A 225381-nucleotide genomic window follows, 5' to 3' on the forward strand; every position below is an offset into this window, starting at 1 on the left:
CGGCGCGCCCAATCCGGGTTAGTCAGCCCGCCGGTTTCATCGCGACGAAAGGAGGCCCGACATGCGTGACGGGCTTTACAGGCTGCGTTTCCAGAGCCCGCTCGGCTGGGGCACCGGGGTGCTGCACGTCCAGGACGGCCGGCTCTGGGGCGGCGATGGCGGCTTTTATTTCATCGGGACCCAGGGCCAGCAGGGCAATCGGGTGACCCTCGACGTCACCACCCATCGGCACAGCCAGCGGCCGGGGCTGGAGACGATCTTCGGCCAGGACGAGGTCCATGTCCGGCTGATCGGGACCCCGGAAGGCGACAAGATCCTGTGTGACGGCACGGTCGACGAAATGCCGGGGGCGCAGTTCCTGGTCGAGCTGGTCTGGCTGGCCGACTGAAAGCCCTGGCCTCAGGCCGGCTTCCCGCCTTGTCCGAGCCTGACGTGGCGGAGCATGCGCAGGGTCGCCAGCACCGCAATGGCCGAGAGCAGCGTCGACAGGGCGAAGAGCGGGCCGTAACCGAGCCAGTCGGCGATCCGGCCCGACAGCATCGAGCCGGCGAGATAGACCACCAGCTGGGCACAGGCGAGAATGGTGAAATCGGTGCCCGGCTGGTCCGACGAGCTCACCGCCATGAACAGGCTGTAGAGCGCGACGATTTCCATGTAGCGGATCAGGGTCTGGAAACCGGCGGCGCCGAACAGCGCCTCCTTGCCGGTGATCATGCCGAAGGCGTGCAGCGCGAACAGCAGGAAGCAGAGCGTGCGCATGCCGCCGAGCAGGCTCAGCACGAAGCTCAGGCCGCGCCGCTTGATCAGCCAGGCGGCAATGGCCGAGCCGGCGATGCCGGCGGTGGCGGCGGCGGTGCCGGAGAGATAGCCGATCTGGTTCAAGGGCACGCCGACATCGACCAGATAGGGACCCTCCATCGCCTTCACGAAGCCTTCGCTGGCCCGGTAGATCAGCGCGATCCACAGGATCTGCCGCGCTTCGGGCCGCCTGAGAAAGGCCATCAGCGAGGGCCGTGGCGCGGTTGCCGCCGAGGCTGCCGGATCGTCCTCGCGCATCATCACGGCGGCGACCAGCGGCAGCACCGAGAAGGCCGCGATGGTGATCAGCATCCAGGCCCAGCCGACATAATGATAAAGCACCAGGCCAAGCGTGCCGCCGATCACGACACCGAAGGCGACGGCGCCGCCCTGGATGGCATTGCCCACCGCCCGGTCCTGTTCCGGCAGGTATTTGGCGGCATAACCGTCGGTGGCGATGTCCTGGGTGGCAAGCAGCAGCGAGGCGATGAACCCGATGACCAGCACCGCCCTGACATCGGTGACCTCGACGGCGAGCAGCGCGAGAATGCAGCCGACGATGCCGGCCTGGGTGAGAAATACCCAGCTCGCGCGATGGGCGCGGGCGACCGGCCGGATGCGGTCGACCAGCGGCGCCCAGAGGAATTTCAGCACCAGCGGCAGGAACAGGATGGCAATCGAGCCGATGGCGGTGCGCGAAACGCCCTGCTCGCGCATGATCGGCGGGATAGCCGCCGCGAACAGGTAGGACGGGATCGCCTGGGCGACATAGAGCCCGGCGAGCACCACGAACAGGCGCATGCGGCCCGGCGGCCTGGCGGCATCGAGTGCAAGCGTCATGAGGCAGCTCCCAGATGGGCGAGCAGGGCGGCGCGGCCGGCGGCCTCGTCGGCGGCGACCGAGACCGGGAACGACCAGAGCTTCTGGAACACCGCGGCGGTCTCGGCGGTGGCGCCGGGGCGGACCATGGCGATGCCGCGGCAATGACGGTTCATGTGGTCGCGCGTCGCCTTGTACCAGAGCGCCTGTTCGCGCTCGCCGGCCGGCGACAGCTTGCCGCCGCCGCCGAACAGGGTGAGCAGGGCGTAGTGGCCGTCCAGCCGGCCGACGAGTCTGAGCGCGTCGAGATAGGCGCGCTCGTCGCCGGCCTGGTCGGGCGGCAGCAACGCCAAGGTGACGATGCCGTCGGCGCCCTGGTCGAGTTTCACCATGATCGAGGCTCAGAAGCTGCGGCGATAGCCGGCGGTGACGGTGCGGCCCCAGGCATAGCTGGTGAGGTTGCGCACCGAGGTCGCCGAGGGGTTTTCGTAGAGCGTGTCGAACAGGTTGTTGACCGCCAGGAAGGCCTGGCCGCCATGGACGGGGGCGGTCACCGAGGCGTTCATGGTGAAGCCCGGGCGGATCGTATAGATCGTGCCGGCAAGGTTGATCGGCTGCTCGCGGCCGGTGAAACCGACGCCTTCGACCCGCAGCGCCACGTCGTTGTCAAAACGATAGGTGCCGTAGAGCGTGCCGCGGAACGGGTTGGCGATGCGGTTATTGGGCAGCCAGCTGTCGAGCCGGCCGTCCTTGTTGGAATCGTAGCGGCCCTCGCGATAGGTCAGGTTGGTTCCCAGGGTGAAGGCGCTGGACAGCGCCACTTCGCCCTGGAACTCGACGCCGTAGATCATCTCCTTCTGCTGCGACAGCTGGTTGGTGACCGAATCGAAGGTGACGCCGTCATTGGAGGTGCTGACGAAGCCGGCGAGACCGCCGCGGAACGATCCAATGCGGCCGCGAATGCCGATCTCGTAATTGTTCACCAGCTGGGCGCGCGGCGCGATGCTCGCATAGCTGACCGTGGTGCCCGCCGGCAGGCAGGCCGGCATCATGACCGGGCAGGCATAGGCGAGCGTCGAGCCGGCACGGCGAGTGAAGGCGCCGATATCGGGCAGGGCATAGCCTTGGCTGAAGCCGCCATAGATGTCGATCGTGTCGGTCAGCTTGAAGGTGGCGCCGAGATTGTAGGTGGGGGCCGAATAGTTGAACGAGCCGCCGGTGACGCGCAGCGCCGGCAGCAGGAACACCGTCGCCGCGCTGAGCCCGGCATAGACGTCCGGGCGGGTATAGTCGGACACGGTCAGGGCGAAGTTCTCGTAGCGGATGCCGCCGCGCACGGTCAGCCGGTCGGTGATCGGCACCTGCAGCAGGGTGAAGCCGGCAAGCGTCGTCTGGGCCAGCGGGGTGAACACGGCGCGGCCGTCGGTCAGTTCCTGCGAGGTGTGGTCGCGCACCGCGTCGACGCCCCAGGTCAGCTTGGTGCCGCGCCACAGGAAGTCGAGCGGCGTGTCGACGGTGGCGTTCACGCCGTAGCGGGTCGAATGCAGGATGGTCTGGTTGGCCGGGCTGGTCGGCGAGGCCGGGTTGCCGGAATAATAGACCTGGCTGTTATAGGGGAACGAATAGCTCGAATAATTGAAGCGCTTGTTGGTGTCGTTGTAGAAACCCAGCACCGAGAGATTGCCGAGCAGGAACGAGGTGTCGGTATAGCGTGCCTGGAACGCGCTGGTGCGCTCCATGACGCTCTGGCCCGCATAGAGCGTGCTGGTGTCGGGCCGGGCATAGGTGCCGGAATAGAGCGTGTTGTATTGCGGGTTCTGCTCGAGCCGGATCATGTTGGCCGAGATCTCGAAGCGGCGTGCGGCATCGAAGTTGTAGCCGAGGCGCGCGAACAGATTGCCGTTCCAGTAGCGGTCGCCGCCGCCCTGGCCGAGCATGGCGTCGGACGCGAGTTCGCGGCCGGCGCCGTCATAGGTCCGGCCAGCGGCGCGGCCGGTGGCGATGACCGAATAGTCGAAGCCGTTCTGGCCGCCGAGCACGCTGACCGAGACCTCGGGCGCCAGCGAATTGCCGGGATTGGCGGTGAAGGCGCGCAAGGCCGTGCTCACCGTCACCTGCGGCTTGCCGTCGACCGGCCGGCGGGTGATGAAATTGACCGTGCCGCCGGTGGCGCCGGCGCCGTAGAGGCTGGAGGCGCCGGAGGCCACCTCGATCCGCTCGATCGAATTCAGGTCGATCATCGCCGCGATGCGCGAGACGTCGCGCAGCGGCGTGTTCAGCGGCACGCCGTCGATCATCACCAGCAGGCCGCGGCCGCGATAGCTTTCCGAGGCCCCCGAAATGGTCTCGGTCGAGGCCGAGTAGCCCGGGATCAGCTTGCTCAGCGCCACCGCCGGATTGTTGGAGAATTGCAGCTGCTGCTCGATCTCGGCGCGTTCGATCACCTGGACGGTGGTCGGGACCTGCTCGATCGGGCGCGCCGCGCGGGTCGCGGTGACCGTGATCTCATCCAGAGCCATGCTCTGTTGAGCATGAGCCGGAAAGGCTAGAACCGTTCCAACAAGACCCCCAAGGCCCGCGGCCATCAGAGCCGTGCCAGTCCTGTGCAATCTTGGCGCGCGGTGCATCTCTATCGTCCAGTCACAATGCCATCGAAGCGCCGCAAAATGCAGATGCGATGCTATCGCGTCAATCGGCAATAGACGATCTGTTAAACTATATACTTGTTCTAGACTGCCTACTCTTTAAATCCTCTAAAAACTGAAAATAGATTAGACCACTTATAATCTGGACCTTGGGCGCGTAGGGGCGAGCCGCCCGCCCCGGCCAAGCGCGGGCGGGATGGCTCCAATGCGGCGCTGGCCGGCCGGGCGCGGTGGCAGCGGTGGCCGGGCATGCTAGCTTGCGGCCGAATTTTCTCCGCAGCAGAAGGCCCGCCATGACGGTTCTCGACAAGATCAAGGCATTCGAAGACACGATGACGGCCTGGCGCCAGGATCTGCATCGCCACCCCGAGATCGGCTTCGAGGAGAAGCGGACCTCCGACTTCATCGCCCGCACGCTCGACGGCTTCGGTTTCGAAGTGCATCGCCAGGTCGGCAAGACCGGCGTGGTCGGCCGGCTGAAGGTCGGCGACAGCGCCCGCTCCATCGGCCTGCGCGCCGATATGGACGCGCTGCCGATGCAGGAGGCCAACACCTTCGCGCACCGCTCGACGATCGACGGACGGATGCATGCCTGCGGCCATGACGGCCATGTCGCGAGCCTGCTCGGCGCGGCGCGCTACCTGTCGGAAACCCGGCGCTTCGACGGTGTCGTCAACCTCATCTTCCAGCCGGCCGAGGAAGGGCTCGGCGGCGCCAAGGCCATGCTGGCCGACGGGCTGTTCGACCGCTTCCCCTGCGATGTCGTGTTCGGTTTCCACAATGCGCCGAACCTGGCGCTCGGCAAGTTCGCGATCCGGCCGGGCCCGATGATGGCCGGCGGCGCCTTTTTCGACATCATCGTCAAGGGCAAGGGCTCGCACGGCGCGCATCCCGAGTTCAGCGTCGATCCGGTGCTGACCGCCTGCCATATCGTCACGGCGCTGCAGTCGATTCCGGCGCGCAATGTCGGCGCGGTCGATTCCGCCGTCATCAGCGTCACCCGGATCGAAGGCGGCGATGCCTATAACGTCGTGCCCAATCAGGCGGCGATCCGCGGCACCGCCCGCTGGTTCAAGCCGGAGATCCTGGAGATCATCCAGACCAATATGAAGCGCATCGCGACCGGCGTCGCAGCCGGTTTCGGCGCCACCGCGGAGGTCGATTTCCGGCTGATCTTCGCGCCTTTGGTCAATGACAGCGACGAGACCACCTTTGCCGCCGATGTCGCGGCCGAGATCGCGGGCGAAGCCAATGTCAACCGCCACAAGGACCTGATCATGGGCTCGGAGGACTTCTCTTTCATGCTCGAGAAGGTGCCCGGCGCCTATATCAATATCGGCAATGGCGACAGCGCCAATGTCCATAACCCGAGCTACGACTTCAACGACGCGCTGCTGCCCTATGCGGCGAGCCTCTATGCGCGGCTGGTGGAGCGCCGGCTGGCGACCAATCGGATCGCCGCCTGAGCCTCCGGGTGTGACCGGGCCGGATGGCAAACGCCATCCGGCTTGACCTCGGCGCGGCGCTTGGACAGGCTTCGGTCAAGGCGCGCTCGTAGCCGCGGCCGACAGCTTGGAAACGCCTGCCCATGAAAAAGCTCGTCAACGACCCGCGCCATGTCGTGCGCGAGATGCTCGAAGGGCTTGTCGCCCTCTGCCCGCAGCAGGCGCTGCTGGCCGACGAGGACGTGATCATCCGGGCCGGCTTGCCGGAGCCCGCGCAGCGCAAGGTCGCGGTGCTGTCTGGTGGCGGCGCCGGCCACGAGCCGGCCCATGCCGGTTATGTCGGGGCCGGATTGCTGACCGCGGCCGTTTCCGGCGACGTCTTCACCTCGCCGAGCACGGATGCCGTCCTGTCGGCGATTCGCGCCGCCGCGGGGCCGGCCGGGGCGGTCCTGATCGTCAAGAACTATACCGGCGACCGGCTGAATTTCGGCCTGGCCGCCGAACTCGCCAAGGCCGAGGGCATTCCGGCCGAGATCGTCGTGGTCGCCGACGACGTGGCCCTGCACGACACCGTGCCGGCCGAGCGGCGCCGGGGCATTGCCGGAACGGTGCTGGTGCACAAGGTGGCGGGCGCCGCGGCGGAAGCCGGCTGGCCGCTGGCCCGGGTCGCCGAAGCGGCACGGGCCGCGGCGCGGGAGCTCGGCACGATGGGAGTGGCGCTCGGGGCCTGCACGGTGCCGGCCGCCGGCCGGCCCGGCTTCGTGCTCGGCGAGGATGAGGTCGAGCTCGGGCTCGGCATTCACGGCGAGCAGGGCGTGCGGCGTGGCGTGCTCGAAGCGGCCGATCAACTGGTCGACACCATTCTCGACGTCATCCTGAAGGACCGGGCCCTCGGCGCCGGCGCCCGGGTGGCGCTGCTGGTCAACGGGCTCGGCGGCACACCGCCGATGGAGCTGGCGATCGTCGCGCGCCGGGCGCTTGCGGTGCTGCGCGAGCGCGGTCTGCGGGTCGAACGCGCCTGGAGCGGCAATTTCCTGACCGCCATCGAGATGCCCGGCTGTTCGTTGTCGCTGCTGACCGTCGACGACGACCGCCTCGCCTTGCTCGATGCCCTGGCCTCGGCCCCGGCCTGGCCGGGCAGCGGCCGGATCGAGCAGCCGAAGATCCTGCCCGGACCGGCGCGCGCCGCCGACAATGGCGCGGCCGGCGGGGTCGCGGACCTGCAACTGCGCGCCATGCTGTTCAAGGTCGCCGCCAAGCTCGAAGCGGCCGAAGAGCAACTCACCGCCCTCGACAGCGCCGCCGGCGACGGCGATCTCGGCATCAGCATGCTGCGCGGCGCCGAAGCGCTCCGGGCCCTGCCCGACGGCGCCTTCAGCGATGCCTCGACCGCGCTGACCGCGCTCGCCGGCGCCTTGCGCCGGGCGATCGCCGGCAGTTCCGGACCGTTCTACGCGGTGGCGCTGATGCGAGGCGCCCGGATCATCGACCAGGGCGGGGCGCGGCCCGACGCCCGGGTTCTGGCCGCGGCGTTCCGCGCCGGGGTCGATGCCATCGCCGAGCTCGGCGGAGCCAGGGCCGGCGACCGCACCATGCTGGATGCCCTGATGCCGGCCGCGGAGGCTTTCGAGGCGGCGGCGAATGACGGAAGCGCGCTGCCCGAGGCCTGGCGGGCGGCGATCGCCGCCGCCGACAAGGGGCTTGCCGCGACCGCCGAGATGCGGCCAAGGCTCGGCCGCGCCGCCTATCTCGGCGACCGGGCGCTCGGCACGCCCGATGCCGGCGCCGCCGCGGTGACGGTCTGGATGCGCGGGTTGCTCTGACCGGCGTCATCCGCCGCCGCGTCCCGACGCGTATACCCGCAAGGGATGGGACGACGGCGCAAAAAACACCCTGTCCGAGGACCGAGCCTTGAGCGACATCGTCAGTCATGATCCCCGCTTCGCCGGCCTGGTAATCGGCCATGCCAGGCTCGAAAGGCTGTTCACCGGCTGCCGCTGGGCCGAAGGGCCGGCCTATTTCCCGGCCGGCAAATACCTGATCTGGTCGGACATTCCGAACGACCGGCTGCTGCGCTACGACGAAACCGACGGCTCGGTGTCGGTGTTCATGAGCCCGTGCAACCACCATAACGGCCATACCGTCGACCGCCAGGGCCGGCTGGTGTCCTGCGAGCATCGCGGCCGCTGCGTCTCGCGCATCGAGCCTGACGGCAGCCGGACCGTGCTCGCCGACCGCTGGCACGGCAAGCGGCTGAACTCGCCGAACGACGTGGTGGTCAAATCGGACGGCGCGATCTGGTTCACCGATCCGACCTACGGCATCGACAGCGATTACGAGGGTGATGCCGCCCAAAGCGAGATCGGCGCTTCCCATGTGTTCCGGATCGACCCGGCGACCGGCGCGGTCGACACCATGATCACCGACCGGGTGAAGCCGAACGGCCTCGCCTTCTCGCCCGACGAGAAGCTCCTCTATGTCGCCGATACCGGCCGCTCCCACGTGCCGGACCTCGCCGTCACGATCACGGCCTACGAGGTCGCCTATGACGGCAAGTCGGTGTCGCGGCCACGCCTGTTCGCCACCTGTCCGGCCGGCTTTTTCGATGGCTTGCGCGTGGATGTCCACGGCAATGTCTGGACCTCGGCGGGCCATGACGTGTTCTGCTACGCGCCCGACGGCACCCATCTCGGCACGATCCGGATCGGCGAGATCGTCGGCAATGTCTGTTTCGGCGGCCCGAAGCGCAACCGGCTCTATATCTGCGGCCAGACCTCGCTTTATGCGCTCTACCTGAACACGAGGGGCCTGGCCTGGACCTGAGGTCGTGCGCGTTGCGCTGCTGGAATTGCGGTGTTGCGCCTCGCTCGTCCTGGCCGGGCTTGTCCCGGCCATCCACGTCTTCTTGTCACGGACTCAAGTCGTGGATGCCCGGCCCAAGGCCGGGCAAGACGCGGTGCGTGAGCTTGCGGGCCGGCTTGCGGTCCCGCCAAACAAGAACCCCCGGGCGCTGGGCGACCGGGGGTTCGGCATCAGTGGGCGTGATGGGCTGCGATCAGGCGGTCGCCTCGATCACCCGGCCGGCCTTCTCGACCATTTCGGCGATCTGGCTTTCGGTGACGATCAGCGGCGGGGTCAGCACGATGGCGTCGCCGGCGGTGCGGATCATCAGGCCTTCCTCGTGGAAGGCGTGCTCGAGCGCGTCGTAGCCGCGCTTGCCGACCGCGTCCTTGCGGCTCTCGAAATCGACCGCGGCGGTCAGGCCGACCTGGCGGATGTCGAGCACGCCCGGCTTGGTCTTCAGGCTCATCACGGCCTCGGCCCAGAGCGGCTCGAGCGCCTTGGCCCGCTCGAACAGACCCTCGTCGCGATAGAGATCGAGGGTGGCCAGGCCCGCGGCGCAGGCGAGCGGGTGGGCCGAATAGGTATAGCCATGGAACAGCTCGACCACATGGGCCGGGCCGGTCATGAAGGTGTCGTGGATCTCCTTGCGGGCGATGACGCCGCCCATCGGGGCGGTGGCATTGGTGACGCCCTTGGCGAAGGTCAGGAGATCCGGGGTGACGCCGTAGCGCTCGGAGGCGAAGGGGTGGCCGAGCCGGCCGAAGCCGGTGATGACCTCGTCGAAGATCAACAGGATGTCGTGCTTGGTGCAGATCTCGCGCAGCCGCTTGAGATAGCCCTTCGGCGCCGGCAGCACGCCGGTAGATCCGGCCATCGGCTCGACCATGACGGCGGCGATGGTGGAGGCGTCGTGCAGGGCGACGATCCGCTCCAGCTCGTCGGCGAGATGGGCGCCCCACTCGGGCTCGCCGACCGAGAAGCGCTGCTCCTCGCGGTTATAGGTATGCGGCAGGTGATCGGCGCCGGCGAGCAGCGAGCCGAAGAACTTGCGGTTGGGCACGATGCCGCCGACGGTGATGCCGCCGAAGCCGACGCCGTGATAGCCGCGCTCGCGGCCGATCAGGCGGGTCTTGGAGCCCTTGCCGCGGACATTCCAATAGGCCAGCGCGATCTTCAGCGCGGTGTCGGCGGCTTCCGAGCCGGAATTGCAGAAGAACACGTGATCGAGATCGGCCGGTGCCAGGGCGGCGATGCGGCTCGCCAGCTCGAAGGCCTTGGGGTGGCCATATTGGAAGGAGGGCGCGAAATCGAGCTCGGCGGCCTGTTTCTGGATGGCCTGGACGATCGGGTCCCGGCCGTGGCCGGCATTCGAGCACCAGAGCCCGGCCGTGCCGTCCATCACCGGACGGCCTTCCGGCGTGTAATAATACATGTCCTTGGCGCGGGCGATCATGCGCGGCCGGGCCTTGAAGGCGCGGTTCGAGGTGAACGGCATCCAGAACGCCTCGAGATCGTTCGGAACCGAGGCGGTGCCGACCGAATCGGCATCGACAAGACGCAACGCGGACGCTTTGGACATGATGGTCTCCGGGAGAGCGGGAATTCGGCGAGGACGATATCAGCGCCAAGGGCGCACGCAACCGACACCGACGCGCGGGTGATCTGCGGGCCGTCGAATTGTCGTCCTCGCGGCGGGCGGGGGGCGCCCGGCCGGCTACAGCACCACGACCTTGGTGCCGACGCGGACGCGTTCGTAGAGATCGGTGACGTCCTCGTTGCGCATGCGGAAGCAGCCCGAGGAGACGTAGGTGCCGATGGTGTGCGGCTCGTTGGAGCCGTGGATGCGGTAGAGCGAGGAGCCCAGATACATGGCGCGCGCGCCCAGCGGATTGGCCGGGCCGCCGGCCATGAAGCGCGGCAGGTCGGGGCGCCGGCGCAGCATGTCGGCGGGCGGGCGCCAGTCCGGCCACTCGGCCTTGCGGGTGATCGTCTTGGCGCCGGTCCAGCCGAAGCCGGGCCGGCCGACGCCGACGCCGTAGCGCCTGGCCATGCCATTGGCCTCGACCAGGTAGAGGAAACGCTCGCGGGTATCGATGACGATGGTGCCGGGCCGCTGGCTCGTCTGATAGGCGACGGTCTGCGGCAGGAAGCGCGGATCCATGCCGCGCGGTACGCCCGGCTGGTCCGGCATGGCCTGAAAATCGGGTGCGCGCGCGGCGCGCCGCTGCAACGGGATGACCCGCTGCTCGATCGGCCCGGGCGAAACGCCGGTCATCGGCTGCATCGGAACGGCGCGCGGATTGCGCGGAGCCGGCGGCGCCTCGCCGCCGTTGAACAGATATTCGATGAAGCCGCCGCCCATGCCGCCGCCCATGCCGCCGCGCCGGCCCGGCGAAGCCGGTTCGGCATAGGCGGTCATCGGACGGTCGCGCACCGAGCCGGGGCGGGCCGGCATCGCGCCGCGCTCGGCATAGATGGCGCCGCGCGGGGCGGGCGCACCGTCCTGGGCGAGAGCGGCACCCGAGGCCAACAGGCCGATGCAGAGTGCGGAAAAGGTGAGCTTGCTCATCGACGAACCCGGTCAAACCTGTCGGCGGGGCGGGGAGCCCCGGTCTTCCGCCCCACTGAACCGCCGAAACCGCGAGAAAACGGTAAACGCCGGGGCCGCGCGGATCCGACACCATCACCCGCGGCGGCGAAGTCTTCTTTAGGCTTAACCATCGGTAAAATGGCACCGCACATGGTAAGCGATCCCTGAATTAGCCGAATGGAAAGGTTAACCGCTTTTCACATGCCGACCCTGGGCTTTGCGGCGCCGGCGGAACCCGTTCTTAACCACGCGCGACCGAGGGTCTCGGCACGGGCCCTGGATGGTCCGGCCGGTCGTCGACATTCAGGTTGTTCATGCGCGCCAACAAGAAAGCCTTCCGCATCGAATCCTTCTCTCAGCCGGCGGAACTTGCCGCCTGGGCGGCGAATGACGGCGCGGCGCCGGGTGCGGGCCACCAGGAGATCATGTCCGAGCTGAAGGCGCTGCGCGCCATGATCCAGCCGGCCGAGGAGGTCTCCCGGCAGATGATCGAGGCCTATCGGGGCGAGATGCAGGAGGCAATGAAGCTCAAGGCCGAGCTCGACAGCATCTACCAGGCGATCAACGAGACCAAGCACGAGATCGCGACGCTGCATGTCTCCGGCTTCCAGGGCAAGCAGATGACCCGGGTCACCCATGAGCTCGACGCGATCGTGTCGGGCACGGAGGAGGCGACCGAGGGCATTCTGACCGCGGCGGAGGCGATCGACCAGATCGCCAGCCACCTGTCGGCGAAGCTCAAGAGCCAGCAGGACCGCGGCGCCATCGACGATGTCCAGCAGAAGATCATCACGATCTTCGAGCACTGCAATTTCCAGGACCTGACCGGGCAGCGCATCACCAAGGTGGTCAATACGCTGAAATTCATCGAGGAACGCATCGTCAAGATGATGGACATCTGGGGCGGCCTCGACAGCTTCAAGGACGTCGATGTCGAAGCCATCGCGGAAGCGACCGGCGACGCGGCCCTGGTCAACGGGCCGAAGATCGACGGCGAAAGCGGCCATGCCAGCCAGGACGACATCGACGCATTGTTCGGCTGAGCCCGGGAGGCGGGCGGGGCGGGAGCAGCCGGTGCTGCGCCCTCAAAGCAACAATCGCTCGCCCTGATTCCGCCCCGTGCCGATCCGAGTGTAGCATCGGTTCTGTTCCGCCCTCCTGATTCGGGCCCGATGCGTCTCAGCCTCGCCATCCTCGCTCCGCTTGTCGTCGCCCTGCCGGCGGCCGCCCAGACGCCGTCGCCGGCCGAGCGGGCGGAGGCTGAGCGCCAGGAGCGTCAGCGCGAGCTCGACGCCATCAAGAACGACATGCAGCGCACGGGTGCCGAGCGGGCGCGGATCGAGCGCGAGGTCGCGGCCATGCGGGCCGATCGCGCGGCCATTGTCGGCGCCGGCATCGAGGCCGCCGCCAAGGTCAGGGCCTTCGAAGGCAAAGTGATCGAGAGCGAGGCGAGGCTCGCCGGGCTCGACGGCCGCCAGGCCGAAATCCGCGCCTCGCTCGACGAGCGGCGCGACCTGATCGCCCAGGTGCTCGCCTCGCTGCAGCGCATGGGGCGCCGTCCGCCGCCGGCGCTGCTGGTCGGTGCCGACGACGTCCTGAAGTCGGTGCGAACGGCCATGCTGCTCGGCACGCTGGTGCCGGAGATGCGCGACGCGGTCCGGGCGCTGGCCCGCGACCTCGAGGATCTCGCGGCCGTCCGCCGGTCGATCGCCGCCGAACGCGACACGCTGAAACGCGACATGGTCGCGCTGGACAATGAGCGGATCCGCCTGGAAGCGCTGGCCGAGGCGCGCCAGAAACAGGTCGCCGAGACCGAGCAATCGCTCGACGCCGAGAAGCTCAGGGCGGCCGGCCTGTCGCGCCAGGCCGGCAATCTCGAACTTTTGATCGGTCGGATGGAGACCGAAATCGCCGCCGCGCAACGGGCCGCGGAGGCCGCGCGCACCTCGGTGGTGACCCGCGGACCAGGTCCCGCCGACCGCCGGCAACAGATGGCCGCTTTGCAGAATGCCGGGCGCATGAACCCGGCAATTCCCTTCGCGCAGACCCGCGGGAGCCTGCCTTTGCCGGTTTTGGGCGTGCGTTTGCGCGAATTCGGCGCTTCCGACGGATTGGGCGGAACCGAGCGCGGCCAGTCGATCGCGACCCGCGCCGGCGCCTCCGTGACCGCTCCCGCCGACGGCTGGGTGGTCTATTCGGGGCCGTTCCGAACTTACGGACAACTCTTGATCCTGAATGCCGGGGGCGGGTATCATGTCGTTCTCGCCGGAATGGACAGGATCACCGTTGATCTTGGCCAATTCGTCTTGGCCGGCGAGCCGGTGGGCGTCATGGGTGACGCACCCCCTCCGGCCGCGGCAGTGACAACGGGCTCTTCCCAGCCCGTCCTCTATGTCGAGTTCCGCAAGGATGGGTCGAATATCGACCCCGCGCCTTGGTGGGCCCCTCGGGCTCCGGGCGTTCAGACCAATGAAAGGGTTCGCGGATGATGCGCAAAGCTTCGCTCCTCCTTGCCGGTGCCGCCATGGGCGCGCTCGCGACTGTCGCGGTGTCCCAGCCGCGCGCGATCCTGGGGATGAGCGCGAATGCCGCAGGATCCGACACCTACCGGCAGATCAATCTGTTCGGCGACATCTTCGAGCGGGTGCGCTCGGACTATGTCGAGAAGCCGGACGACGCCAAGCTGATCGAGGCCGCCATCAACGGCATGCTGACCTCGCTCGACCCGCATTCCAGCTTCATGGACGCGCGCAATTTCCGCGACATGCAGGTGCAGACCCGCGGTGAGTTCGGCGGGCTCGGCATCGAGGTCACCCAGGAAGACGGGGCGATCAAGGTGGTCGCGCCGATCGACGACACGCCGGCGTCGAAAGCCGGCATCCTGGCCAATGACGTGATCACCCATATCGACAACGAGCCGATCCAGGGCCTCACTTTGCAGCAGGCCGTGGAAAAGATGCGCGGGCCGGTGGGCTCGTCGATCACCATCCGGGTGACCCGGCCGGGCTCCGCGGCGCCGCGCGATATCCCGATCACGCGCGATCGCATCGTCATCCGCGCCGTGCGCCATCAGATCATCGGCGACGATGTCGGCTACATCCGCATCACCCAGTTCAACGAGCAGACCACCGACAGCCTGCGCCGCGCGCTGGAGGAAATCCGCAACAAGGTGCCGGCCGACAAGCTGCGGGGTTACGTCATCGATCTGCGCAACAATCCGGGCGGCCTGCTCGACCAGTCGATTTCGGTTTCGGACGCCTTCCTGGAGCGCGGCGAGATCGTCTCGACCCGCGGGCGCAATGCCGAGGAAACCCAGCGCTGGAACGCCCGCTCGGGCGATCTGACCGGCGGCAAGCCGCTCATCGTGCTGATCAATGGCGGTTCGGCCTCGGCCTCCGAGATCGTTGCCGGCGCGCTGCAGGATCACAAGCGGGCAACCGTGCTCGGCACGCGGTCCTTCGGCAAGGGGTCGGTGCAGACGATCATTCCGCTCGGCAGCCAGGGCGCGCTCCGCCTGACCACGGCGCGTTATTACACGCCGTCGGGCCGCTCGATCCAGGCGCGCGGCATCGATCCGGATATCGTGACCGAACAGCCGCTGCCGGAAGAGCTGCGCGCGCGTGCCGCCGAGGTGCAGAATCAGAACCGCGGCGAGGCGGGCCTGCGCGGCCACCTGCGCAATCCGAACCAGGAAAACAACGACGAGCGGTCGGCCTCCTCGGGCTATGTTCCGCGTGAGCAGAAGGACGATATTCAGCTGAATCTCGCCCTCGACCTGCTGCGCGGGGTCAAGACCGATCCGAAGTTCCCGCCCGGTACCCGCAGCGCTGCCGCCCCGGCGACGCCTGCGATTGTCGCGCCGACGACGCCTGCGGCTCCGGCCGAACCGGCCACGCCCGCGCCCGCGCCGGCGGCACCCGCGACGCCGGCCCCGGCGACGCCCCAGTAACGGGCCGAAACTGCCAATCCATCGCCTCCGGCATCGGGCCGGGGGCGCGGCCATCTGGTCCGGCGGGCTGTCTCATGTCGCTTTGCTCTTCGCAGACCCGCCAGTTCGCGGGCGAGGTCCTGGCGGCCTATGACGGCCGGCGGCAGATCGGGCCTCTGACCAGTCTGGAGCCGACCTTCTCGCCTGAAGACGCACAAAAGGTCTCGCATGAGATCACCCGGCGGCGGATCGCCCGGGGCGAGACGGTGGTCGGCCGCAAGATCGGCTTCACCAACCGGACGATCTGGGACGAATATGGGGTCTATTCGCCGATCTGGGGCCCGGTCTACGACACGACCTGCACGGATGTGAACGGACCGGCCGAGGCGCCGTTGAGCCATCTGGTCGAACCCCGGATCGAGCCGGAAATCATCTTCGGCTTCAAGGCCGGCGTGACGCCGGACATGGACGAACGGGCGATCCTGGGCGCGATCGGCTGGGTTGCCCATGGTTTCGAGATCGTCCAGTCGCTTTATCCCGGCTGGCGCTTCCAGGCCGCCGATTGCACCGCCGCCTTCGGCCTGCACGGCGCGCTCTATTGCGGCCCTCGGTTGCCGGTCACCGGCGATGCCGGGCCCTGGCTCGCGGCGCTCACCGGTTTTTCCATCACCTTGTCGAAGGACGGCGCCGTGATCGATCGCGGCGTCGCGGCGAACGTGCTCGACGGCCCCCTGTCGGCGGTCCGCCATCTCGCCGGCGTGCTGGCCGGCGATCCGCAGGCCGAGCCGATCGGCGCAGGCGAGATCATCACGACGGGCACGGTGACGCGGGCTTTTCCGATCGCGCCCGGCGAGCGCTGGTCGACCCTGGTCGAGGGGCTCGACGTGCCGCCGATGTCTTTGCGCTTCGTCTGAACGCGGGTTTGGGCGTCAGGTTGCTCGGCCGGCACGGATGGACCGCACAAGCCGTGATGGAACGCGCCGGAACCTCGACGTCATCCCCGGCCGAGCGAAGCGAGGGGAAGGGGATCCAGGGATTGCAGGGCTGGCTCCTCGACGCCGCGAAATCCGCCCGACACATACGCTGATGGCGCGGCCAGTCGACTCCTGGACCCCCTTCCCCTCGCTTCGCCCGGCCGGGGGTGACGTAGAGCTTGTGCAGGCAGTTGGCAGGCCCCACTCGAGCAGGTCGTGCTCTCAAGAGTCCGAAGCCCGACATCCGCCAACCCTTCTTACGTCTCCACCACCGGCCGTTCCGGTTTCTTCTCGGTCTCGCCGGCCATGAACTGTGCCCGTGCCAGGTTGGCGAATATGCCGCCCTGGGCGACCAGCTCCTCGAAGGTGCCGCTTTCGATGACCCGGCCCTGGTCGAAGACCAGGATGCGGGTGGCGTGCCGGATGGTGGCCAGCCGGTGGGCGATGACGAAGGTGGTGCGGCCTTTCATCACCTCGACCAGGGCGGCCTGCAGCTTCTGCTCGGTGGCGGCGTCGAGCGCCGATGTCGCCTCGTCGAGAATCAGCACCGGCGGATCCTTCAACAGGGCACGGGCGATCGACAGGCGCTGGCGCTCGCCGCCGGAGAGCGAGCGGCCGCGTTCGGCGATCTCGGTGTCGAGGCCGTCTGGCTGGCGCGCCAGGAAGTCGGCGGCTTGCGCCCTTTGGCAAGCCGCCCAGATCTCGGCGTCGCTGGCATCGGCCCGGCCGACCTGCAGATTCTCCTTGATGGTGCGGGCAAACAGCATGGGCTCCTGGAACACCACGCCGATATTGCGGCGCAGCGAGACCATGGTGACGTCGCGGATGTCGTTGCCGTCGATGGTGATGCGGCCGGATTGCGGGTCGAACACCCGGTGCAGCAGCGACAGCGTGGTGGATTTGCCCGAACCGGTGGAGCCGACCAGCGCGATGGTGTCGCCGGGGGCCGCGACGAAGGACAGGTCGGCCACCGCGGCGCGCTTGCCGTCATAGGAGAAGGACACGTTCTCGAAGGCGACCATGCCGGCGACCTTGCCGATATCGACGGCATTCGGCCGGTCGCGCACCTGCGGCGTGGTGTCGATGACGTCGAAGAAGTCCTTGATCTTCGGACCTTCCAGGAACACCGCGTTGATGAAGCCGACCAGCGCCTCGAGCCGGGCGATCAGCATGGTGGCGAAGCCCATGAAGGTGACGATCTCGCCGATCGAGGCGAGGCCGTTGATATGCAGCCAGGTGCCGGTCAGGAAGATCGACAGCACGGTCAGGGTCGCCGAGGCGCGCGAGGCGACCGCCGCGATCGCCCACCAGGACAGGACCGGGATCTGGGCCGCCAGCAGGGCGTCGACGGTCGCGCGCATGGCGCGCACTTCGGCGTCGATCCGGGTGAAGGACTGGATCACCGGCACGTTGCCGAGCGCGTCGGTGGCGCGTTCGGCGAGCGCGTTGTGAAACTCCTGGACCTTGCCCTGCAGCGTCTCGGTCTTGCGCAGCACGTAGCTGGTCAGGAAGAAAAAGAAGAACACCATGACGACCAGCAGGCTGCCGAGCCGCCAGTTCACCCACAGCGAGACCGGCACCAGGATGACCAGCGCGATCATCGAGGCGCAATGCTCGCGCAGGAACGACAGCAACAGCCAGGCCATGGCGTTGGAGCCTTCCAGCATCTGCTTCAGGAGCCGGCCGGAATGGGTGCCGGAATGGTAGCTGAGCGGCAGGTTGAGCACGTGCTCGAAGAAATGCTGCATGAAGGCGAGGCGCCGACGATGCGACATGCGGTCGGCGTGTAGCGCCACCAGCACGCCGGCGCCAATGGTGAACAGGCCGAACGACACCCAGGCGGTCACCAGCGGCAGCAATTCCCCCCAGGTGATGGTGCGGCCGCGCGCCTGGGCGTTCGACAAGGCGTCGATGATGCGGCCGAACAGGATCGGCTCGGCGAACATGATGCAGGCCAGCACGATATTGCAGGTGAGCAAAGTGAGGCCGAGGCGCTTCTCCGGCCCCAGTTGCATCAGGACCCGCCAATAGACCTGGAGAAGTGACATGCGCCGCCCTCTGTCGAAACCGCCTGGGTCCCTGTGAAACACGGCACGTCAACAGCCGCAAGGTGAGGTTGGTTCCGAATCCACACGCCCGGCGGGATCGGCAAAGGCCCTAAAACGGCGTCCCGGTGCCAGGCGCGGGCACACCGAGATGGCGCGCGACGGTCGCTGCGATATCGGCGAGGCTGTCGCGCCGGCCGATCGGGCCGGTCGGCTGTCCCGGGCCAAAAGCCAGGATCGGCACGTGCTCGCGGGTATGCTCGGAGCCCTCGAAGGTCGGGTCGCAGCCGTGGTCGGCGGTGATCACCACGAGGTCGCCGGGGCGAAGCCGGGCGGCGAGTTCCGGCAGGCGCCGGTCGAAATCCTTCAACGCCTGGCCATAGCCCCTGGGGTCGCGGCGGTGGCCGTAAAGCGAATCGAAGTCGATGAAATTGGCCATCAGCAAACCGCCCTCGGGCAGCTTGTCGAGGCCTTCGAGCATGCGATCGAACAGCGCCATGTTGCCGGCGGCCTTCAACACCTCGCCGGTGCCGACATGGGCGAAGATGTCGCCGATCTTGCCAATGGTAATGACGGTGCGGCCGGCCGTCTCGGCGAGCTCCAGGATGGTCGGCGCCGGCGGCAGCACCGAATAGTCGCGGCGATTGCCGGTGCGGACGAAATCGGCCGCGGACGCGCCGACGAACGGCCGGGCGATCACCCGGCCGATGCTCAAGGGATCACAGAGCTCGCGGGCGACGGCGCAGACGGCATAAAGCCGCTCCAGGCCGAAGGCCTGTTCGTGCGCCGCGATCTGCATGACCGAATCGGCCGAGGTATAGACGATCGGCTTGGCCGTCCGGACATGCTCCTCGCCGAGCTCGGCGATGATCGTGGTGCCGGAGGCGTGGCAATCGCCGAGAATGCCGGCGAGGCCGCAGCGTCGGACCAGGGCCTCGATCAGGTCGGGAGGGAAACAGGGCCGGGTGTCGGGGAAATAGCCCCAGTCGGTCGCGACGGGTACGCCGGCGATTTCCCAATGGCCGGAAGGCGTGTCCTTGCCGCGCGAGGTCTCGACGCCATAGCCGTAGCGCCCGGCGATCGCACCGGTGGCGGCGAGGCCCGGCGGCAGGCGGCCGGTGGAGGCTTCCGCCGCCTTGGCGAGGCCGAGCGTGGCGAGGTTCGGCAAATGCAGGCCCGGACCGCGCTGGACATACCAGGCGGCGACATGGCCGAGCGTGTCGGAACCGGCATCGCCATAATGCCCGGCGTCTTCGGCGGCGCCGATGCCGACGGAATCGAGGACCAGGATCAGCGCACGGGCCATCCGCTCACCCCGCGATCCGCGCTTGGACGAGCGCACCGACCAGCGCGCCGCCATGGGCGATGGTGACGGCGCCGTGGATCATCGCCGCCGCGGCATCGAAGCCGGCCTCGTCGCGCGAATGCACCATGGCGATCGGCTGGCCCGTTTCGACGGTCTCGCCCAGCATGACCAGGTCGGTCAGGCCGACGGCATGGTCGACCGGATCGGCCGAGCGGGTGCGCCCGCCACCCAGCGCCACCACGCTCATGCCGATGGCGCGGGTCTCGATGGCCGTCACCGTTCCCGCCGCCGCGGCCAGCACCGGTCGGACCAGCGGCGCGCGCGGCAGATGTTTGTCCGGGCTCTCCATCAGGTCGCCGGGGCCGCCGAGCGACACGACCATGCGCTCGAAGATTTCGGCGGCGCGGCCATTGTCGAGCACCCGCTCGAGCTTGCCCTGGGCCTGGTCGAGGTCGGGCGCGAGCTTGCCCAGCACCAGGAGTTCGGCGGCGAGCGCCATGGTGACGCCGTGCAGGCGCGAGCCGCGATGCTGGCCGGTGAGATAGTCGATCGCCCAGCGCATCTCGACGGCATTGCCGGCGGCGTTGGCGAGCGGCTGGTCCATGGCGGTGACGAGAGCCACCGTCGGCAGCCCGGCGCCGGTGGCAACCGTCGCGATCGATTCGGCCAATTCCTTCGATCGGGGGAATTCCGGCATGAAGGCGCCCGAGCCGGTCTTGACGTCCATCACCAGCCCGTCGAGGCCGGCGGCGAGCTTCTTCGACAGGATCGACGAGGTCAGAAGCGGGATCGATTCGACCGTCGCGGTGACGTCGCGGACGCCGTAGATCACCTTGTCGGCCGGCGCCAGGTTGGCGGTCTGGCCGATAATGGCGCAGCCGACATCGCGGACGGTGCGGCGCAGGCGGTCGAGCGAGGGGATCGCGTCGTAGCCCGGGATCGATTCGAGCTTGTCGAGCGTGCCGCCGGTATGGCCGAGGCCGCGGCCCGATATCATCGGAACGAAGCCGCCGGCGGCGGCCACCATCGGTGCCAGCATCAGCGAGACGGTGTCGCCGACGCCACCGGTGGAGTGCTTGTCGAGCACTGGCCCGGGCAAATCGAGGTCGCGCCAGGAGAGCACCTCGCCGGAGCGGGTCATGGCGCGGGTCAGCGCGACCCGTTCGGCCATGGTCATGCCCTGGAAGAAGATCGCCATGGCGAGCGCGGCGACCTGCGCCTCGGTGACCTCGCCCGTGCCGATGCCGGCGACAAAGGCCTCGATCGCCTCCGGCGTCAACGCCCGGCCGTCACGCTTGTCGCGAATGATCTCTTGCGGCAGCAGGGTCATGCGTCAGTCCTTGGCCGATCCCGGCTGTTTTCAGTAGGAAGCATTGGTGGAGGTCCGCGCCGGAACCTGCTCCGCCAGCAAGGCGTCGATGAGGCCGGAAGCGCCGAAACGGAAGGTCCGGGGGCTCGCCCAGGCCGGCCCCATCATCCGATCGGCAAGCGCCAGATAGGCCGCGGCATTCTCGGCGGTGCGAAGGCCGCCCGAGACCTTCAGGCCGACCGGCCGGGACGCCGCGGCAATCTCCTCCAGCATGATGCCGACCGCCTCCGGCGTCGCGGAGACCGGCGTCTTGCCGGTCGAGGTCTTGATGAAGTCGGCGCCGGTACCAATGGCGATGCGGGCGGCCTCCCGGATCAGATGCGGCGATTGGAGCTCGCCGGTTTCCAGGATCACCTTCAAGAGCCTGGTCGGTGGAACGGCGTGGCGCACCGCGCCGATCAGCGCGCCGACGGTCTCGCGGTCGCCCCTGATCAGGGCGCGCCAGGGCAGGACGAGGTCGATCTCGTCGGCGCCGTCGAGCAGGGCATAGCGGGTCTCGTCGGCGACCTGGGTGACATCGGTGCCGCCGGCCGGGAAGTTGACCACGGTCGCGATCCTGACCGGCGTATCCTTGAGCAGGCGCCGGGCCTGCGGCACGAAGCCGGCCCAGGTGCAGACCGCGGCGACCGGCCCGAGCGGCGTGACGGCACGGCCGCAAAGCGTCTCGACGCCGGCCTCGTCGAGCCCGTTCGACAGGTCGGTCAGGTCGAGCAGGGCAATGGCGCGGGCGGCGAAGGCCGATGGCGCGGCCGGGATGGGGGCGGTCATATCGGCATCTCCGTCAGGAAACCCCGGATCACGGCCTCGACGGCGCGGGCGCCTTCGGTTGCGACCGCCTTGGTCTCGCCGTGAGAGGGGGCCTGGGGAACCATTCCCGCACCATAGTTGGTGATCAGCGACAAGGCGACCACGGCAAGTCCGGCGTGGCGGGCGAGGATCACCTCCGGCACCGTCGACATGCCGACGGCATCGGCGCCGAGGCGCTGCAGCATGCGGATTTCGGCCGGCGTTTCGAAGCTCGGGCCGGTCACCCAGGCATAGACGCCGTGGTGCAAGGGGATGCCGCGCCGGTCCGCGCCACGGCTCAGGGCTGCCCTCAGGCCGGGGTCATAGGCATCGTTCATCGGCACGAAGCGCCCGTCGCCGGCCATGCCGATCAGCGGGTTCGGTCCGAACAGGGCGATGTGGTCGGAGATCGCCATGACCGCGCCCGGGGCCATGTCGGCTTTCAGCGCGCCGGCGGCATTGGTCAGGAGCAGCGCCCTGGTACCGAGCTCGGCCAGGCAATCGATCGCCGGCTTCATCACCCGTGCATCGCCCTGCTCATAGACATGGGCGCGGCCCTGCATGACCACGACGCGGCGCCCCTCCAGGCGACCGATGATCAGGCGCCCGGCGTGGCCGGAGACGCCCGCCACCGGAAAGCCCGGCAGGTCGGCATAGGCGATGACGACCGGCTCCTCGACCGCCTCCGCCAGGGGGCCAAGCCCGGTGCCGAGCACGATGGCGCAGTCGACCGGCGCCGGCCCCGCCCGCTCTTTGATGATCGCGGCGGCCGTCATGTCAGGTTGTCCGGTCCGAAGGAGTGCGGCAGCAGCTCGGCGAGCGTGAAGCTGCGCCTGAGCCCCTCGGGCCCGGCGACATGCACCATCACGCCGTCGGCGGAGAATTCGCGCAGGCGCTGGCGACAGGCACCGCAAGGCGTGCACAGCTCCGGCCCGTCGCCGATCACCAGGACCTCGGCGATCTGCCGGTCGCCGGCCAGCAGCATGGCGGAGATCGCGCCGGCCTCGGCGCAACTGCCCACCGGATAGGCGGCGTTCTCGACATTGCAGCCGGCATGAATGGCGCCGGAGGCGGCGCGAAGCGCGGCGCCGACCTGGAAGCGCGAATAGGGCGCATAGGCTTTCGCCTGGGCGTCCCTCGCCCGATCGAACAGGATTTTCAGCGCCGGTGTCACGAACGATCCTTCACATAGGGAGTGCCGGAGGCCTTGGGCGGCGTCGCCTTGCCGATGAAGCCGGCCAGCAGCACCACGGTGAGGATATAGGGCAAAGCCTGGATCGCCTGAACAGGCACCTGGCCGATGCCGGGAAAAGATGTGCCCTGGATGCGCAGCGCGATGGCATCGAGCAGGCCGAACAGCAGGCAGGCGCCGAGTGCGCCCCAAGGCCGCCATTTGGCGAAGATCAGCGCGGCCAGCGCAATGAACCCCTTGCCGGCGGTCATGTCGTTGATGAAGCCTGCCGACTGCGCAATCGCCAGATAGGCGCCGCCCATGCCGCACAGGACACCGGCGACGATGACGGCCTGGTAGCGCAGCCGGGCCACCGAAATACCCGCCGTGTCGACCGCGGCCGGGTTCTCGCCGACGGCGCGCAGGCGCAGGCCCCAGCGCGTCCGGAACAGTGCGAAGGCGGTAACCGGCACCAGGGCGAAGGCGAGATAGACCGGCATTGAATGGCCGGAGACGATCTCGGCATAAAAGGTGCCGGCGACCGGAACCGCCGAGGCGGCCTCGGCGAAAGGCAAGGTGAGCTCGTTGAAGCGCGCGCCGGCCGGCAGCTGCGGCGTCCGGCCGCCCTGGCCGAACCAGGCGTTGCCGAGCACCGCGGTGAGGCCGGAGGCGAGCACATTCAGCGCCACGCCGGAGACGATCTGGTTGCCGCGCTGGCTGATCGAGGCGAAGCCATGGATCAGCGCGAAGCCGACGGAGGCGAGGATGGCCGCGGCGAGCCCGAGCCAGGCATTGGGGATGACCGCGGCCATGGCGCCGGCGGCGAAGGCGCCGACCAGCATCTTGCCCTCGAGCCCGATATCGACGACGCCCGCGCGCTCCGAATAGAGCCCGGCGAGGCAGGCGAAGATCAGCGGCACCGACAGCCGGATGGCGCTGTCGAAGGCGACCAGCAGGATGGTCCAGGCCTCGGCCATTCAAACCTCCCGCATTCTAGGCTTTCCGGGCGGCGAAGCGCCGGTAGAGCCTGGCGAGCCGGTCGGCGAACAGGCTCTCCAGCGCGCCGGCGAACAGGATGACGAAGCCCTGGATGACGACGATCATCTCACGGGTGATCCTCGGCTTTTCGAAGGCGAGTTCGGCGCCGCCCTGGGTCAGGACGCCGAACAGCAGGCTGGCGAGCACGATGCCGAAGGGATGGCCGCGCCCCATCAGGGCGGCGGCGATGCCGACGAAACCGGCGCCGGCGACGAATTCGTTGATCAGCCGCCCCTGCGAGCCGAGGATCTCGTTGGTCGCCATCAGCCCGGCGAGACCGCCCGAGATCATCAGGGCGACGATGGTGATGCGCGCCGGCGAAATGCCGGCATAGACGGCGGCGTCCGGATTGGCGCCGACGGTGCGGATGCGGTAGCCGAGCCGGGTGTGCCAGATCAGCACCCAGACGGCCACCGCGGCGGCCAGCGCCAGCACGAGCGACAGGTTGAGCGGCGAACGGGCGACGGTCCAGCCGAACCAGCCCGCCATGGTGGCGATCGACGGCAAGATCGCGGATTCAGTGAATTTCGCCGTCTCCGGTGCCATCGAGCCAGCCATCTTCAGCGGCCCGACCAGCAGGTAGACCAGCAGGGCCGCGGCGATGAAATTGAACATGATGGTGGTGATGACGATGTGGCTGCCGCGCCGGGCCTGCAGCCAGGCCGGGACAAAGGCCCAGGCGGCGCCGCCGAGCGCGGCGGCCGCAATGCAGAGCGGCAGCAGCAGGGCGGCCGGCAGTTGCGGCAGCGACAAGGCGACGAGCGCCGCGCCGAGGCCGCCCATCAGGGCCTGGCCTTCGCCGCCAATGTTGAAATGGCCGGCATGGAAGGCAACGGCGACGGCCAGGCCGGTGAAGATATAGCTGGTGGCGTAGAACAGGGTGTAGCCGAGACCGTAGTCGGAGCCGAGCGCGCCGCGCAACATGACGGCCAGTGCCTCGATCGGGTTTTCGCCGATCAGCGCGACCACCAGGCCGGCGGCCAGGAAGGCGACCGCGACATTGACCAAGGGTATGGCGATCGCCGTCAGCCAGAGCGGCAGGCCGCGCGCGCTCATGTCCGGTTCTCGCCGATACCGGCCATGAGCAGGCCGATATCGCGCTCGTCGGCGGCGTCCGCCTCGCGTTCGCCGGTGATCCGGCCGCCGCTCATGACGAGCACCCGGTCGGCCAGCGCCAGCACCTCGTCGAGTTCGGTGGAAACCACCAGGATCGCCTTGCCTTCGTCGCGCAGCGCGATCAGCCGGCGGTGGATCAGCTCGATGGCGCCGATATCGACGCCGCGGGTCGGCTGGCCGACCAGGAGCAGGATCGGATCGCGCTCGATTTCGCGCGCCAGCACGATCTTCTGCTGGTTGCCGCCGGAAAACAGCGCCGTGGTCAGGCCCGGATCGGCCGGGCGCACATCGAAGGCGGCCATCTTGGCGGCGCAGTCGGCGACCACGGCACGATGGCTGAGAAAAGGCCCCGGCCCGAACTGCGCCTCGTCGGCACAGCCGAGAACGGCACTTTCGGCGGCCTCGAACGGCGTCACCAGGCCGCGGCGCAGGCGGTCCTCGGGCACGTGGCGCAGGCCGCGGGCGCGCAGGCTGCGCGGATCGTCGCCACCGCCGCAATCGAGCGGCGCACCGGCGAAGGTTATGGTGCCCGAGCTCGGCCGGCGCATGCCGGCGATGATCTCGAGCAGTTCCGACTGGCCATTGCCGGCGACCCCGGCAATGCCGACGATCTCGCCGGCGCGGACGTCGAAGCCGACATGGTCGAGCCGCACGACGCCACGGCCGTCGCGCAAGGTGAGGTCGCGGATTTCGAGCACGGCCGGGCCGGGCTCCGCCGCCGTCTTGGCGAGGTCGAGCGCCACGTGGCGGCCGACCATGAGTTCGGCCAGCTGCTCCTGGCTGGTCTCGGCGGTCCTCACCGTCGCGACCATTTCGCCGCGCCGCATGACCGAGACATGGTCGGTCACCGCCATGATCTCCTTCAGCTTGTGGGTGACGATGATCACGGCCTTGCCTTCGCCGGCCAGGCGGCGCACCAGCACAAACAGCCTGTCGGCCTCGTCGGGGGTCAGCACGGCGGTCGGCTCGTCGAGGACCAGCACCTCGGCGCCACGCACGAGGGCTTTCAGGATCTCGACGCGCTGCAACTGGCCGACCGCGAGATCGGCGACGATCGCGTCGGGGTCGACCTCCAGGCCGTAGTCGCGGCTGAGTTCGGCGAGCCTGGCGCGCGTCGTTCGCGCGGCCCGCGCGGTCAGCACACCGCCCTCGGCGCCGAGCATGAGGTTCTCGATCACCGTGAAGGTCTCGACCAGCATGAAATGCTGGTGAACCATGCCGATGCCAGCGGCGATCGCATCGGCCGGAGCATGGATGTCGACGGCCGCACCGTCGATCGCGATGCGGCCCTGATCGGGCGTATGGAAACCGTAGAGGATCGACATCAGCGTCGATTTGCCGGCGCCGTTTTCGCCGATCAGGCCGTGCACGCTGCCGCGCTCGACCGAAAAATCGACCGCTCTGTTGGCATGGACGGCGCCGAAACGCTTGTCGATGCCGGTCATGGCGACGGCGGGCGCCGTCACAGGTCGATCACCAGGCCGTCGAAGGCGCGTTCCACCGGCAGCTCGGCCGTCCAGTCCAGCATGGAGGCGCCCATATGGGTGAGAATGATCCGTCTGGCCGCGAGTTCGGGCAGGTGGATCGACAAGGTCTGATAGTCCAGATGATTGGCCAGCTTGCGGTCGACGGTATAGCACTCGATCAGCAAGGCGTCGGCACCGCGGCTCAGCGGGATCAGCTGCTCGGTCCAGGAGGTGTCGCCGGAATAGGCGAAGACCCGGTCGTCACGGCTGATGCGGTAGCCGAGGCACGGGCCGGCGCGCTCGTCATGGATCATCGCGAAGGCCTCGATCCTGGCGCCGGCGATGTCGGCCGGCCGGTCCGGTGCGATCTCGACGAAATGCATGTCGAAGGCGCGTTTGGCCTCGAACGAGCCGGGGAAGGCGGCCTCGAGCGCAATGCGCGCCCGTTCCTCGACGCCCTTCGGCCCGGCAATGGTGAGCGGTGCCCGGCGGCGGGTGACGAACTGGGCGTCGAGCACGAAGAATGGCAGCCCGCCGAAATGATCGCCGTGGAAATGGGTGAACAGAATGGCGGAGATGGCATTGCGGTCGATATCGGTCCGGTTCAATGCGGCCATCGAGGTTGCGGCGCAGTCGACCAGCATGGTGGTGCCGTCAGCGGCGACGAGCTGCAGGCAGGTCGAAAACCGACCGCCCGAGCCGAAGGCGTCGCCGGATCCGAGAACGGTGATCCTCATTGCACGGGGCAGCTGTTGGTGGCCATGAAATCGTGAACCTGCAGCCGGCCCGTCCTGATCTCCTCGGCGGCCTTGCTGACCGCGGCGCGCATCTCGGGCGTGATCAGGGCGGCATTGTCGGCATCGTCGGCCCAGTCGACGGCGCCGTCGGCAAGGCCGAGCACGGTCACCCCGGAACGCCAGGTGCCGGCGCGGGCGCTGGTGAAGGCGGCATGGACGGCGACGTCGACCCGCTTCAGCATGGAGGTGAGCATGCGGCCGGGATGCAGTGCGTTCTGGTTGGAATCGACCCCGATGCCGAGCTTGCCGGCATCGGCCACCGCCTGCAGCACGCCGATCCCGGTGGATCCGGCGGCATGATAGATCACGTCGGCGCCTTGGGCGATCTGGCCGCGCGCCAGCTCGCCGCCGCGCACCGGGTCGGAGAAGGCCGCACCGGTGGTGCCGGTCATGTTCTGGATGATGGTGATGCCCGGCCGGGCGGCGCGCGCGCCCTGGACGTAGCCGCAGGCGAATTTGCGGATCAAGGGAATGTCCATGCCGCCGACGAAGCCGATCGTATTGGTCTGCGAGCGCAGCGCCGCCAGCACGCCGACCAGATAGGAGCCTTCGTGTTCCTTGAACAGCACGCTCTGCACATTGGGCAGGTTCACCGCGCTGTCGATGATGGCGAAACGGGTGTTGGGGAATTCGGCGGCGACCTTTTCCATGGCCGCGCGGAACGAGAAGCCGACGGCGACGATCGGGTTCTGGCCGCGCTGCGCGAAATTCCGCAAGGCCTGTTCACGCTGGGTGTCGTTGCGGATTTCGAAGTCGCGATAGTCGATGCCGGTCTCGCGCTTGAACCGTTCGGCCCCGGCGTAACCGGCCTCGTTGAAGGATTTGTCGAAGCGGCCGCCGAGGTCATAGACGATCGCCGGCGCGAAAGCCGGGGTCGGGGCTTGGGCAAGCGCCGGGCCGGCGAGGCCGAGCGCCGCCAGGAGAAGCAGAAGCCGTCTCGGAAAGTGCCGTGTCGTGCAACGTGTCATGGCTATCCCCTGGAACGGCCACCGGTTTGTTTCGGCTTATGCCGCCCCGCGCAGTCTGGCATGCCGTGCCTGCGTGTCCAGATGCGGTGTTTCATAGACATGCGTCGACGCAGGACCCGGTCGCTCGCTTGCGGCTGGCAAGACGGCGATCGGGGTGGCACAGTCGCGGCCCTTTTGGCCAAGACGATCGATCATGACACGCACACAGACGCTCAAGCTTCCCGGTCTCTCGGCGCCCGGTTCCATCGGGATCGACGTCAACGGCGTGCCGCATATCCGCGCCGAGAACGAGGCCGACCTGTTCTTCCTGCAGGGTTTTCACGCGGCGCGCGAGCGGCTGTTCCAGATCGATCTCTGGCGGAAGCGCGGGCTCGGCCTGCTGGCGGCCGATTTCGGCCCGGGCTTCCTCGAACAGGACCGCGCGTCCAGGCTGTTCCTCTACCGTGGCGACCAGGAGGCGGAATATGCCGCCTACGGCCCCGAGGCCAAGGCCACCTTCACCGCCTTCACCAGGGGGATCAACGCCTTCGTCGCCATGACCGAGGCCGATCCGAAGCTGCTGCCGTTCGAATTCGGCCTGCTCGGCACGCGCCCGGCGCGCTGGGCGCCGGAGGACGTGTCGCGCATCCGCACCCATTCGCTCAGCCGCAACGTGCTGTCGGAAGTGCTGCGCTGCCAGGTTCAGGGCAAGGCGGATCACCGCACCGACCTGTTGCGCCGCTGGCTCGAACCGGCCGTCGTGCCGGTGGTGCCGGAAGGCCTCGATCCCGCGACGATCCCGCTCGCCGTGCTCGACCTCCTGAAGCTCGCCGGCGCCAGCGCGACATTTTCCAAGGAAAGACTGGCGGCCAGGCTGGAGGATGCGCCGAAATGGCGCGGCGTCACCGACCTGCTCGAGGTGGTGCTCGACGCCCAGCATACCGGTTCCAACAACTGGGCGGTGCATGGCAGCCTGACCGATACCGGCAAGCCGATCCTCGCCTCCGATCCGCATCGCCTGCACGGCATGCCGTCGCTGCGCCAGCTGGTGCACCTGACCGCGCCCGGCCTCGACGTGGTCGGCGCCGGCGAACCCTGCATTCCCGGCGTCCATATCGGCCATAACGGCACCATGGCCTGGGCCCTGACCATCTTCTACATCGACCAGGAAGACCTCTATTTCTACGAGACCGATCCGGAAGATCCAGACCTCTACCGCTACGACGGCGCCTGGGAGCGCATGCGCGTGGTCGAGGAGACGGTGGCGGTCAAGGGCTGTCCGGATCAGGTTCTCCGGCTGAAATTCACCCGCCACGGGCCGGTGGTGCATGAGGACCGGGACAAGCGCCGCGCCTATGCGATCCGCTCGGTCTGGTTCGAGCCGGGCACCGCGCCCTATCTCGGCACCCACCGGCTGATGCGCGCCAGGACGCTGGCCGAATTCCGTAAGGGCACCGAGACCTGGGGCACGCCTTCGGTCAATTTCGTCTATGCCGACAAGGCCGGGACGGTCGCCTGGATGCCGGCCGGCATCAATCCGGTCAGGCCGAACTGGGACGGGCTGATGCCGGTGCCGGGCGATGGCCGTTATGAATGGGCCGGTTTCCGCGACAGTTCGAAAATGCCGCTCAGCGAAAATCCGCCGCACGGCTTCGTGTTCTCGGCCAATGAGATGAACCTGCCCGCGGACTGGGATCACAAGGCCCATCCGATGGGCTTCGAATGGGTCGAACGGGCGCGCGCCACCCGCATCGAGGAGGTGCTCGGTTCGGTCAAGCCGCACAAGCTGGCAACCTCGCGGGCGCTGCAGACCGACGTGGTCTCGGTGCCGGCGCGCCGGGCGAGCAGGCTGCTCGCCGGGCTCGCCGCCACCGATGCCGACGCGGCGCTGGGCCTCGCCATTCTCACCGGCTGGCAGGACCATGCGCTGACCGCGACCTCGGGACCCGCCGCCTTGTTCGAGGTCTGGTGGAGCCGGCACCTGAAGAAGGCGCTCTGGGCGGCGATCGTGCCGCACGACCTGCACGGCCTGATGGCGCCCGGCGACGTCGAGGGCACGCTTGCCGCGCTGGAAAACCCGGACGAGCGGTTCGGCGCCGATCCGCGGGCCGGCCGCGACGCGGTGCTGCTCGGTTCGCTCGCCGCCGCGGTGCGCGACGTCAAGGCCTTGATCGGCGACAACCCCGAGGCCTGGGCCTGGGGCAAGCTGCATCACGGCCAGTTCGACCATCCGCTGAGCGCGCTGATGACGCCGGAACAGGCCAAGGCGACCTCGGTCGGGCCGCTGCCGCATAGCGGATCGAGCGCGACGCCGATGCATACCGGTTACCGGGGAACCGATTTCCGCACCATGATGGGCTCGTCGTTCCGGCTGGTGGTGGATCTCGCCGATCTCGACCGGTCGGTGGCGATCAATACGCCCGGCCAGTCGGGCGATCCCGCGTCGCCCCATTACCGCGACCTGTTCGAGCGCTGGGTCACCGGCGACTATGCCGCGCTGCCCTATTCGCGGGCGGCGGTCGATGCCGCCATCCACCTGGAAACCCGCTGCGAACCCGGCTGATCGCCGCGTCCGGACGCGCCCGGACGGCCATATTTCGGGACCCGCAACATTTGCCCCTGATCATGACGCGCTTCTGAAACCTGCCCTCCCTAGCGTCTGCGTCCTGTTCGCAGATGTTGGGGAATGGCATGACCGATCACGATGCGCTCACTGAACTCAATCAGGCCCTGATCGCCATCGATGTCATCCTGCGCAACGGCAAGCTCGATGCGGCCAGGGTATCGGCGCTGGCGCGCGAGGCGCGGCGCTCGGCCGAACGGATCAGCCGGACCCTCGACGACCAGGAGCCGCCGGTGCCCTGCGGCGGCGTCGGCGCGGAGCGTCCGGCCGAAGCCGCGGGCCTGTAGCTCACGCGCCGGACAAGCGTTCAAGCCGCCTGCGCCGTCAGCCGTTTCCACAGCCGCCCGTCGATCGCCGCCAGGCCGAGCCCGATCAGGGTCATGCCGACCACCTGAGTCCAGGCGAGCCTTTCGCCGAGAACCAGGCTGCCGAGCAGGATCGCCGAAACCGGGATGAGGAAGGTGACCAGCATCAGATTGGTCGGGCCGGCGCTTTCCAGGATCTGGAAGAAGATCACATAGGCGAGCGCGGTCGACAGGATGCCGAGCCCGAGCAAGGCGAGAATGGTCGTGCCGCCGGGCATGGCGAGCGTCCAGGGCCGGTCGGCCAGGGCGACGATCGGCAGCATCATCAGCGTGGTCAGGGTCACCTGGCCCCAGGCGGTGACCGCGGGCGCGATGCCGAGCGGTTTGATGCGACGTCCCCAGAGACCGGAAAAGGCGTAGGACAGCGCGGCGGCGAGACAGGCGAGCAGCGCCCAGACCGGCGTATCGAGCGCGCCCGTCACCGCCGGCCCGATCAGCACGACGACGCCGGCAAAGCCCAGCAGCAGGCCGGCGATCTTGGGCGGGGTCGCCTTTTCGTCGGTGGTGAACAGATGCATCACCACCACGGTGAACAGCGGCGTCGTCGCATTGAGGATCGCGGCGAGGCCCGACGGGATCACGGTCTGGCCCGAAAAGATCAGGGAGAACGGGATCAGGTTGTTGAGGATCGCCATGACCAGCAGCGTCCACCAGGCCTTGCGGCCGCGCGGCCAGGCCAGGCCGCTGGCCTTGACGAAGACGAACAGCGCGACCGCGGCAATCGTCACGCGGGCGAGGACGACGGTCAGCGGCGGCAGGTCGGCAAGCGCCACCTTGACGAAAAAGAACGAGCCGCCCCACAGCACGGAGAGCGTGAGCAAGAGAACCCAGTCGCGTGGAGACATGAAAACGCCCTTCCGAATCAGCCCTCGCGGCGAGCCCTCATCTTAATCGACAATCGCAGGGCGGCTCGCCACCCGTTCTCTGCGCGGCTGTTTCCCGACGCAACAAACCCGGCGGCACGGTGTCATTGACTTGCCTCGGTTCTGTGAGACGCTTTGCCCGGTAGCGATGGACGGCTCCGATTCGCGGAGATTTTCGAGGGAAAGTCAGCATCCATGGCCGGCGCGATGGAGCGGTTGCACAAGGCGGTCCTGAAGGCGCGGGAGACCGATCCCGGCCACTCGCGCACGGCCCGGCTGATGCAGGGCGGCCGGGCCAAGATGGCCAAGAAACTGGTCGAGGAAGCCGCCGAAGTGACGATCGATGCGGTCTGCGGCGACCGCGACGCGGTGGTGCGGGAAAGCGCCGACCTGCTCTACAATCTGACGGTGCTATGGGTCGACATGGGTATCACGCCCGACCAGGTCTGGACCGAAATGCAGCGGCGCGAGCAGCTCTACGGCATCGCCGAGAAGCTGCATAAGGGCCCGGCCGCGATCGTCGACGGCGCGGTCAGTTTCGGCGCACCGGCGTCGGGCGACCGTAAGGCCTGAGCGGCGGTCGTTGTTTAAAGCTTTATCATCTCAGATTGAAACGAGCGCCGAAGGACGGCTAACCTTTTTGCAGCGGCTCTCAACTGCTGCAATCGCGCTCTAATCCCTGAGGAACAGCGGCAGGTCGACCGGCGGGTTGCGCACCTCGCGGTTGACCGCGTTGAGCATGCCGACCGCCCGGCGGATCAGCCAGCCGTCGCGGTTCGGACAGCCTTCCTCGGCCAGCGACTGGGCCGATCGCAGGGTGCGGACGAGCCGGCTCTTGTCCGGTCCCGACAATCCCGCCCGTTCGACCAGCACGCGGGTGCGCATGAATTCGGTCGCGCCGGCGCAAACGTCGCCGCGCGCGATGAACTGCGCCGCCGCCGGGCCGGCGCCGGCGAAGATCGCCAGCGTCAGGGCCGCCGCGGCGAACAGGCGGGCGGCCATGGCCGACAGGCTGGACGGGTCGCCGTGGACGGCGACCGTCTTCAGGCGCGCGGTCTTGCCCTGGATGACGGCCACCTGCGAGCGGGCGACCCCCAGCGCGTCGGCGACCAGGTGTTCGAGCGCCGCATTGGCCTTGCCATCCTCGGGCACCGCCCGGACGCGGGCCTTGACCACGGCACGCCCGTCGGCGAGGCGATCGGTTCCCTCGATCGCGTCGCGGCCGCCGCGCGGCGTCAGGCGGACATCAAGGAACAGCGTGTCATTGGCGAGCCGATAGGGCGAGGCCGTCATGGCGAGGCGCTCAAAACACGTTGGGGTAGCCGTAGCGGATCAAGAGCTGCTGGATCAGGATGATGCCGAGCAGCACGACGATCGGCGACAGGTCGACCGCACCGGTCGCGGGCATGCGCGCCCTGATCGGCGCCAGGACCGGCTCGGTCAGCGCCCGCAATGTCGTATCGATCTGGGCAACGATCGGGTTGCGGTAGTTCACGACGTTGAATGCAACAAGCCAGGACAGGATCGCCGAGGCGATGATCACCCACCAATAGATATTGAGGGCAATGATGATGACGTCGAAGAGCGCTTTCATGGGGCCCCGTTAGGACAAATCGGACTGGTAGGTCGCAAGGCCCCGATTTATGGAGCCGGGCGCTCACCGGGGCAAGCGCTACGTTTCGCGCTCCGGCTGTGTCATCCGGCCGCGAAGGACGACCGCTGCGCCCAACCGGTCATGCGGTTCTCCAGCCAGACGGTCGCCATGTACATGACCACGCCCAGGATGGCGAGCGCGATGAGGGAGGCGAACAGCAGCGGCACGTTGAAATCGGCGGAGGCGCGCGCCATCAGGTTGCCGATGCCGAAGCGCGAGGCGTTGTATTCGGCGATCACCGAGCCGACATAGGCAAGCGTGATCGCCACCTTCAGCGAGCCGAAGAAATAGGGCAGGGACCGGGGAATGCCGACCTTGGTCATGATCTGCAGCTTGGAGGCGCCGAGCGCCTTCAGCACGTCTTCGGTCTCCGGTTCGATGGTGGCGAGCCCGGTCGCGACGTTCACCACGATCGGGAAGAACGAGATCATGAAGGCGGTCAGCACCGCCGGCAGCCAGCCGACGCCGAACCAGATCACCAGGATCGGCACGACCGCGACCTTCGGCACCGAATTGAAGCCGACCAGCAAGGGGTAGAAGCCGGCATAGAAGAACCGGCTGGCGCCGAGCAGCAGGCCGAGCAGGATGCCGAAGGCGACCGCCAGGCCGAAGCCGGCCAGCGTCATCCAGGCGGTGTGAAAGGAATGCAGGCCGATCTGGCGGCGGAATTCCCAGAGCGAGACCGCGATGTCGCTGGGCGCCGGCAGCACGAAGGTGGAGACGTTGAGCGCCCGGCAGAACAGTTCCCAGGCGAGAAAGGTGCCGGCGGTACACAGGAGCGGCGCCAGCTGCAGCGACAATTTGCTGCGGTCGAGCGCGCTCGCGGTCACCACGCGCGAGAGCAGCAACGCGACATAGGCGAGCACGCCGGCCACCAGCCCGACCGGCCACCAGGCGAGCAGGACGTCTGATATCACCTGCATGGCGGGCCTTTCAGGCGGTCGTGCGCGCTTCCGCGATGCGGGCGCGCAGATCGTGGACGATGTCGGAGAAGTCCTGGGTATAGGTCAGTTCGAGGTCGCGCGGACGGGCGAAGCCGACTTCGCGCTCGGCGATGATCCTGCCGGGCCGCGACGACATGCAGAAGATCCGGTCGGCGAGGAAGGTGGCCTCGCGCAGGTCATGGGTGACCAGGATCACGGTGAAATTGCCACGCGCATGCAGGTCGCGGATGACGCACCAGAGCTCCTCGCGGGTAAAGGCGTCGAGCGCGCCGAAAGGCTCGTCCAGCATCAGAAGCTTGGGTTCGTGGATCAGCGCGCGGCACAGCGAGGAGCGCTGCTGCATGCCGCCGGACAATTGCCAGGGAAATTTCGCGCCGGCATCCTTCAGCCCGACGGATTCGAGCAGGGCCTCGGCCTTCTCGACATATTCGGCCTTGTGCCGCCTGAGCCGGGAGCGATGCGGCTCGACGATCTCGAGCGGCAGCATCAGGTTTTCGAGTGTCGTGCGCCAGGGCAGCAGGGTCGGGGCCTGGAACGCCATGCCGGCGATCTTGACCGGGGCGCTGACCTCGCGGCCATCGACGACGACGGCGCCCTTCTGCGGGAATTGCAGGCCGGTGGCGAGCTTCATCAGGGTCGATTTGCCGCAGCCCGACGGCCCGACGACGGCGGCGAACTCGCCCTCGTTGACCTTCAGGTTGAGCCCGTCGACGGCAAGCGTCGCGCCGGTCGCATAGGTATGGCTGACGTCGGTCAGTTCGACGAAGGGGCGCAAGGCTGGGCTTTCGGCGGGAGAGCTGGGACCGGGAGCCGCATGCTCCCGGCCAGACGTGCAAGCAAGGCTCAGACCAGCTTGCGGTCACTCGCCGAGGGCAGGAACTCGGACAGGAAAACGTCCTCGACCTTCGGCTTGTTCTTGTAGGTGAAGGTCAGGCCGATCTGGTCGATGGCGCGCGCCATGCGCGCCGGATCGATGCCGCCGATGCCATTGGCCTTGACCCAGGGGGTGAGCACGTAATTGTCGATGGTCATCTTGAGGCGCTCGGCCTCGGTCTCCTGCCGGGCGACGTCATTGCGGGCGAGCACCAGCTTCACCGACGCGGTCTGGTCGGCGATGCAATCGCGAATGCCCTTGACCAGCGCGCGGTTGAAACCGGCGACCGCGGCGCGATTGCCCTGCAGGAAGCCCGGGCTCGGCATGACCACATTGCCGTAGAGCTCGACGCCGTAGTCGTACATGTGCAGCACGATGATGTCGCTGTCGGGCACGCCGCGGGATTTCAGATTGATATAGGAGGAATGGGCGAAACCGAAGATTGCGTCCACTTCGCCGGAGGCGAGCATCGGCTCACGCACCGGGAAACCGACATTCTCGAAGCGCATGCTGGCTTCGTTGAGATTGTTCACCGCACGGAAGATCGGCCACTGGGCATAAGCCGCGTCGGGGGCGGGTGCGCCGAACTTCTTGCCTTCCAGGCTCTTCACGTCGGCGGTGATGCCGCGCGAGCGGCGGCCGACGATCGAGAAGGGCGGGCGGTCATAGACCATCATCACCGCCTTCAGGTCGACGGTCGGGTTCTCGTCGCGGAAGCGGATCATCGAATTGACGTCGCCGAAGCCCATGTCATAGGTGCCGGAAGCGACGCGGGTGACGCCTTCGCGCGAGCCGGAGGCCGCGTCGATCGAGACGTTCAGCCCTTCGGCGCGGAAGTGGCCCTTCTCCAGGGCACTGAGAAACAGGCCGGCGGGCCCCTCGAACCGCCAGTCCAGCGTGAAGCGGACATTGGTGGTCGCCTGGGCGTGGACGGCGGGCGCGGCAAGGCCTGAAAGGGCCACGGTGCCGGCAAGCTTCATCGCGTCGCGGCGGGTCGGGCGGTAGCGCGGGAGGTCGGTCATGGACAAGGCCCTTCGGCATATTCTTGTTGACGGCCGGACCGCTGCGACGGCCCAGTCCAGACCGGCCCGCGATGGAACCGGTCAAGTAGAATTACAGATGTCAGCAAAGACCATGCCGGGCCGGACGGCAACCCGTTTTTCAAAGCAAAATCAGTGTTTGCTCAAATCTCGGGCAGGCCGCCTGCAAATCGAGCCGGAGAGCGCCTGCGCCAGGTCGCTGGGCGCGCCGGCGAGACGGGGCCACCGGTGGCGGGGGGCGCCGTGCCCGAGACGCCGCTAGTATCGTTGCAGTGTGATTGTGACCGGTTGATTCCGGTGCAACAATTCGTGGGTGCCCGGGACAAGCCCGGGCAAGACGATGTGCTGACCTCGCTGTGTGCAGGGCTACGGCGCGGGTTCTGCGCTCGGTCGATCCAGCACCTGTCGCTCCAAGGACAATTCTCGTCTTGCCCGGGCTTGTCCCGGGCATCCACGAATTTATCCACTCGCGGAAATCAAGCCATCATCATCACCGTGCAGCAACACTAGCGCGCGATCGAGGCGGTCGAAGCCGGGCTGCCGAGCTCGAGTTTGGTCGGTTCGATCTGCGCCATGCCGACCGGCGTGCGGATCATGATGCGGGCCGGCACCAGGGCACGGGTGCCGGCGACCGGCGCCAGCCAGATCTGCATGTCGCGGTTCTGCTCCATGCCCTGGGTCTGCGTCGGGCGGTGGCCGGCGATCGGCCGATAGCGGGCGTTGCAGACGACGGCCTGGCCGGAATAGCCGGCGACCTTCAGGTCCTCGGTGCGCGCATAGGAAAAGACCAGGTCGTAGCGCTGGCGCCCGTCGAAGACCGGGAAGGTCTTGCTGCAGGCTTCCGCGGCAACGGTCGGGCCGGAGCCGGAGACGACGAAGAGGGCGGCCGCCAGCGGGTCGAGCACGCCCTGGCGATGGCTTGCCGTGACCGGCACCTGGTCGGGCGCCTCGGGTTTCGCCGGCTCGGCGCTGAAGCTGCGCACGGCGCCGCCGGCCATGGCCATGCGGATCGCCTCGCTCTGCTGGGTGGTGTTGAGGGTGAGGTTGTAAGTTGCCGGCACGGCGCGGCCGCCGGCGATGCGGCCGGATGCGGTCGCCGAGCCGCGGCCCGAGGCGATCAGCCGCGACACGCCGGAGAGGCGCACCGAGACCGATGTCTCGTAGGTGTCGTTGGAAATGCGGCCCTCGAAGCCGGCCACGCCGACCTGCAGGCCGCCGATCATGATCTCGTAGCGTCCGGAGACGGCTTCGGTCGCCAGCGCGGGCGAGGCGATCGCGGCAAAGGCGGCGATACCCGCCAGGAGGGTCGATCGAGACACGGCACAGACTCCATCACCACCGGCGCCGGGTCTCATCGTCCCCACGCCGCTCGACCGCATCAAAGCGCGAAAATGGTTAACGCCTTGGAAATGCAGCCGTGTCTTCTATGAGGCACCAGGGGCATGGCGGACCGGCTATGACTGTGCCGGCGATTCGGCCGGGCTGGTCGGACAAGCGATTGGGGGCGGTCGGGTTTTGGTGGCAAGGACCCTTGCGTGGATGAGTGAGCGGGTCATCGCCGGTCGGCTCGCGACCGTCGGTTACTACCGGCGTGCGCGCGGCTGGCCGGTCGGCGCCGGCATGATGCGGGTGTGGCGCGGCCGCAGCCAGACGCCGCGGGTTCTGCTGGTGCCGCAGGAACTGCGCACGGCCGATCCGGTCAGGGCCGACGAGATCATCGCCGGCCTGCACGTCTTCGCCGGCCGCACGGTCCAGGCGGCCGACCCCTTCGCCGCGACACCGCCGTCGGAGGAATGGCGCGAGGCGCTCGCCGGTTTCGGCTGGCTCAGGCATCTCAGGGCCGCCGGCACGGCCGAAGCGGGTGCCGCCGCGCGCCAGCTTGTCGGGGCGTGGCTGGCGACGCAGGGCCGCGACCATGCCATCGGCTGGCAGCCGCAGATCACCGCGGAGCGGATCCGGGCCTGGCTCGCCGCCTCCGGCCTTTTGCTCGCCGGCGCCGACGAGATCTTCTACCGGCGCTTTGCCCGCTCGCTGTGGTGGCAGGTGCGCGTGCTCTATGCCCAGTTCGCCTCGATCCCGCCCGGCGCGGACCGGCTGTCGGCGCTGGTGGCGCTGGTGACGGCAGGACTTTGCCTGGAAGGCGAGGAGCGCCTGTTGAAATGGGCCTCGCTGCGGCTGGGCGAAGAGCTCGATCGCCAGATCCTGCCGGATGGCGGCCATGTCAGCCGCGATCCCGGCGTGCTGGTCGGCCTGGTGCTCGACCTCCTGCCGCTGCGTCAATTGTTTCCGGCGCGCAATGTCACGCCGCCCGCCGCCATTCTCACGGCGGTCGACCGGATGATGCCGATGATCCGCTTCTTCCGGCTCGGCGACGGCACGATCGCGCGTTTCAACGGCATGGGGCCGACCGGCATCGACCTGGTCACCACGGCGCTGGTCTATGACGAGTCGCGCGGCATCGTGCCGGGCTCGGCGCCGCATAGCGGCTTCGAGCGGCTGGAAGCGGGCACGACCGTGGTCATCACCGATACCGGCGTGCCGCCGCCGGCGCGCTACAGCATGGGGACCCATGCCGGCACCCTGTCGTTCGAACTGTCGACCGGGCGGCAGCTCGTCGTGATGAACTGCGGCATGTCGAGCGTGCACCGCGCCAGCTGGCGCAAGGAGGCGCGCAAGACCGCGGCCCACTCGACGGTGACGGTGGCCGACCACTCGTCGGCCCGCTTCGTCCGCCGGGGGCCGGCGGAAGGGGCCATGCTGTCCGGACCGCATGTCGTCGAGGTCGAGCGCCGCGGGCTGACCGTCACGGCCAGCCATGACGGCTACCGGCCGCGCCTCGGCGTCGCGGTCGCCCGCGTCATGACGCTCGCCGAGGACGGCGAACGGCTCGACGGCGAAGATGCGATCGAGGGCGCCGACCAGCCCTATGCGCTGCGCTTCCACCTGCATCCGAGCGTCCAGCCGGTGCCGACCGAGCAGGGCCGCTCGGTGCTGCTGCTGCTGCCGACCGGCGAGGCCTGGGTGTTCGCCGCCGATGCCGGCGTCACCATCGAGGAAAGCATCGCGCTGGCCATGCCGGAGGGACCGCGGCGGACGCTGCAACTGGTCATCGAGGGGCGGTCGGGCCAAACGCCCCGGGTGCGCTGGGCGCTGCGCCGGCTGGAGCGGCCGGGCGCGCAGGCGGCGCCCAGCGAGCCGGAACCGGAGCTGCCCTTGTGACCGCCAGGCGTTGCTTACCGTGATTTTCCGCGAAGATGCGGTTCCGGCGCCGCGCCCGCCATGCTAAGGCGCGGCCAAACCTTCCCGGAGACCGCCACCGTGACCGCTTCCTCGAACGCTCCCGTCGCCCGTGCGCTGATTTCGGTCTCCGATAAGACCGGCATCGTGGATTTCGCCCGCGAGCTCGCCGGTCTCGGCGTCGCGCTGGTCTCCACCGGCGGCACCTACAAGACGCTGAAGGACGCCGGCCTCGCCGTCACCGAGGTCGCCGACCTCACCGGCTTTCCGGAAATGATGGATGGGCGGGTCAAGACGCTGCATCCGAAGGTTCATGGCGGGCTGCTGGCGGTTCGCGGCAATGCCGAGCACGAGGCCGCGGCCAAGGCCCACGGCATCCTGCCGATCGACCTCCTGGTGGTGAACCTCTATCCCTTCGAGGCGACGATCGCGCGCGGCGCCGGCTGGGACGACACCATCGAGAATATCGACATCGGCGGCCCGGCGATGATCCGCGCGGCGTCGAAGAACCACGATGCGGTGACGGTGGTGGTCGATGCGGCCGACTACGCGGCGGTCATCGACGCGATGAAGGCCAATGCCGGGGCGACCACGCTGGATCTGCGCCGCCGGCTCGCGGCCAAGGCCTATGCCCGTACCGCCGCCTATGACGCGGCGATTTCCAACTGGCTGTTCGACGCGCTGAAAGAAACCACGACGCCCTACCGCGCCTTCGGCGGCGCGCTCGCCCAGGCGCTGCGCTACGGCGAGAACCCGCATCAATGGGCGGCCTTCTACAAGACGCCGCAGGGCCCCGATGCCCGCCCGGGCGTGGCCACCGCCCACCAGCTCCAGGGCAAGGAGCTGTCCTACAACAATCTCAACGACACCGATGCCGCCTATGAGCTGGTCGGCGAGTTCGATCCGGCCCGGACCGCCGCGGTCGCCATCATCAAGCACGCCAACCCGTGCGGCGTCGCGGAGGCGGCCAGCCTGGTGGAGGCCTATGAGCGGGCGCTGGCCTGCGATCCGGTTTCGGCCTTCGGCGGCATCGTCGCGCTGAACCGCACTCTGGACGCGGAAGCGGCGCGCAAGATCGTCGAGATCTTCACCGAGGTGATCATCGCCCCCGACGCGACCGACGAGGCCAAGGCGATCGTCGCGGCCAAGAAGAACCTGCGCCTGCTGATCGCCGGCGGCATTCCGGATCCGCGCGCGGCCGGCCTGACGGTCAAGACGGTGGCCGGCGGGCTCCTGGTGCAGTCGCGCGACAATGCGGTGGTCGACGCGATGGACCTGAAGGTGGTCACCCGGCGGGCGCCGACGCCGGAGGAACTGACCGACCTGCGCTTCGCCTTCCGGGTCGCCAAGCACGTCAAGTCCAACACCATCGTCTATGTCAGGAACGGCGCGACGGTGGGCGTCGGCGCCGGCCAGATGAGCCGGGTCGATTCGGCGCGCATCGCCGCCCGCAAGGCCGAGGACGCGGCGGCTGCGGCCGGCAATGCCGTGCCGCTGACCAGGGGCTCGGTGGTCGCTTCCGATGCCTTCTTCCCCTTCGCCGACGGCCTGCTGGCGGCGGTCGAGGCGGGCGCGACCGCGGTGATCCAGCCGGGCGGCTCGATGCGCGACAAGGAGGTCATCGAGGCCGCCGACCAGGCAGGGCTCGCCATGGTGTTCACCGGCATCAGGCACTTCCGGCACTGAGACGAGGCCGCGGCGGTATCCAGGCCGCCGCCAAATGCTCTAGATTGGCGTGGCCGCGAACCGGAGACGCTTCCATGCTGCTGACCACCACGCCGAGCCTCGAGGGCGGGCGCATCATTCGCTACCACGGCGTGGTGACCGGCGAGGTCATTCTCGGGGCCAATATCTTCCGGGATTTCTTCGCCTCGATCCGCGACATCGTCGGCGGCCGCGCGGGCTCCTACGAGACGGTGCTGCGCGACGGCCGCAACACCGCCTTCGGCGAGATGATGCAGGAGGCCCAGCGGCTCGGCGCCAATGCCATTGTCGGCATCGACGTCGATTACGAGACGCTCGGCAAATCCATGCTGATGGTCAGCGTCAGCGGCACCGCCGTCTCGGTCGAGATGGCGATGCAGACGCAGGCCGCGCCGCAGCAGGGCGGTTATCCCTCGTCGGCGCCCTGGGGTGGCCGCAGCTGAGACCTTTGGTGCCGCTGCGCAGCGGTCGGGATGGGTTTCTCCGCTGCAAACAAGCAGTGGATGCCCGGGACAAGCCCGGGCAAGACGATGTGCTGACCTCACCATGTGCTGGGCCGCGACGCAGGTCCTGCATCCACTCGATCCAGCTCACTTCGCTCCAAGGATGAATCCCGTCTTGGCCGGGCTCGTCCCGGCCATCCATGACGATGCAGCCGCGCGTCCGCCCGCCTGAGCCGCCTCAGGCGGCCGCTGCCTCGGTGCGCACCCGGGTCAGGATCGCCGCTCCGATCAGGAACATGACGAGCAGCACGCCGAGGCCGGCGCGCTGGTCGTTCAGCGCCAGCGTCACCACGCTCGACAGGAACGGCCCGACAAAGGCCGTGACCTTGCCGGACAGCGCGAACAGCCCGAAGAACTGGCCGATCTTGTCGCGCGGCGCGAGCCGGACCAGCAGTGAGCGCGAGGCGGCCTGCAGCGGTCCGGCGGCCGCCCCCATGATGCCGCCGAGGACCAGGTAGATCCGTTCCGGCAAGGTCGCGAACAGGCCGTCGCCGGCAACCGGCTTGGCCGTCTCGAAGACGAAGAAGACGTGGCCTGGTCCGATCAGCAGGATGGCGAAGGTGGCGAAGGTCAGGAACAGGATCGAGGCGAGGATGACCGGTTTCGAGCCGATCGCATCGTCGAGCTTGCCGCCGATCAGCGCGCCGAAGGTGCCGGTGATGGTCAGCAGCATGCCGAACAGGCCGATTTCGATGGTGGTCCAGCCGAAAACGCCGGCCGCATAGATGCCGCCCAGGGCAAAAAGCGCGATCAGGCCGTCCATGTAGATCATGTTGGCGATCAGGAAGGTCATGATGTTGCGGTGCTTGCGCAATTCGACGAGCGTGCCGGCGAGGCTCTTCAGGCCCGATCGCGCCGCTTCCGCCATGCCCATCCGGGCCGGCACGTCGGGCGTGAACAGGAACAATGGAATGACGAAGACGATGAACCACAAGGCCGTCAGGGGGCCGGCGGCGCGGTCGCCCTCGCGCGCCGCCGCGTCGAGGCCGAACAGGGGTTTCAGGCCGATGATCGTCTTGCCGGTCTCCGGGCTCGCCACCAGGAAACCCAGCATCAGGATCAGCGACGCCATGCCGCCGACATAACCGATGGCCCAGCCGAGACCGGAAAGCCGGCCCATGCGCTCCGGCGGCACCAGCGTCGGCATCATCGAATTGTTGAAGACGGTGGCGAATTCCGCGCCGATGGTGGCCAGGACGAAGGCGAACAGCACGAGAGCGACCGTCTCGGGCGCACCAGGCCGGCCGAACCACAGCAGCGACGAGCCGATCACCAGCAGGATGCCGAAAGCGGCGATCCACGGCTTGCGTCGGCCCGAGGCATCGGCGACGGCGCCGAGCAGCGGCGACAGAAAGGCGATGGCGAGGCCGGCGGCGCTGGTGGCAAAGCCCCACATGGCCTGGCCTTCGACCGGATTGGCCGCGATCGCGCTGGCGAAAAACGGGGCGTAGACGAAGGTGTTGATCAAGGTGAAATAAGGCTGCGCCGCCCAATCGAACAGCACCCACCCGGTGATCGCGGGACGGGACGCCGGTTCGGCCGGCGCTTCGGAGACGGCGAGCGATGGGGTCTGCATGGTCTCGAACTTAGCCGGTTATGGAGAAGCGGGAATCACCTGGGTGCAATCGGTCTCATCGCACGGCCGGTGTCATTCGGGCCAGCGTGTCAGAGCCTCGGGGCCGTCGGCCGGCGTGCGGGCGACATTGAGGACCAGCGCCAGCAGGGAATAGATGCCGATCAGGGCGGGGATCTCGACCGCGCCGCGCTCGCCGTGACGTGCCACGACACGGGCATAGGTGGTGTCCGACCAGCGCCTGGTGGCGATCAGTTCGGCCACCGCGTCATGGATCAAGGCCTCGTCCGAGGTCATCACGTCGGGCCTGCGGCCTTCGGCGAGCGCCTCCAGCAAGGCCCGGGGCACACCGGCTTTTTCGGCCTCCCGGACATGCACCGACCATTCGAACTGCTGCGAATAGGCGCGGGCCACCTGGCAGATGGCCATTTCCTTCAGATCCTCGGGGAGGCAGGAGCCGTGGCGCATGCGCCGGCCGAGCGCCTCGACATCGCGCATGACCGCCGGCGAGCGCAGCAGCGGCGCATAGGGTCCGAACGGCTCGGCGCCACGCCGCGACCGGAACTCCGCCGCTGCCTCCGCCTGCGCCGCCGTATAGGCCGCAGGCGGGATCGGAGGCATGCGGTCGGCGGCGGCCATGGTGATCTCGCAAATCAGAAAACAGGAGATGGTCCTGGTATCATGGCGCGATGCGGGCAATTGCCAAGGGGGGCTAAAGCAGGACTAGACTGCGGACGTTCTCGGAGGCCGTTCATGCGCCGCATCATCGTTGCTCTGGTCTCGATCCTGGTGTCGTCCGCGGCCGTGGCCCAACCGGCGCCGCAGCCCGCGCCATCGCCGCCGGCAGCCTCGCCGAGCTGGCCGATCCTCTCGGAAACCGCCCGTGTCCACCCGGCGATCGCGCCGAACGGCATGGTGGCGAGCCAGGAGGCGGAGGCGACCCGCGTCGGCGTCGCCGTGCTGGCGCGGGGCGGCAATGCGGTGGACGCGGCGGTCGCCGTCGGCTTCGCGCTGGCCGTCACCTTGCCGCGGGCCGGCAATCTGGGCGGCGGCGGCTTCATGCTGGTGCACCTGGCCGAACGCAACGAGACGATCGCCATCGATTATCGCGAAACGGCGCCGCAAGCCGCGACGCCGACCATGTTCCTCGGGGCCAATGGCGAGCCGGATCCGCGTCTGTCGCGCGATTCGGGGCTGGGCGCCGGCGTGCCGGGAACCGTCGCGGGTCTCGCCGAGGCGCATCGCCGCTACGGCTCGGGACGCTTCACCCTCGCCGAACTGATCCAGCCGGCGATCCGGCTCGCCCGCGACGGCATCACGGTCGACGACGATCTCGCCGATTCCCTGCCGCAGGCGGCGCGCCGGCTCGCCCGTTATCCCGCCTCGATGCGGATCTTCCTGAAACCCGACGGCTCGGCGCCCCGGCGCGGCGAGACCCTGGTCCAGGCCGACCTCGCCCGCTCGCTCGAGGCCATTGCCCAGCGCGGCCCCGCCGGCTTTTACGAAGGCACCGTCGCCGAGCGGATCGTCTCGGCGCTCGGCGCCCATGGCGGCATCATGACGGTGGAGGATTTCCGAGCCTATCGGCCTGTCATCCGCGAGGTCGTGCGCGGCCGCTATCGCGGTTATGCGCTCGCCTCCATGCCGCCGCCCTCGTCGGGCGGCGTCCACCTCATTCAATTGCTCAACCTGCTGGAGCCGTTCGACCTCGGCGCCATGGGCCATAACAGCGCCGAGGCGATCCATGTGATGGCCGAGGCGATGAAGCTCGCTTATGCCGACCGCGCGAAATATCTCGGCGATCCCGACAGCGTCAGCGTGCCGGTGCGCGGCCTGACCTCCAGGGCCTATGCCGACCGCCTGCGCCCGCTGATCGACCCGAACCGGGCGCGGCCGGCAGCCGAGGTCCGGCCCGGCGACCCGGCGCCGCACGAGGGCGAGCAGACCACCCATTTCTCGGTGGTCGACCGATCGGGCAATGCGGTGGCCAATACCTATACGCTGAACTTTTCCTATGGCCTGGGCCTGGTGGCCGAGGGCACCGGCATCCTCATGAACAACGAAATGGATGATTTCGCCGCCAAGGCCGGCGCGGCCAATGCCTATGGCCTGGTGCAGGGCGCGGCCAACCTGCCGGGCCCGGGCAAGCGGCCGCTGTCGTCGATGACGCCGACCATCCTGTTTCGCGACGGCAAGGTGGCGATGGTGACGGGATCGCCGGGCGGCAGCCGGATCATCACTATCACCCTGCAGACCATCCTCAATGTGGTCGATCACCGCATGAACATTGCCGAGGCGGTCGCGGCACCACGGATCCATCACCAGTGGCTGCCCGATGCCATCGATGTCGAGCAGGGCATTTCGGTCGACACGCTGAGGCTTCTGACGGCGCGCGGCCACCGCATCGCGCCGCGCCCGGCCTTCGGCAATGTCAATGCCATCCTGGCGACGCCACAGGGCTGGACCGGCGCTTCCGACACACGCCAGCGCGGCACCTTGGCGGCCGGGAATTAGGCGTGGGGGCCGCTCTTTGCCATTGACGGCCGGATCGGTTTGTTCTCATTATGTTCCAATGAGCAGACGGCGAATCATCCACGCATTCGATGCAGGCCCGCCCCCGGTTCTGGCGGTCGCCGGCCTTGCGGCGCGCTTTCATGCCTGGCGCGGCATTTCCGGCCGGCGCTATCTGGCGACCGTCTATCCGGCGACCAATCCACCGGCCTATGAGGGCGCGGTCATGGTGCTGGCGCGGCGCGAGACCGATGGCACGCGGCTGGCGGTCTGGGCCGGACGCGCGCCGTGCTCGGCGCGGGCCCTGGCGCGGCTCGCCCAGATGAAGCGGGCCGACGAGGTGCATGTCCACCTGACCGCCGAGAACGAACAGCAACGCGCGACGGTTGCCGCCGACCTGGCCACGCCGGTGACGACCCTGGCCGCGGTCGCCTGAATTCCCGGCCGTTCCGGCCGGCGCGGCGGCCCCGTTCAGGGCTTCAGGATCACCTTGCCCTTGGCCTTGCGGCTGGCGATCTCGTTCAGCGCGTCGGCGATCCGTTCCAGCGGATAGGTCGCGTGGACATGCAGCGACAGTTTCTTTTCGGCGGTCCAGCGGGCGACCTGCGCCAGGTTCTCGCTGTTCGCCTTGGGGCTGCGCTGGGCGAAGGCACCCCAGAACACGCCGCGGATGTCGCAGCTCTTCAGCAAGGTCAGGTTCAGCGGGATCTTGGGGATCTCGCCGCCGGCGAAACCGATGACCAGGAAACGGCCCTCCCAGGCGATCGCACGCAGCGCCGGTTCGGCATATTTGTCGCCGACCGGGTCGTAGATCACGTCGGGGCCCTTGCCGCCGGTCAGCGCGCGCAGCCGCTCCTTCAGGTCCTCGGTGGCATAGTTGATCACCTCGTCGGCGCCATGGGCCTTGCAGAAGGCCAGCTTGTCGTCGGTCGAGGCGCAGGCGATGACCCGGGCGCCCATGGCCTTGCCGAGCTCGATGGCGGCGAGCCCGACGCCGCCGGCAGCGCCCAGCACCGCGAGCGTCTCGCCCGGCTTCAGCTGGGCGCGGTCCTTCAGCGCGTGAATGGTCGTGCCATAGGTGATGACGAGGCCGGCGGCCTGTTCGTCGGTCAGGGCATCCGGGATCGGCGCCAGCGCGCTGGCCTGCGCCACGATCTGGCTGCGGGCCGCCCCGAAGGACAGGTTGCCGGCGACCCGGTCGCCGACTTTGAAGCCGGTGACGCCGTCGCCGAGGCTGAGAATACGGCCGGCGAATTCGGAGCCCGGCGAGAACGGCATGGGCGGCTTCACCTGATACATGTTCTTGATGATCAGGTTGTCGAAGAAGTTGAGGCCGACGGCGGTGACCGCGACCACGACCTCCCCCGGACCCGCGCTCGGATCCGGCAGTTCCTCGATGACCAGGCTCTCGGGCGGCCCGAAGGTCTTGCACAGAACGGCTTTCATGGACGTCGTCTCCCTTGGTTGCGACACACCACCAGCCGGTGCGCTTGAGGTCAACCTCGGCCAAACGGTGGGCGAGACCGCCCGCGACCCGGCCGGAAAGCCCCGGCCGCGCAGCCGGCGCCGATGCTTAACGGATCGTTGAAGACCATGGCGCTACGTCACATGTGGGTCGTGAGACCGCCGCAATCGATGGTATAGTTCAGGGAATGTCGCGAACGCCTCCATGGGCCGCGCCACGCGCCGAGCCGAATGTGACCCCCGTCACCGAGCCACGGGTACGGGGACGCTGGCGGTTTCGCCCGGCTCCGGTCGTCATGGTTCTGGCCCTGGTCGGCCTGACCGGGCTCGCGGCGGGGTTCATTCCGTTCGTCCGCTCGGCAACCCAGGTTGCGGCGACCGGCGGGCCGCGGGCCGAGGCGATCGTCGCCATGACCGGTGGATCGTCGCGGATTTCCGACGCGATCGCGCTGCTCGGAACCGGCCGGGGCCGGCGCCTGCTGATCAGCGGCGTCAATCCGATGGTCGGCGAACGTGAACTGGCCCGCCTGATCCCGGGCTCGGCTGCCCTGATGCAATGCTGCATCGATCTCGACCATCGCGCCCTCAACACCCTCGGCAACGCCATGGAAACCGGCAAGTGGGTGCGCGCCAACGGCTTCCGCTCGGTGCTGGTGGTCACCTCGAGCTATCACATGCCGCGCACCATGCTGGAGCTGCAGCGGATCCTGCCCGACGTGGAGCTGATCGCCAGCCCCGTGCCTACCGAGGCGATGAAGCGCAATGTCTGGTGGAAAGATCCGCCGAGTCTGAAGATTCTGAGCTTCGAATATGCCAAGTACTTGATGGCCGCCGTGCGGCTCAGGTTGGATATCCCGACCGCCGAACCGCGAACGGCGCGCGCCTCGACCTATTGAGCTCCGCCTCGGGCGGGAGGACCCGCCTGATGCTGCTGCTGCGCTCGGCCCTGTTCAATCTGTTCTTCTATCTCTGGACCCTGCTGCTGCTGATCATCCTGATGCCGACGCTGGTCTGGCCGTCGGGCAATCCCATCCTGTTCATCGGCTGGGTCTGGGGTCGCGGCAATCTCTGGGCGCTCAGGGTGATCTGCAACCTGCATGTCGTGTTTCGCGGCCTGGACAAGATCCCCGAGGGGCCGCTGCTGGTTGCCGCCAAGCACCAATCCGCCTGGGAAACCTTCGCCTTTTTCGTGCCGTTCCGCCGGCCGGCCTATGTGTTCAAGCGCGAGCTGATCTATTTGCCGCTGTTCGGCTGGGTCATCTGGCGCGCCCGGCAGATCCCGGTCGATCGCGGCAAGAAGGGTGGCACGCTGGCGTCGATCACGCCGGGCGCGCGCGACGCGCTGAAGCGCGGCCAGCAGGTCATGATTTTTCCGGAAGGCACGCGCCGCGCGGTCGGCGCGCCACCCGACTACAAATATGGCGTCACCCATCTCTATCAGGCGCTCGGCGTGCCGTGCCAGCCGGTGGCGCATAATGCCGGCCTGTTCTGGCCGCGCCGGTCGTTCCTGCGCCGGCCCGGCACCGTCATCGTCGAATGCCTCGACCCGATCCCCCCGGGCCTGCCGCCGGAGCAATTCGCCGACCGCCTGAAGGCCGCCATCGAGACGGCAACTGACCGGCTCGTCGCCGAGGCCGCCGAGGCGGCCGCGACCTGAGCCGCTCGCCGCTCCTGTTCAGCCGGTCGTCGGGTGGAAGAAGTCGTAGACCGCCTTGGCGGTCGCGGCATTGATGCCCGGGGCGCGCTGCAGATCGTCGAGCCCGGCCCGCTCGATGGCCTTCAGCGTGCCGAAATGGTTGAGCAGGGCGCGTTTGCGCGACGGCCCGATGCCGGCGATTTCGGCGAGGCCTGCCTCCTTGATGTCCTTCTTGCGCCGGCCGCGATGGGTGCCGATGGCAAAACGATGCGCCTCGTCGCGCAGGCGCTGGACGAAATAGAGCACGGGATCGCGCGGTTCGAGCCGGAACGGCTCACGTCCCGTCATGTGGAAGGTCTCGCGGCCGGCCTCGCGGTCGCGCCCCTTGGCGATGCCGACCATCGGCACATTGGCGATGCCGAGATCGGTGAGGATCTGGCGCGCCGCCGAGAGCTGGCCCGGGCCGCCGTCGATCAGCACGAGATCGGGCCAGGCCGACTGGTCATCCTCGCCATCCGCGGGCGGCGCGGCCGGCGCGTCGACGCCGTCCTTCAGGAGGCGCTTGAAGCGGCGCTCCAGCACCTCGCGCATCATGCCGAAATCGTCGCCCGGCGCGATGTCGGACTTGATGTTGAATGTCCGGTAGTCCTTGCGGCGGAAGCCCTCCGGACCGGCCACGATCATGCCGCCGACGGCATTGGTGCCCATGATGTGAGAGTTGTCATAGACCTCGACGCGCCGCGGCGGCTTGTCCAGCCCGAAAGCCTCGGCCAGGCCGGCGAGCAGCTTCAGCTGCGAGGCGCTCTCGGCGAGCTTGCGGCCCAGCGCCTCGCGGGCGTTCTGCAGGGCATGGTCGACCAGGTCCTTTTTCTCGCCACGCTTGGGCGTCGCCACCTCGACCCGCCGGCCGGCCCGCGTCGACAGCGCCTCGCCGAGCAGGCCCTGGTCCTCGACCTCATGCGACAGCAGCACGAGCGAGGGCGGAGGCTTGTCGTCATAGAACTGGGCAACGAAGGAGCCGAGCACCTCGGCGGCCTCGATCGAGCGGTCGGCACGCGGATAATAGGCGCGGTTGCCCCAGTTCTGGCCGGTGCGGAAGAAGAACACCTGGATGCAGGTCTGGCCGCCCTGCTGGGTGGCGGCGAAGACGTCGGCCTCCTCGACGCCGCGCGGATTGATGCCCTGGGTCGCCTGGACCGCCGACAGGGCGGCGAGCCGGTCCCGATAGACCGCGGCGCGCTCGAATTCGAGGTTCTCGGCGGCCTGCTCCATCTGGGTCGCCAGCACCTGCTTGACCACCTGGCTGCGGCCCGACAGGAACAGCTTGGCCTCGTTGACCAGGGCGTCATAGCCATCCTTGCCGATCTCCGCCGTGCACGGACCGGAGCAGCGCTTGATCTGGAACAGCAGGCAGGGGCGGGTGCGGCTCTCGAACACCGGATCGGCGCAGGAGCGGATCAGGAAGGCCCGCTCGAGTGCGTTGATGGTGCGCCCGACCGCCTGCGCCGAGGCGAAAGGCCCGAAATAGTCGCCCTTCATCGAGCGCGCGCCGCGGTGCTTGGCGATGCGCGGCGAAGCATGGTCGCCCGTGATCAGGATATAGGGAAACGACTTGTCGTCACGCAGCAGCACGTTGAACCGTGGCCTGAGCTGCTTGATCAGGTTGGCCTCGAGCAGCAGCGCCTCGGTCTCGGTGCTGGTCGAGACGAATTCCATCGCAGACGTGGCCGCCACCATGCGGGCGATGCGGGTCACCTGGCCGACCGGACGGGTGTAGGAAATCACCCGCTTGGTGATCGACTTGGCCTTGCCGACATAAAGGACCTCGCCGCTCGCATCGATCATGCGGTAGACGCCGGGTCCCTTGGGCGCATGGCGGACCGCGGCCTTGATCACGTCGATGCCGGCGGCGAGCGGGCCGGCGGCCGGGGCCGCGTCGTCTTCGGCCACCAGATCCAGCACGATGTCCTCGGCCTCATCCGTCTCGGGCAGGTCGAGATCGGTCAGGTCTGGCTCGAGATTGGCGGGTCCGGATTGCGGCGTCATGGAAAGCGTCTGTCTCTGGATGTCGTAACGGCGGGTTCGGCCGCGGCGGGAATCGGCCGCGCACGAAGCAGCAAGCCTACTCCTTGATGCCCCAGACGTCGGCAGTCTTCCAGGCCAGGTGCTGGCCGGAATCGACCGCGATGGTGGTGCCGGTCACGCTCCGGGCGCGGGCAAGATAGACGACGGCCTCGGCGACCGCCTCGGGCGCGCTCGGCTGGCCGAGCAGGGTCGACGCCGCCTGGCGCGCGAAATCCGCGGGGTCCTGGCGGTCATTGGCGAAGGTCGGGCCCGGCGCGACCGCATTGACGCGGATCCGGGGCGCCAGCGCCTGGGCCATGGTCCGGGTCGCCGCCTGCAGGGCGATCTTGGTCAGCGTGTAGGAATAGAATTGCGGCGTCGGCTTGAACACACGCTGGTCGACGATATTGACGATGGAGGCGCCATCGGGGGCCTGCGCGGCGAAGTCCTGGGCCAGAAACGACGGCGTCTGCAGATTGATGCGGAACTGCCGGTTCCAGCCCTCGCGGGTCAAGGTCCCCAGATGGTCCTCCTCGAATTCGCTGGCATTGTTGACCAGGAGGCTCAACGGACCGAGCGCGGCCTGCGCCGCGGCGACCAGCCGGTCGACCGCCGTCGGCTCGGCCAGATCCGCCGCGACCACCGCGGCCCGGCCGCCGCGGCCGCGAATCGCCGCCGCCAGCGCTTCACCCTCGGCCGCCGAGCGATTGACATGGATGACCACGCCGAAGCCGGCCATGGCCAGGGCCTCGGTAATCGCCCGGCCGATGCGCCGGGCGCCGCCGGTGACCAGCGCGGTTTCAGTCTGGGGCATTTTCAGTTCGGGCATCGGGGCATCGTTCAATCCGGGAATCGATCCCATGGGAAATAGGCGCGTTGGTGCATTTCTGCCACGGGCGCGGATCGGGCCGTCGATCGAACAGCGGCCAGTCACCGCGCAGGCCTGTGCTTGGCTTTCAACCGCCGCTGCCGCCGGTCGCAGGATGCGCCGTTGTTGCGCTGCGGTATTCGACTCCGCGGATCCTCGGGCCGCCGCGCGCCTGCCTTGATTGCGCCACATCTCGCAAGATGTCACATTGTCATAGACGTTTAATATTTTGAATTCCTAAGTATATACTGGAATAGTAACTCTTTGTTTCCAAACATTACGCGAAGATGATGCCTCATTTCAGCCAATAACCGATGGAAATGACAGCGCCGGTCGTTCATGAACGATCGCATGCGGTTCGATTGGTAACGCTCCATTAACGACGGAGCCATTCATCCCGCGAAAACTTGAATGAATGCGGTTATAGATTGTTCACCGCATTGGATCTGGGACGGTCCGCGACGGAAAAGCATTCCTCGTGACGTTCGTGGGACAGGAGTTGACGATGAAAAAGATCATTTGGGCTGCAGCGACTGCTGCCGTGCTCGCCACCCCGGCTTTCGCAGCCGACCTGCCGCGCCGCGGCGCCTATCCGGAGGCCGTCTACGTGCCGGTCGCCCCGGCCGGCATCTGGACCGGCTTCTATGTCGGCGCCAATATCGGCGCGAACTTCTCGTCGAGCTTCAACAACAACGCGGCCTTCAGCCTCGGCGGCGCCTCCGGCTTCACCGGCGGCCTGCAGGCCGGCTACGACTATCAGGTCAACCGCTTCGTCATGGGCGTCGTCGGCGACCTGAACTATTCCAGCATCAACCGCCGCTACATCGATACCTTTCCGACCGATGTGCGCACCAGCATGAACTGGAACGGCTCGATCCGTGCCCGCCTCGGTTACGCCGTGCAGGACAACTTCCTGCTCTACGCGACCGGCGGTCTGGCGCTGGGCAACGTCCGCGTCAGCGACGCGCTGCCGGGCGGCTTCTCGCAGTCGAAGACCCTGGCCGGCTGGACCGCCGGCGTCGGCGCCGAATATGCCTTCACCCGCAACTGGACGGCGCTGCTCGAATATCGCTACACCAGCCTGCAGAAGGCCAGCTACGATGGCGTGATGCCCGGCGCGCGCTTCGGCTTCGAAGGCCACCAGCTCCGCACCGGTATCAACTACCGCTTCTGATCCGACCTTCGCCCGACATCGAGAACGGCCCGGCTTCGCCCGGGCCGTTTTCATTTGGGGCCCGCCTCGTGCATAACAGGCAAGGCGGCCGGGTTGATCCGCCGCATTGCACCGCGCGGCTCTCGAGATTAAACCAGCCCGATCATGGCGCTTCTCGATCTCGCCAACCCGACCCGTTTCCTGGCGTTCGTCGCGCGGGCCCTGCCGTGGCTCGCCGGGGCGAGCGTGCTGACGTTCGTCGCCGCCGGCTACCTGGTGTTTTTCGTGGCCCCCGACGACTACCAGCAGGGCGGCACGGTCAGGATCATGTTCATCCATGTGCCGGCGGCCTGGCTGTCGATGATGTGTTATTCGCTGATGGCGGTGTCGGCGCTGGGCACGCTGGTCTGGCGCCATCCGCTCGCCGATGTCGCGGCCAAGGCGGCGGCCCCCATCGGCGCGGCCTTCACCTTTCTGTGCCTGGCCACCGGCTCGCTCTGGGGCAAGCCGATGTGGGGCACCTGGTGGATCTGGGACGCGCGCCTGACCTCGGAACTGGTGCTGTTCCTGATGTATCTCGGCCTGATCGCGCTCTGGCGCTCGGTCGACGATCCCGGCCGGGCCGGGCGGGCCGCGGCCGTGCTGACGCTGGTCGGCTCGGTCAATATCCCGATCATCAAGTTCTCGGTCGACTGGTGGAATACCCTGCATCAGCCGGCTTCCGTGTTCCGGCTCGACGGTCCGACCATTCACGCCTCGATCCTGACGCCGCTGTTGGTCTCAGCGGTGGCTTTCACCTTGCTGTTCCTGACGCTGCATCTCGCCGCCATGCGCAACGAGGTGCTGCGCCGCCGGGTCCGGGCGATCCGCCTGGTCCAGGCCCAGCGCGAGGCGGTGCCCGCCGGCGCCAGGCTGATGCCGGGGGAGTGACGCGATGCTCGGGCTTGATGTCTTCCTGCAGCAGCCGCATGCCGGCTTCATCCTGGCGGCCTATGGGCTGAGCGTCGCGACCATTGCCGGCCTCGTCGCCTGGATCGTCGTCGACCACGGCAAGCAGACCGCCATCCTCGCCGACCTGCAGAAGCGCGGCGTGACCCGCCGCTCGGCGGCGCAAGCGGAGGACGCGACATGACCGAGGCGAGCGCTCCCGTGGCGCCCAAGCGGCGGTCCTGGCTGCCATTGCTGCCGCTCGCCGTGTTCATCGGCCTGGCGGTGCTGTTCCTGGTCGGCCTGCAGGGCGACCCGCAGAAGCTGCCCTCGGCCCTCATCGGCAAGCCGGCGCCGACCTTCGCGCTGGCGCCCCTCGACGGCATCGGCCGGCCCGGCTTCTCCAATGCCGATCTCCAGGGCCAGGTGACCGTGGTCAATGTCTTCGCGTCCTGGTGCATTCCCTGCCATGAGGAACATCCCGTCCTGGTCGAGCTGGCCAAGGACACGCGCATCCGCATGGCCGGGATCAACCAGAAGGATCAGCCCGACAATGCCCGCCGCTTCCTGGCGCGCGGCGGCAATCCCTATCAGTTCGTCGGCGTCGACCCGAACGGCCGGGCCGCCATCGACTGGGGCGTCTACGGGGTTCCCGAGACCTTCATCGTCGGCCGCGACGGCCACATTCTCTACAAGCATGTCGGCCCGATCACGCCGCAGACGCTGGTCTCGCGCATAAGGCCGCAGATCGAGGCGGCGCTCGCCGCCCGGTGATGCCGGTTATCGCGGCGGCGCAATGATTGTGACCGGTTGATTTCGCAAAGGAACAAGTCGTGGATGCCCGGGACAAGCCCGGGCAAGACGATGTGTGTCCCTCACGGCGTCCTGGGCCACGGTCCGCGTCGTGTGACGGTGGGGTCAGCGCGCTGGCTCGACGGTATTTCTCGTCTTGGCCGGGCTTGTCCCGGCCATCCACGCATTCAACCCGATTTGCCCATGGAGCGCGCCATCCGGCATGCGATCCGCTGCATTTCGCACTTTCGACCTGGTTCCATCAGCGCAACGCCGAGCAACCCGGAGTCAAAGAATCAAAATCACCGAGCAGCGGTGGTCAACGCGTCGGCTGGAACGGATTGCGCCAGCCGCCGCCCTGCGCCGGCGCGCGCAGCGGAAAGGCCGCCGAGAGGTAGTTCACGAAAATCTCCCGGTCCTTGGCGTCCGGCGCCGGCATGCCGTGCTTCGACACCATCAGGTCGATGACGCCGCTCCATTGCTCGCGCGTCTGGCCGATGCGGGTGATCAGGCCGGTCGCGTGGCAGGCGGTGCACATGTAGAAAGTCTCGTCGCGGCCTTCTCCGGCCGGCCAGGCTTCGGGTGTTTCGGCCTGGGGCTGGAAATTCGGCGGCGTCTGCGCCCGGACGGGTGCGCCCGCCGCGCCGATGCCCAGCATCAGCGCGACGGTCAGAAGTCCCCATGATCGCATCGGGTCACCCCACCAGCATGGCGATGCGGTGGAACGAGTTGGCGCCGTAGCCTTGCGGGTTCCAATTGCCGGCGGTGTGCGGCTGGTATTTGCCCGCGCTGTCCTGGCCGCGCACCCAGACCTCGTAATAGCCGTCGGTCGGCAGCTGGATCGAGCCCGACCAGCGGCGCCAGTCATAGCGGTTCTTGGCCTCGGCCAGCCGCATGGCGCGCCAGGTCTGGCCGAAATCGGTCGAGACATGGACGCGCTGGACGTCGAGATCGCCGGCCCAGGCCGCGCCGCGGATGTCCAGCGTACGGGTGCCCTTGGCCAGCCGCGTGCCGTTGGCATGGCTGGTCAGGATCGAGCGCAGGGGCATCGAGGTCATGTCGGCGAAATTGTCGCGGCCGTCGACATTGGAGCCCGGTACGATCGGCACGGTCGGGACACGGTAGCTCGTGCCGCCCATGCCGGCGCCGTCATGCGGCTTGTCGCGGATCCAGATGCGGGTCAGCCACTTGTGCGACAGCGAGCCCGGCCAGCCCGGCGTGATCAGCCGGACCGGCCCGCCATGGATATGCGGGATCGGCTGGCCGTTCATGGCGAAGGCCACCAGCGTGTGGCGCTCGAGAGCCTTGGCGACCGGCATGCCGCGCGAGATCGACTGGCGCGCGGCATCGCCCGAGAGGTGCGGATCGGCGCCGTAATTGCCGGTGAAGCGGGCAGTGTCCTTGAGGCCGGCGGCACGCAGCAGGTCGCGCAGCGGCACGCCGGTCCATTCGGCGCAGCCGATGGCGCCGTTGCCCCACTGGTTGCCACGCGCCTGCGGCGAGAAGAACGAGCGGCCATTGCCGCCGCATTCCATCTGCATGCGATAGGTGACCGCGCGATAACGCACCTTGAGCTCGCCGACGGTCAGCTTGAGCGGCGCATTGACCTCGCCGTCGATGACGAAGGCATGGGCGTCGGGATTGGCGATGTCGGGCGCGATCTGGCCGTTGTTGCGGACGAAGAAGCGGTCGATCGGCGTGGTCGCGTCGTCGAGCAGATGTTCCGGCGTCTCGGCGACCAAGGGGCGGTCCTGCAGCAGCATGAGGCCGCGCGACTTGCCGGGATAATCGAGCGGTTGCGGGCCTTGCGGCGCGGCTGCCGCCGGAGCGGCCGGTTGCGCCGGCGCGGTCTGCGCCATGGCGGCCGGGATCAGGCCGCCGGGCATGGTCGCGGAATGGACGATGGTGCCGCCGACCGCCGCCGACATGGCGGCAAGGCCGGCCCCGCCCAGGAAGCCGCGCCGCGAAGCCGTGCCGTCTTCGCCGCTGGTCGCCGCCTTGGCGGCCCTGCGTCCAAATATCTCGGCCTCCGCGCGCTCGGGGTCGTCCTGATAGAGTTCCTCGACCGAGCGTTCCTTCTTCCTCGCCATGAAGTCCCTCCCAGGAAGCGATTCGTCAGCATTTCATTGTCGTTGTGGCAGGTTCGAAGAGAAAATTATACCCCGTCTCGCGGTCGCCGCCAGAGGCCTGGAGGTCGCATCCATGACGCACGTCATGACGCCGTCACAAGATTAGGCGTTGACGTGGGGGCTTTCGCATGGCCAATGCGCGCCAGCACTATTTGCAGGTCCCGTCCGCAAGGCCGGGGCCTTTCCTTCGTTGTACTACCTGCCTCTTCAGGAGAACCCTCATGAGCCAGTGGCCCGTCTATCATGATATTACCGGTCCGATTGTGATCATCGGTTTCGGCTCCATCGGCCGCGGCACGTTGCCGCTGATCGAACGTCATTTCAGGTTCGACAAGACCCGCCTGGTGGTGATCGATCCGGCCGACACCAACCGGCATCTGCTGGATGAGCGCGGCATCACGTTCATCCAGGAGGCGGTGACCCCGGAGAACTACAAGACGCTGCTGCAGCCGCTGCTGACCAAGGGCGGCGGCCAGGGGTTCTGCATCAACCTGTCGGTCGACACCTCGTCGGTGGCGATCATGGAGCTGTGCCGCACGCTGGGTGCCTTGTACATCGACACCGTGGCGGAGCCGTGGCCGGGCTTCTATTACGACGCCACCATGGATACCGGCGCGCGCACCAACTACATGCTGCGCGAGCGGGTTCTGGCGGCGCGCGCCCGGGCGCCGGGCGGCACGACGGCGGTGTCCTGCTGCGGCGCCAATCCGGGCATGGTGTCCTGGTTCGTCAAGCAGGCGCTGCTGAATGTGGCGACCGACAGCGGCGTGCCCTATGCCGTGCCGAAATCGAAAACCGAATGGGCGGCGCTGGCCGCCAAGGTCGGGATCAAGGGCATTCACATCGCCGAGCGCGACACCCAGCGCTCCAAGAAGCCGAAGCCGGCCAATGTCTTCGTCAACACCTGGTCGGTCGAAGGCTTCATCTCCGAGGGCCAGCAGCCGGCCGAGCTCGGTTGGGGCACCCATGAGACCTGGATGCCGGACACGGCGCGGCGGCACAGCGTCGGCTCGGGCGCGGCCATCTATCTGCTGCAGGCCGGCGCCAATACCCGGGTGCGCTCCTGGTGCCCGACCCGCGGCGCCCAATATGCCTACCTGGTCACCCATAACGAGGCGATCTCGATCGCCGATTTCCTGACCGTGCGCGACGGCGCGGGCAAGGTGACCTACCGGCCGACCTGCCACTATGCCTATCACCCGTCGAACGACGCGGTGCTGTCGCTGCATGAAATGTTCGGCGCCGCCGGCAAGCGGCAGGACGGCTGGCAGATTCTCAGCGAGAACGAGATCGAGGACGGTGTCGACGAACTCGGCGTGCTGCTCTACGGCCATGGCAAGAACGCCTATTGGTACGGGTCGCAGCTCTCCATCGAGGAGGCCCGGCGGCTGGCGCCCTATCAGAACGCCACCGGCCTGCAGGTGACCTCGGCCGTGCTCGCCGGCATGGTCTGGGCGCTGGAAAACCCGGAAGCCGGCATCGTCGAAGCCGACGACGTCGATTTCCAGCGCTGCCTGGAAATCCAGCGGCCCTATCTCGGTCCGGTCATCGGCACCTATACCGACTGGACGCCGCTGGACGGCCGTCCGGGCTATTTCCCCGAGGATATCGACACCAGCGATCCCTGGCAGTTCCGCAACATTCTCGTGCGGGACTGACGGTTCCCGGCGATCGGGTTCCGGTTTTCTCCTGAGTGCCGATCCGGTTGTTCCAGCCGGAACGGCGGACCATCCTTGGTTCCGGCCGCCCTCGACGGCGGCCGGTCCAACGATCGTTCCAGGGGAGGATGCCCATGCCTATCCGACCACGGGCCGCGCTGATCGGCGCGGCCATGGCGCTCGGCCTTGCGCTGGGGACGCCGCCCGCCGTCCCGGCCTTTGCCCGGGAGGCGGCCGCGCCGGCGCGCTTCACACCATCGGGGCTCGAGCGGATTCGCCAGCAATTGCGCACGGACGTGGCGCAGGGCCGCATTCCCGGCGCGGTGCTGCTGATCACCCGCGGCAACGGCACGCTGCTCGAAGAGGCCTTCGGCCAGCAGGATATCGCCGCCGCCAGGCCGATGCGGCGCGATTCGATTTTCCGGATCGCCTCGATGACCAAGCCGCTGGTCTCGGTCGCGGCCATGCAACTGGTCGAGCAGGGCAAGATCCAGCTCAACGACCCGGTTTCCGCTTATTTGCCCGAATTGCAGGGGCTGAAGGTCGCCGTCGAACGACGCGACGCCGGCGGCCAGGTCACGACCGAGCTCGTCGATGCCCGGCCGATCACCATTCAGGATCTGTTCCGGCACACTTCGGGCCTGACCTATCATTTCCTCGGCCAAATGAACCCGGTGCGCCGGGCCTATGCCGATCAGGACATTGCCGGGCTCTACGGGCCTGATGCGGGCGAGATGTTGCGCCGGCTCAAGACGATACCGCTGATGTACCAGCCGGGGAGCACCTTCGAATATTCCGTCTCCACCGACATTCTCGGCCACGTCGTCGAGCGCGTCACCGGCAAGAGCCTGGACGTGGCGCTCGACGAGATGGTGCTGAGGCCGCTCGGCATGCGCGACACGGTGTTTCAGGTGACCGGCCAGAGGCTCGCGCGCCTGGCCAATGCCCGGCCTGGCGATCCCGACACGGAGACGATGAACTGGCTGGATCTGACCAAGCCGCCAAAACGCTTCTCCGGCGGCGCTGGCGCCGCCTCGACCGCGCGGGATTATGGCCGCTTCATGCGGATGCTGTTGAACGAAGGCGAGCTCGATGGCGTCCGGCTGCTGTCACCGCAGACCATCCGCTACATGATGTCGGATCATCTGGGGCCGGTGCGCGGCCCGATCTATCTGCCGGGTGCGGGCCATGGTTTCGGTCTCGGCTTCGCGGTGCGAACCGACCAGGGCATGGCGGCGACCATCGGCAACAGGGGCGAAGCCTGGTGGGGCGGCATCACCGGTACGCGCTTCTGGGTCGACCCGGCCAATGATCTCGGAGTGGTGCTGATGATCCAGGCGCCGAACCAGCGCAACTATTACCAGTCGGTCATGCGCAACCTGGTCTATGGCGCCATGGGGCGTGCTGGCCGCTGAGCAAAATTGCCTAAATCCTAGGCACCTTCTGCTCATGTTATGCAATTGCTCAGATGGCGGGGGGCTCCTAACCTTTCGCCGTCTGAGAGGTTGCATCATGGGGTCCATGCTTTCGCGCCGTTCGTTCGGCGCGCTGACCGGCGGTGTGCTGGGCGCGGCGGCGCTGGCCAGGGGACTCGGCGCTCCGGCCTTGGCGCAAAGCCTGACCAAGCTGCGCATGGTGCTGAACTGGCGCTATCAGGGCCCGCAGAGCTGGTTCTTCCTGGCCCAGGACAAAGGCTATCTGCGCGAGGCCGGCGTCGAGCTGGAAATCGACCAGGGCGACGGGTCCGGCGCGGCGGTCGGCCGGGTCGCCTCGGGTGCCTATGACATGGGCTTCGGCGACATCAACGCGCTGATGGTGCTGGCCGGCCGCAAGCCCGGGCCCGATCCGTCGACGCCGGTCGGCATCTACATGATGTTCAACCGCCCGCCCTTCACCATCGCGGTCAAGGCCGACGGGCCGATCAAATCGCCCAAAGATCTGGAGGGCCGGACACTCGGCGGCCCGGCCAATGACGGCGCGCTGCAATTGTTCCCGGCCTTCTGCAAGCTCGCCGGCATCGACGCGGCGAAGATCGGCATCACCAATATGGCGCCGAGCCTGCGCGAGCAGATGCTGCAGCGCGACCAGGTCGCGGGCGTATTCGGCTTCGTCAACACGATCCGGTTTTCCGCCAAGCTGGTCGGCATCGATCCCGACAAGCAGTTCCGCTTCATCAATTACGGCGATCACGGCATGGATCTCTATTCCAACTGCCTGATCGTCTCGAAGAAGCTCACCACCGACAATCCGGACGCCGCGCGCGGCGTGGTGCGCGCCTTCAACCGGGGTCTCGTCGATACGCTTAGAGGTCTCGACGCCGCGGTCGAGGCGGTCGCCCGGCGCGAGCCGCTGATCAACAAGGCGGTCGAGAAAGAACGGCTGATCGCCACCCTGCAGGACGAAATGGCGCATCCGGAGATTGCGACATCGGGGCTCGGCGCGCCGGATCCTGTGCGGCTCGCCCGATCGATCGGCATCGTACGCGAGGCCAATGGGCTGGCGCGTGCGCCGGCTCCCGCCGAGATCTTCACCGATGCCTTCCTGCCGCCCATGGCCGAACGCATCACCCGGCTCGGCTGAGGGAAGCATCATGGAACTCGATCTCAAAGGCCGCGTCGTGGTCATCACCGGACCGGCCAAGGGCATGGGCGCGGCGGTCACCCGTGGTTTTGCGGCCGAAGGCGCACGGCTGGCGCTGCTCGGCCGGGATATCGGCGCGATCGAACCGGTGGCCGGCGAGGCACGGGCGGCCGGCGCGGATATCAGGGTCTTTGCCTGCGACATCACCAGGAGCGCCGATTGCGACGCGGCGGTCGCCGGCGCGATGGCGGCCTTCGGCGGGCGGATCGACGTGCTGGTCAATGTCGCCGGCGGTTCGGGGCCGATCGGCAAGACCGGCTGGCAGACCACCGAAGAGGAGTTCGACGAGATCGTCGATCTCAACATGCGCGGCTGTTTCAACACCATGAAGGCGGTTACACCCGCCATGATCGCGCAGGGCTACGGCAAGATCGTCAATGTCGGCGGCACCTTCGGCATGCGGGGCAGGGCCGGCCGCATGGCCTATTCGGCGTCGAAATGGGGATTGCGCGGCATCACCAAGAGCTTCGCGCTCGAGGTCGGTCCCTATGGCATCAACGTCAATTGCGTGGCGCCGGGGATGATCGAGGGCGAGCGCTTCCGCACCAAGGTGGTGCCGGAAATGGCGCGCCGGCTCGGTATTTCGGAAGCCGAGGCGGTCGAGAAGCACGCGAGCGACTATGCGCTCCGGCGGGTTTCGACCGATGTCGACGTCGCCAATGCCTGCCTGTTCCTGGCCTCCGACGCAGCGCGCCAGATCACCGGCGTCGACCTGCCGGTCGACGGCGGCTGGGCCATGTTGTGAGGCCGGAGATGAGCGGTCCCGATCTTCTGATCAAAGGCGGCACGGTGGTTGGCGGCAGCGCCACCTTTGCCGCCGACGTGGCGGTCAAGGACGGCCTGATCCAGGCGGTCGGGGCGCCGGGGTCGCTGACCGGGGCGCGTGAGACACTCGACGCGACCGGCCTGTTCGTCCTGCCCGGCGCCATCGACGTGCACGTGCATTTCCGCGAGCCCGGCTATACCCACAAGGAAGATTGGGAAACCGGCACGGCGGCCGCCGCCATGGGTGGCACGACCACCGTGTTCGAGATGCCGAATACCCATCCGCCGACCCGCTCGCTCACCGAGCTTCGCGACAAGCAGGCGGCCGCGCGAAAGGCCTATGTCGATTTCGGCATCTATGGCCTGCTGGCGGAAGACAATATCGCCGAGCTCCAGGGACTGATCGACGGCGGCGTCAACGCCTTCAAGTGCTTCATGGGCAATACTTTCGGCAATCTACCCTCGCCCTCGACCGGCGCCATGCTGGAGGGGTTCGAGATCATCGCGCCCTCGGGCCTGCGCATTTCGCTCCATGCCGAGACGGCATCGATCATGGCCTGGCGCCAGCAGCGGCTGATCGCCGCCGGCCGCAACGATCCACTCGCCCACATCGCGGCGCGGCCGGCGGTGGTGGCGGCGGAGGCGGTGGCGCGCGCGGCGATCCTGGCCGAATGGACCGGCGCGCGGGTGCATGTCCTGCACATTTCCTCGGCCCTCGAACTCGGCCCCTTACGCGACGCCAAGGCGCGCGGCGTCGACATCACGGGCGGCACCTGTCCCTGCTACCTGCTGCTCGACACCGGCGATTATGCCCGGCTCGGCTCGGTCATCCGGGTCAATCCGCCGGTGCGCGAGGCCGCCGATTCCCAGGCGATCTGGGCCGCGCTGAAGGATGGCACGGTCGACCTGATCGAGACCGATCACGCGCCGCACAGCCTGGACGAAAAGACCAAGGCGGTGATCTGGGAGGCGGATTGCGGCTTCCCAGGCGTCGAGACGCAGATGCCGCTGATGCTGAACCAGGTCTCCCGGGGCCGCCTCAGCCTGCAGGACTATGTGCGCTTCTCGGCCGAGCAGCCGGCAAAGCGTTTCGGTCTCTGGCCGGTCAAGGGGCGGATCGAGGCCGGCGCCCATGCCGATATCGCCGTCGTCGACATGACCAGGACCGAGACCATCCGGGCGGCGGCCTTGCATTCGCGCGGCAAGGTCACGCCGTTCGAAGGCGAGAGCGTCACCGGCGTGCCGGTGCACACGCTGGTGCGCGGCCGTTTCGTCCAGAGGGATCGTCAGCTGGTCGCCGAGGCGAGAGGGCACGGCCGGCAGGTCACCGACATCCAGCGCATGCCGGCGCCCGTGCTGAAACACACCGACCAGACTTTGGCATCGGTCTTGCGAACTCCGAACCCGTCATAGCCAATCCACCCGCAGCCAGGATCGGAATCATCCATGCGTGCCGCGCTCGCCACGATCGATCCAGACCCGGTTGCCCATAATCCGGGCAGCACGACCCAGGTGTCGCATGCCAGGCCGTTCATCGAATTCGAGAAGGTCTCGGTGACCTTCGGCCGCGGCGCGAAACGGGTGCAGGCGCTGGCGGAAACCTCGCTGGCGGTCGCCGAGGGCGATTTCGTCGCGCTGGTCGGCCCGTCCGGCTGCGGCAAGTCGACGCTTCTGAAGCTGGTCGGCGATCTCATGAAACCGTCGACCGGTTATGTCTATGTCGGCGGCCGTGAGCTCGGCGCGACCCCGATCCGCATCGGCATGGCCTATCAGAACCCGACCTTGCTGCCCTGGCTGAGCATCCGCGACAATGTGATGCTGCCCTTGAAGATCGTGCCGCCGTTCCGCAGCGAATTCCGGGCCAAGCGCAAGACCGCGTTCCGCGACCGGGCGGAGGCGCTGCTCGCCCAGGTCGGGCTCTCGGGTTTCGGCGACAAATATCCCTGGCAATTGTCCGGCGGCATGATGCAGCGGGCCAATCTCTGCCGGGCGCTCATCCACGAACCGGACCTCCTGCTGCTCGACGAGCCGTTCGGCGCGCTCGACCAGTTCACCCGCGAGGAGCTCTGGCAGATCATGCAGGCGCTGTGGATGACCCGGAAGACCACGGTGCTGCTGGTGACCCACGACCTGCGCGAGGCGGCTTTCCTCGGCAGCCGGATCTGCGTGATGTCGGCCCGGCCCGGGCGGATCCTCGAGGACAAGCCGGTCCAGTTCGCCCGGCCGCGTTCCATCGACATGACCTATCAGCCGGATTTCGTCGCGCTGAACCAGACCTTGCGCGGCCTCATCGTCGAGGCGCGCGGCGGCAGCGGCATCGTTCAGGCCGGAGGGCATTGAGATGGAGCGCGCGCTCGAACTGATCCGTGAAAAGGCCGCCTCGACCAGCCTGATCATCGGCGTCTTCCTGTTCTGGGAGCTCGCCTGCCTGATGCTCGGCATTTCCGACATCGTGCTGCCGCGGCCGAGCCAGATCATCCAGGCGCTCGTCCAATACTGGCCGGCGATCTGGCCGCACACCTACCAGACGCTTTACACGACCCTGGTCGGCTTCGGCATCGGGGTGGTCATCGGCATGGCCTTCGGCCTGGCGGTCGGCTCGTCGAAGCTCGCCTATGACACGGCCTATCCGCTGCTGGTCGGTTTCTCCTCGATCCCCAAGGTCGCGGTCGTGCCGATCTTCGTCCTGTGGTTCGGCGCCGGCACCGTGCCGGCGATCCTGACCGCGGCGATCATCTGCATCTTCCCGATCGTGGTGAATGTCGCAACCGGAATCGCCACCGTCGAACCCGAACTCGAGGACGTCATGAAGACGCTGAAGGCCTCGAAATTCGATATTTTGTGGAACGTCGCGCTGCCGCGCTCCATGCCCTATTTCTTCGCCTCGCTGAAGGTGGCGATCACGCTGGCCTTTGTCGGTTCGGTGGTGGCCGAGACGGTCGCCTCGAACCGCGGCATCGGCAACATGATGATGATCGCGTCTTCGACCTTCAATGTGCCGCTGGTCTTTGCCGGCCTGTTCGTGCTCGGCGCGCTCGGCGTCGGGCTCTACGTCATCTTTTCCATCGTCGAATACCGGATCACCGGCTGGGCCCATCGCAAGGACCTGGCCGTCACCTGAGCCGTCGAGCCCGCTTCCCTAAAAACCTTGAGGACACGCCATGACCGCATCCCGCCGCATGTTCCTCGCCGGTTGCGCCGCCACGCTCGCCTGTCCGGCGCTGGCGCAGAGCCGGGTGCCGATCAAATTCACCCTCGACTGGCGCTTCCAGGGCATCCATGCCTGGTATTACCTGGCGGCCGAGAAGGGCTATTTCCGCGACGCGGGGCTCGACGTGACGATCGACCAGGGCGAGGGGTCGGCCGCGACCGTCACGCGCATCATGGGCGGCGCCTATGATGCCGGTTTCGGCGACGTCAACGCGATCATCCAGAACGCGGCGGCACGTCCCGGCGAGCAGCCCGTGATGGTCTACATGATCTACAACAAGGCGCCCTTCGGCATCGTGGTCAAGGCGTCGAGCGGCATCAGGGATGTCAAGGACCTGGAGGGCCGGAAGCTCGGCGGACCCGCCGGCTCGGCCACCACCCGCATGTGGCCGGCCTTCGCCAAGCTCAACGGCATCGATCCGGCCAGGAGCGAGATCCTCAACATGGCGCCTAATCTGCAGGAGCAGATGCTGATCCAGGACCAGGTTCAGGCCTCGCTGATCTTCACCCTGACCAGCTACATGAACCTCGTCGGCATGCGCCAGGATCCGGACAAGGACTTCCGCTGGTTCATCTTCGGCGACTACGGCATCTCCTCCTATTCAAACGGCATCATGGTGTCGCAGAAGCTCATGCGCGACCGGCCTCAGGCCGTGCGCGGCCTCGTCGCCGCGATCAACCGGGCGATGAAGGAAGTGCTGGCCGATCCGGCGGCCGGCATGGCGCCGATGACCCGGGTCGAACCGCTGTTCAACGCCGCCCTCGAAGCGCGCCGGGTCGACTATGCCGCCAAGACGGCCATGCTGACGCCGGAGGTGCGCCAGCTCGGCTTTGGCGATGTCGCCGATTCGCGCATGGCGCGGGCGATCGACCAGATCGTCGACGCTTTCGGCTTGCCGCGCGCGCCGGCTCCGGGTGAGGTATTCAACCGTGCGTTCCTGCCGGCGGCCGCCGAACGGAGCGTCGCGGCCTGACCGGGCCGCCGGCTCAACCGGCCTGCATGGAGCGCTTGCATGTCCCGCATCATCACCTGCGCGGCGATCCTCGACAGTTCCGGCGTGGCGCGCGGGCCCTCGCGCATCACGATCGGGGGCGCCACGATCGCCGGCGTCGAGGCCCTGCCGCCGGGGGCGCCGCATGACGATCTCCTGGTCATGCCGGCGCTCGCCAATGCCCATGACCACGGCCGGCCGATCCGTACTTCGTCGATCGGCGGCTTCGCCAAGCCGCTGGAGACCTGGCTGCACCGGCTGAGGCTGTTCGCGCCGGTCGATGCCCATCTCGCCTCGCTCGCGCCGTTCGGCCGGGCGGCGTTGGGCGGGCAGGGCGCGGTCATGGTCCATTATACCGGTGTGCAGGGGGTGACCGACTACGTCACCGAAGCCAGGGCCGTGGCGCGAGCGGCCGGCGATGTCGGCCTGCGCATCGCCTTCGGCATCGCCATGCGCAACACCAACCCGCTCGTCTATGGCGACAGCGCGCCGATCCTTGCCGCCCTGTCGGACGAGGCCCGCGCCGATATCACCACGCGTTTCCTCGGCGCACCGATGAGCGTCGCGGAGCAGATGGCGCGGGTCGATGCGGTGGCCGAGGCCATTGGTTCCGACATGGTCGATGTCCAGTACGGCCCGAACGGCGTGCAATGGGCGACGCCCGACCTTTTGGAGGCCATTGCCGCGGCCTCGGCCGCCACCGGCCGGCGGGTTCACATGCATCTGCTCGAGACGCGTTATCAGCGCGCCTATGCCGACCAGCATTTTCCGCAAGGCATCGCCCGCCACCTCAGGGATATCGGCCTGCTGTCGCCGCGCCTGACGCTGGCCCATTGCACCTGGGCCAATCCGGAGGATCTCGCGATCATCGCCGAAAGCGGCGCCACCATTTCAGTCAATACCTCGTCCAACCTGGCGCTGCGTTCCGGGCTCGCGCCGGTCGCGGCCATGCTCAAGGCCGGCTGCAAGGTGGGCATCGGCATTGACGGCCAGGCTTTCGACGAGGATGACGACCTGATCCGCGAGATGCGCCTGGTCTGGTCGCTGCACGGCGGCTGGGGTTTCGATATCAAGGTGACGCCGGCCGACGTCATGCGGGCGGTCTTCGCCAATGGCCACGCGACCTTGCGCTCGCCGGTCACCGGCCGGATCGAGGCCGGGGCGCCGGCCGACCTGCTGATGCTCGACCGGGCCGCCCTCGACGAGGATGCGCTGTTGCCGGTCGCCCCCGCCGAATTGCTGTTTTCGCGCGGTTCGGCCCGCCATCTCGCCGAATCGATGGTCGCCGGCCGGACCATCGTGAGGGACGGCCGGGTCACCGGCATCGACCTCGATGCCGCGCAAGCCGAACTGAGGGCGACGCTGCGGGTCGGGATGCCTTCGCGCGAGCGTTTTCGCTGCATCCTGCCCGAGCTGGAGACCGCGATCTGCGACCATTTCACCGACCGCCTGGGCTGTTGCTAAGCCCGCCGCTTTGCCTAGATTGCCGGGACTTGGTCGCTCAGTTCAAAGGATGGAATCATGCGGGCGCGTATCCTGTTGAAAGGCCTTGTGGCCGCATTCGCGACCCTCGGCCTGGCGGCGATCGCCGAGGCACAGGGCACGCGCGAACTGCATATCTTCAACTGGTCGAACTATATCGACGAGCAGGTGCTGCGCGACTTCGAGCGCGAGTTCAACGCCAAGGTCACCTACGACACCTATGATTCCAACGAGGTGCTGGAGACGAGGCTTCTGGCGGGCCGTACCGGCTACGACATCGTGGTGCCCTCGGGACCGTTCCTGTCGCGCCAGATCGCCGCCAATGTGCACCGCCGGCTCGAGCCGGCGAAGATCCCCAACCTGACCAATCTCTGGCCGGACGTGCAGCGCCGGGTCGCCGAATTCGATCCGGGCAATGCCTATTCGGTGAACTATCTCTGGGGTACCACCGGGATCGGCTACAATGTCGCCAAGATCCGCGAGCGGATGGCGGACGCGCCGCTCGATTCCTGGAAACTCGCCTTCGACTTCGACACGCTGAAGCGTTTCAAGGATTGCGGCATCCATTTCCTCGATACCGCCGAGGATCTTTTGCCCTCGGTGATGCGCTATCTCGGCCGCGACCCGAATTCCAAGCGCGCCGAGGACTGGGAGGCCGCCGCCGCCCATATCCAGCTGCTGCGGACGCTGGTGACCAAGTTCCACTCCTCGGAATATATTTCGGCGCTGGCCAATGGCGATATCTGCCTGGTGGTCGGCTATTCCGGCGACATCTTCCAGGCGCAGAAGCGCGCCCGCGAAGCCGGCAACGGCATCGACATCCAATATGTGATCCCGCGCGAAGGCGCGCAGATGTGGTTCGACCAGATGGCGATCCCCGCCGATGCGCCGAACCCGGATCTCGCCCAGGCCTTCATCAATTACCTGCTCAGGCCCGAGGTCGGCGCCAAGGTCGCGAGCTTCGTCTCCTATGCCAGCGGCAATCTCGCCGCCAGGCCGCTGGTCGTGGCCGCGGTGCGCGACAATCCTTCGATCTATCCGCCCGAGGAGGTCATGGCGCGGCTGTTCACCGTGACCAGCCCCGATGCCCGCCTGCAGCGGGTGATCACCCGGGCCTGGACACGGGCCAAGACCGGCCGGTGAGGCGAGAGGTTTCCGCCAAGGACCGCCCGATTGTGCTTTTGGCGGGTTGACGTGGGGACAGGCAATTCGTGGATGCCCGGGACAAGCCCGGGCAAGACGATGGGGCGCGAGCACGAGCGAATGAGGCCGGGCCGCCACCGCCCCGCTCGCTCCGTCTTGGCCGGGCTTGTCCCGGCCATCCATGACTTCAGCCCAATTCCGGTGGATTTTCGCCATCGAGCAGCGCGCAAGAATGCCGCCGCGCCTGTCCGGAGAGGGCGATGATCCCCGTGCAGCGTCGCCGGCGCATTTTCTTCGCGAACCGGTTCCCACTTCGCTTGAAAATGCTCTATGCGTTCCTGCCGTGAACGAGATCGCGCGGACTGCTGCTTTGACGACATCGCTCGGGGCCGTGCGCTCCGCCTTCGCCCCGTGGGACGACCCGGCCCTGAAGCCGCTGGTCGTTTATGACGCCGTCACCAAGCGCTACGGCGCCGAGACGGCCGTCGATGACCTGACGCTGGAGATCTACGAACGCGAGTTCTTCGCGCTGCTCGGTCCCTCGGGATGCGGCAAGAGCACGCTGATGCGGCTGCTCGCCGGTTTCGAGACGCCGACCGCAGGCCGTGTCGTGCTCGGCGGCCGGGATCTCGCCGGCGTTCCCGCGCATCGGCGCCCGGTGAACATGATGTTCCAGTCCTATGCGCTGTTTCCGCATATGACGGTGGAAAAGAACATCGCCTTCGGCCTCACCATGGAAAAGCTGCCGAAGGACGAGATCCGCGAACGGGTCGCGGCCATGCTGAAACTGGTCAAGCTCGACACCTATGCCGGCCGCAAGCCGCATCAATTGTCCGGTGGCCAGCGCCAGCGGGTGGCGCTGGCGCGCGCCCTGGTCAAGCGGCCGCAGGTGCTGCTGCTCGATGAGCCGCTCGGCGCGCTCGACCGCAAGCTGCGTGAGGAGACCCAGTTCGAACTGGTCGCCCTGCAGCAGCGGCTCGGCGTCACCTTCGTCGTGGTGACCCATGACCAGGACGAGGCGATGACCATGGCGACCCGCATCGCAGTCATGGACAAGGGCCGGGTGGTGCAGGTGGCGCCGCCGCCGGTCATCTACGAGGCGCCGGCCACGCGTTACGTCGCCGGCTTCATCGGCGACATCAACCTGATCGAAGGCAAGGTCGCGGCGGTCGCCGGTGCCCGCGCGGCGATCGAGACGGCGATCGCCGGCCGCGTCGAGATCGAGACGGCCGAGAGCCTGTCGGTCGGCCAGGCGGTGGCGGTGGCCTGGCGGCCGGAAAAGACCCGGATCCTGCGCGCCGACGAGCCGGCGCCGGCGGGCCGCCTGGTCATTCCCGGGGTGGTTCACGATATCGGTTATCTCGGCGACTGGACCACCTATGTGGTCGAGACCGGCGCCCAGAGGCTGCGGGCGGCGGTCGCCAACGCCGCGCGCAGCGTCGAGCAGCCGATCGCCTGGGATGAGCCGGTGCGCCTAGCGGTGGCGCCCGATGCCTTCATCCTGCTGACCCGGTAGCCGCGATGAGCGACCACGCCACCCGCCGCGTCACCATCCTGGTGCCCTATCTCTGGCTCGCGCTGTTCTTCCTGGTGCCCTTCGCCATTGTCGCGAAGATGTCGCTGTCGCAGGTGGCGACCGCGATCCCGCCCTACGAACCGGCATTCCTGGCCGGCGACGGCCTCGCCGGCTGGCTCGACAAGGCGCGGCAGCTGTCATTCGCCAATTACGGGGTCATCGCCGGCGACAGCCTCTATATCGACGCTTTCGTCTCGTCGCTCAGGATCGCGGCGACCGGCACCTTGATTCTGCTCGTTATCGGTTACCCGATGGCGCATGCCATGGCGCGCGCGCCCGACAGGCTCAGGCCGCTCCTGGTCATGGCGGTGATCCTGCCGTTCTGGACCAGCTTCCTGATCCGGGTCTATGCCTGGATCGGCATCCTGAAGCCGGAGGGACTGCTGAACGAGCTGTTGCTCGGCCTCGGCCTGATCGGCACGCGGCTGCAGATCGCCAATACCGAGACGGCGATCCTGATCGGCGTGGTCTATTCCTACCTGCCCTTCATGGTGCTGCCGCTCTATGCGGCGCTGGAACGGCTCGACCGCAGCCTGCTGGAGGCGGCCAACGATCTCGGCTGTCCGCCCTGGCTGGCGTTCTGGCGCATCACCGTGCCGCTGACGCTGCCCGGCATCGTCGCCGGCTGCTTCCTGTGCTTCATCCCGATCACCGGCGAAGTGGTGATCCCGGACCTGCTCGGCGGCTCGGACACGCTGATGATCGGCAAGACCTTGTGGACCGAGTTCTTCGCCAATCGCGACTGGCCGGTGGCCTCCGCCGTCGCCATCCTGCTGCTGATCGTGCTGGTCGGGCCGATCATGATCTACCAGCACCTGCAGGCGCGCCAGCTGGAGGCCGCACGATGAACCGGGGCTCCCGCTGGATCGACGCGACCGCGCTGACGCTGGGTTTCGGCTTTCTCTATTTGCCGATCGTCATCCTGATCGTGTTCTCGTTCAATGCGAGCCAGCTGGTCACCGTCTGGGGCGGCTTCTCGACGCGCTGGTACGGCGCGATCCTGGACAACCGGCAGCTCATGGAATCGGCCTGGATGACCGCCAAGGTCGCCTTCGTCTCGGCGACCCTCGCCACCGTCATCGGCACGCTGGCGGCGCTTGCCCTGACCCGCTACCTGCGCTTTCGCGGCCGCTTCCTGTTCACCGGCATGGTCTATGCGCCGCTGGTCATGCCCGAGGTGATCACCGGCCTGTCTCTGCTGCTGCTGTTCGTGTCGCTCGGCATCGACCGCGGTTTCTGGACGGTGACGGTGGCGCACGCCACCTTCACGCTCGGCTTCGTCGCGGTGGTCGTGCAGTCGCGCCTGGTGACCTTCGACGCCTCGCTGGAGGAGGCCGCCGCCGATCTCGGCGCCTCACCGGCGCAGGTCTTCCTGCGGGTGACGCTGCCGATCATCGCGCCGGCGGTGATCGCCGGTTTCCTGCTCGCCTTCACCCTGTCGCTGGACGATCTCGTCATCGCCAGCTTCACCACCGGGCCGGGGGCGACCACGCTGCCGATGCGCATCTACAGCCAGGTCCGGCTCGGCGTGACGCCGGAGATCAATGCCATCTGCACGCTGATGATCGCGGCGGTGACGGTGGCGGTCATCGCCGCCTCGCTCGCCACCAAACGCGACGCCGTCGCCAAGGGGCGGTAGCGGCTTGCTGAAAACTTGACCGGGGTCCATCCAAAGTGGTCTCTGCGATCAGTCAGTAGCGCCCGCCGGAGGCCCGTCGCTCATGTCAGCAGCCGTCGATCGCCTCCTGAAGATCCTCGACCTCGAGCGGCTCGAGGTGAACCTGTTCCGTGGCCAGAGCCCGCAGGAGGGCTGGCAGCGCGTGTTCGGCGGCCAGGTCATCGGCCAGGCGCTGGTGGCCGCCTGCCGCACGGTCGAGGGCCGTTCGCCGCACTCGCTGCATGCCTATTTCGTGCTGCCCGGCGATCCCAAGGCACCGATCATCTACGAGGTCGAGCGCATCCGCGACGGCAAGAGCTTCTCGACCCGGCGCGTGCTGGCGATCCAGCACGGCGCCGCGATCTTTTCGCTCTCCGCCTCGTTCCAGGTCGAGGAGGAAGGCTTCGAGCATCAGTTCGGCATGCCCGACGTGCCGCCGCCGGAAAGCCTGCCGGCGGAGGCCGAGATCGGCCGCAATCTCGATCCCGCAGCACCGGCCGCGATAAAAGCCTATTTCGCCCGCGAACGGCCGATCGAGCTGCGTCCGGTCGAGCTCGAGCGCTATCTCGGCGCACGCCAGCCCGACGGCAAGTTCCACGCCTGGATCAGGGCCACCGGCGCCTTGCCCGACGATCCGGTCGTCCATCGCTGCGTGCTTGCCTATGCCTCGGACATGACGCTGCTGGACGCGGCCCTGATCCCGCATGGGCGCACCCTGTTCGACGCCACGATCCAGGGCGCCAGCCTCGACCACGCCATGTGGTTCCACCGGCCGTTCCGCGCCGACCAGTGGCTGCTCTATGCCCATGATTCGCCCTCGGCCCAGGGCGCGAGGGGCTTTGCCCGTGGCTCGATCTTCACCCGCGACGGCCTGCTGGTGGCCTCGGTGGCGCAGGAAGGCTTGATCCGACCCCGCCGGGACGGTTAGGGCGGATATCGCCACTGCCTCAATTTTAGGCGGTCTCGAATGGCAATGCTGCGGCCGCTTTGTGGCGAGGCTTTGTATTGCCTATTGTTTGGGCAGCAACCCTGGCGGGCACCCCGATGCCACCGAGCTTGACCTCTTATCTTATTGAAATAATTGATTTTTCGATGCGTCGCGGCGACTGGCACGCGACTTGATTCCCTGACCCCGGTTCGGATCGCAGCCCCTGCTTGGGTTGAGCCGAAAAGCCGCCAGCAACGCTTCAACCCGGTGCCTTCCGGCGAAGCCAATTCGGGGATGTCGATATGAAAATCGTGATGGCTATCATCAAGCCATTCAAACTGGAGGAGGTCCGCGACGCCTTGACCGGCATCGGGGTCCACGGCCTCACGGTGACGGAAGTGAAGGGCTATGGCCGGCAGAAAGGTCATACCGAAATCTATCGCGGCGCCGAATATGCCGTGAGTTTTCTGCCGAAACTGAAGATCGAAGTGGCGGTGCCGGCGGGCGACGTCGACAAGGTCGTGGCTGCCATCGCGGGCGCCGCCAAGACCGGCCAGATCGGCGACGGCAAGATCTTCGTGACCTCGATCGAGCACGCCGTGCGCATCCGCACCGGCGAGACCGACATCGACGCGCTCTGACGCGGCCCCCAACGCCCCAATATCCTTCCGGAGTATTTCCACATGACAAAGTCCTTATGTTCCCGGTGGGGCTTCGCGGCGCTTGCGCTGTTGGCCGCCGTGGCAGTCTTCGTCGAACCGGCGCTGGCCCAGGCGCCGGCGCCGACCCCGCCGAAGCCCAACCCGGGTGACACCGCCTGGATGCTGACCTCCGCCCTGCTCGTGCTGCTGATGACCGTACCGGGCCTGGCGCTGTTCTATGGCGGCCTGGTGCGCACCAAGAACATGCTGTCGGTGCTGACCCAGGTCTTCGTGATCGTGGCGCTGGTGGCGATCATCTGGGTGATCTACGGCTACTCGCTGACCTTCACCAATGGCGGCGGCCTCAATGCCTATGTCGGCGGCTTCTCCAAGGCCTTCCTGATCGGGGTCGACGCGAATTCCACCGCCGCGACCTTTTCGAACGGCGTGGTGATCCCCGAGCTCGTCTATATCTGCTTCCAGATGACCTTCGCCTGCATCACGCCGGCGCTGATCATCGGCGCCATCGCCGAGCGGGCCAAGTTCTCGGCGGTCATCCTGTTCGTCGTTCTGTGGGTGACCTTCGTCTATTTCCCGATCGCCCACATGGTCTGGTACTGGGCCGGTCCCGATGCCATCGCCGATGCCGTCAAGGCGGTCGCCGCGGCCGGCGCCGACGCCGCCAAGAAGGCGGCGGCCGAAGCCAAGCTGGCCGAGATCAAGGCCGATGCCGGCCTGATCTACCAGTGGGGCGCGCTCGACTTCGCCGGCGGCACGGTGGTCCATATCAATGCCGGCATTGCCGGCCTCGTCGGCTGCCTGGTCATCGGCAAGCGCATCGGTTACGGCAAGGAACTGATGCCGCCCCACTCGCTGGTCATGACCATGATCGGCGCGGCCCTGCTCTGGGTCGGCTGGTTCGGCTTCAATGCCGGCTCGAACCTCGAGGCCAACGGCACGGCGGCGCTCGCCATGATCAACACCTTCGTGGCCACCGCGGCCGCGGCACTGGCCTGGCTGTTCGTCGAATGGGCGGCCAAGGGCAAGCCGTCGCTGCTCGGCGCGGTGTCGGGCGCGGTGGCGGGCCTGGTGGCGGTGACCCCGGCCTCCGGTTTCGCCGGTCCGATGGGCTCGATCGTCCTCGGCCTGGTCGCCGGCGGTGTCTGCTTCGTGTTCTGCTCGACGGTGAAGAACGCCTTCGGTTACGACGACTCGCTGGATGTCTTCGGCATCCATTGCGTCGGCGGCATCCTCGGCGCGCTCGCCACCGGCATCCTGGTCAATACCTCGCTCGGCGGCGTCGGCATTCCCGACTACGAAACCAAGCCGGGTGAGCTGGCGGTCGCGGCCTACGAGTTCGGCCCGGCCTTCCTGGCCCAGGTGAAAGCGGTACTGCTGACCATCGTCTGGTCCGGCATCGGTTCGTTCATTCTCTACAAGATCGTCGACGTGGTCGTCGGCCTGAGGGTTTCCGCCGACCGCGAGCGCGAGGGTCTCGACCTCGCCGAGCATGGCGAGCGGGCCTATAATCCCTGAGGCCTGCCGGCTCCCGGGATAATAAAAAAAAGCCCCCGGCGCGCCTGCGTCGGGGGTTCTCTTTTGCCCGCGGCGCGCCACGCGCGGCAGCCCGTCGGGCGATGGTTAATCCCCCGTCAACCCTTGCCTCGCTAAGTTCAGGTTCACGAACCGGATGGCTCTCCGGGGCGGCCGCCTGCGCGCGGATCGCCCCGTTCGGCTCTCCCTTCACAGGATGCGACCGACATGGCTGTGGCGCGGCGGCATACCGGGCTCTCGATCTTTCCCGAGGCGATGAAGGGCGCGATGCGCCGCAAGATCCGGCAGATCGGTGGTCTGGCGATCCTCGCGGCCGTCGGCCTGGCGGCGCTCGCGCTGATGACCTGGACCGCGGGCGATCCCTCGCTCAGCCACGCCACCAATGCGCCGGTCAAGAACTGGGTCGGCCGGCCAGGCGCGATCCTGGCCGACCTTCTGATGCAATTGTTCGGGCTCGGCGCCATTGGCCTTCTCGGCGTGGCGGCCGCCTGGGGCTGGCGTTTCGTCACCAACCGGCCGTTCGATCGCGAAGGCCTGCGGATTCCGCTCGGCATCGCGGCCGGCATGATCCTGGCGGTCGCCGCATCCGTTGTTCAGGCGCCGCGCGGCTGGCCGCTGCCGACCGGCATCGGCGGCGTGATCGGCGACGGGGGCCTGGCGGTGATCAGCGCGGTCGCCGGCAATCTCTCGGGCATGGCGCGGATCGTGGTCGCCATCGCCATTCTCGGCCTGGGCCTGACGATCGCGGCGATCTCGGCCGGCGTCATGATCAAGACGGCACGGGTGGCCGACGACGATGCCGCCGACGAGCTCGCTCCGGCCCGTACGGTGCGCGTGCGCCCGGTCGACGACCAGGAGCCCGGCCGTCTCGGTGGTCTTGCCGCCAACAGCCTCGGCGCCCTCGCCCATGGCCTGTTGTCGGCCAAGGCCAAGTTGAAACGGATGGCGGGCGAGGCGCCGGACCTGGCGCGTGCCGCGGCCGGGGCGCCGACCGGGCGCGCCGATGCCGCCGCGCCGGGCGCCGCGACGCCGGGTCTCGCCGCCCGGGCCAAGGCCTTCTTCACCGAGCCGGACGACGATTTTCCGGTGGCCGCCCGGACCTCCGGCGCGCGCCGGGAGCCGGTGGTCGAGGCCGCGGCCGAGCGGTCACCCCGAACCTTCCATGCGCCGCCGGCGCGCGTCCGCCAGGACGAGCCGGAGATCGTCGACGCACCGAGGACCGTGCCGGGGACCGGGCCGGCGCTGGCCGGCCGGCCGCCGGTCGAGGACGACGAGCCGCCGTTCGAGGTCGGACCCCGCCCGGTCGCCGACGGCCGCGGGCCGCGCATTCACGCGCCGGCGCCGGCGCCCCGTCCGGTGGCGGTGCAGCAAAAGCTGCCCCTGCCGGCGCCCGACGGCGTCGACGACACCTACGAGCTGCCGCCGCTCGATCTGCTGACCGAACCCAAGCCGTCCGAGCGCGATGCCACCATGTCGACCGAGGCGTTGCAGGACAATGCGACGACGCTCGCCTCGGTGCTCGACGATTTCGGCGTGCGCGGCGAGATCATCAATGTCCGGCCCGGCCCGGTGGTCACCCTCTATGAGCTGGAACCGGCGCCCGGCACGCGCTCCAACCGGGTCATCGGCCTCGCCGACGACATCGCCCGCTCGATGTCGGCGGTCTCCGCCCGCGTCGCCCTGGTGCCCGGCCGCAATGCCATCGGCATCGAACTGCCGAATGCCCGGCGCGAGAACGTGCTGCTGAGGGAAATGCTGGCGAGCCAGGATTTCATGACCGCCAAGGAGAAGCTGCCGATCGCACTCGGCAAGACCATCGGCGGCGATCCGGTGATCGCCGATCTCGCCAAGATGCCGCATCTCCTGGTCGCGGGTACCACCGGCTCGGGTAAGTCGGTGGCGATCAACACCATGATCCTGTCGCTGGTGTTCCGGCTCCGGCCGGACCAGTGCCGGCTGATCATGGTCGATCCGAAAATGCTGGAATTGTCGATCTATGACGGCATTCCGCACTTGCTCACCCCCGTCGTCACCGATCCGAAAAAGGCGGTCGTCGCGCTCAAATGGGCGGTGCGCGAGATGGAAGAGCGCTACAAGAAGATGTCGAAGCTCGGCGTCCGCAATATCGACGGCTTCAACGCGCGCATGGCCCAGGCCCGCGGCAAGGGCGAGCTCCTGACCCGCACCGTGCAGACCGGTTTCGACCGCGAGACCGGCGAGGCGATCTACGAGCAGGAGGAGATGGGCCTCGACCCGATCCCTTATATCGTCGTCATCGTCGACGAAATGGCCGATCTGATGATGGTCGCCGGCAAGGATATCGAAGGCGCTATCCAGCGCCTGGCCCAGATGGCGCGCGCTGCCGGCATCCATCTGATCATGGCGACGCAGCGGCCCTCGGTCGACGTCATCACCGGCACGATCAAGGCGAACTTCCCGACCCGCATCTCGTTCCAGGTCACCTCCAAGATCGACAGCCGCACCATCCTGGGCGAGCAGGGCGCGGAGCAGTTGCTCGGCCGCGGCGACATGCTGTTCATGGCCGGCGGCGGCCGGATCAGCCGTGTCCACGGTCCCTTCGTGTCCGACGAAGAGGTCGAGCGGATCGTCAATCACCTGAAGCAGCAGGGCGCGCCCGATTATCTCGAATCGGTCACCACCGACGAGGAGGAAGGCGGCGAGGGCGACGGTGAGGACGGCGCGGTATTCGACAAGGGCGCCTTCGGCGACGAGCCGGCCGACCTCTACGACAAGGCGATCCAGGTGGTCATGCGCGACAAGAAGGCGTCGACCTCCTATATCCAAAGACGGCTGCAGATCGGCTATAACAAGGCCGCCTCGCTGATTGAGCGGATGGAACGGGAAGGCATTGTCGGGCCGGCCAACCATGCCGGCAAACGCGAGATCCTGCTGCCCGAGGGCGCGGATTGAGGGACGAGTTTCGCCTCGAATTCGCCCTATCGCCTGCCTATCACCCGCGCCGACCAAGTTTCATGGAGCAGCGATGACGAGACGCCTGACAATCGCGGGACCGGCCTGCCTGCTGGTGGCCGGGATCGCGCTGTTCGGGGCGCCCTCGTTCGCGGCCGCTTCCGATCGGCCGATCGTGCTGGCCCAGGGAGCCCCGCTGCAGCTCGGCCCGCCGCCCGGTGCGCCGGCGCCAGGCGGTGGCCCGCGGGTCGCGCCGGTGCCGGCGGTCAGGCCTTCGACCGATTCGCCGACCGCGCCCGCCATGCCGCAACCGCCCGGCCAGGCGGCCGCTCCGGCGCCAGCCGCTGCGGCGGCCGGGCCGCTGACCGCGCCGGTCCGGCGCCAGGCGCCGCGCGCCGCGCGCGGCATCGACGCCGATACGCGCGACATCGCGCAGCACGTGAATGCCTATTTCAACAGCATCCGCTTTATGCAGGGCGATTTCGTCCAGGTCGGCCCGGACGGCCGGCGTACCACCGGCAAGCTCTATCTCGACAAGCCCGGCAAGATCCGTTTCCAGTACAATGCGCCGAGTCCGGTCGAGATCATCGCCGACGGCCAGTCTGTGGCGGTGCGCGACCGGCGCCTGAACACCCAGGACATCTATCCCCTGTCGCAGACGCCGCTGCGCTTCCTCCTGTCCGACCGGGTCGACATCATGCGCGACGCCAATGTCACCTCGGTCACCCGCGACCCCGACTATGTCATCGTCATGCTCGAGGAGCGCCAGGCGATCGGCGGCACCAACCGGCTGATGATCCTGTTCAACGCCAGCGATTTCACGCTCCGCCAGTGGACGGTGTTCGATGCCCAGGGCTACGAGACCTCGGTCGCCGTGCACAATCTCGACACCACCCGCAGGCCCGACCAGCGGCAGTTCCGGATCAATTACGAGCGCATCCTGCAGTAGCGCGACTTCTCCGGGGTGAATGCCCTGGTGCTACCGCGCACAGCGGCTCTGACGGGTTGATGCTGGTGCAAGCAAGTCGTGGATGCCAGGGACAAACCCGGGCAGCACGATGTATTGAGCTTGCTGTGTGCTGGGCGACAGGTGCGGTCATGAGCCTTGGCCGATCCAGTGCCCGCCGCTCCAAAGACATTGCTTGTACCGGCCAGCCACGACCTCGGCCCCGGTGAAAAACGCCGCTGCGCCTATCCGGTCAAAGAACCTCGATCGCCTACCGTGCCGCGGTCCTAGTCGATGGCGTTCAGCGTGCGCATGACGGTCCAGCGCGAGGTGAGCGCCGCGACCGCCGTGACCAGCACGACCAGCACGGTAATGCCGACATAGCCGGTCGAGCCGAGCGAGAAGGTGCCGAACAGCGCCTCGATCTGGTCGCCGCCGGCGGTCGCCCGCCAGCGCGACGCGACGAGCCCGGCCGCCAGGATGCTCAGGATCGCCGCCGCGCCGCCGGCGAGCCCGCCCTTCAGCGCCAGCCAGAGGAAATGGCTCTGGAACTCGCCGGCGATGAAGGCGTCGCGCGCGCCGACGAAATGCAGGACCTCGACGACCGGCCGGTTGGTGGCGACTGCGGCGCGCGTCGCGAAGATCACCGAAAGCCCTGTCGTCAGGATCATCAGGATGACGATGACCAGGCCGACAATGACGACCGCGCGGGCCATGGCCTTGAGCCGGTCGAACCATTGGCGGTGGTCGTCGAGGCTGGCGGTCGGCACCTGCTCGACCAGCGCCCGCTTGAGGCCGGCCAGGTCGGCCGGCCGGTCGTCGGCAAGCCTCAGCACGATCAGCCTGGGGATCGGCAGGTCGTCGGTGGCAAGCCCGGTGCCGAGCCAGGGCTCCAGCATGCGGGCGGTCTCCTCCGCCGTGTAGGGCGAGACATCGGCGACGCCGGGAAAGCGAACGGCGACCTCGGTCGCCCTGACAACGTCGGCCTGCAGGTTGCGGCCGGGCGCGGGACGCACCTGAATGGTCGCCTCGCGCACGATCGAGGCGGTCCAGTCGTCGGCGGCGGTGCGCACCAGGTCGACCGCGCCGACGGTGAGCGAGCCGAGAAAAGTCATGATGGCGATGATGACGATCAGCGCCCGGCCGGCGATCGAAGAGGGCGGCACCAGCGAGACGCCCGAGGTCGTCGGCCGCCGGCCGCCGTCTTCGGCATCCTCCGCCGCGGGCTGCCGCTGTCCGGGCAGGCCCAGGCGCCGGGCAAGCGGGGCCCAAAGGTCCTTCAGCGCCGTCACCACCGGTCATCCTCCGGGTGGTGCGGGTCGCTGATCGACACCGAGCCGTCGTCGATGATCAGGCGGCGCGCCTCGACCTGGTCGAGCAGCGAGAGGTCGTGGGTGGCGATCAGCACGGCGGTGCCGGTGCGGTTCAGCTCGACGAACAGGCGAAGCAGGCGTTTGGCCAGCGGCGGATCGACATTGCCGGTCGGCTCGTCGGCCAGCAGCATTTCGGGACGCACGATGACGGCGCGGGCAATCGCCGCGCGCTGCTTCTCGCCGCCCGACAGGATCGGCGGATAAGCGTCGATCCGGTGGCCGAGCCCGACCCATTCCAGGAGGTCGACGACCTCGGAGCGGTAGCTCGCCTCGTCCTTGCCGAGCACGCGCATGGGCAAGGCGACATTCTCATAGGTGGTCAGGTGGTCGAGCAGGCGAAAATCCTGGAACACGATGCCGATGCGCCGGCGCAGCACCGACAATTCGTCCTTCGACAGGCGCGCGGTGTCGTGGTCGAACACCGTGACCAGGCCGCGGGTCGGCCGGAGCGACAGGAACAGCAGTTTCAGCAGGCTGGTCTTGCCGGCGCCCGATGGTCCGGTGAGAAACTGGAAGGAATGCGGGTCGATGCCGAAGGACAGATCCCGCAGCACCTCCGGACCGAGGCCGTAGCGCAAACCGACATTCTCGAAACGGACCAAGGGGCAGTGTCTCTCATCGTCAGGGTCGCGAGGCGTGATTCGCAAGCGCGCGATCATGCCACGGCCGGCGACCTTACGCTCCAGGGAGCCGAGGCATTTGAGGGGCCGGATGTGGCGCGTCGAAGGCGGCGGCCGGCAAAAGCCGGCGCGTGGGGCGTCGGGCCGTGCATGCGCGGTTGCGTCGCACCTGTTGCGGGCGGCCGGGCGGCCCTTTCCGTTGCGGGCTCCGGCGGGCGGATCGCGGCCCGGTTTCGGCTGTCCAACCTGCCCGGAACCGTCGCGGCGCACACAATCCGGTGCTCTGATGATGCCGCACTTAACGGCCAATTAACCACGCCCAAGCGAGTGTGCATCCCAGGGACAACGGTCCCGGGGCAGGTTTCATGTTGATCGTCTGTCCGTCCTGCGCGACGGCTTTCCGGGTAACCGCGACTGCGCTCGGCGATGCCGGGCGGCAGGTGCGCTGTGCCCGCTGTCGGACGGTCTGGCTGGCGACGCCCGACAGTGCCATAGCCGAGCCGGCGATCGCCCAGGCCGTGGCCGAGACCGGCTCCGCCGGCGCGGCCGATGAGACCACCGATGACGACTGGGGCGCGGCCTTCGCCGAGGAGGCGCGCGACAAGCCGGCATCGGAACCGGTCGACGTGCCGGCCGCCATGACGACGGTCACCGAATCGCCGCCGATCGCGCCCGACCGCCCGGCCGATCCCTTGCCGCCGCGTATCGACGTGAGCGCGCCACCGAGCCCGGCGAAACCGCGCGCCGCGCGCGCCGATATCGAATCGCGCGCCGCCCAGCGGCGCAAGCGCGCCTATGCGGCGCGGCCCGGGGGGACCGGCTGGCGCCTGCCGGTGCCGATGACCATCGTGCTGATCGGCATCGCCATCCTGGCGACCTTCTTCCTAGGCCGCGAGCAGGTGGTCCGCACGGTGCCCGACAGCGCCACCGTCTACGAGACCCTGGGCGTTCCGGTGAACCTGCGCGGCGTCGACTTCCAGGAGGTCAAGGGCGCCAACGAGATCGTCGACGGGGTGGTCGTGCTGGTGGTCGAGGGCAAGCTCGTCAATATCACCGCGCGGCCGATCGACCTGCCGCGGCTGCGGCTGGCGGTGCGCGACGCAACCGGCAAGGAAATCTACACCTGGACCGCGACGGCGCCGAAGCCGCAGCTCGGTCCGGGCGAGGCAGCGCCGTTCCGCTCGCGCCTGGCATCGCCACCGCCGGATGGCGCCACCGTCGAAGTGCGCTTCTTCACCCGCCAGGATGCCGGCGGGAGATGACGCGGCGATCAGGTCGCGCTAAGCCATGAACCTGTGATCGAGACTTTCCCTGCTGTCAGGATGCCCGGAGCCCCGTGATGGACCGTTCCAAGATTCGTGTGCTGTTTTCGGCCGAGGCGATTGCCGAGCGCCAGAAGGAGCTGGTGCGCGAGATCGCCGATACCCGCCCCGAGCGGCTTCTGGTCATCGCGGTGCTGAAGGGCAGCTTCGTTTTCGCCGCCGACCTGATCCGCGCGATGGATGCCGCCGGCATGGCGCCGGAAGTCGAGTTCATGTCGCTGTCGAGCTATCTCGAAGGCACGGTGTCGAGCGGCTCGGTGCGCATCCTGCACGATGTCGAAAGCCCGGTCGCCGACCGCGACGTGCTGCTGGTCGACGACATCCTGGAAAGCGGCCGGACGCTGACCTATGCCAAGGATCTCCTGAGCGCGCGTGGCGCCCGCAGCGTCAGGACCTGCGTGCTCCTGGAAAAGCCCGGCAAGCGCGCGGTCAACCTGCATGCCGACTATGTCGGTTTCATTTGCCCCGACGTGTTCGTGGTCGGCTACGGCATGGATGTCGCCCATGCCTGGCGGCAATTGCCTTTTGTCGGCGTGATCGAGGACTGATCCGGCGATGGCACGGGTACTGATCGCCGAAGACGACGAACCGGTCCGCAGCTTCGTCCGGCGCGCGCTCGAGATCGACGGTCACGTGGTGGTCGAAACCCGCGACGGCGCCGAGGCGCTCGAATGGCTCGAGCGCGACAAGGGCGCCTTCGACCTGCTGTTGACCGATATCCGCATGCCGCTGATGGACGGCATCGCGCTGGCGCTGGCGGCGGCGCCGCAATTTCCCGACCTCGTCATCCTGCTGATGACCGGTTACGCCGATCAGCGCGAACGCGCCCATGGGCTGGACGCGCTGATCCATGATGTGGTGACCAAGCCGTTTTCGCTGGCGGATATCAGGGCCAAGGTGGCCGAGGCGCTGGCGGCGGGGCCGAAACGGCCGGGCTGATACCGGCCGCCGGCGGTCGATCGTCCTCAGGCCTTGGCGGCCTTGGCCCGCGCCATGGCTTCCTCGATCAGCCTGCGCGCTTCCGCGGCATCGCCCCAGCCCTGGACCTTGACCCACTTGCCGGGCTCGAGATCCTTGTAGTGGGTGAAGAAATGCTCGATCTGCTGACGGGTGATTTCCGGCAGGTCGGTGGCCTCGTGGACATTCTCATAACGCCGGGTCAGCCGCGGCACGGGGACGGCCACGATCTTCTCGTCGCCGCCGGCCTCGTCGGTCATCTTCAGGACGCCGACCGGGCGGACCGCGACGATGGCGCCGGGCACGATGCCGCGCTGGTTGGCGATCAGCACGTCGCAGGGGTCGCCGTCCTCGGACAGGGTATGCGGAATGAAGCCGTAATTGCCGGGATAACGCATCGAGGTGTAGAGGAAGCGGTCGACCACCAGGGTGCCGGCCTCCTTGTCCATCTCATATTTGATCGGTTCCCCGCCCACCGGGACCTCGACGATCACATTGACCTCGTGGGGCGGGTTCTTACCAATCGAAACTGCATCGATACGCATCGGCGACGTTCTCCGGAAATTCGTGGCGCCTCGATAGCGGCATAGGCCCCTCGCCGGCAAGTGGGCGAAAGGCTAAAGACCATCGCGCCAGCGCGAATCGCGCGGCAAAACCGGGAAAAATTTAGCGAATCAGGCCGTCAGGCGGTCCAGCCGAAGGCCGTCTTGTCGAGTGAACGGGCGCCGAAGGTCTCCGACGAGCGGGCCACCGGCTTGCCGCCCATCGCCCGGTAGAAGGTCACCGCCGCGTCATTGTCGCTCAAGGCCCAGACCACCACGCTGTCCAGCCCATGGCCGACCAGATCCTTGCGGGCCGAGTGGAACAGTTTGCGGCCGAGCCCGAGGCCGATGAATTTGGGCCGCAGATAGAGCTCGTAGATCTCGCCGTCATAGGACAGCGCCTTGGCACGGTTGCGGCCGTAATTGGCGTAGCCGGCAACCTCGTCGCCGAAACCGAGAAGCGCGATGCGGTTGCCTTTGCGAATCGCCGATTCCCACCAGCCGGGTCCCCGGCGCGAGATGAGCTTTTCCAGCTCGGCACCGGGTATCAGGCCGCGATAGGCGGCCCGCCACGCCTCGTCATGCACCTCGGCAACGATCGGGGCGTCGGTTATGCGCGCAAGGCGGATTTCAGTGGTGACGGTCTTCATGGTGAAAAGAATGGAACCACGAAGGCAGGCTGGTCGCAACGGTTTCGTTAAGCTTTCGTCAACAGGTGTGATCAAAGGGTTAACGGCCGTCGCAAAGCGGGCCGGCCGGGCGCCAAAGAAAAAGCCCCGGCCGATGGCCGGGGCTCTCTCGATCGATCGGTCGGTGCGGACCGTCAGGTCTGCTGGATCGCCGTGACCTGCCAGGTGCCGCCATGCGGCCTGAGGAAGGTCCAGAGCTCGGTGACCTCTTCGCCGCGCGGATTGCCGCCGATGATACGGCCCGAGGCGCGCTCGAGCGTCACATCGGTCAGGCCGTAGCGCATGGCGACGGTGGCGTAGTCGCCGCTCGGCTCGCGCCAGGCTTCCGACAGGTCACCCTGCAGCAGCTTGACGTTGGAGATGCGGTTGACCGCGCCCTTGTCGGCATTGGCCTTCAGGTCCTCGGCGAAATAGGACACCATCTCGGGGGTGGCGACCGCACGCAGCGCGTTGAGGTCCTCACGCGAATAGGCGTCCTGCACCTCCTGGAGGCGGCGTTCGAACAGGTCGAAATCCGCACCGGTCACGCCGATCTTGTCGGACGGGGCCGCCGAAGGCGAGGCGACCGAACCACCGGCCATGCCGGGGATCGGGCCGTTCGGCAGCGGACCGGCGCCGCCCATGCGGGCATGGGCGGGCATCGGGCCACCGGCCTGCTGCTCACGCCGGCTGCGCAGGAAGCGCATGACCAGGAAGATCACGCCACCGATGAGGGCGATCTGGAACAGGAAGCCGACCATGCCCATGAGCGAGCCGAGGCCGCTCAGGAAGCCGCCGCCGGACAACAGCCCGAACAGGCCGGCGCCGAGGAAACCGGCGGCCAGGCCCATGCCGAGGCCGCCCCAGCGCGACCCTTGCGCGGCCGGCTGGTTGACCGGCGGGCGCTGGCCCATGGCCGGCTGCTGTGCGCCGGGCGCCGGCGTCGGCGCGGTCGTGCGCTGCATCGGCTGCGCCGTCGAGGGCGCCGTATTGGTGGAGGGCGGCGCGGAATAGGTGTTGCTGCCGCGGCTGCCCGAAGAGCGGCCGCCACCCGGCCGCGCATCGGCTGCCAGAACGCCCAGCATGAGAGCCACGGAAGCCACGGCGGTCATGCGGAAAAGGCTTTTCGTCGTCATCTGTCTCCCCACTGCGCGAGAAACGGGGTCTGCCCGCGCTTGACTCAACTTAGCGTGATATGGGGATCAGGTCGCTGCGGGACAATGACGCAGCGGTAATAACGAAAACCGGCGCCAGAACACTGGCGCCGGTTTCCAAATCTTTACAGAAGCTTAAGCTTTATCAGGCCGCGGCGGCCACAGCCGCTTCGGCGCGCTTCTTGGCGATGGTCGCCTTGAGCTGGCGCGCCTTGGGCGACAGGTCCTCGGCGCGAGCCTTGGCCAGGAAAGCGTCCAGACCACCATTGTGGTCGACCGAGCGCAGCGCGTGGGTCGTCACGCGCAGCGAAACGCTCTGGCCGAGCAGTTCGGAGGTGAAGGAGATGTTCTGCAGGTTCGGCAGGAAGCGGTGCTTCGTCTTGATGTTCGAGTGGCTGACCCGGTGGCCAACCAGAACACCCTTACCGGTGAGTTCACAACGACGCGACATCGGTCGGATCCTAAACACATGGCGACGGCATGCGCCGGCCGCGGGACAAAATGGTCCTTTTCGGAGAGGCGATCGGATAGTCACCCCGACCCGGTCTGTCAAGCAAAACCGGCACGGGGCTTGCTAAAACCGTTCGAGCCCGCTTGATCAGACCACCAGGAAGGAAGCCTTTCATGCCCATCGCCCGCGTTCATCGCCTGGCCGCCAGCGCTCCCGACGACGTTTCGGCACTGGAGGCGGCGATCCAGGCCGGCACCATCGACCCCGCCGGCATCCTGGCGATTTTCGGCAAGACCGAGGGCAATGGCTGCGTCAATGACTTCAGCCGCGGCTATGCCACGCAATCGCTGACCCTGGCGCTGGCCCGCCATGTCGGCGCCCAGCGTGCGGGCGAGGTCTGCTACGTCATGTCGGGCGGCACGGAAGGCGCCATGTCGCCGCACTGGACGGTGTTCGAGCGGGTCGAAGGCGAGGGCCTGGCGGGTCCGGCCCTGGCGATCGGCCGCGTCCACACCGCCATGCTGCCGGCCGAACAGCTCGGCCGGATGGGGCAGGTCGACCAGGTGGCCGAGGCCGTGCGCCTGGCGATGCGGCACGCGGCGATCGACGACCCGGCGGACGTCCATTTCGTCCAGGTCAAATGCCCGCTGCTGACCGCCGGCCGGATCGGCGCGGCGGAAGCCCGCGGCGCGACGGTCGCCGTGCGCGACACCCTGAAATCCATGGGCCTGTCGCGCGGCGCTTCCTCCCTGGGCATCGCGGTGGCGCTCGGCGAGATCCCGCGCGCGCGGCTGTCGGACGCGGTGATCGGCCGCGATTTCAGCCTGTGGTCGGCCAAGGCCAGCGCCTCGGCCGGGGTCGAACTCGACCATCACGAGGTGGTCGTGCTCGGCCGTTCGGCGGCCTGGTCGGGCCTTCTCACCATCGACCATACGGTGATGGCCGACGCGATCGACATCGAGCCGGTCCGGGCCGCGCTCGCCCGCGTCGGGCTTCAGGCGAACGGCCAGCTCGATCCGCGCCAGCGCGCCCATCTGGTCGCCTTGCTCGCCAAGGCCGAGGCGAGCCCGGACGGCACCTTGCGCGGCGAGCGTCATACCATGCTCGACGATTCCGACATCTCGTCGACCCGTCACGCCCGGGCCTATGTCGCCGGTGCGCTCGGCGGACTGGTGGGACGATCGACGCTCTATGTTTCGGGCGGCGCCGAGCATCAGGGGCCGCCCGGCGGCGGGCCGGTCGCCGTCATCGTCGAGCGCTGATCCGTCCCTCGCGCCGCGCCGCAATTGACCTTGCGCCCATTCGGGATGAACCTGCCTCGTCTTCAGGCAGGGGGTGATGATCATGACGGATCAGTCACAGGCCGGGCAAGGCGTCTGCCTGGTGGTCGGCGCCGGCGAGGGGGTCGGCAGCGCCATCGCCAGGGCTTTTGCCCGCGACGGGCTGACCGTCTGCCTGACCCGCCGGCCGCGCCATCTCGAGGCGTTGCAGCAGCTCTCCGCATCGATCCGCGCCGACGGCGGCCGGGCCCATGCCTTCGGCGTCGACGCCCGCGAAGAGACGGAGATGGTCGAACTGTTCGACCGGATCGAGGCCGAGATCGGACCGCTGGAGGTGGTCGTCTTCAATATCGGCGCCAATGTCTGGTTCCCGCTCGTTGAGACCACCACCCGCGTCTACACCAAGGTCTGGGAAATGGCGGCGCTCGCCGGCTTCCTGACCGGGCGCGAGGCGGCACGGGTGATGACGCCGCGCGGCCGCGGCACGGTGATCTTCACCGGCGCCACCGCCAGCCTGCGCGGCCGCGCGCAATTCTCGGCCTTTGCCGGCGCCAAGCACGGCCTGAGGGCGATGGCCCAGAGCATGGCCCGCGAGCTCGGCCCCAAGGGCCTGCATGTCGCCCATGTCGTCGTCGACGGCACCATTGACGGGACGTTCGCGCGCGGGCGCCTCGCCGATATCGAGGCGCGGCTGGCGCGCGACGAGATCCTCAAGCCCGACGAGATCGCCCGCAACTATGTCTGGCTGCACCATCAGGGGCGCTCGGCCTGGACCCATGAAATGGACCTCCGGCCCTGGACGGAAGCGTGGTGAGGCGATGACTGGCGAAGCCGCAAGGATGGTTGAATTCATCTTCGATTTCGGCAGCCCCAATGCCTATCTCGCCTGGCAGGTGCTGCCCGCTGTGGCCGCGCGCCACGGCGCGAGCGTCCGGCTGGTGCCCTGCCTGCTCGGCGGCCTCTTCAAGGCGACCAACAACCAGTCGCCGGTGCAGGCCTTCGCGCCGATCAAGGGCAAGCTCGCCTATGAGATGCTGGAGACCCGGCGTTTCGTCGCCCGGCACGGATTGCACAGGTTCCGGCTGAATCCGCATTTCCCGGTCAATACGCTGCTGATCATGCGCGGCCTGGTGGCGGCCGAGATGGCCGGCACGGCCGAACGTTATGTCGCGGTGGTGCTGGCGGCCATGTGGGAGAGCGGCGAGAAGATGGACGACCCCGCGGTGGTCCTGCGCGTCCTCGACACGGCCGGTCTCGACGGCGCGACCTTGCTGGCGCGGACCCAGGACGGCGACGTGAAGGCGAGGCTCGTCGCCAATACGGAAGCCGCGGTCGCGCGCGGCGTGTTCGGCATTCCCACCTTCTTCGTCGGCGACGAGATGTTCTTCGGCAAGGACCGGCTCGGCCAGGTCGAGGACGAGCTGGCGAAGCCGCTGCCATAGGCCGGCTTGACAGTCCCGCCGGCGGCCTCACACTCCAGGCTCAACACCTGCGCAAGCGGGGACAGGCCGGGCCAACCGGCCGAGGGGACGTTCCGGGAGGACGATCATGACGGCCGAGACCGGGGACGCCGGCGATGCGCCGCGCCGCTACCATGTCCGCGAGGCGGATGTACCGGGCTATCATCCCGCCAATCACACCGGCACCACCAATCGCCGCCTGATCGGACGCGAGACGGTCGGCGCCGAGACCGTCGAATTGCTGCTCGGCACGATCGAGAAGGGCAATGGCGCGCTGCCCCATGCCCATCCCGGCATCGACCAGGTCTGCTATCTCCTGGCCGGCACGGCGTGCGCCGAGGTCGACGGCCAGAGCTTCGACATGGCGCCCGGCGACAGCTGCTTCTTTCCAGCCGGGATGGAACACGTCTTCACGGTGACCAGCGAAACGCCGGTCCGCGTGCTGGTCATCTACACGCCGCCTTACGAAGAGAACCCGAACCGGGTCATCAGGCGCTGAGACCTGGGGAGGTTTCGATGCATGGGTCCATGATCGATCGCCGAGGCGCGATCGCCGGCCTCGCCGTGCTGGCGGCCGGCACAAGGCGCGCCCGTGCCGCTTTCCCGGATCGCCCGATCACGCTGATCGTCCCTTTCGCCGCCGGCAGCGGCACGGATACGGTGGCGCGCATCGTCGCCGAGCAATTGTCCGGCCGCCTCGGCCAGGGCGTGGTGGTGGAGAACCGGGCGGGCGCCAACGGCTCGGTGGCGGCAACCTTCGTCGCGCGCGCGCCGGCCGATGGCCACACGCTGTTCATGACCACCAACACCACCCATTCGGCCAATCCGAGCCTGATGAAGACGCTGACCTATGATCCGGTCGCCGATTTCGCGCCGGTCGCCCGGCTCGGCAACCTGCCCTTCATGCTGGTGGTCGATCCCAGGCTGCCGGCGAAATCGGTGGCCGAACTGGTCGCCCATGCCAAGGCCAATCCGGGCAAGCTGTCTTATGCCAGCGGCAATTCCACCGGCATCGTGGCCGGCGCGACATTCGCCCGGCGGGCCGGATTCGAGGCCTTGCACGTGCCGTTCCGCTCGACGCCGCCGGCCATCACCGAGATCCTGGCGGGCCGCATTTCCATGATGTTCGTCGATATCACGGCGGCGCTGACCCAGGTCCAGGCTGGCGCCATCCGGGCGCTCGCGGTCACCACCGCGGAACGATCGAAACTGCTGCCCGACCTGCCGTCGATGCAGGAGGCGGGCGTCGCGGAGTTCGACATCACCTCGTGGAACGGAGTGTTCGCGCCGGCCCGCACGCCGCCCGAGGTGGTCATCAGGCTGAACCGCGAGCTGCAGGCCATCGTTCATGACCGGGCGGTTGCCACCAAACTCGCCGGCGTCGGCTTCGACGCCTTTTCCGGACCGCCCGAGGAACTCGGCCTGTTCGTCAAGGCTCAGATCGACAATTGGGCGCGGATGATTCGCGACGCCGGAATTCAGCCGGAATAACGCGCTGCTCCGGCCGCACCGATCGGTCGGGCCCGCGAGGGCGGAGTTCGCGGGTCAGGACAAGCCCGTATCTCTCCTGATTGCCGTTAGGTGAACGGAATGGTCCACTCACGCCTGCGCGGCCGTCGGGGGCGTCGGACCGCTGCAGAGGATATGACTATGCGCATCCGAGGTCTCCTTGCGGCCGCGGGGCCGTTGGTTTTTGCAACGGCTTTGGCTTTTTCGCTCCCCCAATTCGCCCTTGCCCAAACGCCGGAGCCGGAGATCGTCGATCTGGCGCAGGGACCGGCGCAGCCCGTGCCGCGGCCGCAGCAGGGCCCGGCGGGTGCCCAGCCGCAGCGTCCGCCGGTCGCGCCGGCGCCGGCGCTGCCGCCGCTGCGCGCGTTCCAGCGCGACGACATGAACGAATTCGCGCGCAAGTTCGAGGCCTCGATCGCCAACAAGACCGCGACCGACACGCGGCCGATCCCCGACGTCAGGCGTGACGCCGACGCCGCCGCCGCGCGCAACGATTTCCGCGCCGCCGCCCGGTTCTGGGAGACCATCGCGCTGCGCTCGGCGCCCGATACCGCTCCGTGGGTGCGCTATTCCCAGGCGCTCGCCGGCGTGCGCTCGGACGACTGGCGCGAGCTGCAGCGGCTGCGTGAAGACACGGTCGGAGCCGCCTATCTCGCCTACCGGCGTTCGCAGAACCGCAACGAGGAAGCTTTCGCCCTGGCCCAACTGCGCCAGATCCTGATCTCGCGGCGCGAGTGGCGCCCGGCGATCGATGTGGCGCGCGCGGTGATGGAAGCGCGCGACACGCCGGAGGCGCGGGAGGCCTATACCCGGCTGCGTGACCAATACGGTTTCCGGCTGCGCGAAACCAAGATCGATTCCGACGGCATGCGCCCGCGCGCCTGTTTCGTCTTCTCGGAGAACCTGCGCAAGGGCCGTACCGATTTCGCGCCCTTCGTGCGCCAGACCGGCGTGCCCAACCCGCCGATCACGGTCGAGGACCGGCAGATCTGCGTCGACGGCCTGCGCCATGGCGAACGCTACACGTTCCAGCTGCTGCAGGGCCTGCCCTCCGAATTCCCCGGGGAGACGCTGACCCGCAATATCGACACCACGGTCTATGTCCGCGACCGCACGCCCTCCGTGCGCTTTACCGGGCGGGCCTATGTGCTGCCGCGTGCCGGCCAGCGCGGCCTGCCGGTGACCAGCGTCAACCTGGATTCGGTCGACGTGGAGATCATCCGGCTCGGCGATCGCTCGATCGCCCAGACGGTCGCCGAGGACTTCCCCAAGCCGCTCGAAGGCTACGAGATGCGCCAGCTCATCAGCGAGCGCGGCATGTCGGCCTGGAAGGGCACGCTGGCGGTGGAGAACCGGCTCAATGCCGACGTCACCACGGCCTTTCCGATCGACGAGGCGGTGCGTGCGCTCGAGCCCGGCGTCTATGTCGTCACCGCCAAGCCGACCAATCCGCAGCGGCGGCCGAACGACGACGACGATTCCGGGAACGGCATGGTGGCGCAGTGGTTCATCGTCTCGGACCTCGGCCTGACCGCGCTGTCGGGCGTCGACGGCGTCCATGGCTTCGTCCATTCGCTGAATTCGGCCAAGCCGCTCGCCGAGACCGAGGTGAGGCTCATCGCCCGCAACAACGAGGTGCTCGGCACCAAGCGCACCGATGCGAGCGGCCATGTCCGGTTCGAGCCGGGCCTGACGCGCGGCGAGGGCGGGCTGACGCCGGCATTGCTGGTCGCCACCACGCCCCAGGGCGACTATGCCTTCCTCAACCTGCGCCAGCCGGCCTTCGATCTCTCCGATCGCGGCGTCGCGGGCCGTGAGCTGAGCGGGCCGCTGGATGCCTTCCTGGTGCCGGAACGCGGCATCTATCGTCCGGGCGAAACCGTCTATCTGACCGCCCTGTTGCGCGACGGCAAGGGCGACGCGGTGACCGGCATGCCGTTGACGCTGATCGTCGAGCGGCCCGACGGCGTCGAATATCGCCGCATCGTCACCCAGGACCAGGGCGCCGGCGCGCGTGCCGTGCCGATCCCGATCAATTCGGCGGCGCCGACCGGCACCTGGCGCGTGCGCGCCATCACCGATCCGCGCAGCCCCACCGCCGGCGAGGTGCGCTTCATGGTCGAGGACTTCGTGCCCGACCGGATCGCTTTCGACCTGACGCCCGCCGCCCAGCGGCTGACCCGCGGCAACCCGTTCGGCGCGACCGTCGATGCCCGCTACCTGTTCGGCCTGCCGGGCGCCGATCTCGCCGTCGAGGGCGAGGTGGTCATGGAGACCACCACCGGCCTGCCCGACTTCCCCGGCTTCAATTTCGGCCTTGCCGAAGAAGAGGTGAAGCGCGACCGCGAGCCGCTGCCCGACGGCATCAAGACCGACGAGCGCGGCCAGGTGACGCTCGGCGCGGCCCTGCCCAAGATCGAGGACACCACACGGCCCCTGTCGGCCCGCCTGCAGGTGCGCGTCGCCGAGCCCGGCGGTCGGGCGGTCGAGCGCACCGCCACCTTGCCGGTGCTGCCGGGAACGCCGCTGATCGGCGTCAAGCCGCTGTTCGCGGATAACCGCGTCGCCGAGAACGAGACCGCGAGCTTCGAGGTCATCGGGGTTGCGAGCGACGGGCGCACCCGTACGCGCGGGCCGCTGACCTGGCAGGTGCTCAAGCTTGAGACGCGCTGGGTCTGGACCCGCGGCACCAGCGGCTGGGGCAGCCAGGCGATCGTCACGACGCGCCGGATTGCCGACGGCCAGGTCGAGACCACGACCGGCCAGGCCGGCCGCATCCAGGTGCCGGTGGCCTGGGGCCGCTATCGCCTGGAGGTGTCGGGCGGCGATCTCGCCGGGCCGATGACCACGGTCGTGTTCGAATCCGGCTATGGCGCCGGCGGCACCGCCGATACGCCCGACGTGCTGGAAATGAGCCTCGACAAGCCGTCCTACCGGACCGGCGACACCATGACCGTGTCGATCAATTCGCGCTTCGCCGGCACCGCGACGGTGGCGGTGCTGGGCGACCGGCTGCTCGCCGAGCAGACCGTCGAGGTGCCGCAGGGCCAGAGCAAGATCACCGTTCCGGTCGGCCAGAACTGGGGCGCCGGCGCCTATGCGACGGTGTTCGTGCGCCGGCCGCTCGACGTCGCCGCCTCGCGCATGCCGGGCCGGGCGATCGGGCTCGCCTGGTTCGGCGTCGACACCGCCGAGCGGCGGCTGCGCGTCAGCCTGGAGGCGCCCGAGAAGATCTCGCCGCGCGGCACCTTGCGGGTGCCGATCAAGGTGGAAGGGCTGCAGCCGGGCGACGAGGCGCGGGTGACGGTCGCCGCCGTCGATCTCGGCATTCTCACCGTGACCAATTACCAGGCGCCGAAGCCGGACGACTATTATCTCGGCCAGCGCCGGCTGTCGGCCGAAGTGCGCGATCTCTACGGCCTGCTGATCGACGGCATGTCGGCGGCGCGCGGCTCGATCCGCTCCGGCGGCGACGGCCCGTCCAACCGCTTCACCGGCGCACCGCCGGCGCAGCAGCCCCTGTCGCTGTTCTCGGGCATCCTGACGGTCGGCCCGGACGGCCGCGCCGAGGCGATGTTCGACATTCCCGACTTCAATGGCACGGTCCGGCTGATGGCCATGGCCTGGACCACGACCAAGCACGGATCGGCGTCGCGCGACGTCATTGCCCGGGATCCCGTCGTGGTGACGGCCACCTTGCCGCGGGTGCTCGGCCATGCCGATCGCGGCACGCTCCGGCTCGACCTGGTCAATGCCGAAGCGCCGGCCGGCGACTACCGGGTCACGGTGACGCCGGAGGGGCCGCTGCAGGTGGGCGGGGCGCCGTCGACGCTGAGGCTCGCCGCCAATGGCGGCCGCGGCGCGATCAGCGTGCCGCTTTCGGCCAATGGCCTCGGCATCGGCCGGCTCGGCGTCAGACTCACCGGGCCGAACGGGCTCGATGTGACGTCACGCTATTCGCTCGGCGTCCGCCCGGCGCTGCCCGATGTTTCGCGCCGGACGGTCATGACCATGAATCCGGGCGAGGCGGTCACGATCTCGCGCGATCTGGTCGGCGATCTCGTGCCCGGTTCGGCGCAGGTCGCCGTCTCGGTCAGCCCGTCGACCGCCATCGACGTGCCCGGCCTGCTGATGGCGCTCGACCGCTACCCCTATGGCTGCACCGAGCAGACGACCAGCCGGGCGCTGCCGCTGCTCTATCTCGACGTCTTGTCGGCCGCGGAAGGCGGTCTCGGCATGGAGACGCCGGTGGCCGAACGCATCAAGGATTCGATCGACCGCATCCTGGCGCGGCAGTCGGGCACCGGCTCGTTCGGGCTCTGGACCGCGGGCGCGAACGAGGACCCGTGGCTCGACGCCTATGTCACCGACTTCCTGCTGCGCGCCCGCGAAAAGGGCTATGGCGTGCCCAACCAGGCCTTCCAGTCGGCGATCGACCGGCTGCGCACGCTGGTGGTCTCGACCAATGGCGTCGGCGACAACAAGGGCATGGACCTGGCTTACGCGCATTATGTGCTGGCGCGCGCCGGCCGCGGCTCGCTGTCGGAACTGCGCTGGCTGGCCGATACCCAGCTCGGTGAAATCGGCACGCCGGTGGCGCGCGGCCAGCTCGGCGCGGCGCTCGCTCTGATGGGCGATACGGGCCGGGCCGAGCGGGTGTTCACCTCGGCGGTCGCCCTGCTGCGCGACGGCAGGCAGACCGATCTCGGCCGCTTCGACTATGGCTCGCGCCTGCGCGACGCGGCGGCCGTGATGGCGCTCGGCACGGAAGCCCGGCTGACCCAGCGCATCGTCGCCGATGCCCAGCGGGTGGTCGAGGACCTCCGCGGCCGGACGCGCTACCTGTCGACCCAGGAAAAGGTCTGGCTGGTGCTCGCCGCCCAGGCGCTCATCGAGGACGCGAAGCGGATCTCGCTCGACGTCGGCGGCACGGCGCATCAAGGCGCGCTCGCCCGCACCCTGCGCTCGGCCGAGGTCAATGACGGCCTGGCCCTGCGCAATACCGGGCCGGAGGCGGTGCGCGCCGTGGTCACCGCCACCGGCACGCCGGTGACGGCCGAGCCGGCGGCGGCCAATGGCTTCACCTTGCAGCGCCGCTACATGGGGCTGGACGGCCGGCCGGCCGACATCGCGCGGGTGGCCCAGGGCACCCGGCTGGTGGTCGTGCTCAACGTCACCGAGGCGGTGCCGCAGCTCGGCCAGATCATGCTGGTCGACCGGCTGCCGGCGGGTTTCGAGATCGACAATCCGAGCCTGGTCGCCAGTGCCGAGACCTCGGCCCTGCGCTGGCTCCAGCCGGAATCGGTGCAGCCGGACTACAAGGCTTTCCGCGACGACCGGTTCATGGCGGCCTATAGCCGCTCCGGCGGCGCCAAGGCGAGCTGGCAGGTGGCCTATATGATCCGCGCGGTGACGCCGGGGCGCTATGTGGTGCCGCCGGCCACCATCGAGGACATGTACCGGCCGGAGCGTTCGGCGCGCACCGCGGCCGGCCAGGCCGAGGTGACGGGCGGCACGCCGTGACCAAGCGGATCATCCGCTGGCGCCGCCTTCTGGCGTTCGCCGGCGGCGGGACCGTCCTGGCCGGCCTCGCGGGAGGCATGCTGTTCTGGCAGGCGGGGGCGGGCCCCGACGGCTCCGCCACGCCGTTCTCGCGCGAGGTGGTCGACCGCAACGGCCGGCTGCTCCGGCCGTTCCAGACCGATGACGACATGTGGCGTTTCCCGGGCGCTGTGGCCGATGTCGATCCCCTGTTCCTGCGCATGCTCAAGGCCTATGAGGACCGGCGGTTCGAGCGCCATCCGGGGGTCGACCCGATGGCGCTCATGCGCGCCGCCGGCCAGTGGCTGAGCAATGGCCGCATCGTGTCGGGCGGCTCGACGCTCGCCATGCAGGTCGCCCGGCTGATCGACAAGCGCGAGGACGGCCGGTCGCTGGCGGTGAAGCTGCGCGAGATGGCCCGGGCGATCCGCCTGCAACGCGAGCTCGGCCCGGAGCGCGTGCTCGATCTCTATCTGTCGCTCGCCCCCTATGGCGGCAATGTCGAAGGCGTGCGCGCCGCTTCGCTCGCCTATTTCGGCAAGGAGCCGCGCCGGCTGTCGCCGGGCGAGGCGGCCCTGCTGGTGGCGCTGCCGCAGGCGCCGGAGACGCGCCGGCCCGACCGTTTCGCCGATCGGGCGAGGCGGGCGCGCGACCGGGTGCTCGACCGCATGCTGCTCGCCGGCGTGCTCAAGCCGGAACAGGTCGAGGCCGGCAAGGCCGAGCGGATGCCGACGCTGCGCCGGCCGATGCCGGCTTTTGCCTGGCATGCCGCGGCCGAGGCGGTGGCCGCCGAGCCGTCGCGCCGGGTCCATCGCATGACCTTCGACCGGGGCTACCAGGAAACGCTGGAGGCCCTGCTGCGCGAGCGGGTGCGCGCCGTCGGCGCCAAGCTATCGGGCGCGCTTGTCGCGATCGACCACAGGACCGGCGAAGTGATCGCCCGGATCGGCGCCGCCGATCCGCTCGACAGCGAGCGCCAGGGCGCGGTCGACATGACCCGGGCGGTCCGCTCGCCCGGCTCGACCTTGAAGCCGTTCATCTATGCGCTCGCCTATGAGGCGGGCCTGGCCCATCCCGAGACCCTGATCGAGGACCGGCCCTGGCGTTTCGGCAGCTATGCGCCGGTCAATTTCGATCGCGGCTACCAGGGCACGGTGTCGACCCGCGCCGCGCTGCAAATGTCGCTCAACGTGCCTGCCGTGGCGCTGCTCGAAGCGGTCGGGCCGCAGCGCTTCTTCTCGCGGCTGGAGCAGGCCGGCGTCAGGCCGGTGCTGCCGCGCGGCGAGGTGCCGGGGCTGGCGGTCGGGCTCGGCGGCGTCGGGTTGAGACTGAACGACCTGGCCGCGCTTTATGCCGGCCTCGCCCGGCTCGGCGACATGCCGGCGCTGATCGAGCGCCGCGACATGCCGGCGCCGGTGGCGCCGCGACCGCTGACCGAAGAGGCGGCGGCCTGGGCGGTCGGCGACATCCTCACCGATGCGCCGGCGCCGGAAGCAGCGCTTGCCGGCCGCTATGCCTTCAAGACCGGCACCTCCTATGGCTTCCGCGACGCCTGGGCGATCGGCTTCGACGGCCAGCGCACGATTGCCGTCTGGGTCGGCCGCCCCGATGGTTCATCCGTGCCGGGCATCACCGGGCGCACCGCGGCGGCGCCGATCCTGTTCGACGCCTTCGCCCGTCTCGGCGCCTATGCCGCGCTGCCGGGCCGGCCGGCCTCGGTCGCCGCCCTCAGCAACGGGCAATTGCCGCCGCCCTTGCGCCGCTTTGGTCCAGCCCGCGAAGCGGCAGGCGACACGCGCGACCTGAAGATCGCCTTCCCGCCCGACGGCGTGCGCATCGACCTGGGCGCCGCGACCGGCACGATGGAGCCGCTGGCGGTCCGGGCGACCGGCGGCAAGCCACCCTTCACCGTGCTGCTCGACGGGCGGCCGGTGGCCCGCTTCGGCGCGCAACGCCAGTCGAATGTCGCGCCCGACGGTCCTGGCTTCACCACCTTGTCGGTGATCGATGCCGAGGGTCGCAATGCCAGCGTGACAGTCAGGGTGGAGTAGGCGCGGCGCGGGGGCGCGGCGCCGTCGCGATCGGCAGGCCGGCGACCCAGGCGCCGACCATTACCTTCAGTCCGCGCGCGATGACGTCGTCCGGCGTCGAGCCGAGCTTTTCCTCCAGTCCGATCGAGACGATGCCGTGCACGGCCGAGAACAGCGTGCGCGCCAGCGATTGCCTGGCCTGGCCGTCGAGATGCGGCAGCAGGGTGGCCAGCGGCTCCTCGATATGGCGGAACAGCCGGCCGACCAGGCCGAGATACCATTCCGGCGGCATCGTGCCGTCGGGCACCTGATGGGCGAAGACGGCGCGCCAATGGCGGCTGTCGGCCCGCGAGAAGCGGTGATAGCCGAGCGCCAGGGCCTGCATGGCGGCCTGCGGGTCGCCGGGTGGCCCGCCGGCGCCGGCGAGCGCCGCGTCCAGGCGCTTCAGGGTGCGGGCGTTGACCTCGTAGATCAGCGCGTCGAGGTCGGGAAAGACATTGTAGATGGCGCCGACCGCGCAACCCACGGCCTCGGCGAGCGCCCGCGCCTTGAGGGCCGACAGGCCGTCGCGGCCGATCGCCTCGTCGGCGGCGTCGATCAGCGCGTCACGCAGTTTCGCGCGTCGTTCCACGATGTCCATCAGGCTCGTCCCAATTCCTTGCCGGCCCGTCGGCCGGTTGCCGAAGAAATTTTTGAACGTTGTTCAAAAATCGCTTGAACAACGTTCACGGCGCTGCTACACCCATCCCGTGAACAACGTTCATAGCCAGGGAGAGCCAAATGTTCAAGGTGATGATGACCCTGATCCGCGGTCGCGGCCATGAAGCCGCGGAGGCGCTCGCCGATCGCCATGCGCTGACCATTCTCGACCAGCAGATGCGTGACGCGGCTGCCGGCCTCGATCTCGCCCGGCGGGCGCTGGCGGTGGCGATCGCCTCCGATCTGACCGAGGCGAAGCGGATCGCGACCATCGAAAAGCGTCTCGCCGACCTGGAGGATCGCGCGATGGCCGCGCTCCAGGGGGGCCGTGAAGACCTGGCGAGCCAGGCGGCCGAGGCGATCGCCAGTTTGGAGGCCGACCGGATGTCGGGCTGCGAGGCGCGCAAGGCCTTCGCGACCGAGATCTCCAGGTTGAAGCGCGACGTCGCGGGGGCCGAAGGCCGGTTCGCCGACCTCGAGCGCGGCCGCCGGATCGCCCGGGCCGTCGAGGCGGTGCGCCGCCTGCGCAATGGCCCGGCGGGACAGCCGGCAAGCGATGGTGCGTTGGCTGAGGCCGAGGCGACCTTGGCCAGGCTGCGCGCCAAGCAGGCCGAAAGCGAAGCGGCGGCGAACGCGCTCGAAGCGCTGAACAGCGCCGCCCTCTCGACCAATATTGCCGAGGTTCTGGCCGTCGCCGGCTTTGGCGCCAAGCCGAGGCCCGGTGCCGACGACATTCTCAACCGTCTGAAGATGAGGGCCGCGGCCTCGCGCATGACGGGTTGAGCCGCGCCGCCCCCGTACCATTTCATCCCTCGCATCAGCTCCAACTGGAAGGAAACAGACTGTGCGCAACAATCAGTCCCATTCTGCCGCCTGGGTGAATTTCACTTATCTGTCCTTTGGCGTTTCGCTGTTCCTGGTCGCCGCCGGGGTGTTCTTCATGCCGGTCGACATCTGGATCAAAGGCTATCTAGGCATGGGCGTCGCCCTGCTGCTGCAGTCGGCGATCACGCTGACCAAGACCATGCGCGACGTTCACGAGGCCGATCGGCTGGTCAACCGCATCGAGGACGCCAAGACCGAACGCCTGCTGATGGACGTCCAGCGCCCGACGGATTGAGCCGGCGACCATCCCGGGACATGGCGGCGGCCGAGCAATTCTCGCCAATACAGGGGGCGCGCCGATCGGCTAGCTGCCCGCTCGGCCATCAGAACCGCAAGAGCCCAAAGAACCGCAAGAGCCCATGTCCCATTCGTTTTATCACGACCATCCCGACATCCTGTCGCTCGAGACCAGCGTCGTCGACGCGCAGCCCGGCCGGATCGCCCTGGCGCAATCGCCGTTTTTTGCCGGCGGCGGCGGCCAGATGGCCGATCGGGGAACCCTTCGCTGGGCCGGCGGCGAAACCAAGGTCGCGGGTTTCGAGACCGTGTCGGGACGCAGCTGGATCCTGCTAGCCGATCCGGTGACACCCGACGGCCTGGTCGAGGCGGTGGTCGACCCGGTGTTCCGGCAGATGATGCGCGAATTGCATACCGGCACGCATCTGCTCAACGCCTTCGTCTACCAGCTGTTCGACGGCGCGCTGGTGACCGGCGTGCAGATGAACGATGACGGCACCGCGCGCATGGATTTCGATTTGCCGGATGCCGACAATGAGCGGCTTCGGCTGCTCGACGGGCCGATCAACGATGCGATCCGGCAGGACCTGACGGTCACCGACAGCTATATGCCGCTCGAGGCCGTGCTGAACGAGCACGGCCTGATCCGCACCCGCTCGGCGGCGCCGCCGCCGACCGCCGACGGCCAGATCCGGATCGTCGAGATCGCCGGCCTCGACCGCCAGGCCTGCGGCGGCACGCATCTCGGCTCGACCGGCGGGTCGCGGCCGGTCAAGGTCCTGAAGATCGACAACAAGGGCCGGCATAACCGGCGAGTGAAGATGGGTCTCGCCGGATTGGCGCCGGGGACCTGACAGCCTGGCGTCGGGCTGCTTTCATGTCCCGGCATGGTCGGGCGGGGGCCTGCTCGGCAGGAGGATGATATGGCCAGGGGTTATTGGGTGGTGCGCGTCGATATTCACGACGCGGAAGCCTACAAGGCCTATGTCGCGGCCAACGGACCGGCGCTCGCCCGGTTCGGCGGGCGGTTTCTGGTGCGTGCGGGGCGATCGGAGGTGGTCGAGGGGACGGCGCGGCAACGCAATGTCGTGCTCGAATTCCCCTCCTATGAAGCAGCCGTCGCCTGCTGGCATTCACCCGAATACCAGGCGGTGCTGAAGCTCAGGACGGCGGCCTCGACCGCCGACCTCGTCATTTTCGAAGGCTATGACGGCGCGCAGCCCGGCTGACCGGAACGGCCGGATGATCCGGCGGATATCGGCCCGGACAGCGGCTCACAGCCGGCGCCCGAGCCGCTTTTCGACCTCGCGCCGCTCCCAGTCGCCGTTCAGGAAGGGGACTTTGTCGAAGGCCTTCAGCCCGTGCGAGGCAAGGCCGAGGCCCCAGCCGAGGGCGACCCAGCCGACCCATAGATAGCGCGGCGTCGTCCAGAGATTGATGATCGTCAGGAACGCGAGCGTCAGCACGTATTGGACGAGGTGCAGATAGAAAGCCTTGATCTTCCTGACGCGCAGGAGAACGAGGGCTTCGTCTTCGCCGACGGCCTGTTCGCCGCCGGTCTGTTCGAGATGGGGCAGGTTCGGGATGGCGGGCATGTCGGGGCTCCTCAAGGTGTTGAAATCCACCTCGAAGACCGCCGCCAGGCTCTTCAGCGTTTCCGTGCTCGCCGGCTGGCCGCGCTCGATCCTTTGAATCGTGCGCACGCTCAGGCCGCTGAGCACGGCGAGCTGCTCCTGCGACCAGCCGCGCTGCACTCTGAGTTTCTGGACGAGAATGGTGGGGTCTTCGATCATGGCCCGCCGATCACATGCCGAACGGCCGGCGGGCGCCACGTCACGGCCCCGCCAGCGCCCCGACATTTACCCGACAGTCGGGTTGTCGTCTGCCGTCAGTAGACGACGACCGACCGGATCGACTTGCCTTCATGCATGAGATCGAAGGCGGTGTTGATCTCGTCGAGCGGCATGGTGTGGGTGATCAGGCTGTCGATGTCGATCTTGCCCTCCATGTACCAGTCGACGATCTTCGGCACGTCGGTCCGGCCGCGGGCGCCGCCGAAGGCCGAACCCTTCCAGACCCGGCCGGTGACCAGCTGGAACGGCCGGGTCGAGATTTCCGTGCCCGAGGGCGCCACGCCGATGATGATGCTCTCGCCCCAGCCGCGGTGGCAGCATTCCAGCGCCTGACGCATGGTGTGGACGCTGCCGATGCATTCGAACGAGAAATCAGCGCCGCCGCCGGTCAGGTCGACGATCGCCTGGACCACCTTGTCGCGGCCGACCTCGTCGGGATTGACGAAATGGGTCATGCCGAATTTCTCGGCCATGGCGCGCTTGCCGGGGTTGAGGTCGACACCGATGATCTTGTCGGCGCCGACCATGCGGGCACCCTGGATGACGTTGAGCCCGATGCCGCCGAGCCCGAACACCACGACATTGGCGCCGGGCCAGACCTTGGCCGTGTAGATCACCGCGCCGATGCCGGTGGTGACGCCGCAGCCGATATAGCAGATCTTGTCGAAGGGGGCGTCCTCACGGACCTTGGCGAGCGCGATCTCCGGCAGCACGGTGAAATTGGCGAAGGTCGAGCAGCCCATATAGTGGAACACCTCGCCGCCGTCGCAGGAGAAGCGGCTGGTATTGTCGGGCATCAGGCCCTGGCCCTGGGTGGCGCGGATCGAGGTGCACAGGTTCGAGCGCTGCGACAGGCAGGTTTTGCACTGCCGGCATTCGGGCGTGTAGAGCGGGATGACGTGGTCGCCGACCTTCAGCGTGGTCACGCCGGCGCCGATCTCGCGTACGATGCCGGCGCCCTCATGGCCGAGAATGGCCGGGAACTTGCCCTCGGAATCGAGCCCCGACAGGGTATAGGCGTCGGTGTGGCAGACGCCGGTGGCCATCACCTCGACCAGCACTTCGCCGGGCTTCGGGCCCTGGATGTCGATGGTTTCGATGGTCAGGGGCTTGCCGGCCTCCCAGGCGACGGCGGCACGTGTCTTCATCGAGTGGTCCTTTCAGGGCGCATGGGTCGGGCGACCGGCGCACGATAAGGCGTCGGTCCGCGCCGGGCTAGCCGCTGCTATCCCATGCCGGCCTTGACGATGTCTTGACGGACGGCGCCCCCGCCGGGCGGATCAGGCCTGCGGGTGATATTGGTAGAGCCAGGTTTCGGAGGCCACCTGGTCGCCGACCTTCAGGTAGCAGCGCATTTCCACGGGATCGCCGCCTTCGACCTTCAGGTCGAATTGGGTGCGCCAATGGCCCGGCACGTCGTCCGGCACGGCCTCGGTATATTTGTAGTCGCCGAACGTGCCGCGCGAGGTCGACAGGACCGGCTCCGGAATGAGGCCCTTGGGCAGATTGACCAGCGGGCCGCCCTTGAACTCGATCAGGAACTTGCGCACGCCCGGGGGGCGCGGCTGGCCCGGCTGGCCGCCGCGGCCGAGCCGGGTGGCGACGACGCGGGCGAGGGGCGTCGGCGTCGGCTCGTCGGCCAGCCAGTGCAGCCGGTAGCGGTATTCGCGCGACGAGCCGGGTTCGGAGGCCTCCTCCGGCACCCACATGGCGACGATATTGTCGTGGATCTCGTCGTCGGTCGGCAACTCGACGATCTGGACGGCGCCGCGGCCCCAGTCGCCCAGCGGTTCGACCCAGGCCGAGGGTCGCTTCTCATATTTGACGCCGTCGAGATAATGCAGGAATTCGCGGTCGCGCTGCAGCAGGCCGAAACCGCGCGGGCCATGGTCGACGAAGCTCGATGTCATGGTGCGCGGCGGATTGTTGAGCGGCCGCCAGATCCGTTCGCCGGCGCCGGTCCAGATCGCCAGGCCGTCGCTGTCATGCACCTCGGGACGCCAGTCGATGGTGCGCGACGTCGTCGTCTCGGAATACCAGTACATCGAGGTCAGCGGGGCGACGCCGAGATGGGTGATGCGGGTCCGGAAATTCAGCGTCGCCTCGATATCCATGATGACGCCGGAGGTGCGCCGGCACTGGAACCGGTAGGCGCCGGTCAGGGACGGCCCGTCGAGCAGCGCGTAGAGGGTGACCGGGTCGGTCTCCTTCTCGGCCGTCTCGATCCAGAAGGCGACGAAGTCGGGAAATTCCTCCGGCCCCGGGCCCTGGCCGGGCGACAGCGCGATGCCGCGGGCCGACAGGCCGACCTGGCCGAGCTCGCCGACGGCGCGGAAATAGGAGGCGCCGAGCCAGGTCGCCCAGGGCTCTTCCGTGCGCCAGTCGCGCGATCGCGCCTCCTGCAGCCACAGGCCGGCAAAGGCCGAGGGTTCGGCCGGAAGCTTGGCGGCCGGATGGTCCGGCTGAATGGTGAAATAGCTGTTGTCGTAAATGATCTCGCGGGCCTGGCCGTTGGCGAGCGAATGCATGCGCACGGTCTTGGCGAAATACTGGCCGACATGCTGGAAGGTCACGGGATAGGCGCCCGGGCCGGTTCCGAACAGCGCGAAATCCTTGTTGAAGCGCAGCTTGCCGTGATTGTCGTAGTCGATGCGCGCGACGATCTCCGGGTTCGGCCGGGGCGGCGCGACATAGGCCTTGCCGGCGCGCTCGCGCGCCATGGCCTTCAGGCTCTCATAGGAGAAAGCCCGCGCCGGGCCGAATTTCAGGGCGGTCGCGGCGCGCGCCTCGCCGGTCAGGACCGGCACCATGCCGGCAGCGGCGGCAAGGCTCAGGAGGTTACGGCGGGACAGCGTCTGGACCATGGGTTCACTCGGGCATTCGACATGTAAAGGCACGGCCGGCGGGCCGCCGCGCCGTGATGATACGGGTTTTCCGGCGAAACTGGGGCGCCCTTAACGAAAAGCCAAGGCCGGACGGCGTCATTCGCATTGACTTTTTACGATGCGTGATGTTCTTCCTAGCCTTCACGGCACTTCCGCCGAGGACCCTCTCCGTCAATGGCTTTCGCTGCAACCACCAAAAGCACGAAAACCACGCCGGCCGCCAAAAGCGGCACGGCAGGCTGACGCTTAGTCCTCGCTTCCGGGTGCTCCCCCGACGGGGGAGATGGGCACCACGGAACCCGAAAAGGGTTCCGATCCCGGGGGAGAGTTGAAACTCAAGGGCTTGAAATCATGGGTTACAAGGTCGCCGTCGTCGGTGCCACGGGCAATGTGGGCCGCGAAATGCTCGCCATCCTGGAGGAGCGCGGGTTCCCGGTCAGCGAGGTCGTGCCGCTCGCGTCGCGCCGTTCCATGGGCCAGGAAGTGTCCTTCGGCGACAAGACGCTGAAGGTCCGGGCGCTCGAGAACTACGATTTTTCTGACACCGATATCTGCCTGATGTCGGCAGGCGGCGCGGTGTCGAAGGAATGGTCGCCGAAGATCGGCGCCCAGGGCTGCGTCGTGATCGATAATTCCTCGGCCTTCCGCTACGATTCCGACGTGCCGCTGATCGTGCCGGAAGTGAATGCCGATGCCATCACCGGCTTTTCCAAGCGCAACATCATCGCCAATCCGAACTGCTCGACCGCCCAGCTGGTGGTGGCGCTGAAGCCGCTGCATGACCGCTTCGGCATCAAGCGCGTGGTGGTCTCGACCTATCAGTCGGTATCGGGTGCCGGCAAGGACGGCATGGACGAACTCGACCGCCAGACCAAGAGCCTCTACTCGCTCAAGGAGCCGGAGACGAAGAAGTTTCCGAAGCGCATCGCCTTCAACGTGATCCCCCATATCGACGTGTTCATGGAAGACGGGTTCACCAAGGAAGAGTGGAAGATGACGGTCGAGACCAAGAAAATCCTCGACCCGAAGATCAAGCTGACCGCGACCTGCGTGCGCGTGCCGGTGTTCATCGCCCATTCCGAGGCGGTCAATATCGAGTGCGAGCAGCCGATCCGGGCCGAGGAAGCACGCGAGATCCTGCGCGCCGCGCCCGGGATCCTGGTCATCGACAAGCAGGAGCCGGGTGGCTACGCGACGCCGCTCGACGCCGCCGGCGAGGACGCGACCTATATTTCGCGCATTCGCGAGGATGCGACGGTCGAGAACGGCCTCGCTTTCTGGTGCGTCTCGGACAACCTGCGCAAGGGCGCGGCCCTGAACGCGGTGCAGATCGCCGAGGTCCTGATCAACCGCAAGCTGATCCAGCCGAAGGCCAAAGCGGCGGCCTGATATCGCCTGCTCGCCCCTGACGTCTTGTTGCGAACGGCGGGCCCAGAGCCCGCCGTTTCGGTTTGGGAGGCCATCATGGCCCGCTGGATCGCGCTGTTCGACGACAACCCCGACGCCGCCTGGGTGCGGCGGGACCACGACCAGGATCACTTCGCCTATCTCGACGCCCGGAAGGACAAGATCCTGATCGGCGGCGGCCTGAGGCCGGCACCTGGCCAATGGTTCGAAGGGGGCCTCTGGGTGATGGAGGTGGACAGCCGCGAGGAGGCCGTCCGTCTCGTCGAGGACGACCCCTATTTCATATATGGCTTGCGCCGGAGCTACCGGCTGGCGCTGTGGGGCAAAGCACCCTGCTACGGCGCGATCACGCTCTGAACCGTCAAGCCGGCGCGTCGCAGCTGAACACCTTGCCGGGCCGGTCGAGTGCCGGCGAGAAGATGCCGGTCGCCTCGTCGAGCACGCTCAGCACGCCGGTGGCGACGCCGAAAAAGGCACCGTGCAGCTTCAGCTTGCCGCGCTCCTCGAGGATGCGCACGCAGGGGAAGGTGCGCAGGTTCTTCAAGGAGGTTGCGACGGAAGCGTGTTCGAGCCGGGTCAGGTAGTCGGTCATGGAGGAGGCGCCGCGCGGGCCGGCCTCCTCGATCGCCGGCGCGATCATGCCCATCCACTTGCCGATGAAGTCGCCCGGCGACAGCGGTTCGGTGTCCTCGCTGACGGCGGCCCGGATGCCGCCGCAGCGGCCGTGGCCGAGCACCACGATGTCGGAGACGCGCAGCGCCATGACGGCGAATTCGAGCGCCGCGGAGGTGCCGTGATAATTCTCGTCCGGCGCATAGGGCGGCACGAGGTTGGCGACATTGCGCACCACGAACAGTTCGCCCGGGCCGACATCGAAGATGACCTCGGGCGAGACGCGGCTGTCGCAGCAGCCGATGACCATGGTCTTCGGGCGCTGGCCTTCCTTTTCGAGCTGTTCATAACGCTCGGATTCACGCGGAAAGCGGCCATCGAGAAAGGACGCGTAGCCGTCGATCAGGCGGGTTGGCAGCATGGGACACCTCGCGAACGCAGAACGGCTCCGTTCAACGCCTTCGCGGCCGCCGGGTCAATCCGCCGTTCGGCACTGCAATATCAGAGCCAGCCCGGCACCCGGTCGAGCGCGATGATCGCGTCGACATCGACACGCGGCCTGACGACGGCCCAGTCGGCGCCCTTGACCAGCACCTCGGGCGACAGGGCGCGGGTGTTGTAGGTGCCGGCTTGAACCGCACCATAGGCACCCGCCGACATGATCGCGACGAGATCCCCGGCCTTGACCTCGGGCAGCTTGCGGCCGAGCGCCATATAGTCGCCGGTCTCGCAGATCGGCCCGACCACATCGACCTTCGGGCGTGGCGCGCCCGGTGCCGGCTCGATGACCGGCTTGATCTCGTGATAGGCCTCATAAAGCGTCGGACGGATCAGGTCGTTCATGGCGGCGTCGACCACCACGAAAGTGCGACCCTCGCCTTCCTTCACGTAGAGCACGCGGGTGACCAGGATGCCGGCATTGCCGACGATCATCCGGCCCGGCTCGAAAATGACCTTGGCGCCGATCGTGGCGGTGTGGCGCTTGACCACTTCGGCGTAATGGGCGGGATCGGGCGGGGGCTCGTTGTCGTCCTTGTAGGGAATGCCGAGCCCGCCGCCAACATCGACGTGATCGATGCGATGGCCGTCGGCGCGCAGTGTCCGGACGAAGTCGGTGAGCAGGGCGAAGGCGTCGTTGAACGGCGCGAGATCGGTGATCTGCGAACCGATATGCATGTCGACGCCGGCAATGCGGATGCCCGGCAGCCGGGCCGAGCGGGCATAGACCTCGCGCGCGGTCGAGATCGGAATGCCGAATTTGTTCTCGCTCTTGCCGGTCGAGATCTTGGCATGGGTCCTGGCGTCGACATCCGGATTGACCCGGAACGAGATATGCGCGGTCATGCCGAGGCCGCTTGCGACGTCCGACAGCTGGACGACCTCGGGCTCGCTTTCGACATTGATGCAGAAAACGCCGGCCTCGAGCGCGGCGCGGTGCTCTTCGCGGGTCTTGCCGACGCCGGAGAACATGATCCGCTGGCCGGGCACGCCGGCCTCGAGCGCACGCTTCAATTCGCCGCCGGAGACCACGTCCATGCCGGCGCCGAGCCGGGCGAGCGTCTTGATCACGGCCTGGTTCGAATTGGCCTTCATAGCGTAGCAGACGAGCGAGTCGAGCCCGGCAAAGGCCTCGGTGAACACCCGGTAGTGGCGCTCGAGCGTCGCGGTCGCGTAGCAATAGAACGGTGTGCCCACCTCGTCGGCGAGCCGGTCGAGTGCGACGTTCTCGGCGTGCATGACGCCGTTCAGGTAGGCAAAATGGTGCATGGCTTACAAGAGCGGATCGAGGACGAAGCGGCCCGATGGCAGCAGGGGCGTCCGGCCGACCGGCCGGTTGGGGTCGTAATCGCGCCGGGCGGGACCGGTGAGCTGGCCGGCGGGTTGGCCGGCGGGCTGGCGCTGCGGCGGATTGGCCGGATCGCTCGACGTGTCGGTGCGCGGCGGCAGGTTGGGCGGCGTCGGGCCGCCGATCGGCGAGGGTGTCGGGCCCGGCAGCTCGAGATTGCCGCGACGGCCGCAGGCGCCGAGCGCGAGCGCACCCGAGACGACCAGGAGGAGGGCGGTACGGCGGGACGGAAAAGCGGTCAATGCATGGCCTCTCGGGGTCGAAGCGGGCGCACCATAACGGATCATCCCGCGGTTCGCGAGAGGGTCCGTCACCGCCGGATCAACCGGGCGGCGAAGAAGCCGTCGAGGCCGGCGAGCGAGTCGTCCTGGTGGCTCCAGGCCGAGGGCAAGGTGCGCAGCATGCCGGCGGCTCCGACGAAAGGCGCGAGGCCCGGGAACTCGTCGGGATCGATCGGATCGAGGACCAACCGGGGTTCGCGCGCGAGCAGGGCGGCGATCTGCTGCTCGCCCTCTTCGGGCTCCAGCGAACAGGTGCAGTAGATCGCCCGGCCGCCCGGGCGGAGCAGATCGGCGACCCGGTCGAGAAGGCGGGCCTGCATGCGGGCGAGGCCCTCGACATCGGCGGCGGACTTCAGGTGCATCACATCCGGATGGCCGCGCACCGTGCCGGTGGCGGTGCAGGGCGCATCCAGGAGGACGGCGTCGTAGCTGCCGGTCAGCCCGAGCGCGTCGGCGGTCACGACGGTCACGGTGAGGCCGAGCCGCTGCATGTTCTGGCTCAGCCGCTCCAGGCGCCTGGCCGACCGGTCGACGGCGGTGACCGATGCGCCGGCCGCGGCGAGCTGGGCGGTCTTGCCGCCGGGCGCCGCGCAGAGATCGGCGACGGCGAGGCCCCTGACATCGCCGAGCAGGCGGGCGGGCAGGGCGGCTGCGGCATCCTGGACCCACCAGGCGCCTTCGGCGAAACCGGCGAGCTCAGGGACCGGGCCGGCGCCGCTCAGGCGGACCGATCCGGTCGGAGTCACATGGCCGCCGAGCCGCTCGGCCCAGGCCTCGGGGCTTGCCTTGACGGTCAGGTCGAGCGGCGGCTCGATCGACTGGATCTGCGCGATGGCGCGCGTCGTGGCCTCGCCATAGGTGGCGGCCCAACGCTCGCGCAGCCAGGGCGCGAGGTCGTCCAGCGGATCGAGTTCGCTGAGGATCAGCTCCTTGTCGCGGGCAATGCCGCGCAACACGGCATTGGTCAGGCCGACAAATCCCTTGGCCTTGCGATCGGCCTCGACCAGGCGCACGGCGACGTCGACGGCGGCATAGTCGGGGACATCGAGAAACAGGATCTGGCAGGCGCCGGCGACGAGGACCGTCCGCAGCCGGGGCAGTCCGTCGGGCAGGCCCTTGGCGAGGCGGCCACGCAACACCCGGTCGATCGAGCCGAGACGGCGCAGCGCGGTGGCGGCGATCTTGCGGGCGAGCGCGCGGTCGACGGCATCCAGATCGGTCGGCTCATCGAGCGCCTCGTCGAGCGGACGAGCACGCAGGAGGACCGTCTCGATCAGCTCGCAGGCACGCCTGCGGCTGGCCAGGCCAGGGGGTGGGGCCGGCTTCCTGGCCGCCGGTCGGAACGAACGCTTGGTCATGCCGGGGGGTTTAGGCGGCCAGCCGCCGGGCGGCAAGGGGCGAGGCTTCGGTCCTCGGTCGGGCCGCGTCACCCGCACACCTCCGTTGGGAGCGTATTTGCTAGAGATACACTTGGCCGTTTCAAGTTGATCTTCGGTAATACGATACTGTTTCGCGGCGCGTCAGGCGCCGACCGGTGCGGCCGCCTCACCGGTTTCACCGCGCGAAATTCAGCATCGGCCCACGGTTGCGGCCATGAATGTCTTATGATTTCTGTATATAAGCATATTTCCCTATGACGTGACGGGTAAATATAAACCCATGCCAATTGACGGCGGTTATTCAAATTTAACCATGCATTTACGGTAAATCTCTATTCAGGACGAAATCACCACCGTCCCGACGCCAAGAAGGATGCATCTCGCATGAAAGTCCCAGTGAAACTGGTGTTGATCGCAACCCTGCTGCTGATGATCGGTGTCTCGGCGATCCAGGGCTGGTCGGCGGTGTCGAAGCTCGCCGCGGTCAATAGCGACGTCAAGGAAATGGCGACCAACTGGCTGCCGAGCGTGCGCACCCTCGGTGTTTTCAAATATCAGGTGGCGCGGGTCCGCGTCGCCGAACTCCGCCTGTCGAACATGCGTGACGGCGCCCAGGCGGCGGAGCTGGAGAAGTTCCGCGAGCGGATGGTCAGCGATATCGCGGGAACCTTCCGGCTCTACGAGACCATGCTGGCCGACGCCACCGAACGTCAGCTGTTCGAGCAGATCAAGGCGACCTGGGCCCGCTACAAGGCGCATTCTGACAAGGTGGTCGAGGCCGCCCGGCGCGGACAGGCCGACGAGGTCGCCAAGCTCTATGGCGAGGCAGTCCAGCTGTTCGACCAGGTCGTCGCGGCCACCGACAAATCGCTCGAATTCAACGCCACCGGCAGCGACACCCAATATGCCCAGAGCATCGCGACCTATGACGGCGCGCGCTTCCAGACGCTGCTGCTGCTCGGCCTCGGCATTCTCGTCGGCCTCGCCGCCGCCGCCTTCGTGCTGGTCGGCGTCACCCGCCCGCTCGGCAAGCTGACCGGCGCGATGCAATCGGTCGCCGGCGGCAAGCTCGACACCGAAATTCCCAATGCGACGACGCAGAACGAAATCGGCGACATGGCACGGGCACTGCAGGTGTTCCGCGACGGGCTCGCCGAGACCGAACGTCTCAGGCAGGAGCAAGTGGAGAACGAGAAGCGGGCGGCCGAGCGTCTGGTGGTCGAGCGCAATGCCATCGCCGACTCGTTCCAGGCCAAGCTCGGCGCCCTGGCCGAGGGCTTCTCCCAATCCTCCAGCGAGCTCGAGGATTCCGCCCGCAACCTCGCCGCCACCGCGGAAGAGACCTCGCGCCAGGCCACCGCCGTCTCCGGCGCGGCCGAGCGCGCCTCGCTGAACGTCCAGACGGTCGCCGTCTCGACCGAGGAAATGGCGGCTTCGGTCCAGGAGATCGCGTCCAAGGTCAACCAGTCGGCCGATATCGCCAATACCGCGGCGGACGAAGCCGCGCGCACCGAAAACGATATTCGTGCCCTGTCGGATGCCGCCGAGAAGATCGGCCAGGTCATCGAGCTGATCAATACCATCGCCGGCCAGACCAATCTGCTGGCGCTGAACGCCACGATCGAGGCGGCCAGGGCGGGCGAGGCCGGCAAGGGCTTCGCGGTGGTGGCCAGCGAAGTGAAGCAGCTTGCGGCGCAGACGGCACGCGCCACCAGCGAGATCAGCTCGAAGATCATGGAGATCCAGCAGGCGACCGCGCGCACGGTCGGCTCGATCGAGAAGATCGTCGGCACCATCGCCTCGATCCGGTCGATCTCGACCAGCGTCGCCGGTTCGGTCGAGGAACAGGGCGCCGCGACTCAGGAAATCGCCTCGAACACCCAGCGCGCCGCGCAGGGCACGGAAGCCGTCACCGGCAATATCAACGGGGTCGGCCGGGCCGCCGAAATGACCGGCGCCGCCTCGACCCAGCTGATGGGGCTGTCGTCGAACCTGACCGAGAAGGCCGCCGAGCTGAAGACGGAAGTGGCCGATTTCGTCAAGAGCCTGCGCGCGGCCTGATCCCCGCGCCTTCGACCCGATCCGTCATGCGGCGGGAGCCTGGTTCGCGGACCAGGCTCCCGCCGATGTTCATGTCGTCAACCCCAGGGGCCGCGCTGGCGCTGCGAACTGCCCCAGGGCGCCGCCTGGCCCGGCGGCACCGGCGCGGAATAATGCGCCACGCCCCATTGGGCGGCGAGCGCCTCCAGGGCGGCGATGCGATTGCCGGTGTCGGGATGGGTGGAGAACAGATTGTCCATCCGCTGCCCGTTCAGCGGGTTGATGATGAACATGTGGGCGGTTTGCGGGTTGCGTTCCGCGGTGACGTTGACCGCGTCGTCATGGGCGCCGGCGATCTTGGCGAGCGCGGAGGCCAGTCCGCGCGGGTTGCCGGAGATCTCGGCGCCGATGCGGTCGGCCTCATATTCGCGCGACCGCGAAATGGCCATTTGCACGATCGATGCGGCGAGCGGCGCCAGGATCATCATGGCAATCGAGCCGATCAGGCCGACGGGCGAGCGGTTGTCGTTGGAGCCGCCGGCGAAGGCGGCGAAGTTGGCCAGCATCGAGACCGCGCCGGCCAGCGTCGCGGTGATCGTCATGGTCAAGGTATCGTGGTTCTTGATGTGGGCGAGTTCATGGGCGATGACGCCGGCAACCTCGTCGCGCGACAGCCGGTTGAGCAGGCCGGTATTGACCGCGACCGCGGCATTGGCCGGGTTGCGGCCGGTGGCAAAGGCATTGGGCTGGTCTTCGTGGATGACGAACACGCGCGGCATCGGCAATCCGGCCCGGCCGGCCAGCTCATGGACCATGGCGTAGAGGTCGGGGGCCGCGTGCTGGTCGACCTCCTGCGCGCCATACATGGAGAGGACCGCGCGGTCCGATCCCCAATAGCTCCAGAAGTTCATCGCCGCCGCAACGCCAAGTGCGATCACCATGCCGGTGCGGCCGCCGATGAGGTAGCCGAGCCCCATGAACAGGGCGGTCATGGCGGCAAGAAGCATCGCGGTCTTGGCGTAATTCATATAAAATCCCCCAGGGCGTTCAGCGGTCATTAGATCGTGCGCGGATGCGCAAAGGACAAGGCTGCCCTCCGGCCGCCCGCCAGTTCGCTTGCGTACGAACGTTCTGATCTGGTAATCCGCAAGTCCGCGTATCGCCGTCCGCCGGAGCCTGTCCATGACCTATGTGGTCACCGAGAATTGCATCAAGTGCAAATACATGGACTGCGTAGAAGTTTGTCCTGTCGACTGCTTCTATGAGGGGGAGAATTTCCTCGTCATCCACCCGGACGAGTGCATCGACTGCGGCGTCTGCGAACCGGAATGCCCGGCGGAAGCGATCAAGCCGGATACCGAGGCAGGGCTTGAGAAGTGGCTCGGCATCAATGCCGATTTCGCTTCGAAATGGCCGAACATCACGCAGAAGCGCGAGTCGCCCGCCGACGCCAAGGAGTGGGACGGCAAGCCGGACAAGGAAGCGCTGCTGTCACCCGAACCGGGTCAGGGTGACTGACCCAACTTCCAACACCGTCTTACCGGCGGAACAGGGTGCGTTTTGCGGCCCCTGGCGGAGTGCGCTCGCTTAAGCCTTTGATTTCGGCGTAAATTGTGATACTGTCTTATTACAGTCGATCAAAACAACGGTTCAGCCGGAGCGCTCCCTTTTTGTGGGGCGCCTTTTTTCGGAAAATTCCGATGAAACGTCGCGATGGGGTCCGCGCAAGCGGTTTTCATCGTGCCGGGGATGCCGTTTTCACTATTGGCTGACGTCAGGGACTTGAGGCCTGCTCTTTTCAGGGGTTCGGCCGTCCCTTTCGCGCAAACCACCACGAGCCCGTCGGGCGTCGTGGACCGGCTGCCGGCGGTCGTCCGCCGACGGTCCGGCGTCACCAGCGGCCAGATCTAGGCCGGCGAGGAGTAAGGCGCAGAATGACCACCAAAAAGAACGCGCAGACCCGTCAGGGCTTCAAGACGAACGAATACATCGTCTATCCGTCCCACGGGGTCGGGCAAATCGTGTCCATCGAGGAGCAGGATATTGCCGGCTTCAAGCTTGAGCTCTTCGTCATCACCTTCGAGAAGGACAAGATGACGTTGCGTGTTCCGACCGCGAAGATCGCGCAGGTCGGCATGCGCAAGCTGGCTGAGCCGGATGTGATGACCAAGGCTCTCGATGTGCTCAAGGGTCGTGCCCGGATCAAGCGGACAATGTGGTCACGTCGCGCCCAGGAATACGAAGCCAAGATCAATTCCGGCGACCTGATCGCGATTTCCGAGGTCGTCCGCGATCTGTTCCGCTCCGACACCCAGCCCGAGCAGTCCTATTCGGAGCGCCAGCTCTACGAACAGGCGCTCGACCGGATGGCGCGCGAGCTCGCCGCCGTGGAGCGGATCGTCGAAGCCGAGGCGATCAAGCAGATCGAGGCTCAGCTCGCCAAGGGACCGCGCCGTGGCGCGGCCAAGGCCGAGGAACTGGTCGACGAGGCCGACGAGAGCGAAGTCGAAGCGGCCTGAGTTCGACCGCTTCCGAGAATTCAAAAAGCCCGGCCTCGTGCCGGGCTTTTTCATGGGGCCAGGCGGCCGGAGCTGAGTAATTGCGGCTTCATCTTGCGGCAGAATGTCGCATTAATTTTGTAAGCCGTTCAAAGGACTGGTGATTCCAAGCGATATCGCATACGTAAATCTCCTGAGCAGCATGAGAGCGGGGACAACCTGCCGTGTGGTTCGACCAGGGGAGGCGTCATGACGCGGGTGTCCGGCGTTCGCAGCGGGCTGGCCAGGGCCGCGATGGCGGCACCATTCCTCGAACGGGATGAAGAGCACGCCTTGGCGGTGCGCTGGAAGGATGACCGCGACGAGGTCGCGCTGCACCGCCTGGCCCAGGCCCATATGCGCCTCGTCATCGCGCTGGCCGCGCGCTTCCGTCATTATGGGCTGCCGATGGCCGACCTGATCCAGGAGGGCCATGTCGGTCTCCTGGAGGCCGCGTCGCGGTTCGAACCGGAGCGGGAAGTCCGGTTCTCGACCTATGCGACCTGGTGGATCCGCGCCTCGGTCCAGGACTATATCCTGCGCAACTGGTCGATCGTCCGCGGCGGCACCTCGTCGAGCCAGAAGGCGCTGTTCTTCAATTTGCGCCGGCTGCGCGCGCGCCTGTCGCAGACCATGGAGATCGGCGTGGCGCGGACCGCCATTCACCGGGAGATCGCGGTTGCGGTCGGCGTTTCCGAGGCCGACGTGGCACTGATGGACGCGCGGCTGTCCAGCCCGGAAATGTCGCTCAATGCACCGAGCCATGACGGCGAGACGAGCGCCGGCACCGAGCGCATGGACTTCCTGATCGACAAGGGACCGCTGCCCGACGAGGTCGTCGGCGAGGCGATCGACGGCGAGCGGCGGGTCCGCTGGCTGCGCGCGGCGCTCGACGTCCTGTCCGAACGCGAACTGAGCATCCTGCGGGAACGGCGCCTCAACGACGAGGGCGCCACGCTGGAAAGTCTCGGCGATCGGCTGGGCATCTCCAAGGAGCGCGTCCGCCAGATCGAGAACCGGGCGCTGGAGAAGCTGCGCAAGGTGCTGATCGACCGCCACAGCCAGGCGGCCGTGGCGCTGGCCTGACGGCCGGCGGCATCAGTCGGCCAGCGGGCGTGCCTCTTCCGGCAGCATGATCGGAATGCCGTCGCGGATGGGATAGGCGAGCCGGGCGGTGCGCGAGATCAGCTCGTTGGCTTCGGCGTCATATTCGAGGGTTGCCTTGGTGACCGGACAGACCAGCACCTCGAGCAGGCGCGGATCGACGGTTCCCGGCCGCGTCGGCGGCACGGCCGTGCGCTGGTCGGAAGGCGGGGCGGCTGCGGGGCTATCGTCGCTCATGTCTCGTCGCTCATGTCTTGCCGGCCGTCGATCCGGTCCGGGCCTCGCGGCTTCAGTTCAGTTGCGGCTTGTCGTCCGGAGACTGGTCCTTGGCGAGCGCCACCTCGGTGACCGCCACCAGCAGCGCCGCGCGGGTCTTCAGGTCGGGCGCCTCCAGCAGGGCCTGCTTCTCGCGTACACCCCAGGGCGACATCATGCACAGGGCATTGACCAGCGCCTCGGTGGGCGCGCGGCGGATGCCGTCCCAGTCGGCCTCCATGTTGTTGGCGTCGAGGAACTCCTGCAGCGCCTTCAACAGGCCGTCGCGGTCGACCGCATCCTCGCCCACGCGCGGCTCGAAATCGCCGGCATAGGGCTGGAAATCGACCTTGGCCTGGCGATAGGCGGTGATCGCTTCGAGTTCGCCCGCGATCCGGAAACGCGCGATGCCGGTCAGGCTCAGCATGTAGCGGCCATCGCCGGTCTCGGCGATCTGCGTGACGCGCCCGGCGCAGCCGACCTCGGAGAGGGTCGGCCGCTTGGCATCCTCGTCCGCCGGGATCGGCTGCACCATGCCGATGATCCGGTGTCCGGCGGTGAAGGCGTCGTCGATCATGGCGAGATAGCGCGGCTCGAAGATATTCAGCGGCAATTGTCCCCGCGGCAGCAGCAGGGCTCCCGGCAAGGGGAAGACCGGGATCACCTCGGGAAGGTCGGCCGGCCCGCGATAGACAGTGTTCATCGCCATGGCTGGGGCTCCGCGAAGACGCATGGGGTACTCATCCGAATGTAGGGCCGAGGCCGGCAATTGCCAGTGCCATCCGGCGGGGTGCCGGCCGGCGCGCTCAGCTGTTAGGGCATTCGTCCGCGTGGTGGAAGCGGCGAATGCCCCGCCGCGTCGGCTGCCGCCGGCGCGACGCGCGGAAACCGGCGACCCGGGTCCTAGCGGGCGCTCGCGTGGTATTCGGCATTCGGCCGCATGTCGGTGCCGGCCGCAACCCGGTTCGACATGTTGAAGAAGCCGGCGATCGCGGCGATATCCCAGATGTCGCGGGCGGTGAAGCCGGCGTGGCGCAAACCTTCGCGGTCCTCTTCCTCGACAGCCCAGGGCGTCTCGGTCAGCTTCACCGCGAAGTCGAGCATGGCGCGCTGGCGCTGATCGAGCCGGGCGGCGCGGTAGTTCATCACCATCTGCTCGCCGAGCACCGGATCGCCGGAGAGCTGGCGCACCGCGGCGCCGTGGGCGACCAGGCAGTAGTAGCAGCGGTTCACCGCCGAGACCGCCACCGCGATCATCTCGCGCTCGAGCTTGGTCAGGCCGGAGGGCGCCAGCATGAGGTCGTTATACATGGCCGCGAAGGCCTTGAGCTTGGCGAGATCATGGGAATAGGCCAGCAGCACGTTGGGCACATAGCCGATCTTGTCGCGGCATTTCTGGAAATAGGCTTCCATGTCGGCGTCGAGCACCGAACCGGGCAGATCGAGCGCAATCGGCGCCTCGACCGCGGTGGCTGTGGTTGCGTCCATGTCCCTCTCCCGTTCGTCTGGTCGATCCGCGACGATCAAGTCTTGATCCGGTCACAGCCTCGTAGCATGACCCCGCCGGGCGCTGGTAGCGGACGAAATTGTCTTTACGGCGGTCCGGTCGCGTGGTCATGCTGACCCCCGGCACCGAACAAAAGCAACTGGCGCCGCGATGGAGCACAGCATGACGAACCGGACCGAGGATGCGAGCGGAACCGCAGGCATCATCGAACAGGCAACGATCATCCTGCGCGGGACCCTCGGCGACATTCCGGAAAGCTACGTGGCCGATCTGTTCGGCCGCGCCGCCCCCGAAGACCTGATCGCCTATGATGCGCGCGACCTGGCGAGCCTGGCGGCGGCGAGCTACGCCGCACTGTCGAACCGGCTGTCCGGGCAAAGCGCCATCCGCCTCGACGATCCGGTCGCGCCGTCGCCGGGCTCGCAGGTCGGCATGATCACCGTGGTCGAGGTGGTCAACGACAACATGCCGTTCCTGGTCGATTCGGTGATGGGCGTGCTGGCCGAGCAGGGCGTCGACATCCGCCTGGTCGCGCATCCGATCGTCACGGTCGAGCGTGAGCCGTCGGGGCCGCTGACCGCCTATCGCGGCCTCGAACATGCCGATGCGCCGGCGCTGCGCGAAAGCATCATCCACATCCACGTGGTCAGGGTCGCCGACGAGACGCGCCGCGCCGCGCTGATCGCCGAGCTGGAGGCCACCCTCGCCGACGTACGCATCTGCGTCGCCGACTGGAAGCCGATGATCACCCGGGTCGACGCCGTCATCGACGACCTGAAGAACAATCCGGTCCTGCCGGTCACCGAAATGGCCGAAGGCATCCAGTTCCTGGAATGGCTGGCGGCCAATAATTTCACCTTCCTGGGCCTGCGCGACTATTCCTATGTCGGTGGCGTCGCCGAGGGCCAGATGGAGCCGGAATTCACCTCCGGTCTCGGCATCCTGCGCGACGAGAACGTCCGCATCCTGCGCCGCGGCACCGAGCTGGTGACCATGACGCAGGAACTGCGCGAATTCCTGATGCAGCCGGTGCCGCTGATCATCACCAAGGCCAATGTACGCTCGCGCGTCCATCGCCGTATCCACATGGACTATATCGGCGTCAAGCGTTTCGACCGGAGCGGTGAGCTGGTCGGCGAGGTGCGCATGGTCGGGCTGTTCACCTCGACCGTCTATACCCGCTCTGCCAAGACCATTCCCTATCTCCGGCGCAAGGTCGACCGCGTGCTGACGCGCGGTGGCTTCGATCCCGACAGCCATTCCGGCAAGGCGCTGGTCAATGTGCTGGAGAGCTATCCGCGCGACGAGCTGTTCCAGATCGACGACGCCACGCTGTTCGCCCATGCCATGGCGGTGCTGCAGCTCGACGAACGGCCGCGGGTGCGCGTGCTGGCGCGCACCGACCGCTTCGACCGTTTCGTCTCGATCCTGGTCTATGTGCCGCGCGACCGCTACGACACCGCCGCCCGCATGGCGATCGGCCAATATCTCGCCGCGGTGTTCAAGGGGCGGGTATCGGCCTATTACCCCTATTATCCCGACGGCTCGCTGACGCGCGTGCATTTCATCATCGGCCGCGACGAGGGCACGACCCCGCAAGTCGACCGGGCAACCCTCGAGGCGGCGGTCTCGCGCATCGTCAGGACCTGGGGCGACGGGCTTGGCCAAGCGCTCGGCCTGGTCCATGATCCCCTGAAAGCCGGCGTCCTGGTCGGTCGCTACCGCGACGCCTTCTCGGCGGCCTATCGCGAGGCGGTCTCGCCGGAGACCGCGATCGGCGACATCCGCATCCTGGAGGGCCTGTCCGACCAGCGGCCTCTGGCGATCGACTTCTACCGCTCCGTGCCGACCGACAAGACCGAGGCCGGGCTGAAGGTGTTCGCCCACGCCAAGCCGATCCCGCTGTCGGAACGCGTGCCGATCCTCGAAGCCATGGGTTTCGCCGTGGTCGACGAGCGCACCTACGAAGTGATGCCGGCCGGCGGCGGCGCTTCCCAGATCATCTGGCTGCACGACATGTCGCTGACCCGGCCGGGTGGGGCGCCGATCGATCTCGAAGCGCTCGACGAAAAGCTGGGCGCGGCCCTGATGGCGGTCATGCGCGGCGAGGCCGAAAGCGACGGCTTCAACGCGCTGACGCTGGAGGCGGCCCTCGGCTGGCGCGACGTGGCGCTGATCCGCACGCTGGCGCGCATGCTGTGGCAAATCCGCGTGCCGTTCAGCCAGGACTATCTCTGGACGACGCTGCGCAAGCATGCCGGCGTCACCAAGGGGGTGGTGCTGATGTTCCACCTGCGCTTCGATCCGCGGCTCAGCCTGTCGATCGAAGAACGCCACGCCAAGCAGCTCGACATCATCGCGCGGCTCGAAGAGGCGCTCGGCCACGTCACCTCGCTCGACGAAGACCGCATCCTGCGGGCCTTCATCAACCTGGTCCAGGCGGCGATCCGCACCAATTTCTACCAGATAGGCGAGGACGGCCGCGTCAGGCCGACGATCGCGATCAAATTCGAATCGAAGAAGATCGACGGACTGCCGGCGCCCAAGCCGCTCTACGAGATCTTCGTCTATTCGCCGCGGGTCGAGGGCATCCACCTGCGCTTCGGCAAGGTGGCGCGCGGCGGCCTGCGCTGGTCGGACCGGCCGCAGGATTTCCGCACCGAGGTGCTCGGCCTGGTCAAGGCGCAGCAGGTGAAGAACGCCGTCATCGTGCCGGTTGGTGCCAAGGGCGGCTTCGTACCGAAGCGGCTGCCGCCGGTGACCCAGCGCGACGCCTGGCTCGCCGAAGGCACCGAGGCCTATCGCATCTTCGTGCGCACGCTGTTGCAGCTGACCGACAATATCGAGGCGTCCGGCATCGTGCCGCCGGCCGATACCGTGCGCCATGACGGCGACGACCCCTATCTGGTGGTTGCCGCCGACAAGGGCACGGCGACCTTTTCGGATACCGCCAACGCGCTGTCGGCCGAGAAGGGCCACTGGCTGGGCGACGCCTTCGCGTCCGGCGGCAGCCAGGGCTACGACCACAAGAAGATGGCGATCACCGCGCGCGGCGCCTGGGAGGCGGTGAAGCGCCATTTCCGCGAAACCGGCGTCGATATCGGGGTGACGCCGTTCACGGTGGCCGGCGTCGGCGACATGTCGGGCGACGTGTTCGGCAACGGCATGCTGCTCGAAAAGACCATCAAGCTCGTCGCGGCCTTCGATCACCGCGACATCTTCCTGGATCCGGAGCCGGACCCGGCCAAGGCCTGGGCCGAACGCAAGCGCCTGTTCGACCTGCCGCGCTCGTCCTGGGCCGATTATGACAAGGGCCTGATCTCGGAGGGCGGCGGCGTGTTCCCGCGCGCGGCCAAGTCGATCCAGCTCTCGGCCCATGTCCAGGTCATGCTCGGCCTCACCAAGCCGGAGGCGACGCCGCAGGAGGTGATGAACGCCATCCTGAGGATGCAGGTCGACCTCCTGTGGTTCGGCGGCATCGGCACCTATGTCCGCGGCACGGCCGAGACCGACGACCAGGTCGGCGATCGCGCCAACGATGCCATCCGCATCACTGGCATGGACATCCGCGCCAAGGTGGTCGGCGAAGGCGCCAATCTGGGCATGACCCAGAAGGCCCGCATCGAGGCGGGCCGCCGCGGCGTGCGCCTCAACACCGACGCGATCGACAATTCGGCGGGCGTCAATACCTCCGACGTCGAGGTCAATATCAAGATCGCCCTGACCAGGCCGGAGGCTGACGGCCGGCTGAGCCAGGACGACCGCAATCACCTGCTCGCCGAGATGACCGACGAGGTCGGCCACCTCGTGCTGCGCAACAATTACCTGCAGACGCTGGCGCTGTCGCTGGCGCAGAAGCGCGGGCTCGGCGATCTCGGCTTCCAGCAGCGGCTGATGCAGAGCCTGGAGACCCGGGGCAAGCTCGACCGCGCGGTCGAATATCTGCCCGACGAGGCGGAGCTCGCGGAGCGCCGCCGCCGCGGTGATCCGCTGACGCGGCCCGAGATCGCGGTGCTGATCGCCTATGCCAAGCTCTCGCTTTATGACGAGCTCCTGGCGTCGAACGTGCCCGACGATCCCTATCTGGCGCGCGAGCTGATCCGCTATTTCCCGCGGCCGATCCAGGAGCGTTTCCCGGATGCCATCGACGCCCACCGGCTGCGCCGCGAGATCATCGCGACCGGCCTGTCCAACTCGATGATCAACCGCGGCGGCCCGACCTTCGTGGTCCGGCTCGCCGACCAGACCGGCGCCGACGTCTCGACCATCGCCTCGGCCTTCGCCGCGGTGCGCGACGCCTATGGCATGACGGCGCTCAACACCGAGCTCGACGGTCTCGACAACCGGATCGCCGGCAGCCTGCAGCTCGACCTCTACGCGGCGATCCAGGACCTGCTGATCGACCGGGTCGTCTGGTTCATCCGCAATGTCGACCTGTCCAAGGGGCTGGCCGACGTCATCGCCCATCACCGGGCGGGGATCGAGGCGGTGGCGGCCAGCCTCGACACGGCCCTGCCTCCGGATGCCGCGGCGGCACGCGCCGCACGGACCGCCGAACTGCAGACCGCCGGCGTGCCGGATCCGCTGGCCGGTGTCCTGGCGAGCCTCGACCACCTGGCGGCGGCCCCCGACATCGTTGCGGTCGCCGACCAGACCGGCCGGCCGGTCGCGGATGTGGCGGCGACCACCTTCGCCGCGGCCTCGGTGTTCCGGCTCGACGCGGTCAAGACCGCGGCACGCGCCATCACGGTCACCGACTATTTCGACCGGCTGGCGCTCGACCGGGCCCTTGACGGCATCGCCAATGCCGAACGGCGGATCGCCGCCGACATGGTCAATGGCGGCTCGACGACCGGCGAACAGGCGGTTGCCGCCTGGATGGCGGTCAACGGCACGCGTGCCGAGCGTATCCGCACGGCCGTGTCGGAAATCGCCAGCTCGGGGCTGACCGTGTCCAAGGCCACGGTGGCGGCAAGCTTGCTCGGCGACCTCGTGCGCGGATGAGGTTGCGGGCGGAAGCCTGGTCCCGGCCGAAGGCCTGGACCATGACCCGACGTTTCGGCCTGCTGCTGCTGGCGGCCGCGCTGCTCGACGCGCGCGTGTCGCTGGCCCAGGTCGCCCGGCCCGAGGGCCAGGAGACCGGCCCGCATCGCGAGCAGGTCTGGCGCATCGGCCAGCCGGCCGATGACGGGCGCTCGATCGCGGCCATCGTGTTCCGGCCGCCGGGCGACCGGCCGGCGCCGCTCGTCGTGATGGCGCACCACACCTCGGCCGAAGCGGCCCGCAATGCCGAGCCCCGGCACGGCGTCTATCCCCATGCGGTCAACTGGTTCGTCGAGCGCGGCTATGTGGTCGCGGTGGTGCACCGGCGCGGCTATGGCCTGAGCGGCGGCGAACGGGCCGAGCGTTTCGCCTGCCGGCGGCCGAACCATATTGCCGGCGGCCGTGCCGACGCGGCCGATCTCGGCGCGGCGATCGACGCGCTGACCGGCCAGGCCTTCGTCCGCGGCACCGGCGTGATCGTGGTCGGCCAGTCCACTGGCGGCTGGGCGGCGCTGGCGCTGGCGGCCGAGAACCATCCGGCGGTGGCGGGCATCGTCAATTTCGCCGGCGGCCGGCTCGGCCGCTCTGGCGAGACTGGCGGCATCTGCGCCATCGACGAGCTGGTGCGCGACGCGGCCGTGCTGGGGCGCCGGGCGCGCACCCCGACGCTGTGGCTCTACAGCGACAACGACCGCTCGTTCCCCCCGGCGCTGGCGCGTCGCCTGCGGCAGGCCTTCGTCGAAGCCGGTGGCGTGGCTGAGTTCGTCGCAGTGCCGGCCTTCGCGCATGACGGCCACGCGCTGCTGCCGGACGCACGCGGCGTGCCGCTGTGGGAACCTGCCGTCGAAAGCTTCATTCTCAGGTTTCGGTGAGACGGCCCGAACGGCCGCTGCCGGCCGGGGCCTGCGCGCGAAAGCCGAACCGGCTCAGGCGGTCTTGTCGACGATGAGGCCGGTGCCCGGCGCGGGCGCCGCCTTGGCGCTGGTCGCGAGCAGATCGACGAGCTGCTGGTCGGCCTGCACCTGCTGGCGCACCATGGCGGTCTGGATACCCATCTGGGTCTTGTCCATGGACATGCCGACCATGGCCCCGACGATACTGTCAGTCGACATCAAGCGATCCTTCGCGATGAGACGCAAAGGAGTAGGCCTCAGGCCTTAACGAAGGCTTGGGGGCATCGCGAAAATCCGACCCTACCGGGTCGGAATCGGCCGCTCGCCGCGATAATCGTAAAAGCCGCGCTGGGTCTTCCGGCCGAGCCAGCCGGCTTCGACATATTTCACCAGCAGCGGGCAGGGCCGGTACTTGCTGTCGGCAAGGCCCTCGTAGAGCACCTGCATCACCGAGAGGCAGGTATCCAGGCCAATGAAATCGGCGAGTTGCAGCGGGCCCATCGGATGATTGGCGCCGAGCCGCATGCCGGTGTCGATGGCCTCGACCGATCCAACGCCTTCGTAAAGCGTGTAGATCGCCTCGTTGATCATCGGCAGCAGGATGCGGTTGACGATGAAGGCCGGAAAGTCCTCGGCGACCGCGATGGTCTTGCCGAGGCGGGCGACGAAGGCGCGCGAGGATTCGAACGTGTCGTCCTCGGTGGCGATGCCGCGGATCAGCTCGACGAGCTGCATCACCGGCACCGGGTTCATGAAGTGGATGCCGATGAAACGCTCGGGCCGGTCGGTGGTCGAGGCGAGCCGGGTGATCGAGATCGACGAGGTGTTGCTGGCCAGGATCGCATCGGCCCGCAGCATCGGGATCACCGACTGGAAGATCTTGATCTTGACCTGTTCGTTTTCGGTGGCGGCTTCGATGACCATGTCGCAGTCGCCGAAATCCTCCAGCCGCGGACCGGCGACGATCCGCGAGAGCGCATTGTGACGCTCCTCCTCGCTGATCAGGTTCTTCGACAGCTGCCGGCTCATATTGCCGTTGATGGTGGCGAGCCCCGACCTGATCCGGTCTTCCGACAGATCGTGCAGCACCACGTCGATGCCCGAGAGTGCCGCGACATGCGCGATCCCGTTGCCCATCTGGCCGGCGCCGATAACGCCGATCTTGCGAATGTCCATGGCTACACCCGGTGACCGACCCGCTCTCGAAGCGGGTAACGGTGCGAACAAAATCTTCTCCGCGACATATCTACGACGGTCTGCCGTGCGATGCCATCGGGATCATATTGACGGATCGGGCGGGTCCGCCGGCGCGGCGGCCCGCCCGATCCGTCATTTTGGTCTCACTTGCCGATGGCGGCGAGCTCTTTTTCGAGCTCGGGCAGCAGCGTGAAGAGATCGCCGACCAGTCCGTAGTCGGCCACCTGGAAGATCGGCGCCTCCTCGTCCTTGTTGATGGCGACGATGACCTTCGAGTCCTTCATGCCGGCGAGATGCTGGATCGCGCCGGAAATGCCGACCGCGATATAGAGATCGGGCGCGACCACCTTGCCGGTCTGGCCGACCTGCCAGTCGTTCGGGGCATAGCCGGCATCGACCGCGGCGCGCGAGGCGCCCATGGCCGCGCCGAGCTTGTCGGCGACCGGCTCGATTACCTTGGCGAAGGCTTCCTTCGAGCCGAGCGCGCGCCCGCCCGAAATGATGATCTTGGCGGCGCCGAGTTCGGGGCGGTCGGACTTGGAGAGTTCCTCGCCGACGAAGCTGGAGAGCGCCGGGTCGGACGAAGCCGCGCCGGTCTCGACCGCGGCCGCGCCGCCTTCGCCCGCCGCCTGGAACGAGGCGGTGCGCACGGTGATGACCTTGATCGCGTCGGTCGACTGCACGGTCTGCAGCGCGTTGCCGGCATAGATCGGCCGCTCGAACGTGTCGGGCGAGATCACCTTGACGATGTCGGAGATCTGCATGACGTCGAGCAGGGCGGCGACGCGCGGCAGGATGTTCTTGCCGTTCGAGGTCGAGGGCGCGACGATATTGGCATAAGCCGGCGCGAGCGAGACGATCAGGGCGGCGGTCGGCTCGGCCAGGAGATGGGCATAGGCCGGGCTGTCGACGACGATCACCTTGGCGACGCCGGCCAGCTTGGCCGCGGCCTGGCCGGCGGCGGCGCAGCCGGAGCCGGCGACCAGCACGGTGACCGGAGCGCCCAGCGCGACCGCGGCGGTCAGCGCCTTGGCGGTCGGATCCTTGATGACCGTGTTGTCGTGTTCCGCGAGGAGAAGGGTCGACATCAGAGCACCCCGGCTTCGTTCTTGAGTTTGCTGACGAGCTCGGCAACCGACGCCACCTTGACGCCGGCCTTGCGGCCGCCCGGCTCGACGGTCTTCAGCACCTTCAGGCGCGGCGCGACGTCGACGCCGTAGCTGTCGGGCGACTTCTCGTCGATCGGCTTCTTCTTGGCCTTCATGATGTTCGGCAGCGAGGCGTAGCGCGGCTCGTTCAGGCGAAGATCGGTGGTGACGATGGCGGGCACGTTGAGCTTGACGGTCTGCAGGCCGCCGTCGACCTCGCGGGTGACCGCGACGCTGTCGGGGCTCAGCTCGACCTTCGAGGCGAAGGTGCCCTGCGGCCAGCCGAGGAGTGCCGCCAGCATCTGGCCGGTCTGGTTGGCGTCGTCGTCGATCGCCTGCTTGCCGAGGATCACCAGGCCCGGCGCTTCTTCGCCGATCACGCCCTTGAGGATCTTGGCCACGGCCAGCGGCTCGACGGTCGCGTCGGTCTTCACGTGGATGCCGCGGTCGGCGCCCATGGCGAGGCCGGTGCGGATCGTCTCGGCGGCGCCCTGCGGCCCGATCGACACGATGACGATTTCGGTGGCGGCGCCCTTTTCCTTCAGGCGCAGCGCCTCTTCGACGGCAATTTCGTCGAAGGGGTTCATCGACATCTTCACATTGGCCAATTCGACCCCGGAGCCATCGGGCTTCACGCGGATCTTCACGTTGTAATCGACAACCCGTTTCACGGGTACAAGGATCTTCATCATGTCCCTCCCCGAAACGGGCGCAATTGCCGTTCGGATGATCGGTTTCTAGGCCTTTCGAGCCGGGCGGGCACCGTAGAAGCGGGTCCGCGGGGTGTCAACGAAACGGCCGGTTCCGCCCCATAGGGCGTTTGGATGATGCGATGCAACAGAAACAACGTCGCAGTGGCCAAGATCACGTGCGCGATCGCGTCAGAGATCCAGCGTGGCGATGACCGGCACGTGGTCGGACGGCTTGTCCCAGCCGCGCGTCTCCTTGGCGATCTGGAAACCGCGCATGCCAGCCGCGAGCGCCGGGCTGAGCCAGACATGGTCGAGCCGGCGGCCCTTGTTGGCGGCGGCCCAGTCGGCGGCGCGATAGCTCCACCACGTATAGAGCTTCTCCGGCTCCGGCGTCAGTTCGCGCATCATGTCGACCCAGCCGCCGGCCTTGGCCACCTCGGTCAGCCGCTGACGCTCGATCGGCGTGTGGGAAACCACGTTGCGCAGCTGCCGGGAGCTCCAGACGTCATGTTCGAACGGCGCGATGTTGAGGTCGCCGACCAGGATCGCCCTGGACGATCCGGCGCCGACGCGCAGCGCCTCCCAGGCCTCCATCTCGTCGAGAAAGCCGAGCTTATGGGCGAATTTCTCGTTGATCGCCGGATCCGGTTCGTCGCCGCCGGCGGGCACGTAGAAATTATGGATGCGGGTGCCCGCGGCCGGGCCGTCGGCGAGCGACACCGCGATGTGGCGGGCGTCCTGCTTGCCGAAGAAACCCTTCCGGTCGATGTCGGCGAGGCCGTAGCGCGACAGCACGGCGACGCCGTGATAGCCCTTCTGGCCGTGGATCGCGACATGGTCGAAGCCCATCTTCTTGACGTCGGCGAGCGGGAACTGGCCGTCCATGCATTTGGTTTCCTGCAGGCACAGCACGTCCGGCCGGAACGCTTCGACGAAGCGCGCGACGGTGTCGATGCGCAGGCGCACCGAATTGATGTTCCAGGTGGCGATCGTCAGCGGCATCAGGACCTCGAAGCGGAAGCGGCTGGACCATAGAGGCCGGGCCGCCCGGCGGGAAGCCGCCTTCGGCGGTCATGCACGGGCTTCTCGCCGCCCCGGCCGTTCGGTCCGGCTTGCGGCGCAGGATCATTCGTGGTCAGTCTCGATCGCTCAAAGCGTCGCCATCGAGAGCCTTGCCGTCATGCCGACATTGATGCGTTTCCTGACCATCATGGTCGTGCTCGGAGGCCTCACCTTCGCCGCCATGCTGGCCTTCGCCTATCTGGTCGATCCGGAGCCGCGCGACATGACCGTGACCATTCCGGCGAACCGCCTGCAGCCGCGCCGCTAGCATCGATGGCGCGCGGCTCCACCGAAATCGACCTGTTCCTGGACATGATGGCGGCCGAGCGCGGCGCCGCCGGCAATACGCTGGAGGCCTATCGCCGCGATCTCGACGACTATTCAGGCTTTCTCGGCACCGAGGGCGTCGGGCCGAAGGCGGCGACCACCGACATGATCCGCGGCTTCCTGGCCGATTGCGCCGGCCGGGGCCTGAAGACGGCGTCGGTCGCCCGCCGGCTCTCGGCGGTTCGCCAGCTTCACCGCTTTCTCTATGGCGAGGGCCTGACGACGGAGGATCCGGCAGCCGTGCTGGAGGGCCCCAAACGCGGCCGGCCCTTGCCCAAGGTGCTTCAGCTCGCCGAGGTCGATCGCCTGCTGGCGGTGGCCAAGGAGGGCATTGCCGACGCGACCCGGCCGGTCGGCGAACGGCTCCGGACGGCGCGCATGGCCTGCCTGCTCGAACTGCTCTACGCCAGCGGCCTGCGCGTTTCCGAGTTGATCGGCCTGCCGATCGGCGCGGCGCGGCGCGACCAGCGCTTCCTGGTGGTGCGCGGCAAGGGCAACAAGGAACGGGTGGTGCCGCTGAACCAGGCCGCCAAGGACGCCATGGCGGCCTATCTGGCGCTGCGCGAGGAGGCCGGCCTCGGTCCGTCGAAATGGCTGTTCCCGTCGTCGGGGGAAAGTGGCCATCTCACCCGGCAATATGTCGGACGGGAGTTGAAGCAGGTGGCCTCGGCCGCCGGCCTGCCGGTCGCCAAGGTCAGCCCGCATGTGCTGCGCCACGCCTTCGCCAGCCATCTCCTGCAGAACGGCGCCGATCTCCGCTCGGTGCAGCAATTGCTCGGGCACGCGGACATCGCGACGACACAAATCTATACCCATGTGCTCGACGAGCGCCTCGCCGGGCTCGTCCGCGACCTGCATCCGCTGGCCGAAGACGACTGACGGCAAGGGGCCAATCGTTCACGCCGTTGGCATGAGATGACTGTCTTCCCTTGACTTTCGACCCCCTCAAGGGGCATTTCCTCGCCCTCCGCCGGCCCTCGGGCCGCCCCCAAAGGCCTGGCCCGATCCATACCCGATGCGTAGCTATCTCGATTTCGAAAAGCCGATCGCCGAGCTCGAATCCAAGGTCGAGGAATTGCGCGAGGTCGCCGCGCGCGACGGCGGCGTGTCGATCACCGAGGAGGTCGCCAAGCTGGAACAGAAGGCCGACCTGGCGCTGAAAGACCTCTATGCCGGGCTCACGCCCTGGCAGAAGACGCTGGTCGCCCGCCATCCGGCCCGGCCCCACACGCTCGACTATATCGCCAAGCTGATCGAGGACTTCACGCCGCTCGCCGGCGACCGCGTGTTCGGCGAGGACGAGGCGATCGTTGGCGGCTTCGGCCGGTTTCGCGGCCAGAGCATCTGCATCATGGGCCATGAGCGGGGCGACACGACCGAGACCCGGATCCGGCACAATTTCGGCATGGCGCGTCCGGAGGGCTATCGCAAGGCGGTGCGCCTGATGGAAACCGCCGAGCGTTTCGACATTCCGGTGATCTCGCTGGTTGACACCGCCGGCGCCTATCCGGGCATCGGCGCCGAGGAGCGCGGCCAGGCGGAGGCGATCGCCCGCTCGACCGATCGCAGCCTGTCGCTGGGCGTGCCGAATATCGCCGTCATCATCGGCGAAGGCGGCTCGGGCGGGGCGATCGCCATTGCCGCGGCCAACCGGGTGATGATGCTGGAGCATTCGATCTACAGCGTCATTTCGCCGGAAGGCGCGGCCTCGATCCTGTGGCGCGACACCGCCAAGGCCCAGGACGCCGCGACCAATATGAAGATCACCGCGCAGGACCTGCTGCGCTTCGGCGTCATCGACCAGATCGTCAGCGAGCCGGTCGGCGGTGCCCATCGCGACCCGGACGCGGCCATCCTGCGGGTCGGCGACGCCCTCGAGCAGGGGCTGGCGCAATTGGCCGGGCAGTCGCCCGACGATATCCGCAAGCTCAGGCGCGATAAATTCCTCGCGATCGGCCGGTCGGTCTGACCGGCGCGATTGCGGCCTGAACGGGCTCATTGCCGCATGTTCGCCACGATGTCCGTTTCATGTGGAATTCGTTAACCCTCCGTCGCATTTTCGGCATCTTGCGGTAACCTCGGGTTGACGCTATCCGTCTCGGCTAAGGATCCCTTAAGGATCACAGGCGTCAGACTGACACCGTAAAAGGGCGGCTTCGCCCAAGTTCGGGAGCAGAGCATTGCGTCAGACGGCTCGAGCCGCCTCGGGGGCATCACCGGTCAAGGGCCTGAGGCTTTTCGCTTCGGTGGCGATGGTCGCGCTCGCGCTCGCCGCCTGCCAGGACACCTCGCTGTCGCGCAACAATCCCAATCGTGGCAGCGCCGCCCTGTCGCAGGCCGTGCTCGAAGAGCTCAACACCAAGGGCATGACCCGCACCGCCCCGGTGCTGATGCGCATCTTCAAGCAGGAAGCCGAGCTCGAGGTCTGGAAGAAGGACGCGACCGGCCGCTACGCGCTCTTCAAGGTCTATCCGATCTGCAACTATTCCGGCGATCTCGGCCCCAAGGTGCGCGAAGGCGACCGGCAGTCCCCGGAGGGCTTCTACGCGATCACGCCGGGCCTGATGAACCCGAATTCGAACTATTACCTCGCCTTCAACATGGGCTTCCCGAACACTTTCGACCGGGCCTATGGCCGCAGCGGCTCGCACCTGATGGTGCATGGCGACTGCTCGTCGCGCGGCTGCTACGCCATGACCGACGAGGCGATCGCCGAGGTCTATGCCCTGGCCCGCGACGCGTTGCAGGGCGGCCAGGAATCGTTCCAGGTTCAGGCCTATCCGTTCCGCATGACGCCGCGCAACCTGGCCCGTCATCGCAACAACCCGAACATGGCGTTCTGGCGCAACCTGAAGGAAGGCTACGATCACTTCGAGGTGACGCGCCAGGAGCCGCAGGTCGATGTCTGCGAGCGCCGCTATGTGTTCAACGCGGTCTCGCCGAATTCCTCGCTGGCGCAGACCGCTTCGGTCGCCGGCGGCGCCCGTGAAATGATCGGCACCGACCCCTGGGCCGGCACCCGCGCCTCGGGCACCGCGCGTGCCAATGTTTCGACCACGGCCGCTTCCGCCGTGCCGGTGTCGATGAACGACAGCGCCCAGTCGACGACCACGGCGGCGCCGGCGGCGCGCACCATTCCGGCGCGCGGCGTGCGCAGCCGTTTCACCGCGGTCAGCGACGATCCGGCGACGCGCCCGGCCTTCCAGGCGGCATCCGCCTGCCCGGCCTATGTCGTTCCCCCGGCGATCCGCCATGCGGTCACCGCGAAGAATTCCCGCGACATGGCGCAGGTCGCCGCGCTGGCGGGCCAGATCGAAGCGGCGCCCGCCCGCTCCGGCATCGACGGCGGCACCAATCAGCGTTTCGCCGAGCGTTTCGCCAACCGGCGCATTCGTGTCGGCTCGAGCGAGCCGAGCTTCTCGCTGGCGAGCCAGGAGAGCACGCCGGTGACGCTGGTGACGGCGCGTTCGGCGGTTTCCGCCGAGCCCGCCGCGGCGCCCGCCACGGCCACAGCGGTCGCCACCGCCACACCGGCTGCACCGGCCGCGGCCGGTGCCGAGGCACAGCCGGTCACCCTGGCGGCCGCCCCGGTTCCGTCGCCGTCGCCGCTGCGCACCACGACGACGATTGCCCGCAGCACCGGCACTGCGCCGGTGCAGGCCTCGGTTGTCTCGGCCTTCGCCCCGGCCGAACCGCCGCCGGCGGCGCAGCCGTCCGGCAACTGGTTCACCCGCCTGATCGGCACCGGCACGACGACCGAAGCCACTCCGGCGGCCGAGGCCACGCCCGCGGCTCAGGCCCCGGCGAGCGGTGCGCCGGTCCCGCTGCCGCGGCCGCATGCCTCGGTGGCGACGCCCGCCCGGGTCAACTGAGCCGGCATCAATGAGATAGGGCTGTCGTCGCAGGACGACGGCCGGTCGGGTTTTGTGCGGGACGTCCCCTGTCGAGAGCCGCCGCCTCTAGGCCGCCAGCGGATAGGTCTCTTCGACCAGGTAAGGCCCGCCGCCGACCGATTCCTTGGCCGAGAACAGAGCGAAGCGCGGGACCAGGAAGGTCCGGCTCATGAACAGCCCACGCAGCGCGATCCAGTCGGCGACGTCGCGGGCGCGGGCGTTGCGGCCGAGCCGCGCCAGGCTGACATGGGGCGTGAACTTGCGCGTCTCCGGCTCCAGCCCCACCCGCCGCATGATCCGCTCGTGCTCGGCCTGCAGCTCCATCAGCGGCTGGGTCTGCTTGACCGCGATATAGAGCGAGCGCGGCTTGTCGCCGCCGAACGAGCCGAGGCCGGTCAAGGTCACCTCGATGGTGCGCTTGCGGACGGCGTAGAGCATGTCGGCAATGTCGTTTGCCGCGCGTTCGCCGACATCGCCGATGAAGCGCAGCGTGATGTGAAAATCCTCGGGGTCGATCCAGCGGGCCGCGCCCAATCCGCCCTGGAGCCTGCTCAGGTCATCCGCCATGGTCTCCGGGACTTCGAGACCAGTGAAGATGCGGGGCATGGCGACCTCCCTGCTATCAAGGTCCCGAATCGCTCCGGGACCACCAGAAGCATGACGCTGACCGGCCGCGATGTCACCCTGGTGACGGTCGCCGGCCGGACGCGGTCATGCGGCCTTCAATGCGGTCCAGTGATCCAGGAAAGCATCGAGCCAGATGCGCACCGCCGGATCATGGGCGTAACGGTCGTCGAAATGCTCCTGCCGGCTCTTGGCATTGGGCGAGGCCATGCGTTCATGCGCCCGGGTCGTCCAGCGGCACATCATCCAGTGCGTCACTTCCGGATGGAACTGGATGCCGTAGGCGGCCCGGCCGACGCGGATCGCCTGGTTCTTGAAACAGTCGCCGGTGGCCAGCAGTTCCGCGCCGCAGGGTTTCTCGAAACCCTCGCGATGCCATTGATAGACATGGTCGGGCCAGGGCAGTTCCGCCTTGGCGGTGTCGGTCGCCCGCAGCGGATAATAACCGACCTCGACATGGCCTTCCGGGTGGGTCGAGACCGGCGCGCCCAGATGCCTGGCCAGCATCTGCGCGCCGAGGCAAATGCCGAGAAAGGGCAGTTCCTCCTTCAGCGCCGTACCGATCCAGTCGGTCTCCCGCTTGACGAAATCGTCGGGGTCGTTGGCGCTCATCGGGCCGCCGAATATGACCGCGCCGGCAAACTGGCGCGTCGATTTGGGCAAGGGGTCGCCGAAACGCGGCCGGCGGATATCGAGCCGGTAGCCGCGTTCCTGCAGCAGGCGGCCGACCCGGCCCGGGGTGGACTGTTCCTGGTGCAGCACCAGCAGCATGGTGTCCGGGCCGCGCTCACGCTTGCCCGCGGGGCCAGTGAGTTTCGGCTCGTGACGAACAAGCGGACGCGCGGGCATGGCTCGGAATCACCAGGGACGCAGAAGAATTTTCCGACATTGATGAAAAATCAGGCGGACTGAAAGATTGGTTAACGGAATGGCAGATGCGCGTGTCGTCGTGGCAACACCTCGCCGGCCGCGGCCGGCGGAGCCGTCAGCCGGCCAGGGCCTTGGCGAGCACGGCGGCCTCGACCGGCTTCTGCAGCACCACGTCGAACAGGCCGGGCAGCATGTCGTTCGGGTCGTCGCCCGACAGCGCGACGAGGCGCGGATGCGGCCCTTGCGACTTGAGCGCGATGGCCACCGCGACGCCGTCCATGTCGGGCATGCGCCGGTCGATCACGGCGACGTCGAAATGGGTGAGGGAGGCTGCCTCGAGCGCGGCATGGCCGCCGTCGACCGCGATGACGCTGTGGCCGAGCGCGGTGGCGATCCGCGCCACCACGTCGCGTGAAAACGCGTGGTCATCGGCGATCAGCACGGAGAGCGACATGGCGGGCATGCGCAAGGGTTAACGCGCAATAACGAATAAAGTGTTTATTGCGCGGATCGTTCCACGGAATTCGCCGCCCCATGCTCGATCTCGTCCTGCTCGTCGTGCCGGTCTTCGGCCTGGTGGCGCTTGGTTATGCCGCCGCCCTGTCCGGCCTCATCGGCGAGCGGTCCAACGAGGGCATCACCGCGTTCCTGTTCGTCGTCGGCGCGCCGGCGCTGCTGTTCAAGCTGATCACCGCGGCGGTCTTTCCGGAGACCTTCCCGTGGGGATTCTGGATCGCCTATTACACCGGCATGGGGGTGGTCTGGATCGCCTCGACGATCCTGGCCTCGCGCGTGTTCAGGACGTCGCATGGCGATGCGGTCATTGCCGGCTTGGCGGCGGGGCAGGCCAATACCGTGCTGATCGGCATACCGATCATCCTGAAAGCCTATGGCGACCAGGCCGGCTTTCCGATCGCCATGCTGCTCGCCGTCAACCTGCCGATCACCATGACGGTGGCGACCCTGATGCTGGAGGGGACACGCTCGGCCCAGGGTGGGGCGGTGCTGCGCAAGCTGGTCAAGGGGCTGACGACCCATCCGCTGCTGATCGCCATGGCGGCCGGCGTCATGGCTCAGGTCGTCGGCTTCAGGCCATCAGGGGCCTTCGGCGCCATGCTCGACATGCTGGCCAATACCACCGTGCCGCTGTCGCTGTTCGCGCTCGGCCTGTCGCTGAAGGCCTATGGCGTCAAGGCCGACCTGCCGGTGGCGCTGATGATCAGCCTGCTCCGGCTCCTGGTCCATCCGGCCATCGCCTATGTCGTGGCGACCCAGGTCTTCGCGCTGCCGCCGGCCTGGACCGGCACCGTCGTGCTGTTCGCGGCCATGCCGGCCGGCATCAACGCCTATCTGTTCGCCGCCCGTTACGGCCAGGGCGTCGGCATCGCCTCGACCGCGGTCGCGCTGTCGACCGTGCTGTCGGTGGCGACCACGGTGTTGTGGCTGTGGGTCCTTGGCATCGGCTGAGCCCGCCCTATTTGCCCAAACTCCGGACCTGATCTGTTCATCTGGCGTTCAGAGCCTGGCCGGGAGAGTTGTTCACGTCTTCGTGTGCAACAGTGTGGCTTGCGGCTGGTCGAGGCCGCCTCCCGGATCCCGTGTTCATGGCCTCTCCCGCGCCAGGCGCCACTCATGAAGGCCTCGACCGCAAGGTGGTCAGCGATTTCTTCGTACTGGCCGCCGGCTGGTGGGGTGGTGCGACAGCACGCCGCGCCTGGTTCCTGAGCGCCGCGCTGGCGGCCCTGCTGGTGGTCAATGTCGGCATCAATTTCCTGGTCAATGCCTGGAACCGGCGCTTCTTCGATGCCCTGGAGAATTCCGAAACCGCAACGGTGACCTGGGCCGTCCTGGTGTTTTTCGGCCTGGTCTTTGCCGCCGCGGCCGTCGGCGTCGGCGTCGTGCTGACACGCGAAACCCTGCAGGTGCGCTGGCGCCAGTGGCTGGTCGGCACCTTGCTCGACCGCTGGATCGGCCGGCAGCGCTACTATCGCATGGGCCTGGCCGGCACCGAGCCGGCCAACCCGGAATATCGGATTGCCGACGACACCCGCATGGCGACCGAGCCGATCGTCGATTTCGCCATCGGGCTGTTGTCCTCGCTGGTCTCGGCGCTGACCTTCGTCGGGGTCCTGTGGGTGGTCGGCGGCGCGCTCACCGTGCATGTCGGTGACAGCCACTTCGTCATTCCAGGCTACCTGGTGCTGGCGGCGGTGGCCTACGGCGTCACGATGTCCTGCCTGATGTTGTGGATCGGCCGGGCGCTGCCCGGCGCGGTGGCACGGCGCAACGAAGGCGAGGCCAAGCTGCGCTTCGAATTGACCCGGTTGCGCGAGAACAGCGAGAGCGTCGCGCTGATCCGCGGCGAGGCCGACGAGCGGCGGGCGCTCGGCGCCACCTATGCCGATCTGGTCGGCCGCTGGCTCGGCGTGGTGCGCCGCCACGGTCGGATCACCTGGCTGACCAATTCGAACGGCGTGTTCATCCCGGTGCTGCCGCTGCTGCTGGCCGCGCCGAAATACCTGTCCGGCGACTTCACGCTCGGCCAGGTCACCCAGCTCGCCGGCGCCTTCCTGCAGGTGCAGCTGGCCATCGCCTGGCTGGTCGACAATTACCGGGCCATCGCCCAGTGCTATGCCTCGATGCAGCGGGTCACCGACCTGACCAATGCCTTCGACGACATCGATGGCGGCTTCGACGAGAAACACAGCGGCGGCGTGATGCTGGCGCCCTCGGTTTCGGGCGCGCTCAGGCTCGACGAGCTGACCATTGCCGACCGTTCAGGCCAGGTGCTGATCGACCGGATCTCGGTACGCATCGAGCCGGGCGAGAAGGTGATGATCTCGGGCGAGAGCGGCTCAGGCAAGTCGACCCTGGTCCGGGCGCTCGCCGGGCTCTGGCCCTGGGGCTCGGGCGTCATTGCGTTGCCGGCGGGCGGGGCCGTCGCCTTCGTGCCGCAGCGGGCTTATCTGCCGGCGGGCACGCTGCGCGCCGCGCTGCTCTACCCGGCCCAGACGGCGCAAGTCGACGACGCCGTGCTGAGCGACGCGCTGGTGCAGGTCGGCCTCGGTTATCTCGATCAGCGACTCGGCGAGGCCGAGCGCTGGGAGCAGATCCTGTCCAATGGCGAGCGCCAGCGTCTCGCGGTGGCGCGGCTCCTGGTCCAGAAGCCGGACCTGGTCATTCTCGACGGCGCGACCAGCGCGCTGGACGAACCGGGCGAGGCGCGCCTGATGGCGGTGCTGGCCGGAGCCTTGGAAGGTTCGACCCTGATCAGCGTCGGCCTGCGTCCGGGCCTGGAGGCGCTGCACGACCGCAAGCTGGTGCTGACCCGGGGCGAGCGCGGCGCGCGCCTCGCCTCGGTGGCGCTGGAGCCGAAATCCCTGCAAGCCACCGCAGCCGAACCCACCCCCTGACATCTCGCGCCGCCGGCGCGGCGCCTACCGGAGCCTATCGATGACACTGCATATCTGGGATCACTTCTGGGACCTTCGCGTGAAGGAATGCCCCTGCGACGCGCATTTCTGCGACTGGCTGGAAGAGACCGGGACGCGTGGCAAGGCGATCTTCCATTTCGGCACGGGCGGCCATCACCTGCTCGGCCTGCACAATGTCGAGAAGGGGCTGAACAATGCCATTCTCGGCATCACCGCCTCGCCGGGCGAGATCCGCACCTATGAGACCATGATCACCGAGAACCCCGAGCTCGGCTGGGGCTACAAGGCCTATTTCGGTGATATCTACCAGCTCGACGCGCGGCTGCTGCCGGTGTTCGACGTGGTCACGCTGTTTCATGTCGGCGAGTTCCGCACCGAGAAGAACGACGCCTATGGCGGCCTCACCGACTATCAGATGGTCAAATTGCTGGCCGGCCAGACCCGGCCGGGGGGCACGATCGCGTTTTATGAAGGCTCCTATGCCTATGACAAGGCCAGGGCCGTGCACGACCAATTGGTGAGCGAGGGCATTCTGGCGCCCAAGGGGCAATTCAAGACGCTGCCGCTGTTCGAGCGCACCGCCAAGGCCCTTTGACGACCACCCCCCGGCCGCCCTGGTCCGGCTCGCCCCACGCTTTTCGGGTCCGCCCCGGCTTGCCAAGCCGGGGGGCGAGGCAGATCATGACTGCTTCGTGACGCGAGATGGAGCGCTGGAAGGAGCCTCATGTCCGATGCCGAGACGAGTTCGCAGGGCGCTGTCGTTGTTCTGAACGCCGGTGCCTCCACCTCGCGCATAGCCTTCGACCGGCGCGAACTGGACGACATCCTGAACCTCTATGGCCGGATGGTCGCCGCGGGCGAATGGCGCGACTACGCCATCGATTTTCTCCGCGACAAGGCGGTGTTCTCGATCTTCCGCCGGAGCTCCGAAGTGCCGCTCTACCGGATCGTCAAGGATCCGAAGCTGGCGACGCGCCAGGGTGCCTATTCGGTGGTGGCGGCGACCGGGCTGATCTTGAAGCGCGGGCATGAGCTGCGACGTGTGCTGGCGGTGCTGGAGAAGCCGCTCAGGGCCGTGCAGTAGGTCCCGCACGCGGCCTCGGGGCCGTCGCGCCGACGGCCATGTTGCGCCGTGGCCCGCCCGAAGCGATAGCTTTGCGCCAAGACCCGCGGCGGCGTGTGCCGTCGCGTTTCCTTTACCGGCCGCATCGATCATGGGTGCGGACCGAATCGACAGAGTGACCCCATGCCCCGCCTCACAGCCTTCTCGTTCCTGGTCGTGCTCGCTGTCTCGGCCGCCGGCGCAGCGCGCGGCGATGCCCTGGTGATCCCGCCGGCGAACTATCCGGCGCTCGCGAGCCAGGCAACTGCGCCCGAAGGTTTCGTGCCGCCGGGCTGGCGCCTGGAGCAGAGCCGGCGCGGCGATTTCACCGGCGATGGCGTCGAGGATGTCGCTTTCGTGCTGCGCCAGGCCGAGCCGGCCAATATCCTCGCCAATACGGGCTTGGGCGAACGCCGCTTCGATACCAATCCGCGCATCCTGGTGGTGGCCTTCGGCCGGGCCGACCACAGCGGTTTCGATCTGGCCCTGCAGAACACCACCCTGATCCCGCGGCGCGAAGATCCGACCCGGGAAGACCCGCTGGCGGGCGATGCGATCGCCATCGCGCGTGGCGCGCTGAGGGTGCGGCTGCGGCTGTTCTCGAGCGCCGGCTCCTGGGAGACGGCGTCGACGACCTATACGTTCCGCCATCGCGACGGCGCGCTCCGGATGGTCGGCTTCGACCGCAGCACGACCCTGCGCAATACCGGCGAGACCAGGGGCCTGAGCATCAACTACCTGACCGGACGGGTGCAGCGCACGACCGGCCGGATCGAAAACGACGAGGTCGTCACGCGCTGGAGCGCATTGCGCAACCGCACCCTGCTGACCATCGAGAACATTGGCGACGGCCTGGCCTTCGAGCCGGCGGTCTGACGGGCGCGAAACGGGGCGGGGGCGGAGCGCCACTTCGGCGCGCCTGACGACGTCACGGATCCGAATTCACCGGACTTCTCCGGACGTCCGGCCGGCGGCAAGGGGCTGGCCTTCACCGGCGAGACCCGACCTGCCGCGACGGTGCGGGCTTGCTCTGTCGGGGCCGATCACGTCGTTCGCGGACTGCCGCAATATGTCGACAAAGGCGCTGGCGGCCGGGGAAAGTGATCGGCCGGCTCTGGTGATGACCGACACCGAGCGCAGGATTTCCGGATTGCCGATCCGTCTGAAGCCGATGGCGGGCTCGGTCAGGACCTCGACGCATTGGGGGAGAACCGCGACGCCCAGGCCAACCCGAACCAGGGCCAGCGCGGTTCCGGCATAAGCCACTTCGTAGGCCGGCTGCAGGGAAAAACCGGCTCTTGAAAAGCCCTCATCGGCCAGATGGCGGAAGATGCTCTGGCGATCGAGCAGGATCATCGGCAAGCCGGCGAGATCGCTCCAGCAAATCTCCGAGAGATCGGCGATCGGATGTCCGGACGGATAAACGGCGACCAGCGGCTCCTGAAACAGTGGCGTCCATTGCAACCCCGGCTCCGATTCGCGGAAACTGCCGACAGCGAGATCGGCTCCACCGCTACGGACCTGGGTCAGAACTTCCTCGGGCAGGGAATCTTTCAACTGGACCGAGACGCTCGGATATCGTTGCTTGAACTCGGCCATGACGCCGGCGAGGAACGTCGTGGCGAGAATATAGGGTGCCGCGATGGTGATCTTGCCGCGCTGCTTCGCCCCCAGTTCGGCGACATTGGCAAGAGCCGCGTCGAAATCTTCCAAGAGCCGCTCGGCGCTGCTCAGGAGCTCCAGCCCGATCGCCGTCGGCTCGAGCCTGCGGGTCGAGCGCTCGATGACCTGAACCTGAAGATTGTCTTCGAGCTGGCGGATGAGCAGGCTGAGTGCCGACTGCGTCAGGTGGAGGCGCTCGGCGGCCTTCGTGAAGCTCTTTGACTGAACGACCAGGACGAAGGCGCGCAACTGGCGAATGGTGACGTTCATCGTCAGCCCTGCCCGCCGACGGGGGCCACCCGGCGCGCCCTCGTCGCGCGCCTCGCCTGCCGCGGCTTCGACGGCGCGCCGCCGTCTCCCCGCCTGAGAAATGCCGCGCGGCGACAGGCGTCGCCAGGGCGCGCATATCCGTCGGTCGACCATGAGCGGGTCAATCTATTCATAAGATAACCTCATCGCTTGATCCAGATAACTCGTTTGATTCATAAATCGAGCCGTCGCTAATGTGAACGAAATTCGGTGATCGGAGGGAAGAACGCCATGGATCGACGACAATGCCTGGCTGCGATGCTGCTCGCGGCAACGGCGGGCGCACCGCTGCGGGTCCTGGCGGACGATTATCCGAGCCGGCTGCTCAGGATCGTCGTCGGGTTCCCTCCGGGAACGGCGACCGACGTCGCGACCCGGGTGGTCGCGGAGGCCATCGCCCAGCGGCTGGGGCAACCCGTCATCACCGAAAATCGCCCCGGCGCGTCGAGCAATATCGCCGCCAAGGCGGTCGCGACCTCGACCCCAGACGGCTACACGATCTTCGTCGGAACCGTCGCCAACACGATCAATGCGGCGTTCCCGAATTCGACGGCGTCCGATCTGAGCCGGGACTTCACGCCCGTCGCGATGATCGGAACCGTGCCCAACATGCTGGTGGTGAGCCCTTCGCTCGGCGTCTCGACGGTCGAGCAGCTGGTTGCCGCCGCCAAGGCCAGGCCGGGTGAGATTACCCTGGCATCCTCGGGTCACGGGACCTCGCCCCACCTCTCCGGCGAGCTCTTCGCCACGATGGCCGGCATCAAGCTGCTGCACGTCCCCTATCGCGGCAGCGCTCAAGCCGTGACGGATCTGCTCGGCGGGCAAGTCCAGGTGATGTTCTCGCCTGCTCCCTCGGTGCTGCCCCATATCCAGAGCGGCGCGCTGACGGCGCTGGCGACGACAGGCGCGAAGCGAACCGAGCTCGCCCCCGACCTGCCGACCCTGCAGGAGCACGGATTCAAGGATTTCGAGAGCTCGGTCTGGTTCGGCTTCCTCCTGCCGCCCGGAACGCCGTCCGGCGTGGTCGACAAGCTTCGCGGCGCGACCGATGCGGCGCTCGACCTGCCCGACGTGAAGAAGCAGTTCCGCATGCAGGGCATCGATGCCGTCCGGTTGGGGCCGGACGAATTCGCCGCCTATCTCCGCAGCGAAACCCGCAAATGGGCCGAGGTCATCCGGGCCGCCGGCATCGCGGCCCCTTAGGGAAGGAACATATCATGCCCAAGCTCAGCGTCGCGGAATGCCGCGAATTCATCCTGGCCGTGACCGAGAAGGCGACCGAGATGGGCGTGCCCATCTCGACCGCGATCGTCGGTCCGGAAGGACATCTCATTGCGCTCGAAAGGATGGACGATGCCGGCTTCATCACGCCGGACATCGCGCGCGCCAAGGCGTTCACCGTCGCCGCCTTCCGGTCGATGAGCCCCCGCTTCCCGGACGGCCAGGTCATCCAGCAGTGGTTCAAGGAACGCAATCCGCAAATGCTGGTCAATGCGGCGATCTTCACCAATGGCCAGATCGTCGCGTCGGGCGGCTGCGCGCCGGTCTTCAAGGGCTCCGAAATGGTCGGCGCCTACGGCATCAGCGGCGCGACCGGAGACCAGGACGAGGAAATCGGCCGCTATGCGCGGGCAAAGGTCGGCTGGCTGCACAAGCCGGAGCATGACACCACGCCCGACAGCGTGAAGCAGCACATCGCCGAGATCTACGCCAAGGTCGGCCTCGGCGACCGCTCGGCCTAACGGCCTCCTGCTCCACCGCGCCAGGGCGGCGACCGCCCTTGGTTCCCCTCCCGCCGGCATTGCCGCGCTCGCATCGGCGATGCGCGACGATGCTTTTCGGCGGTGTCCCCGCGATCCCCTGAAAAGTGAAGAAGGTCCCGTTGTGCTGAGCGAAGACGATCATCGGGCCGCAGCCGAGGCCATCCTGAAGGCCGAGCGCGAGCGCGTGCCCAGCATCCAGCTTTCGAAGATGTTTCCCGGCATGGACATCGCCGACGCCTACCGGGTCCAGGATCTCTGGGCCGACAGCCGCATCGCCGCCGGCGCGCGCCTCGCCGGGCACAAGATCGGGCTGACGTCGCGCGCCATGCAGATGGCCTCGAAGATCGACGAGCCGGACTACGGCCGGATCCTCGACGACGCGCTCTATAACGACGGAGCGCGGATCTCGGCGGCGGCTTTCATCAGGCCGCGGCTCGAGGTCGAACTCGCCTTCATCATGGGCGAGGACCTCGCCGGTCCCGGTTGCCGGATCCATGACGTGATGCGTGCGACCGAACAGGTGGTGCCGGCACTCGAGATCATCGACTACCGCACCGAGGTGCCGCGCGCGATCGTCGACACCATCGCCGACAATGCCGCCTTCGGCGCGATCGTCATCGGCGGCCGCACGGTCCGGCCCTTCGACGTCGACCTGCGCTGGATCGGCGCCACCTTGTCGCTAAACGGCGTCATCGAGGAATCGGGGGTCTCCGCAGCGATCATGGGGCATCCGGCGGCCGGCATCGCGTGGCTGGTCAACAAGCTGCATGATGTCGGCACCGGCCTGAAGCGAGGGCAGATCGTGCTCGGCGGATCCTTCACGCGGCCGGTCGACATCAGGAAGGGCGATGTCATCCATGCCGACTACGGCCCGCTCGGCGCCATCGGCGTCTCCTTCGTCTGAGCGCGGCCGACCGCCCCTCCCGTCGATCGCTCGCAGCGCGCTCCGCGTGGGGCATCGGTCGACCGGTCTGCCGCGCAGGCGTCAATCGCCGGGCCGCCGGGTCCGGGCCGAGCTTGCGGCGCGGCTTGGAGAACGGCCTCATGGTCGCAGCTCGACATCGCGACGTCATCAACGCTGTCGCGACGAAGCTTGTAACCGCCATGTCACCAGGCGGCTGTACGGTTTTTGGGTATTATCGGGAGGGGAGCGCTAGGCGCGCCCAAAATCCGCTTCAGGAAATGCGGATGAAGCGCTTCACGCGCGAGCGCGGCTTGACGGTGCGGCGGGTCACGGTGACGCCGCGCGGCGCGATCTCGATGCGGCGGCCCGGGTTCGGCACGAAGAAACGCGCGGTTTCGGCGGCGCCATCGACGCGCAGGAAATCGATGTCGATAGCGCGCATGAACGACTTCACGGATGCGAATGTCATCGGAATTCTCCGGAAGTTCGGGCGGCGGCTATGAAGAGACAAATTGGAGCGGGAGAAGGGATTCGAACCCTCGACCCCAACCTTGGCAAGGTTGTGCTCTACCCCTGAGCTACTCCCGCATCAACTTGTCTCTCGACCGCCGAAGCATCGAAGAGGGCGGTTCTATGCCAAAGGACGCCGAGGATTGCAATGGTCCCGTGACACTTTTTTCGCGGCGTCGCGATCTTGTGGATTTCTCCGGCCTTGTCCCTGACGCGACCAGCGCGCCGAAGGCCCGGAAAGTCTCGCGTCGCGGGCCTGCGGGGCGCGTGGCGCAGCATCTTCATTGCATGGCGGCACTGGCATGGCGCGCGGACCTCGTGGTCTATTGCAGCGCCCGGTCGCGCGGCGGCCCGCGATTTCTCGCGCCGCGTCGCGCCGGGCCACGCAAACGGCTTGCGCGCAGGAGACTGAAATGGGCCATGGATTTGTTTCCCTCCCCGATGCCAGCCGCTATCGCCTGGCCAATGCCACGGTGCCGGCGGCGCTGATCCGCGGCAGCGCCGGCCCGGTCGCCGGCGACGGCCTCGTGATCGCCGACATCATCGTCGCCGACGGTCGGATCGAAGCGGTCGGCGCGCCGGGCGCGAGCGACGTCATGGCCGTCGATCTCGATCGCTCCATGGTCTTTCCCTGTTTCGTCGACAGCCATACCCATCTCGACAAGGGCCATATCTGGCCGCGCGCCGCCAACCCGGACGGCACTTTTCCCGGCGCGCTGGCCGCGGTGGCGGCCGACCGGGCGGCCAACTGGTCGACGAACGACGTGCGCACGCGGATGAATTTCGCGCTGAAGGCGGCTTATGCCCACGGCACGGCGGCGATCCGCACCCATATCGATTCGCTGCCCGCCCAGATCGATATTTCCTGGCCGCTCTTCGCCGAGATCCGTTCGGAATGGCAGGGCCGCATCGACCTGCAGGCGTCCTCGCTCTGCGGCATCGACGTGGTGGTGGAGGACGGCTATCTCGACAAGATCACCGGCGCGCTGAAGCGTTTCGGCGGCGGGCTCGGCGCGGTCACCTATATGTCGCCGAATTTGCCGGAGGGGCTGGAGCAGCTGTTCTCGACCGCGCTCGCCCAGGGCTTCAGGCTCGATTTCCATGTCGACGAGACGCTGGATCCGGGCGCCCACTCGCTGCGCCTGATCGCCGAGGCGGCGCTGCATTTCGGCTGGGCCGAGAACGGCAACGGCCGGATCGTGGTCGGCCATTGCTGCTCGCTGTCGACCCAGGCCGACGACGAGGCGCAGCGCACGCTGGACCTGGTCGCCAAGGCCGGCATCGCCGTGGTGTCGCTGCCGATGTGCAACATGTACCTGCAGGACCGGACCCTCGGGCGCACGCCGCGCCGGCGCGGCGTGACGCTGCTGCACGAGATGCGCGAGCGCGGCACGCCGGTCATGGTCGCCTCCGACAATACCCGCGATCCCTTCTACGCCTATGGCGACCTTGACGTGTTGGAGGTCTATCGGGCGGCGACCCGCATCCTGCATTTCGACCATCCGGTCGGCGACTGGCCGCTCAGCGTCACCGGAACCCCGGCGGAGGCCTGCGGGTTCTCCGGTCGGGGCGTCATCGAGGCCGGCCTTGCCGCCGATCTCGTGCTGTTCCGGGGGCGGAGCTGGACCGAGCTCCTGGCGCGGCCGCAGTCCGACCGCACCGTGCTGCGGGCCGGGCGGGCGATCGATACGACGCTGCCGGACTATCGCGATCTCGACGTGCTGTGGAGTTGACCTCATGACGACCTACGACATCGCCGGGTTGAAGGATCGCCTGGGCGGCATCAGGACGGAAGAAAATCCGGCGCTGGTGAAGCAGAAGAGCCGCGATTTCTACTGGTACTCGCCGACCCTGAAGCGGCAGCTCGACCATGTCGTCGGCGACATCATCGTGTCGCCGGCGAACGAGGCGGAGGTCGTGCGCACCCTGGCCGCGGCCTATGAGATGGCCATTCCGGTGACGCCGCGCGGCACCGGAACCGGCAATTACGGCCAGGCCATGCCGCTGTCCGGCGGCATCGTGCTCGACATGTCCGGGCTCAATACGGTGATCGCGGTGCAGCCGGGGCGCTTCGTCGCCGAGGCCGGCGCCGTCATCGCCGATATCGACAAGCTGGCGCGCGGCCAGTCCCAGGAAATCCGCATGCATCCCTCGACCTATGCGACCGCCTCCGTCGGCGGCTTCATCGCCGGCGGGTCGGGTGGCGTCGGTTCGATCACCTGGGGCGGCCTGCGCGACGCCGGCAATGTGATCCGGCTCAAGGTCGTGACCATGGAGGCGGAGCCGCGCGTGCTCGAGGTGACGGGCGACGACCTCAACAAGGTGGCGCATGCCTATGGCACCAACGGCATCATCACCGAGGTCGAGATGCCGCTCGGGCCAGCCTATGCCTGGGTCGACCTGATCTTCGGCTTCGACACGTTCGAGCGCGCCGCCGGCTTCGCCAATGCGCTGGGCGAGCAGGACGGCATCGCCAAGAAGAACATCTCGGTGGTCGCCGCGCCGGCGCCGCACAGCTATTTCCTGCGTCACCAGCAATATCTCCACCACGACAGCCACGTGGTGATCGCGATGATCGCCGATTTCGCCGTCGATGCGACGCTCAGCCTCGCCGGCCGGGCCGGGGCCGAGGTGATGTTCCGCTCGGACAAGATCGGCGAGGACGACCGGAAGCGCCTGCCACCGGGGTTCGAGCTGACCTGGAACCACACCACGCTCCGGGCGCTGCGCATCGACCCGGCGATCACCTATCTGCAGACGCTCTATCCGTTCCCCGACCAGGTGGCGCTGGCGGCCAAGCTGCAGCAGCATTTCGGCGACGAGGTCATCGGCCATCTCGAATTCGTCCGCTTCGACGGCAAAGTAACCTGTTTCGGCCTGCCCATGGTGCGCTTCACCACCGAAGAACGGCTCGACGAGATCGTCAGGATTCACGAGGACATGGGCGCGCCGGTGTTCAACCCGCACCGCTACACGCTGGAAGAGGGCGGCATGAAGCAGACCGACGAGGTGCAGCTCGCCTTCAAGAAGGAGGCCGATCCCAAGGGCCTGCTCAATCCCGGCAAGATGATCGCCTGGGAAGATCCGAGCTACGATTACCGGTCGGGCAAGCATTTCCTGTTCAAGAGCCTGGCCGAGGCCGGCGTCGCGGAATGAGGCGAACGGCGTGAGATGAACGCGTCCTGCTATTCGGTGATCGTCATCCTTTGACGGGATCGGCTCTGCGCTGATGGAGACAGCGCAGCGATAGCGGCGTGGCGCCACGTGCTGATGCTCGCACCCCGTCGTCTTGCGCGGGCTTGTCGCTGATATCGGCGCATTCATCCGCCGGGGGCAATCAATTCGTGGATGGCCGGGACAAGCCCGGCCAGGACGAGAATTGTCCTCTGGTGCGCGGGCGCTGGATCGACGGGGCGCAGGATTCGCGCCGTCGCCTGGCACACCGTGAGGTCCACACATCGTCTTGCCCGGGCTTGTCCCTGATATCCACGAGTTGTTCGCACCGAAATCAACCGGGCATAGTCACTGTGGCGCGGGACTTGCGGCGCTGGCGAAATGGCGCATGGGCGGCGATCATCGCCAATAGCGAATCGTGCAATGGATGGCCGATGAAAGTCCTCGTCCTCTACAGCCACCCCAATCCGGAAAGCTATGGCGCCGCCTTGCACCGCGCCGTGGTCGAGACGCTGGCCGCCAAGGGCCATGAGGTCGACGACTGCGATCTCTATGCCGAGGGTTTCGATCCGGTCCTGACGCGTGCCGAGCGCGCCGGTTATCATGATCTGGCGAACAATATCCTGCCGGTCGGCGGCTATGTCGAAAGGCTGCGGGCGGCCGAGGCCCTGGTGCTGGTCTTCCCGGTGTGGAATTTCGGCTTGCCGGCCATGCTCAAGGGCTTTCTCGACCGGGTGTTCCTGCCCGGCGTGTCGTTCGGCATGGTCGACGGCAAGGCGCGCGGCCAGCTGACCAATATCAAGAAGGTGGTCGTCGTTACCACTTATGGCGCGACCTGGATGAAGGCGTTTCTGCTCGGCAATCCGCCGCGCAAGTTCTGCACGCGCTCGCTGCGCGGCGTCACCCGCACGACGTCGCCGGTGCGCTATCTCGCCCATTACGACATGAACCGCTCGACCCCGGAAACCCGGGCCGCCTTCCTCGCCAGGGTGCGTGATCGGATCGCCGGCTTGTGAGCCGGCTGGCTTGGTCACGATGTTGTCACGTTGCCGAGGGGAATATGCGGCGGTCGCGACTTTGCGGCCGTCACGAGGCCGCGCAGGGCCGATCGATCAGATGGTCGATGGGCCTGGCGTCCGGTCCCGCTTCAGGGGGATAGGCATGACGCGCGCGAAAGAGGCCGAGCGGCCGACGCGAGAACCTTACCGCAAGACCATCGGTGCGCATGTCCAGCATGCCGCGCGGGTCCATCGAGCGCTGGTCGCTCGCAAATTGACGACGCTCGGGCTCTATCCGGGCCAGGAGCAGGTGCTGAAGATCCTGGCGGATGCCGGCGACATGACTATGGGCGACCTCGCCACGACCCTGCGCGTCCGGCCGCCGACGGCGTCCAAGACGGTTGGCCGGCTGCACGTCCAGGCGCTGGTCGAGCGCAAGACCAGCGAAGGTGACGGCCGGCTGGTGCGCGTCGGCCTCACCGATGCCGGCCGGGCCAAGGCGCTGGCGCTCGACGACCTGTGGTTCGCCGCCGAGGACGAGATGCTCGCCGACCTCGACAGCAAGGATGTGAAGCGGCTCAGGAAATTGCTTCGCCGGATCGAGAAGACCCTGCAGCCGCACGAGCATCTCGGCGGCGACGACGAGGATGACGAAGGCGAGGTCTGACGCCGCCGCCTTCGGCCGCGCCGGCTTTCGGTGATCAGCCGCCGGACGTCTTGGCCGGTTTGGGTGCCATGGCCCGATAGGCCTCGATGACCAGCGCGTCGTCGGCCTTGCCGAGGCCCATGCCGGAAGCCGCCAGGAACAGCTGGTGGGCGGCGGCGGCCAGGAACAGCGGCGCGCGGGTGGAATGACCGGCATCGAGCACGATGCCGAGATCCTTGACGAAGATGTCGACCGCCGAGGTCACCGGCGGATCGTCCATCAGCATGCGCGGACCGCGGTTGTTGAGCATCCAGCTTCCCGCCGCGCTCGAACCGAAAATCTCGAGCAGCAGGCCGGTGTCGAGGCCGGCGCGCTCGCCGAGCGCCAGAGCCTCGGCGGCGGCGGCGATATGCACGCCGCAGAGCAATTGGTTGATGGTCTTGACCATGGCGCCGTCGCCGGCCTTCTGGCCGACATGGTAGAGCCTGGAGCCCATGGCCCTCAGCAGCGGTTCTGCGGCCTCGTAGTCGGCCTGGGGGCCGGCCGCCATGATGGTGAGCGAGCCGGCCTCCGCACCGACCACGCCGCCCGAGACCGGCGCGTCGACGAAGCGGCGCTGGCTCACCTCGACGCGGGCGCCGATCGCCGCGGCGCGGGCCGGCGGGCAGGTGGCGCAGAGAATGACCAGAGCACGGGGGTTCAAGGCATCGAGCGCGCCGGCCTCGAACAGCACGGCCTCGGCCTGGTCGGCATTGACCACCATCAGCACCAGTGCGTCGGCGCCGGCGGCGGCTTCCGCCGCGCTCGGGCACGACGTGCCGCCCTGGCTCTGGAGCCAGGCCAGCGCCGCCGGGTTGAGGTCGAAGCCGCGGACCTGGTGGCCGGCCTTGATCAGGTTGGCCGCCATGGGACGGCCCATGGCGCCGAGGCCGGCGAATGCGATGCTGGTCAAGGGCCTATTCCTTTACGGCGCCGGTCATGGCCGACACATAATGCTCGACGAAGAAGGCGTAGAGAATGACCAGCGGCAGCGAGCCGACCAGCGCGCCGGCCATCAGCGAGCCCCAGCGGAACACGTCGCCGTCGACGAATTCGGAGATGATCGCCACCGGCACGGTCTTGTTGTGGTTCGACGAGATGAAGGTCAGCGCATAGACGAATTCGTTCCAGCACAAGGTGAAGGCGAAGATGAAGGCCGAGATCAGGCCCGGCACGGCCAGCGGCAGAATGATCTTGACCAGGATCTGCCAGCGGCTGGCGCCATCGACCAGCGCGCATTCCTCCAGTTCGTAGGGAATGGTCTTGAAATAGCCCATCAGCAGCCAGGTGCAGAACGGGATCAGGATGGTCGGATAAGTCAGGATCAGCGCGAAGGGCGTATCGAAAAGCCCGTAGGCGTAGATGATGGTCGACAGCGGGATGAACAGGATCGACGGCGGCACGAGATAGGCGAGGAAGATCAGCCCGCCGACCGTTTGCGCACCTCTGTAGCGGATGCGCACGATGGCATAGGCGGCCAGGACGGAGGCGAAGATCGACAGGAAGGTGGCGCAGACGGCGACCAGCATGGTGTTCCACAGCCAGGTCGGGTAGTTCGAATCGAACAGCAGCTTGTGGACATGGCGCAGCGTCGGCTCGGTCACCCACAAGGGGTTGCTCGTCTGCAGGTCGAGCAGCTGCTGGTCCGGTTTGATCGAGGTGATCACCATCCAGTAGAACGGAAACAGCAGCACGATCATGATGACGATCAGCGGCAGATAGACCGTCACCACCTTGCGCGGCAGGTTCTCCAGATAGCTCATGCCCTCGGAGGTGTCGGGCGCGGCGATGCCCGCCGCGCGGACCGGGGTCGTCTGGGGGGCCGTGGCGGTCATGGCGTTCTCCCGCTCGATCGTTGTTGGCCGCAGGCCGCCATGGCGACGGACCGGTCGAGGCTGAACCGCGTCCCGGCGGGGGATGGCGGCGCGCGATGATCAGTCATTGTTCTCTCCCGCCTGCCACTTGCGGCGCTGCAGGCCGAACCAGGAGAGCATGATGGTGGCGAGCAGGAACGGGATCATCGCGGTCGCGATCGCCGCGCCCTCGCCGAGATTGCCGCCGAGAATGCCGCGCTGATAGGACAGGGTCGCCATCAGATGGGTGGCATTGACCGGTCCCCCGCGCGTCATCGCCCAGATCAGCTGGAAGTCGGTGAAGGTGAACAGCACCGAGAAGGTCATCACGACGGCGATGATCGGGGTCAGCAGCGGATAGGTGATGTGGCGGAAGATCTGCCATTTGGACGCACCGTCCAGCGTCGCCGCCTCATAGAGCGAGGGCGAGACCGTCTGCAGGCCGGCGAGCAGCGTGATGGCGACGAAGGGAATGCCACGCCAGATATTGGCGAAGATCACCGAGCACTGGGCGAGGAAGGGGTCGCCGAGCCAGTTGATCACGCCGCCCTTGGGCAAGAGGCCGACTTTGACCAGCGCCCAGGTGATGACCGAGAACTGGGTGTCGAAGATCCACCAGAAGGCCACCGCCGAGAGCACGGTCGGGACGATGAAGGGGATCAGCACCACCGAGCGGATCAGCGCCTTGAACGGCAGGTTGTTGTTGAGCAGCAAAGCGAGATAGAGCCCGACCGCGAACTTGATCGCCGATGCGATGAAGGTGAAGACGATGGTGAAGATGAGCGCCCGGATGAAGTCCGTGTCGCCCATCAGCCATTCGTAGTTCTCCAGGCCGATGAAATTTCCGGTCCGGCCGATCTTGGCATCGGTGAAGCTGATCCAGATGCCCTTGCCCAGCGGGTAGACCAGGAAGAGCACGAGAAACGCGATGGCCGGCATCATGAACCATGCGCCGAGCCAGTTGCGGTTGCGTTTCAGCTGGTCCCACGCCGAGACGTCGCGCCGCGGGGCCTTGGCGGTCGAGTTGGCGAGAGCGGCGTCGGCCATCAGGAAACTCCGGCAGGGGACACGGAAGGCAGTCGAGACCGGCCGCCTCCCGTCGGGATCGGCAAAGGGAGGCGGCGCAAGGCCGCCTCCACCAGGCCGGCGACGGAGGCGAGGTCAGCGATAGATGCGTCGCAGCTGACGTTCGGCGAGTGCGATGGCGCCGGCCTCGGTTTCCTTGCCCGTGCAGAAATTGGCGAACAGGTCGACCACGATGAAGTCGGCGGTTGCGGTCGCCGCCTTTTCGTTCAGCGGCCCGCGGGCGCCGGCGACCAGGCTGCGCTTGGCCGATTCGCGGAACACCCGGGTTTTCGGGTCGGTGGTCCACACCGGGTTGTTGTCATAGGCGTTGAGCATGTGGGTGAGATAGCCGCCGGCGGCCTCCAGCCACGGGTTGAACTGGTCGGCTTCCAGGATGAAGGCCATGAAGGCCTTGCAGGCATTCGGATAGCGCGTGTAGTTCATCGCCAGCATCGGGAAGGCGAGCTGGATCTCGGCCGGCTTGCCGACCGGGCCGACCGGCCAGAAGGCGTGGTCGGTATCGGCGGCGATCTCGCGCTGCTTGGCGTCCGGCGAGATCTTGGCCGCCGCATAGATCGAGATGCCGTTGGCGGTCAGCGCGATTTCGCCGGAGAGATAGGCGCGGTTGTTGCTGGCGTCGTTCCAGGCGGCCGTGCCGGGGATGAAGGTCTCGTAGAGCTGCTTGGCATAACGCAGCGCCGCGACGGTCTCCGGCGAGTTGATCGTGATCTTTTCCTTGTCGTCGACCTGATAGGCGCCATGCGACCAGAGCAGCCAATGGGCGAAGGCATTGCCGTCACCGGTGGCGCGGCCGAGCGGGAAGCCCGACGGCGTGCCCTTGGCCTTCAGCGCCTTGCACAGTTCGAGGAAGCCGGCATTGTCGCCCGGGACCTCGTTGAAGCCGGCGGCCTTGATGGCCGAGATGCGGTAGTTGATATAGCCGCCATTGACCGCGACGGGGATCGAGATCCACTTGTTGCCGAGCTTGCCATAGGCTTCGGCGAGCGGCACCCAGCCGCCATATTTCTTGCCGAGATAGTCGGCGACGTCGGTGACCTCGACGCAGCGCTGCGGGAACAGGTGCGGCAGCGAATAGAGGCCCCAGAAGATGTCCGGCCCGGCGCCGGTATTGGCCGCGACCGATGCTTTCGGCTGCAGGTCGTCGAAGCTCTCGCTGGCCAGGGTCACCTTGACGCCGGTGGCCTGGGTGAAGGCGGCGACCATCTTGTTGAACTGGGCATCCTCGGCTTCGACGAAACGGCGCCAGCGCAGCACGCTGATCGCGGCATTGGCTTCCGGCTTGAAGGGCGAGGCCTGGGCCCAGGCCTTGGCCCATTCGGTGGCACCCGAAGCGCTCAGCGCACCGGCGGCGGCGGCACCCTTGACCAGGGTGCGGCGAGTGAAGTTGGTCATCTGATCCTCCCATGGATTGATCCGGAGCGCGTCTGATGCGCGCTTTGCCGGTGTGATTGGCGGGTTGACCCCGCTTGGGTCACGCGTGCTGCGCGCCCTTAGGAAAAAGTGAGGCTCTGGCCGGTGTCGGCGTCGAACAAATGGGTCACGCGCGGATCGGTGCCGAGCCTGACCCGGTCGCCCGGCTTGAAGTCGTGGCGTTCGCGGAACACCGCCGTGACGTCCTGCCCGCCCAGCCTGGCGACGACCTGGATCTCGGATCCGGTCGGCTCGACGACGACGATCTCCGCCTCCGCGCCGGTCTCGTCGAGCAGGAAATGCTCGGGCCGGATGCCATAGACGGCCGGCCGGTCGCCGGTGCCGGCCGGCAGCTTGCCGATCGGCAGGTGCGCGCCGCCCTGCAGGACGAAGCTGCCGCCCTCGATCTTGCCGGGCAGGAAGTTCATTGCCGGCGAACCGATGAAGCCGGCGACGAACATGTTGCGCGGATGGTCGTAGAGGTCGAGCGGCGCACCCATCTGCTCGACGATGCCGTCATGCATGACGACGATCTTGTCGGCCATGGTCATGGCCTCGATCTGGTCGTGGGTGACATAGACCGTGGTGGTCTTCAGCCGCTGGTGCAGCTCCTTGATTTCGGTGCGCATGGCGACGCGCAGCTTGGCGTCGAGATTGGACAGCGGCTCGTCGAACAGGAACACCTGCGGGTCGCGCACGATGGCCCGGCCCATGGCGACGCGCTGGCGCTGGCCGCCGGACAATTGCCGGGGGTAGCGCTCCAGGAGCGCGCCGAGATTGAGGATCTCGGCGGCGCGCTTCACCTTGAGGTCGATTTCCGATTTGGCGGCTTTGCGGAGCTTCAGCGAGAAGCCCATGTTGTCGGCCACCGTCATGTGCGGATAGAGCGCGTAATTCTGGAACACCATGGCGATGTCGCGCTCTTTCGGCGGCACGTCGTTGACCACCCGGTCGCCGATCGCGATCTCGCCGCCGGTGATGTTCTCGAGCCCGGCGATCATCCGCAGCAAGGTCGACTTGCCGCACCCCGACGGCCCCACGAGCACGACGAATTCGCCGTCGGTGATCGGCACCGAAACGCCATGGATGATCGGTGTCGAGCCGAAAGCCTTCCGCACGTCGCGGATATCGACGGATGCCATTGATGATCCTCCCTGGGCGATCGGCCCGTGTCCTCGCGCTTCGGCCCTTGACCTGGGCTCTCTGATCCGATCGGGTGTGGCCGGACGCGGCGAGTATTGTCGTCGGGGGCAGTGTGGCACGCTGGAATTTCCGAAATCAAGTGTGATCACAGCGCCGCTCCGGATAGCTTCAATCGTTTGAAATGTGGCGCGGCTCATGACAATTTGCGCGCCACAGCAGGGAGTTGAGCCATGAGCAAGCCGGATCTTCTGATGACCGGACCGATGATGCCTTTGGTCCAGGAGGGCCTGGCGCAGCGCTTCACCGTGCACAAATTGTGGGAGGCCGCCGACAAGGAGGCGATGCTGAAGGAGGTCGCGCCGCGCGTCGTGGCGATCGCCACCGGCAACCATTCGCCGACCGATGCCGCGCTGATGAGCCGGCTGCCCCAGCTCAAGATCATCGGCAGCTTCGGCGTCGGCTACGATGCGGTCGATGCGGCCTTTGCCGGCCAGCACGGCATCGTGGTGACCAATACGCCCGACGTGCTGAACGAGGAGGTCGCCGACACCGCGCTCGGCCTGCTGCTCTCGACGGTGCGCGAATTCCCGCAGAACGACCGCTATCTGCGGGCCGGAAAATGGCTGGAGAAGGCCTATCCGCTGACCGGCACGCTGCGCGACCGCAAGGTCGGCATTCTCGGCCTCGGCCGGATCGGCAAGGCGATCGCCCGGCGCCTCGACGCCTTCGGCGTGCCGGTGGTCTATCACGGCCGCAGCGAGCAGAAGGACGTGGCCTATCGCTATTACCCGACGCTCGTCGGCATGGCCCAGGACGTCAACGTCCTGCTGATCGTGGCGCCAGGGGGCGAAGCGACCAACAAGATCGTCAATGCCGAGGTGCTGGCCGCGCTCGGCGCCGACGGCGTGCTGATCAATGTCGGCCGCGGTTCGGTGGTCGACGAACAGGCGCTGATCGCGGCGCTGAAGGCCAAGATCATCAAATCGGCCGGTCTCGACGTGTTCGAGGACGAACCGCGGGTGCCGGCGGAACTGATCGCCATGGATCACATCGTGCTGTTCCCGCATGTCGGCTCGGGATCGGTCCATACCCGCCGCGCCATGGCGCAGCTGGTGGTCGACAATCTCGTCTCCTTCATCGACGGCAAGGGGCCGCTCACCCCGGTCGCCGAGACGCCCTGGCCGCCCAAGGGCTGAAGCGCGGGGGCTTTCGGGAACCGGCAGCGCCGGTTCCCTTGCCATCCCTCGAACCCTGCGCGATGGCCGAAACGGCGATCAAGCGCATCGGGGCGAAAAGCTCTCCGCGCGGCGGCGACCCGACAGCGCCATCGCGACATGCGCCGACCGGATATTCGGCGAGCCGCCGGACCCACGCCGAACCTGCCCTCGCCGCCAAGTTGCATAAAGGCCGCAATGCCGCGGCTTTCGGCTGCTGGATGCGTCAAGCGGCTCTCTTTCGGGGCGATCATTTGTTATCGTCGCGCTCGAAGAGCAGTGGCGCACCGAGGTAGACTTTGCCCAAGTAAAGACCGGTCTCAGTCCAGTTTCACCCGTACGACCGGGCAGCACACGCTGCCGGCGTATCACTATGTTCGCCGGGTGGTGGCAAGAGACCGGTTTGGCATTGTTAAAATGTGCCATGTGCAGCTCCGCTGTCTCAGCTCTTCAGCCGCCCAAAACATCGCCACGCCGCGCCCGCAAGGGTTTTCTCATGCACCATCTTGGTGGACTTCCGAACGGAAGACCAAGACGTCATGTGCAATATATTTCGGGTCCGCTGGGAAATCGTTCCCCGGACGGCGCCCCAGCCTTGGATCGCGTGCAGCGGATGCGGGAGCTCGAGGCCCTTCGAGTCGAGCGGAAAAATCCGGCTCAACGCCAATGGCCGCAAGCTCGATGCGTGGCTCATCTACAAATGCCTGACCTGCGAAAAGACGTGGAACCGGCCGATCTTCGAGCGGCGCAATGTCCGCGACATCAGCCCCGTCGTCCTCGACGCGCTGCAGTCCAACGATCCGCGGTGGATCCGCACGGAAACGTTCAACCTCGAAGCACTGAGGCGCAAGTCGCAGCGCGTCGATGAGTTTTCGGAGTTTGATGTCGAAAAGGAGAGCCTGCACGAACCGCGCAACTGGACGACACTGGAGATCGAGCTGATGGTTCCACTGCCGGTCAGCACACGCCTCGACCGTCTGCTGGCGTCCGAGCTGAGGCTCTCGCGTGGGCGGCTCCAGATGCTTCACGACGAAGGCAGGCTCCGGACAAATTCCAGCCGCGCCGACATTTTGCGGCGGCGGATCAAGACGGGCACGCAGGTTGCGATCGACCTGTCCGGCGAGACCGACCGAGAGCAGCGGTGGGGACCTCTGGCGACGGGTCATTCACCGTAGCCGCATCACGAAGGCCTGAAATCTCCGGCCTTCGCGATGTCGCGTTCCATTGGCGGCGAAAGGACCGGCCTCGTGCCGTCTTGCCGTTGCCCGGCGCGACGTCAGCGCGATGGTCGCCGGCTGCTAGGCCGGCTCGACGACCAGCACGGTGCCGTCGATGCGCTTGACCTTGATGCGGGTGCCGGACGTGCAGTCCGGCCCCGTGACAGCCCAGACCGTGTCGGCGATGCGGACCCGGCCGCGACCGGCCTGGATCGGCTCGTCGATGACGAATTCACGGCCGACAATCGCCTCCGAGCGCTGGTTCAGGAGCGGCTGGTCGGTGGTCTCGTCCTTGTGTCCCCAGACCAGGCGCGACCAGGCGATGACGCTGGCCAGCGCCAGCGCCGCGAAGACGCCGGTCTGGATCTGCCAGGAGGCATCCGGGATGAAGAGGAAGATCACGCCGGTGATCGCCGCGGCGGCACCGATCCAGATCAGGAAATAGCCGGGCGCGAAGATTTCCGCGACCAGCAGGATCGCCGCGAAGACGATCCAGCCCCAGGCGCCGAGCGAAGCAAAGCCGTTGATGATCATCTCAGGCCGCCTCAACCGCCGCCGGCCGGCGGCACGCTGCCGCGCGGAGCGAGCCTGGCCAAGGCCGGCGCGTCGGTTCCGAAGGCGGCCTTGGCGATCTCGCCGATGCCGGCGAGCGAACCCAGGATCTGGGTGGTCTCGACCGGCATGATCAGCACCTTCTGGTTGGGCGACTGGGCCATGGCCTCAAGGGCCTTCAGGTATTTCTCGGCGATGAAATAGTTGACCGACAGGGAATTGCCGCCGGCGATCGCGGCCGACAGCACTTCGGTCGCCTTGGCTTCGGCGGCGGCCTGGCGCTCGCGCGCCTCGGCGTCGCGGAAGGCGGCCTCGCGCCGGCCCTCGGCCTCCAGGATCTGCGACTGCTTCTGGCCTTCGGCGCGCAGGATCTCGGACTGGCGCTGGCCTTCGGCCTCCAGGATCACCGCGCGCTTCTCGCGTTCGGCCTTCATCTGCCGGCCCATGGCCGAGACCAGATCGGCCGGCGGCACGATGTCCTTGATCTCGATGCGGTTGACCTTGACGCCCCAGGGCGAGGCCGCCTGGTCGACGACGCGCAGCAGCCGCTCGTTGATCTCGTCGCGATGCGACAGCAGGGCGTCGAGGTCCATCGAGCCCATGACGGTGCGGATATTGGTCATCGCCAGGTTGAGCAAGGCGAGGTTGAGATTGGTGATCTCGTAGCTGGTCTTGGCCGGATCGAGCGACTGGAAGAAGGCGATGCCGTCGACCGTCACCTTGGCATTGTCCTTGGTGATGACCTCCTGGCTCGGCACATCGAGCACCTGTTCCATGACGTTCACCTTGTGGCCGATACGGTCGATGAACGGCACGATCAGCGACAGGCCGGGCTTCAGCGTGCGGACGTAGCGGCCGAAGCGCTCCACCGTCCACTGGTAGCCCTGCGGAACCGTCTTGACGCCCGAGAAGATGATGATGATGGCGAGCACAACGAGGGCGACAAGTGCGACGTCGCTGCCGGCAAAGGGAAACATGATCGGTCTCCGATAAGGGAATACGAAGGTAGGGCAGCCAGCCTCGCGGCTCAATGCCGTCGTTTCGGGGCGCTTCCGCCGCCCAGGGCGGGGCGGTCTCCTGGCCGACGCTTCGGCGACGGCAAGCCCGAGCCTATCATCAGGGTTGAATCATTTCCCGGCCATGACGCTGTCCCGGCGCCGGTATTTCGCGCCGCGGCGCCAAGCCCTGCCGCCGGGCGGCATCAGCCGCGACGGCTTATCAGCTTTCAACGTTTCCAATTCCGGCGTATCACCCGCGAAATTCCGCCTGTCGACCGCGAGCCCCCGATGCCTGAAATGAAACTTCCCCCCGATCATGTCCCGGTGAAAGCCGGCAAGATCGGGGTGCTGGTGATGAATCTCGGTACGCCCGACGGGACCGACTACTGGTCGATGCGGCGCTATCTCAAGGAATTCCTGTCCGACCGCCGGGTGATCGAGACCGCGCGCGCCGTCTGGTGGCCGATCCTCAACCTGATCATCCTGCAGACCCGTCCGCAGAAGAAGGGCCGGGACTATGCGACGATCTGGAACAAGGAGCTGGACGAGAGCTTCCTGAAGACGATCACCCGCAACCAGGCCGAAAAGCTCGGGGCGAGGCTGGCGGCGACGAGCGACAAGGTGGTCGTCGACTGGGCCATGCGTTATGGCAATCCGGCGATCAAGCCGGCGGTCGAGCGGCTGCTGAAGGCCGGCTGCGACCGCATCCTCGCCGTCTCGCTCTATCCGCAATATGCCGCGGCGACGGTCGCGACCGCCAATGATCACCTGTTCCGCGCGCTGATGGAGATGCGCTGGCAGCCGACGGTGCGGATCGCGCCGCCCTATCACGACGAGCCGGCCTATATCGACGCGCTGGCGCAATCGATCCGCGCCCATCTGGCCGGGCTCGACCACGAGCCGGAGGTCATCCTGGCCTCGTTCCACGGCGTGCCGCAGAAATATGTCGAGGCCGGCGATCCCTATTATTGTCACTGCCACAAGACCTGGCGGCTGCTGCGCGAGAAGCTCGGCATGGCGCCGGAGCGGCTGATGATGACCTTCCAGTCGCGCTTCGGTCCGGACGAATGGATCAAGCCCTATACCGACAAGACGGTGGAGGCGCTGGCCAAGCGCGGCGTCAAGTCGATGGCCATCCTGGCGCCCGGCTTCTCGTCCGACTGCCTGGAGACGCTGGAGGAACTGAACGGCGAGAACCGGCACATTTTCGAGGCCAATGGCGGCGAGAAATTCAGCTACATCCCCTGTCTCAACGATTCAGACCTCGGCATGGGCGTGATCACCAGCGTGGTCGAGCGCGAGCTGATGGGCTGGCTCTGACAGGCACGCCCCGCGCGGCTGAAACGATGGACCACGCCGCGCGTGGCCAAGCCGACATGCTGGCCGCGCATGGACAGGCGCGAATGGGGGCGGCCGAAGCATTGTTGGACTGAACATGATCAGAATTATTTTCGTCGATATCCCGCGGGTCCTGCTCGGCCTGTTGTTCCTGGTCAGCGGCATCGACGGCCTGCTGCTGATCTTTACCGGCACCAATTACATCAATCCGCCGACAGCGCCCGCCGGCGTCGCCTTCGAGCAGGCGCTGAAGGCCTCCGGCTTCTTCTGGCCGCTGATGAAGTCGATCGACCTGGCCGGCGCCCTGATGCTGCTGACCAATCGCGCGCCGGCGCTCGGCCTGGCGCTGCTGTTGCCGATCATCACCGTGATCATCGCCTTCCATCTGGCGCTCAATCCGGGCGGCCTGCCGGTGGCGGTGGCCCTGGCGGTGGTGAGTGGCATGCTGCTGATCGCCTATCGCGACCGCTACGCCGCGCTGCTGCGCTGACCGGGCAAGGTCGCCGCGTCCCCTCGGGAACGCGGCGGCCGCCGGCTCAGCCGACCGGCCGGGTATCCTCGATGACCTTGCCGTCATTGGGCAGGCTGCCGGGCGCCACCGGCGTGACCGCGCCCTTCAGCTTGGTCACCGCCTGAACCGTCTCGCCGACGGCGGCCAGGAATTCGGCGGATTTCGCCCGGGTCTCGACCTGCAGCGTCATGGTGTCGGTCTCGCCGTTGCGCGCCACCACCAGGCGCGCCCGGGCGATTTCGGAATGGCGCTTGACCACTTCCGCCACCTGCTCGGGGCGGACGAACATGCCCTTCACCTTGGCGGTCTGGTCGGCGCGGCCGAGCCAGCCCTTGATGCGGGCATTGGTGCGTCCGCAGGGCGAGACGCCGGGCAGGATGGCGGTGAGATCGCCGACCGCCAGCCGGATCAGCGGGTGATGGATGTCGAGCACGGTGACCACGACCTCGCCGACCTCGCCCTCGCGGACCGGATCGCCGGTGCCGGGCCGGACGACCTCCAGAATGATGTCCTCGTTCAGCACCATGCCCTCGCGCGCCTCGGTCTCGTAGGCGATCGGGCCGCATTCTGCGACGGCATAGGCCTGATAGGCCGCTATGCCGTGGCCGCCGATTTCCTGCTGCAGCGACGGCGGAAAGGCGGCGCCCGAGACCAGCGCCTTGGTGATCGAGGAGACGTCGCGCCCCTTGGCCTTGGCGGTATCGATCAGGATCTTCAGGAAATCGGGCACGCCGGTATAGGCGACCGGCCGATAGGCCTCGATCAGGTCGAGCTGGTGATCGGTATTGCCGGGACCGGCGGGGATGACCGCGCAGCCGGCCGCGCGTGCGCCGGAATCGAAGGCCCAGCCGCCGGGCGTCAGGTGATAGGAAAAGGTGTTGAGCACGATGTCGCCGCGCCGGAAGCCGGCGGCGGCGAGCACGCGGCCCATGCGCCAGACGTCATGGCCGACCGGCTCGGGTTCGAAGATCGGCCCCGGCGAGACGAACAGCCGGCCGAAGGCGCCGGCCTTGCCGGGCATGAAACCGCCGAAGGGCGGATGCAGCTTCTGCAAAGCCGGCAGGTCGGCCTTGCGCTGGATCGGCAGCGCGGCGAGCGCCGCCCGCGAGGTCACCGCGCGCGGGTCGATCTTGCCCAGGTGGCGTTTCCAGCCGGGCGCCTTGAGCGCCGTGGCGATGACCGCCGGCAGGCGTTTGAACAGGTCCTTTTCACGCACGCCCGGGTCGCGGGTTTCCCGCTTGTCGTAGTGGCCAGCCATTTTGTCGTCTCCCTCTCAGTCGAACCTAACGCACAGCAGGTAGAAAAGGCGAACCGTCCGAAGGTCAGGCCCTGGCAATTTCGGCGGCGGCGAGGGCTGCCACGCCAAGATCCTCGTCCGGCCGTTCGCCGTCGCCGATCTGCCAGACCGCCGACAGGCCGGCAAAGGCCAGGATCCATTGCAGCAGGCGGCTCGCTTCGAGGCCGGCGGCCTCGGTCACCACGGCGAGTTGGCGGGCGAAGCGGCCGGGCGAGAACGCCGTCGCCTCGTCCGGGTTGCGGAACAGGTTGACGAAATCGAAGTCGCGCTCGCCGAACAAGCCCTTGGGATCGATGGCGAGCCAGCCGCGTGGCCCAAAATCCAGGATATTGCCGTGGTGAATGTCGCCATGCAGGACGACGACGTCGCGCGGCTCGCCGAGAAGCCGCCGGGCGGTGGCCGCGGCTTGCGCGATCAGGCCGCCGTGATGCGTGGCGGAAGCCAGTTGCCGGAACCAGTGATCGAGGCCGACGAGTTCCGGCAGGGATTGCCGCCGTGGTGAATGAAGCCTTGCAGCGGCCGTGCAAATGATCCGGCTCGCCGCGTCGTCACGGCCCGCCCGGACCATGGCGGCAAGCGTTCCGGGGCCGGTGGCGCGCTCGATCAGCAGCGTATCGTCGTCATGGGCGTAGACCCGAGCGGCGCCGTCGCCGTCCCACCAGACCATCAAGCGGCCGCCAGCGCGCTCCTCGGCCTCGACCGCGATCTTCAGCATGGCGGGCCGGCCGTCGCGCAGCACCGGCATCAGGTGGCTCGACCGGGTGGCGAAGGGCGGTCCGTCCGAGGTCAGCCCCCAACGCGACAGATAGGGTTGGAACAATCTCGGGTCGGGCGTCATGGATCGCTCCAGCCGCAGCCGGCGAGCGCCGCTCGCATATGCGGCGGAACGCTCGCGGTTGCTTCGATCGCCGGCTTCTTCGGGTCGAAGGGCACGGCGATCGTGCGCGCCAGGAGATGCAGGCCCGGGCCGCCATGGCGCGGCGCGTCGCCGTAGATGGGATCGCCGAGGATCGGAAAGCCCGAGGCCTGGCAATGCAGGCGCAGCTGGTGGGTGCGGCCGGTCACCGGTTCGAGCGCCAGCCAGCTTTGCCCGTGGGCGCGGCCGAGCACGCGGAAGTTGGTGATCGCCGGCTGGCCCTTCGGGTCGATCTTCATCCACCAGCCGCGTTTCGGATCGCGCGGGCCCATGGCGAGCGCGATGGTGCCTTCGTCGGCGGTTGGCCCGCCCGCGACCACCGCCCAATAGGTCTTCTTCACCTGGCCGGCCTTGAACAGGTCGGCGAGCCTGGCCAGCGCCTTGCGATGGCGGCCGAGCACGAGGCAGCCGGCAGTTTCCTTGTCGAGTCGGTGGGCAAGCTCGGGATCGCGCGGCAGCCCGAAACGCAGGGCGCAGAGATTGTCGGCGAGATTGGGGCCGCCGCCCGGGCCCTTGTGCACCGGCAGGCCGGCGGGCTTGTCGACAACGAGCATCATCGCGTCGCGATGGATCAGCCGGGCCTGCAGCCCGAGCGGGTCGTCGACGATGGGGGAGGGCGGGGTCTGCGGGTTCTGCGCTTGCATCGGCGTCACCGATCGCCCTAAGGGGTACCTTGAGTCAACATGCCCCGGACCCGACATGTCAGGGATCGCGCATGATGACCCCCGGATATGACGTGACCCCGACATTGCCGAGACAGAGATCGCCTGACCATGGTGGATGAACCGAAGTCCAGCGAGCCGAAGAAGACCGGCTTCTTCAAGCGGCTGTTCGGGCGAGACGAGGCGGCCGAGACCGGGCCGCCGGCGGTCGCCGACGCGCTCGCGCCGGTTCCGTCTCGGCCGGTCGCCGATGCCGTGCCGGCGGCGGTCGCGCCGGTGGTGCCGGCTGCCGTCGAACCGCCGCAGGCGCCGGCCGCGCGCCTGCCCGAGCCGCAGAACGAACCGAAGAAGAAGTGGTGGCAGCGGCTCAGGGACGGGCTGTCGCGGACCTCGTCCAAGCTCGGCCGCGGCATTACCGACCTGTTCACCAAGCGCAAGCTCGACGGCTCGACGCTGGAGGAGCTGGAAGACCTGCTGATCCAGGCCGATCTCGGGGTCGATACCGCGGCCAAGATCACCGAGGCCCTGGCCAAGGGCCGGTTCGGCAAGGATATCGCGCCGGACGAGGTGCGTGCCGTGCTGTCGGCGGAAATCGAGAAAGTGCTGGAGCCGGTGGCGCGGCCACTGGTGGTCGACGGCACGAAGCGACCCTTCGTGGTCCTCGTGGTGGGGGTCAACGGCTCCGGCAAGACCACGACCATCGGCAAGCTCGCGGCGAAATTCCGCGCCGAGGGCAAATCGGTGATGCTGGCGGCCGGCGATACGTTTCGCGCGGCGGCGATCGAGCAGCTGAAGATCTGGGGCGAGCGGACCGGTTCGCCTGTCGTCGCGCGCGAGCAGGGCTCGGACGCCGCCGGCCTCGTCTTCGACGCGATGAAGGCGGCGCAGGACGCGGGCACCGATGTCCTCATCCTGGACACGGCCGGCCGCCTGCAGAACAAGACCGAGCTGATGGCCGAGCTCGAAAAGGTGCTCAGGGTCATTCGCAAGATCGACGGTTCGGCACCGCATTCGGTGCTGCTGGTGCTGGACGCGACGACCGGCCAGAACGCGCTGACCCAGGTGGAGGTCTTCGGCCGCACCGCCGGCGTCACCGGGCTCGCCATGACCAAGCTCGACGGCACGGCGCGCGGCGGCATCCTGGTGGCCGTGGCGGCCAGGTTCGGCCTGCCGGTGCATTTCATCGGCGTCGGCGAGGGTGTCGACGATCTCGAACCCTTCGCGGCCAAGGATTTCGCCCGCGCGATCGTCGGGCTCGACGATTGATCCTCAGCGGCAGCGGCGCATGACGCGCGGCCGGCCGTGGTGGGCCGCATGCCGGCAGGCATGCGCCGGCCTGACATGGCGTTCGGGCACGATCTCGACGACCGGGGCCGGCTGGAAATAATAGACCTGCGGCGTGACGATCGGCCGATAGATCACCGGCGCGTCATAGGATCGGCCCCAGAACCCGGCCTCCGCGGGGCTTGCGCAGGCCAGGGTGACCAGCACGGCGGTCGAAGCGAGCCTCAGGATCATCGAAATCTCCCGTTTCAGGGCCGATGATACCGGCGAGATCATACCAATCCCTTGCCGGCCGTGCGGCAAAGCAAGCTCTTCCGCTGGCGCGGAAATGGCCTAGAGTCCGGCGCATGGCACAGGACGATTACCGCAGCCGGCAGGACCGCGAGAGGCAGGAGGAGGCGGCGCGCGTGCTGGAGCGCGCCCATCGCGATTCCGCGCCCTTGCTCGGCTCGGCGCTGCAGCGCGGAGCCGATTTCTTCGCGGCCAAGGGCGAGAGCACCGATCCGGCCGAGATCTGGGGCAAGCGGGTCGGCCGCGGGCTGGCCGTCATCGGTGCGATCGGCTGCCTGATCTATCTCTATTTGACCTTTGTCCGATGAACGTCACCCCCAACATCCATGAACCGGCATCCATGACCATTACCCGTGACCAGCTGGCCGCCCTCAAGGCACCCGATCTCGAGACCTTCGAGGCGATTGCCCATGACGCCTATGCGCGGCTGCCGGAGGATTTCCGCAAGCTCTGCGCCGGGCTGGTGATCCAGGTCGACGATTTCCCGACCGAGGAGGTGCTCAAGGAGATGGAGGCCGAGACCGATTTCGATCTGCTCGGCCTGTTCCAGGGCATCGGCCTGCCGTTCCGCTCGGAACAGCTGACCGCCGCCATGCCCAACATGATCTGGCTCTACCGCCGACCGATCCTCGACTATTGGGCCGAGCATGACGAGACGCTGGGCGCCGTCGTCGCCCATGTCCTGGTGCACGAGATCGGCCACCATTTCGGTCTGTCGGATGCCGATATGGAAGCGATCGAGCGGCGCGCCGAATAGGCGGCCGCCGCCGATCAGGCCTTCTTCTTCCAGCTCCACCACTTCTTCTTCTCGTCGGTCGGCTGTTCGCCTTCGGCCGGCGGGGCGACGACCTTGCCGAAGCTCTCGAAGAACTCACCCGCCAGCTTCTTGGCGGTGGCGTCGATCAGGCGCGAGCCGAGCTGGGCGATCTTGCCGGAAATCTGGCTCTTCACGTCGTAATGCAGGAGCGTGACCGTCTCGCTCTCGGATTCCAGCTTCACGGTGGCGCCGCCCTTGGCCATGCCGGCGACGCCGCCATTGCCCTCGCCCGAGATGGTATAGCCGTTCGGCGGGTCGATGTCGGAGAGCGTCACCGCGCCGGAGAAGGAGGCCTTGACCGGGCCGATCTTCAGGACCGCCTTGGCGGTGAAGCCGTTGTCGCCGTTGCGCTCCATGCTCTGGCAGCCGGGAATGCACTGCTTGAGCACTTCGGGATCGTTGAGCGCCTCCCAGACGACCTCGCGCGGAGCCTCGATGCGCTGCGAACCTGTCATGTCCATGGACGTCGTCCCGATCTCTGCTGCTAGACTGTGGGGTGCGACAGTAGGGCGCCCGATGCGGCTCTGTCGAGCGGTTCAATCGCCCGGTTTGTCGCCCGAGGGGATCTCGATCGCCTTCAGGGCGTCGGCGAGCCGGGCCTTGGCCGAGCCGGGTTTGAGCGGCTTCTGCTGGCTTTCGTGCGGCACCCAGCCCGACAGGGTTATGATCTGGAAGGTGGCGCGAATGCGCCCGTCCGGATCGGCGAAGCGCTGGTGATAGATCTCGGCCATGCGCAGCAAGGTGGCACGCCGGAGCGGGGTGCGCCGCCGGTCGATGAGCGGGTTGGCCGCGCCCATGGCGCGCAGGTCGCGCATCAGGCCGAAGACGTCGCCATAGCGCACCGTCAGCCGGTCGGTATCGGTCACCGGCAGGGCAAAGCCGGCGCGCTGCAGCAGGCCGCCGATGTCGCGGACATCGGCGAAGGGCGCGACGCGCGGGCTGATGCCGCCTTCGACCTCGCTTTCGGCTTCCGCGAAGGCCTGGCGCAGCTCGGTCAGGGTGTCGCCGCCGAGCAGGCTGGCGAGGAACAGCCCGTCGGGTTTCAGCGCCCGGCGCACCTGGACGAAAGTGCCGGGCAGGTCGTCGACCCATTGCAGCGCAAGGCCCGAGACGAGCAGGTCGAGGCTGCCGGGAGCGAAGGGCAGCATGTCCGGGCGGCAGGCCACCAGCGGCGCGGCGCGGCGAACGGCCAGGGCGGGCACCGTTTCGGTGCCGATCGGCATGGCGAGGCCACGCGCGGCGAAAGTCAGGCGGATGGCGTCGGTGGGCGAGCCGAGATCGACGACACGGGTGAAATCCCGCTGCACGAGGGCCAGCCGCTCGGCGAGGTCGTCGGCGACATGGCGCATGAGAAAATCGGCGGGCTCGCCCCGCGCGGCGCGGCGTCGGCGCTGGTCGAGAAGGGCAGGGTCGAACTGGCGCGGTGCGGTCATTGCCGGGATATGGCGGCTCGATGCGTCCGGGTCAAACGCCGCCGGCGCGATCGGCGCGGTGACGCAACCGGCCGGCAACCTCTTGCCGAGCGCACGCGTTTCCCGCATCAGTCGGCATCAGGCCAGTCACCGGGGTCTTGGAATGATCATCAGCGCGGCGAGGATCGCCTGGGAAGCCTGCGAGCAGTTTCTCGAGGACGACGGCTGGGCGATTTCCAGCCATATCGCGCTCAACGGGCTGATGTCGCTGTTCCCGTTCCTGATCGTGGTGACGGCGCTGGCCGGCCTGTTCGGCTCCAGGGCCTATGCCGACACGGTGACCCAGCTCCTGTTCGAGGCCTGGCCCGAGACCGTCGCACGGCCCATCGCGCACGAGCTCAGCACCGTGCTGACCACGTTCCGGACCGACATCCTGACCTTCGGCGTGCTGCTCTCGGTCTATTTCTCGTCGAACGGCGTCGAGGCCCTGCGCGTGGGCCTCAACCGCTCCTATGACGTGCGCGAAATGCGCTGGTGGTACATGTGCCGGCTCGAATCGATCGGTTATGTGCTGGTCGGCGCGGTGGCCCTGCTGGCGGTCGCCTTCCTGGTCGTGCTCGGGCCGCTGCTCTGGCAGACCGCGGTGCGCCATGCGCCCTGGCTCGCCCCCTTCGGCTGGATCGTGCTGTTCATCCGGGTCGCCGCGGCCTCGCTGGTGCTGATCGTCGCGCTGACCATCGTGCACCTGTTCCTGCCCGCCGGCCGGCGCCGCTTCATGGACGTGCTGCCGGGGATCGTCGTCACCCTGGTGCTCTGGCTGATCGGCGGCGCCATGTTCGGCAGCTATATCGCGAATTTCGTGCAGAACTACGTGAACACCTATGCCGGCCTTGCCTCCGGCATGGTGGCGCTGGTCTTCCTCTATTATCTCGCCGCCATCTTCGTGCTCGGCGGCGAGCTCAACGCGGCCATCTGGCGCGCGCGCGGCCGCATCCTCTGAAGGTTCCGTCGCACCCCTGTCCGGCTGTCATCCTGCTTTTCGCGATCCGTGCGATCCGCTAAGGGCTTGGATCGAACAGCAAGCCTGCACCCGAGGAAATGCCATGGCCAAATTCGTGCCTCCCGTGTCGCCGCTCGCGCCGAAGACGGTGCCGACGCTTCCTGCCATCGACGGCGTGACGCTGGCCACCGCGGAGGCCGGCATCCGCTATAGCGGGCGCACCGATGTGCTGGCGGTGGGGCTTGCCGCCGGCACCACGGTCGCCGGCGTGTTCACCCGGTCGAAATGCCCGTCGGCGCCGGTCGACTGGTGCCGGGCCAATCTCGGCGGCGGCACGGCGCGGGCGCTGGTGGTGAATTCCGGCAATGCCAATGCCTTTACCGGCAAGAAGGGGCGTGATTCGGTCGCGCTGACCGCCAAGATCGCGGCGAAGGCCGCCGGCTGCAAGCAGAGCGAAGTGTTCCTCGCTTCCACCGGGGTGATCGGCGAGCCGCTCGAAGCCAACAAATATGAAGGCGTGCTCGACCGGACCTTCGCGGCCGGCAAGCCGGGCGGCTGGATGGACGCGGCGCGCGCCATCATGACCACCGACACCTTTCCCAAGGTCGCGACCGCGACGGCGAAACTCGGCGCGGCGACGGTGACGATCAACGGCATGGCCAAGGGCGCCGGCATGATCGCGCCCGACATGGCGACCATGCTGTCGTTTGTGTTCACCGATGCGCCGATCGCCGCGGAGGCGCTGCAGGCCTTGCTCGCCAAGGGGGTCAAGACGACCTTCAACACGGTGACGGTCGACAGCGACACCTCGACCTCGGACACGCTCATGCTGTTCGCCACCGGCACGGCCGAGGCGCGTGGTGCTCCGCGTATCGCCACGGCCGGCGACCGCCGGCTCGCCGGCTTCAAGAAGGCGCTCGACGCGGTCCTGGCGGATCTCGCCGAGCAGGTCGCGCGTGACGGCGAGGGCGCCCGCAAGCTGGTCCATGTGGTGGTCAAGGGCGCCGTCTCGAACGCCTCGGCCTTCAAGGTGGCCAAGTCGATCGCCGACTCGCCGCTGGTCAAGACCGCCATCGCCGGCGAGGACGCCAATTGGGGCCGCGTGGTGATGGCGGTGGGCAAGGCCGGCGAGCCGGCCGAGCGTGACAGGCTGTCGATTTCCTTCGGCGATGTCCGCGTGGCGCATCTCGGCGAACGCGACCCGGCCTATGACGAGGCCGCCGCCAGCCGGGTGATGAAGGAGGACGTGATCGTGCTGACCGCCGATCTCGGGCTCGGCCGCGGCACGGCGAAGGTGATGACCTGCGACCTGACCAAGGACTATGTCGCGATCAATGGCGACTATCGCTCGTGACCAAGCGGGACCTGTCGATCCGATGACCCTCAAGCTCGTCTTCGTCGTCGCCTGCGCGCTGGTCGATCAGGACAACCGGATCCTGCTCGCCGAACGGCCCGCCGGAAAGTTGCTGGCGGGCCTCTGGGAGTTCCCGGGCGGCAAGCTGGAGCCGGGCGAGCGGCCGGAGGAGACGCTGATCCGCGAGCTCAACGAGGAGCTCGGCATTACCGTCGAGGAACCGTGCCTGGCGCCACTGACCTTCGCCAGCCACACCTACGAGACCTTCCAGCTGTTCATGCCGCTGTGGGTGTGCCGCAGGTGGCAGGGCAGCGTCCAGGGCCGCGAGGGCCAGAGGCTCGCCTGGGTCAAGCCGGGGCGGCTGCGCGACTATGCCATGCCGGCGGCCGACGAGCCGCTGATCCCGTTCCTGACCGAACTTCTGGGCGAGGCCCGGGACTGACGGCGGGGACGAGCCTTACAGCCGATGACAAAAGGCCGGGCCATGCGTCCGGCCTTTCGCGTTATCGGGCCTGGCGCCGGGCTCAGGCGAAATACTGGCCGCCATTGATGGTCAGGGTCGAGCCGGTGATGAAGCCGCCCTCGTCGGAGGCGAGGAAGGCCACCGCGCGGGCGATCTCGGCGGGCTCGCCGAGCCGACCGACCGGGATCTGCGGCAGGATCTTGGCCTTCAGCACGTCCGGATCGATGGCGGCGACCATCTCGGTGCCGATATAGCCCGGGCAAATGGCGTTGACCGTGATGCCCTTATTGGCATTTTCCTGGGCCAGCGCCTTGACGAAGCCGATGTCGCCGGCCTTGGAGGCGGAATAATTGACCTGCCCCATCTGGCCTTTCTGACCGTTGATCGAGGAGATCACGATGATGCGGCCGAAGGAGCGGGCGCGCATGCCGTCGATGACCGGCCGGGTGACGTTGAACAGGCTGTCGAGATTGGTCCGGATCACCGCCGACCACTGGTCCTTGGTCATCTTGTGGAAGAAGCCGTCGCGGGTGATGCCGGCATTGTTGACCAGCACGTCGATGCCGCCGACCTCTTTCTCGATCGCGGCGACGCCGGCGGCCGAGGCATCGAAGTCGCCGACATCGAATTTGAACACCGGAATGCCGGTCTCCGCCTTGAACTTGGCGGCGGCCTCGTCATTGCCGGCATAGTTGGCGGCGACCTTGTAGCCGGCCGCCTGCAACGCCTTGGATATCGCGCCGCCAATGCCGCGCGTTCCCCCGGTAACCAATGCGACCCGTGCCATGGTGTGTCCCCTCTGTGGGCGTTTTGGAAGGTCAGTTTTCCGATCCCGGCCTCGTAGTGCCAGGTTTTTCTTCAGTTTTTTTGACGGTTTCTTGTCTTGATGCCTCACCCGGAGATGAAGCTTCGCCAGGGGCGGCAATCGCCGCCCCCGTCATGCCATGCAACGCGCTTTCGACGGCGCGCTCAGCGCTCGACGCAGAGGGCGACGCCCATGCCGCCGCCGATGCACAGGGTGGCGAGGCCCTTCTTGGCGTCGCGCTTTTCCATTTCGTGGAGCAGGGTCACCAGGACGCGGGCGCCGGAGGCACCGATCGGATGGCCGATGGCAATGGCGCCGCCATTGACGTTGACCTTGTCGGTATCCCAGCCCATGTCCTTGTTGACCGCGATGGCCTGGGCCGCGAAGGCTTCGTTGGCCTCGACCAGGTCGAGATCCTTCACCGTCCAGCCGGCCTTTTCGAGCGCCTTGCGCGAGGCCGGGATCGGGCCCGATCCCATGATCGCCGGGTCGACGCCGGCGGTCGCCCAGGACTTGACGGTGGCGAGCACCTTCAGGCCGCGCTTGTCGGCTTCGGCGCGGGTCATCAGCACGATGGCGGCGGCGCCGTCATTGATACCGGAGGCATTGCCGGCGGTGACCGTGCCGTCCTTCTTGAAGGCGGGCTTGAGCTTGCCCATGGCTTCGATATTGGCGCCGTCACGAATATATTCGTCGGTATCGACGATCACGTCGCCCTTGCGCGACGAAATGGTCACGGGAACGATCTCGTCCTTGAACTTGCCCGACTTCCTGGCGGCCTCGGCCTTGTTCTGCGACGACACCGCGAAACGATCCTGCTCGTCCTTGGTGATCTGCCACTTCTCGGCGACGTTTTCGGCGGTGATACCCATGTGATAGCCGTGGAAGGCGTCGATCAGGCCATCCTTCAGCATGGAATCGGTCATTTCGAGCGAGCCCATCTTGGTGCCGTTGCGCAGATGCGCGACGTGCGGGGCCATCGACATGCTCTCCTGGCCGCCGGCGACGATGATCTTGGCATCGCCATTGGCGATCTGCTGCATGCCGATCGCGACCGTGCGCAGGCCCGAGCCGCAGAGTTGGTTCAGCGCCCAGGCGGTCTTTTCGGCGGGAATGCCAGCCTTCATGGCGGCCTGGCGGGCGGGGTTCTGGCCCTCGCCGGCGGTCAGGATCTGGCCGAACACGACCTCGTCGACCTCCTCCGGCTTCACCTTGGCACGCTCCAGCGCCGCCTTGATGGCGATCGCGCCCAATTCATGGGCAGGGAGACTGGCGAGCGCGCCGTTGAACGAGCCGACCGGCGTGCGGGCGGCGCCGACGATTACGACTTCCTCGGACATGCATTCCTCCTGTCTCATCATGCCACCGCGCGCGGTGACGATACCTGTCAGGATGAGACCATGTCGGTGATACGGCGGGCCTGTCAACAGAGCCGAATCGCGGATCGGATCCTTGTCGTGCGGGCGCTGCACAAAACCGTGGCAGGTCTTGCGGAAACGTCATAACGTGATGAAACAATGGCATGCGGCGGTATCGGGGCCTCCGCCCAGACCGAGGGGAACGATGGCCAAGAACGATCTGGTCACGATCAAAAAATACGCCAACCGGCGACTCTACAACACCGGTACCTCGACCTATGTGACGCTCGAGGATCTGGCCGTCATGGTGAAGGCCGGCAACGATTTCGTGGTTTACGACGCCAAGACCGGCGACGACATCACCCGATCGGTTCTGGCTCAGATCATCTTCGAGCAGGAGAACAAGGACGGGCAGAACATGCTGCCGGTGGCGTTTCTGCGCCAGCTGATCCGCTTCTACGGCGACAGCATGCAGCTTCTGGTGCCGCGTTTCCTCGAGCTGTCGATCGACAGCCTGTCGAAGGAGCAGGACAAGCTGCGCGGCCAGCTCGGCACGGCTTTCGGCGCCAACCCGCTGGTCCAGCCGTTCGAGGCCCACGTGCGTCGCAACATGGAAATGTTCGAGCGCGCCTTCTCGATCTTCTCGCCTTTCGCCAAGCGCGACGAGCGGACCGGGGCCGAGGCGGCGGCCGACGAGACGAAGCCGGCTCCGGCCGCGCCGTCGCCGTCGTCGGCTCCGGCCAAGGACGGCGATATCGACGAGTTGAAGCACCAGCTCGCGGAAATGCAGCGCAAGCTGGAAAGCCTGTCGCGCAAGTAGAGTCGGTCGCGGCGCGTCACGCCTGGGGGCCTTGCCCGGGTGTGGCGCTTGCCAGCCAGGGGCGCGCTTCGCTCGCGCTGCCGGTATGGACGCCTTGCAGGTAGTCGCAGCCGAGCTCGGTGAGCGCGCGGGCGACGGCTTCGTTCGGGACCCATTCGGCGACCGTGTTCAGCCCCATGTGGCGGGCAAGGCCCAGCAGCGTCGCGACGAAGTGGCGGTCATCCTCGCCGCGCTCGAAATTCTCGACAAAGGCGCCGTCGATCTTGACGCAATTGACGCCGAGCCGGCGCAGGTTGCGGAACGAGGTGTAGCCGGCGCCGAAATCGTCAATGGCGACGGCAAGCCCCAGTCCCTGGACCTTGGCGACGAAATGACGGGTGTCCTCGACATTGGCGATGGCCTCCGTCTCGGTGATCTCGACGGTCAATCGCTGGGCGATGTCGGGATGAAGCTTCACCGCGGCGGCGAGCGCGTCGAGCCAGTCATGATCCATGGTGGTGGCCGGCGCGACATTGACCGACAGCCGCAAGCCCGGCGCGGCCACGAGCTCGCCAACCGCAAGTTCCAGGACGCGCTGGTCGATCAGGCGGATCAGGCCGAGCTTTTCGGCGACCGGCACGATGGTGCTGGCCGGCAATAGCGAGCCGTCGCCGCGGCGGATGCGCAGCAGGCACTCGTAGGATGACACCTCGCGCGGGTCGCGGGCGGCGACGATCGGCTGAAAGGCGAGGCTGATCCGCTGGTCGTTGAGCGCGGCGACGATCTCGTCGGTGATCCGGAGGTTCTCCCGCCGGCTCTGCTCGCGCTCCAGATTGGGCTGGTAGGCCTGGAAGGCGCCGCGCCTGCGCGCCTTGACGCCGTCGAGGGCCTCCTGGGCCCGCCCCATCACGGCGGTCAGGTCGGCGGCATGGCGCGGCGCGATCACGCCGCCCATGGTCACCGTGATCGAGATCGGCCCGGCGGGTGTGGCGAAGACGTCGTCGCGCACGCCCGCCAGAATGCGCTCGGCGGCGGTGGCCATCTCGTCGGGCTGGCAGTTGCGCATGATGATGCCGAACTTGTTGCCCGACAGCCGGCCGATGAGGTCGCCGCCACGCATGCGCGAGCGGATGCGCCGGCCGACCGCGGCAATGATCTCGTCGGCCCGGTCGAAGCCATAGGCCTCGTTGATGCGCGCCAGGTTGTCGATCGCCGCGATCAGGAAGCCGATCGAGCCGCGGACTTTCTGTGCGTCGTCGAGCGTCGTTTCCAGCACTTCGCAGAAGCGATGGCGCGACAGCTGGCCGGTCAGCGGGTCGATCTCGCTCGCGGCGGCCAGCTTGCGGCGGTGCTCGTAGCGGTCGGTGATGATGCGGACCGTGCCGTGGGCGTGCAGCGGCCGGCCGCCGGACGAGGCGAACCAGCGACCGGAATCCTCGACCCAATGGGTCACGCCGGGCCGGGGCGACAAGGCATATTCGATTTCGTAGGCGACGCCGTCGCCATGGTCGGTGCCGGGCGAATTGACCACGGCCTCGTAGCGACCGGCGGGCGATTCGGCGGCCAGCATCTGGGCGTAGCCACGCCCGGTGGCGAATCGCGTCATGTCGTCGACCGCAAAGACCGCCGCGGCGTTGCCGCTCCAGGTCAGCCGGTCGGAGGGAACCGCCCATTCATAGGTCGCGGTCCCGACCGACGAGAGGATGGCGTTGGTGCTGGAATCGCCGGCCACGTCGCGGTCGAGCTCCGCAACGTCCGATCTGGCGATCGCCGCATCACCCATGTCCACAGCTTTATCCGTTCCAGCCCGACCCGCAGCTTCTCTATCAAGCCGGGAAAAGTATGAATGAAGCGTGTCGATGGGAGACTGCGTCGTTCGGCCTCGACACCGGCGCGCCGGTGGTTGTACTCCGGTTCGTCGGCCGTTTCTTACCAGGCTGTGCCAATTCGGTACGAATCAGGCGGGCACGCGGCTTGCGGGAACCCCTCCGCCGGCACATGTCCGCCGGCCCCAGATCGGGAGCGTTCATGGCGATCAGCGGCGTCAAGGCCGATGCGGGTATCCGGTGGGGTCGCCGCTGGACGGACCGGCCGCGGGCTGCCGAACGCCGCGGCGCCGCGCCCGCCGCCGAAGCGCCGGCATCAACAGGTCTCACCGTCGTGCAGGAGCCGGCGGCGGAACGGCGCCGGGCCGCGGGGCGGCCCCTGACATCGGCTTTCGCTACCCAATTGCTGGCCGGCCTGATGACCGAGCCCGAGACCCGGACGGGCCGCCGGGTGCGGGTCGAGGCGGCGGAGGCCCGCTACCAGGCCAATATGCCCGGAGCAACACCTCGCGGCACGCTGGTCCGCCGCGAGGCCTGACGGCAACGGATCAATAGCCGAGGGCCGAACCGTCCTTGCGCGGATCGGAGCCGCCGATCAGGAAGCCCGACCGGTCGATGCGGATCATCTGACCGCCGCCGATCGGCTTGGTGGTGATCTCGACGTCGTGGTCCATGGCGCGCAGCTTGGCGATGGTCGCTTCCGGCCAGGTCGGCTCGACCGTGGTCTTCTCGCCCTCGAAGAAGGCGCGCGGCGCATCGATCGCGGCCTGCGGGTCCATGCCGTAGTCGAACATGTTGGCGACCACATGGGCATGGCCCGAGGACTGGTAGCTGCCGCCCATCACGCCGAAGCTGGTGGTCACCTCGCCGTTCTCCACCAGCATGGCGGGAATGATGGTGTGCATCGGCCGCTTGCCCGGGCCGATGCAATTGGCATGACCCTCCTCGAGGCGGAAGCCGGCGCCGCGGTTCTGCAGGAGGATGCCGGTATCGGGCGTGCAGATCTTCGAGCCGAAATGGTGGAAGATCGAATTGATGAAGGAGACCGCCATGCGGTCGCGATCGACAATGGTGCAATAGATCGTGTCGGAGCCCGGCGGCGGCGGCACCAGGAGCGGCGTGCGCCTGGCCGGGTCGATCATGCCGGCCAGCGTTTTGGCGAAGTCCTTACTGGTCAGCTGGTCGACGCTGTAGCGCATATGAGCGGGATCGGCGATGTGCTGGTCGCGCACGGCATAGGCCAGGCGCGCCGCCTCGATGCCGAGATGCAGCCGTTCCGGCGACAGCGGGTTCATGCTGCGCAGGTCGAAATTTTCCAGGATGTTGAGCAGGATCAGCGCGGTGATGCCCTGGCCGTTGGGCGGCAGCTCGACCACCTCGACGCCCTTGTAGCTGGAGCGGGCCGGGGTCTCGACCGTGCCGTGGTGGCCGGCCAGGTCCTCGAGCGTCAGCAGGCCGCCCTTGGCGCGCACGGTCTTGACGATATCCTCGGCGACACGGCCCTCGTAGAAGCCCTTGGCGCCTTCCTTGGCGATGGTCTCGAGCGTCGCACCGAGCGCCGCGCTGGTCATCCGGTCGCCGGCCATCGGCGCCCGGCCGTTCAGCAGGTAGTGGCGGCTCGCGCCCTCGTCCTTGGCCAGCGCCTCGGCATCGGCGGCCCAGTCGAAGGCGACGCGCGGGGTGACCGGCCAGCCCTGCTTGGCGTAGCGGATCGCCGGCTGCAGCACGCGGCCGAGGTCGAACTTGCCATGCGCCTTGAGGATCGCTTCCCAGGCCTCGATGGCGCCCGGCACGGTGACGGCGTGGACGGAATCGATGGGGATCGAGGTCAAGCCCTGTGCCCGCAGCGCCGCCGGCTCGGCGGCCTTGGCCGCGCGGCCGGAGCCGTTATAGCCCCAGATCGGCTTGCCCGGCCTGGAAACCAGCGCGAAGCAGTCGCCGCCGATGCCGGTCATGTGCGGCTCGACCACCGCCATGACGCCGACCGCGGCGATGGCGGCGTCGGCGGCGGTGCCGCCGGCCCGCATCATCTCGACCGCGGCGGCAGTCGCCAGCGGATGCGAGGTCGCGGCCATGGCTTCGGTGGCGTAGACCGGCGAACGGCCGGGCTTGTGGAAATCGCGCATCTGCACCGTCATGGAGCGTCCTCCGACCGGGCCTTCCGCTGCGGCCCGAAACCTGTCATGACCGGCTTTTCGCGGCGGTCTATTGTGGCAGCCCTAACACAAGCGTCCCCGGCCGCGCCATGGCTCCGGCGGACCGTCATTCTGCGCCCGGTGCAAGGCTCCATGCCTGTCCGATAACCTGTCTGGAGACGTCGATGACCCATCTTACGCTCGCTTCCGCCCGCACGATTGTCGAGAAGGCGCTGGCCTTCGCCCATGAGAAGAGCTTCAAGCCGATCGGCGTGGTGGTGGTGGATGCGCGCGGCGCCGTGCGCATGACCGTGGTCGAAGACAACAATGCGCTGCTGCGCGCCGACATCGCCCATGGCAAGGCCTATGGCTGCGTGGCCGTCGGGGTCGGTGGCCGCATGCTGCAGAAATTCGCGGTCGAGCGGCCGCATTTCGTCACGGCGCTGGGCGGTCTCACCCATGACCGGATCACTCCGGTGCCCGGCGGCGTGCTGATCCGCGACGGTTCGGGCGCGATCATCGGCGCCGTCGGAATTTCCGGCGATACCTCTGACAATGACGAGCTGGCGGCGATCGCCGGCATCGAGGCGGCCGGCTTCAAGGCCGATACCGGCGCCTGAGCCTCGCGCCGGGCCACCAACAAAAAAGCCGGTCGCGAGACCGGCTTTTTTCATGAGGCGAAGCGCGTCAGCGCCCCGGATCAGTCGTTGGTCGTGGTCTTCGGCTTCAGGATCTGCTTGCCGCGATACATGCCGGTCTTCAGATCGACGTGATGCGGACGGCGCAGATTGCCCGAGTCCTTGTCCTCGACATAGGTCGGAGCCTTGATGGCGTCGTGCGAACGGCGCATGCCCTGACGCGACGGCGATGTTTTTCTTCTCGGAACGGCCATGGATGTCTCTCCAGCGGGGCCACAGGACCAAGGGCCACGCGGCACGCAAATTCGTAAGTCGCGGGCCTATACACGACTTCCGCCCAGGGTTCCAGAGGGAATCTGGCCTGGTCCTCGCGGCGCCACGATGGTCAGGACGTCGGCGAGCACGATCAGGCCCGGTCGTTCGACATAACCGACCAGGCCGCGCCGGCCATTGGCCGCCTTGATGAAACCGAATTCATGGGCCGGCACGCCCGACCGGGCGGCGATCGCCCGGCCCGACTGCCGGCACGGCGCGTTATAGGCGGTCACGACGATGGTCGCGCCTGATGGCGCCATCAGCCGGGACATCGGGGCGAGCGCGGACAGCCTGTCGAGGCCGGAGACGGTCAGGTTGGCGCCGATCCATTCGGCCGGCAGCTTTGCCAGCCCCAGGGCGGCTGCGGTTTCAGCCAGTTCCTCGTCCGCGAGGACCGACAGCTGCCGGTCGTTGCGGATCACCGTGCCGCGCGGATGCCAGGGCTCGCGCGCGCCGGTCCTGCGGGTCGGGCCGGCATGGATGTCGCCGGCGATGCCGTCCAGCGTCAGCGCGAGCCGGTCGATCGCCCGCGAGACGAAATCGCGTCCGCCGGCGAAATAGAGGCCGGTCACGGTGACGGTCGGAGCCATCGGCACCTCCTTGACCGGGCCTTCAGCCGCGATAGGCGAATTGCAGCAGCAGCGTGCGCTGGAGGAACGAGAAATTGTTGTCCGAAATCAGGGTCAGAATGGTGTCGCCATTGCCGTCGCGATGAACGGCGAGGCCTTCCATGTTGTCGATCTGCGCGCTCAGATCGGCCGACATGACGATAGGCCCGTCAATCGTGGCGCCCGGCCGGATATTGGCCGAATCGATGCGGCGGATGCGCACGCCGAGGCCCCGCCACACCGAAAACCAGCGCTCCAGGATCAGCAGGTCGCCATTCGGCAGGAAGGCCAGATCGGTGACGTCGAAGTCGTTGGTGCGCTTGACGAAAAATTCGCGTGGCGGCGAGGTGAACAGAAAGCCCCTGATATCGCCCTGGTCGTTCAGGCCGCGCTCGGAAATGGCGATCAGCGTACCGGCGAGCGGCGAGGGCCGCTGCAATACGCCGAGCGCTTCGATGCCGCGATTGCCGGGCAGCCGCCGGTCGCCCATGGGTACCGGCGAGGGCACGCCCCGGGCGGTCAGGCCGTCGCGGCCGAACGTGTCGAAACGGAAGATGCGGTGGGTCCGCTCGACACCGACATAGGCCGTGCCGCCCTCGATCCAGAGCGACTCGACGTCCCAGTTGCCGGTATCGGCCAGGGACCGGCCGTTTGGCCCGAGGATCGCCGCCATGCGCGCCTGCGACAGCCCGGCGGGCTTACGGCCCTCCATGTCGATGCGGGTGGTCAGCCATTGGCCGTTGTCGGTGATCGCGGTCAGCCGCTGGCCGGCCGCATCGGTGCGGATCGAGGAGATGCCGCCGAAGCCGCGATAATCGGACTGCAGCTCCAGCCCGCCACGATATTCGAGCCGGCCGAAGACGGTCTTGGCCGGTTCGCCGGGCGCGAAGACATTGATCGGGAAGGACCGGATGGTGATGTCGACCGGCGCGCCGGGCACGGCCGGCTTGGCGGCGGCGCCCGATGGCGCCGGGACCGTGAGCAAGGCGGTGCCCATCGCGCCCAGCAGGCCGCGCCGCGACCAGGAGCGGGTGCCTTGCCGCTGCCGGTCACGCGCGGACGCCGGCTCCCCGCCGGGGAGCGATCGGCGCGGCGGCCCGTCCAGGCCCCGGTCGGCCATCAGGCGACCTTGCGGCGGCGGGGCGGGGCTGCGGGCTCGCTGCCGTCGGCGGCTTCGTCGAACAGTTCGGCGAGCTTTTCGGTCATGGCGCCGCCCAGTTCCTCGGCATCCACAATGGTCACCGCGCGACGGTAGTAGCGGGTCACGTCATGGCCGATGCCGATGGCGATCAGTTCGACCGGCGAGCGGGTCTCGATTTCCTCGATGACCCAGCGCAGGTGCCGCTCGAGGTAGTTGCCGGGGTTCACCGACAAGGTGGAATCGTCGACCGGCGCGCCGTCCGAGATCATCATCAGGATCTTGCGCTGTTCGGAGCGCGCGAGAAGGCGCTTATGCGCCCAATCCAGCGCCTCGCCGTCGATATTCTCCTTGAGCAGCCCCTCGCGCATCATCAGGCCGAGATTCTTGCGCGCGCGCCGCCAGGGCGCGTCGCCCGACTTGTAGATGATGTGCCGGAGGTCGTTGAGGCGGCCGGGATTGGCCGGCTTGCCGTTCTGCAGCCAGAATTCGCGCGCCTGCCCGCCCTTCCAGGCGCGGGTGGTAAAGCCGAGGATCTCGACCTTGACGCCGCAGCGCTCCAGCGTGCGGGCCAGGATATCGGCGCAGGTCGCCGCCACCGTGATCGGCCGGCCGCGCATGGAGCCGGAATTGTCGAGCAGCAGCGTCACCACCGTGTCGCGGAAATTGGTGTCGCGCTCGCGCTTGAACGACAGCGCGGCCATCGGGTCCATGATGACCCGCGGCAGGCGCGAGGGATCGAGCACGCCCTCTTCCAGGTCGAAGTCCCAGGCGCGGTTCTGCTGCGCCATCAGGCGGCGCTGCAGGCGGTTGGCGAGCCGGGCGACGACCGGGCCGAGATGACTCAGCTGCTTGTCGAGATAGGCGCGCAGCCGATCCAGCTCTTCCGCGTCGCAGAGGTCCGGCGCGTCGATGATTTCGTCGAATTTCGCCGTGAAGGGCTTGTAGTCCGGGCCCTTGCGTTCATTGCCCTGGGATTTCGGCCGCCACGGCTCGCTCGCCTCGTCGGCGTCGCCCATGTCGTTTTCGTCCGGCAGTTCGGCGGTCTGCGCGTCGGAAGCCTCCTGAGCGCCATCCGGCGACTCGTCGGACATCTCCTCGGCATCCTCCATCTGCATGCCTTCGGAGGATTCCTCCTGCTGGCTGTCGGGGCTCTCGCCGGATTCGGGCGAATCCTGTTCCTGGTTCTCCGAATCATCGTCGTTGTCGTCGTCGGAACTGCCCCTCTCGTCGCCCATGTCGAGCGAGGTCAGCAGCTCCCGGACCGCCTTGCCGAAGGCGCGCTGGTCGCCTTCGAGGCCGACGAGCTTTTCCAGGTTCGGGCCGGCCTTGGCCTCGATCGTGTCTTTCCAGAGATCGACGATCCGGGCGGCCTCGGCCGGCGCCTTCAGGCCGGTCAGGCGCTGGCGCACCATCAAAGCGAGCGCGTCCTCAAGCGGCGCATCGGCCTTGTCGGTGATGTCCTCGTATTTGCCGAGCCGATGATAATGGTCTTCCAGGCGGGCGGTCAGGTTCTGCGCGACGCCGGCCATGCGGTTGGCGCCGATCGCCTCGATGCGGGCGCTCTCCACCGCCTCGAAGACGGCACGCGCCGCCTGGCCTTCGGGCACCATGGCGCGGTGGACCTTGGGATTGTGCACGGCGAGCCTGAGCGCCATGGCATCGCCATGGCCGCGGACGATGGCCGCGTCATGCGCCGACATCTTGCGCGGCGGTTCCGGCAGGCGCGCCTTGTCGCCGGCCAGCCCCGGCTTGTCCGAGGCATAGGTGACCTCGAGATCCTCGCGGCGGGCGATGGCGCGCATGCAGGAGGCGACGGACCGCTTGAACGGCTCGGTCGGGCTTTCCTTGGGCGATGGCTTGGCCTTGGAATTGGAACTCACGGAAGGTCCTTCTTCAACCAGATGCGGCGATGGCCGGGCGGAAATTCGGCCAGTTCGCCGAAGATCTCGTAGCCGAGACCCTGATAAAATCCGTCGGCCTGGAAGCTGAACGTGTCGACATAGACATGCCTGGCGCCGCGGCTCGCGGCGATAGCCTCGGCCCGCTGCATCAGCTCCGTGCCGAAACCGCCGCCGCGAACGGCTTCATCGAGCCAGAGGAGTTCGATGAAGCACCAGTTCCAGATGGTGTAGGCGACGATGCCGCCGCGGATCTCGTCCTCGTCGTCACGGACCGACACGGCGAAGCGCTTGTACTTCGATGTGCCGGCCTTGGCCCTGTTATAGGCGACGAGGCCCTTGACCACGGCACGGGCGGCTTTCGCGGTCGCCTTTTCATCGACGACGCGCACCGCCCGTACTCCCTTCAGCTCAGCGCCACGTTGACCGCGCTCTCCGGCAGCTCCTGGCCGAAACAGCGCTGATAGAACTCGGCGACCAGCGAGCGTTCCATCTCGTCGCACTTGTTCAGGAAGGTCAGCCGGAAGGCGAAGCCGATATCCTTGAAGATGTCGGCGTTCTCGGCCCAGGTCAGCACCGTGCGCGGCGACATGACGGTCGACAGGTCGCCGTTCATGAAGGCGTTGCGGGTGAGATCGGCCACCCGCACCATCTTGTTGACCTGGTCGCGGCCCTCGGCGGTCTTGGCGAAGGTCTTGGCCTTGGCCAGGATGATGCCGACCTCGTTGTCATGGGGCAGATAGTTCAGCGTGGTGACGATCGACCAGCGGTCCATCTGCGCCTGGTTGATCTGCTGGGTGCCGTGATAGAGGCCGGTGGTGTCGCCGAGACCGACCGTGTTGGCAGTGGCGAACAGCCGGAACGACGGGTGCGGGCGGATCACCCGGCTCTGGTCGAGCAGGGTCAGGCGGCCGGACGATTCCAGCACGCGCTGAATGACGAACATCACGTCCGGGCGGCCGGCGTCATATTCGTCGAAGCAGAGCGCGACATTGTGCTGGTAGGCCCAGGGCAGGATGCCGTCGCGGAACTCGGTGATCTGCTTGCCGTCCTTCAGCACGATCGCGTCCTTGCCGACGAGATCGATACGCGAGACGTGGCTGTCGAGGTTGACGCGCACGCAGGGCCAGTTCAGCCGGGCGGCGACCTGCTCGATATGGGTCGACTTGCCGGTGCCGTGGAAGCCGGAGACCATGACGCGCCGGTTATGGGCAAAGCCCGCCAGGATCGCGAGCGTCGTCGGCTTGTCGAACAGGTAATCCGTATCGAGATCCGGCACGTGATCGTCCGGCTTGGAAAAGGCCGGAACGGTCATATCCGAATCGATGCCGAACACCTTCCGCACCGACACCGTGGTATCCGGGGTCCCGGTACCTTTTTCAGGCTGCACTGTCACGAAAACCTCCGATACCGCGCACATCGCGGCGAGCCGTTTTTTTCAAATCGGATTGACCTTAACAGATCGCGGGTCGCGCCCGGAAGGCCGCCGCATGCGGGAATGCCATTCGCATTATTGATGCGTCCAATCAGCAGAAGCCAACAGACTTGAGATAATTATAGGCCTGAATGATCTCGCGCAGCTTGTCCTCGCGCGAGCGGTCGCCGCCATTGGCGTCCGGATGAAGCCGTTTGGCGAGCTCCTTGAAGCGGGCCTTGATCTCGGCCGCCGTCGCATGGATGTCGAGATTGAGCGCGGTCAGCGCCTTGCGCTCGGCATTGCGAATGAGCCGGCCTTCGGGCTCGACGGGGCTTGCGCCCTGCGGCCGCCAGTCCTCGCCGTCGAACATGCCGAAGGGGTCGGCCGCGCCGCGCGGGCCCATATGGACATGCGGTTCCGGCCGCCGTCCCTTCTTGCTCCAGGAGTTGACGCCCATGCTCCAGGTCGGCCGGTGGCCGGTGATGGCGTCCTTCTGATAGGCGGCCACCGCCGCGTCGTTCATGCCGGCGAAATAATTGTAGGTGGCGTTGTACTCGCGTACGTGGTCGAGGCAGAACCAGACGAATTCACCCTCCCGGTCGCGGCCGAGCGGCGCGCGATGGGTCGCCTCGCAGCCACAGCCCTTGAAGCCGCAGACGCGCATGCCGGGGCGGGCCTGGGCGCGGCGGTCGTCCTCGGGCTTGACGCGGATGCGATCGAAATAGGGTGATGCGATTTTCATGAGGTTCAGTTTCGAAACGGGTGCCAATTATGGGGGCGCCGCGTCGAAGCGGCAAGACGAGTCGGACCGGTGGCGGTCCGACGGCTGATGCGGTGACCGTCGACGGGGCTGGTCTGCAGCCCGGTCGCATTGACCGGCGCCGAGGCGCCGGCGCAGGTTCGGTGCCCCGAGGACGTGCCCGGAGGACCATGCATGCCGATCGTTCTGCGCTCGTCGCCAGCTTCGCCGTTCGGGCGCAAGATCACGCTGGCGCTGGCCCATCTGGGTCTTGCCGACCTGGTGACGGTCGCAGCCGCCGATACGATGGAGGCCGGCGACGCCCTGCGCTTGCAGAACCCCCTGGGCAAGATACCGGTGCTGATCCTGGAGGATGGCACGGCGATCTATGACAGCCGCGTCATCCTCGAATATCTGGATATCCTGGGTGGCGGAAACAAGATCATCCCGGCCGATCCGAAGGCACGCATCCAAGCGCTGACCCTGCAGGCCCTGGCCGACGCCATTCTCGATGCCGGCATCCTGCTGCGCTACGAGACCATGTTCCGCTCCGAAGAGCGGCGCGAGCCGCGCTGGCTCGATCATCAGCAAGGCAAGGTGGCGCGCGGCCTGGAAGCGCTGGAGGCGATGCCGCCCGAGCTCGGCGTCACCGTCGGAACGATCGCGCTCGCCTGCGCGCTGGGCTATCAGGACATCCGGTTCCAGGGCGCCTGGCGCGCCAGATGCCCGAATCTCGCCGGCTGGCTTGAGGCCTTCATCCGGCAAATGCCGGCGGCCTGGGAAAAAACCAAACCGATCCTGTAGGGCATGCGCTCAGCCCGGCTGGGCGAAGGTGCAGTCGACCACGGTGTTGGTGAGCTGGCGCACACGCCGGCGGCGGTCGACATTCTCGCAGAGCGGCGCGGCGTTGGCGCCGCCGGCGACCGTGCCGTCGCAGGAGACGGAATCGGTCTGGCCGTTCGGTTTCTGGAAGGTGCAGGTGACCTGGCAGATCATCGGGCGCTGCGAATTGTTGGTGGCGGTGACATGAATGCGGGCGCCGCGTTCGGCCGTGCCGCAAAAGGCGGTGGTCTCGGGCTGGGGCGGGGGCGCGACGACCTGCTCGGGCGCGCTGGCGCAGCCGGACAGGACGAAGAATGCGGAAGCAAAAGCTGCACGGCGCATGGCGGCCTCCTGTCGGCACAGGCAAGCCCGAGCTTCCCCCGCCGATGAGGCGATAGCAAGGCATGCCGCACGCATGGCGCGAGCCCGCGCCGGCCGGCGCGATCCAGCGTCCTAGCCGAGCCAGTCGACGCTGCGGCCATGGGCGTCGCCCCTGGCAAGCAGCCGCTCGGTTCCGTCGGGCCAGAGCCGGAGGGTCAGGCGCGGCCCGGTGTCCTCGAACTGTTCGAAGGCCAGCCAGGCGAGCGGCGTGTCCCGTCCGGCGGTCCGGCCGAGGCGCTCCATATGGGCGGCGATGCGCGCCTTGGCGGCTTCGGGGAAATATTGATAGGCGATCGAGTGGAACAGCACCCGGACGCTGCCGGGCGGCGGCGCGGCGACAAGCACGGCTTCGACCCAGTCGGCGGCGTCGGCCGGCTCGACCGGGACGGGCGCGGCCTCGGCGATGGCGATGGCCGCCTGCGTGCGGGCCAGCCGCTCCGCCTGGTCGGCCCAGACATAGGCCATGAGCCGTTCCCGGTCGCGGGCATTGCCGATATCGAGCGGCGACCGGTCGCAGGCGCGCCGCGCGACGATGCGCGGTTCGGCCCCCGCGGGCGCGCCGCCGGTCCATTTCGGCGCGAGCAGCACCGGCGAGCCGGGCTTGCCGGCCTGGCGCCCGCCGAGGTCATAGGCATAGCGGTCGCCGATCGAGTTCAGGCCGGCGCTGGCGCCGAGCTCGAACAGGGCGAGCGGCAGGCCGGTCGCCGCCGCGATCTCCATGAAGCCGGCATGGAGCGCGGCGCTGCGGGCGACCTCGTTGGTCTGCGGCGGCGACGCGAGCCAGGCGGCAATGGCATCGTCCTGCGCGGCGATGGTCTCAAGAGCGATCCGGCGCAAGACGACGATGTCGGGCGTGGGATAAGGCGGGTAGGCGCGGACGAGCGCGTCGGGCGCGCCGCGCCGGGCCAGGGCATGCAGGGCGCCGGCAAGCCTGAGCGGCACGGCGTCGACGCGCGCATCCGCCCGGCCCTGCCAGTCGAGAATGGTCCGTCCGGTCAGGGTCGACCGGTCGAGCGCCGGTCCGATCGCCGCCATCAGGCTGGCGGTGAACGGCGAGCCGAGTTTGGCGCACCAGATCGCCTGTTGCGCGAAGGCTTCGCGGGCGGCCTCGTCGGTGGTCATCAGCTCACTCCAGCCCGAATTTCAACGCGGCGGCGGCGGCCAGGGGGCCGAGCACAAGGCTGATCAGCGACAGTGCGACCAGCACCGCGAAGGGCGCGCCGAACGGCGCCGGTCCGGTGATCGCGGCGCTGGTCGCGGCGACCCCGAAGATCAGTACGGGAATGGTCAGCGGCAGGATCAGGATCGCCATCAGCAAGCCGCCGCGGCGCAGGCTGACGGCCAGCGCCGCGCCGATGGTGCCGAGCCCGGTGAGCGCCGGCGTGCCGGCGAGCAGCGTCAGTGCCACGGCGCCCATCGCCTCCGGCGGCACGTTCATCAGGAGGCCGAGCAGCGGCGCGGCGACGACCAGCGGCAGGCCGGTCGCCAGCCAGTGGGCGGCGGCCTTGGCCATGACCACCAGGGCGAGCGGCGTCTCGGCCATCATCAGGAGGTCCATCGAGCCGTCGTCGGCATCGGCCTGGAACAACCGGTCGAGGCCGAGCAAGGTCGCCAGCAGCGCGCCGATCCAGAGGATCGCCGGTCCGATGCGGGCGAGCAGGTTCATGTCCGGCCCGACGCCGAAGGGCACGATGGTGACCACCGCGAGAAAAAAGACCACGCCGACCATGGCGCCACCGCCGACCCGGGTGGCGAGCCGCAGGTCGCGCAGGAACAGGGCCGACAGCGCCGGCGTCATGCCGGATCTCCGATGCCGAGCTCACGCGCCGCGATGCCGAGCGGGCCATGGGTCGCGGCCAGGATCAGCCCGCCGCCGGCGAGGTGCTCGGTCATGATCCCGGCGAGCACCGTCTGGCTCGCCTGGTCGAGCGCCGCGGTCGGCTCGTCGAGCAGCCAGATCGGCCGCTTCACGCTGATGAGCCGGGCGAGCGCCAGGCGGCGGCGCTGGCCGGCGGAAAGATAACCGGCAGGCAGATCGGCGAGGTGATCGAGGCCGAGGCGGCCGAGGGCATCGCCGGTTCTGCCGGCGCCGGTTTTGCCGCCGCCCAGGAAGGCGGTCCAGAACGACAGGTTCTCGGCGACCGTCAGGGCGCCCTTGAAGGCATCCTGGTGGCCGCAATAATGCGCCTGCTCGCCGATATCGGCCTCCGGGTCGCCGCCGTCGAAACTGAGCCGTCCGGCTTCGACGCGTACCAGACCTGCAATCATGCGCAGCAGACTCGACTTGCCCGCGCCGTTGCGGCCGACGACCTGCACGGCCTCGCCGGCGGCGACTTCAAAGCTCAAATCCCGGAAAACGATCCGGCCGCCGCGCTGGCAGGTGAGGGCATCAGCGTTGAGACGCATCATGCTGATTTCTTACGCGACGAAGGGGTAAGCGGCGAGAGCGCGATGAATGCTTCTAACCATATGGCGGGTTGATTGGAATCCCTCTATAACGCCGGCGATTGGTCGCCGCGCCCCCTTGGGTTCCCTGACTACGCCCGAAGCTTCGGACGCGATGTCGGCCTTCTGGATGAAGGGATCATCGCCTCATGTCGCTCGACAGCTTCAAGGCCCGCAAGACGCTCAAGGTCGGTACCAAGAGCTATGTTTATTACAGTCTGAAGGATGCCGAGAAGAACGGGCTGAAGGGTATTTCGGCGCTGCCCTTCTCGATGAAGGTGCTGCTCGAGAACCTGCTGCGCGCCGAGGACGGCCGCTCGGTCACCAAGGCCGACATCGAGGGCGTCGCCGCCTGGCTCAACGACAAGGGCAAGGCCGGCAAGGAAATCGCCTTCCGCCCGGCACGCGTGCTGATGCAGGACTTCACCGGCGTGCCGGCGGTGGTCGATCTGGCCGCCATGCGCGACGCCATGAAGTCGCTCGGCGGCGATCCGCAGAAGATCAATCCGCTGGTGCCGGTCGACTTGGTGATCGACCATTCGGTGATCGTCGACGAATTCGGCTCGGCCAAGGCGTTCAAGAAGAACGTCGACCTGGAATATCAGCGCAATGGCGAACGCTACCGCTTCCTGAAATGGGGCCAGCAGGCGTTCAAGAATTTCTCCGTCGTGCCGCCCGGCACCGGCATCTGCCATCAGGTCAACCTGGAATACCTGTCGCAGACGGTATGGACCCGCAAGGAAAAGGTCTCCAAGGTCGTCCGCGGCAAGAAGACCTCCGAGACCGTCGAGGTCGCCTATCCCGATACGCTTGTCGGCACCGACAGCCACACCACCATGGTCAACGGCCTGGCCGTGCTCGGCTGGGGCGTCGGCGGCATCGAGGCTGAAGCCGCCATGCTCGGCCAGCCGCAATCCATGCTGCTGCCGGAAGTGATCGGCTTCAAGCTGACCGGCAGGCTGAAGGAAGGCGTCACGGCGACCGACCTGGTGCTGACCGTTACCCAGATGCTGCGCAAGAAGGGCGTGGTCGGCAAATTCGTCGAATTCTTCGGCAACGGCCTCAACAACATGACGCTGGCCGACCGCGCGACGATCGCCAACATGGCGCCGGAATATGGCGCGACCTGCGGCTTCTTCCCGGTCGACGACGAGACGCTGAACTACCTGACGACCTCGGGCCGCAAGAGCCAGCGCATCGCGCTGGTGGAGAAATATGCCAAGGCGCAGGGCCTGTTCCGCACCAAGGGCGTGGCGGATCCGGTGTTCACCGATACGCTCGAACTCGACCTCGGCTCGGTCGTGCCGTCGATGGCAGGTCCGAAGCGTCCCGAGGGCCGGGTCGCGCTGGAAGCGGTCGGCGCCGGTTTCACCGCGGCCATGGAGACCGACTACAAGAAGGCGGCCGAGCTGTCGCGCCGCGTCAAGGTCGAGGGCCGCGACTTCACCATCGGCCATGGCGACGTGGCGATCGCGGCGATCACGTCGTGCACCAACACCTCCAATCCGGCGGTGCTGTTCGCCGCCGGCCTGCTCGCCCGCAACGCGGTGGCCAAGGGCCTGAAGACCAAGCCCTGGGTGAAGACGTCGCTGGCGCCCGGCAGCCAAGTGGTCGCCGAATATCTGGCGAATTCCGGCCTGCAGAAGGATCTCGACAAGCTCGGCTTCAACCTGGTCGGTTTCGGCTGCACCACCTGCATCGGCAATTCCGGCCCGCTGCCGGCCGAGATTTCCAAGGCGATCAACGACCAGGGCCTGATCGCGGCCGCCGTGCTCTCCGGCAACCGCAATTTCGAAGGCCGCGTGTCGCCCGACGTCCAGGCCAACTATCTCGCCTCGCCGCCGCTGGTGGTCGCCTATGCGCTGGCCGGCTCGGTCCAGATGGACCTGACCAAGGAGCCGCTCGGCACCGACAAGAAGGGCCAGCCGGTCTATCTGAAGGACATCTGGCCGTCGTCGAAGGAGATCCAGGCCTTCATCGCCAAGAACGTCACCAAGAAGCTGTTCAAGGAAAAATACGCCGACGTGTTCAAGGGCGACGCCAACTGGGCCAAGGTCAAGGCGCCGACCGGCCAGACCTATACCTGGGACGACCACTCCACCTATGTGCAGAACCCGCCCTATTTCGTCGGCATGGGCATGAAGCCGGCCGGTGTCAGCGACATCAAGGGCGCACGCATCCTCGGCCTGTTCGGCGACAAGATCACCACCGACCACATCTCGCCGGCCGGTTCGATCAAGGCGGCGAGCCCGGCGGGCAAATACCTGCTCGACAACAAGGTGGATGTCGCCGACTTCAACCAGTACGGCACGCGGCGCGGCAATCACGAGGTGATGATGCGCGGCACCTTCGCCAATATCCGCATCCGCAACTTCATGATGGGGCCGAACGGCAAGGAAGGTGGCTACACCATCCACTATCCCACCAAGGAAGAGATGCCGATCTACGACGCGGCGATGAAGTACCGCCAGGAGAAGGTGCCGCTGGTGGTGTTCGCCGGTGTCGAATATGGCAACGGTTCGTCGCGCGACTGGGCGGCCAAGGGCACCAATCTTCTCGGGGTCCGGGCGGTCATCGCGCAGTCGTTCGAGCGCATCCATCGTTCGAACCTGGTCGGCATGGGCATCGTTCCCTTCACCCTCGAAGACGGCACGACCTGGGCCTCGCTCGGCCTGAAGGGCGACGAGACCGTTTCGATCAAGGGGCTCGAAACCGTCAAGCCGCGCCAGAAGATGGAAGCCGAAGTCACCTTCGCCGACGGCAAGGTCAAGAAGGTGCCGATCCTCTGCCGTATCGATACGCTCGACGAGATCGACTATTTCAAGAACGGCGGCATCCTGCAGTACGTGCTGCGCGATCTCGCGGCCTGATGCCGGGCCGGATCGACCGGATGCGGCGGTCGCGGGTTGTCCCCGCGGCCGTCGCTTCGCCTTCGGCCGCCGGGGTTATCACGCGCGCTTGTGGGGTTTTCACCCAACCGTGACTCGCCTGACCCCACCGTGCGGGCTAGGACAAAACCTGGGCAGGGTTAAGTTTCGATCGGGGCGAAGACCGATGCATAAGGCAAAGATTTGGGGCGGGCTATTACTTGGCCTGGTCTCGTTCGGCGCGGCGCCAGCCGCCGCGGCGGATAAAGTGCGCGCAGTCATTGAGCTGTTTACCAGCCAGGGCTGCTCGTCCTGTCCGCCGGCCGACCGCCATCTGGCCGAAATCGCCGACCGTACCGATCTGATCGCGCTGACCTTCGCCGTCGATTACTGGGATTATCTTGGCTGGCGCGACACGCTGGCAGATCCTGCCAATACCAAGCGCCAGAAGGCCTATGCCCATGTCCGCGGCGACCGTCAGGTCTATACCCCGCAAATGGTGGTGAACGGCGTCGCCCATGCCATCGGCTCGGACCGTGCGGCGGTGGACCGGGCGATCGTCCAGTCGGCCAGCCAGAGCGGCGTGCTGACGGTGCCGGTGACGATCAGCTATTCCGGCGACACCGTCACCGTGACGCTGCCGGCACAGCAGACGGGCCTGGCATCGGCCGAGACGCCCGCGACCGTCATGCTGCTCGGTGTGTCGTCGCGGCAGAATGTCGAGATCGCCCGCGGCGAGAACCGCGGCCATACCGTGACCTATCGCAATGTCGTGCGGTCGCACGTCAAGCTCGGCGAATGGACAGGCGCCGCCCAGACCTTCACCGCCTCGCGCCTGGAACGGCTGGCACCTGGATGCGAACGTGCGGTGGTCTTGATCCAGGCCGGCAGCCAGCGCAGCCCGGGCGCCGTGCTCGGCGCCGCCATGGCCCGCTTCCAGTAAGCGCGATCGTCAATCCGCCATCAAGCCAGCGCGTCCTGCCGTCTCAGTGAAACGAGGCGGCGTCCCTGTTTTTTGTCCTGGGCAAATCGCGGTTCCGGTGCGGCCGGGTCGTCCGCGCCGCGGGCGCCGGCGGCCGCGGCACCGTGAGGTGTCCGGCGGCCGCGGGGCGCGGCTCCTGGCTCAGGCCCTGGCCAGCCAGACCATGTCGGGCGCGACGATGCCCGGAACGTCTTCCTCGTCGATGCGCCTGACGGTGTCGATCTTCACGCAGGCTTCCGCGCTCAGCGGGTCGACGCCGTGGCGAACCAGCTCGCGCCCGACGCTCTTGCGCACGCAGGAGGCTGCGGCCTCCGCCGCTTCGGCTTCGACAAATCGGGTTGCGGCAAATGTACTCTCGGCGCTGGCGGCCGCGAGGCCGCGCGCTTCACAACGATACCAAGGCATGGGATGTCCCTGTCCCTATTTCCAATCGGTCCCCTGCCGGCACTCAACCACCATAGGGTTGATAGAGCCTTGACAGGATCGGTTAACTTTTCACGCGCATCACTCGCGTCACCATGAGTGATGCCCACACAGGAAAAGGTTCGATGGCTGAACGAGAGCTGAAGGCGGCTGACAGGATTTTCGTGCGGCGCCAGGTCCTGCTCGGTGGCGGGTCGCTGCTGCTGCTCTCGGCCTGTTCGGAAGCACCGGCCCCGCGGCCGTCGGGCCAGCCGAGCTTCTACCGCAATCTCGCCGAGGCCGGCGCCCGGGTCGATGCCGCCATGGCCGCGGAGATGATCACGGGCTATCGGCGCAACAACGGCCGCGGCCCGGTCGCCGTCGATGCCGTGCTGATGCGGGTCGCCGAGACCCAGGCCAATGCCATGGCCGGCGCCGACCAGGTCGGGGTGCGCACCGGCACCGTCAATGCCCGGCTCGCGGCGCAGGGCTATGCCCATGGTGCGGCGGTGGAAAACACCTCGGCCGGCTACATGACCCTGGCCGAGGCCTTTTCGGGCTGGCGCGATTCCCCGCCGCACCGGGCGCATATGCTCAATCCCGCGGTGACGCGGCTCGGGCTTGCCACCGGCTACCGGCCGGGCTCGCGCTATCGGGTGTTCTGGGCGCTGGTGCTGGCGCAGCCGACCGGCACGGCCTGAGGCCCGTTCAGGTCGGGTCGCCCGAGGCCAGATACCAGTCCATGATCTCGCGGCCCTGCATGAAGCAGATCTCCGGCCGCGCGGCGAGCGCGGCCAGGAGCTCCTCGATCATGCCGATGCGGTGCGGCACGCCGGAAATATAGGGGTGGATGGCGAAGCTCAGGATCTTGGCGCCGCCGAGGGGGCCGCTGCTCCGCGCTTCGGCGATCAGCCGGTCGGCCTGGGCGAGCGTCCGCTCGAGGAACTCGCCGGCGCGATGGTGCTGGATCATGATCAGCGGAATGTCGTTCAGCTCGACCGAATAGGGCATGGTCAGGACCGGTCCGTGCCGGGTGGCGAGCCGGCAGGGCAGGTCGTCGACGACCCAGTCGGCTATGTAGCGGATGCCGGCTTCGGCCAGATGGTCGGCGGTCTCGAGTGTTTCGGTCAGCCCGGGCCCGAGCCAGCCGAGGCAGGGCGTGCCTGAAAAGGCCGACAGCGCCTCGACGGTGCGGGCGATCATCGCCCGCTGGTCGTCGACCTTGTGGGTCGGCACCTGGTGCCAGCCGTGGCCCATGAACTCCCAGCCGGCGTCGCGGGCGGCCGCCGCGATGCGCGGATAATCTGATGCGACCGAGCCGTTGATCGACAGGGTCGGCCTGACGTCATGGCGCGCGAAGGCTTCCATGAACCGCCAGAAGCCGACACGCATGCCGTATTCGTGCCAGGCCCAGTTGGCGATGTCGGGCTGCAGCGCGGCGCCGGTCGGCGCCACCAGCACCTGGCGTGGCATGGGGTTGTCGATGCGCCAGTTCTCGACATTGACCACCGGCCAGACCGCCACCAGCTTGCCGCCGGGCAGCGTGACGCACGGGCGATCGATCGAGGCCCGGTAGGGCAGGCGCAGTTCGGGACGCATGGGACTTCAGGCCGCCTTCTTGGCGTGATGGCTGTGCAGCTTGGCGCCCAGCAGGCGCCGGATGTCGTTGAATTCCGGGCTCGAGACGTCGCGCGGCCTGGCCAGCTCCAGCGCGTTGTCGCTTTCGATGCGGCCCGGGCCCGGCGTCATCACAACCACCCGGTTGGACAGGAAGATGGCTTCCTCGATCGAATGGGTGACGAAAACCACCGTCAGCCCGGTGCGCTGCCAGATATCGAGCAGCTCGTCCTGCAGCCTCTCGCGGGTCATGGCGTCGAGCGCGCCGAAGGGTTCGTCCATCAGCACCACCTCGGCGTCATTGGCGAGCACGCGGGCGATCGCCACGCGCTGCTTCATGCCGCCGGAGAGCTGATGCGGATAGGCGTTGGCGAATTTGGTCAAGCCGACCAGCTCGATGAATTTGTCGACGGTGTCCTTGATCACGCTGCGCGGCAGGCCGCGCGATTGCGGCCCGAAGCCGATATTGTCGCGGACGCTGAGCCAGGGAAACAAGGCATAGTCCTGGAACACCATGCCGCGGGTCGGATCCGGGCCCTGGATCGGCCGGCCCCACATCAGGGCCTGGCCGACGGAGGGCGTCTCGAAGCCGGCGATGATGCGCAGCAAGGTCGACTTGCCGCAGCCCGACGCGCCGATCAGGCAAACGAATTCGCCCTTGCGAATGGTCAGGTTCGCGTCCGACAGCGCGTGAATGGTCTGGTCCTGCAGCTGGAACACCTTGGAGACCTGGAGGATCTCGACGATCGGGGTCTTTGATTCAGCCATGGTGGGTCGGGCTCCAGCGCAGCAGGCGATTGCCGGCCATCACGACGATCCGGTCGGAGATGTAGCCGGCGATGCCGATGACGATCATGCCGCAGATGACCAGCTCGGTGCGCGACAGGGTGCGGCCGTCCATGATGACGGCGCCGAGACCTTGCGGCACGCCGGTCATCTCACCGACCACGATGACGAACCAGGCAAGACCGAGCCCGAGCCTGAGCCCGGTGAAGATCGACGGCAGGGCCGCCGGCAGCACGACCTTGAAGAACTGGGCATTGCCCTGGCAACCGAGCATGGCGGCCGCCTCGAACAGTTTCGGATCGACCGCGCGGACGCCGAACACGGTGTTGAGCAGGATCGGGTAGAAGGCGCCGAGGCAGACCAGCGCAAAGGCCGAGCGGGGGCCGAGGCCGAACAGGATCATCGACAGCGGCAGCCAGGCGGTGACCGGGATCGGCCGCATCACCTGCAGGAAGGGGTCGAGCAGCATGCGCGCGGTCGGCAGCCGGCCGATCATCAGGCCGATCGGCAGCGCGAACAGGGCGGCGAGCGCGAAGCCGCCATAGACCCGGCTCATCGAGGCCAGGAGATGGGTGACCAGCGTGCCGGAAAAGGCGTCGTCATAGATGCCGCCGACGGCGAAATCGACCATATATTCGGCGACCTCGTAGGGGCTTGGAATGAGCCTGGTCCAGCGCAGCCTGGTCGCCATCTGCCAGAACAGGAGCAACAGCGCCGGCACGATCAGGGCCAGCACGGTCGGCCTGAGGCGCGTCCAGACCGAGCGCCCGGAGCTCGGGCGCTCGATGGCGGCCGAGGCCGCCAGAGGGCTCGTTTCGACGATCGACATGACCTGAGGTCCTCTTCGAGCGGGGCGCGCGCCGCCCCCTTCGCGGGGCGACGCGACGGCAAGGGTTCAGGCCGAGGCGATCTCGTTGGAGAATTTCGGATTGAGGAAGCTGTCGAAATTCGGCAGCTGGCGGATCTGCTTCAGCTCCAGCATCTGCTGCGAATAGGTCCGTGCCTGGGTCAGCACCGTCTGGTCGAGTTTCCAGACATATTCGACATTGTCGGCGCCGAGTGCCTGGTCGACCGCGGTGCGGTTGGCGCCGAGCTTCTGGACGGTCACGTCGGCGACGACCTGCTTGTTGGCCATCATGAATTCGACCGCCTGGCGATGCACCTTCAACATGGTGCGGATGAGGTCGGGATCCCTGGCGACGGTTTCCTCATGGGTGGCAAAGATCATGTTCAGGCCGCCCATGGCGGTACCATAGGGATATTCGACGAGCTGGCCGACGCCGGAGGAGATCGACAGGCCGGGCCCGGGCTCGGCGCCGACATAGGCGTCGATGTCGCCGCGCGACAGCATGGCGTGCATCTCGCCGAAGGGTACGCGCACGGCCGTGACGTCGCGGATCGACAGTCCCTCCATGCGCAGGCGCTCCATGATGAACACCTCCTGGGTCGAGCCCGGCCAGATGCCGATGCGCTTGCCTTTCAGATCCTTGATCGTGCGCAGATCCGAACCGGCCTTGGAAATCACGCCCATGCCCTTGTTGGAGAGCGCGCCGACCACCACCACCGGCTCGCCGGCCGCGCCACCGAGAATGCCCGCGGCAATGCCGAAGGTGCCGAAATCGACCGATTTGGTGACGACCGCGTTCTTGCCGTCGGTCGGGCTGTCGAAGGTGACGATCTCGACCTTCAGGCCGGCGGGCGCGAAGCGCTCGTAGAAATGCGGCGGCATGGAATGGATCAGGCGGAGCGCACCCATCTTGACGGTGCGCTGCGTCTGCGCGCGCAGCAGGGCCGGGGCGCCAAGGGTTCCGGCGGCGATGCCGGCCCCGATGAGGAAGTGACGGCGACGGATCATGAGGAGGCTCCGGTGCGAGGAGGAAAAGGGCGGGTTCATGCAGCCTTGCCGGCGAGGTGGGCGACATAGGCGCGCCAGCCGCCATGGCCGGTAATGTCGTCGGCGCCGGCGAGACCCTCCGGCTCGACCAGGAAGCCCTTGGGGGTCGTGCCGTCGCCGAGCCTCAGCGTGCCGATACCGAGCGGCGAGGGGATCGCGGCGACGAAGCTGCCGAAGCCCGCGGCCGGCAAGATCCAGACCTCGCAGGCGATGGCCGCTCCCGCGCCGGCGGCGACGCGGATCAGGCCCGGCCGTTTCGGCGGACCGCCGGCGAGCGCATAGAGGCGATAGTCCGGCGTGGTGCTGGCGAGGCGGCCGAACAGGCCGCCGCATGCGGTGAGCTCGTGATTGAGCGCCATGCCGGAGAGATGCGCACCGACCACCACGATCTCGATCCCATGGTCCACGTTCATCTCCCTCAGGCCGCCTGTCGCCGGTTGCCGGTGACCTGTTCGAACCGCATCGCCAGCCGGGCCAGGCGGGCGTCGGCACCGCGCTCGCCGATCAGCGTGATGCCGGCGGGCAAGCCGTCGGCGCGCCAGGGGCCGGGCACGGCGAGCGCCGCCAGATCCAGGAGGTTGACGAAATTGGTATAGGTGCCGAGCCGGCTGTTCGGGCCGATCGGGTCGGCGACGAGGTCGGCAAGCGTCGGGAAGATCGGCGCGGTCGGTACCACCAGCGCGTCGATCGCCCGCCAGACCGGCTCGGTGGCGCGCCTGAGCGCGGCGAGCTGGTAGAGCGCCTCGAAGGTGTCGGTGGCGGAAAAGCGGCCTGCCCCTGAAATGATCTGGCGGGTGACGGGCAGGACGGCGTCCGGCTGGCCGGCCAGGAAGGCCCGGATCGCGGCATGGCGTTCGGCGACCCAGGGACCCTCGTAGAGCAGCCCGGCGGTCGCGAAGAACGGCGTCAGGTCGATCTCGACGACCTGGTCGGCCAAGGGGACGAGCTTTTCGACCGCGGCGGTGAAGGCCGCCGCCATCGCGTCGTCGCCGAAGAACAGCTGGTCCGCCCGGCGCGGGATGCCGAGGCGGCGGACCGGTGCGACGGCGCCGGGCGCGTCGGCTGCGACCGGCCGCGAATAGGCGTCCTCCGCATCGAAGCCGCGCATGACCTGGTAGACGGCGAAGGCGTCGGCGGCGTCATGGCCGAAGACCGAGATGCAATCGAGCGTGCGGCAGGCCGGCACCACGCCACGCGTCGACACCGCGCCGAGCGAGGGCTTCAGGCCGGTGACGTCGTTGAGCATGGCCGGCACGCGGCCGGAGCCGGCGGTGTCCGTGCCGAGCGCGAAGGCGACGATCCCCTGCGCCACGGCGACCGCCGAGCCGGAACTGGAGCCGCCGGGGACGCGGGTCGGGTCGACCGCGTTGCGCGGCGCGGGAAACGGCGAGCGCACGCCGACGAGGCCGGTGGCGAACTGGTCGAGATTGGTCTTGCCGACGATGATGGCGCCGGCGGCGACCAGCTTCTCGACCGCCGTGGCCGATCGCTCGGGCACATAGGCGAAGGCGGGGCAGGCCGCGGTCGTCGGCAGTCCCGCAACGTCGATATTGTCCTTGACCGCGAAGGGCACGCCCCAGAGCGGATAGCGGCCGGCGTCGAAGGGCGGCAGGCGGGCCGCGGCGGCAAGGGCATCGGGCTCGGGCACGACATGGATGAAGATGCCGGGATCGCCGATGGCGGCGAGGCGCGCGTAGGCCGCGGCGACGACCGATGCCGGCTTCAAGCCCTGGGCATAGCCTTGCAGCAGGGCGGCGATGGTGGGGCGGGGGGATTGCGGCATGGCCTCGGCGCGGAACAGGAACAAGGCCTGCCTCGCAACCGCCATGCCAGGACCGCCGCAAGCGCCGCTCCCCATCGTGGTTCATCGCCGGAATGTCGGACCGGCGGCAACTTAATCTGTTGTCAGAAAAGAGAGATTCGTCGCGCAGTGACGCCGGCGTCCAGCCGGCCGGGCAACCCCAAGGCAGTTATCGGCACCGTCTCATTGTATGCAATAGCGATGAGTGAGGCCGTTGTTGCCTATAATTTGGGCCTATGCTGGCAATCTCATAATCTGGCGCGTGCCTCATTCGACAGCACTTCCCAGGCGCGCGCGGCCAGGCCGATGTGTTCGCGCATGGCGCTGCCGGCCCTTTCGCTGTCGCCGCGCTGGATCGCCTGAACCACCGCATCATGTTCGCGATGGGACTTGGCGAGGCGGTCGCGGCCCTCGAACTGGGCGCGTCGGAACGGAGCGAGGCGCCGGCGGGTGGCCGAGGCAAGCTCGGCCAGATAGGCGTTGCGCGAGCCGCGGTAGATGGCCACGTGGAATTCGACATTGGCCGCGCTATAAGCGGCGAGGTCGCCCTGGTGCACGAGCGCCGCCATCGAACGGTGCAGCGTGTCGAGCGCCATTCGCTCGGGCGGCGTCATCGCGACCGCCGCCAGCGCGGCACAAAGGGCTTCCAGCTCGGCCATGACGACGAACATGTCGTGGAGCTGGCCCTTGTCGGGCTTGGCCACCACCGCGCCGCGATGCGGCCGGATCTCGACCAGCCCGGAGGAGGAGAGCTGGCGCAGCGCCTCGCGCACCGGGGTCCGGGAGACCGCGAATTCGGCGGCGATCTGAACCTCGTCGAGCGCCGCTCCGGGGAGCAGCCGGCCGGCGACGATCGCCTCGGCGAGCTGCGCCTGCAATTCGTCGGAGCGGGTCGGCTTGGCCCGCGGGCGGCGGGCAGGCGGCGGGATCGGCTGGCCGTCGTTCATCGCGGTCGGCTCAGGGCAGCAGCGAGGGCAGGCCGATGCGGATCGGCCCGACCTGCAGGCGTCCGTCGCTGGCGCGCAGGTTGATCAGCCGGCCCGGCTTGCCTTCGACATCGGTGGCCTGGCTGGTGAAATTCAGGCCGGCGACCACCGCGCCGAGCGTGCCGCCGAGGCCGTTGGCCTGGACCGCGCTTTCGAGATTGGCGACGCGCAATTCGATCTGGCCGTCCGGCTTGCCATCGGCCGTCAGCCGCAGATTGCCCTTGGCGATGCCGACCGCCTCGCCCTGGGCGACACGGAACAGCACCAGATCGATCGAGCCGCCGGCCGCCTGCCACTGGCGCGGGGCGAGCGGTTGCGGGCGGTTCGGGCTGCGCAGCAGCTTGCGCGCGGTCATCTGCAATTCGGCGTCGACGGGTGCCTGAATGGCATTGCCGAGTGTCGCGCCCTGCAGCCGCGACACGACGTCCAGGCTGACGGGGTCGGCCGCGTTCGGCCGGGTGTGCAATTCACCGCGGGTGGCGCGCAAAAGCACCGTGCCGTCGCGCGACAATTCGAAGGCGTCGACCACCGCGCTGGAATTGTCGTAGCCGGCGAGGGCGAGCTGGGCGGAGGTCTGCGCCAGGCGCCAGTTGGCGCTGTAGACGGCCGGATCGCCCTCGAGGGTCGCGGTCATCGGCCCGGTCCATTCGGCGATGACATGGCCGGGGCTCCAGATCTGCGACACGACCAGCAGGCGCTCCAGCCGGACGGTCCGGGTCGGGCGGCTCTCGTCGCGCAGCTCGACCACCGGCTTGGTGCAATTGATTTCGAGCCGGAACGGATAGCCGCCGCGGCTGCGCTCGGCGCATTGGATCACCCGGCCATTGGCGGCCTCGCTCGCCACCACGCGGTCGATCATCTCTTCGGCGCGATTGGCGCCCCAGTGCCAGACGGCGGTCCAGCCGGCGGCGAGCAGCGCCAGCGCGCCAACGGGAACAATGAACGTGCGCAAACGGGGCATGGTTGATGATCCTGCGGGATGCTTGCATCGCGAAGTCGGGGTCTTTACCAGAACCCGGTCCGCTTCTCCTAATTCCGATCCGTGTTCCGATGACCAGCGAAAACGGCGATCTTTGGGTCTTCGGTTACGGCTCGCTCATGTGGCGGCCGGGCTTCGACTTCATCGAGCGCGTCCCCGGCCGGCTGATCGGCCTGCACCGCGCGCTCTGCATCTATTCCCATGTTCATCGCGGCACGCCGGAACGACCGGGCCTGGTGCTCGGGCTGGATCGGGGCGGCGCCTGCCGCGGCATGACCTTCCGGGTCGCCGCCGAGCACCGCGCCGCGACCATCCAATACCTGCGCGAGCGCGAACAGGTCACCTCTGTCTATCTGGAGGTCGAGCGGGTCGTGATGCTGCAGAGGCATGGCGAACCGCGGGTTCGCGCCGTCACCTACATCGCCGATCGCGGCCATAGCCAATATGCCGGCCGGCTGAGCCTCGACGAGCAGCTGCATATCGTCCGCCAGGGTCACGGTCATTCCGGGGCCAATCGCGACTATGTCAAGAATACCGTCGCGGCCATCGAGGAACAGGGGTTTCGCGACGCCAGCCTGCATTGGCTGGCGACACATCTGTGATCCGGCGCGCCGGTCGTCCGCGTCGCGGATCTTAGAGCGCCTCTCCCTTCAAGAGACGCGGCACGTCGCCGGTCAGGCCGGCCGCCTGGCGGATGAAGAAGCGCTTCAGCGCCGGCATGCGGTCGACCAGGCCAAGCCCCAGATCGCGGACGAAACGCAGGGGATCCGAGCCGTTGGAAAACAGCCGGTTCAGCCCGTCCGTGGTCGCGCCCATCAGCACGGTGTCGAAGCGGCGCCAGCGCTGGTAGCGGTCGAGCACGTCCGGTCCGCCGGGATCGAGACCGAGGCGGGCGGCATCGGCAATGCATTCGGCCAGCGCCGCGACGTCGCGGAAGCCCATATTGATGCCCTGGCCGGCGATCGGGTGGATGACATGGGCGGCATCGCCGACCAGCGCCAGCCGGTCGGCGACGAAGTCGCGCGCCACCTTTAGCCCGAGCGGATAGGATTTCGGCTGGTCGACCACCTCGATGGCACCGAGCTTCAGGCCGAAGCGGCTTTCCAGCTCATCCTGGAACAGCAGTTTCGGCAAGGCGCAGAGCCGTTCGGCGCGGGCGGTCGCCTCGGTCCAGACGATCGACGATCGCCGCCCGGTCATCGGCAGAATGGCGAAAGGGCCCGCCGGCAGGAAATGCTCCTCGGCCCGGCCGCCATGGTCATATTCGTGGGCGACGGTGCAGACGATGCCGGACTGGCCGTAGTCCCAGCCGACGCTGCGGATGCCGGCCTTGTCGCGCAGGCGCGACCGGCCGCCGTCGCAGGCGGCGAGCAGGGATGCGGCCATCGCGCCGCCATCGGTAAAGTCCACGGCGATCGTGCCGGGCCCGGCCTGGAAGCCGGCGACGCCGGCCGGCCGGAACAGGATGCCGAGCGCCTGGGCGCGCTGCCACAAAGCGCGGGCCACAGCCGCGTTCGGCGCCATATGGGCAAAGGGCTCGTCCGGTCCGACATCGCCGTCGAAGGTCAGGAAGACCGGACGGACGACGTCGAGGGTCCGGCTGTCGGTCACCACCATGTCGAGGATCGGCTGCGCCTGAGGCGCGATCTCGTCCCAGACACCGACGACCTCGAACAGGCGGCGGGCGGCGGCGGCGAAGGCCGAGGCGCGGCCGTCGTCGACAGGCGCCGCGGCCAGGGCGGGATCGGCCATCACGACGATGAAGTCGCGGCCGAGCGCATGTTTCAAGGCAACGCCGAGCGACAAGCCGGCGAGGCCGCCGCCGGCGATGACGATGTCGGCACGCGAAGGCGCGGAAGGGCGATCGGTCATGGCGGCGGTTTATCGGAAAAGCCGGACGGGCGCGAGAGCGCAGACTGTCACGGGATCTTCGCGGCTCCGCGGCAGACTGGTGTGCAGCGGCCCCTGGTCCGCGACACCGCGGGATACCGCGCGGCAAGACAGTTTCGATCCTCACATCAAGGCGTGAGATCTCCGTCTTGCCGGCGCAGCCCGAACCTCGCCGCGCGCAGCCCCGCGCGACGCGTTCACGGGCGGTTCGTTTGCCGCCTCAGGCGCGAACAGCGAGATTGACCGCTTTGGGTCCCTTGCCGCGCTTGTCGGGTTCGAGCTCGTATTCCAGCTTCTGACCTTCGGCCAAAGTGGCGAGCCCGGAGCGCTGGACGGCCGAGATGTGGACGAAAATGTCCTTGCCTCCGTCGTCCGGCTTGATGAAGCCGTAGCCCTTCTCAGTGTTGAAGAATTTGACGATCCCCGTCATGGACATGCCGGTCAGCCTTTCCGAATGCACTGCCGGTTCCGCACGATTGCGAACCTGTCAGGGCCCCGGACCAGGAATATCCGCGTTGCATCGGACGCATGGCCCGTCCGATCCGCCGCCAGGTCCTTGCCGCCCGAACCTGAGAGCCGAACCAAGCGTAACCTGGAATTTTCAGGCTGTACAACCCTGATTTTTACGGATTTACCGGAAGTTGCGCTGTGTCAAGAGCGCCATTACCCGCGGCTTCAAAGAAGACGTGGCGCACGGAACGTCGGTAATACGCCACGACGTTACGTTGAGATCCATGGTGCAGGTCGCCAGACGTTCACCCGTGGCGGTTTTCAGGCACGTAGTTTGCCCTAGTCCCCATTCTCGTCCTTGGGCGCGGCAGGTGCAGTCCGGAAGGGCGACAGGCGGACCGGGCGTGAAGGGTGCGCGACGCGGCGTATCGCCGGACTGGGCCAAGGCTGACCCTGCGACCAGCGCGACGGCAACAAAGCTGAGAGCCATACGACGCATGGCGAAAGACTAACACCGCCGGGCCTCCGGCGAAAGCGGATCCGGCGGCGGGCAATACCGGATGGGCCGGGGATCCCGGCGTCACGCCGGCTTTCGCGCCGCCACCATATAGTTCACGTCGAGCTCGGCCGTTGTTTCCCAGCGGCTGTGCATCAGGTTGTACCAGACGCCCGTGCGGTCGGAGATCGTCATGCCGCCCTTGCCGATCGCCGTTTCCAGTTCGGTCGGCGTGACGAACTTGTTCCAGTCATGGGTGCCGCGCGGCAGCCAGCCCAGCACATATTCCGCGCCGACGATGGCCAGGGCGAAACTCGCCATGGTGCGGTTGATGGTGGCCATGACCAGGAGGCCGCCGGGCCGGACCATGGCGCAGCAGGTGGTGGTGAAGAGCTCGACGTCGGCGACGTGTTCGACCACTTCCATGGCGAGTACGACGTCGAAGGTCTCGCCGGCGGCGGCAAGCTCTTCCGCCGTGGTGCAACGATAGTCGACGGCGGTGCCGGACTGCGCGGCGTGGATACGCGCGGTCTCGACATTGGCGCGGGCGGGGTCGGCGCCGACGACGTCGGCGCCCATCCGGGCGAGCGCCTCGGAGATGAGGCCGCCGCCGCAGCCGATATCGAGGACCCTCGATCCCTCCAGCGCGCGCAGCCCACGCGGGTCGCGGCCGGAAACGGCCGTCACCAGGTCCCTGATATAACGGAGCCGCACCGGATTGAACTTGTGCAGGACCGCCATCTTGCCCTTCGGGTTCCACCATTCGGCGGCGAGCTTGGAGAACTTCTCCACTTCGGCCTGGTCGAGGGTCGCTGCGGTCATGAATTCATCCGGTGGTTTCGGCTTGTCCGCTGGTTTGGCTATCACGCGTTGCCATAGCTCCGATCGATCGTTATGCATACGCGCCTTTTTTCAAAGAGCGCGTAGCGTCGCGCCAGAGATCCATTGCCATGTCTCGCCTCGTGATGAAGTTCGGCGGAACCTCCGTCGCCAATGTCGACCGGATCAAGAACGTCGCCCGCCACGTCAAACGGGAGGTCGAGGCCGGCTATCAGGTGGCTGTCGTGGTGTCCGCCATGTCGGGCAAGACCAATGAGCTGGTGGCCTGGTGCAAGGAGGCGGCGCCCTTCCACGACCAGGCGGAATATGACGCGGTGGTCGCTTCCGGCGAGCAGGTCACGGCCGGCCTCTTGGCGGTGGTGCTCAATTCCATGGGCCTGAAGGCGCGCTCCTGGCAGGGCTGGCAGGTGCCGATCCTGACCGACGATGCCCATGCGGTCGCCCGCATCGCCGATATCCCGTCGGCCAATCTGGACGCGGCCTTCGCGGCCGGTGAGGTGGCGGTCATTGCCGGTTTCCAGGGCGTTCACCAGGCGACCAGCCGGATCACCACGCTCGGGCGCGGCGGCTCGGATACGTCGGCGGTGGCGATCGCGGCGGCGATCCATGCCGAGCGCTGCGACATCTACACCGATGTCGACGGCGTCTACACCACCGATCCGCGCATCGTGCCCAAGGCCCGGCGTCTTGATAAGGTCGGTTTCGAAGAGATGCTGGAAATGGCGTCGCTCGGATCGAAGGTCCTGCAGGTCCGCTCGGTCGAACTCTCAATGGTTCATGGTGTGCGGACCTATGTGCGCTCGTCCTTCGACGATCCGGACAATCCGCAGACCGGCACTCTCATCTGCGACGAGGAGGAAATCGTGGAAAAGCAGGTCGTCACCGGCATCGCCTTCTCCAAGGACGAGGCGCAGGTGAGCATCCGCGCGGTCGCCGACAAGCCGGGCGTGGCCGCGGCGATCTTCGGGCCGCTGGCCGAAGCCAATATCAATGTCGACATGATCGTCCAGAACGTCTCGTCGGACGGCGCCACCACCGACATCACCTTCACCTGCCCGGGCGCCGATCTCGATCGCGCCCAGCGCGTGCTGATGGATGCCCGCCACGCGGTCGGCTTCAAGTCGCTGGAGACCGCCTCCGACGTGGTCAAGGTGTCGTGCATCGGGGTCGGCATGCGCAGCCATGCCGGCGTCGCCGCCAAGGCGTTCAAGGCGCTGGCCGAGAAGGGCATCAACATCCGGGCGATCACCACCTCCGAGATCAAGTTCTCGGTGCTGATCGACGCCGCCTATACCGAGCTGGCGGCGCGCACGCTGCATTCGCTCTACGGCCTCGACAAGGTCGGCTGAGCCGCGCCCTCCGGCTTGTCCCAAGGCCCTGGCGATGCCAGGGTCGGCGGTCTGCCGAAGGGGGCGATCCGGACATGTCGGAACTGGCATCGATCAGGCGCATGGCGGCGCTCGCTTTGGCCATGCTGGCGACGTTCGCCGCCGGCCCGTCACGGGCGCTGGCCGAATCACTTGGCCTGCCCTTCACCGTCACCAAGCCGGCCGGCGACGGACCGTTTCCGGCGGTGGTCATCCTGCATGACTGCTCGGGCCTCGGACCGGCCTCGTCCGGCGCGCCCTGGCGCTGGTCCAGCGAACTGACCCGCCAGGGTTATGTCACCATCTGGCCGGACAGTTTCCTGACCCGCGGATTTCCCAACGGCACCTGCCAGGAGCCCGACCAGGCGGCCGCCTTCCCGGAGGTGCGTGTCGCCGATGCCTATGCGGCGCTCGCCCATCTGCGCAGCCTCGCCTTTGTCGATGGCACGCGGATCGCGGTCATGGGCGGGTCGCATGGCGGCTCCACGACCCTTGCCACCATCGTCTCGACACCGGCCAACGAGGCCCGGGCCGAGCCGGGTTTCGCCGCCGCGATCGCGCTCTATCCGAGTTGCGGCCGGCGCTACGGCGCCTGGAGCGTGGAGCGGGCCCGCGAGCCGGGCAGCCCGATCACCGGCTATCGCGGGGTGTTCACGCCGCGCGCGCCGCTGTTGATCCTGACCGGCGAGCTCGACGACTGGACGCCGGCCGAACCGTGCCGGCAACTGGCCGGGCGGGCCAAGGCGGCGGGGCTTGCCGTCGACATCGTGATCTATCCCGGGGCTCATCATTCCTTCGACAGCCCGAGCCCGGTCCGGCATGTCGAGGGCCGGGTGAATTTCAACGCGCCGGGCGGGCGCGGCGCCACGACCGGCGGCAATCGCGAGGCCTGGGCCGCCGCGCGCAGGAACGTCGCCGACTTTCTTGCGCGCAACCTTCGGCGCGTCACGCCCTGATCGCGCTGCGTCCGGTCGTTATTGCGTTGCAGCAAAAGTCGATCACGATCATTCGCATTCGGCCCGCCCTTTGCAAATGGCGATGTCGCCCTTAATGGTGGGAGCACGGCGGGGGGCCCGCCGTTCCTGTTGCCAGGATAGCGGGCATCATGCCCAGAACGTGACCATGCCGATGCGTGCCGCCTTCGGTGGTCCTCGCCTTTTGCTCCGTCGCCTGCGCGAGGTGATGGCGGAGCAGGTTTCCGCGCAGGACCGCCTCGACAAGATCGTCGTGCTGATCGCGGCCAATATGGTGGCCGAGGTCTGCTCGGTCTATGTGCTGCGCGTCGACGGCACGCTCGAGCTCTATGCCACCCAGGGCCTGAACCGCGAGGCGGTCCACCTGACCGTCATGCGCGCCGGCGAAGGCCTGGTCGGCCTGGTGGCGCAGACCGCGGATCCGCTCAATCTCTCCGATGCCCAGGAGCATCCGCAGTTCTCCTATAAGCCGGAGACGGGCGAAGAAATCTTCCACTCCTTCCTCGGCGTGCCGATCTTGCGGGGCGGCAACACCCTCGGCGTGCTGGTCGTGCAGAACCGCGCGCACCGCAAATATGAAGAGGACGAGGTCGAGGCGCTGCAGACGACCTCGATGGTGCTGGCCGAGATGATCGCCTCGGGCGAGCTGTCGGCGCTCGCCCCGCCCGGCCAGGAGCCGGCGGCGCGCCGGCCGCTGCGAATCGCCGGCGAAGGCCTCGCCGACGGTGTCGGCCTCGGTTACGTCGTGCTGCACGAGCCGCGCATCCTGGTGAAGCAGCTGATCGCCGACGATCCCAACAAGGAAATGTCGCGGCTGGACCAGGCGGTCGAGGCGATCCGCGCCGAAATCGACGACATGCTCGAAAACGAGGATGTCGCCCGCGGCGGCGAGCATAAGGACATTCTCGAAGCCTATCGCATGTTCGCCCATGACCGCGGCTTCATGCGCCGCATGAAGGAGGCGATCGCCACCGGCATCACGGCGGAAGCAGCGGTCGAGCGGGTCCAGTCCGACAACCGGGCCCGCATGATGCGCCAGACCGATCCCTATATGCGGGAGCGGATGCACGATCTCGACGACCTGGCCATGCGCATCCTGCGCCAGCTGACCGGCGCCAAGAGCCCGACGGCGAGCGAGGATCTGCCGGAAAACGCCATCGTGGTGGCCCGCCACATGGGCCCGGCCTCGCTGCTCGACTATGACCGCACCCGGCTGCGCGGCCTGGTGCTGGAAGAAGGCGGGGCCACCAGCCATGTGGCGATCGTCGCCCGCGCGCTCGGCATCCCGACCGTCGGCCAGGCCGAGAACGCCGCGAGCCTCGCCGATCCGGGCGACGCCATCATCATCGACGGCGCCACCGGCGAGATCCATCTCCGGCCGACCAGCGACGTCGAGACCGCCTATGCCGAGAAGGTGCGCTTCCGCGCCCGCCGGCAGGCGCAATATGCCGCGATCCGCGACAAGCCTGCGGTCACCAAAGACGGTGTCGAGGTCAGGCTGCATCTCAATGCCGGCCTGATGGTCGACCTGCCGTTCCTGGAGGAAACCGGCGCCTCGGGCATCGGCCTGTTCCGGACCGAGCTGCAATTCATGGTGGCCAACGCCCTGCCGCGCATCGCCGAGCAGCTCGACCTCTACCGCAAGGTGCTGGACGCCGCCGGCGATCGCCCCGTGACGTTCCGCACCCTCGATATCGGCGGCGACAAGGTGCTGCCCTATATGGAGGTGATCCAGGAGGAGAACCCGGCGCTCGGCTGGCGGGCGATCCGGCTCGGGCTCGATCGTCCCGGCCTGTTGCGCAGCCAGGTGCGCGCCATGTTGCGGGCGGGCGCCGGGCGCGAGGTGCGCATCATGTTCCCGATGATCGCCGCGGTCGAGGAATTCGACGAGGCGAAGGCGATCGTCGAGCGCGAATTGACCCATTTGCGCCGGCATGACCACCGCATGCCGGAGCGGGTCCAGATCGGCGCCATGGTCGAGGTGCCGGCGCTCCTGTTCCAGCTCGACGAATTGCTGCCGCGGGTCGACTTCCTGTCGGTCGGCTCCAACGACCTGGTGCAGTTCATGTTCGCGGTCGATCGCGGCAACAACCGCGTCGCCAACCGCTTCGACGTGCTGTCGCCGCCGATCCTCAGGGCGCTCCGGTCGCTCGCCCAGAAGGGCCGTGAGCACGGCAAGCTGGTGACGCTGTGCGGCGAGCTCGCCTCGCGCCCGCTGGAGGCCATGGTGCTGGCCGGCCTCGGCTATCGTTCGCTGTCGCTGTCACCGGCCGCCATGGGCCCGGTCAAGTCGATGCTGCTGGAGCTTGACCTCGGCCGGCTCGAGGCGCTTCTGACCCGTCTGATCGACGAACCGAAGGCGGGTGTCTCGATTCGCGAGAAATTGCGCGATTTCGTCGAGGCCGAGGGCATAACTCTCTGATGCTGCCAATCTCGAAGCTCGACGCGCTGGTCACGCGTCACGCCGTCATCGAAGCGGAACTGTCCACCGGCGTGGAGGGCGACCGCTATGTTGCGCTGTCGCGCGAGTTTTCCGAACTCGATCCGGTGGTGGCCGCCGTCACCGCCTATCGCGCCGCCGAGGCCGAGCTCGCCGACCTCGACCAACTGATCGGCGATCCCGCCACCGATGCCGACATGGCGGCGCTGGCCCGCGAGGAGCGGCCGGCCGTCGAGGCGCGGTTCGCCGGGCTGGAAGCGGATCTGCGCATTGCGCTGCTGCCCAAGGACGCGGCCGATGCCAAGAACGTCATCCTGGAAATCCGCGCCGGCACCGGCGGCGACGAGGCGTCGCTGTTCGCCGGCGACCTCTACCGCATGTATGAGCGCTTCGCCGCCCTGCAGGGCTGGACCGTCGAGCTGATCTCGGCGAGCGAGGGCACCGTCGGCGGTTTCAAGGAAATCGTCGCCGAGGTGCGCGGCAGCGGCGCCTATGCCAAGCTCAAGTTCGAAAGCGGCGTGCACCGGGTCCAGCGCGTGCCGGCGACCGAATCGGGCGGGCGCATCCACACCTCGGCAGCCACCGTCGCGGTGCTGCCGGAGGCCGAGGAGGTCGATGTCGCCATCGACGACGGCGACCTGCGCATCGACACCATGCGGGCGGGCGGCGCCGGCGGCCAGCACGTCAACAAGACCGAATCGGCCGTGCGCATCACCCATGTGCCGACCGGCACGGTGGTGGTGGTGCAGGACGAGCGCTCGCAGCACAAGAACAAGGCGCGCGCCATGGCGATCCTGCGGTCGCGGCTGTTCGACGACGAACGGCGCAGGCTGGCGGCCGGCCGGGCCGCCGACCGCCGGCTGCAGGTCGGTTCGGGCGACCGCTCGGAGCGCATCCGCACCTATAATTTCCCGCAGGGGCGGGTGACCGATCACCGTATCGAGCTGACCCTCTACAAATTGCCCGAGATCATGGCCGGCACAGCGCTCGGCGAGATCATCGAGGCACTGGTGGCGGACCACCAGGCGGGCCTGCTGGCCTTGGAGACGGCCTGATGCTCGGCGCCGGCGCTTCGCTGCGTGATGCCCGGCGGGCGCTCGCCAAGGCCTTTGCCGGCCAGGGCCTGGATGAGGCCGAGCTCGATGCCCGGCTGCTGGTGAAACATGCGACCGGTATCGATCCGGCCTTGCCGGGATCGGCATCCGACGCCGTGCTCGACGCGGCGGCGGTGAGCCATCTCGAAGACCTGGCGCGGCGGCGGCTCGCCCATGAGCCGATCGCCCGCATCCTCGGGCGCCGCGAATTCCACGGCCACGACTTCCTGTTGAACCCGGCCTGCCTGGAACCGCGCCAGGATACAGAAACGGTGGTCGAGGCGGCGCTCGCACTGATACCGGCCGACCGCGACGCCAGGATCCTGGATCTCGGCACCGGGCCCGGCACCATTCTCTTGGCACTGCTCGCCGCGCGGCCGCGGGCGACCGGTGTCGGCCTCGACCGCTCGGCGCAAGCGCTGGGCGCGGCGAAAGCCAATGCCGAGGGCCTGGGGCTCGCCGGCCGCGCAGGCTTCGTCGAAAGCGACTGGGGTTCGGCGGTTGACGGCGCCTTCGACCTGATCGTGTCGAACCCGCCCTATATTCCCTCGGCGACCTGCGAGCAGCTGGAGCCAGAGGTGCGCGACCATGATCCGCGGCTTGCGCTCGACGGCGGCGCCGACGGCCTCGTCGCCTATCGGATCATCCTCGCCGATGTCGGACGGCTGCTCGCGCCCGGCGGCCATGTCGTGCTCGAGCTGGGCTTCGGCCAGGCCGCCGAGGTCGGAGCGATCGCGCTTGCCCATGGCCTGGCGGTCTGCGGGCTGAAGTCCGATCTCTCGGCGATTCCGCGCGCCCTGGTGCTGCGGCGCGCGGCCTGAGGGCGGGCCGGTTCAGCGCATCGGAAAGATCACCGCGCGATATTCGGCGGCATCGCTGTGGCCGCCACCGGCGATGACCAGCACGACCACGGCGAGCGCTGTCGAGGCCCTGTTGCGATAGACGTCGGTGACGCGGACCGCGGTCGCGCAGGTCATCGGCGGCAGCACATAGGCGAGTTCGACGATGCGTTCGCGAAAGGTCTCGGGCGCGCGGGCGGCGGCGCCCGGATCCGAGGCCGGCAGCTCCGGGGTCAAGGTCACCGTGAGTGGATAGGTCACCGCGGCCTCGCGATCGCGGCAAGCGAGGTCCGGGTCGTCCGGCGCGGCGAGCCTTGCGGCAATAGCGTATTTCGTCGACACGCCGGGATGGGCGCCGATGATATCGGGATCGGCCATGAAGCGGATCGGGCCTTCCGCCGGCGTCAGGTCGGTCCAGGCCCGGCCGGCCAGGCGGTGGCCGGGATCGGTCAATGCGAGAGCGCGCAGCGGCCGGCGGGTGGTGGTTTGCGTCCAGCGCCTGATCGCCTGGGTCTGCAGGCTCGCCTCGTCGTCCTCGTCGAAACGGAAGCCGCGCATGGCGCCGTGGCGGGGATCGGCGGGCGTCGCCTCCCAGGACAATTGGGTGACGCCGCGCGGAAAGCCCGTCGCGGAAATGCCGGTCGTCCGATCGACCACGTCGACGGCAAAGGCTCCGCGCTGGCTGGCGCCGTCGCCCCCCTCCTGCTCGAACCCGAAATAGCGGCCGTCGGTCGAGAAGCCGAGGATGCGGAGCTGCGGCGCCGTGCCGAGTTCGCGCGCGGCGGCAGGTGTCGCGGGTGCCAGCAGCGCCAGCGCGAGAAGAACGATCGATCGCAAGGACATGGGATTTCCGGCGGGTGGAGGCCCGATCTGGCCGTGCTTTTCCGGCAGACGCCTTTCAGGGCCATGTCGCCCGGGCCCGGCCCCCGTTTCGACTGCTGCTGCCGGAGATTTCGACGGGCCACTTTAGAGTGATCCTAAGTGGCGGTAAAATCTATGTAATTTGGCTTATTCCGCGGTGAGGGCCCATGCTCTAGATGTCGGCGTGCGAGGAGCGAGGTGCGTCATGAACAGCTGGTCCATTGTCCTGCAAAGTGGCGCCATCCTGTTGCGCGAGGGGCTGGAGGCGCTCCTGGTGGTCGCGGCGCTGGCCGCCTTCATGCGCCGCGCCGGCGCTGCCGACCGCCTGCCGCTGCTCTATTCCGGCGCGATCGCGGCGATCGTCGCCAGCCTCGCGGCGGCCTATATTTTCGAGACCTGGTTCGGCGGCGCCCATGACGATACGGTCGAAGGCCTCGTGATGATCGTCGCGGCGGCGCTGCTGTTCTATGCCAGCGGCTGGCTGTTCCTGCGCCAGGACGGCAAGCGCTGGCAGGCCGACCTGAACGCCGCCGCCGGCCGGGCGGTGGCCGCCGGCTCGGCCTTGTCCTTCGCGCTCTTGGCCTTTCTCGCGGTGTTCCGGGAGGGGGCGGAGACCATCCTGTTCCTGCATGCCCTGGCCAAGAGTTCGGGCGGCTGGACCTTGGCCGTGATCGGAGGCCTCGCCGGCGCGGCGGTCCTGCTCGGCCTCTTGTTCGTGGCCATGCAGATGCTGGCCTTTCGCCTGCCGTTGCGGCCGCTGTTTCTGGTCACCTCGCTGTTCCTGTTCGTCATGGGCCTGCGTTTCGTCGCCGCCGCCGTCCAGGAATTCCAGGAACAGGCCTATGTCGACGTGCATCCGGCCGTCGTGCCGCAATGGGTGGTGGATTCCGGCATGAACAATGGATCCTGGGAAGCGATCGGCGCGCAGCTGGCGCTCATTGTCGTCGCCGTTGCCGGATTGCTGCTTGCCGGCCGCCAGACCAGCGCGGGGAGCCGGACCTGACGGGATGTCGCAAAGCTTTCGGACGGCCGCCGAAATTTTCATGACCCCGTCGTCTTTTCGGGGAACATTAACGGCCACCATGGCTTGTCTCCGCCGGGGCATTGCAATGGGGGGTTCGATGGTTGCGACGGGCGTGTCGGCATTGGTGGCGGGGGTGCTCAGCCTTATTCTGTTCGGCGGCCAGGTGTCGTTGACGCCGGGCATCGTCGACGTGCTGTTTCTCGGCCTCGCCGCTTCCAGCCTGCATGTCGTGATGGGGCTGATCGCGGCCAAGGAGTGATCCGGCCGCCATGCTCTGGCCCCATATGGCGGTCTATCTACATTCCCTTACGTCAAGTGTGTTGGTGACGTCCCGAAGGAGGGAATGATGAAACGACTGCTGGTTCTTTTGATATCCGGGGCGCTTGGCGCCGCCTTCGTCATGTTCTGTACGGTGCTGGTGACGCCGCCCGGACCGGCCGCCACCGTGGGCAACATTCAAATCGTCGAGCGGCGCGGCCCGCTGCAGTTCCTGGACAGCCCGGATGCGCTCTGCCAGCGTGCCGGCCGGCCGGTGACCCCGGAGTGCCGCAGCGCCGTCATTGCCGCCCTGCCGCCGGGGCGCAGCTACGTCACCTTGCCTTATGTCGATTTTCTGTATCGCCAGACGCTCGGCGGCCGGACCTGACACGGCTCCGCCGGCGTCGCGCGCCTGACCCCGGTTGAAGGTGCGCGAGGCCGGCGTTGCGGGCGGCCGTCACCGACGAATGCATGACTGACGCGCGGGCACATCTGTTGATCGCGCGCGCCTTGGGCCGTACCCCGGATCATGCTGTTCAGAGATTTCGCCATTCTGGTCTTTGTCTGCCTGGTCTGGGCATCGAATTTCATCATCTCCAAGATAGCGCTGACCGAGTTGCACACGCCGCCGCTGTTCTTCTCGGCGGTGCGTTTCGGCCTGGTGCTGCTGGCGGCCCTGCCATGGCTTCTGCCGATGCCCCGGCCGCGCTGGCGCATGGTCGTGGTCGGGCTGCTGATGGGCGCAGGTGGTTTCGGCCTGGTCAGCATCGGCCTGATGACGGCGAGCCCGTCCAGCGCGGCGGTGGTCACCCAGCTCGGCGTGCCGATCACCGCCCTGCTGTCGATTTTCATTCTCGGTGAGCGGATCAGCTGGCGCCGCGGTCTCGGCATCGCCCTGACCTTTTGCGGCGCGATTGCCGTCATGTGGGACCCGAACGGCCTGGCCCTGTCATTCGGCCTCGTCTTCGTGGTCGCCAGCGCTTTCGCTTCGGCGATAGGCGTCGTCCTGGTCAAGCAGATGGGGGGCGTCCAGCCGTTCCAGTTCCAGGCCTGGGTCGGGCTGTCCTCGCTGCTGCCGCTGGCGGCGGCGTCGGCGCTGATCGAGACCCGCCAAGTCGAACTGGCGCTGCAGGCCGGCTGGAGTTTCGCGGCGACCGTGCTCTATGCCGCGCTGGCGGTCTCGCTTCTCGGCCATTCCTTGTTCTTCCGCCTCGTCCAGAAATACGAGGCCAATATGATCTCGACGCTGACCCTGATGTGCCCGCTGATGGCGATCGGAATGGGCGTGGTGCTGCTCGGCGACCATTTCGACGCCCGCATGATGGCGGGCACGGCCATTGTCCTGGTCGGCGTCCTGCTCATCCTCGTCGCGCCGAAGCAGGGCGGACACCGGCCTTCGGCCTGATCGGCGCGGGTCCCGGAACCGCCGGGGCCACCGGGCGTTGACTGCGCAGCGCAATCAACCGGTTATGGTGCCAATGCCCATGAACACGCTTCTGCTGATCATCATCCTGGTCATCCTGCTCGGCGGCGGCGGCTATTACGGCCATCGCGGTTATGGCAATCGCGGCCTGGTCGGGGTGCTGCTCGCCGTGTTGCTGCTCGTTCTGGTGCTGCACCTGCTCGGCCTGCTGATTTCGCCCTTGAGCCCGATCGGGCCGCCGGCGACCCGGGTAATCGCGCCTTGACGCGCCCGGCTTTGCGAAGGACCCTCGGCAGGGGGCAGCCGACCGTCGGCCTCGTTGCAGCGGTCATTGAAAGACATCGTCATGCCGAAGGGTTCCGAGCTCCTGGTCGCCGCGCTGGAGAACGAAGGTGTCGACCGCATCTTCGGCGTGCCTGGCGAAGAAAACCTCGACGTGGTCGAGGCGCTCCGGCAATCGCGCATCACGCTGGTGCTGACCCGGCATGAGCAGGCCGCCGCCTTCATGGCGGCGACCCATGGCCGCCTGACCGGCCGGCCGGGCGTTTGCATCTCGACGCTCGGGCCGGGCGCGCTCAATTTTTCGACCGGCGCGGCCTATGCCCATCTCGGCGCCATGCCGATGATCATGATCACCGGCCAGAAGGCGATCATGACGGCGAAGCAGGCACGGTTCCAGATCGTCGACGTGATCGCGTCGATGAAGCCCCTGACCAAGATGACGCGCCAGATCGTCAGCCCGGCGAGCATTCCGACCGTGGTGCGCGACGCGTTCCGCGTCGCCATGGAAGAGCGGCCGGGACCGGTCCATCTGGAGCTGCCCGAGGATGTCGCCGGCGAGGACGGCGGCGACGTGCCGGTGATCCCGCTGCACCCGATCGACCGGCCGGTGGCGCCGTCGGCGGCGCTGGAGCGGGCGGTGGAACTGATCCTGGCGGCGCAGCGCCCGATGGTGATGATCGGCGCCGGCGGCAACCGGCCGCGCCTGGTCGAGGCACTGTCCGCCTTCGTGCGCCGCACGCGGCTGCCCTTCTTCAACACCCAGATGGGCAAGGGCGCGGTGACCGGCGGTTCCAACCTCTATATGGGCACCGCGGCGCTATCCGAGCGCGACTATGTGCACGAGGCCATCAACCAGGCCGACCTGATCATTTCGATCGGCCATGACACGGTCGAGAAGCCGCCCTTCCTGATGAAGAGCGACGGCGGCCCGAAGGTCATCCATATCGGCTATGTCTCGGCGAGCGTCGAGGAGGTGTTCCACCCCGACGCCGAGGTGATCGGCGACATCGGCGCGACCGTGACGGCGCTGGCGGACCGGCTCGGCGGCAAGCTCGATCCGAATCCGGGGTTCCTGGCCCTGCGCCAGGCGATCCTCGAGCGCCTCAACGACCGGGCCGAAGAGGACCGCTTTCCGATCACGCCGCAGCGGATCGTCCACGACGTTCGCGCCGTCATGCCGGAGGACGGCATCGTCTGCCTCGACAACGGCATGTACAAGATCTGGTTCGCGCGCAATTACCGCACCCATGTCGCCAATACCCTGCTGCTCGACAATGCGCTCGCCACCATGGGCGCGGGCCTGCCCTCGGCCATGATGGCGGCCATGCTGCATCCCGACCGCCGGGTCATGGCGGTGTGCGGCGACGGCGGCTTCATGATGAATTCGCAGGAGATGGAAACGGCGGTTCGCCTCGGCCTCAACCTGGTCGTGGTCATTCTCCGGGACAGCGCCTATGGCATGATCCGCTGGAAGCAGGCGGTCGACAAATTCCCCGATTTCGGGCTCACCTTCGGCAATCCCGATTTCGTCGCCTACGCCAAATCCTATGGCGCGAAAGCCTCGCGGGTCGATGCGGTCGAGGCGCTGGTGCCGACGCTGGAGGCCGCCTTCCAGGGCGGCGGGGTGCATCTGGTCGACGTTCCCATCGACTATTCGGAGAACACCCGGGTGCTGGTCGAGGAACTGGGTACGCGGGCCGCCATGGCCGAGGTCAAGTGAGCGGCGCGCGCGGCGACGGGCATGAGCCGGTCACCGCGCCTGGTCCCGGAGGCGGGACCTAGCATGTCTCGAAGAGGGGAATGGTGCCGCGGAAGGGATTCGAACCCCCGACCCCCGCATTACGAATGCGATGCTCTACCAGCTGAGCTACCGCGGCAATGGCGCGCCTTGTACAGGCGCGCCTGTCGATTTGCAATATCGGTCGCGGCCGTTTCCGCATGATCTGCACCGGCATCGCCAGTGTGACCGAGCGGTGTCCCGGGGATCGGCGGGACGCCGGGGCCGGCCGGTGGCGAATGACCGGATCATCCACCCCGACAAACAAAAACCCCCGGCCGCGAGGCCGGGGGTTTCGTAGGTTCCGGCCGATGGCCGACCGGGCTTACTCGCGCGAGCCGAGGATCGACATCAGGAACTGGAACATGCCGACGAAGTCCATATAGAGCTGGAGGGCGCCGAAGATGGCGGCCTTCTGCACCAGCGAACCGTCCTGGGCATAAGCGAGGCTGTAGATGTACTCGTTCTTGATGTTCTGGGTGTCGTAGGCGGTGAGGCCCGCGAAGACCAGAACGCCGACCACCGAGATGATCCACTGCAGCATGGTCGACGGCGTGCCGGTGAAGGCGGCGATGCCGATATTGACCAGCGAGGCAATGATCAGGCCGAACAGGCCCATCATCAGGAAGGTGCCCATGCCGGACAGGTCACGCTTGGTGGTGTAGCCCCAGAGCGACAGCGCGCCGAAGGAGGCGGCCGTGATGAAGAACACGCGGGCGACCGAGGTGTGGGCGTAGACGAGCAGGATGGTCGTCATCGAGACGCCGATCAGCGCCGCGTAGAGCCAGAACATCATCTGGGCCGCGGGGGCGCTCATGCGGTCGGCACGGAACGACAGCAGCATCACGACGCCGAGCGGCGCCAGGATGACCACGAACTTGAACCAGCTGGCGAACAGGAAGGCGCCGAACGGCGTCAGGAACTGACCGGCCGACACGGCGAGCGCGCCGCCGCGGGCGCCACGGGCCGCAAGCGAGGCGTCCCCGGTGACCGACAGCATGTAGATGCCGAGCGCGGCGAAGCCGGTAATGGCGAGGCCGAGCATCATGTAGTTGTAGACGCCGACCATGTACGACCGCAGGCCCTGATCGACCTGTGCCTGCTGGACGGCCGTGGCCTGGCCATAACCGTAGCCACCATAGGCCTGGGCATTGGGATCGTAATTGGACATTGAATGACCTCTGGGTTTCCCTCTGAGTGGACGGCGCCGAAGCGCCTGCCTCGGACGCTAAAATATGGCTGAGCGACCCCGTTGCACAAGTCCTCAAGGGCCAAACCCGAGAGAAACCCGCCCAAGCGCGGCCCTATGTCGCAATTCTTAACGTCTCGCAAGGCTGCACTGCGGCGTTATTCATCGCGCGGTCGTGTATCCGTCACATGTTGCGCAGAACCGGCGCAGGTTTTTCTCCGAGCGCCCGCCAGGTTCCGAAGAGACCGAAGCCGACCGTCAAGATGATGGCGAGCCCGACTATGCCGAAACCGGCGAGCGGCGAGAAGACGAAGGGAATGGTCATGACCTCGGTGGTGACCAGCCAGGCGGCAAGACTGCCGGCGGCGATCCCGAACAGGGCCGTGACCGTGCCGAGCACGGCATATTCGATGGCATAGGTGCCGATCAGCATCGCCCGGCTGGCACCGAGCGTCTTCAGGATGACCGCGTCATAGACCCTGGCGCGATGGCCGGCGGCGAGCGCGCCGGCGAGCACCAGGATGGAGGCGATCAAGGTCACCACGCTGGCGCCGCGGATCGCGGTGGCGATCTGGGTGGCGAGCTGGCCGACCGCCTCGAGCGCGTCCTTGACCCTGACGGTGGTGACGGAAGGGAACTGCCCGGCCACCGCCTGCAGCAAGGCGATCTCCTCGGCGGCCGGCTTCTGGTCCGGGAAGGTCAGGGTGGCCAGATGGCTGTGCGGCGCGCCGCGGAACGTGTTGGGCGAGAACACCACGATGAAATTGATGCCCAGATTGTCCCATTGGATATTGCGGAAATTGGCGATGCGGGCGGTCATGTTGCGGCCGAGCACATTGACCACGACCTCGTCGCCGAGTTTCAGCCCGAAACCCGCGCCCATGCGCTCGTCGAACGACACGAGCGGCGGTCCGGCATAGTCGGCCGGCCACCATTCGCCTTCGACGAGGCGCGAGTTCTTCGGCACCGTGGACGCGTAGGTGATGCCGCGGTCGCCCGACAGCGCCCAGCGAATCTCGTCGGGCGCGCGGATCTCCTCGACCGGCCGGTTGCCGAGCCGGACGAAGCGGCCGCGCAGCATGGGCACCCGGTCGAGCAGGGCACCGGGCGCCTCGGCCGCGATGAAGGCATCGAAGCGCGGCGCCTCGGAATTGGGAATGTCGACGAAAAAGAACGATGGCGCGCGTTCCGGCAGAGCGGTCTCGATCTGACGGCGGAAGCTGGCATCGACCAGGGCGATCACCGACAGCAGCGTCAAGCCGAGGCCGAGCGACAGCACCACGGCTGGCGTCAGGGCGCCCGGCCGGTGCAGGTTGGCGATCGCCAGGCGCAGGCCGGTATGGCGCGGGCGCGGCAGGCGGGCGGCCAGCGCCATGACGCCGAAGGCGACCAGGCGCAGGATCACGAACGAGCCGGCGGCGCCGAGCATGAACATCAGCGCCAGCCGCGGATTGAAGGCCGCGCCGATCGCCAGCGCAACGAGGCCGCCGAGCGCCGCGCCGGTCATCAGCATATAACGCTTGCGCGGCAGGCGGCCGTCGCTGTCGACGGTGTCGCGGAACAGCGCGGCGACCGGCACGTCATGGGCGCGTCCGAGCGGCCAGAGCGCGAAGGCCAGCGCCACCAGCAGGCCGAAGCCGGCCGCCATGGCGAGCTCGCCGGGATAGAATCCGACGGCGACCGGCACCGGAATGAACGAACCGAACAGATAGAGCACGGCATAGGGCAGCGCCGCGCCGAGCGCGAGGCCGATCAGCGTGCCGATCAGCGCCAAGCCGCCGATCTGGGTCAGGCTGACCGCGAAGACCAGGCCGCCGGTGGCGCCGAGCGCCTTCAGCGTGGCGATGTCGTCGCGCTTGCGATCGACCAGGCTCGCCACCGCATTGGCGACGCCGACGCCGCCGATCAAGAGGGCGGTCAGGCCGACCAGGGTCAGGAACTGCGAGAAGCGCTGCACCTGGTTGGCCAATTGGGGCGAGGCGTTGATCCGGGTGCGAACGTCGAAGCCCGCCTCGGGGAAGCGCTGGCGCATGTCGGCGACGACCCGCAACACGTCGGAATCGCCGGCGAGCCGCTGCTCGAGGCGGAGCTGATAGAGCCAGCGGATCAGCGATCCTGGCTGGATCAGGCCGGTCTGGCGGAAGGCATCGAGCGAGATGATCAGCCGCGGGCCGAAACCGATGCCGCCGGCGAGCCGGTCGGGCTCCTGCCGGATGAGGCCGCGAACGGTCACCGTCAGGTCGCCGAGGATCAGGGGATCGCCGAGCTTGAGGTCGAGGCGGGCGAGCAGGGCCGGCTCGACCAGCACGCCGGGCAGGCCGTCGCGTGCGGCCAGCAGGTCGACGGTCGAGCCGGCAGGCTCGGTTTCGAGCGAGCCGATGAGCGGGTAATAGAGCGGATCGACGGCCTTGATCTCGACCAGGGCTGAGCGTCCGGTCTCGATGCGTGCCATGGCGCGGGTGGCCGCCATGGTGGCGAGCGTGCCGCGGCCGGCGAGGGCCGCCACGGCGTCCGGGGCGAGCTCCTGGTGCATGACCTGGAACGAGGCATCGGCGCCGAGGATCACCCGGCCTTCGCGATGCAGGCCCTCGACCAGGCCGCGCGAAAACGAGCCGACGCCGGCAATGGCGGTGACGCCGAGCGCGATGCAGGCGAGGAAGATGCCGAAGCCCTTGAGGCCGCCACGGAGGTCCCGGAGGCCCAGGCGAATTGCGGTCGGGAGGCGCGAGGGGCGGGCGACGAAACTCGTCATCACACCCGCTCCGCCATCCTGACATCCTCGACAATGGTGCCGGAGCGCAGCCGGACGACCCGGTCGCAACGTTCCGCCAGGCCGCGGTCATGGGTCACCAGCACCAGCGTCGCGCCGCGTTCCGCCTGTTTGGCGAACATCAGGTCGATGACGTTCTTGCCGGTGGCTTCATCCAGATTGCCGGTCGGCTCGTCGGCGAACAGGATGGCCGGCTGCACCGAGAGCGCGCGGGCGAGCGCCGTGCGCTGCTGCTCGCCGCCGGACATTTGGGCGGGATAGTGATTGAGCCGCGATCCGAGGCCGAGCGCTTCGAGTTCGTTGGCCGCCTTGTCGAAGGCGTCGGGATCGCCGGCGAGCTCGAGCGGCACGGCGACGTTTTCCAGCGCCGTCATGGTCGGGATCAGATGGAAGGACTGGAACACGATGCCGACATGGCGGCCGCGAAAGCGCGCCAGCCCGTCTTCATCCAGCCTGGTGATGTCTTCGCCGGCGACGACGACCGCACCGGAATCCGGCCGCTCCAGCCCGGCCATGACCATCAGCAGCGTCGATTTTCCCGAACCGGACGGGCCGACCAGCCCGACGCTCTCGCCCGGCGCGATCGCAAGTGACAGGTCCTTCAGGATATGGACGCGCGAGGCGCCGCGTCCGAGCGACAGGTCGATGCGGTCCAGCGCGATCGATCGGCGTTTGGACAGGGAGGCAGGAGTCAGGGCATCCATGAGAACATTCGCGGTTGGAGACGATTGCGGCGATGCACAAAGATTCTTAGATGGCAGTCAAAGTCGGCTTTGAAAGGGTGTTAGCATGCGAACCCTCTTCACTTCGTTGTTGATCGTCTGCGGTGTTTTGTCCGGGGCGGCCCATGCGCAGGCGCCGCGCGAGGTGAAGCTCGTGGTGCTCGGCGACAGCCTGAGCGCGGGCTATCAGTTGCCGGCGGCCGACGCCTTTCCGGCGAAACTGCAGGCGGCGCTCAGGGCGCGGGGCCAGGTGGTCAGTGTCGAGAACGCCGGCGTGTCGGGTGATACCTCGACCGGCGGGCTGGAGCGGCTGGACTGGTCGGTGGCCGAAGGCACCGACGCGGTGATCCTGGAGCTCGGTGCCAACGACGCCCTGCGCGGGCTCGATCCGGCGATCACCCGCAGCAATCTCGACACCATCATCGCCCGGCTGAAGGAGCGGCGGATCGAGGTGCTGATGGCCGGCATGCTGGCGCCGCCCAATATGGGGTCGGCCTATGCCGGCGCGTTCAATCCGATCTTTCCCGACCTCGCCGGCAAGCATGGGCTGATCCTCGATCCTTTCTTCCTCGACGGTGTGGCGACGGTCGCCGGCCTCAGCCTGGCCGATGGCATGCACCCGAACGCCCGGGGGGTCGACGTCATGGTCCAGCGCATCCTGCCGAAGGTCGAGGAGCTGATCGCGGCCGTCAGGGCCCGGCGCGACGGTTGACGGCGGCGGTTCGGCTGCCTAACCACGGCCGGGCTTGTATTCTCTTTCGAAACAGCCCTTTCCAGCCCAGAGCAGCGCTTCCATGCAGACCCGTCCCCTCGGCCGCACCGGCGTGAACGTCTCCGCCGTGTGCCTCGGCACCATGACCTTCGGCGAGCAGAACACCGAGGCGGAAGGGCACGCGCAGATGGACTATGCCGTGTCGCGGGGCATCAATTTCTTCGATACGGCCGAAATGTATTCGGTGCCGCCGAAGCCGGAAACCTATGGCTCGACCGAGCGCATCGTCGGCTCCTGGCTGAAACGGCGCGGCAAGCGCGACGACATGATCATCGCCAGCAAGGTCGCCGGCGCCGGCCAGATGGACTGGCTGCGCGCCGATCGCCAGCCGACCCGGCTCAATCGCGCGCAGATGACGGAAGCGCTCGACAACAGCCTGAAGCGGCTCGGCACCGACTATATCGACCTCTATCAATTGCACTGGCCGGAGCGGCCGGCGCCGTTCGGAGCCAATCCGAGCCGTTTCGAGGCCGGCTTGTGGGCGCCGCGCGACGACGAGACCTCGATCGGCGAGCAGCTCGACGTGCTCGCCGGCTTCGTTCGTGCCGGCAAGGTGCGTTTCATCGGGCTGTCGAACGAAAGTGCCTGGGGCACGATGTCGTTCCTCGCTGAGAGCGCCAGCCGCGGCTTGCCGCGGGTGCAATCGGTGCAGAACGCCTACCACCTGCTCAACCGCACCTTCGAGACGGCGCTCGCCGAGGTGGCCTTGCGTGAACAGGTGGGACTGCTCGCCTATTCGCCGCTGGCGCAAGGCTTCCTGACCGGCAAGTATCTCGACGGCGCCCGGCCGGCCGGCGCGCGGGCGACGCTGTTCAACCGCCAGCAGCGTTATGAAAAGCCGGGTGCCGAAGCGGCGATCAAGGATTATCTGGCGGCGGCGGCCGAAGCCGGTCTCGATGGCGCCACCTTGGCTATCGCCTTCGTGATCAGCCGCGGTTTCGTCACTTCGGCCATTATCGGGGCGACATCAATGGCCCAATTGAAGGTGGCGGTCGATGCCGGCGGCGTTGTCCTGGCGCCGGATGTGCTGGCCAAGATCGATGCAATTCACCAGCTGCGCGGCAACCCGTCGCCATGACCCTGGCGGTGTTTCGTAGAATCTGCTTGGAATCGGCCGAAGGACCGGCTAGCTTGGGGACATGGGAATCGGTGCGGTCCGGGTAAAATCCGCGCATCGACCAGAGATACCAAACAGGTCTGGTGGGGTAGAAACTTCGGACACGCGGCGCGAGGGGCGTCACGATCCGATCCCGAAAGAGGACTTCGCAAGACAGAGCGAAGCAGGCCGGGCAGGGTGCCCGCGCTCGAAAACCGCAAGACCGCTGAACGCCGCAAGTGCGGCAGGACCGAGCCACCGAGGCCAACGGGTTCCTGCCGGCAGCGGCTCCAAAATCCGGGCGCGCCGCATTGAACGGGGCGGCCACTTCAGGTCGAAGAAGGACCGACATGAGAAACGGCAACAACAAGCGCATGCGCGGCCGCAACAACAACCGTGGCGGCAAGGGTCCCAACCCGCTGTCGCGAGGCTATGAATCGAACGGGCCGGACGTGAAGATCCGCGGTACCGCCCAGCACATCGCAGAGAAATATCTGCAACTGGCGCGTGACGCCCATTCGTCGGGCGACCCGGTGGCGGCGGAAAACTATCTCCAGCACGCCGAGCACTATTTCCGCATCATCGCTTCGGCGCATGACGCGCTGCGTCAGCAGAATCCCTATGCCGGGCAGCCCGGTGCCGAGGATGACGGCGACGACGGCGACGACGACGATGAATTCGCCAGCCCGTTCGACAAGCGGTTCGAATCGCCGGTGCAGGTCAGGCCCGAGCCGCCGCCGCAGGCGCAGCCGCGCAACGAATTCGGCGGCCAGCGCGATTTCCAGGGCCAGAACCGGGAATTCCAAGGCCAGAACCGCGATTTCCAGGGCCAGAATCGCGAGTACCAAGGCGAACGGCGCGACTTCCAGGGCCAGAACCGCGGTGAGCGGTTCCCGGACCGCCAGCGCTTCCCGGATCGCCAGCGTTTCCAGGCCGACCCGTCGGCCGCCGAGCAGCCGGATCTCGCCGGCCAGCCCGAGGGTGAGGGCGGCGCGCAGCCGCCGCGCGAGGGGCTGCGGCCCGACGGCCGTCCCTATGAAAGCCGTCGCGAGCGCTTCGAGCGCCGTCGCGCCGAGCGTTTCGCCGATCGCGGCCGGCGCGATGGCGCGCCCGAAGGCGAAGGCGCCGAGGGCGCGGAGCCGCCGGCGCAGGCGGCTGCGCCCATGCCGCGCGAAGCCCGCGAGCCGGCTCCCCGCGAGCCCGCGCCGCGCGAGCCGGCCAAGCGCGAGGAAGAGGTGAATATCGGGCTGCCGGCCTTCATCACCGGTGGCGGTGCGCCGGCGGCCGTGGCCGCCGTGGCTGCCGTGGTCGAGGAAGCGGCGCCCGCGCCCAAGCCGCGCCGGCGTCGTACGCCGCGCATCAGCAGCGAAGAGGCGGCGGTCGAGGCCGGCCCGGAGAAGACCACCGCCGAGTGAGGCCTCGCCATCCCGCATGAACGAGGGGCGCGTCCAACGGGCGCGCCCTTTGCGATTGTGGCAGCTCGGCATTTTGGCATCTTGCCTCGCCTTGGTCCGGCACGCTAAAGCCCCTGCGCTGCCAACAAGGGGAAACGGCCATGGCCACGCAAAAACTTCTCGTTCTGCCCGGCGACGGCATTGGTCCCGAGGTCATGGCCGAGGTCGAAAAGATCGTCGGCTGGTTCACCCGGCAGGGCGTCGCGGCGTTCGAGGTCGAACGCGGCCTGGTCGGCGGCACCGCTTATGACGCCCATGGCGAGGCGATCTCGAATTCCGACATGGCGCTGGCGCAGGCCGCCGACGCGGTGCTGTTCGGCGCGGTCGGCGGCCCGAAATGGGCCGACGTGCCCTATTCCAAGCGCCCCGAGGCCGGCCTGCTCAGGCTGCGCCGGGATCTCGGCCTGTTCGCCAACCTGCGGCCGGCGATCTGCTTCCCGGCGCTGGCGGCGGCTTCGTCGCTGAAGCCGGAGGTGGTCGAGGGCCTCGACATCCTGATCGTGCGCGAGCTCACCGGCGGCGTCTATTTCGGCGAACCGAAGGAGATCGTGACGCTGGAAGACGGCTCGCAGCGCGGTATCGACACCCAGGTCTACACGACCGGTGAAATCGAGCGCATCACGCGGGTCGCTTTCGAGCTCGCCAAGACCCGGCGCAACAAGGTCTCCTCGGCCGAAAAGCACAATGTCATGAAGACCGGCGTGCTGTGGAAGCAGATCGTCACGCGGGTCCACAAGGCCGAGTTCGCCGATGTCGAGCTGGAGCATGTGCTGGCCGACAATTGCGCCATGCAGCTGGTGCGCTGGCCCAAGCAGTATGACGTGCTGGTGACCGACAATCTGTTCGGCGACATCCTGTCCGATATCGCCGCCATGCTGACCGGCTCGCTCGGCATGCTGCCGTCGGCCTCGCTCGGCGCGGAGGATGCCGCTTCCGGCAAGCGCAAGGCGCTCTACGAGCCGGTGCACGGCTCGGCCCCGGACATCGCCGGCAAGGGACTGGCCAATCCGATCGCGACGATCTCGTCGTTCTCGATGGCGCTGCGCTATTCGTTCAAGGCGATCGACGCCGCCGACATGCTCGACAAGGCGATCACCAATGTGCTGGCCTCGGGCCTGCGCACGGCCGATATCAAATCCGACAACACCCATGTGGTCGGAACCGGGGCCATGGGCGATGCGATCCTGAAGGAATTGCAGCGGCTGGCGGCCTGACGCGCCCGGGCGGCCGCGGCCTCAGCGGCGGCCGTACCGGAAACCCGTGGCGCCGAGGTCAGACGCTCAGGTCGAGATTGACGCCCGGCTTGCTCATGGTCTTCGGCTGCTTCGGCGTGCCGATGGTGGCGGCGAAACCTTCCATCCGCGACAGATGCTGGCGTGCCGCCGGCGACAGCGTGACATTGACCTCGGCGGTTCGGACCGCCCGGGTCGGCGTCTCGTTGCGCGGAATGCCGGTCGATTGATTTTGCCCGGAGGACGGGCCCGCGGGCGTCACGGTGCCGATCGTCGGTGAACCCACCTGACCAATAGCCATGATTGTCTCCGATCCTGTTTCGGCGCCAGGATGGGGCGTTATGGTTAATGAGGCGTTAAATTCGCCGTGCCGGGCGGACGTCCGGTCAAAGCCGGCGCAGGCGCAGCCGGGCCTGACCCTCGTTCTGGAACAGGCGCGGCGTGCCGGCCGTGACGCCGGGCTGGACCGCGCCGCACGGCTGCCGGTTCAGTTCCGCCTTGACGAAAATGGCCGCCAACGCCTGGTCGCCGGCGCCGATCGTCACCAGGCGATCGATGAAACAGCTGACATCGGCACGGTTGACGATTTCGGGCCCGGCATTGCAGACCCAGCCGACGACACGCAGGCGCGCTTCCGGCGAGCGGAGTGCGAAGCCGAGGCAGGCTTTCGGTCCGGCCGGGCCGTCAATGGCGATATCGGCGGTCGGCAGCGGTCCGAATTTGCTGGCGAGCGCTTCGTGGCTCGGCTTGAGCCGCGCCGGCACGCCCAGATCGGCGATCAAGGCGGCGATGTCCTGCTCCGCCGCGACATGGCCGGTTTCGCCACGGTCGATCGCCATCGCGGCATGCCGATGCTCGCCGGTCGCTTCGCCGAACAAGAAGAGATCGCGGCTGACACCGTCGGAGCGGCGCAGCACGCTGGTTCTCAGGCCGAGCGGGCGCCAGCGGGGCGCGTCCAGGTCGAAGCCGCCATGGCGCGCCGTGGAGGCACGCCAGACCGGCGTCGCGTCGCGCGGCTCGATCGTCTCGGCGGCCTGCTGGCTGCCGGCGACGGCGGCAACCGAGAGCGCGCCGATCGGCGCCGACAGGATCAGGCCGAGGCCAAGATAGCCGAGCAGGCCGAGCGACCGGTGCTTGGGCGCATGGCCGGCGGGCATGGCGGCGGCGGCCGGCGCGCCGACGGCTTGCTCCGCTGCCGGTTCGCTCTCCTGCTGGGTCGCCAGATCCTTGGCCACGGCCATCTCCCGTCTCGCCCGGGATCATGGCGGGCAGCCGGTGAGGCGGCGGTATAGCGATATGGTTGATGCCGGGTGAACGGCGATCATGGTTTATGCTTCGTCATCAAACTGACGCAGCGTTGCAGCGCCGCAACACGCGCCAGGAACCTGTTTCCGTCAAGAAACCACTCGTTGACTCTCGGCGCCAATAATCTTCACTCAACAACACAATAGAAAGCGCGGCCCTGTTTCCTGGCCCTCGACCGCTGGGACCGAAGGAGCGGCGTGGGAGAGTGTTATGGGGACGACAATGTTACGGTGGCTTGCCGCCGCGTGTTTTGTTGCGCCAATTTTCGGCGCGGCCGGCCAAGTAGAGGCGCGCGATATCGTGCGCCTGAACATGAATGCCGAGCCTGGAACGATCATCATCCGCAATTCCGAGCGCCGGCTTTACCTGGTGCAGGCCGACGGCACGGCGATCCGCTATACGGTGGCGGTCGGCATGGCCAGCAAGCAATGGGAAGGCGTGACCGTCATCAATGGCCGCCATGTCCGCCCGGCCTGGGCGCCGCCGGCCGTGGTCAAGCATGACCGGCCGAG

Annotated in this window: 213 protein-coding genes, 2 tRNA genes and 2 pseudogenes (1 of these 217 cut by a window edge); 112 read left to right on the plus strand and 105 right to left on the minus strand. The window is 67.8% G+C overall.

Going from position 1 to position 225381, the window contains the following annotated elements:
• The first annotated feature begins 61 nt into the window (after positions 1-61).
• Positions 62-388, plus strand: coding sequence for a hypothetical protein (locus AC07WJ_RS02105; protein WP_494932874.1), 327 nt, complete (start codon positions 62-64; stop codon positions 386-388).
• An 11-nt stretch (positions 389-399) separates the two neighbouring features.
• Here AC07WJ_RS02105 and AC07WJ_RS02110 read toward each other — a convergent pair whose 3' ends face one another.
• From AC07WJ_RS02110 to AC07WJ_RS02120, 3 genes are read right to left on the minus strand one after another with little or no spacing between them, the layout of a single operon-like run.
• Positions 400-1638, minus strand: coding sequence for an MFS transporter (locus AC07WJ_RS02110; protein WP_494932875.1), 1239 nt, complete (start codon positions 1636-1638; stop codon positions 400-402).
• On the minus strand, positions 1635-2009 hold the full coding sequence (locus AC07WJ_RS02115) for a hypothetical protein (RefSeq protein WP_494932876.1): 375 nt from the start codon (positions 2007-2009) through the stop codon (positions 1635-1637). Before AC07WJ_RS02115 ends, AC07WJ_RS02110 begins: the two co-directional genes overlap by 4 nt.
• Positions 2010-2018: 9 nt before the next feature.
• A complete protein-coding gene (locus AC07WJ_RS02120; protein ID WP_494932877.1) occupies positions 2019-4136 on the minus strand; it encodes a TonB-dependent receptor in 2118 nt (705 codons plus the stop codon).
• A gap of 419 nt (positions 4137-4555) precedes the next feature.
• Between AC07WJ_RS02120 and AC07WJ_RS02125 the strand changes: the two genes are divergently transcribed.
• The 3 genes from AC07WJ_RS02125 to AC07WJ_RS02135 all read left to right on the plus strand — a co-directional run bounded on the left by AC07WJ_RS02125 (position 4556) and on the right by AC07WJ_RS02135 (position 8530).
• Positions 4556-5728, plus strand: coding sequence for a M20 aminoacylase family protein (locus tag AC07WJ_RS02125; RefSeq protein WP_494932878.1), 1173 nt, complete (start codon positions 4556-4558; stop codon positions 5726-5728).
• A gap of 122 nt (positions 5729-5850) precedes the next feature.
• On the plus strand, positions 5851-7530 hold the full coding sequence (locus AC07WJ_RS02130; protein ID WP_494932879.1) for a dihydroxyacetone kinase family protein: 1680 nt from the start codon (positions 5851-5853) through the stop codon (positions 7528-7530).
• 88 nt (positions 7531-7618) lie between these two features.
• Positions 7619-8530 carry an SMP-30/gluconolactonase/LRE family protein gene (locus AC07WJ_RS02135; RefSeq protein WP_494932880.1) on the plus strand — a complete coding sequence of 304 codons (912 nt, stop codon included), beginning with the start codon at positions 7619-7621 and terminating at the stop codon, positions 8528-8530.
• Positions 8531-8762: 232 nt separating this feature from the next.
• Here the strand turns inward: AC07WJ_RS02135 and aptA are convergent, their stop codons facing one another.
• Together aptA and AC07WJ_RS02145 are read right to left on the minus strand one after the other, a co-directional pair.
• Entirely contained in the window at positions 8763-10130 is a 1368-nt protein-coding gene (aptA, locus tag AC07WJ_RS02140) for an omega-aminotransferase AptA (RefSeq protein ID WP_494932881.1), read from the minus strand.
• A 135-nt stretch (positions 10131-10265) separates the two neighbouring features.
• Positions 10266-11120, minus strand: coding sequence for a L,D-transpeptidase (locus AC07WJ_RS02145; RefSeq protein ID WP_494932882.1), 855 nt, complete (start codon positions 11118-11120; stop codon positions 10266-10268).
• 446 nt (positions 11121-11566) lie between these two features.
• Here AC07WJ_RS02145 and AC07WJ_RS02150 point away from each other — a divergent pair, with 446 nt between their 5' ends.
• The 4 genes from AC07WJ_RS02150 (at position 11567) to AC07WJ_RS02165 (ending at position 15983) form a co-directional block, all read left to right on the plus strand.
• Positions 11567-12184 (plus strand): protein phosphatase CheZ, encoded by a 618-nt coding sequence (locus tag AC07WJ_RS02150; RefSeq protein WP_494932883.1) that lies wholly within the window; start codon positions 11567-11569, stop codon positions 12182-12184.
• 129 nt (positions 12185-12313) lie between these two features.
• Positions 12314-13630, plus strand: coding sequence for a murein hydrolase activator EnvC family protein (locus AC07WJ_RS02155; RefSeq protein ID WP_494932884.1), 1317 nt, complete (start codon positions 12314-12316; stop codon positions 13628-13630).
• Entirely contained in the window at positions 13627-15090 is a 1464-nt protein-coding gene (locus AC07WJ_RS02160; protein ID WP_494932885.1) for a S41 family peptidase, read from the plus strand. The genes AC07WJ_RS02155 and AC07WJ_RS02160 overlap by 4 nt, the downstream gene beginning before the upstream one ends.
• A gap of 74 nt (positions 15091-15164) precedes the next feature.
• Positions 15165-15983 (plus strand): 2-keto-4-pentenoate hydratase, encoded by an 819-nt coding sequence (locus AC07WJ_RS02165; RefSeq protein WP_494932886.1) that lies wholly within the window; start codon positions 15165-15167, stop codon positions 15981-15983.
• 317 nt (positions 15984-16300) lie between these two features.
• On the opposite strand, the gene AC07WJ_RS02170 is transcribed toward AC07WJ_RS02165, so the two are convergent.
• From AC07WJ_RS02170 to AC07WJ_RS02220, 11 genes are all read right to left on the minus strand, one after another.
• Positions 16301-18091: a glucan ABC transporter ATP-binding protein/ permease gene (locus AC07WJ_RS02170; RefSeq protein ID WP_494932887.1), complete on the minus strand. Its 1791-nt coding sequence runs from the start codon at positions 18089-18091 to the stop codon at positions 16301-16303.
• Positions 18092-18200: 109 nt separating this feature from the next.
• Complete coding sequence (locus AC07WJ_RS02175) at positions 18201-19394, minus strand: phosphopentomutase (protein WP_494932888.1); 1194 nt, start codon at positions 19392-19394, stop codon at positions 18201-18203.
• A gap of 4 nt (positions 19395-19398) precedes the next feature.
• The gene (deoA, locus tag AC07WJ_RS02180; protein WP_494932889.1) at positions 19399-20724 is read right to left on the minus strand and encodes a thymidine phosphorylase; all 1326 of its coding nucleotides are present in this window, start codon (positions 20722-20724) and stop codon (positions 19399-19401) included.
• 30 nt (positions 20725-20754) lie between these two features.
• Positions 20755-21531 carry a deoxyribose-phosphate aldolase gene (gene deoC, locus AC07WJ_RS02185; protein ID WP_494932890.1) on the minus strand — a complete coding sequence of 259 codons (777 nt, stop codon included), beginning with the start codon at positions 21529-21531 and terminating at the stop codon, positions 20755-20757.
• Positions 21528-22325: a purine-nucleoside phosphorylase gene (locus AC07WJ_RS02190; protein ID WP_494932891.1), complete on the minus strand. Its 798-nt coding sequence runs from the start codon at positions 22323-22325 to the stop codon at positions 21528-21530. Before AC07WJ_RS02190 ends, deoC begins: the two co-directional genes overlap by 4 nt.
• Positions 22322-22723 (minus strand): cytidine deaminase, encoded by a 402-nt coding sequence (locus AC07WJ_RS02195; protein WP_494932892.1) that lies wholly within the window; start codon positions 22721-22723, stop codon positions 22322-22324. Before AC07WJ_RS02195 ends, AC07WJ_RS02190 begins: the two co-directional genes overlap by 4 nt.
• Positions 22720-23697 carry an ABC transporter permease gene (locus AC07WJ_RS02200; RefSeq protein WP_494932893.1) on the minus strand — a complete coding sequence of 326 codons (978 nt, stop codon included), beginning with the start codon at positions 23695-23697 and terminating at the stop codon, positions 22720-22722. Before AC07WJ_RS02200 ends, AC07WJ_RS02195 begins: the two co-directional genes overlap by 4 nt.
• Before the next feature lie 16 nt (positions 23698-23713).
• Positions 23714-24814: an ABC transporter permease gene (locus AC07WJ_RS02205; protein WP_494932894.1), complete on the minus strand. Its 1101-nt coding sequence runs from the start codon at positions 24812-24814 to the stop codon at positions 23714-23716.
• Complete coding sequence (locus AC07WJ_RS02210) at positions 24811-26319, minus strand: ABC transporter ATP-binding protein (RefSeq protein ID WP_494933813.1); 1509 nt, start codon at positions 26317-26319, stop codon at positions 24811-24813. The genes AC07WJ_RS02205 and AC07WJ_RS02210 overlap by 4 nt, the downstream gene beginning before the upstream one ends.
• A 17-nt stretch (positions 26320-26336) precedes the next feature.
• Positions 26337-27077: an MBL fold metallo-hydrolase gene (locus AC07WJ_RS02215; protein WP_494932895.1), complete on the minus strand. Its 741-nt coding sequence runs from the start codon at positions 27075-27077 to the stop codon at positions 26337-26339.
• Complete coding sequence (locus tag AC07WJ_RS02220; RefSeq protein WP_494932896.1) at positions 27074-28105, minus strand: BMP family lipoprotein; 1032 nt, start codon at positions 28103-28105, stop codon at positions 27074-27076. The genes AC07WJ_RS02215 and AC07WJ_RS02220 overlap by 4 nt, the downstream gene beginning before the upstream one ends.
• Before the next feature lie 193 nt (positions 28106-28298).
• On the opposite strand from AC07WJ_RS02220, the gene AC07WJ_RS02225 reads away from it, so the two are divergent.
• Both AC07WJ_RS02225 and AC07WJ_RS02230 read left to right on the plus strand, forming a co-directional pair.
• Positions 28299-30647 carry a penicillin acylase family protein gene (locus AC07WJ_RS02225; RefSeq protein WP_494932897.1) on the plus strand — a complete coding sequence of 783 codons (2349 nt, stop codon included), beginning with the start codon at positions 28299-28301 and terminating at the stop codon, positions 30645-30647.
• A 128-nt stretch (positions 30648-30775) separates the two neighbouring features.
• Positions 30776-30994, plus strand: coding sequence for a hypothetical protein (locus AC07WJ_RS02230; RefSeq protein WP_494932898.1), 219 nt, complete (start codon positions 30776-30778; stop codon positions 30992-30994).
• A gap of 20 nt (positions 30995-31014) precedes the next feature.
• Here AC07WJ_RS02230 and AC07WJ_RS02235 read toward each other — a convergent pair whose 3' ends face one another.
• Positions 31015-31917: a DMT family transporter gene (locus AC07WJ_RS02235; protein ID WP_494932899.1), complete on the minus strand. Its 903-nt coding sequence runs from the start codon at positions 31915-31917 to the stop codon at positions 31015-31017.
• A gap of 213 nt (positions 31918-32130) precedes the next feature.
• Between AC07WJ_RS02235 and hisE the strand changes: the two genes are divergently transcribed.
• Entirely contained in the window at positions 32131-32508 is a 378-nt protein-coding gene (gene hisE / locus AC07WJ_RS02240) for a phosphoribosyl-ATP diphosphatase (RefSeq protein WP_494932900.1), read from the plus strand.
• Between the two features lie 414 nt (positions 32509-32922).
• Here the strand turns inward: hisE and AC07WJ_RS02245 are convergent.
• From AC07WJ_RS02245 to AC07WJ_RS02270, 6 genes and pseudogenes are all read right to left on the minus strand, one after another.
• A pseudogene (locus AC07WJ_RS02245) lies at positions 32923-33228 on the minus strand (DUF167 family protein); the annotation flags it as partial.
• Positions 33229-33238: 10 nt separating this feature from the next.
• Entirely contained in the window at positions 33239-33529 is a 291-nt protein-coding gene (locus AC07WJ_RS02250; RefSeq protein WP_494932901.1) for a YggT family protein, read from the minus strand.
• A 101-nt stretch (positions 33530-33630) separates the two neighbouring features.
• Positions 33631-34512 carry an ABC transporter permease gene (locus AC07WJ_RS02255; RefSeq protein WP_494932902.1) on the minus strand — a complete coding sequence of 294 codons (882 nt, stop codon included), beginning with the start codon at positions 34510-34512 and terminating at the stop codon, positions 33631-33633.
• 10 nt (positions 34513-34522) lie between these two features.
• A complete protein-coding gene (locus AC07WJ_RS02260) occupies positions 34523-35308 on the minus strand; it encodes an ABC transporter ATP-binding protein (RefSeq protein ID WP_494932903.1) in 786 nt (261 codons plus the stop codon).
• A gap of 68 nt (positions 35309-35376) precedes the next feature.
• A complete protein-coding gene (locus AC07WJ_RS02265) occupies positions 35377-36429 on the minus strand; it encodes an ABC transporter substrate-binding protein (protein WP_494932904.1) in 1053 nt (350 codons plus the stop codon).
• Positions 36430-36953: 524 nt separating this feature from the next.
• Positions 36954-37766, minus strand: coding sequence for a DUF3108 domain-containing protein (locus AC07WJ_RS02270; protein WP_494932905.1), 813 nt, complete (start codon positions 37764-37766; stop codon positions 36954-36956).
• A gap of 220 nt (positions 37767-37986) precedes the next feature.
• Here AC07WJ_RS02270 and AC07WJ_RS02275 point away from each other — a divergent pair, with 220 nt between their 5' ends.
• From AC07WJ_RS02275 to AC07WJ_RS02285, 3 genes are all read left to right on the plus strand, one after another.
• On the plus strand, positions 37987-39666 hold the full coding sequence (locus tag AC07WJ_RS02275; protein ID WP_494932906.1) for a heparinase II/III family protein: 1680 nt from the start codon (positions 37987-37989) through the stop codon (positions 39664-39666).
• Between the two features lie 60 nt (positions 39667-39726).
• Positions 39727-41370 carry a bifunctional phosphoribosylaminoimidazolecarboxamide formyltransferase/IMP cyclohydrolase gene (gene purH / locus AC07WJ_RS02280; protein ID WP_494932907.1) on the plus strand — a complete coding sequence of 548 codons (1644 nt, stop codon included), beginning with the start codon at positions 39727-39729 and terminating at the stop codon, positions 41368-41370.
• A 74-nt stretch (positions 41371-41444) separates the two neighbouring features.
• Complete coding sequence (locus AC07WJ_RS02285; protein ID WP_494932908.1) at positions 41445-41831, plus strand: heavy metal-binding domain-containing protein; 387 nt, start codon at positions 41445-41447, stop codon at positions 41829-41831.
• 238 nt (positions 41832-42069) lie between these two features.
• Here AC07WJ_RS02285 and AC07WJ_RS02290 read toward each other — a convergent pair whose 3' ends face one another.
• Both AC07WJ_RS02290 and AC07WJ_RS02295 read right to left on the minus strand, forming a co-directional pair.
• Positions 42070-43467, minus strand: coding sequence for an MFS transporter (locus tag AC07WJ_RS02290; protein ID WP_494932909.1), 1398 nt, complete (start codon positions 43465-43467; stop codon positions 42070-42072).
• Between the two features lie 72 nt (positions 43468-43539).
• Positions 43540-44103, minus strand: coding sequence for a carboxymuconolactone decarboxylase family protein (locus AC07WJ_RS02295; protein WP_494932910.1), 564 nt, complete (start codon positions 44101-44103; stop codon positions 43540-43542).
• 114 nt (positions 44104-44217) lie between these two features.
• On the opposite strand from AC07WJ_RS02295, the gene ggt (AC07WJ_RS02300) reads away from it, so the two are divergent.
• Positions 44218-45978, plus strand: a complete 1761-nt coding sequence (ggt, locus tag AC07WJ_RS02300) for a gamma-glutamyltransferase (protein ID WP_494932911.1) — start codon at positions 44218-44220, stop codon at positions 45976-45978.
• 58 nt (positions 45979-46036) lie between these two features.
• A complete protein-coding gene (locus AC07WJ_RS02305; RefSeq protein WP_494932912.1) occupies positions 46037-46411 on the plus strand; it encodes a hypothetical protein in 375 nt (124 codons plus the stop codon).
• A 35-nt stretch (positions 46412-46446) separates the two neighbouring features.
• On the opposite strand, the gene AC07WJ_RS02310 is transcribed toward AC07WJ_RS02305, so the two are convergent.
• Positions 46447-47421: an NADPH:quinone oxidoreductase family protein gene (locus tag AC07WJ_RS02310; RefSeq protein ID WP_494932913.1), complete on the minus strand. Its 975-nt coding sequence runs from the start codon at positions 47419-47421 to the stop codon at positions 46447-46449.
• Between the two features lie 251 nt (positions 47422-47672).
• On the opposite strand from AC07WJ_RS02310, the gene AC07WJ_RS02315 reads away from it, so the two are divergent.
• Together AC07WJ_RS02315 and AC07WJ_RS02320 are read left to right on the plus strand one after the other, a co-directional pair.
• Positions 47673-48335, plus strand: a complete 663-nt coding sequence (locus AC07WJ_RS02315) for a YdcF family protein (RefSeq protein ID WP_494932914.1) — start codon at positions 47673-47675, stop codon at positions 48333-48335.
• A 29-nt stretch (positions 48336-48364) separates the two neighbouring features.
• On the plus strand, positions 48365-49096 hold the full coding sequence (locus AC07WJ_RS02320) for a lysophospholipid acyltransferase family protein (RefSeq protein WP_494932915.1): 732 nt from the start codon (positions 48365-48367) through the stop codon (positions 49094-49096).
• Positions 49097-49114: 18 nt separating this feature from the next.
• Here AC07WJ_RS02320 and uvrC read toward each other — a convergent pair whose 3' ends face one another.
• Together uvrC and AC07WJ_RS02330 are read right to left on the minus strand one after the other, a co-directional pair.
• Positions 49115-51121 (minus strand): excinuclease ABC subunit UvrC, encoded by a 2007-nt coding sequence (gene uvrC / locus AC07WJ_RS02325; protein WP_494932916.1) that lies wholly within the window; start codon positions 51119-51121, stop codon positions 49115-49117.
• A gap of 76 nt (positions 51122-51197) precedes the next feature.
• Complete coding sequence (locus AC07WJ_RS02330; protein WP_494932917.1) at positions 51198-51968, minus strand: SDR family oxidoreductase; 771 nt, start codon at positions 51966-51968, stop codon at positions 51198-51200.
• Between the two features lie 544 nt (positions 51969-52512).
• Between AC07WJ_RS02330 and AC07WJ_RS02335 the strand changes: the two genes are divergently transcribed.
• From AC07WJ_RS02335 to AC07WJ_RS02350, 4 genes are all read left to right on the plus strand, one after another.
• On the plus strand, positions 52513-53181 hold the full coding sequence (locus tag AC07WJ_RS02335) for an outer membrane protein (RefSeq protein WP_494932918.1): 669 nt from the start codon (positions 52513-52515) through the stop codon (positions 53179-53181).
• A 144-nt stretch (positions 53182-53325) separates the two neighbouring features.
• Entirely contained in the window at positions 53326-54090 is a 765-nt protein-coding gene (locus AC07WJ_RS02340) for a heme ABC transporter permease (RefSeq protein WP_494932919.1), read from the plus strand.
• A 4-nt stretch (positions 54091-54094) separates the two neighbouring features.
• On the plus strand, positions 54095-54292 hold the full coding sequence (gene ccmD / locus AC07WJ_RS02345; protein ID WP_494932920.1) for a heme exporter protein CcmD: 198 nt from the start codon (positions 54095-54097) through the stop codon (positions 54290-54292).
• Positions 54289-54861, plus strand: a complete 573-nt coding sequence (locus tag AC07WJ_RS02350) for a DsbE family thiol:disulfide interchange protein (protein WP_494932921.1) — start codon at positions 54289-54291, stop codon at positions 54859-54861. Before ccmD ends, AC07WJ_RS02350 begins: the two co-directional genes overlap by 4 nt.
• Before the next feature lie 337 nt (positions 54862-55198).
• On the opposite strand, the gene AC07WJ_RS02355 is transcribed toward AC07WJ_RS02350, so the two are convergent.
• Positions 55199-55570, minus strand: a complete 372-nt coding sequence (locus AC07WJ_RS02355; protein WP_494932922.1) for a hypothetical protein — start codon at positions 55568-55570, stop codon at positions 55199-55201.
• Between the two features lie 4 nt (positions 55571-55574).
• On the minus strand, positions 55575-56969 hold the full coding sequence (locus AC07WJ_RS02360; protein WP_494932923.1) for a molybdopterin-dependent oxidoreductase: 1395 nt from the start codon (positions 56967-56969) through the stop codon (positions 55575-55577).
• Positions 56970-57229: 260 nt separating this feature from the next.
• Between AC07WJ_RS02360 and AC07WJ_RS02365 the strand changes: the two genes are divergently transcribed.
• The 18 genes from AC07WJ_RS02365 to AC07WJ_RS02450 all read left to right on the plus strand — a co-directional run bounded on the left by AC07WJ_RS02365 (position 57230) and on the right by AC07WJ_RS02450 (position 79134).
• Positions 57230-58666: a homospermidine synthase gene (locus AC07WJ_RS02365; protein WP_494932924.1), complete on the plus strand. Its 1437-nt coding sequence runs from the start codon at positions 57230-57232 to the stop codon at positions 58664-58666.
• Between the two features lie 134 nt (positions 58667-58800).
• Positions 58801-60081 (plus strand): serine hydrolase domain-containing protein, encoded by a 1281-nt coding sequence (locus AC07WJ_RS02370; RefSeq protein ID WP_494932925.1) that lies wholly within the window; start codon positions 58801-58803, stop codon positions 60079-60081.
• Positions 60082-60178: 97 nt separating this feature from the next.
• Positions 60179-61246, plus strand: a complete 1068-nt coding sequence (locus tag AC07WJ_RS02375; RefSeq protein ID WP_494932926.1) for an ABC transporter substrate-binding protein — start codon at positions 60179-60181, stop codon at positions 61244-61246.
• Positions 61247-61256: 10 nt separating this feature from the next.
• The gene (locus tag AC07WJ_RS02380; RefSeq protein ID WP_494932927.1) at positions 61257-62051 is read left to right on the plus strand and encodes an SDR family NAD(P)-dependent oxidoreductase; all 795 of its coding nucleotides are present in this window, start codon (positions 61257-61259) and stop codon (positions 62049-62051) included.
• Between the two features lie 8 nt (positions 62052-62059).
• Entirely contained in the window at positions 62060-63484 is a 1425-nt protein-coding gene (locus tag AC07WJ_RS02385) for a dihydroorotase (RefSeq protein ID WP_494932928.1), read from the plus strand.
• Positions 63485-63517: 33 nt separating this feature from the next.
• A complete protein-coding gene (locus AC07WJ_RS02390; protein WP_494932929.1) occupies positions 63518-64411 on the plus strand; it encodes an ABC transporter ATP-binding protein in 894 nt (297 codons plus the stop codon).
• A gap of 1 nt (position 64412) precedes the next feature.
• A complete protein-coding gene (locus AC07WJ_RS02395; protein ID WP_494932930.1) occupies positions 64413-65192 on the plus strand; it encodes an ABC transporter permease in 780 nt (259 codons plus the stop codon).
• A 40-nt stretch (positions 65193-65232) separates the two neighbouring features.
• The gene (locus AC07WJ_RS02400; RefSeq protein ID WP_494932931.1) at positions 65233-66255 is read left to right on the plus strand and encodes an ABC transporter substrate-binding protein; all 1023 of its coding nucleotides are present in this window, start codon (positions 65233-65235) and stop codon (positions 66253-66255) included.
• Positions 66256-66294: 39 nt separating this feature from the next.
• A complete protein-coding gene (locus AC07WJ_RS02405) occupies positions 66295-67737 on the plus strand; it encodes an amidohydrolase family protein (RefSeq protein ID WP_494932932.1) in 1443 nt (480 codons plus the stop codon).
• A 57-nt stretch (positions 67738-67794) separates the two neighbouring features.
• Entirely contained in the window at positions 67795-68898 is a 1104-nt protein-coding gene (locus AC07WJ_RS02410; RefSeq protein ID WP_494932933.1) for a polyamine ABC transporter substrate-binding protein, read from the plus strand.
• Positions 68899-69268: 370 nt separating this feature from the next.
• Positions 69269-70414 (plus strand): ABC transporter ATP-binding protein, encoded by a 1146-nt coding sequence (locus AC07WJ_RS02415; protein ID WP_494932934.1) that lies wholly within the window; start codon positions 69269-69271, stop codon positions 70412-70414.
• Positions 70415-70419: 5 nt separating this feature from the next.
• Positions 70420-71322 carry an ABC transporter permease subunit gene (locus AC07WJ_RS02420; protein WP_494932935.1) on the plus strand — a complete coding sequence of 301 codons (903 nt, stop codon included), beginning with the start codon at positions 70420-70422 and terminating at the stop codon, positions 71320-71322.
• A complete protein-coding gene (locus AC07WJ_RS02425) occupies positions 71319-72113 on the plus strand; it encodes an ABC transporter permease (RefSeq protein ID WP_494932936.1) in 795 nt (264 codons plus the stop codon). The genes AC07WJ_RS02420 and AC07WJ_RS02425 overlap by 4 nt, the downstream gene beginning before the upstream one ends.
• Positions 72114-72195: 82 nt before the next feature.
• On the plus strand, positions 72196-73059 hold the full coding sequence (tesB, locus tag AC07WJ_RS02430; protein ID WP_494932937.1) for an acyl-CoA thioesterase II: 864 nt from the start codon (positions 72196-72198) through the stop codon (positions 73057-73059).
• A gap of 302 nt (positions 73060-73361) precedes the next feature.
• Positions 73362-73700 carry a P-II family nitrogen regulator gene (locus AC07WJ_RS02435; protein WP_293426991.1) on the plus strand — a complete coding sequence of 113 codons (339 nt, stop codon included), beginning with the start codon at positions 73362-73364 and terminating at the stop codon, positions 73698-73700.
• A gap of 42 nt (positions 73701-73742) precedes the next feature.
• Positions 73743-75236, plus strand: a complete 1494-nt coding sequence (locus tag AC07WJ_RS02440; RefSeq protein WP_494932938.1) for an ammonium transporter — start codon at positions 73743-73745, stop codon at positions 75234-75236.
• 225 nt (positions 75237-75461) lie between these two features.
• The gene (locus tag AC07WJ_RS02445) at positions 75462-78185 is read left to right on the plus strand and encodes an FtsK/SpoIIIE family DNA translocase (RefSeq protein WP_494932939.1); all 2724 of its coding nucleotides are present in this window, start codon (positions 75462-75464) and stop codon (positions 78183-78185) included.
• A 73-nt stretch (positions 78186-78258) separates the two neighbouring features.
• Positions 78259-79134 (plus strand): outer-membrane lipoprotein carrier protein LolA, encoded by an 876-nt coding sequence (locus AC07WJ_RS02450; protein WP_494932940.1) that lies wholly within the window; start codon positions 78259-78261, stop codon positions 79132-79134.
• A gap of 284 nt (positions 79135-79418) precedes the next feature.
• Here the strand turns inward: AC07WJ_RS02450 and AC07WJ_RS02455 are convergent, their stop codons facing one another.
• Together AC07WJ_RS02455 and ftsE are read right to left on the minus strand one after the other, a co-directional pair.
• Positions 79419-80423 (minus strand): cell division protein FtsX, encoded by a 1005-nt coding sequence (locus tag AC07WJ_RS02455; protein ID WP_494932941.1) that lies wholly within the window; start codon positions 80421-80423, stop codon positions 79419-79421.
• Positions 80420-81106, minus strand: a complete 687-nt coding sequence (gene ftsE / locus AC07WJ_RS02460) for a cell division ATP-binding protein FtsE (RefSeq protein WP_494932942.1) — start codon at positions 81104-81106, stop codon at positions 80420-80422. Before ftsE ends, AC07WJ_RS02455 begins: the two co-directional genes overlap by 4 nt.
• A gap of 383 nt (positions 81107-81489) precedes the next feature.
• Here ftsE and AC07WJ_RS02465 point away from each other — a divergent pair, with 383 nt between their 5' ends.
• From AC07WJ_RS02465 to AC07WJ_RS02475, 3 genes are all read left to right on the plus strand, one after another.
• Positions 81490-82386 (plus strand): MJ0042-type zinc finger domain-containing protein, encoded by an 897-nt coding sequence (locus tag AC07WJ_RS02465; RefSeq protein WP_494932943.1) that lies wholly within the window; start codon positions 81490-81492, stop codon positions 82384-82386.
• 77 nt (positions 82387-82463) lie between these two features.
• Complete coding sequence (hpt, locus tag AC07WJ_RS02470) at positions 82464-82994, plus strand: hypoxanthine phosphoribosyltransferase (RefSeq protein WP_494932944.1); 531 nt, start codon at positions 82464-82466, stop codon at positions 82992-82994.
• Between the two features lie 7 nt (positions 82995-83001).
• Positions 83002-83385 carry a response regulator gene (locus AC07WJ_RS02475; protein WP_494932945.1) on the plus strand — a complete coding sequence of 128 codons (384 nt, stop codon included), beginning with the start codon at positions 83002-83004 and terminating at the stop codon, positions 83383-83385.
• Between the two features lie 26 nt (positions 83386-83411).
• Here AC07WJ_RS02475 and ppa read toward each other — a convergent pair whose 3' ends face one another.
• The 4 genes from ppa to rpmB all read right to left on the minus strand — a co-directional run bounded on the left by ppa (position 83412) and on the right by rpmB (position 86218).
• Positions 83412-83948, minus strand: coding sequence for an inorganic diphosphatase (gene ppa, locus AC07WJ_RS02480; protein ID WP_494932946.1), 537 nt, complete (start codon positions 83946-83948; stop codon positions 83412-83414).
• A 137-nt stretch (positions 83949-84085) separates the two neighbouring features.
• Positions 84086-84595: a GNAT family N-acetyltransferase gene (locus AC07WJ_RS02485; RefSeq protein WP_494932947.1), complete on the minus strand. Its 510-nt coding sequence runs from the start codon at positions 84593-84595 to the stop codon at positions 84086-84088.
• A 173-nt stretch (positions 84596-84768) separates the two neighbouring features.
• Entirely contained in the window at positions 84769-85749 is a 981-nt protein-coding gene (locus AC07WJ_RS02490; protein WP_494932948.1) for a TIM44-like domain-containing protein, read from the minus strand.
• 163 nt (positions 85750-85912) lie between these two features.
• Positions 85913-86218 (minus strand): 50S ribosomal protein L28, encoded by a 306-nt coding sequence (gene rpmB, locus AC07WJ_RS02495; protein WP_494932949.1) that lies wholly within the window; start codon positions 86216-86218, stop codon positions 85913-85915.
• 173 nt (positions 86219-86391) lie between these two features.
• Here rpmB and atzD point away from each other — a divergent pair, with 173 nt between their 5' ends.
• From atzD to pbpC, 7 genes are all read left to right on the plus strand, one after another.
• The gene (gene atzD, locus AC07WJ_RS02500; protein WP_494932950.1) at positions 86392-87480 is read left to right on the plus strand and encodes a cyanuric acid amidohydrolase; all 1089 of its coding nucleotides are present in this window, start codon (positions 86392-86394) and stop codon (positions 87478-87480) included.
• An 82-nt stretch (positions 87481-87562) separates the two neighbouring features.
• Entirely contained in the window at positions 87563-88312 is a 750-nt protein-coding gene (locus tag AC07WJ_RS02505; RefSeq protein WP_494932951.1) for an SDR family oxidoreductase, read from the plus strand.
• A gap of 25 nt (positions 88313-88337) precedes the next feature.
• Positions 88338-88940 carry a 2-hydroxychromene-2-carboxylate isomerase gene (locus AC07WJ_RS02510; RefSeq protein ID WP_494932952.1) on the plus strand — a complete coding sequence of 201 codons (603 nt, stop codon included), beginning with the start codon at positions 88338-88340 and terminating at the stop codon, positions 88938-88940.
• A 106-nt stretch (positions 88941-89046) separates the two neighbouring features.
• Positions 89047-89457, plus strand: coding sequence for a cupin domain-containing protein (locus tag AC07WJ_RS02515; protein WP_494932953.1), 411 nt, complete (start codon positions 89047-89049; stop codon positions 89455-89457).
• A 29-nt stretch (positions 89458-89486) separates the two neighbouring features.
• Entirely contained in the window at positions 89487-90449 is a 963-nt protein-coding gene (locus tag AC07WJ_RS02520) for a Bug family tripartite tricarboxylate transporter substrate binding protein (RefSeq protein WP_494932954.1), read from the plus strand.
• A gap of 213 nt (positions 90450-90662) precedes the next feature.
• The gene (locus AC07WJ_RS02525) at positions 90663-95990 is read left to right on the plus strand and encodes an alpha-2-macroglobulin family protein (protein WP_494932955.1); all 5328 of its coding nucleotides are present in this window, start codon (positions 90663-90665) and stop codon (positions 95988-95990) included.
• Positions 95987-98059, plus strand: a complete 2073-nt coding sequence (gene pbpC / locus AC07WJ_RS02530) for a penicillin-binding protein 1C (RefSeq protein WP_494932956.1) — start codon at positions 95987-95989, stop codon at positions 98057-98059. Before AC07WJ_RS02525 ends, pbpC begins: the two co-directional genes overlap by 4 nt.
• On the opposite strand, the gene AC07WJ_RS02535 is transcribed toward pbpC, so the two are convergent.
• Positions 98046-98678 carry a TetR/AcrR family transcriptional regulator gene (locus tag AC07WJ_RS02535; protein WP_494932957.1) on the minus strand — a complete coding sequence of 211 codons (633 nt, stop codon included), beginning with the start codon at positions 98676-98678 and terminating at the stop codon, positions 98046-98048. The genes pbpC and AC07WJ_RS02535 overlap by 14 nt on opposite strands.
• A 140-nt stretch (positions 98679-98818) precedes the next feature.
• Here AC07WJ_RS02535 and AC07WJ_RS02540 point away from each other — a divergent pair, with 140 nt between their 5' ends.
• The 4 genes from AC07WJ_RS02540 to AC07WJ_RS02555 all read left to right on the plus strand — a co-directional run bounded on the left by AC07WJ_RS02540 (position 98819) and on the right by AC07WJ_RS02555 (position 101088).
• Positions 98819-99520, plus strand: a complete 702-nt coding sequence (locus AC07WJ_RS02540; RefSeq protein ID WP_494932958.1) for a PspA/IM30 family protein — start codon at positions 98819-98821, stop codon at positions 99518-99520.
• Positions 99521-99581: 61 nt separating this feature from the next.
• Positions 99582-99857 carry a YiaA/YiaB family inner membrane protein gene (locus AC07WJ_RS02545; protein ID WP_494932959.1) on the plus strand — a complete coding sequence of 92 codons (276 nt, stop codon included), beginning with the start codon at positions 99582-99584 and terminating at the stop codon, positions 99855-99857.
• A gap of 124 nt (positions 99858-99981) precedes the next feature.
• Positions 99982-100713 (plus strand): alanyl-tRNA editing protein, encoded by a 732-nt coding sequence (locus AC07WJ_RS02550; RefSeq protein WP_494932960.1) that lies wholly within the window; start codon positions 99982-99984, stop codon positions 100711-100713.
• Positions 100714-100782: 69 nt separating this feature from the next.
• Complete coding sequence (locus AC07WJ_RS02555) at positions 100783-101088, plus strand: DUF1330 domain-containing protein (RefSeq protein WP_494932961.1); 306 nt, start codon at positions 100783-100785, stop codon at positions 101086-101088.
• A gap of 45 nt (positions 101089-101133) precedes the next feature.
• Here the strand turns inward: AC07WJ_RS02555 and AC07WJ_RS02560 are convergent, their stop codons facing one another.
• The 3 genes from AC07WJ_RS02560 to AC07WJ_RS02570 all read right to left on the minus strand — a co-directional run bounded on the left by AC07WJ_RS02560 (position 101134) and on the right by AC07WJ_RS02570 (position 104576).
• Positions 101134-101652: a 2TM domain-containing protein gene (locus tag AC07WJ_RS02560; protein ID WP_494932962.1), complete on the minus strand. Its 519-nt coding sequence runs from the start codon at positions 101650-101652 to the stop codon at positions 101134-101136.
• A gap of 95 nt (positions 101653-101747) precedes the next feature.
• Positions 101748-102860 (minus strand): S-(hydroxymethyl)glutathione dehydrogenase/class III alcohol dehydrogenase, encoded by a 1113-nt coding sequence (locus AC07WJ_RS02565; protein ID WP_494932963.1) that lies wholly within the window; start codon positions 102858-102860, stop codon positions 101748-101750.
• A gap of 132 nt (positions 102861-102992) precedes the next feature.
• Entirely contained in the window at positions 102993-104576 is a 1584-nt protein-coding gene (locus tag AC07WJ_RS02570) for an OpgD/OpgG family glucan biosynthesis protein (RefSeq protein WP_494932964.1), read from the minus strand.
• Positions 104577-104948: 372 nt separating this feature from the next.
• Here AC07WJ_RS02570 and AC07WJ_RS02575 point away from each other — a divergent pair, with 372 nt between their 5' ends.
• Both AC07WJ_RS02575 and AC07WJ_RS02580 read left to right on the plus strand, forming a co-directional pair.
• The gene (locus tag AC07WJ_RS02575; RefSeq protein ID WP_494932965.1) at positions 104949-105986 is read left to right on the plus strand and encodes an aspartate-semialdehyde dehydrogenase; all 1038 of its coding nucleotides are present in this window, start codon (positions 104949-104951) and stop codon (positions 105984-105986) included.
• 75 nt (positions 105987-106061) lie between these two features.
• Entirely contained in the window at positions 106062-106361 is a 300-nt protein-coding gene (locus tag AC07WJ_RS02580; RefSeq protein ID WP_494932966.1) for a YciI family protein, read from the plus strand.
• 4 nt (positions 106362-106365) lie between these two features.
• On the opposite strand, the gene AC07WJ_RS02585 is transcribed toward AC07WJ_RS02580, so the two are convergent.
• The 4 genes from AC07WJ_RS02585 to AC07WJ_RS02600 all read right to left on the minus strand — a co-directional run bounded on the left by AC07WJ_RS02585 (position 106366) and on the right by AC07WJ_RS02600 (position 110101).
• Complete coding sequence (locus AC07WJ_RS02585) at positions 106366-107037, minus strand: carbonic anhydrase (RefSeq protein ID WP_494932967.1); 672 nt, start codon at positions 107035-107037, stop codon at positions 106366-106368.
• 80 nt (positions 107038-107117) lie between these two features.
• Positions 107118-108383: a diaminopimelate decarboxylase gene (lysA, locus tag AC07WJ_RS02590; protein WP_494932968.1), complete on the minus strand. Its 1266-nt coding sequence runs from the start codon at positions 108381-108383 to the stop codon at positions 107118-107120.
• A 3-nt stretch (positions 108384-108386) separates the two neighbouring features.
• Entirely contained in the window at positions 108387-108704 is a 318-nt protein-coding gene (lptM, locus tag AC07WJ_RS02595) for an LPS translocon maturation chaperone LptM (protein ID WP_494932969.1), read from the minus strand.
• 68 nt (positions 108705-108772) lie between these two features.
• Complete coding sequence (locus tag AC07WJ_RS02600) at positions 108773-110101, minus strand: RsmB/NOP family class I SAM-dependent RNA methyltransferase (protein ID WP_494932970.1); 1329 nt, start codon at positions 110099-110101, stop codon at positions 108773-108775.
• 405 nt (positions 110102-110506) lie between these two features.
• On the opposite strand from AC07WJ_RS02600, the gene AC07WJ_RS02605 reads away from it, so the two are divergent.
• Complete coding sequence (locus AC07WJ_RS02605; protein ID WP_494932971.1) at positions 110507-112183, plus strand: methyl-accepting chemotaxis protein; 1677 nt, start codon at positions 110507-110509, stop codon at positions 112181-112183.
• Positions 112184-112260: 77 nt separating this feature from the next.
• Here AC07WJ_RS02605 and htpX read toward each other — a convergent pair whose 3' ends face one another.
• Positions 112261-113190: a zinc metalloprotease HtpX gene (gene htpX / locus AC07WJ_RS02610; RefSeq protein WP_494932972.1), complete on the minus strand. Its 930-nt coding sequence runs from the start codon at positions 113188-113190 to the stop codon at positions 112261-112263.
• Positions 113191-113344: 154 nt separating this feature from the next.
• On the opposite strand from htpX, the gene fdxA reads away from it, so the two are divergent.
• From fdxA to AC07WJ_RS02625, 3 genes are all read left to right on the plus strand, one after another.
• Positions 113345-113680, plus strand: coding sequence for a ferredoxin FdxA (gene fdxA / locus AC07WJ_RS02615; protein WP_494932973.1), 336 nt, complete (start codon positions 113345-113347; stop codon positions 113678-113680).
• Positions 113681-114096: 416 nt separating this feature from the next.
• A complete protein-coding gene (locus AC07WJ_RS02620; protein WP_494932974.1) occupies positions 114097-114681 on the plus strand; it encodes a CarD family transcriptional regulator in 585 nt (194 codons plus the stop codon).
• Positions 114682-114909: 228 nt separating this feature from the next.
• Positions 114910-115785, plus strand: a complete 876-nt coding sequence (locus AC07WJ_RS02625; RefSeq protein ID WP_494932975.1) for an RNA polymerase factor sigma-32 — start codon at positions 114910-114912, stop codon at positions 115783-115785.
• Between the two features lie 12 nt (positions 115786-115797).
• Here the strand turns inward: AC07WJ_RS02625 and AC07WJ_RS02630 are convergent, their stop codons facing one another.
• From AC07WJ_RS02630 to AC07WJ_RS02640, 3 genes are all read right to left on the minus strand, one after another.
• Entirely contained in the window at positions 115798-116040 is a 243-nt protein-coding gene (locus AC07WJ_RS02630; RefSeq protein WP_494932976.1) for a Trm112 family protein, read from the minus strand.
• Between the two features lie 52 nt (positions 116041-116092).
• Positions 116093-116767, minus strand: coding sequence for an LON peptidase substrate-binding domain-containing protein (locus tag AC07WJ_RS02635; protein ID WP_494932977.1), 675 nt, complete (start codon positions 116765-116767; stop codon positions 116093-116095).
• 194 nt (positions 116768-116961) lie between these two features.
• Complete coding sequence (locus AC07WJ_RS02640; RefSeq protein ID WP_494932978.1) at positions 116962-117546, minus strand: peroxidase-related enzyme; 585 nt, start codon at positions 117544-117546, stop codon at positions 116962-116964.
• A 181-nt stretch (positions 117547-117727) separates the two neighbouring features.
• Here AC07WJ_RS02640 and AC07WJ_RS02645 point away from each other — a divergent pair, with 181 nt between their 5' ends.
• Complete coding sequence (locus AC07WJ_RS02645; RefSeq protein ID WP_494932979.1) at positions 117728-122569, plus strand: NAD-glutamate dehydrogenase; 4842 nt, start codon at positions 117728-117730, stop codon at positions 122567-122569.
• A gap of 41 nt (positions 122570-122610) precedes the next feature.
• Positions 122611-123480: an alpha/beta hydrolase family protein gene (locus AC07WJ_RS02650; RefSeq protein ID WP_494932980.1), complete on the plus strand. Its 870-nt coding sequence runs from the start codon at positions 122611-122613 to the stop codon at positions 123478-123480.
• Between the two features lie 54 nt (positions 123481-123534).
• On the opposite strand, the gene AC07WJ_RS02655 is transcribed toward AC07WJ_RS02650, so the two are convergent.
• From AC07WJ_RS02655 to xth, 5 genes are all read right to left on the minus strand, one after another.
• Complete coding sequence (locus AC07WJ_RS02655) at positions 123535-123720, minus strand: hypothetical protein (RefSeq protein ID WP_494932981.1); 186 nt, start codon at positions 123718-123720, stop codon at positions 123535-123537.
• Between the two features lie 81 nt (positions 123721-123801).
• The gene (locus AC07WJ_RS02660; RefSeq protein WP_494932982.1) at positions 123802-124677 is read right to left on the minus strand and encodes a 3-hydroxybutyryl-CoA dehydrogenase; all 876 of its coding nucleotides are present in this window, start codon (positions 124675-124677) and stop codon (positions 123802-123804) included.
• A 164-nt stretch (positions 124678-124841) separates the two neighbouring features.
• On the minus strand, positions 124842-125786 hold the full coding sequence (locus AC07WJ_RS02665) for an electron transfer flavoprotein subunit alpha/FixB family protein (protein WP_494932983.1): 945 nt from the start codon (positions 125784-125786) through the stop codon (positions 124842-124844).
• Positions 125786-126535 (minus strand): electron transfer flavoprotein subunit beta/FixA family protein, encoded by a 750-nt coding sequence (locus tag AC07WJ_RS02670; RefSeq protein WP_494933814.1) that lies wholly within the window; start codon positions 126533-126535, stop codon positions 125786-125788. The genes AC07WJ_RS02665 and AC07WJ_RS02670 overlap by 1 nt, the downstream gene beginning before the upstream one ends.
• A gap of 192 nt (positions 126536-126727) precedes the next feature.
• Complete coding sequence (gene xth, locus AC07WJ_RS02675; RefSeq protein WP_494932984.1) at positions 126728-127540, minus strand: exodeoxyribonuclease III; 813 nt, start codon at positions 127538-127540, stop codon at positions 126728-126730.
• A 178-nt stretch (positions 127541-127718) separates the two neighbouring features.
• Between xth and AC07WJ_RS02680 the strand changes: the two genes are divergently transcribed.
• The 4 genes from AC07WJ_RS02680 (at position 127719) to AC07WJ_RS02695 (ending at position 131799) form a co-directional block, all read left to right on the plus strand.
• A complete protein-coding gene (locus AC07WJ_RS02680) occupies positions 127719-127868 on the plus strand; it encodes a histidine kinase (RefSeq protein WP_494932985.1) in 150 nt (49 codons plus the stop codon).
• A gap of 5 nt (positions 127869-127873) precedes the next feature.
• A complete protein-coding gene (locus tag AC07WJ_RS02685) occupies positions 127874-128806 on the plus strand; it encodes a site-specific tyrosine recombinase XerD (protein WP_494932986.1) in 933 nt (310 codons plus the stop codon).
• 136 nt (positions 128807-128942) lie between these two features.
• Positions 128943-129896, plus strand: coding sequence for an acetyl-CoA carboxylase carboxyltransferase subunit alpha (locus AC07WJ_RS02690; RefSeq protein WP_494932987.1), 954 nt, complete (start codon positions 128943-128945; stop codon positions 129894-129896).
• A gap of 283 nt (positions 129897-130179) precedes the next feature.
• Positions 130180-131799 (plus strand): L,D-transpeptidase family protein, encoded by a 1620-nt coding sequence (locus tag AC07WJ_RS02695; RefSeq protein ID WP_494933815.1) that lies wholly within the window; start codon positions 130180-130182, stop codon positions 131797-131799.
• 87 nt (positions 131800-131886) lie between these two features.
• Here the strand turns inward: AC07WJ_RS02695 and thpR are convergent, their stop codons facing one another.
• The 3 genes from thpR to AC07WJ_RS02710 all read right to left on the minus strand — a co-directional run bounded on the left by thpR (position 131887) and on the right by AC07WJ_RS02710 (position 133768).
• Positions 131887-132426 (minus strand): RNA 2',3'-cyclic phosphodiesterase, encoded by a 540-nt coding sequence (gene thpR / locus AC07WJ_RS02700; RefSeq protein ID WP_494932988.1) that lies wholly within the window; start codon positions 132424-132426, stop codon positions 131887-131889.
• Positions 132427-132531: 105 nt separating this feature from the next.
• Complete coding sequence (locus AC07WJ_RS02705) at positions 132532-133293, minus strand: glutamine amidotransferase (RefSeq protein WP_494932989.1); 762 nt, start codon at positions 133291-133293, stop codon at positions 132532-132534.
• 136 nt (positions 133294-133429) lie between these two features.
• Positions 133430-133768 (minus strand): response regulator, encoded by a 339-nt coding sequence (locus tag AC07WJ_RS02710; protein ID WP_494932990.1) that lies wholly within the window; start codon positions 133766-133768, stop codon positions 133430-133432.
• A gap of 80 nt (positions 133769-133848) precedes the next feature.
• On the opposite strand from AC07WJ_RS02710, the gene AC07WJ_RS02715 reads away from it, so the two are divergent.
• From AC07WJ_RS02715 to AC07WJ_RS02735, 5 genes are all read left to right on the plus strand, one after another.
• Positions 133849-134781 carry an AEC family transporter gene (locus AC07WJ_RS02715; RefSeq protein ID WP_494932991.1) on the plus strand — a complete coding sequence of 311 codons (933 nt, stop codon included), beginning with the start codon at positions 133849-133851 and terminating at the stop codon, positions 134779-134781.
• A 137-nt stretch (positions 134782-134918) separates the two neighbouring features.
• Positions 134919-136727, plus strand: coding sequence for an ABC transporter ATP-binding protein/permease (locus tag AC07WJ_RS02720; protein WP_494932992.1), 1809 nt, complete (start codon positions 134919-134921; stop codon positions 136725-136727).
• A 40-nt stretch (positions 136728-136767) separates the two neighbouring features.
• Positions 136768-137343 (plus strand): class I SAM-dependent methyltransferase, encoded by a 576-nt coding sequence (locus AC07WJ_RS02725; protein WP_494932993.1) that lies wholly within the window; start codon positions 136768-136770, stop codon positions 137341-137343.
• A 129-nt stretch (positions 137344-137472) separates the two neighbouring features.
• The gene (locus AC07WJ_RS02730; protein ID WP_494932994.1) at positions 137473-137832 is read left to right on the plus strand and encodes a DUF2794 domain-containing protein; all 360 of its coding nucleotides are present in this window, start codon (positions 137473-137475) and stop codon (positions 137830-137832) included.
• Positions 137833-137994: 162 nt separating this feature from the next.
• Positions 137995-138726 carry a hypothetical protein gene (locus AC07WJ_RS02735; protein ID WP_494932995.1) on the plus strand — a complete coding sequence of 244 codons (732 nt, stop codon included), beginning with the start codon at positions 137995-137997 and terminating at the stop codon, positions 138724-138726.
• Positions 138727-138792: 66 nt separating this feature from the next.
• Here the strand turns inward: AC07WJ_RS02735 and AC07WJ_RS02740 are convergent, their stop codons facing one another.
• Positions 138793-139761: a LysR family transcriptional regulator gene (locus AC07WJ_RS02740; protein ID WP_494932996.1), complete on the minus strand. Its 969-nt coding sequence runs from the start codon at positions 139759-139761 to the stop codon at positions 138793-138795.
• 291 nt (positions 139762-140052) lie between these two features.
• Here AC07WJ_RS02740 and AC07WJ_RS02745 point away from each other — a divergent pair, with 291 nt between their 5' ends.
• The 3 genes from AC07WJ_RS02745 to hpaH all read left to right on the plus strand — a co-directional run bounded on the left by AC07WJ_RS02745 (position 140053) and on the right by hpaH (position 142488).
• Entirely contained in the window at positions 140053-141024 is a 972-nt protein-coding gene (locus AC07WJ_RS02745; protein ID WP_494932997.1) for a tripartite tricarboxylate transporter substrate binding protein, read from the plus strand.
• Between the two features lie 14 nt (positions 141025-141038).
• Positions 141039-141563 (plus strand): GlcG/HbpS family heme-binding protein, encoded by a 525-nt coding sequence (locus AC07WJ_RS02750; RefSeq protein ID WP_494932998.1) that lies wholly within the window; start codon positions 141039-141041, stop codon positions 141561-141563.
• 142 nt (positions 141564-141705) lie between these two features.
• Positions 141706-142488: a 2-oxo-hept-4-ene-1,7-dioate hydratase gene (hpaH, locus tag AC07WJ_RS02755; RefSeq protein ID WP_494932999.1), complete on the plus strand. Its 783-nt coding sequence runs from the start codon at positions 141706-141708 to the stop codon at positions 142486-142488.
• Between the two features lie 271 nt (positions 142489-142759).
• On the opposite strand, the gene AC07WJ_RS02760 is transcribed toward hpaH, so the two are convergent.
• Together AC07WJ_RS02760 and AC07WJ_RS02765 are read right to left on the minus strand one after the other, a co-directional pair.
• Complete coding sequence (locus AC07WJ_RS02760) at positions 142760-142957, minus strand: hypothetical protein (protein WP_494933000.1); 198 nt, start codon at positions 142955-142957, stop codon at positions 142760-142762.
• 44 nt (positions 142958-143001) lie between these two features.
• Positions 143002-143076: transfer RNA gene (locus AC07WJ_RS02765), tRNA-Gly, on the minus strand.
• Between the two features lie 335 nt (positions 143077-143411).
• On the opposite strand from AC07WJ_RS02765, the gene AC07WJ_RS02770 reads away from it, so the two are divergent.
• The 4 genes from AC07WJ_RS02770 (at position 143412) to AC07WJ_RS02785 (ending at position 147837) form a co-directional block, all read left to right on the plus strand.
• Positions 143412-144731: a cytosine deaminase gene (locus AC07WJ_RS02770; RefSeq protein ID WP_494933001.1), complete on the plus strand. Its 1320-nt coding sequence runs from the start codon at positions 143412-143414 to the stop codon at positions 144729-144731.
• A 4-nt stretch (positions 144732-144735) separates the two neighbouring features.
• Positions 144736-146154, plus strand: coding sequence for an FAD-binding oxidoreductase (locus AC07WJ_RS02775; RefSeq protein WP_494933002.1), 1419 nt, complete (start codon positions 144736-144738; stop codon positions 146152-146154).
• A 452-nt stretch (positions 146155-146606) separates the two neighbouring features.
• Positions 146607-147188, plus strand: a complete 582-nt coding sequence (locus AC07WJ_RS02780) for an NAD(P)H-dependent oxidoreductase (protein ID WP_494933003.1) — start codon at positions 146607-146609, stop codon at positions 147186-147188.
• A gap of 145 nt (positions 147189-147333) precedes the next feature.
• Positions 147334-147837 carry a MarR family winged helix-turn-helix transcriptional regulator gene (locus tag AC07WJ_RS02785; RefSeq protein WP_494933004.1) on the plus strand — a complete coding sequence of 168 codons (504 nt, stop codon included), beginning with the start codon at positions 147334-147336 and terminating at the stop codon, positions 147835-147837.
• Between the two features lie 34 nt (positions 147838-147871).
• Here the strand turns inward: AC07WJ_RS02785 and AC07WJ_RS02790 are convergent, their stop codons facing one another.
• The 5 genes from AC07WJ_RS02790 to AC07WJ_RS02810 form a co-directional block, all read right to left on the minus strand.
• On the minus strand, positions 147872-148768 hold the full coding sequence (locus AC07WJ_RS02790; RefSeq protein ID WP_494933005.1) for an NAD(P)-dependent oxidoreductase: 897 nt from the start codon (positions 148766-148768) through the stop codon (positions 147872-147874).
• 4 nt (positions 148769-148772) lie between these two features.
• Entirely contained in the window at positions 148773-149690 is a 918-nt protein-coding gene (locus tag AC07WJ_RS02795; protein WP_494933006.1) for a carbohydrate ABC transporter permease, read from the minus strand.
• A 99-nt stretch (positions 149691-149789) separates the two neighbouring features.
• Entirely contained in the window at positions 149790-150755 is a 966-nt protein-coding gene (locus AC07WJ_RS02800; protein WP_494933007.1) for a carbohydrate ABC transporter permease, read from the minus strand.
• Positions 150756-150869: 114 nt separating this feature from the next.
• The gene (locus AC07WJ_RS02805; RefSeq protein WP_494933008.1) at positions 150870-152186 is read right to left on the minus strand and encodes an ABC transporter substrate-binding protein; all 1317 of its coding nucleotides are present in this window, start codon (positions 152184-152186) and stop codon (positions 150870-150872) included.
• A 98-nt stretch (positions 152187-152284) separates the two neighbouring features.
• The gene (locus tag AC07WJ_RS02810; RefSeq protein ID WP_494933009.1) at positions 152285-153346 is read right to left on the minus strand and encodes an ABC transporter ATP-binding protein; all 1062 of its coding nucleotides are present in this window, start codon (positions 153344-153346) and stop codon (positions 152285-152287) included.
• A 231-nt stretch (positions 153347-153577) separates the two neighbouring features.
• On the opposite strand from AC07WJ_RS02810, the gene AC07WJ_RS02815 reads away from it, so the two are divergent.
• Together AC07WJ_RS02815 and AC07WJ_RS02820 are read left to right on the plus strand one after the other, a co-directional pair.
• The gene (locus tag AC07WJ_RS02815; protein ID WP_494933010.1) at positions 153578-154543 is read left to right on the plus strand and encodes a 2-hydroxyacid dehydrogenase; all 966 of its coding nucleotides are present in this window, start codon (positions 153578-153580) and stop codon (positions 154541-154543) included.
• Between the two features lie 557 nt (positions 154544-155100).
• Complete coding sequence (locus tag AC07WJ_RS02820) at positions 155101-155736, plus strand: DUF1062 domain-containing protein (protein WP_494933011.1); 636 nt, start codon at positions 155101-155103, stop codon at positions 155734-155736.
• Positions 155737-155859: 123 nt separating this feature from the next.
• Here AC07WJ_RS02820 and AC07WJ_RS02825 read toward each other — a convergent pair whose 3' ends face one another.
• Positions 155860-156312 carry an NfeD family protein gene (locus AC07WJ_RS02825; protein WP_494933012.1) on the minus strand — a complete coding sequence of 151 codons (453 nt, stop codon included), beginning with the start codon at positions 156310-156312 and terminating at the stop codon, positions 155860-155862.
• Positions 156313-156323: 11 nt separating this feature from the next.
• Positions 156324-157307 carry an SPFH domain-containing protein gene (locus AC07WJ_RS02830; protein WP_494933013.1) on the minus strand — a complete coding sequence of 328 codons (984 nt, stop codon included), beginning with the start codon at positions 157305-157307 and terminating at the stop codon, positions 156324-156326.
• A 309-nt stretch (positions 157308-157616) separates the two neighbouring features.
• Here AC07WJ_RS02830 and hemH point away from each other — a divergent pair, with 309 nt between their 5' ends.
• On the plus strand, positions 157617-158648 hold the full coding sequence (hemH, locus tag AC07WJ_RS02835; protein WP_494933014.1) for a ferrochelatase: 1032 nt from the start codon (positions 157617-157619) through the stop codon (positions 158646-158648).
• 115 nt (positions 158649-158763) lie between these two features.
• Positions 158764-159156 (plus strand): hypothetical protein, encoded by a 393-nt coding sequence (locus AC07WJ_RS02840; RefSeq protein ID WP_494933015.1) that lies wholly within the window; start codon positions 158764-158766, stop codon positions 159154-159156.
• 46 nt (positions 159157-159202) lie between these two features.
• Here the strand turns inward: AC07WJ_RS02840 and AC07WJ_RS02845 are convergent, their stop codons facing one another.
• From AC07WJ_RS02845 to AC07WJ_RS02855, 3 genes are all read right to left on the minus strand, one after another.
• Entirely contained in the window at positions 159203-160435 is a 1233-nt protein-coding gene (locus AC07WJ_RS02845) for a phenylacetate--CoA ligase family protein (protein WP_494933016.1), read from the minus strand.
• A 64-nt stretch (positions 160436-160499) separates the two neighbouring features.
• Positions 160500-161294, minus strand: coding sequence for an aminoglycoside phosphotransferase family protein (locus AC07WJ_RS02850; RefSeq protein ID WP_494933816.1), 795 nt, complete (start codon positions 161292-161294; stop codon positions 160500-160502).
• A 14-nt stretch (positions 161295-161308) separates the two neighbouring features.
• Positions 161309-161947, minus strand: coding sequence for an RluA family pseudouridine synthase (locus AC07WJ_RS02855; RefSeq protein ID WP_494933817.1), 639 nt, complete (start codon positions 161945-161947; stop codon positions 161309-161311).
• A 216-nt stretch (positions 161948-162163) separates the two neighbouring features.
• Between AC07WJ_RS02855 and ftsY the strand changes: the two genes are divergently transcribed.
• Entirely contained in the window at positions 162164-163318 is a 1155-nt protein-coding gene (gene ftsY / locus AC07WJ_RS02860) for a signal recognition particle-docking protein FtsY (protein WP_494933017.1), read from the plus strand.
• A 3-nt stretch (positions 163319-163321) separates the two neighbouring features.
• On the opposite strand, the gene AC07WJ_RS02865 is transcribed toward ftsY, so the two are convergent.
• Positions 163322-163570: a hypothetical protein gene (locus AC07WJ_RS02865; RefSeq protein WP_494933018.1), complete on the minus strand. Its 249-nt coding sequence runs from the start codon at positions 163568-163570 to the stop codon at positions 163322-163324.
• Between the two features lie 113 nt (positions 163571-163683).
• Here AC07WJ_RS02865 and AC07WJ_RS02870 point away from each other — a divergent pair, with 113 nt between their 5' ends.
• Both AC07WJ_RS02870 and AC07WJ_RS02875 read left to right on the plus strand, forming a co-directional pair.
• Positions 163684-163935, plus strand: coding sequence for a hypothetical protein (locus AC07WJ_RS02870; RefSeq protein ID WP_494933019.1), 252 nt, complete (start codon positions 163684-163686; stop codon positions 163933-163935).
• Positions 163936-163967: 32 nt separating this feature from the next.
• Positions 163968-164384, plus strand: coding sequence for a metallopeptidase family protein (locus AC07WJ_RS02875; protein ID WP_494933020.1), 417 nt, complete (start codon positions 163968-163970; stop codon positions 164382-164384).
• 14 nt (positions 164385-164398) lie between these two features.
• On the opposite strand, the gene AC07WJ_RS02880 is transcribed toward AC07WJ_RS02875, so the two are convergent.
• Positions 164399-164905: an SRPBCC family protein gene (locus tag AC07WJ_RS02880; RefSeq protein ID WP_494933021.1), complete on the minus strand. Its 507-nt coding sequence runs from the start codon at positions 164903-164905 to the stop codon at positions 164399-164401.
• 75 nt (positions 164906-164980) lie between these two features.
• The gene (locus tag AC07WJ_RS02885) at positions 164981-165877 is read right to left on the minus strand and encodes a methyltransferase domain-containing protein (protein ID WP_494933818.1); all 897 of its coding nucleotides are present in this window, start codon (positions 165875-165877) and stop codon (positions 164981-164983) included.
• Between the two features lie 142 nt (positions 165878-166019).
• On the opposite strand from AC07WJ_RS02885, the gene AC07WJ_RS02890 reads away from it, so the two are divergent.
• The 3 genes from AC07WJ_RS02890 (at position 166020) to AC07WJ_RS02900 (ending at position 168652) form a co-directional block, all read left to right on the plus strand.
• Positions 166020-166856 (plus strand): YihY/virulence factor BrkB family protein, encoded by an 837-nt coding sequence (locus AC07WJ_RS02890; RefSeq protein WP_494933022.1) that lies wholly within the window; start codon positions 166020-166022, stop codon positions 166854-166856.
• 103 nt (positions 166857-166959) lie between these two features.
• A complete protein-coding gene (argJ, locus tag AC07WJ_RS02895) occupies positions 166960-168210 on the plus strand; it encodes a bifunctional glutamate N-acetyltransferase/amino-acid acetyltransferase ArgJ (protein ID WP_494933023.1) in 1251 nt (416 codons plus the stop codon).
• Between the two features lie 22 nt (positions 168211-168232).
• A complete protein-coding gene (locus AC07WJ_RS02900) occupies positions 168233-168652 on the plus strand; it encodes a (deoxy)nucleoside triphosphate pyrophosphohydrolase (RefSeq protein WP_494933024.1) in 420 nt (139 codons plus the stop codon).
• Positions 168653-168734: 82 nt separating this feature from the next.
• On the opposite strand, the gene phbB is transcribed toward AC07WJ_RS02900, so the two are convergent.
• The gene (phbB, locus tag AC07WJ_RS02905; protein ID WP_494933025.1) at positions 168735-169460 is read right to left on the minus strand and encodes an acetoacetyl-CoA reductase; all 726 of its coding nucleotides are present in this window, start codon (positions 169458-169460) and stop codon (positions 168735-168737) included.
• 182 nt (positions 169461-169642) lie between these two features.
• Positions 169643-170818 carry an acetyl-CoA C-acetyltransferase gene (locus AC07WJ_RS02910; RefSeq protein WP_494933026.1) on the minus strand — a complete coding sequence of 392 codons (1176 nt, stop codon included), beginning with the start codon at positions 170816-170818 and terminating at the stop codon, positions 169643-169645.
• A gap of 223 nt (positions 170819-171041) precedes the next feature.
• On the opposite strand from AC07WJ_RS02910, the gene phaR reads away from it, so the two are divergent.
• Positions 171042-171656, plus strand: coding sequence for a polyhydroxyalkanoate synthesis repressor PhaR (gene phaR / locus AC07WJ_RS02915; RefSeq protein ID WP_494933027.1), 615 nt, complete (start codon positions 171042-171044; stop codon positions 171654-171656).
• A gap of 16 nt (positions 171657-171672) precedes the next feature.
• Here phaR and AC07WJ_RS02920 read toward each other — a convergent pair whose 3' ends face one another.
• A complete protein-coding gene (locus AC07WJ_RS02920; RefSeq protein ID WP_494933819.1) occupies positions 171673-173418 on the minus strand; it encodes an EAL domain-containing protein in 1746 nt (581 codons plus the stop codon).
• 245 nt (positions 173419-173663) lie between these two features.
• Between AC07WJ_RS02920 and AC07WJ_RS02925 the strand changes: the two genes are divergently transcribed.
• Entirely contained in the window at positions 173664-173999 is a 336-nt protein-coding gene (locus AC07WJ_RS02925) for a hypothetical protein (RefSeq protein ID WP_494933028.1), read from the plus strand.
• A 10-nt stretch (positions 174000-174009) separates the two neighbouring features.
• Here the strand turns inward: AC07WJ_RS02925 and ggt (AC07WJ_RS02930) are convergent, their stop codons facing one another.
• Positions 174010-175599 (minus strand): gamma-glutamyltransferase, encoded by a 1590-nt coding sequence (gene ggt / locus AC07WJ_RS02930; protein WP_494933029.1) that lies wholly within the window; start codon positions 175597-175599, stop codon positions 174010-174012.
• 182 nt (positions 175600-175781) lie between these two features.
• On the opposite strand from ggt (AC07WJ_RS02930), the gene AC07WJ_RS02935 reads away from it, so the two are divergent.
• Positions 175782-176216 carry a GlcG/HbpS family heme-binding protein gene (locus AC07WJ_RS02935; protein ID WP_494933030.1) on the plus strand — a complete coding sequence of 145 codons (435 nt, stop codon included), beginning with the start codon at positions 175782-175784 and terminating at the stop codon, positions 176214-176216.
• A gap of 80 nt (positions 176217-176296) precedes the next feature.
• Here AC07WJ_RS02935 and rpmF read toward each other — a convergent pair whose 3' ends face one another.
• The 7 genes from rpmF to AC07WJ_RS02970 form a co-directional block, all read right to left on the minus strand.
• Complete coding sequence (rpmF, locus tag AC07WJ_RS02940) at positions 176297-176488, minus strand: 50S ribosomal protein L32 (RefSeq protein ID WP_136960069.1); 192 nt, start codon at positions 176486-176488, stop codon at positions 176297-176299.
• 66 nt (positions 176489-176554) lie between these two features.
• Positions 176555-177139: an MOSC domain-containing protein gene (locus AC07WJ_RS02945; RefSeq protein WP_494933031.1), complete on the minus strand. Its 585-nt coding sequence runs from the start codon at positions 177137-177139 to the stop codon at positions 176555-176557.
• A 22-nt stretch (positions 177140-177161) separates the two neighbouring features.
• Positions 177162-178277 (minus strand): esterase-like activity of phytase family protein, encoded by a 1116-nt coding sequence (locus tag AC07WJ_RS02950; RefSeq protein ID WP_494933032.1) that lies wholly within the window; start codon positions 178275-178277, stop codon positions 177162-177164.
• Positions 178277-180178, minus strand: coding sequence for a cobaltochelatase subunit CobT (gene cobT / locus AC07WJ_RS02955; protein WP_494933033.1), 1902 nt, complete (start codon positions 180176-180178; stop codon positions 178277-178279). Before cobT ends, AC07WJ_RS02950 begins: the two co-directional genes overlap by 1 nt.
• The gene (locus AC07WJ_RS02960; protein ID WP_494933034.1) at positions 180175-180588 is read right to left on the minus strand and encodes a GNAT family N-acetyltransferase; all 414 of its coding nucleotides are present in this window, start codon (positions 180586-180588) and stop codon (positions 180175-180177) included. Before AC07WJ_RS02960 ends, cobT begins: the two co-directional genes overlap by 4 nt.
• A gap of 14 nt (positions 180589-180602) precedes the next feature.
• Positions 180603-181616 (minus strand): cobaltochelatase subunit CobS, encoded by a 1014-nt coding sequence (gene cobS, locus AC07WJ_RS02965; protein ID WP_494933035.1) that lies wholly within the window; start codon positions 181614-181616, stop codon positions 180603-180605.
• Positions 181617-181722: 106 nt separating this feature from the next.
• A complete protein-coding gene (locus AC07WJ_RS02970; protein WP_494933036.1) occupies positions 181723-182355 on the minus strand; it encodes a J domain-containing protein in 633 nt (210 codons plus the stop codon).
• 192 nt (positions 182356-182547) lie between these two features.
• On the opposite strand from AC07WJ_RS02970, the gene AC07WJ_RS02975 reads away from it, so the two are divergent.
• Entirely contained in the window at positions 182548-183156 is a 609-nt protein-coding gene (locus AC07WJ_RS02975; RefSeq protein ID WP_494933037.1) for a glutathione S-transferase family protein, read from the plus strand.
• A 9-nt stretch (positions 183157-183165) separates the two neighbouring features.
• Here the strand turns inward: AC07WJ_RS02975 and AC07WJ_RS02980 are convergent, their stop codons facing one another.
• The 4 genes from AC07WJ_RS02980 to ccmA all read right to left on the minus strand — a co-directional run bounded on the left by AC07WJ_RS02980 (position 183166) and on the right by ccmA (position 185961).
• Positions 183166-183516 carry a hypothetical protein gene (locus tag AC07WJ_RS02980; protein ID WP_494933038.1) on the minus strand — a complete coding sequence of 117 codons (351 nt, stop codon included), beginning with the start codon at positions 183514-183516 and terminating at the stop codon, positions 183166-183168.
• Positions 183517-183627: 111 nt separating this feature from the next.
• Positions 183628-184677 carry a DUF2332 domain-containing protein gene (locus tag AC07WJ_RS02985; RefSeq protein ID WP_494933039.1) on the minus strand — a complete coding sequence of 350 codons (1050 nt, stop codon included), beginning with the start codon at positions 184675-184677 and terminating at the stop codon, positions 183628-183630.
• A 4-nt stretch (positions 184678-184681) separates the two neighbouring features.
• Positions 184682-185353 carry a heme exporter protein CcmB gene (gene ccmB / locus AC07WJ_RS02990; RefSeq protein WP_494933040.1) on the minus strand — a complete coding sequence of 224 codons (672 nt, stop codon included), beginning with the start codon at positions 185351-185353 and terminating at the stop codon, positions 184682-184684.
• Complete coding sequence (ccmA, locus tag AC07WJ_RS02995; RefSeq protein ID WP_494933820.1) at positions 185350-185961, minus strand: heme ABC exporter ATP-binding protein CcmA; 612 nt, start codon at positions 185959-185961, stop codon at positions 185350-185352. The genes ccmB and ccmA overlap by 4 nt, the downstream gene beginning before the upstream one ends.
• A gap of 188 nt (positions 185962-186149) precedes the next feature.
• Between ccmA and acnA the strand changes: the two genes are divergently transcribed.
• Together acnA and AC07WJ_RS03005 are read left to right on the plus strand one after the other, a co-directional pair.
• On the plus strand, positions 186150-188870 hold the full coding sequence (acnA, locus tag AC07WJ_RS03000; RefSeq protein WP_494933041.1) for an aconitate hydratase AcnA: 2721 nt from the start codon (positions 186150-186152) through the stop codon (positions 188868-188870).
• Between the two features lie 265 nt (positions 188871-189135).
• Entirely contained in the window at positions 189136-189810 is a 675-nt protein-coding gene (locus AC07WJ_RS03005; protein ID WP_494933042.1) for a DUF1223 domain-containing protein, read from the plus strand.
• A 180-nt stretch (positions 189811-189990) separates the two neighbouring features.
• On the opposite strand, the gene AC07WJ_RS03010 is transcribed toward AC07WJ_RS03005, so the two are convergent.
• The gene (locus tag AC07WJ_RS03010; RefSeq protein WP_494933043.1) at positions 189991-190254 is read right to left on the minus strand and encodes a hypothetical protein; all 264 of its coding nucleotides are present in this window, start codon (positions 190252-190254) and stop codon (positions 189991-189993) included.
• Positions 190255-190397: 143 nt separating this feature from the next.
• On the opposite strand from AC07WJ_RS03010, the gene AC07WJ_RS03015 reads away from it, so the two are divergent.
• The gene (locus AC07WJ_RS03015) at positions 190398-190952 is read left to right on the plus strand and encodes a CAP domain-containing protein (protein ID WP_494933044.1); all 555 of its coding nucleotides are present in this window, start codon (positions 190398-190400) and stop codon (positions 190950-190952) included.
• Positions 190953-190959: 7 nt separating this feature from the next.
• Here AC07WJ_RS03015 and AC07WJ_RS03020 read toward each other — a convergent pair whose 3' ends face one another.
• The 7 genes and pseudogenes from AC07WJ_RS03020 to AC07WJ_RS03050 form a co-directional block, all read right to left on the minus strand.
• Positions 190960-191850, minus strand: coding sequence for a polysaccharide deacetylase family protein (locus tag AC07WJ_RS03020; protein WP_494933045.1), 891 nt, complete (start codon positions 191848-191850; stop codon positions 190960-190962).
• 6 nt (positions 191851-191856) lie between these two features.
• Entirely contained in the window at positions 191857-192636 is a 780-nt protein-coding gene (locus AC07WJ_RS03025) for an ABC transporter ATP-binding protein (protein WP_494933046.1), read from the minus strand.
• On the minus strand, positions 192629-193483 hold the full coding sequence (locus AC07WJ_RS03030) for an ABC transporter permease (protein ID WP_494933047.1): 855 nt from the start codon (positions 193481-193483) through the stop codon (positions 192629-192631). The genes AC07WJ_RS03025 and AC07WJ_RS03030 overlap by 8 nt, the downstream gene beginning before the upstream one ends.
• A 66-nt stretch (positions 193484-193549) precedes the next feature.
• The gene (locus AC07WJ_RS03035) at positions 193550-194509 is read right to left on the minus strand and encodes an ABC transporter substrate-binding protein (RefSeq protein WP_494933048.1); all 960 of its coding nucleotides are present in this window, start codon (positions 194507-194509) and stop codon (positions 193550-193552) included.
• A gap of 35 nt (positions 194510-194544) precedes the next feature.
• Positions 194545-196331: pseudogene (gene atzF / locus AC07WJ_RS03040) on the minus strand (allophanate hydrolase).
• A gap of 266 nt (positions 196332-196597) precedes the next feature.
• Positions 196598-197296 carry a GntR family transcriptional regulator gene (locus AC07WJ_RS03045; protein ID WP_494933049.1) on the minus strand — a complete coding sequence of 233 codons (699 nt, stop codon included), beginning with the start codon at positions 197294-197296 and terminating at the stop codon, positions 196598-196600.
• Positions 197297-197306: 10 nt separating this feature from the next.
• Entirely contained in the window at positions 197307-198296 is a 990-nt protein-coding gene (locus AC07WJ_RS03050) for a DUF2125 domain-containing protein (protein WP_494933051.1), read from the minus strand.
• Between the two features lie 89 nt (positions 198297-198385).
• On the opposite strand from AC07WJ_RS03050, the gene AC07WJ_RS03055 reads away from it, so the two are divergent.
• Positions 198386-198916: a gamma-glutamylcyclotransferase gene (locus AC07WJ_RS03055; RefSeq protein WP_494933052.1), complete on the plus strand. Its 531-nt coding sequence runs from the start codon at positions 198386-198388 to the stop codon at positions 198914-198916.
• Positions 198917-198947: 31 nt separating this feature from the next.
• On the opposite strand, the gene AC07WJ_RS03060 is transcribed toward AC07WJ_RS03055, so the two are convergent.
• The 3 genes from AC07WJ_RS03060 to ubiG all read right to left on the minus strand — a co-directional run bounded on the left by AC07WJ_RS03060 (position 198948) and on the right by ubiG (position 201972).
• Positions 198948-200186, minus strand: coding sequence for a ubiquinone biosynthesis hydroxylase (locus tag AC07WJ_RS03060; protein ID WP_494933053.1), 1239 nt, complete (start codon positions 200184-200186; stop codon positions 198948-198950).
• Between the two features lie 238 nt (positions 200187-200424).
• Complete coding sequence (locus AC07WJ_RS03065; RefSeq protein ID WP_136960049.1) at positions 200425-200640, minus strand: cold-shock protein; 216 nt, start codon at positions 200638-200640, stop codon at positions 200425-200427.
• A 594-nt stretch (positions 200641-201234) separates the two neighbouring features.
• A complete protein-coding gene (gene ubiG / locus AC07WJ_RS03070) occupies positions 201235-201972 on the minus strand; it encodes a bifunctional 2-polyprenyl-6-hydroxyphenol methylase/3-demethylubiquinol 3-O-methyltransferase UbiG (RefSeq protein ID WP_494933054.1) in 738 nt (245 codons plus the stop codon).
• A gap of 128 nt (positions 201973-202100) precedes the next feature.
• Between ubiG and AC07WJ_RS03075 the strand changes: the two genes are divergently transcribed.
• The 5 genes from AC07WJ_RS03075 to prmC all read left to right on the plus strand — a co-directional run bounded on the left by AC07WJ_RS03075 (position 202101) and on the right by prmC (position 208686).
• Complete coding sequence (locus AC07WJ_RS03075) at positions 202101-203339, plus strand: aspartate kinase (protein ID WP_494933055.1); 1239 nt, start codon at positions 202101-202103, stop codon at positions 203337-203339.
• A gap of 74 nt (positions 203340-203413) precedes the next feature.
• Positions 203414-204313: a dienelactone hydrolase family protein gene (locus AC07WJ_RS03080; protein WP_494933056.1), complete on the plus strand. Its 900-nt coding sequence runs from the start codon at positions 203414-203416 to the stop codon at positions 204311-204313.
• Between the two features lie 172 nt (positions 204314-204485).
• Entirely contained in the window at positions 204486-206753 is a 2268-nt protein-coding gene (gene ptsP / locus AC07WJ_RS03085) for a phosphoenolpyruvate--protein phosphotransferase (RefSeq protein WP_494933821.1), read from the plus strand.
• Positions 206753-207826, plus strand: a complete 1074-nt coding sequence (gene prfA, locus AC07WJ_RS03090; protein WP_494933057.1) for a peptide chain release factor 1 — start codon at positions 206753-206755, stop codon at positions 207824-207826. Before ptsP ends, prfA begins: the two co-directional genes overlap by 1 nt.
• Complete coding sequence (gene prmC / locus AC07WJ_RS03095) at positions 207826-208686, plus strand: peptide chain release factor N(5)-glutamine methyltransferase (protein ID WP_494933058.1); 861 nt, start codon at positions 207826-207828, stop codon at positions 208684-208686. Before prfA ends, prmC begins: the two co-directional genes overlap by 1 nt.
• 12 nt (positions 208687-208698) lie before the next feature.
• Here prmC and AC07WJ_RS03100 read toward each other — a convergent pair whose 3' ends face one another.
• Positions 208699-209547, minus strand: a complete 849-nt coding sequence (locus AC07WJ_RS03100; protein WP_494933059.1) for a hypothetical protein — start codon at positions 209545-209547, stop codon at positions 208699-208701.
• Between the two features lie 223 nt (positions 209548-209770).
• On the opposite strand from AC07WJ_RS03100, the gene AC07WJ_RS03105 reads away from it, so the two are divergent.
• From AC07WJ_RS03105 to AC07WJ_RS03130, 6 genes are all read left to right on the plus strand, one after another.
• Positions 209771-210568, plus strand: coding sequence for an FTR1 family iron permease (locus tag AC07WJ_RS03105; RefSeq protein WP_494933060.1), 798 nt, complete (start codon positions 209771-209773; stop codon positions 210566-210568).
• Positions 210569-210686: 118 nt separating this feature from the next.
• A complete protein-coding gene (locus AC07WJ_RS03110) occupies positions 210687-210848 on the plus strand; it encodes a hypothetical protein (protein ID WP_494933061.1) in 162 nt (53 codons plus the stop codon).
• An 87-nt stretch (positions 210849-210935) separates the two neighbouring features.
• Entirely contained in the window at positions 210936-211235 is a 300-nt protein-coding gene (locus AC07WJ_RS03115) for a hypothetical protein (protein WP_494933062.1), read from the plus strand.
• A gap of 141 nt (positions 211236-211376) precedes the next feature.
• Entirely contained in the window at positions 211377-212252 is an 876-nt protein-coding gene (locus AC07WJ_RS03120; RefSeq protein ID WP_494933063.1) for a DMT family transporter, read from the plus strand.
• 79 nt (positions 212253-212331) lie between these two features.
• Positions 212332-212535 carry a DUF3309 family protein gene (locus AC07WJ_RS03125; protein WP_494933064.1) on the plus strand — a complete coding sequence of 68 codons (204 nt, stop codon included), beginning with the start codon at positions 212332-212334 and terminating at the stop codon, positions 212533-212535.
• Between the two features lie 81 nt (positions 212536-212616).
• A complete protein-coding gene (locus tag AC07WJ_RS03130; RefSeq protein ID WP_494933065.1) occupies positions 212617-214272 on the plus strand; it encodes an acetolactate synthase large subunit in 1656 nt (551 codons plus the stop codon).
• 81 nt (positions 214273-214353) lie between these two features.
• On the opposite strand, the gene AC07WJ_RS03135 is transcribed toward AC07WJ_RS03130, so the two are convergent.
• The 4 genes from AC07WJ_RS03135 to AC07WJ_RS03150 all read right to left on the minus strand — a co-directional run bounded on the left by AC07WJ_RS03135 (position 214354) and on the right by AC07WJ_RS03150 (position 218992).
• Positions 214354-214429, minus strand: a tRNA-Thr gene (locus AC07WJ_RS03135).
• Positions 214430-214654: 225 nt separating this feature from the next.
• Positions 214655-215500 (minus strand): Bax inhibitor-1/YccA family protein, encoded by an 846-nt coding sequence (locus AC07WJ_RS03140; RefSeq protein ID WP_494933066.1) that lies wholly within the window; start codon positions 215498-215500, stop codon positions 214655-214657.
• 202 nt (positions 215501-215702) lie between these two features.
• On the minus strand, positions 215703-218270 hold the full coding sequence (locus tag AC07WJ_RS03145; RefSeq protein ID WP_494933067.1) for an ABC transporter permease: 2568 nt from the start codon (positions 218268-218270) through the stop codon (positions 215703-215705).
• Positions 218270-218992, minus strand: a complete 723-nt coding sequence (locus AC07WJ_RS03150) for an ABC transporter ATP-binding protein (RefSeq protein ID WP_494933068.1) — start codon at positions 218990-218992, stop codon at positions 218270-218272. Before AC07WJ_RS03150 ends, AC07WJ_RS03145 begins: the two co-directional genes overlap by 1 nt.
• Before the next feature lie 85 nt (positions 218993-219077).
• Here AC07WJ_RS03150 and AC07WJ_RS03155 point away from each other — a divergent pair, with 85 nt between their 5' ends.
• The 4 genes from AC07WJ_RS03155 to leuB all read left to right on the plus strand — a co-directional run bounded on the left by AC07WJ_RS03155 (position 219078) and on the right by leuB (position 223546).
• On the plus strand, positions 219078-219722 hold the full coding sequence (locus AC07WJ_RS03155; protein WP_494933069.1) for an arylesterase: 645 nt from the start codon (positions 219078-219080) through the stop codon (positions 219720-219722).
• 82 nt (positions 219723-219804) lie between these two features.
• Positions 219805-220860 carry an aldo/keto reductase gene (locus AC07WJ_RS03160; RefSeq protein ID WP_494933070.1) on the plus strand — a complete coding sequence of 352 codons (1056 nt, stop codon included), beginning with the start codon at positions 219805-219807 and terminating at the stop codon, positions 220858-220860.
• Between the two features lie 368 nt (positions 220861-221228).
• Positions 221229-222293: a DUF4167 domain-containing protein gene (locus AC07WJ_RS03165; RefSeq protein ID WP_494933071.1), complete on the plus strand. Its 1065-nt coding sequence runs from the start codon at positions 221229-221231 to the stop codon at positions 222291-222293.
• 140 nt (positions 222294-222433) lie between these two features.
• The gene (gene leuB / locus AC07WJ_RS03170) at positions 222434-223546 is read left to right on the plus strand and encodes a 3-isopropylmalate dehydrogenase (RefSeq protein ID WP_494933072.1); all 1113 of its coding nucleotides are present in this window, start codon (positions 222434-222436) and stop codon (positions 223544-223546) included.
• A gap of 58 nt (positions 223547-223604) precedes the next feature.
• Here the strand turns inward: leuB and AC07WJ_RS03175 are convergent, their stop codons facing one another.
• Together AC07WJ_RS03175 and AC07WJ_RS03180 are read right to left on the minus strand one after the other, a co-directional pair.
• Complete coding sequence (locus tag AC07WJ_RS03175) at positions 223605-223865, minus strand: hypothetical protein (protein WP_494933073.1); 261 nt, start codon at positions 223863-223865, stop codon at positions 223605-223607.
• Between the two features lie 85 nt (positions 223866-223950).
• On the minus strand, positions 223951-224799 hold the full coding sequence (locus tag AC07WJ_RS03180; protein ID WP_494933074.1) for a hypothetical protein: 849 nt from the start codon (positions 224797-224799) through the stop codon (positions 223951-223953).
• A gap of 292 nt (positions 224800-225091) precedes the next feature.
• On the opposite strand from AC07WJ_RS03180, the gene AC07WJ_RS03185 reads away from it, so the two are divergent.
• Positions 225092-225381, plus strand: the 5' portion of a protein-coding gene (locus tag AC07WJ_RS03185) for a L,D-transpeptidase (RefSeq protein ID WP_494933075.1). The gene runs 214 nt beyond the window's last position; only the first 290 of its 504 coding nucleotides appear in the window; the start codon lies at positions 225092-225094; the stop codon falls past the right edge of the window.

This window comes from Phreatobacter sp. GW821-FHT04C01 (assembly GCF_059420385.1).

Coding starts and splice junctions, on each gene's coding strand:
- argJ (WP_494933023.1), top strand. CDS start 166,960: ATGGCCAAATTCGTGCCTCCCGTGTCGCCGCTCGCGCCGAAGACGGTG.
- AC07WJ_RS02805 (WP_494933008.1), bottom strand. CDS start 152,186: ATGACCAACTTCACTCGCCGCACCCTGGTCAAGGGTGCCGCCGCCGCC.
- AC07WJ_RS02275 (WP_494932906.1), top strand. CDS start 37,987: ATGAGTGAGCGGGTCATCGCCGGTCGGCTCGCGACCGTCGGTTACTAC.
- AC07WJ_RS02435 (WP_293426991.1), top strand. CDS start 73,362: ATGAAAATCGTGATGGCTATCATCAAGCCATTCAAACTGGAGGAGGTC.
- AC07WJ_RS03020 (WP_494933045.1), bottom strand. CDS start 191,850: ATGCGTCCCGAACTGCGCCTGCCCTACCGGGCCTCGATCGATCGCCCG.
- rpmB (WP_494932949.1), bottom strand. CDS start 86,218: ATGTCGCGTCGTTGTGAACTCACCGGTAAGGGTGTTCTGGTTGGCCAC.
- purH (WP_494932907.1), top strand. CDS start 39,727: ATGCTAAGGCGCGGCCAAACCTTCCCGGAGACCGCCACCGTGACCGCT.
- AC07WJ_RS02220 (WP_494932896.1), bottom strand. CDS start 28,105: ATGACACGTTGCACGACACGGCACTTTCCGAGACGGCTTCTGCTTCTC.
- ccmA (WP_494933820.1), bottom strand. CDS start 185,961: ATGCGTCTCAACGCTGATGCCCTCACCTGCCAGCGCGGCGGCCGGATC.
- hpt (WP_494932944.1), top strand. CDS start 82,464: ATGGACCGTTCCAAGATTCGTGTGCTGTTTTCGGCCGAGGCGATTGCC.
- AC07WJ_RS02635 (WP_494932977.1), bottom strand. CDS start 116,767: ATGGCGATGAACACTGTCTATCGCGGGCCGGCCGACCTTCCCGAGGTG.
- AC07WJ_RS02200 (WP_494932893.1), bottom strand. CDS start 23,697: ATGGCCGAGGCCTGGACCATCCTGCTGGTCGCCTTCGACAGCGCCATC.
- AC07WJ_RS02730 (WP_494932994.1), top strand. CDS start 137,473: ATGTCCGATGCCGAGACGAGTTCGCAGGGCGCTGTCGTTGTTCTGAAC.
- tesB (WP_494932937.1), top strand. CDS start 72,196: ATGTCAGCAGCCGTCGATCGCCTCCTGAAGATCCTCGACCTCGAGCGG.
- AC07WJ_RS03130 (WP_494933065.1), top strand. CDS start 212,617: ATGCCGAAGGGTTCCGAGCTCCTGGTCGCCGCGCTGGAGAACGAAGGT.
- AC07WJ_RS02825 (WP_494933012.1), bottom strand. CDS start 156,312: ATGATCATCAACGGCTTTGCTTCGCTCGGCGCCTGGGGCTGGATCGTC.
- AC07WJ_RS02885 (WP_494933818.1), bottom strand. CDS start 165,877: ATGACCGCACCGCGCCAGTTCGACCCTGCCCTTCTCGACCAGCGCCGA.
- AC07WJ_RS03075 (WP_494933055.1), top strand. CDS start 202,101: ATGTCTCGCCTCGTGATGAAGTTCGGCGGAACCTCCGTCGCCAATGTC.
- AC07WJ_RS02170 (WP_494932887.1), bottom strand. CDS start 18,091: ATGTCACTTCTCCAGGTCTATTGGCGGGTCCTGATGCAACTGGGGCCG.
- AC07WJ_RS03140 (WP_494933066.1), bottom strand. CDS start 215,500: ATGTCCAATTACGATCCCAATGCCCAGGCCTATGGTGGCTACGGTTAT.
- AC07WJ_RS02255 (WP_494932902.1), bottom strand. CDS start 34,512: ATGCAGGTGATATCAGACGTCCTGCTCGCCTGGTGGCCGGTCGGGCTG.
- AC07WJ_RS02555 (WP_494932961.1), top strand. CDS start 100,783: ATGGCCAGGGGTTATTGGGTGGTGCGCGTCGATATTCACGACGCGGAA.
- AC07WJ_RS02540 (WP_494932958.1), top strand. CDS start 98,819: ATGTTCAAGGTGATGATGACCCTGATCCGCGGTCGCGGCCATGAAGCC.
- AC07WJ_RS02870 (WP_494933019.1), top strand. CDS start 163,684: ATGGCACAGGACGATTACCGCAGCCGGCAGGACCGCGAGAGGCAGGAG.
- AC07WJ_RS02630 (WP_494932976.1), bottom strand. CDS start 116,040: ATGAGCGACGATAGCCCCGCAGCCGCCCCGCCTTCCGACCAGCGCACG.
- AC07WJ_RS03055 (WP_494933052.1), top strand. CDS start 198,386: ATGACCAGCGAAAACGGCGATCTTTGGGTCTTCGGTTACGGCTCGCTC.
- AC07WJ_RS02110 (WP_494932875.1), bottom strand. CDS start 1,638: ATGACGCTTGCACTCGATGCCGCCAGGCCGCCGGGCCGCATGCGCCTG.
- AC07WJ_RS02725 (WP_494932993.1), top strand. CDS start 136,768: ATGACACTGCATATCTGGGATCACTTCTGGGACCTTCGCGTGAAGGAA.
- AC07WJ_RS02330 (WP_494932917.1), bottom strand. CDS start 51,968: ATGCCCGAACTGAAAATGCCCCAGACTGAAACCGCGCTGGTCACCGGC.
- aptA (WP_494932881.1), bottom strand. CDS start 10,130: ATGTCCAAAGCGTCCGCGTTGCGTCTTGTCGATGCCGATTCGGTCGGC.
- leuB (WP_494933072.1), top strand. CDS start 222,434: ATGGCCACGCAAAAACTTCTCGTTCTGCCCGGCGACGGCATTGGTCCC.
- AC07WJ_RS02880 (WP_494933021.1), bottom strand. CDS start 164,905: ATGGACATGACAGGTTCGCAGCGCATCGAGGCTCCGCGCGAGGTCGTC.
- AC07WJ_RS02295 (WP_494932910.1), bottom strand. CDS start 44,103: ATGGCCGCCGCCGACCGCATGCCTCCGATCCCGCCTGCGGCCTATACG.
- AC07WJ_RS02820 (WP_494933011.1), top strand. CDS start 155,101: ATGTGCAATATATTTCGGGTCCGCTGGGAAATCGTTCCCCGGACGGCG.
- AC07WJ_RS02570 (WP_494932964.1), bottom strand. CDS start 104,576: ATGGTCCAGACGCTGTCCCGCCGTAACCTCCTGAGCCTTGCCGCCGCT.
- AC07WJ_RS03030 (WP_494933047.1), bottom strand. CDS start 193,483: ATGTCGATCGTCGAAACGAGCCCTCTGGCGGCCTCGGCCGCCATCGAG.
- AC07WJ_RS02125 (WP_494932878.1), top strand. CDS start 4,556: ATGACGGTTCTCGACAAGATCAAGGCATTCGAAGACACGATGACGGCC.
- AC07WJ_RS03175 (WP_494933073.1), bottom strand. CDS start 223,865: ATGGCTATTGGTCAGGTGGGTTCACCGACGATCGGCACCGTGACGCCC.
- AC07WJ_RS03065 (WP_136960049.1), bottom strand. CDS start 200,640: ATGTCCATGACGGGGATCGTCAAATTCTTCAACACTGAGAAGGGCTAC.
- AC07WJ_RS02810 (WP_494933009.1), bottom strand. CDS start 153,346: ATGGCATCCGTCGATATCCGCGACGTGCGGAAGGCTTTCGGCTCGACA.
- xth (WP_494932984.1), bottom strand. CDS start 127,540: ATGCCGCTGACGATCGCCACCTGGAACATCAATTCGGTGCGCCTGCGC.
- AC07WJ_RS02815 (WP_494933010.1), top strand. CDS start 153,578: ATGAGCAAGCCGGATCTTCTGATGACCGGACCGATGATGCCTTTGGTC.
- AC07WJ_RS02380 (WP_494932927.1), top strand. CDS start 61,257: ATGGAACTCGATCTCAAAGGCCGCGTCGTGGTCATCACCGGACCGGCC.
- AC07WJ_RS02230 (WP_494932898.1), top strand. CDS start 30,776: ATGACCGATCACGATGCGCTCACTGAACTCAATCAGGCCCTGATCGCC.
- AC07WJ_RS02945 (WP_494933031.1), bottom strand. CDS start 177,139: ATGGCTCCGACCGTCACCGTGACCGGCCTCTATTTCGCCGGCGGACGC.
- AC07WJ_RS02370 (WP_494932925.1), top strand. CDS start 58,801: ATGCCTATCCGACCACGGGCCGCGCTGATCGGCGCGGCCATGGCGCTC.
- AC07WJ_RS02875 (WP_494933020.1), top strand. CDS start 163,968: ATGACCATTACCCGTGACCAGCTGGCCGCCCTCAAGGCACCCGATCTC.
- AC07WJ_RS02405 (WP_494932932.1), top strand. CDS start 66,295: ATGTCCCGCATCATCACCTGCGCGGCGATCCTCGACAGTTCCGGCGTG.
- AC07WJ_RS03165 (WP_494933071.1), top strand. CDS start 221,229: ATGAGAAACGGCAACAACAAGCGCATGCGCGGCCGCAACAACAACCGT.
- AC07WJ_RS02705 (WP_494932989.1), bottom strand. CDS start 133,293: ATGCCCGCGCGTCCGCTTGTTCGTCACGAGCCGAAACTCACTGGCCCC.
- AC07WJ_RS03100 (WP_494933059.1), bottom strand. CDS start 209,547: ATGTCCTTGCGATCGATCGTTCTTCTCGCGCTGGCGCTGCTGGCACCC.
- AC07WJ_RS02465 (WP_494932943.1), top strand. CDS start 81,490: ATGTTGATCGTCTGTCCGTCCTGCGCGACGGCTTTCCGGGTAACCGCG.
- ubiG (WP_494933054.1), bottom strand. CDS start 201,972: ATGACCGCAGCGACCCTCGACCAGGCCGAAGTGGAGAAGTTCTCCAAG.
- AC07WJ_RS02265 (WP_494932904.1), bottom strand. CDS start 36,429: ATGACCGACCTCCCGCGCTACCGCCCGACCCGCCGCGACGCGATGAAG.
- AC07WJ_RS02890 (WP_494933022.1), top strand. CDS start 166,020: ATGATCATCAGCGCGGCGAGGATCGCCTGGGAAGCCTGCGAGCAGTTT.
- AC07WJ_RS02655 (WP_494932981.1), bottom strand. CDS start 123,720: ATGTCGACTGACAGTATCGTCGGGGCCATGGTCGGCATGTCCATGGAC.
- AC07WJ_RS02420 (WP_494932935.1), top strand. CDS start 70,420: ATGAGCGACCACGCCACCCGCCGCGTCACCATCCTGGTGCCCTATCTC.
- AC07WJ_RS02565 (WP_494932963.1), bottom strand. CDS start 102,860: ATGAAGACACGTGCCGCCGTCGCCTGGGAGGCCGGCAAGCCCCTGACC.
- AC07WJ_RS02840 (WP_494933015.1), top strand. CDS start 158,764: ATGATCAGAATTATTTTCGTCGATATCCCGCGGGTCCTGCTCGGCCTG.
- AC07WJ_RS02935 (WP_494933030.1), top strand. CDS start 175,782: ATGACCCATCTTACGCTCGCTTCCGCCCGCACGATTGTCGAGAAGGCG.
- AC07WJ_RS02760 (WP_494933000.1), bottom strand. CDS start 142,957: ATGACATTCGCATCCGTGAAGTCGTTCATGCGCGCTATCGACATCGAT.
- AC07WJ_RS02225 (WP_494932897.1), top strand. CDS start 28,299: ATGACACGCACACAGACGCTCAAGCTTCCCGGTCTCTCGGCGCCCGGT.
- atzD (WP_494932950.1), top strand. CDS start 86,392: ATGCCCATCGCCCGCGTTCATCGCCTGGCCGCCAGCGCTCCCGACGAC.
- AC07WJ_RS02410 (WP_494932933.1), top strand. CDS start 67,795: ATGCGGGCGCGTATCCTGTTGAAAGGCCTTGTGGCCGCATTCGCGACC.
- AC07WJ_RS02350 (WP_494932921.1), top strand. CDS start 54,289: ATGACCGAGGCGAGCGCTCCCGTGGCGCCCAAGCGGCGGTCCTGGCTG.
- AC07WJ_RS03150 (WP_494933068.1), bottom strand. CDS start 218,992: ATGGATGCCCTGACTCCTGCCTCCCTGTCCAAACGCCGATCGATCGCG.
- AC07WJ_RS02970 (WP_494933036.1), bottom strand. CDS start 182,355: ATGAAAATCGCATCACCCTATTTCGATCGCATCCGCGTCAAGCCCGAG.
- AC07WJ_RS03115 (WP_494933062.1), top strand. CDS start 210,936: ATGAAACGACTGCTGGTTCTTTTGATATCCGGGGCGCTTGGCGCCGCC.
- AC07WJ_RS02975 (WP_494933037.1), top strand. CDS start 182,548: ATGCCGATCGTTCTGCGCTCGTCGCCAGCTTCGCCGTTCGGGCGCAAG.
- AC07WJ_RS02605 (WP_494932971.1), top strand. CDS start 110,507: ATGAAAGTCCCAGTGAAACTGGTGTTGATCGCAACCCTGCTGCTGATG.
- AC07WJ_RS02335 (WP_494932918.1), top strand. CDS start 52,513: ATGAAAAAGATCATTTGGGCTGCAGCGACTGCTGCCGTGCTCGCCACC.
- AC07WJ_RS02550 (WP_494932960.1), top strand. CDS start 99,982: ATGTCCCATTCGTTTTATCACGACCATCCCGACATCCTGTCGCTCGAG.
- AC07WJ_RS03155 (WP_494933069.1), top strand. CDS start 219,078: ATGCGAACCCTCTTCACTTCGTTGTTGATCGTCTGCGGTGTTTTGTCC.
- AC07WJ_RS02440 (WP_494932938.1), top strand. CDS start 73,743: ATGACAAAGTCCTTATGTTCCCGGTGGGGCTTCGCGGCGCTTGCGCTG.
- AC07WJ_RS02925 (WP_494933028.1), top strand. CDS start 173,664: ATGGCGATCAGCGGCGTCAAGGCCGATGCGGGTATCCGGTGGGGTCGC.
- AC07WJ_RS02365 (WP_494932924.1), top strand. CDS start 57,230: ATGAGCCAGTGGCCCGTCTATCATGATATTACCGGTCCGATTGTGATC.
- AC07WJ_RS02680 (WP_494932985.1), top strand. CDS start 127,719: ATGCCGACATTGATGCGTTTCCTGACCATCATGGTCGTGCTCGGAGGC.
- AC07WJ_RS02770 (WP_494933001.1), top strand. CDS start 143,412: ATGGGCCATGGATTTGTTTCCCTCCCCGATGCCAGCCGCTATCGCCTG.
- AC07WJ_RS02785 (WP_494933004.1), top strand. CDS start 147,334: ATGACGCGCGCGAAAGAGGCCGAGCGGCCGACGCGAGAACCTTACCGC.
- acnA (WP_494933041.1), top strand. CDS start 186,150: ATGTCGCTCGACAGCTTCAAGGCCCGCAAGACGCTCAAGGTCGGTACC.
- htpX (WP_494932972.1), bottom strand. CDS start 113,190: ATGAATTACGCCAAGACCGCGATGCTTCTTGCCGCCATGACCGCCCTG.
- AC07WJ_RS02385 (WP_494932928.1), top strand. CDS start 62,060: ATGAGCGGTCCCGATCTTCTGATCAAAGGCGGCACGGTGGTTGGCGGC.
- AC07WJ_RS02340 (WP_494932919.1), top strand. CDS start 53,326: ATGGCGCTTCTCGATCTCGCCAACCCGACCCGTTTCCTGGCGTTCGTC.
- AC07WJ_RS02305 (WP_494932912.1), top strand. CDS start 46,037: ATGAGCAGACGGCGAATCATCCACGCATTCGATGCAGGCCCGCCCCCG.
- ggt (WP_494933029.1), bottom strand. CDS start 175,599: ATGACGGTGCAGATGCGCGATTTCCACAAGCCCGGCCGTTCGCCGGTC.
- AC07WJ_RS02155 (WP_494932884.1), top strand. CDS start 12,314: ATGCGTCTCAGCCTCGCCATCCTCGCTCCGCTTGTCGTCGCCCTGCCG.
- deoC (WP_494932890.1), bottom strand. CDS start 21,531: ATGACCGCCCCCATCCCGGCCGCGCCATCGGCCTTCGCCGCCCGCGCC.
- AC07WJ_RS03025 (WP_494933046.1), bottom strand. CDS start 192,636: ATGGCTGAATCAAAGACCCCGATCGTCGAGATCCTCCAGGTCTCCAAG.
- AC07WJ_RS02250 (WP_494932901.1), bottom strand. CDS start 33,529: ATGAAAGCGCTCTTCGACGTCATCATCATTGCCCTCAATATCTATTGG.
- AC07WJ_RS03080 (WP_494933056.1), top strand. CDS start 203,414: ATGTCGGAACTGGCATCGATCAGGCGCATGGCGGCGCTCGCTTTGGCC.
- deoA (WP_494932889.1), bottom strand. CDS start 20,724: ATGACCCTGCTGCCGCAAGAGATCATTCGCGACAAGCGTGACGGCCGG.
- AC07WJ_RS02600 (WP_494932970.1), bottom strand. CDS start 110,101: ATGACCAAGCGTTCGTTCCGACCGGCGGCCAGGAAGCCGGCCCCACCC.
- AC07WJ_RS03035 (WP_494933048.1), bottom strand. CDS start 194,509: ATGATCCGTCGCCGTCACTTCCTCATCGGGGCCGGCATCGCCGCCGGA.
- AC07WJ_RS02475 (WP_494932945.1), top strand. CDS start 83,002: ATGGCACGGGTACTGATCGCCGAAGACGACGAACCGGTCCGCAGCTTC.
- ccmD (WP_494932920.1), top strand. CDS start 54,095: ATGCTCGGGCTTGATGTCTTCCTGCAGCAGCCGCATGCCGGCTTCATC.
- AC07WJ_RS02130 (WP_494932879.1), top strand. CDS start 5,851: ATGAAAAAGCTCGTCAACGACCCGCGCCATGTCGTGCGCGAGATGCTC.
- AC07WJ_RS02670 (WP_494933814.1), bottom strand. CDS start 126,535: ATGAAGATCCTTGTACCCGTGAAACGGGTTGTCGATTACAACGTGAAG.
- AC07WJ_RS02395 (WP_494932930.1), top strand. CDS start 64,413: ATGGAGCGCGCGCTCGAACTGATCCGTGAAAAGGCCGCCTCGACCAGC.
- AC07WJ_RS03120 (WP_494933063.1), top strand. CDS start 211,377: ATGCTGTTCAGAGATTTCGCCATTCTGGTCTTTGTCTGCCTGGTCTGG.
- AC07WJ_RS03110 (WP_494933061.1), top strand. CDS start 210,687: ATGGTTGCGACGGGCGTGTCGGCATTGGTGGCGGGGGTGCTCAGCCTT.
- ftsY (WP_494933017.1), top strand. CDS start 162,164: ATGGTGGATGAACCGAAGTCCAGCGAGCCGAAGAAGACCGGCTTCTTC.
- AC07WJ_RS02190 (WP_494932891.1), bottom strand. CDS start 22,325: ATGACGGCCGCCGCGATCATCAAAGAGCGGGCGGGGCCGGCGCCGGTC.
- hisE (WP_494932900.1), top strand. CDS start 32,131: ATGGCCGGCGCGATGGAGCGGTTGCACAAGGCGGTCCTGAAGGCGCGG.
- AC07WJ_RS02865 (WP_494933018.1), bottom strand. CDS start 163,570: ATGATCCTGAGGCTCGCTTCGACCGCCGTGCTGGTCACCCTGGCCTGC.
- AC07WJ_RS02290 (WP_494932909.1), bottom strand. CDS start 43,467: ATGCAGACCCCATCGCTCGCCGTCTCCGAAGCGCCGGCCGAACCGGCG.
- AC07WJ_RS02620 (WP_494932974.1), top strand. CDS start 114,097: ATGACCACCAAAAAGAACGCGCAGACCCGTCAGGGCTTCAAGACGAAC.
- AC07WJ_RS02120 (WP_494932877.1), bottom strand. CDS start 4,136: ATGGCTCTGGATGAGATCACGGTCACCGCGACCCGCGCGGCGCGCCCG.
- AC07WJ_RS02665 (WP_494932983.1), bottom strand. CDS start 125,786: ATGTCGACCCTTCTCCTCGCGGAACACGACAACACGGTCATCAAGGAT.
- AC07WJ_RS02775 (WP_494933002.1), top strand. CDS start 144,736: ATGACGACCTACGACATCGCCGGGTTGAAGGATCGCCTGGGCGGCATC.
- AC07WJ_RS03125 (WP_494933064.1), top strand. CDS start 212,332: ATGAACACGCTTCTGCTGATCATCATCCTGGTCATCCTGCTCGGCGGC.
- lysA (WP_494932968.1), bottom strand. CDS start 108,383: ATGCACCATTTTGCCTACCTGAACGGCGTCATGCACGCCGAGAACGTC.
- AC07WJ_RS02690 (WP_494932987.1), top strand. CDS start 128,943: ATGCGTAGCTATCTCGATTTCGAAAAGCCGATCGCCGAGCTCGAATCC.
- AC07WJ_RS02780 (WP_494933003.1), top strand. CDS start 146,607: ATGAAAGTCCTCGTCCTCTACAGCCACCCCAATCCGGAAAGCTATGGC.
- AC07WJ_RS02845 (WP_494933016.1), bottom strand. CDS start 160,435: ATGGCTGGCCACTACGACAAGCGGGAAACCCGCGACCCGGGCGTGCGT.
- AC07WJ_RS02285 (WP_494932908.1), top strand. CDS start 41,445: ATGCTGCTGACCACCACGCCGAGCCTCGAGGGCGGGCGCATCATTCGC.
- AC07WJ_RS02750 (WP_494932998.1), top strand. CDS start 141,039: ATGCCCAAGCTCAGCGTCGCGGAATGCCGCGAATTCATCCTGGCCGTG.
- AC07WJ_RS02575 (WP_494932965.1), top strand. CDS start 104,949: ATGGGTTACAAGGTCGCCGTCGTCGGTGCCACGGGCAATGTGGGCCGC.
- ccmB (WP_494933040.1), bottom strand. CDS start 185,353: ATGACGCCGGCGCTGTCGGCCCTGTTCCTGCGCGACCTGCGGCTCGCC.
- AC07WJ_RS02985 (WP_494933039.1), bottom strand. CDS start 184,677: ATGACCACCGACGAGGCCGCCCGCGAAGCCTTCGCGCAACAGGCGATC.
- AC07WJ_RS02390 (WP_494932929.1), top strand. CDS start 63,518: ATGCGTGCCGCGCTCGCCACGATCGATCCAGACCCGGTTGCCCATAAT.
- rpmF (WP_136960069.1), bottom strand. CDS start 176,488: ATGGCCGTTCCGAGAAGAAAAACATCGCCGTCGCGTCAGGGCATGCGC.
- thpR (WP_494932988.1), bottom strand. CDS start 132,426: ATGCCCCGCATCTTCACTGGTCTCGAAGTCCCGGAGACCATGGCGGAT.
- AC07WJ_RS02735 (WP_494932995.1), top strand. CDS start 137,995: ATGCCCCGCCTCACAGCCTTCTCGTTCCTGGTCGTGCTCGCTGTCTCG.
- AC07WJ_RS02720 (WP_494932992.1), top strand. CDS start 134,919: ATGGCCTCTCCCGCGCCAGGCGCCACTCATGAAGGCCTCGACCGCAAG.
- AC07WJ_RS02320 (WP_494932915.1), top strand. CDS start 48,365: ATGCTGCTGCTGCGCTCGGCCCTGTTCAATCTGTTCTTCTATCTCTGG.
- AC07WJ_RS02205 (WP_494932894.1), bottom strand. CDS start 24,814: ATGAGCGCGCGCGGCCTGCCGCTCTGGCTGACGGCGATCGCCATACCC.
- AC07WJ_RS02660 (WP_494932982.1), bottom strand. CDS start 124,677: ATGGACATTCGCAAGATCGGCGTTATCGGCGCCGGCCAGATGGGCAAC.
- AC07WJ_RS02445 (WP_494932939.1), top strand. CDS start 75,462: ATGGCTGTGGCGCGGCGGCATACCGGGCTCTCGATCTTTCCCGAGGCG.
- AC07WJ_RS02920 (WP_494933819.1), bottom strand. CDS start 173,418: ATGGGTGATGCGGCGATCGCCAGATCGGACGTTGCGGAGCTCGACCGC.
- AC07WJ_RS02910 (WP_494933026.1), bottom strand. CDS start 170,818: ATGTCCGAGGAAGTCGTAATCGTCGGCGCCGCCCGCACGCCGGTCGGC.
- AC07WJ_RS03050 (WP_494933051.1), bottom strand. CDS start 198,296: ATGCCCCGTTTGCGCACGTTCATTGTTCCCGTTGGCGCGCTGGCGCTG.
- uvrC (WP_494932916.1), bottom strand. CDS start 51,121: ATGACGCCGCAATCCGGACCCGCCAATCTCGAGCCAGACCTGACCGAT.
- AC07WJ_RS03015 (WP_494933044.1), top strand. CDS start 190,398: ATGGCTGAACGAGAGCTGAAGGCGGCTGACAGGATTTTCGTGCGGCGC.
- AC07WJ_RS02645 (WP_494932979.1), top strand. CDS start 117,728: ATGACGAACCGGACCGAGGATGCGAGCGGAACCGCAGGCATCATCGAA.
- AC07WJ_RS02160 (WP_494932885.1), top strand. CDS start 13,627: ATGATGCGCAAAGCTTCGCTCCTCCTTGCCGGTGCCGCCATGGGCGCG.
- cobS (WP_494933035.1), bottom strand. CDS start 181,616: ATGTGCGCGGTATCGGAGGTTTTCGTGACAGTGCAGCCTGAAAAAGGT.
- AC07WJ_RS02950 (WP_494933032.1), bottom strand. CDS start 178,277: ATGGCCGACCGGGGCCTGGACGGGCCGCCGCGCCGATCGCTCCCCGGC.
- AC07WJ_RS02490 (WP_494932948.1), bottom strand. CDS start 85,749: ATGACGACGAAAAGCCTTTTCCGCATGACCGCCGTGGCTTCCGTGGCT.
- prfA (WP_494933057.1), top strand. CDS start 206,753: ATGCTGCCAATCTCGAAGCTCGACGCGCTGGTCACGCGTCACGCCGTC.
- AC07WJ_RS02450 (WP_494932940.1), top strand. CDS start 78,259: ATGACGAGACGCCTGACAATCGCGGGACCGGCCTGCCTGCTGGTGGCC.
- AC07WJ_RS02210 (WP_494933813.1), bottom strand. CDS start 26,319: ATGACCGGCATCGACAAGCGTTTCGGCGCCGTCCATGCCAACAGAGCG.
- AC07WJ_RS02520 (WP_494932954.1), top strand. CDS start 89,487: ATGATCGATCGCCGAGGCGCGATCGCCGGCCTCGCCGTGCTGGCGGCC.
- AC07WJ_RS02745 (WP_494932997.1), top strand. CDS start 140,053: ATGGATCGACGACAATGCCTGGCTGCGATGCTGCTCGCGGCAACGGCG.
- AC07WJ_RS02795 (WP_494933006.1), bottom strand. CDS start 149,690: ATGACCGCCACGGCCCCCCAGACGACCCCGGTCCGCGCGGCGGGCATC.
- AC07WJ_RS02360 (WP_494932923.1), bottom strand. CDS start 56,969: ATGGCGAGGAAGAAGGAACGCTCGGTCGAGGAACTCTATCAGGACGAC.
- AC07WJ_RS02175 (WP_494932888.1), bottom strand. CDS start 19,394: ATGGCCCGTGCGCTGATCCTGGTCCTCGATTCCGTCGGCATCGGCGCC.
- AC07WJ_RS02900 (WP_494933024.1), top strand. CDS start 168,233: ATGACCCTCAAGCTCGTCTTCGTCGTCGCCTGCGCGCTGGTCGATCAG.
- AC07WJ_RS02235 (WP_494932899.1), bottom strand. CDS start 31,917: ATGTCTCCACGCGACTGGGTTCTCTTGCTCACGCTCTCCGTGCTGTGG.
- phaR (WP_494933027.1), top strand. CDS start 171,042: ATGGCCAAGAACGATCTGGTCACGATCAAAAAATACGCCAACCGGCGA.
- AC07WJ_RS03045 (WP_494933049.1), bottom strand. CDS start 197,296: ATGAACGACGGCCAGCCGATCCCGCCGCCTGCCCGCCGCCCGCGGGCC.
- ggt (WP_494932911.1), top strand. CDS start 44,218: ATGCGCCGCATCATCGTTGCTCTGGTCTCGATCCTGGTGTCGTCCGCG.
- AC07WJ_RS02625 (WP_494932975.1), top strand. CDS start 114,910: ATGACGCGGGTGTCCGGCGTTCGCAGCGGGCTGGCCAGGGCCGCGATG.
- AC07WJ_RS02560 (WP_494932962.1), bottom strand. CDS start 101,652: ATGATCGAAGACCCCACCATTCTCGTCCAGAAACTCAGAGTGCAGCGC.
- prmC (WP_494933058.1), top strand. CDS start 207,826: ATGCTCGGCGCCGGCGCTTCGCTGCGTGATGCCCGGCGGGCGCTCGCC.
- AC07WJ_RS02535 (WP_494932957.1), bottom strand. CDS start 98,678: ATGGACATCGTGGAACGACGCGCGAAACTGCGTGACGCGCTGATCGAC.
- AC07WJ_RS02510 (WP_494932952.1), top strand. CDS start 88,338: ATGGTTGAATTCATCTTCGATTTCGGCAGCCCCAATGCCTATCTCGCC.
- AC07WJ_RS02400 (WP_494932931.1), top strand. CDS start 65,233: ATGACCGCATCCCGCCGCATGTTCCTCGCCGGTTGCGCCGCCACGCTC.
- AC07WJ_RS02980 (WP_494933038.1), bottom strand. CDS start 183,516: ATGCGCCGTGCAGCTTTTGCTTCCGCATTCTTCGTCCTGTCCGGCTGC.
- AC07WJ_RS03160 (WP_494933070.1), top strand. CDS start 219,805: ATGCAGACCCGTCCCCTCGGCCGCACCGGCGTGAACGTCTCCGCCGTG.
- AC07WJ_RS02695 (WP_494933815.1), top strand. CDS start 130,180: ATGGTCGCGCTCGCGCTCGCCGCCTGCCAGGACACCTCGCTGTCGCGC.
- hemH (WP_494933014.1), top strand. CDS start 157,617: ATGCCTGAAATGAAACTTCCCCCCGATCATGTCCCGGTGAAAGCCGGC.
- ppa (WP_494932946.1), bottom strand. CDS start 83,948: ATGCGTATCGATGCAGTTTCGATTGGTAAGAACCCGCCCCACGAGGTC.
- AC07WJ_RS02145 (WP_494932882.1), bottom strand. CDS start 11,120: ATGAGCAAGCTCACCTTTTCCGCACTCTGCATCGGCCTGTTGGCCTCG.
- AC07WJ_RS02115 (WP_494932876.1), bottom strand. CDS start 2,009: ATGGTGAAACTCGACCAGGGCGCCGACGGCATCGTCACCTTGGCGTTG.
- AC07WJ_RS02375 (WP_494932926.1), top strand. CDS start 60,179: ATGGGGTCCATGCTTTCGCGCCGTTCGTTCGGCGCGCTGACCGGCGGT.
- AC07WJ_RS02515 (WP_494932953.1), top strand. CDS start 89,047: ATGACGGCCGAGACCGGGGACGCCGGCGATGCGCCGCGCCGCTACCAT.
- AC07WJ_RS02800 (WP_494933007.1), bottom strand. CDS start 150,755: ATGGCCGACGCCGCTCTCGCCAACTCGACCGCCAAGGCCCCGCGGCGC.
- AC07WJ_RS03105 (WP_494933060.1), top strand. CDS start 209,771: ATGAACAGCTGGTCCATTGTCCTGCAAAGTGGCGCCATCCTGTTGCGC.
- AC07WJ_RS02855 (WP_494933817.1), bottom strand. CDS start 161,947: ATGATGCTCGTTGTCGACAAGCCCGCCGGCCTGCCGGTGCACAAGGGC.
- AC07WJ_RS03060 (WP_494933053.1), bottom strand. CDS start 200,186: ATGACCGATCGCCCTTCCGCGCCTTCGCGTGCCGACATCGTCATCGCC.
- AC07WJ_RS02355 (WP_494932922.1), bottom strand. CDS start 55,570: ATGCGATCATGGGGACTTCTGACCGTCGCGCTGATGCTGGGCATCGGC.
- AC07WJ_RS03145 (WP_494933067.1), bottom strand. CDS start 218,270: ATGACGAGTTTCGTCGCCCGCCCCTCGCGCCTCCCGACCGCAATTCGC.
- AC07WJ_RS02425 (WP_494932936.1), top strand. CDS start 71,319: ATGAACCGGGGCTCCCGCTGGATCGACGCGACCGCGCTGACGCTGGGT.
- AC07WJ_RS02710 (WP_494932990.1), bottom strand. CDS start 133,768: ATGTCGCTCTCCGTGCTGATCGCCGATGACCACGCGTTTTCACGCGAC.
- fdxA (WP_494932973.1), top strand. CDS start 113,345: ATGACCTATGTGGTCACCGAGAATTGCATCAAGTGCAAATACATGGAC.
- AC07WJ_RS02685 (WP_494932986.1), top strand. CDS start 127,874: ATGGCGCGCGGCTCCACCGAAATCGACCTGTTCCTGGACATGATGGCG.
- AC07WJ_RS02105 (WP_494932874.1), top strand. CDS start 62: ATGCGTGACGGGCTTTACAGGCTGCGTTTCCAGAGCCCGCTCGGCTGG.
- AC07WJ_RS02485 (WP_494932947.1), bottom strand. CDS start 84,595: ATGAAGACCGTCACCACTGAAATCCGCCTTGCGCGCATAACCGACGCC.
- AC07WJ_RS02580 (WP_494932966.1), top strand. CDS start 106,062: ATGGCCCGCTGGATCGCGCTGTTCGACGACAACCCCGACGCCGCCTGG.
- AC07WJ_RS02505 (WP_494932951.1), top strand. CDS start 87,563: ATGACGGATCAGTCACAGGCCGGGCAAGGCGTCTGCCTGGTGGTCGGC.
- AC07WJ_RS03010 (WP_494933043.1), bottom strand. CDS start 190,254: ATGCCTTGGTATCGTTGTGAAGCGCGCGGCCTCGCGGCCGCCAGCGCC.
- phbB (WP_494933025.1), bottom strand. CDS start 169,460: ATGGCACGGGTCGCATTGGTTACCGGGGGAACGCGCGGCATTGGCGGC.
- AC07WJ_RS02150 (WP_494932883.1), top strand. CDS start 11,567: ATGTCCGAGCTGAAGGCGCTGCGCGCCATGATCCAGCCGGCCGAGGAG.
- AC07WJ_RS02215 (WP_494932895.1), bottom strand. CDS start 27,077: ATGAGGATCACCGTTCTCGGATCCGGCGACGCCTTCGGCTCGGGCGGT.
- AC07WJ_RS02165 (WP_494932886.1), top strand. CDS start 15,165: ATGTCGCTTTGCTCTTCGCAGACCCGCCAGTTCGCGGGCGAGGTCCTG.
- AC07WJ_RS02310 (WP_494932913.1), bottom strand. CDS start 47,421: ATGAAAGCCGTTCTGTGCAAGACCTTCGGGCCGCCCGAGAGCCTGGTC.
- AC07WJ_RS02585 (WP_494932967.1), bottom strand. CDS start 107,037: ATGCTGCCAACCCGCCTGATCGACGGCTACGCGTCCTTTCTCGATGGC.
- AC07WJ_RS02640 (WP_494932978.1), bottom strand. CDS start 117,546: ATGGACGCAACCACAGCCACCGCGGTCGAGGCGCCGATTGCGCTCGAT.
- AC07WJ_RS02650 (WP_494932980.1), top strand. CDS start 122,611: ATGACCCGACGTTTCGGCCTGCTGCTGCTGGCGGCCGCGCTGCTCGAC.
- AC07WJ_RS02715 (WP_494932991.1), top strand. CDS start 133,849: ATGCTCGATCTCGTCCTGCTCGTCGTGCCGGTCTTCGGCCTGGTGGCG.
- AC07WJ_RS02830 (WP_494933013.1), bottom strand. CDS start 157,307: ATGTTTCCCTTTGCCGGCAGCGACGTCGCACTTGTCGCCCTCGTTGTG.
- ptsP (WP_494933821.1), top strand. CDS start 204,486: ATGCGTGCCGCCTTCGGTGGTCCTCGCCTTTTGCTCCGTCGCCTGCGC.